This is a genomic window from Burkholderia sp. NLJ2, assembly GCF_049487195.1.
Classification (GTDB): Bacteria; Pseudomonadota; Gammaproteobacteria; order Burkholderiales; family Burkholderiaceae; genus Burkholderia; species Burkholderia pyrrocinia.
This window is the reverse complement of the sequence record NZ_CP137808.1, coordinates 3009728-3236578: the sequence shown is the minus strand read 5'-3', so window position 1 is coordinate 3236578 and position 226851 is coordinate 3009728. Positions and strand designations below refer to the sequence as shown.

Below are 226851 nucleotides of genomic sequence, written 5' to 3'. Positions count from 1 at the left end.
GGCGATCGTCGCGCGCAGCCTCGGCATTCCGGCCGCGGTCGGCGTGCAGCATGCGAGCGCGCTGATCCGCCAGGACGACCTGATCATCGTCGACGGCGACCAGGGCATCGTGATCGTCGATCCGGCGCCGATCGTCCTCGAGGAATATTCGTACCGCCAGTCCGAGAAGCTGCTCGAGCAACGCAAGCTGCAGCGTCTGAAATTCTCGCCGACGCAGACGTTGTGCGGCACCAAGATCGATCTGTACGCGAACATCGAGCTGCCCGACGACGCGAAGGCGGCCGTCGAGGCCGGCGCGGTCGGCGTCGGCCTGTTCCGCTCCGAGTTCCTGTTCATGCATCAGAAGGAGATGCCGGAGGAGGAGGAGCAGTTCGCCGCGTACAAGCGGGCCGTCGAGTGGATGAAGGGCATGCCGGTGACGATCAGCACGATCGACGTCGGCGCGGACAAGCCGCTCGAGGCGCTCGACGAGGGCTACGAGACGGCGCCGAACCCGGCGCTCGGCCTGCGCGCGATCCGCTGGAGCCTGTCCGAGCCGCAGATGTTCCTCACGCAGTTGCGCGCGATCCTGCGCGCGTCCGCGTTCGGCCAGGTGAAGATCCTGATCCCGATGCTCGCGCACGCGCAGGAGATCGACCAGACGCTCGACCTGATCCGCGAGGCGAAGCGCCAGCTCGACGACGCGGGGCTCACGTACGATCCGAACGTGCGGATCGGCGCGATGATCGAGATTCCGGCCGCGGCGATCGCGCTGCCGCTGTTCCTGAAGCGGTTCGATTTCCTGTCGATCGGCACGAACGACCTGATCCAGTACACGCTCGCGATCGACCGCGCGGACAACGCGGTCGCGCACCTGTACGACCCGCTGCATCCGGCCGTGCTGCACCTGATCTCGTATACGTTGCGCGAAGCGAAGCGCGCGGGCGTATCCGTGTCGGTATGCGGGGAGATGGCGGGCGATCCGGCGCTCACGCGCCTGTTGCTCGGGATGGGGCTCACCGAGTTCTCGATGCACCCGAGCCAGTTGCTCGTCGTGAAGCAGGAGATCCTGCGCGCGCACCTGAAGGCGCTCGAGAAGCCGACGGCCGACGTGCTTGCCGCATTCGAGCCGGAGGAAGTGCAGGCGGCGCTGCAGCGTCTGTCGGTCGCCGAGCCGCGTGCGGATGCGGCCGCTTAGGTCGCTCGGGCTGCTCAGGCGCCCGCGTCGCCGCTCATTGCCGTGAAGTGTTGAAGTGTCATGCATGCGCCGGCAGGCGCATGCCGCTCGCGCGTCAGTGCCGGCTCCCGCAGACGGGGCAGTCGGCCTGGCGCGCGATTTTCATCGTCGTCCATTCCATCCGCAGCGAATCGAGCATCATCAGCCGCCCGTTGAGCGTCGTGCCGATTTCGCCGATCACGCGCAGCGCTTCGGCAGCCTGCATCGCGCCGATGATCCCGACCGTCGGCGCGAACACGCCCATCGTCGCACACGCGACTTCCTCGAACGGCTGGTCTTCCGGAAACACGCACGCATAGCAGGGCGCGGCCGCGTCGCGGAAATCGAACGTGCTGATCTGGCCGTCGAAGCGCAGCGCGGCGCCCGACACGAGCGGCACGCCGTGCGCGACGCACGCGCGGTTGATCGCGTGCCGCGTCGCGAAGTTGTCGGTGCAGTCGAGCACGACGGTCGCGCGCGGCACGTGGGCGTCGAGCCACGCGTCGTCGACACGCTCCGCGACCGCGTTCACCTTCACCTCGGGGTTCAGTTGCGCGAGCGCGTCGCGCCCCGATTCGACCTTGCTGCGGCCGACCGATGCCGTCACGTGCAGGATCTGCCGCTGCAGGTTCGTGAGGTCGACCGTATCGGCGTCGACGAGCGTGATCGTGCCGACTCCCGATGCCGCGAGGTACATCGCGGCGGGCGAGCCGAGGCCGCCCGCGCCGACGACGATCGCGTGTGCATCGAGAAAGCGCTGCTGCGCCTCGATGCCGATTTCGTCGACGAGGATGTGGCGGGAGTAGCGGAGGAGTTGATCGTCGTTCATGGGGAGATCGGGCGAAGCATGCCGCTGGCGGCGGCGCGGACGTATCTGCGTATTCTAGTGCAGTGTTCGGCGCTAATCGGCACTGATGTGCTGCGCCTTCGCGCCCGTGGCTGCGTTGCAAATCCTCGCGATGCCACTGGGCATCGCTGCGGTTTGCGCCTTGCCACGAGCACGAATCCGCTGGCACATCAGCACCGCTTAGCACCGAACACTACACTAGGCGCACATGAAAAACGGGCCATCGCGGTGTTCCCGCGATGGCCCGTCGGATGCCGCCCGGCGCTTACTTCGGTGCCGACGCGGGCTTCGGTGCGGCAGCCGGCTTCACGCTCGCGCCCGATGCCTTCGGGGCCGCGGCAGCCTTGCCGGCCGGGCTCTTCGTCGTGCTCTCGGCGAGCAGCGACTTCGATTCCTGGACGGGCTTGCCTTCGAGCTTGTTGAGCGCCTGCTGCATCATGAAGTCGTCGGTGCTGCCGAACTCGATCGGCTTGCGATCGCGATCCTTCTGGCGTTGTTCCGGCGTCTTCTTGTCGTTCTGCTCTTCGAGGACGCGCAGTTGATCCATCCGGCGCTGCTCGCGATCCTCCTGTTCCTTCTTCTCGTTCGGGTCCTGCGTGTTCGCGAGGTGGTTCGTGTAGTCGACCTCGCGCGTCACGAGCACGTCGTCCGGATCGCCGTCCGCGTACTGATCGACCGGCACGTCGGGCGTGATGCCCTTGTTCTGGATCGAACGGCCGCTCGGCGTGTAGTAGTACGCGGTCGTCAGGCGCAGCGCGGTGTCGGCCGTCATCGGGCGGACCGTCTGCACCGAGCCCTTGCCGAACGTCGTCTTGCCCATGATCTGCGCGCGCTTCGAATCCTGCAGCGCGCCGGCGACGATTTCCGACGCGGACGCCGAATAGGCGTTCGTCAGCACGATCATCGGCACGGTCTTGAAGACCGGCGGCAGATTCTTCAGCGGATCGCCGTCGAAGGAGGGCAGGCGATAGTTGTCGTACGTATCGCGGTAGACCTGCTTCGAATCGGGGATCTGGCCGTTGGTCGACACGACAACGGAGTCGGGCGGCAGGAACGCGCCGGCAACGCCGACCGCGCTCTGCAGCAGGCCGCCGCCGTTGTTGCGCAGGTCGAGGACGAGGCCCTTCAGGTTCGGCTGCTGGCGTGCGATGTCCTGCAGCTTCTGCGCGAGATCGGGCGTCGTGCGCTCCTGGAAGCTCGTGATGCGGATATACGCATAGCCCGGATCGAGGATCTTCATCTTCACGCTCTGGACCTTGATGATCGCGCGCGTGACCGTGACCGGGAACGTGCGGTCGTCGCTCTTGCGGAAGATCGTCAGCGTGACCTTGGTGCCCGGCTCGCCGCGCATCTGCTTGACGGCCTTGTCGAGCGTCATGCCGCGCACCGGCTTGTCGTTGATGCGCGTGATCAGGTCGCCCGGACGGATGCCGGCGCGGAACGCGGGGGTGTCCTCGATCGGCGAGATCACCTTGACGAGGCCGTCTTCCTGCGAGATCTCGATGCCGAGACCCGCGAAGCGGCCCTTCGTCTGCTCCTGCAGCTCGTCATAGTCGGTCTTGTCGAGGAACGACGAGTGCGGGTCGAGGCTCGACACCATGCCCTTGATCGCCGCCGTCAGCAGCTTCTTGTCGTCGACCGGTTCGACGTACTCGCGCTTGATCTGGCCGAATACTTCCGCGAACAGGCGGAGCTGGTCGAGGGGAAGCGGCGCCGTGGCGGTCTGCTCGGCCGACGCGGAAATCTGCAGCGTGGCGAACACGCCCGTGGCAAGGCCCGCGGCAATCAGGCCGATGTTCTTCAATTTCATTCGCATAGAGAGTCTGGTGCGGTCGGGAAGCGCGTGGCGGTAGCGGGGATATAGCGGACAAGTATAACTGTTCGTCCGATGACTCAGTGGAACGCCGCGAAAAGGGCCCGGAGAAGGCCCGGCGGGGCGCCGCCGGATGCGCTTGCGGGTTCGAAAGCGGATTCGACAGCAGCGGGGCCGCGAAGGTTCGCGCGGCATACCCGGCCGGAGGGGCCGGCCGGGCACGCCGCGCCGGACGCGGCCCGCCCGGCGCGACGGGCGTCAGCCCGCCTTGCCCTGCTTCGCGACGGCGGCCTGCGCCTGCGCGATCGCTTCCTGGTCGCCGAGATAATAGTGCGTGATCGGCTTCAGGTTCTCGTCGAGTTCATACACGAGCGGCACGCCGTTCGGGATGTTCAGGCCGACGATGTCGCTGTCCGAGATGCCGTCGAGATACTTGATCAGCGCGCGCAGCGAGTTGCCGTGCGCGGCGATCAGCACCTGCTTGCCGGCGCGGACCGCCGGCGCGATCGACTCGTTCCACAGCGGCAGCACGCGCGCGACCGTGTCCTTCAGGCACTCGGTGAGCGGCAGTTGCTCGCGCGGCACCTTCGCATAGCGCGGATCATTGAACGGCGCGCGCTCGTCGGTCGGCTCGAGCGCGGGCGGCGGCGTGTCGTAGCTGCGGCGCCACACGAGCACCTGCTCGTCGCCGAACTTCGCGGCCGTTTCCGCCTTGTTCAGCCCCGACAGCGCGCCGTAGTGGCGCTCGTTCAGGCGCCACGAGTGGACGACCGGCAGATACATCTGGTCCATCCGGTCCTGCACGTGCCACAGCGTGCGGATCGCGCGCTTGAGCACCGACGTGTACGCGATGTCGAACGTGTAGCCGGCCTCCTTGAGCAATTCGCCGGCCTGGTAGGCTTCGTTGCGACCCTGTTCGGTCAGGTCGACGTCGACCCAGCCGGTGAAGCGGTTTTCCTTGTTCCACGTCGATTCGCCGTGGCGGATGAGAACGAGTTTGTACATGGATCTTGCGGTCGGTAGTGAAGGAAGCGGTGCGCGTCGCGCGGCACCCGAGCCGGGCCCGCCATCGCGCAAGACGGTTATTTTATAATGGCGGGATTGTCCTCATCCGATTTCTCTTTTTCCGGCGGAATTCCGTGACGTTCTTTACCGATTACACGAACCTGGCCCTCATCGCGATCCTGCTGGTATCCGGCGGCCTGCTGGCCTGGCCCGCGCTGCGCCGCGGCCGCGGCGGCCTGTCGGCTGCAGAGGCCACCCAACTCATCAACCGCCGCAACGCGGTCGTGATCGACGTGCGCGCCGCGTCCGATTTCGCAGCCGGCCACCTGCCGTCGGCGCGTCAGGTCGCGGCGGGCGAGATCGGCGCGAAGATCGCGCAGGTCGCGAAGAACAAGAGCACGCCGGTGCTGCTCGTCTGCCAGAATGGCCAGCAGTCGCAGAAGGCGGCGCGCGAGGTCGAGGCGGCGGGCTACGCCGAGGTGCACGTGCTCGAGGGCGGCGTGGCCGCCTGGCAGCAGGCCGGGATGCCGGTCGTCAAACAAGGAGTGGCGAAGTGAGCAAGGTTTTGATGTACAGCACGCAGGTGTGTCCATATTGCATGCAGGCCGAGCGCCTGCTGAAGCTGCGCGGTGTCGAGCAGATCGAAAAGGTGCTGATCGACCGCGATCCGGCACGCCGCGAAGAAATGATGACGCGCACGGGGCGCCGCACGGTGCCGCAGATCTATATCGGCGACACGCACGTCGGCGGTTACGACGATCTGTCGAAGCTCGACCGCGAAGGCGGGCTCGCACCGCTTCTGCAAGCGGCCTGATTAGGGCAGAATGGCCGCCGGCCGCGCCGCGGCTTGGGCGCGCAGGATTCATCCGTGGCGGCCGGCGAGAAGCCGGGCCGCTCCGTCACCACTTTTAGGGAAACACCATGTCCGACGTCGAAAACCAACCGTTCTTCAACATCCAGCGCGTCTACCTGAAGGATATGTCGCTCGAACAGCCGAATTCGCCGGCGATCTTCCTCGAGCAGGACATGCCGTCGGTTGAAGTCGAAGTCGACGTCAAGGCCGACCGCCTCGCGGAAAGCGTGTTCGAAGTCGTCGTGTCGGGTACCGTCACCGCGAAGGTGAAGGACAAGGTCGCGTTCCTGATCGAAGCGAAGCAGGCCGGCATTTTCGACATTCGCAACATTCCGGACGAACAGCTCGATCCGCTCGTCGGCATCGCTTGCCCGACGATCCTGTTCCCGTACCTGCGCTCGAACATCGCCGACGCGATCACGCGTGCGGGCTTCCCGCCGATCCACCTGGCGGAAATCAACTTCCAGGCGCTGTACGAGCAGCGTCTCGCGCAGCTTCAGCAGCAGCACGCCGGCGCCGAAGGCGCGCCGAACGGCACGACGCTGAACTGACGTTTCACTCGGACCGGTGCTGGGTATGAAAGTAGCCGTTCTCGGCGCCGGTGCCTGGGGCACCGCGCTCGCGGGCCATCTGGCCGCGCGGCACGATACGCTTCTATGGGCGCGCGACGCCGCGCTCATCGCCGGGCTGCAGGCCCGGCACGAAAATTCCCGTTATCTGGACGGCATCGCGCTGCCTGACGCATTGCGCTACGACGCCGATCTCGGCGTCGCGCTCGCGCATGGCGCCGCGGACGACGCGTTGTGCGTGATCGCCGCGCCCGTGGCCGGCCTGCGCACGCTGTGCCACGCGATGCGCGACGCAGGCTGCGTGCCTGCGCACATCGTCTGGGTTTGCAAGGGCTTCGAGGCCGACACGCATCTGCTGCCGCATCAGGTGATCGCGGCCGAGCTGCCCGAACAGCGCAGCAACGGCGTGCTGTCGGGGCCGAGCTTTGCACGCGAGGTCGGGCAGTCGCTGCCCGTCGCGCTGACGGTGGCGAGCGCGTCCGCCGATTGCCGCGAGCGCACGCTCGCCGCGTTCCATCACGGTGCGATGCGGATCTATACGGGCGACGACGTGGTCGGCGTCGAGGTCGGCGGCGCGGTGAAGAACGTGCTGGCGATCGCGACCGGCATTTCCGACGGCCTCGGCCTCGGGCTGAACGCGCGCGCCGCGCTGATCACGCGCGGCCTCGCCGAAATGTCGCGGCTCGGCGTCGCGCTCGGCGGCCGCGCGGAAACCTTCACTGGCCTCACGGGCCTCGGCGACCTGATCCTCACCGCGACGGGCGACCTGTCGCGCAACCGCACGGTCGGCCTGCAACTGGCGGCCGGACGCACGCTGAACGACATCCTCGGTGCGCTCGGCCACGTGGCCGAAGGCGTGCGCTGCGCGCAGGCCGTGCTGGCGATCGCACGCGCGCAATCGATCGAAATGCCGATCACCGAAGCCGTGTGCGGCGTGCTGTTCGACGGCATCGCGCCGCGCGACGCCGTCAGCGGCCTGCTGCGGCGCGACGCGCGCGCCGAGTAGCGCGGACGGGCGACGCCCGGCGCGCGGCGCCAAAGCGCACTACGCTTGAACAGTCTCCGGCGCTCCGGGAGGTTGTCATGCTGCGGATCCATTCCACCACGCTCGACGCGCAGGTCGTCGACATCACGACGCTCGAGGTCGACGTGATCGTTAACGCCGCGAACGGTTCGCTGCTCGGCGGGGGCGGTGTCGACGGCGCGATCCATCGCGCAGCCGGCCCCGGCCTGCTCGCGGAGTGCCGTACGCTCGGCGGCTGCGACACGGGCGACGCGAAGCTTACGCGCGGCCACGAGCTGCCGGCGCGCTACGTGATCCATGCGGTCGGCCCCGTGTGGCATGGCGGCGATCGCGGCGAGCCCGACCTGCTCGCATCGTGCTACCGACGCGCGATCGAACTGGCCGAGGAGGTTGCCGCGACGTCGATCGCGTTCCCGGCGATCAGTTGCGGCATCTACCGCTATCCGGCGGGCGAGGCCGTCGAAATCGCAGTCGGCACCGTCGCCGAAATGCTGCCGCAGGCGCCGAACCTTGCGCGCGTGGTGTTCGCGTGCTTTTCCTCCGACATCTACGACCTGTATTGCGCACGGCTCGCGCGGGCCTGACGCAACCCGCGCTGTGCACGCGTCATGCGCCGCCTTCGAAGCCGGCCTGGCGCCACGCCTCGAACACGACCACCGCGACCGTGTTCGACAGATTCAGGCTGCGGTTGTCCGGCCGCATCGGCAGGCGCACGCGCTGTTCGTTCGGGAAGCGTTCGAGCAGCGCGGCGGGCAGGCCACGCGTCTCCGAGCCGAACACGAACCAGTCGCCCGGCAGGAATGCATGATCGTGGAAGCGACCCGAGCCGCGCGTCGTGAACGCGAACATCCGCGCGGGATCGGGCGATTCGGCCGCGACGAACGCGTCCCAGTCGCGGTGCACGCGCATCTGCGCATATTCGTGATAGTCGAGGCCGGCACGGCGCATCCTCGCGTCGTCGAGCGGGAAGCCGAGCGGCTCGATCAGGTGCAGGTGCGCGCCGGTGTTGGCGCACAGGCGGATCACGTTGCCGGTGTTCGGCGGAATTTCGGGAGCGACGAGGACGACGTTGAACATGTTTCGGTTTGGCTGGGCCGGCCAGGGCGGAGCAGCGCGCGCTCCTTCCCGGCCGGCCGGTTCGTGATGGCTACGGCCGCGTGCAGGCGGCCGGCCTCCCTATCTAATTAATCCCTGGCGGTGCGCAGCGCAACCAGATTCGTCACGCGCGAGGCGCCCGCCGCCTTCAGTGCGTGCGCGGCGGCCGCGAGCGTCGCGCCGGACGTCATCACGTCGTCGACGAGCGCAACGTGGCGGCCCGCGACGTCGCCTGCCACTGCGAACGCCGCCATCATGTTGTCGCGCCGCGCGCGCAGGGCGAGCCGCGACTGCGGCGCGGTGTCGGCGACCCGCGCGAGCAGCGCTGCATCCGCATGCACGCCGAGCCGGCGCGCGAGCGGCCGCGCGATCGCCCATGCCTGGTTGTAGCCGCGCGCGACGAGCCGCCTATGCGACAGCGGCACCGGCGCGACCAGGTCGAAGCTGCCGGTGCCTTGCGTATCGTCGACCAGCCGGGCGAGCCGGGCCGCGAATTCGGTGCCGAGCGCGAGCCGCGCATGAAACTTCAGGCCACGCGCGAGCCCGTCGAGCGGCGCGCGGTAATCCGCGAGCGCGAGCGTCGCATCGAACGGCGGTGGCGCGGTGCGGCACGCGTCGCAGCGGTACGCGGCCGCGCGGCCGGCGCCGGTGTGCCTGCCACGGAGCGGGCGCGAACGCAGTTGGCCGATGCCCAGCGGCAGCGCGCAGACGTCGCAGCGCAGCCGTGCTTCATTCCAGTACGCTGCGTCGCAGGCAACGCAAATCACGGCGTGTGACAAATTGCCGCACAGTGCGCAGCGATTCGGCAGCGCGACTGCGGCGACGCGCGCGGCCAGCGCGCGGACCTGCGACAAAACGACGCGCATCGTGCGCGGAGCGGAACTGCGGATCATCGCGAACACTCCTGGCAGCCCCGCCTCGATGAAGCCTGCGGGGCGAGCGAGTATACTTCGGGCTCTTCGCCAGTGTGCCCGACATGTCCCCAGCTTCGACTTCAACCAGCCGTCCGGCCAATGACGCCAGGCGCCTGCGGCGGATCTTCGATCGCCGTGCCGCCACGTTCGACGCGGTCGCGTTCCTGCCGCGCGAGATCGCGCAGCGGATGAACGAGCGCCTCGAATACATCAAGGTGAGCCCCGCGGCCGTGCTCGATGCGGGCTGCGGCCCGGGCGACGATCTGCCGGCGCTGCGCGCGCGCTTTCCGGAGGCGCCCGTATTCGGCGTCGACCTGTCCGGCGCGATGCTCGCGCGGGCCGGTCAGCGCGAGGTCGAGCAGACGAGCTGGCGCCGCTGGCTGCCGGCTTCGCTCGGCCGGGCGCTGGGCCAGCGCGGCCCGCGCGTCGCGCAGGCCGACTTCGCCGCGCTGCCGTTCCCGGGCGGCGCGTTCGACCTGATCTGGTCGAATCTCGCGCTCCACTGGCATTCGCGTCCCGACGCGGTGCTGCCCGAATGGCAGCGTGTGCTGCGCGTGAACGGGCTGCTGATGTTCAGCACGCTCGGCCCCGACACGCTGCGCGAGCTGCGCGCGGCTTGCGCGGACGCCGAAGCGGCGCTCGGCATCGCGCCGCCCGCCGCGCGCGTGATCGATTTCGTCGACATGCACGACCTCGGCGACATGCTCGTCGAGAGCGGCTTCGAGATTCCCGTGATGGACCAGGAAGTGCTGACCGTCACCTACAAATCCCCCGACTCCCTGCTGGCCGACGTGCGCCGCTGGGGCGCCTATCCGTTCGAGCGGGCAGCGCCGCAGCACGCGACGCGGCGCTTTCGTGCGGCGCTTGGCGATGCGCTGGAAGCGCGCCGGCGCGCGGACGGCACGATTGGCCTGACCTTCGAGGTGATCTACGGCCACGCGTGGAAGGCCGTGCCGCGCACGACCGCCGAAGGGCACGGGATCGTGCGTATCGAGGACATCGGAAAGGGGCGTCCGAAGAATCGGTAAAGCGGTAAAGAGGGGTTTTGTTATGTCTGAAATTAGCGGCGCGAAGCGGGGTCGAATTGGCGCCAAAAATGGCCGGAAAGCTTGTCGCGCTTGGCTTGCGGGGCGATAGGCGCTTGCTTGTGGATGCCATTGAACCCGCCTATAATGCGTCAGCTTGTCGTCCCGGGGTCCCCGCAATACGGGGCGGCGAGTCCGATGCAGGCATGCATCGCATGCCATTCGCGTGAGGCGGCGATGGAAGCAGCGAGGGTTTTGGCGGAGACGACGAACGGCGAACCGGTCCTCGAAGACTGGCTCATGAAACGCAACTGTTCGGCGTCGCCACGCCAGTTCGTGCTGTTTTACGCGTCGCTCGCAGGCTTCTCGCTGGTGATCGCGACGGTGCTGATGTGGCGGGGGGCTTGGCTCGTCATGCCCTTCACCGGAATCGAGTTGCTGGCGGTGGGTGTCGCATTTGCGATCTATGCTCGCCATGCGGTCGATTACGAACGCATCAGGCTGTTTCCGCACCGGCTCGTGATCGAGCGGATGGATGCGGAGCGGCTCACGCAGATCGAATTCAACCCGCGCTGGGTGCGGGTCGAGCCGGGTGCGACGCCACGCGATCCGATTCGACTGGTATCGCGCGGGCAGACCGTCGTAATCGGGCAGCATCTCGCGCAGCACAAGCGTGCGCAGTTCGCCGACGAACTGCGCGTGTCGCTCAGGCGCTGCGGCTGACGAGGCGCGGGCACCGGCCGGGAACAGGCCGGCGGCTTGCGACGGGGGAGGGTTTGAATGGAAATTTTGGGTAAGGATGCTATGAAAACAATCAAGCGAGCCCTCGCGGGCGTGCTGGCATGCAGCGGTTTGCTCTTTGCCGGTGCCGCCCTGGCGGTCGGTGATAGCCCGGGCGGCCCCCGTGTCAACGAGATCAACTTTCAGCCGCCTGTCACGAAGATCGCCGAGGAGCTCTACGATCTCCACACGATGATGCTGATCCTGTGTACGGTGATCTTCGTCGGCGTGTTCGGCGTGATGTTCTATTCGATCTTCGCGCACCGCAAATCCAAAGGCCACAAGGCCGCCAATTTCCATGAAAGCACGACCGTCGAGATCATCTGGACGATCGTGCCGTTCGTCATCGTCGTGCTGATGGCGCTGCCGGCGACGAAGGCCGTCGTCGCGATGAAGGACACGACGAACGCCGATCTCACGATCAAGGTCACCGGCTACCAGTGGAAGTGGGGCTACGACTACGTGAAGGGCCCGGGCGAGGGCATCGGCTTCCTGTCGACGCTGAGCACCCCGCGCGACGAAGTGATGGGCAAGAAGCCGATCACCGACACCTATCTTCAGGAAGTCGACAACCCGCTCGTCGTGCCGGTCAACAAGAAGATCCGCATCATCACGACCGCGAACGACGTCGTCCACTCGTGGTACGTGCCCGCGTTCGGCGTGAAGCAGGATGCGATTCCCGGCTTCGTGCGCGACACGTGGTTCAAGGCCGACAAGGTCGGTACCTTCCGCGGTTTCTGTACCGAGCTGTGCGGCAAGGAGCACGCGTACATGCCGGTCGTGGTCGAAGTCCTGTCGGACGACGACTACGCGAAGTGGGTCACCGCGCAGAAGGCCAAGATGGCCGGCGCGGCGGTCGATCCGAACAAGGTCTACACGATGGCCGAACTCGTCGCGCACGGCGAGGAAGTCTACAAGGCGAACTGCGCGGCCTGCCACCAGGTGAGCGGCAAGGGCCTCGGCGCATTCCCGGCGATGGACGGCAGTCCGATCGTGAACGGCCCGATCGCCGGCCACGTCGAGCGCGTACTGAACGGCAAGGGTGCAATGCCGTCGTGGGCGTCGCTGTCGGACCTCGACATCGCATCGGTCATCACGTACGAGCGCAATTCGTGGGGCAACCACAAGAACGACCTGCTGCAGCCGAAGCAAGTGGCTGCCGCGCGCAACGGCAAGATGCCGGAAGACACGGCAGGCGCAGCGGCGCCGGCCGAAGCGGCTTCGGCACCGGCGCAAGCCGCGTCGGGCGCAGCCGAGCAGCCGGCGGCAGCGTCGGCATCGGCCGCACTGTCGACGATCTACTTCGAGACGGGCAAGAGCGTGCTGCCGGCCGACGCGAAAGCGGCGATCGCCGCCGCGGCCGACTATGCGAAGGCACATCCGGACGCGAAGCTCGCGCTGTCGGGCTTCACCGACAAGACGGGCTCGGCCGACGCGAACGCCGAACTGGCGAAGCATCGCGCACAAGCCGTGCGCGACGCGCTGAAGGCAGCAGGCGTGGCGGAAGACCACATTATTCTCAAAAAGCCGGAAACGATCTCGGGCGGGGCAGACGCGAAGGAAGCCCGGCGTGTCGAGATCGGGCCGGCGGCTTGACGTGTCGCTGAGTTAGTCGACGTATTCGCATTAGGAGATTCTCATGTCTAGCATCGGGCACGACGTAGCCGCGGACCACGCGCACGACGACCACGCGCACGAAATGCCGCACGGCTGGCGGCGCTGGCTGTTCGCCACCAACCACAAGGACATCGGTACGCTGTACCTGCTGTTCTCTTTCATCATGTTCCTGTCGGGCGGCGTGATGGCGCTCGGCATCCGTGCCGAACTGTTCGAGCCGGGCCTGCAGATCATGCGTCCGGAGTTCTTCAACGAACTCACGACGATGCACGGCCTGATCATGGTGTTCGGCGCGATCATGCCGGCGTTCGTCGGCTTCGCGAACTGGATGATTCCGCTGCAGATCGGCGCGTCCGACATGGCATTCGCGCGGATGAACAACTTCAGCTTCTGGCTGTTGCCGGTCGCGGCAGTGCTGCTGGTCGGCTCGTTCTTCGCGCCGGGCGGCGCGACGGCCGCCGGCTGGACGCTGTACGCGCCGCTGTCGACGCAGATGGGCCCGGGCATGGACTTCGCGATCTTCGCGGTGCACATCATGGGCGCGTCGTCGATCATGGGCGGGATCAACATCGTCGTGACGATCCTGAACATGCGCGCACCGGGCATGACGCTGATGAAGATGCCGATGTTCGCATGGACGTGGCTGATCACGGCGTACCTGCTGATCGCCGTGATGCCGGTTCTGGCAGGCGCGATCACGATGGTGCTGTTCGACCGCCACTTCGGCACGTCGTTCTTCAACGCGGCAGGCGGCGGCGACCCGGTGATGTACCAGCACATCTTCTGGTTCTTCGGCCACCCCGAGGTGTACATCATGATTCTGCCGGCGTTCGGGATCGTGTCGCAGGTGATCCCGGCGTTCGCACGCAAGACGCTGTTCGGCTATAGCTCGATGGTGTATGCGACGGCTTCGATCGCGATCCTGTCGTTCATGGTCTGGGCGCACCACATGTTCGCCACGGGCATGCCGGTCACCGGTCAGCTGTTCTTCATGTACGCGACGATGCTGATCGCGGTGCCGACGGGCGTGAAGGTGTTCAACTGGCTCGCGACGATGTGGCGCGGTTCGATGACGCTCGAAACCCCGATGCTGTTCGCGATCGGCTTCCTGTTCGTGTTCACGTTCGGCGGCCTGACGGGCCTGATGCTCGCGATGGCGCCGCTCGACATCCAGTATCACGGTACCTACTTCGTGGTGGCGCACTTCCACTACGTGCTGGTGGCAGGCTCGTTGTTCGCGCTGTTCTCGGGCTGGTACTACTGGGCACCGAAGTGGACGGGCTGGATGTACAACGAGACGCGCGGCAAGATCCACTTCTGGTCGTCGATGATCTTCTTCAACCTGACGTTCTTCCCGATGCACTTCGTCGGTCTCGCGGGCATGCCGCGTCGTTATGCGGACTACCCGGCGCAGTTCACGGACTTCAACCAGGTTGCGACGATCGGCGCATTCGGCTTCGGCCTCGCGCAGGTGTACTTCCTGTTCGCGGTCGCGCTGCCGGCCTACCGTGGCGGCGGCGAGCTGGAAAAGGCGTCGGACAAGCCGTGGGATGGCGCGACGGGTCTCGAGTGGACGGTGCCGAGCCCGGCTCCCTTCCACACGTTCGAGCAACCGCCGCACGTCGAGTAAGTTTCACTGTGCGCTCCGCCGCTGCCTGCCGCGCAGGCAGGCGCGGCGGGCGCCGAACCGAAGTTTCAGATGAACCGGAATCCACAAGAAAGACGATCGCCCGAGCAGATTCGCGCGGGCAACAAGCGGCTCGGCCTCATCCTGCTCGTCATCGCCGCCGTTTTTTTTGTGGGTGTCGTGATCAAGCAGTGGTGGCTGTCCACTCACTGATGCTGTAACTGACGCAGTTGCGAGGAAGTTGACGTATGTCGAAGCCGGAAGAGGGCGCCGTCGATCGCGCATTCAATCGTTCGATGCTGGTGAAGCTCTTCGTCGTGGCCGGGCTGATGTTCGGTTTCGGCTTCGCGCTGATCCCGATGTATCGCGCGATCTGCCAGATCACCGGCATCAACAACCTGGTGCAGCGCGACGTCAGCGAGCGCGAGGTGAAGAACTCGCAGGTCGACACCAGCCGCACGGTGTCGGTCGAGTTCGATGCGAACGCGCGCGGTCCGCTCGGTTTCAAGCCGGAGCACAACAGCCTCGACGTACATCCGGGCGAACTGACGACGATCGTGTACGACGTGACGAACGGGCAGGGCCGGCCGGTCGTTGCACAGGCGATTCCGAGCTACGCGCCGAAGCAGGCGACGGAGTTCTTCAAGAAGATCGAGTGCTTTTGCTTCACGCAGCAAACATTGGCCGCGAACGAGTCGCGCAAGATGCAGGTGGTGTTCGTGATCGATCCGAAACTGCCGAAGGACGTCAAAACGATCACGCTGTCGTACACGTTCTTCGAGCTCAATACGCCGGCTGCGCCGGCGCCGGCGACGCGCAGTACCGCGGCGCAGGGCGCGGCGAAGCCGGATGCATGACGACGGAGGCGGGGCGATGACGGAGGTCAAGCGGGGCGGGTCGTTCGGCCAGGCGGTGAAAGCGGTGCTGTGGTCGTTCTTCGGGGTGCGCAAGCGGCGCGACCTGGAGGCCGACGCGACGCAGCTCAATCCGCTGCACGTGCTGATCGTCGCGTTGATCGCGGCCGGCGTGTTCATCGGCGTGCTGATCCTGATCGTGCGTGCCGTCGTGGGCTGACGCCCGCGGCCACGAAAGAATGCAGTGCGCAGCGCCACGGCGCTGCGTGCGGGAAAGAGCGGTGGCGGTCGCGCCGCGCAAGAAATAAAGCCGGAGCGGTTTCCGGTACATAAATTGGACTGAAGTGGAGAATCAAGCATGAGCGGTCAAAACCAGACCCCGTACTATTTCGTGCCGCATCCGTCGCACCATCCGATCAGTGCGGCCATCGGGCTGCTGGTCATGCTCGGATCGACGGCGCTGTGGATCAACGGTCACGACTGGGCGCCGTTTACGGCGCTGCTCGGCCTGCTGTGGTTGCTCTTCACGCTGTATCACTGGTTCGGCGACGCGATCGCCGAATCGGAAGGCGGTCAATACGGCAAGAACGTCGACAAGTCGTACCGCTGGAGCATGAGCTGGTTCATCTTCTCCGAAGTCATGTTCTTCGGCGCGTTCTTCGGCGCGCTGTTCTATGCGCGTGAAATCGCGCTGCACCAGCTCGGCAGCCTCGACTACAAGCTGATCTGGCCGGACTTCTCCGCCGTGTGGCCGAACGAAGGCCCCGCCGCGCTCGCCGGTCACTTCAAGACGATGGGCCCGTGGCCGATCCCGACGCTCAACACGGCATTCCTGCTGTCGTCGGGCGTGACGCTGACGATCTCGCACCACGCACTGCGCGACGATCATCGCAACAAGGCGATCGCATGGATGGTCGCAACGCTCGCGTTCGGTATCTGCTTCCTGTTCCTGCAGGGTTTCGAGTACTACCACGCGTACAACGAACTGAACCTGACGCTGAATTCGGGCGTGTACGGTTCGACGTTCTTCCTGCTGACCGGCTTCCACGGCTTCCACGTGTTCCTCGGCGGCACGATGCTCGCGGTGGTGCTGGTGCGGATGATCCGCGGCCACTTCACGCCCGAACATCACTTCGCATTCGAAGGCGCCGCGTGGTACTGGCACTTCGTCGACGTCGTCTGGCTCGGCCTGTACGTCGTCGTCTACTGGCTGTAAATGGAAAACGGCCCGCGCAGCAATGCGCGGGCCGTTTTCATTGGTGTTGGCCCCGCAGCGGCTGGCTGCGCGTCGACACCACCCTGGCGCCGCCGCGACTCAGTCAGGCGGCGCTTTTGCTTGGTGCTGCGGCCGTGCGGCGAAATGTCACAGCGGTTGCAGCGGGCCGCGGCGATAAATGCGTCAACGGCCGATCGGCAGGCCGGTCGAATGGATCCAGCCCATCCAGTTCGCGAGCAGGATGAACAGGAACAGCGAGACCGACAGCCCGACGCGGGTGGCGAGCGACCAGACCATGCGTTTCGTGTGGCCGCGGTCGTGCATCATGAAGTAGAGCGCCGAGCCCATGCTGGCAATGATGAGGACGAAGGCGATGGGAACGAGTATGTGCATGACACGAACCGGACGACGGCAATTCGAAAGGAAGGGGATAATTATCGCACTTCGCTTTCGCGAATGTGCCCGGCGGGCCGCACGATGAAGATTCGCTGGTTGCCTGCGCTGCTGATTCTCGTCGTCGTCGCGGTCACGATCCGTCTCGGTTTCTGGCAGCGCGACCGCGCGCACCAGAAGGAAGCGCTGCAGGCGAGCATCGTGCGCTACGAGCATGCGACGCCCGTCGATGTCGGCGCGCAGCCGATTCCGCTCGCGTCGATCGAGTTTCATCGCGTGCGTGCGAAGGGCCGCTTTCTGCCCGAGCAAGCCGTGTTCCTCGACAATCGGCCGTATAACGACCAGCCGGGTTTTTACGTCGTGATGCCGTTTAAACTCACGGGCGGCGGCGTCGTGCTCGTCAACCGCGGCTGGCTGCCGCGCAACATCGCAGATCGCACGGCGATCGAGTCGTTCGCGACGCCCGCGGGCGACGTCGAGATCGTGGGCATCGCGCGCGCCGACGCGTCGCGTGCGTTCGAGCTCGGCGAAGGCGGGTCGGCGGCGCACCAGAAGATCCGGCAGAACCTGGACGTCGCCGCGTATGCGAAGGAAACGGGGCTACCGCTGCAGCCGTTCGTGATCCAGCAGACGAGCGGCGACGGCGACAAGCTCGTGCGCGACTGGCCGGCGGCGACGACCGGCGTCGAGCGCAATTACGGTTACATGTTTCAGTGGTGGGCCATGGCGGCGGCCGCGCTCGGCTTCGGCCTGTACGCCGCGCGGCGTGCGGCGAAGAAGTCGGCCGGCGCGTGAGCGCCATGCCAGGACGCGGCACAAGCGCCGCGGGTTCGTTTCGAGAGGTCTGATTTGTCCATGCAATCTTCCCGTCAGGGTCCGGCCGCTGCGCCGATCTCGCCCGCGGCCCGCAAGCGCGGCCGCTGGATGCTCGTGCTGCTGGGTCTCGTGTGCGCGGCGCCGATGCTCGCGTCGTACTTCACCTATTACGTGATCAAGCCGAAGGGCGGTTCGACGAACTACGGCACGCTGATCGAGCCGCAGCGCCCGATCCCGGCCGATCTGCAGGTCACCGACGAAACCGGCAAGACGGTGCCGCTGTCGTCGCTGCGCGGCGTGTGGCTGTTCGTGATGACCGACCGCAGCGCGTGCGACGACGCGTGCGCGCAGAAGCTCTATTTCATGCGCCAGATCCGCGTCACGCAGGCGGGCGAACGGCACCGGCTCACGATGGTGTGGCTGCGCAGCGATGCGGGCGCGATGCCGCAGAAGGTGCTGGAAGCCTATCCGGACACGCGCCGGCTCGTCGCCGATCCGGCCGCGGTGGCCGCGTGGCTGCCGGCCGACGCCGGCACGAAGGACAGCGACCATATCTACATGGTCGACCCGAACGGCAACCTGATGATGCGCTTCCCGAAAGACCCGAATCCCAGCAAGATCAAGTCGGACGTCACGAAGCTGCTGAAGTGGTCGAGCATCGGCTAAGGCAATACAACGAGGCACCATTCCGATGTCGTATCTACTGCAACTCGGCCTGATCGGCTTCTGCATCGCGCTGCTGCCGCTGTCGTATGTGTGGGTGAAGGCCGACGACGGCAAGTTCCGCAAGCTCGTGTGGATCACCACGTTCCTGACCCTCGACCTGGTGATGTTCGGCGGCTTCACGCGGCTGACCGATTCGGGGCTCGGCTGCCCGGACTGGCCCGGCTGCTACGGCACGTCGTCGCCGTTCATCGCGCACGCCGCGATCACGGCCGCGCACCAGGCGATGCCGACGGGCCCCGTCAGCATGACGAAGGCGTGGATCGAGATGATCCACCGTTATTTCGCGATGGCGATCGGCGTGCTGATCATCGCGCAGGTCGTGATCGCGTGGGCCGCGCGGCTGCGCCGCCGCCCGCTGCACGTGTCGCCGTGGTGGCCGACGAGCCTGCTGCTGCTGATTCTCGTGCAGGGCGCCTTCGGCGCGTGGACGGTCACGATGAAGCTGCAGCCCGTGATCGTCACGATCCACCTGCTGCTCGGCCTCACGCTGCTCGGTACGCTCGGCTGGCTCGCGGCGCGGCAGACGCCGCTGCCGTCTCATGACCCGGAGGCCGGGCGCTATCGCGCGGCCGCGCTCGCGGCGCTCGTGCTGCTGGTCGTGCAGATCGCGCTCGGCGGCTGGGTGAGCACCAACTACGCAGTGCTCGCGTGCACCGATTTCCCGACCTGCAACGGCCAGTGGATCCCGCCGATGGACTTCCAGCACGGCTTCCACCTGTGGCGCGCGCTCGGGATGACGAAAGACGGCGACGCGATCACACAGGATGCGCTGGTCGCGATCCACTGGACGCACCGCACGTTCGCGTTCGTCGTGGTCGCGTACCTGGTCGCGTTCGCGTTGAAAATGCGCCGCTTCGAATCGCTGCGGCGGCCCGCGAACGGCGTGCTGCTGGTCGTCCTGCTGCAGTTCGTGACGGGCCTGACCAACATCGTGCTGCAGTGGCCGCTGCCGGTCGCCGTCGCGCACAACGGCGGTGCCGCGATCCTGCTGCTGCTCGTCGTCATGTTAAACTTTCGCATCCTTTCAAGCCGCCCCGGCCGTGTCGCGCAGCCTGCGCGCGACGCCGCCCCGGCGTGACCGCCCCCATGCAAAGCACCCTCTCCCAATCGCCCGGTAGCCGCTTTTCCCAGTACATGGCGCTGACGAAGCCGCGTGTCACGCAGCTCGCGGTGTTCTGCGCGGTGATCGGCATGTTCCTCGCGACGCCGGGCATGGTGCCATGGCATGTGCTGATCGGCGGCACGATCGGCATCTGGCTGCTGGCCGGCGCCGCGTTCGCGATCAACTGTCTCGTCGAACAGAAGATCGACGCGATGATGCGCCGTACCGCATGGCGCCCGTCCGCGCGCGGCGAGATTACGACGCCGCAGATCCTGGTGTTCTCGGCCGTGCTCGGCAGCGTCGGCGCATGGACGCTCTATACGTTCACGAATCCGCTGACGATGTGGCTGACGATCGCGACGTTCGTCGGCTACGCGGTGATCTACACGCTGCTGCTCAAGCCGATGACGCCGCAGAACATCGTGATCGGCGGCGCGTCGGGTGCGATGCCGCCGGCGCTCGGGTGGGCCGCGGTCACCGGCGCGGTGCCCGGCGACGCGTGGATCCTCGTGCTGATCATCTTCGTGTGGACGCCGCCGCATTTCTGGGTGCTCGCGCTCTATCGCCGCAAGGATTACGAGAGCGCGGGGCTGCCGATGCTGCCCGTCACGCACGGCGAGAAGTTCACGCGGCTGCACATCCTGCTGTACACGGTGATCCTGTTCGCCGTCACGCTGATGCCGTTCATCTCCGGGATGAGCGGGGCTGTCTACCTGACGAGCGCAGTGCTGCTCGGCGCGGTGTTCCTCGCGTATGCGTGGAAGATCTACCGCGACTATTCGGACGAACTCGCCCGCAAGGCCTTCCGCTACTCGATCGTCTATCTGTCGCTGCTGTTCGCCGCGCTGCTCGTCGATCACTATGCACGCCCGCTGCTCGGCGTGTAACCGCACGGTTTGAACGCAATGCTCCATTCACGGTTCGGGCGCCGCGCGCGCCAAGGCTGGATGCTCACGTGTGCATTCGCGGCAGCGCTGCTGCTCGCCGGATGCGACAACGCGCCGAAATTCCAGAATCTCGACCTCACCGGCAATACGCAGTTCGGCAACGACTTCTCGCTGCCCGATACCGCCGGCAAGGTACGCACGCTCGCCGACTTCAAGGGCCGTGCGGTCGTGATGTTCTTCGGCTATACGCACTGCCCGGACGTGTGCCCGACCACGATGGCCGAGCTGTCCGAGGCGCTGAAGCAACTCGGGCCCGATGCCGCGAAGCGCGTGCAGGTGCTGTTCGTCACCATCGATCCGGAGCGCGACACGCCGGCGCTGCTCGGCCAGTACGTGCCCGCGTTCGATCCGTCGTTCGTCGGCCTGCGGCCGGCCGACGAAGCGGCGCTGAAGAAGGTCACGAAGGATTTCCGCGTGTACTACGCGAAGGTGCCCGGCAAGACGCCCGGCAGCTACACGATGGATCACACCGCCGCGAGCTATGTGTTCGATCGCGACGGCAAGCTGCGCCTGTTCGTGCGCGACGGCCAGGGCCCTGGCCCGTGGGTCCACGACCTGAAGCTGCTGGTCGGCTGACAGGCAGGCGTCGGGCGCCCGGCCCGGCGTTTCGCGTGACGGCCGTGTTGCGCCGTCACGTATTCACTCTTCCCCTTGTCGTTTGCATGCGCTGCCCGCCGGGCGGCGCGTCGGCACGCGCGTGCGTGCCGCGCAGGTACCGCGTTACGGCAGCGCCGGCACGTTGAAGCCGGATGCGGCGCGCGTGATCCGGAATTCCGTCACGCGATACGTCGCGAGCCCCTCGGTGACGAACGGGTCGGTCTTCAGGATCGCGTCCAGTTCGTCGCGATCGATGCGGGCCGCGAGGATCACGCCGCCTTCGCGCGGCACCTTCGGCCCCGCCGCGATGAAGATGCCCTTGTCGAGCAGCGGCTGCAAATACGCACGGTGGCGTTCGAGCGCGTCGTCGATGCGCTCGAGCGATGCCGTGTAGTGGATGTCGATGACGTACATGGATGGCCCCGGAATGGCGCCGACGCTTCGCGCGCCGGCCAACCGGTCTTTGTAGCACAGCGGATGCGGGCTGTCGCGTCGGTGGGTGCGTTGCGGGGCGGCGGCTGCGTGTCGGCCGCCGGTTCGCGGCACCGGCGTGTATTCAAGTTGTAAGCCTCGTTGCCGTAAATGCAAGGGCAACCGTTTGCGCGCGGCAGGCCGTTCGCGCGCATCGACATCGACAAAGGCACGCAGATGAGCAGAATGAGTTTGAACCGCAAGCTGTGGCTCGCGCTTGCGCTGGTATGGATCGGTCTCCTGGGCGTCGGCGCCTGGAGCGCCTACGAGACGCGTGCGACGATGCTCGCCGAACGCAAGGCCGGTATCGCGAATCTCGTCGACTCGGCGGCCGGCATCGTGAAGTCGTATCACGCGCTCGCACAAAGCGGCACGCTGCCCGAGGCCGACGCGAAGCGCGACGCGCTCGCGAGCCTTGCCGCGATGCGCTACGGCGATTCGGGCTACGTGTTCGTGATGGACTCGAAGCCGGTCGTGCTGATGCATCCGACGCTGCCGAAGCTGGTCGGCACGCAGGTCGGCGACTATCTCGACCCGGACGGCAAGCCGCTGTTCGCCACGATCCTGAACGCCGCGAAGGCGACCGGCAGCGGCTTCGCCGAATATCGCGGGCGGCTGCCGCACAGCGAGACCGCCGTGCCGAAGATCAGCTACGTCACGCGTTTCGCGCCGTGGGACTGGAGCATCTCGAGCGGCGTGTTCCTGAAGGACATCGACACCCTCTACTACCGCACGCTGCTCGGCCACCTCGCGGTCGTGTTCGTGATCGGCTTCGTGATCAGCGCGGCGATGCTGGTGATCATCCGCAACGTGCGCGCCAGCCTCGGCGGCGAGCCCGACGAAGCGGCCGCGCTCGCGACGCGCATCGCGCTGGGCGACCTGACGCAGCCGGTGCCCGTGCGCGAGGGCGACCGCACGAGCATGATGGCCGCGATGCGCGACATGCAGGCGCGGCTGCAGGCGACGATCGGCGGGATTCGCCAGTCGGCCGAATCGATCGCGTCGGCGAGCCGCGAGATTTCGGCCGGCAACGACGACCTGTCGCAGCGCACCGAGGAGCAGGCCGCGTCGCTGGAAGAAACGGCCGCGAGCATGGAGCAACTGACCGCGACGGTGAAGCAGAACGCCGACAACGCGCGGCAGGCGAGCGGGCTCGCGAACAACGCATCGGACATCGCGCGCACGGGGAGCGACGTCGTGAACCGCGTGATCGGCACGATGGGCGAGATCGACGACAGCTCGCGCAAGATCGCCGACATCATCGGCGTGATCGAGGGCATCGCGTTCCAGACCAATATCCTTGCGCTGAACGCGGCGGTCGAGGCCGCGCGCGCGGGCGAGCAGGGCCGCGGCTTCGCGGTGGTCGCGGGCGAGGTGCGCTCGCTCGCGCAGCGCAGCGCGACGGCCGCGAAGGAGATCCGCGAGCTGATCGTCGCCTCGGTCGAGCGCGTGCGCAACGGTTCGACGCTGGTCGGCCAGGCCGGCACGACGATGGGCGAGATCCTGCAGGCGGTCGCGCGCGTGACCGACATCATGGGCGAGATCGCGGCCGCGTCCGAGGAGCAGGCGAGCGGCATCACGCAGGTCGGGCGCGCGGTCACGCAGATGGACCAGGTGACGCAGCAGAACGCGGCGCTCGTCGAGGAAGCCACCGCGGCGGCCGCGTCGCTGCAGGAACAGGCCGCGCGGCTGCGCGACGCGATCGGCGCGTTCCGGGTCGGCGGCGCCGGCGGCGTGTCGCCGCGCCGGGCCGGCGAGCGGACGGTCGAACCCGCGTTCGGCACGAAGGCGGCCGACGAGGCGGCGGTGGCGTGACGCGTACGGCCGAGGCCGATGCGCGATAGACTCAAACGCAACTAACGGCCGAGTCGCGCGTTCACCGCCAGCACCGCTGCGGTGCATACCCATATGAGCGGGATGTATTTCACTTCCCGCCGATCCTGTGACACCATTTGCGCCTTCCTGCGAGTCGGGGCTTACCCGTATCGCGCCCTATTTCCAGTAAGCAAGAAAGCGAGAAACAGATGAAGCGTCGCAGTCTCCTGAAGGTATTTTCCGTGCTGGCTACCGGTGCAGCGCTGACGCTGTCGGCGGGCGCGCACGCCGAGGACAAGGTGATCAAGGTCGGTACGGTCGCCGGCCCGGATTCGGAAGTGTGGCAGCTCGTGCAGAAGGTCGCGAAGGAGAAGGAAGGCCTGAACGTGAAGGTCATCGAGTTCAACGACTACGTGCAGCCGAACGCGGCGCTCGACTCGGGCGACCTCGACGCGAACAGCTTCCAGCACCAGCCCTACCTCGACAGCCAGGTGAAGCAGCGCGGCTACAAGATCGTCAGCGCGGGCCTGACCTACATCTCGCCGATCGGCGTGTACTCGAAGAAGTTCAAGTCGCTGAAGGACCTGCCGCAAGGCGCGAAGCTCGCGGTGCCGAACGATCCGTCGAACGAGAACCGCGCGCTGCTGCTGCTGCAGACGCAAGGCGTGATCAAGCTGAAGTCGGGCGCCGGCACGGGCGGCAACAACGCGACGGTGCTCGACATCGCCGAGAACCCGAAGAAGCTGAAGATCTCCGAACTCGACGCCGCGCAACTGCCGCGCGTGCTGTCGGACGTCGACGCGGCCGTGATCAACACGAACTACGCGCTGGCCGCGAACCTGCAGCCGACCAAGGACGCGATCGCGCTCGAAGCGCTGACGAGCCCGTACGCGAACCTGATCGCCGTGCGCGCGAAGGACAAGGACCAGCCGTGGGTGAAGAAGCTGGTCAAGGCGTACCAGTCGCCGGAAGTGAGGGAATTCATCAAGAAGCAGTTCAAGGGCTCGATGGTCGCGTCGTTCTGAACGCCGCACACCGGTCGGACCGCTGAACGAAAAGGGCCTGCATCGCGCAGGCCCTTTTCATTGGCGCGGCCGGTGGGCGGCCACGCCGTGCGCCGCGTTCAACGTCGGCTCACATCTCGCCGCGCCGCGAACAGATCGCCATGATCTGCTGGATCGCGTAGTTGTCGCGCACGCCCGGCAGCGACTGCACGACACACTCGTGAAAGCGCCGCTCGCGCGGCAGCAGCATCGCGTTGTTGCGGTACAGCGCGTCGCAGGAGCGCTGGATCAGTTGCGCCGCCGCACCGTTGCGGCTTTCGCGCAGCGCGCCGAGCATGCAGTCGTCGTATTGCGCGTAACCGTCGGTCAGCGCGAATGCCGCGCCCGGCAGCGCCAGCGCGACGGCCGCGAATGCGATTGCACGGACTCCCCGTTTCATGTGCCCTCCGATGATGTCGCCTGGGTCGGCCGACAGCATAACGTAAAGCCGCCAACGCGGCTGACGCGTTGCGCCGATGTCGGCCGGAACCGCCGCCAGCCGGGCTTCGCACGCGGTCGCGGGCCCCGGCGGGCGGCGCAATCCGGCGCGCCGGCCGAAAGCGCGGAGTCAGGCGGTGGTCTGCGGAAATGGTATCCTCGTGCGTTCGCCGCTGCGCGCCTTCCCGGGGTGTGCGCGGGCCGGTCGCCGCCGAATTTACGCGCGACGGTGCCCGCCTGACGGCGGCGGGAATCCATCATCCAGAACCGACACAATACGGGGGAGACTCACCCATGAAGCGATTCAAGACTTTCGCGATCCGTTCGATCACGGCCGGCGTGGCCGCACTCGCACTGGCAGGCGCCGCGCACGCACAGACCGTCAAGGTGCTGTCGATCGTCGACCATCCGGCACTCGACGCGATCCGCGACGGCGTGCGCGCCGAACTGAAGGCGGAAGGCTTCGGCGACGACAAGCTCAAGTGGGAATACCAGAGCGCGCAGGGCAACACGGGCACGGCCGCGCAGATCGCGCGCAAGTTCGTCGGCGACAAGCCCGACGTGATCGTCGCGATCGCGACGCCGGCCGCGCAGTCGGTCGTCGCGGCGACGAAGAGCGTGCCGGTCGTCTATTCGGGCGTGACCGATCCGGTCGCCGCGCAGCTGGTGAAGGGCTGGGGCCCGTCGGGCACCAACGTGACGGGCGTGTCCGACAAGCTGCCGCTCGATCGCCAGGTCGCGCTGATCAAGCGTGTCGTGCCGAATGCGAAGACGGTCGGCATGGTCTACAACCCGGGCGAGGCGAATTCGGTCGTCGTCGTTCAGGCGCTCAAGGAGATCCTCGCGAAGCAGGGGATGACGCTGAAGGAAGCGGCCGCACCGCGCACCGTCGACATCGGCCCGGCCGCGAAGAGCCTGATCGGCAAGGTCGACGTGATCTACACGAACACCGACAACAACGTCGTGTCCGCGTACGAGGCGCTCGTGAAGGTCGCGAACGAAGCGAAGATTCCGCTCGTCGCCGGCGACACCGACAGCGTGAAGCGCGGCGGCATCGCGGCGCTCGGCATCAACTACGGCGACCTCGGCCGCCAGACGGGCAAGGTCGTCGCGCGCATCCTGAAGGGCGAGAAGCCGGGCGCGATCGCGTCGGAGACGAGCAGCAACCTCGAGCTGTTCGCGAACACGGGTGCGGCCGCGAAGCAGGGCGTCGCGCTGTCGCCGGATCTCGTGAAGGAAGCGAAGACGGTCATCAAGTAAGCCGCGGCCCGACCGCCGCGCTTGCGGGCCCGATCCGGGCCTGAACGACACCGCCGGACGGGCGGCTCCCACCCGGGGCCGCCCGTTCGCTTCACCCGGCCGTACACGTCCGGCCGGGAAGCAACAGGATTTCCCCATCATGTCTCTGTTCTCGTTTCTGGGCGCGCTGGAGATCGGCCTGATCTTCAGTCTCGTCGCCCTCGGGGTGCTGATCTCGTTTCGCATCCTCAACTTCCCCGACCTCACCGTCGACGGCAGTTTTCCGCTCGGCGGCGCCGTCGCCGCGACGCTGATCTCGGCCGGCTACGACCCGTTCTCCGCGACGGCGTTCGCGATCGTCGCGGGCGCGCTGGCCGGCTTCATCACCGGCTGGCTCAACGTGCGCCTGAAGATCATGGATCTGCTCGCCAGCATCCTGATGATGATCGCGCTCTATTCGGTGAACCTGCGGATCATGGGCCGGCCGAACGTGCCGCTGATCACCGAGCCGACGCTGTTTACCGTGCTGCAGCCCGACTGGATGCCCGACTTCGTGCTGCGCCCGGCGCTGCTCGCGATCGTCGTCGTGGTCGCGAAGCTCGGCCTCGACTGGTTCTTCTCGTCGCAGCTCGGCCTCGCGATGCGCGCGACCGGCGCGAACCCGCGGATGGCGCGTGCCCAGGGCATCGCGACCGGCCGCGCGACGCTCGCCGGGATGGCGCTGTCGAACGCGCTCGTCGCGCTCGCCGGCGCGCTGTTCGCGCAGACGCAGGGCGGCGCGGACATCTCGATGGGGATCGGCACGATCGTGATCGGGCTGGCCGCGGTGATCATCGGCGAGACGCTGCTGCCGGCGCGCCGGCTGGTGCTGACGACGCTCGCCGTCGTGCTCGGCGCGATCGTCTACCGCTTCTTCATCGCGCTTGCGCTGAACAGCGAATTCATCGGCCTGAAGGCGCAGGATCTGAACCTCGTGACGGCCGCGCTCGTCACGATCGCGCTGGTGCTGCCGGCGACGCGCAAGAAGCTGTTCGCGCGCAAGAACGGAGGGGCATGACATGCTGTCCGCACAAGACCTGAAACTCACGTTCAATCCCGGCACGCCGATCGAGACGCGCGCGCTGCGCGGGCTGTCGCTCGAGATTCCCGACGGCCAGTTCGTCGCGGTGATCGGCTCGAACGGTGCCGGCAAGTCGACCTTCCTCAATGCGGTCAGCGGCGACCAGCGTGTCGATTCGGGGCGCATCTCGATCGATGGCGCGGACGTCACGCGCCAGCCCGCGTGGGACCGCGCGCACCTCGTCGCGCGCGTGTTCCAGGATCCGATGGCCGGCACCTGCGAGGCGCTGACGATCGAGGAGAACATGGCGCTCGCGACGGCGCGCGGCGTGCGGCGCGGCTTCCGGGCCGCGCTCGACCGGCCGTCGCGCGAGCTGTTCCGCGACAAGCTGCGGCTCTTGAACCTCGGTCTCGAGAACCGGCTGACCGACCGGATCGGGCTGCTGTCGGGCGGCCAGCGGCAGGCCGTGAGCCTGCTGATGGCGTCGCTGCGGCCGTCGCGGATCCTGCTGCTCGACGAGCACACGGCCGCGCTCGACCCGAAGACGGCCGCGTTCGTGCTGGAACTGACCGCGCGCATCGTCGCCGAGAGCAAGCTGACGACGATGATGGTCACGCACAGCATGCGGCAGGCGCTCGACTACGGTGACCGCACGGTGATGCTGCACCAGGGGCAGGTCGTGCTCGACGTGTCGGGCGACGCGCGCAAGGGGCTCGACGTGCCGGACCTGCTGCAGATGTTCGAGAGGGTGCGTCACGAGCAGCTCGACGACGACGCGTTGTTGCTCGGCTGACGGGCGGCAGGCGGGCCGGCGCGGTGCGGGGGGCTGCATCGTGCCGGTTTGCGCGAGGGTTTGCGTGCCGATTCGGCGGGGCGATTCAGCGCGCGTGCGTCGCAGCGGGCCGGATGGTGGTGGCGGGCGTTCGGGCGGCACGATCCGGCCACGCCCGATCCGGCGCGCCGTAACATGACGGGCGCGGCGGCTTTCCCCCTGTTTTTCCTCTGACAAGAACCGGTTTCGCACCGGCGCTGTGCGACGCGAGCGCATTGCCATATACTGTATATCCATACAGTTGTGGGTGGCGTCATGCTCGCATCCTCCATTTCTCCCGAATCCCTTCATCCATCGCTCTGGCGTGGCTCGCAGCTCGCGCGGGGCGGTCCGCGCACGATCGATACCGGCTTCGCGCCGCTGTCCGCCGAGCTGCCGGGCGGCGGCTGGCCGTTCGGCGGGCTCGTCGAACTGCTGGCCGCGCAACCGGGCTGCGGCGAGATGCGGCTGCTCGCGCCCGCGCTCGCGCGCACCGTCAGCGCTCGGCGTCCGCTCGCGCTCGTCGCGCCGCCGCAATCGCCGCATGCGACCGCGCTCGCCAGTCTCGGCGTGCCGGCCGACGCGTTGCTGTGGCTGCGCGCCGGCAGCCGCACGGATGCGCTGTGGGCCGCCGAGCAGGCGCTCAAGACCGGCTGTTGCGGCGCGCTGCTGCTCTGGCAGGACGCGCGGCCCGATGCGCTGCGGCGCCTGCATCTCGCGGCCGCGCGCACGGGCGACACGCTGTTCGTGATGCTGCGCCCGCTGTCGGCCGCGCGGCAGCCGTCGCCGGCCGTGCTGCGCGTCGCGCTGTATCCCGTGCCGGGCGGCGTGTCGCTCGATATCGTCAAGCGTCGCGGGCCCGCGCGCAGCGAGCCGCTCGTGCTCGACCTGCCGTCGCCCATCGTGGAGAGTCGTTATGCGCGTCTTGCTCGGCATCCATCTGCCGCGCCTGCCGCTCGACGTGTGCGCCCCGCAGCCGTCTGACGCAGCGGCCGGCGGCGCCGGCTGCGCGGTGCTCGAGCAGGGTGTCGTGCTGATCGCCGATGCGGCCGCGCGCCGGCAAGGCGTGCGCGCGGGCATGAAGCGCGGCGGCGTGCTGACGCTCGCGCCCGAGACGCAGCTCGTCGAACGCGATCCCGCGCGCGAGGCCGATGCGCTGCGCGCGGTCGCGCTCGCGTTGCTGCGCTTCTCGCCGTGCGTCGCGCTCGACGACGAGGCCACGCTGATCGTCGACGTCGGCCCGAGCCTGCGCCTGTTCGGCGGCTTGCCGTCGCTGTGCCGCCAGGTGCGTGCGACGCTCGCGGCGCTCGGTTATGCGGCGCGCCTGTCCGCCGCGCCGACCGGGCGCGGTGCGTGGCTGCTCGCGCGTGTCTCGGCCCGCGCGCGGATCCGGCGCCGGGTGGCCGCCCCTGCGTCGCTGGTTCGCGCGCTCGACGGTCTGCCCTGCGTGCTGCTGCCCGATGCGCGTCCGTATGCGGGCTGGTTCGACGGCCTCGGTTGCCGCACGCTCGCCGATCTGCGCGGCCTGCCGCGCGCGGGGCTGCAGCGCCGCTGCGGCCCCGCGCTGCTGGCCGCGCTCGATCGCGCGTACGGCGATGCGGTCGAGCCGCTTGCGTGGATGGCGGTGCCGCCCGTGTTCGACGTGCGGCTCGAATTGCCGGAGCGTGTCGAATACGCGGAAGCCGTGCTGTTCGCCGCCCGGCGGCTCGTCGTGCAGCTCTGCGGCTGGCTGGCCGCGCGGCAACTGTCGCTGGCCGCGATGACGTTCGATCTCGAGCACGAGCGCGGCCGCCAGGCCGTGCCGCCGACGCCGCTCGAACTCGCGTTCGCCGCACCCGTGCGCGATGAGGCGCACTTCATGCGGCTGCTCGGCGAGCGGCTCGCGCGCGTCGAGTTGCCAGCCGCGGTGATCGCGGTGCGTCTGACGGCCACGCGCGTCGAATCGGTCGCGCCGCCGGCCGACGATCTGTTTCCCGAGCCGGGCGGCACGCGCGAGACGCGTGCGCGGCTGTTCGAGCTGCTGGTCGCGCGGCTCGGCGCGGAGAACGTACTGCGCGCGGCGCCCGTCGCCGATCACCGGCCCGAGGCCGCGAACCGCTGGCTGCCGCTCGATGCGCAGGCCGGCAAGCCGGCCGCTGGTCCGCCGGCCGTGCCGCCGCGTCCCGCGTGGCTGCTGGCCGAGCCGCTGCCGTTGTTGATGCGCGGGGAGCGGCCGGTATTTCATACGCCGCTCAGGATGATGTCGTCGGCGGAGCGGATCGAGGCAGGGTGGTTCGATGGTCAGCTGGCCGCGCGCGATTATCACGTTGCGCAGGATGAAGCCGGTGCGTGCTACTGGGTGTTCAGGGAGCGAGCGGGGAGCGAGTCCGAGCCGCGCTGGTTCCTGCACGGCCTGTTCGGGTGAGTGGTGATGGCTGCGGAATTCAGTTGGCTGCCCGATTACGCGGAGTTGTTCTGCCGTTCGAACTTTTCGTTCCTGCATGGCGCGTCGCATGCGGAGGAACTGGTCGAGCGTGCGGTCGAGCTCGGCTATCGCGGGATCGCGATCACCGACGAATGCTCGCTCGCAGGCGCGCCGCGCATGCATGTCGCGGCGAAGGCGAAAGGGCTGCCGGGGCTGCCGCTCGTCATCGGTTCGTATTTCGACGTCACGCCGGATGAAGTCGCGCCCGGCCACGATCCGGGCCCCGGTGCGTTCGGGCTCGTGTTGCTCGCGCAGAACCGCGAGGGTTACGGCAACCTGTCCGAGCTGATTTCGTGGCGGCGGATGGCATCGCCGAAGGGCACCTACAAGCTGACGTCGCGGATGCTGTCGGCGCCCCCCGAGGAATTTGCACATCTGCGCGGGATGCCGGATTGCTTCGCGATTCTTGTCCCCACGTATCCGGTTCGCGCGAACGTGCTCGATGCGCAGGTCGCATGGTTTCGCACGACGTTCGGCGAGCGTGCGCGGCTTGGGCTCGTGCAGTTGCAGCGCGCGCTGGATGGTGTGCAGCGCGAGGAGATTCGTGCGGCGGGCGAGCGGCGTGGCGTGCGCGTCGTTGCGCTCGGCGATGTGACGATGCACCGGCGTTCGTGCAAGGCGCTGCAGGATGTGATGACGGCGATCCGCGTCGGCATGCCGGTTTCGGAGTGCGGTTATGCGCTTGCGCCGAATGCGGAACAGCATCTGCGTTCGCGCGGACGGATCGCGAAGCTGTTTTCGCCGGAGGAGATCGCGGAGACGTGCGCGATTCTCGATGCGTGTCATTTCGACCTCGGCACGCTTCGCTACGAGTATCCCGACGAGATCGTGCCGAAGGGACATACACCAACGAGTTATCTCAAGCAGGAGACTCGGGACGGTGCACTTCAACGTTATTCCGGAAAGATACCCGAGCACGTGCAGGAGCGGATCGACTACGAGTTGACGTTGATCGAGAAGCTGCGTTACGAACCGTTCTTCCTGACCGTCTACGACATCGTCAAATACGCGCGCAGCCAGAACATTCTTTGCCAGGGCCGAGGCTCGGCAGCGAACTCGGTCGTCTGTTTCTGCCTCGGCATCACCGAGGTGAATCCCGAACAGAGCACGATGCTGTTCGAGCGCTTCATCAGCGAGGAGCGCGGCGAGCCGCCCGATATCGACGTCGACTTCGAGCATCAGCGCCGGGAAGAAGTCATTCAGCATATCTACAGGAAATACGGCAAGGATCGCGCGGCAATCGCGGCGGCCGTTTCGACATACCGACCGCGCGGCGTGCTGCGCGAAACCGGCAAGGCGCTCGGTGTGGATCCGATGCTGATCGACCGTGTCGCGAAGGGGCATCGCTGGTTCGACGGCAGCCGCGATCTGCTGCAGCAATTCGCGACGACCGGGCTCGACCCGGCGACGCCGATGATTCGCGCATGGGCCGAACTGTCGGGGCGATTGCTCAACTTTCCGCGCCACCTGTCGCAGCACTCGGGCGGCTTCGTGATCAGCCGCGGCAAGCTCACGCGGCTCGTGCCGGTCGAGAACGCGGCGATGGACGGGCGGCGCGTGATCCAGTGGGATAAGGATGATCTCGAAGCGCTCGGGTTGATGAAAGTCGACGTGCTCGCGCTCGGCATGCTGTCGGCGCTGCATCGTGCGTTCGACATGCGCACCGCGTGGCGCGGGCCGCCGGAGCCGGACGGCGAGCCGTTCACGCTGAAGCACATTCCGCAGGACGATGAAGCGACCTACGACATGATCTGCCGCGCCGATACGGTCGGCGTGTTCCAGATCGAATCGCGCGCGCAGATGTCGATGCTGCCGCGCCTGCGGCCGCGCACCTATTACGATCTGGTGATCGAGGTTGCGATCGTGCGGCCGGGGCCGATCCAGGGTGGCGCGGTGCACCCCTATCTGAAACGGCGCCAGGGCATTGAAAAAGTCAGTTACCCGAAAGAAGACCTGAAGCCTGCGCTCGAACGCACGCAGGGTGTGCCGATCTTCCAGGAGCAGGTGATGCAGGTCGCGATGATCGCGGCCGGCTTCACGCCCGGCGAGGCCGACCAGTTGCGTCGCGCGATGGCCGCGTGGAAGCGCAAGGGCAATCTGGAGCAGTATCACCGCAGGATCGTCGACGGGATGCGCGAGCGCGACTATCCGCCCGAATTCGCCGAGCAGATTTTCGAGCAGATCAAGGGTTTCGGCGATTACGGTTTCCCCGAGAGCCACGCGGCCAGTTTCGCGAAGCTCGCCTACGCCAGCAGCTGGCTCAAATGCCACGAACCCGCAATCTTCCTCGCCGCATTGCTGAACAGCCAGCCGATGGGTTTCTACCCGCCGTCGCAACTCGTGCAGGACGCGAAGCGCCACGGCGTGCAGGTCCTGCCGGTCGATGTCACGCAAAGCGGCTGGGAAGCATCGCTCGAAGCGCTGCCCGATCAGCCGCCTCCGCATGGCCAGCCGGCTGTGCGGCTAGGCCTGTCGCTCGTGCGCGGTCTCGGCGAGGCGGCCGCGCGGCGCATCGAAATCGCGCGCACGGCCGGCCCGTTCGAGAACGTCGACACATTGGCCCGCCGCGCGCAGCTCGAACGCTGCGATCTCGAAGCGCTCGCCGCCGCGAACGCGCTCGCGACGCTCGCCGGCCATCGCCGCGATGCACTGTGGCAAGCCGTCGCCGCAGCGCCGGAGCGCGACCTGCTCGCCGCCGCGCCGATCGACGAAGCGGAGAAGCCCGCGCTCGGCGCGCCGTCGGAGGGCGACGACATCCTTGCCGACTATCACACCACCGGCCTCACGCTGAACCGCCACCCGGTCGCGCTGCTGCGGCCCGCGCTGCGCGCGCGGCGGCTGTCGTCCGCGGCCGAACTGCGCGACCGCCCCGACGGCCGGCTCGCCCGCGCGTGCGGGCTCGTGACCGCGCGGCAGATGCCGGGCACCGCGAAAGGCGTGATGTTCATGACGCTCGAGGACGAAACCGGCTGCGTGAACGTGATCGTCCGACCCGAACTGCTCGCGCGGCAGCGCCGCGAAACCCTCGATTCGCGGCTGCTCGCGGCGTCCGGCGTGTGGCAGGTCGCGAGCGACGTGAGGCACCTCGTCGCGCAGCATTTCGAGGATCTGACGCCGCTGCTCGGCGGCCTGCGCACGTCGAGCCGCGAATTCCACTAAGGCCGGCATGCACGCGGCACGACGGGCGCGACACCGTTCGATCATCGCCGCGCCGCACCGCCTCCAAAGGCCGGAAGCCGACCTCGATACGCGTTACGGCATCACCGGCGGATGGTAGGCGAGCGTGCCTGCGAGAGCCCAGAGCATGAAGATCACGAGCGGCAGGTGAACAACCAGCTGCGTGAACGTGAATCCGACAATGTCGCGGGCCCGCAACCCGAGGACACCGAGTAGCGGCAGCATCCAGAACGGGTTGATCAGGTTCGGCAATGCCTCCGCTGCGTTGTAGACCGTCACGGCCCAGCCCAGATGAACCTGCAGCAGTTTCGCCGCTTCGATGACGTACGGCGCCTCGATGATCCACTTGCCGCCGCCGGACGGCACGAAGAACCCGAGCACGGCCGAATACATGCCCATCACCGCGGGAAACGACGAGTGCGACGACATCGCAACGAAGAAATGGGCGAGGTGATCGGAGAGCGGCAGTCCGGCGGGCGCCGCCGCTTTTGTCAGGATGTAGGCGATCCCGCCGTACAGCGGGAACTGGATCAGCACACCCGCAACAGACGGCACCGAACGCGCGACGGCGTTGAGGAATCGCCTCGGCCGCCAGTTCAGCAGCATGCCGAGCAGCAGGAACAGAAAGTTGTACGTGTTCAGGTTCGAGATCGCGATCAGCGGATTCCTCGTCGTGAACTCGTGCCAGGCCCAGATCGCGCCGATCGCCACGATCGCGATGGTGATGAGCGGACTGTACTCGAGCCAGTCCCCCGGGCGGGTCGGACGTGCGAGCGTGGCATGGCTTTCGTCGAGATGAATGCCCAGCTCCGTCGCGGTTTTCGCCCGTGTGTCGTTGGGCGCGGACAGATAGGCGATCAGCAGCGACGCGCCGGTCAACACGGCAGCCATCACCATCGACTGCGGGAGAAAGATCGTCTCGGTGAAGGGGATGACGCCGGAGATGGCCAGCAGCGCCTTGGGCAGGCTGTCCGGATTCGCCTGCAATTGCGATGCGGATGAACTCAATCCCAGCGCCCACGTCGCACCCATCCCGAGATAGGCAGCCGCGCCCGCTGCCCGGTAATCCATGCGCAGATCAGTGCGGCGCGCCAGCGCACGGACCAGAAGGCCGCTGAATATCAGGCTGATCGCCCAGTTGAACAGCGATGCGACGATACTGACGAGCGCAACGAACGTCACCGATGCGCGCCCGGACGACGGCAGGCGCGCGAGCGCATCGATCAACCTCGATGCGGGCGGCGACACCGCGACGACATAACCCGAGATGGCGACGATCGCCATCTGCATCGTGAACGGGATAAGACTCCAGAAGCCATCGCCGAACGCAACGCCGACCCGCGTGACCGGCGCACCGACCGCCAGTGCGCCCGCCGCCACGATCACCACCGCGAGCGCGGCGAAGATATAAGCGTCCGGGAACCACTTCTCCGACCAGCGTGCCATGCCCGCGGCCATCCGTTCCAGCATGCGTTCACGGTCAACCGCCGGCGCGTCGCCGCCCTGCACGTCCATCAGCTCTTTCATTTCGATCTCCTTGCCCGTCACGGCTTCAGTGTGTTTTTTCATATATTTGAACGGCCGCGGCCAGATCCTCCAGCGCGGTGCCGACAGCCTTGAACACGGTGCGCTGGCTGTCGTTCGTCCGCCCCCGTGCTTCGCCCCGGCACAGCGCCGTCAGTGTCCGGTTCAGGCTGTCGGACACAATGATGTTGCGCGCCAGCGGGCCCAGAAGGTCGCCGGATTTTTGCGGCGCCTCGTCCGTATCGACATAAATCTCCGCCTGCCGGAAGCAATCGTCGTCCGCTTCGCGCATGCGTGGCGTAAAGCTGCCGATCAGGTCCAGGTGCGACCCCGGTGCGAGCCACTCGCCGCAGACAATCGGTTCCGTCGCAAGCGTCGCGCAGGTGACGACGTCCGCGCGACGGATGCTTTCCTCGAGGTTCGTGACGGGTGTTGCATCGAAACCGAGACAAGTCAGCCGGTCGACCAGTCGTGCAACCGCGTCGTGATCCCTGTCCCAGACCTCGACCATCGAGATCGGCAACTGGCTGCGATACGCGAGCGGAACCAGGCTGCCGACCCGGCCGGCCCCCATCAGCACGAGGCGCGACGCATCCGGGCGAGCCAGATAGGTCGCGGCCAGTGCAGACGCAGCCGCGGTGCGGCGCGACGTGATTTCGTTTCCGTCCAGCTGCGCAAGCGGATTGCCTGTCCGCCCGTCATAGAGCACGTAGGTCGAGTGCAATCCGGGCATTCCGTGTCTCGCATTGCCCGGGTATATGTTGACCGTCTTGATGCCCAGGTAGCCGTTGTCTGCCCACGCGGGCATGATGAGCACCGTGCCTTCGTCTTCGCTGTCGGCATGGAGTGTGTGCGAATGACGAAGCGGCACGTGGCAGCCGTCGATGAACGCCTGTCGCAGGCGTGCGACCAGCGATTCGAAATCCAGCGCGTCGCGTGTCGCGACGGCGTCGAAAAATTTCATGATTAACCTTTCCTCAAACGGGGGTTATGCGTCGATGCTGACGTCGGTTGCCGGAATGGCCTGACAGGCGAGGCACATGTCGGATTCGTCCGGTCCATGCCCGCTCAAATGCGTGACTTCGCCCGATACGACCTTGACCGCGCAGCTCTCGCATTGCCCGACCCGGCAACCGCTCGGTAATGCGATGCCGAGACGCTCCGCGAACGACAGCAAGCTTCCGTCGCGGGGTGTCCAGATGACCGTGCGACGCGATCGCGTGAACTGCACCGCGTATTGCTTTGACGGGTCGGGCGTCGGCCTGGACGGCGATCTGAACGCTTCCTTGAATATGTCGAACGGCGGTACGCCGCGCTCGATCAGTCCCGACGTGATCGCCTGCATCATCGGTTCAGGGCCGCACAGATAAAATCGCGCGCGCCGCCGGATCAGGTCGTCGTCGACCACGTCGGCTGACAGATAGCCCCGCATCTGATAGTCGTGTCCCGGCGTCTCGTCGTGCGGCTGGTTGTAGCAGTTGACTACTTCGAGCTTCGGCAGCCGCCGCCTCAATGTCTCGATGCGTTCGCGGAACGCGTGAGTCGTGCTGTTCAGGTTTGCATAGAAGAGTCGCGACTCCGCCGCGCGATCCGCCTGATCCCGGATCGATTCCAGGTACGAGATGAAGGGCGTGATGCCGATGCCGCCTGCGAACATCACGATCGGCTGCCTCGATGCCGGCGGCACGACGAACGTGCCGCCGGGCGCACCGAGCAACACGGGGTCCCCGACCTTGAGCGCGCCGTGGATATAGGATGACATCGCGCCTTCGAACGCCGTGCCGTCGCGGGTCTGGCCTTTCTGGTGGCGTACCGAGATGGAGTAAGTGCGGCGATCGTCTTCGCGGGCGGCGCCCGTCAGCGAATAGGCGCGCGTCGTCCCGCCGTCGCCGAGCGACGGGATATGCAAGGTCACGTGCTGACCGGGCAAATAGTCCGGCAGTGCGCCGCCGTCCGCGGCGCGAAACGTGACGGTTCGCACGCCGCTCGCTTCTTCCCGCATGGCGGACACGACAAAATCCCGCAGGCCTTTCCACGATCGGCGCGACGGCTCGACCGACGGGTCGAGCCTGATGCGACAACGCGCGGAACGCAGCGGCGACGATCCGCTGACCGGATCGAGTTTCGTCGCCGAGACGAGCCGGTTGAAATTGCTGTTGTCGTGCCCGCCCACGGGAAGCGCATCCTGGCCGACCTCGTTGCAGGCTTGCCACCAGCCGTATTCGGCCACGATCACGTCGCGTGCGAGTTCCGGTACGACGCGTGCCTTGAAGCGTGCCGAGCCGTTTGTCGTTTCGATCACGCACCAGTCGCCGTCGACGATGCCGTGTTCCGCCGCCAGTTCGTCATTGAGTTCCGCTACCGGGTACGGCGCGCGGCGACGCAGGCTCGGCAGGCCGCGATGCTGGCTGTGGCAGTAGTACCCGTTCTTCATCGAGGTCAACGTACAGGGGAAGCGACGGCGGTTGTTCGCCCGCGCATCCTCGCCATGCTGCGGCGGTACGTACTGCGGAACGGGCGGGTAGCCGTGACGAAGCAGCTTCTCGGAGTACAGTTCGACCCGCAGCGTCTCCGTGCTGAAGCCACGAATGCCGTCGGGCGTCGCCGCAGCGTATTGCCGCTCGCTTTGGGGCAACGGCCTGTAGATGCCTTCGGGATGGGCGCGCAGCAACGCAACGTCCAGCCCGAGCGGTTCGAGCACGTGATTCCATCCCGCCTCGATGCTGCCGCCGAAGAACGCGTCTTGCATTCCGAGCCGCACGGCGAGGTCGAAGACGATGTCGTAGTCCGCGCGGCTCTCGCCTCTCGGTGGCACCATGCGCTGCCTGAGCTGCACGAGTTCGACCGCGCGCTCGTCGATCTCGAAGCCGAGGCGCAGTCCTTCCCGTTCCCACGGCGTGTTCACGGGAAGCAGGATGTCCGCATAGCGTGACGACGGCGTCTCGAAGAGATCGCAGTGAACATGAAAGTCGAGCGCGCAGAGCGCGTCGTGAGCGACGCCGCCGTCCGCCTGGGACAGCACCATGTTCGTGCCGAACGCGAACAGCGCGCGTACGCGGTAGGGTTCTCCGTCGAGGATCGCGCGATAGACGTCGCGCGCCGTTACCCAGCCCTGCGAAGGCGGGCCGAGCGGTCGCTCCGCGAGGCCGAGCGCTTTTGCGCGTTGCTGCGGGTTCAGCATCGCGTAGCTGCTGACCGCGTTGGCCGGTTGCTTCGTCCATTCCCGATTCGAGCCGCGCGTATCGAACGCACCCGTCAACGCATACAACGTCGCAATCGCTCGCTCGGTCTGGGTGGCATTGGTGTGCATGCCGACGCCCGACCACGCGTGATAGGCAATTGCCTGATGCGGCCGCAGCATTCGCGCGGCTTCGACGATGTCGGCTGCGTCGACACCCGTGATCGTCGCCGCATGTTCCGGCGTATAGGCGTCGAGCGCCTTCGAATAGAGGTCGAAGGCCGGCGTGCATTCCACGTGCATGCAGTGCCCGGCCGAATCCCGCACCGCTACGCGGCGGACGCCGGCCATCAACAGATCGGAAGGTCGGGGCGCGGTTTCCTCTCCGGCCAGTTCCAGCCGATCGAGCGTCGCGTTCCAGAGCGCGTACCGGTTGCTCGACGCATCCCTGTCGATGTCGCGCTCGCGCAGAAACCGCCCCGTGTCGGCACGTACGAGCAATGGGCCGTTCGTCCATTGCCGGACGAACGCATCGTCGACGTTGCCGGTCGCGATCATCTGCCGCGCGATCGCCATCGCGAGAGCGCCATCCGTCCCGGGATTGACGCGCAGCCACAGATCGGCCTCGCGTGCGAGTGCGGTCGGCCGCGGATCGACCACGATCAGCTTCGCCCCGTTGCGGCGGCCTTTTGCGATGGCGTCGGCCTGGGCCAGCCAGGTGTTGGCGGGATTGTTTCCCCACAGCACGATGAGCTCGGCATTCCGGTAATCCGCGACGGGAATGCCGCAGCCGAACGTAAAGGCATGCGCGCTGTCCTTGTGCCAGTTGCAGATCTCGGTCGCATAGCAAATGTTCGGGCTCCCGAATGACCAGACGAATCGCTCGACCCAGTCGATGCTGTCGCTCATCGGCGTTCCGCTTGGCGTGGTTACGCCAAACGCGACCGACTCGGCACCGTTTTCCCGTTTGAAATGGGCGAGGCGTTCCGCGATCTCGGACAGCGCTTCATCCCAGCTGATGCGTTGCCAGCCGGGGTCGGCGGCATCCTTCGGGCGCGTGCGCCGCATGGGATACAACACGCGATTCGGGTTATGTACGAGTTCGGGCGCTGCCTTTCCCTTCATGCACATCGCGTGGCCGGTCGGATGCGTGTCGTCGGGGCGGACCTTGATCATCATGTCGCCGCGCACGACGTTGATCGTGCCGCATCGCGAGCGGCACAACGTGCAATAGCCTTTCTTTTCCTGCGTCTCCATCGGTTCGCATCGTCCACTTCATGTTTGCGACTATGCTAGGAAGCGGAGGCAGCCATGACAAATTCATCCTTTCGATGGTCCGATATATATTGAATCAATATCGCGACCGTCGATCTGGTGTACTGTCCGCGCCTTCGGGGCAACGCTGATCCTGAGCGGCCCGGACTTCCCGGATCCTTTCCCGTGAACACGCACATCACCCTGCGCCAGATCGAATACTTCGTCTCCGTTGCCGATACCGGGCAAATTTCGAAGTCGGCCAATCTTTGTTCGGTGTCTCAATCGTCGATGACGATCGCATTGAGGAAACTCGAGGATGCGGTCGGTGTCGCGTTGCTTCTGCGTCATGCGAAAGGCGTCCGTCTGACACCGGCCGGCGAACGATTTCTGCGTCATGTGCAGCACGCGACGATGTCCATCGACCGCGCCGTTTCAGCCGCGCAGGAGGACCCCGAGCAAATCTCGGGGCATGTCCGTATCGGGATGACCGAAACCATCTCGGCGTATCTGATGCCGTCGCTGATGTCCGCCATTTCGCGGCGGTTCGGCAACCTGAGCGTGAGCATCGTCGAAAGCGAACGCGAAGCAATCGAGGAGATGCTGGTCGACGATCGCCTCGATATTGCGCTGCTGCTGGTGTCGAACACCGCGGAAGTCGGCGACCTGAAATACGAGACGATTCTTCGTTCGCCGCGCCGGTTGTGGACCCATCCGGATCATCCGCTGCAGGACGCCCATCGCGTCACCCTTGAGGACGTCGCGCGCGAGAACTATCTGCTGCTGGACATGGACGAGCACCTGCGAACCGTCGGCAAGTACTGGGGAAGCTACGGGATCACGCCGAACGTCTGGATGCAGAGCAAATCGATCGAAGCCGTGAGAAGCCTCGTCGCGCTCGGGCAAGGGGTGACGATACTCTCGGACCTTGTTTACCGGCCCTGGTCCCTGGAAGGAAACCGGATCAGCCGTCGCAATCTCAGCGTGACCGTGCCGACGATGGACGTCGGTGCGGTATGGCGGCGGGGCGGGGTGACGTCGGCGCCATGCCGTGCGCTGCTGGATCTGTTCCGGTCGTGGAAAAGGACGGCCGAGTAGGAGGAGGTGCGCTCGGGCACAACGGTCGTGCGGGATGCGGATCGAGCCGGCGGACGAAAGCGCGAGATTCGGCTGCGGTGAATGTTCGCCCCCATCCACGAATGCATGATGCCTGCCTGCGGCCCTTCCGGTGCCGGCCGGTTCACGTGTCCCCGTCGCACCGGCACCTCCGCCCCCGATGCATACCAGTCGGCTCAACTGGTTCTATTCCGGTCTCATATTCGCACCCGAAACCTGTCCAAGACGTGCACAGGAACTGTCCCCTTGCATACCACCCCGGGTAAATCCCTATCCCGCACTGCGTTGTAAACAAAGGATTTCCCGGCACTAAAACGCTTGCACAGCAAGGCTCCCGGCGACTTTTGCCTCTCTAATACCAGTTCGTTGACTGGTATTATGGTGGTTATATAATGCGTTCACTTTCGACGGCCTGGGGTCGTCGTCCGACACCCGGAGGCACATGGAAACCGGCTGGTCCGAACTGGCGCCCGATCCCCTCAGCGACACGCCGCTTTATCTGCAGCTCGCCCGCAACCTGGCGAGCGCGATTCACGGCGGCGCGTGGCGGGCCGGCGAGGCGCTGCCGTCGGAGCGGCTGCTGTCGGTGTCGGTCGGCGTATCGCGGATCACGGCCCGCCGCGCCCTCGCGTTGCTGGTCGAGCAGGGGCTGATCACGCGGGCGCGCGGTGCGGGCAGCTTCATCACGCCGCGCGTCGCCGATCCGCTGTCGCGTCTCGTCGGTTTCACCGCGAAGATGCAGCAGCGCGGCTTCATGCCCGATTCGGTATGGCTGTCGCGCAAGTTGCGCGCCGCAAGCCGCGACGAGATCGTGCATCTCGGCCTCGCGCCGGGCGCGACGGTTGCGCGGCTCGAACGGCTGCGCCGCGCGGACGGCATCGTGATGGCCGTCGAGCATTCGACGCTGCCGGCCGCGGTGGTGCCGGATCCGCAGGCGCTCGGTGCGTCGCTGTACGAATACCTCGAAGCGCGCGGCATGGTCGTCGTGCGCGCGCTGCAGCACTTTCGCGCGGTGAACGCGACGCGCGAGATCGCGAAATGGATGGCGGTGAAGCCGGGCGCGGCGCTCCTCGTGATCACGCGCATCGGCTATGGCGCCGACCAGCGCGCGATCGAAGTGACCGAATCGTATTGCCGCGACGACTACTACGACTTCGTCGCCGAACTGAAACGCTGACGCGCGAGACTGCCCGTGCGCGACATGCGCGAAGCAACGACACGGATTTGCAAATCACGACGCGGATGCCCGCGTCACCAGATCATCAAGAGAACGTCATGCTGACTGGAAACATCCTCACCCCCGCCGGCTGGATTCACGGTTCGCTCGACAGCGAGAACGGCCGCATCACCACGCTCGACGGCACGCCCGCCGATCCCGCGAAGAACGACGCGCCGTACATCCTGCCCGGCTTCATCGACCTGCACGTGCACGGCGGCGGCGGCGCCGACGTGATGGAAGGCGGCGACGCGATCGAGACGATCGCCCGCACGCACGCGCAATTCGGCACGACGAGCCTGCTCGCGACGACGATGACCGCGCCGCGCGACGAACTGATGAAGGTCGTCGGCAACCTCGGCAGCGTTGCGCGCACCCGCACGCCGGGCGGCGCGCGCGTGCTCGGCGTGCACCTCGAAGGGCCGTACATCAACCCCGGCAAGCTCGGCGCGCAACCCGACGCGGCCGTGTCGGCCGTGCTCGACGAAGTGCTGAAGTACCTGTCGATCGCGCCGATCCGCGTCGTCACGCTCGCGCCGGAAATCGCCGGCCACATCGAGATCATCGGCGAGATGGCCGCGCGCGGCGTGCGCGTGCAGCTCGGCCATTCGCTCGCGACCTACGACGATGCCGTCGCCGCGCTCAAGCACGGCGCATGCGGCTTCACGCACCTGTTCAACGCGATGTCGCCGCTGCATCACCGCAACCCGGGCCTGGTGGGCGCGGCGCTTGCGCATGCCGAATACGCGGAAATCATTCCCGACCTGCTGCACGTGCACCCGGGTGCGATTCGTGCGGCGCTGCGCGCGATCCCGCGCCTGTACGTCGTGACCGACAGCACGTCCGCAACCGGCATGCCCGACGGCGAATACCGGCTCGGCAGCCAGCACGTGACGAAGTGCCTCGGCGGCGTGCGGCTGGCCGACGGCACGCTCGCCGGCAGCACGCTGACGATGGACCAGGCGCTGCGCAACCTCGTGTCGCTCGGCCTGCCGATCGCCGACGTGTCGAACCGGATGTCGCGCTATGCGGCCGACTACCTCGGCATCGCCGATCGCGGCCGCCTCGAGCGCGGCGCATGGGCCGACCTCGCGGTGTTCGATCGCGACCTGAACCTCACCGCGACCTATGTCGAAGGAGAATCGATTGTCGAATATGCTTAAGGAAGCGCGCGAGTCCGCCCAGGTCGTCGCCGCGCAAATCGCCGACACCACGCGCGTCGAAGCGCTCGCCGGCCAATTGCTCGATCACCCGCCGGCCGTCGCGCTGACGGTCGCGCGCGGCAGCTCGGATCACGCCGCCAGCTATTTCGCGAGCCTGACGATGAGCCGCCTCGGCGTGCCGGTCGCGTCGCTGCCGATGTCGGTCGCGACGCTGCAGCAGGCGCCGCTGAAGGTGCAGGACCAACTCGCGATCGCCTTCTCCCAGTCGGGCAAGAGCCCCGACCTCGTCAACACGATGGCCGCGCTGCGCGAAGCCGGCGCGCGCACCGTCGCCGCCGTCAACGTGCTGCCGTCGCCGCTAGCCGATGCGTGCGAGCACCAGTTGCCGCTGCTCGCCGGCCCCGAACTGTCGGTCGCCGCGACGAAGAGCTATATCGCGATGCTGTCGCTGTCCGCGCAGATCGTCGCTTACTGGCAGCGCGACGCCGCGCTGATGACCGCGCTGCGCGGCTTGCCCGACGTGCTCGCGCAGGCCGGCCGGCTCGACTGGTCGCAGGCCGTTGCCGCGCTCGCGGGCGTCGAGCGGATGATCGTGATCGGCCGCGGCCTTGGCCTCGCGATCGCGCAGGAAGCCGCGCTGAAGCTGAAGGAAACGTCCGGCATCCAGGCCGAGGCGTTCTCGAGTGCCGAAGTCCGTCACGGCCCGATGGAGCTGATCGACCGCGACTATCCGCTGCTCGTGTTCGCGCCGCCGGGGCCCGAGCAGGCCGGCCTGCTGCAACTCGCGCAAGACATGCGCGCACGCGGCGCCGCCGTGCTGCTCGCGGCGCCTGCCGGCACACCCGGCGCGACGTTGCCGCTCGCGCAGTCCGCCCATCCGGCGCTCGACCCGATCGCCGCCATTCTTTCGTTCTACGTGATGGCGGCAGATCTCGCCGTCGCGCGCGGCCGCAATCCCGACACGCCGCGCCACCTGAACAAAGTCACCGAAACGCACTGATAGCCGAGACAGCCGATGAGACGCGCCGAGGAGTCCCAGTTGAAGAGCCCCACCCACGATCAGATCGTCCTGCTTGCCCCGCTGACGGGGCCGATCGTCGCGCTGGCCGACGTGCCCGATCCGGTGTTCTCCGGCGGGATGTTCGGCGACGGCATCGGCATCGACCCGCTCGCGGGCAAGCTCGTCGCGCCGTGTGCGGGCATCGTGTCGCATCTTGCGCGCACGGGCCACGCGGTGACGATCACGACGCCGCAAGGCGCGGAAGTGCTGCTGCACATCGGCATCGACACCGTCGAACTGAACGGGCAGGGTTTCGCCGCGCACGTCGAGGCCGGCGCGCGCGTCGAAGCGGGCGATCTGCTGATCGAGTTCGACCAGGACGCAGTCGCGCGCAGCGCGCACTCGCTCGTGTCGGTGATCGCGATCGCGAACTCCGACGCGTTCGACGTCGTCGACCGCGCCAGCGGTTTCGCGACGGCCGGCGAGACGCCGCTGCTCGCGCTGCGCGGCAAGGGCGAAGCGGCCGTGCAAGCGGCGCAGGCCGGCGCGGCAGCGCACCACGAAGTGCGCCGCGAAATCGTGCTGGCGCAGCCGGGCGGCCTGCATGCGCGGCCGGCCGCGCGTGCGCGTGAAGCCGTGCGCGGGTTCGATGCGACCGTCGACGTGCTGTTCGACGGCCGCAAGGCGTCGATCGCAAGCGTCGTCGGCCTGCTCGGCCTCGGCGCCGGCGAAGGCGCGACGGTCGAGCTGGTCGGCCGCGGCGCGCATGCGCAGCAGGCTGTCGATGCGGTCGAGCACGAACTGATGCGCGAAGCGCACGGCGAAATCGAGGAAAAGCCGGCACGGCTGAAGTCGCCCGCACCGCAGACGGTCGTGCGCAACGTCGGTGCTTCCATCGACCCGAACACGCTCGCGGGCGTATGCGCGGCGCCCGGCATCGCGGTCGGCACGCTGGTGCGTCTCGACGATGCGGAAATCGTGCCGCCCGAGCAGGCATCCGGCACGCCGGCCTCGGAAAGCCGTCAGCTCGACCAGGCGCTGAAGGCCGTCGACGGCGAACTCGACGAAACGGTGCGCAACGCATCGGCGCGCGGCGCGGTCGGCGAAGCGGGCATCTTCGCGGTGCATCGCGTGCTGCTCGAGGACCCGACGCTGATCGACGCGGCACGCGACCTGATCAGCCTCGGCAAGAGCGCGGGCTTCGCATGGCGCGCGACGATCCGCACGCAGATCGACACGTTGTCGAAGCTCGACGACGCGCTGCTCGCCGAACGCGCGGCCGACCTGCGCGACATCGAGAAGCGCGTGCTGCGCGCGCTCGGCCACACGAACGGCGCGGCGCGTGCGCTGCCCGACGAGGCCGTGCTCGCGGCCGAGGAATTCACGCCGTCGGACCTGTCGTCGCTCGATCGCCAGCGCGTGACCGCGCTCGTGATGGCGCGCGGCGGCGCGACGTCGCACGCGGCGATCATCGCGCGGCAACTCGGCATCCCGGCGCTGGTTGCGGTCGGCGACGCGCTGTACGCGATTCCGGACGGCACGCAGGTCGTCGTCGATGCGAGCGCGGGTCGGCTCGAACACGCGCCGACCGCACTCGACGTCGAACGCGCGCGGCACGAGCGCCAGCGCCTGGACGGCGTGCGCGAGGCGAACCGGCAGCTGGCAGGCGTTGCCGCCGAGACGGTCGACGGCCGCGCGATCGAGGTTGCCGCGAACATCGCGACGCTCGACGACGCGAACACCGCGGTCGACAACGGCGCCGACGCGGTCGGCCTGCTGCGCACCGAACTGATGTTCATCCATCGCCAGGCCGCGCCGACGGTCGTCGAACACCAGCAGAGCTACCAGTCGATCGTCGACGCGCTGCAGGGCCGCACGGCGATCATCCGCACGCTCGACGTCGGCGCCGACAAGGAAGTCGACTACCTGACGCTGCCGCCCGAACCGAACCCGGCGCTCGGCCTGCGCGGCATCCGCCTCGCGCAGGTGCGCCCCGATCTGCTCGACGATCAGTTGCAGGGCCTGCTCGCGGTGAAGCCGTTCGGCGCGGTGCGCATCCTGCTGCCGATGGTCACCGACGCGGGCGAGCTCGTGCGGCTCAGAAAGCGCATCGACGAGTTCGCGCGCGCGCAGGGCCGCACCGAGCCGATCGAGGTCGGCGTGATGATCGAGGTGCCGTCGGCCGCGCTGCTGGCCGACCAGCTCGCGCAGCACGCGGATTTCCTGTCGATCGGCACCAACGACCTGACGCAGTACACGCTCGCGATGGACCGCTGCCAGGCCGACCTGGCCGCGCAGTCCGACGGCCTGCATCCGGCCGTGCTGCGCCTGATCGACATCGCGGTGCGCGGCGCCGCGAAGCACGGCAAGTGGGTCGGCGTGTGCGGCGCGCTCGGCGGCGATCCGCTCGCGGTGCCAATCCTGGTCGGCCTCGGCGTGACCGAACTGTCGGTCGACCCGGTGTCGGTGCCGGGCATCAAGGCGCGTGTGCGCCGTCTCGATTACCAGTTGTGCCGTCAGCGCGCGCAGGATCTGCTTGCGCTCGATTCGGCGCAGGCGGTAAGGGCAGCAAGCCGCGAGGTCTGGCCGCTCGACTGAACGTCGACGGCAGGCTCGCGACCCGTTTCAAAACGAAAGCAATTAGGTCAACGACGCTTAACGACGAGACAAGGATTGGAGGACTGAATGAACGGGAATCCGTTTCTGAAAATACAGGGCCTGGGCCGGGCACTGATGCTGCCGATCGCGGTATTGCCGGTTGCCGGCATCCTGCTGCGACTCGGTCAGCCTGACGTGTTCAACATCAAGATGATCGCCGACGCCGGCGGTGCGATCTTCGACAACCTGCCGCTGCTGTTCGCGATCGGCGTGGCGGTCGGCTTCGCGAAGGACAACAACGGTGTTGCTGCGCTCGCGGGCGCGATCGGCTACCTGATCGAAACCGCGATCATGAAGGACATCGATCCCAAGCTGAACATGGGCGTGCTGTCCGGGATCATCGCGGGTGTGGTCGCGGGCTTGCTGTACAACCGCTACAAGGACATCAAGCTGCCGGACTACCTCGCGTTCTTCGGCGGGAAACGGTTCGTGCCGATCATCACGGGGCTGGTCTGCGTGGTACTCGGCATCGTGTTCGGTTACGTGTGGCAGCCGGTCCAGCATGTGATCGACGCGGCCGGCCAGTGGCTGACGACGGCGGGCGCGATCGGTGCGTTCGTGTTCGGCTTCCTGAACCGCCTGCTGCTCGTCACGGGCCTGCATCACATCATCAACTCGCTCGCGTGGTTCGTGTTCGGCAACTTCACGCCGCCCGCCGGCGGCGAGCTCGTGCACGGCGACCTGCACCGCTTCTTCGCGGGCGACCCGACCGCGGGCACCTTCATGGCCGGCTTCTTCCCGATCATGATGTTCGGCCTGCCGGCTGCGTGTCTCGCGATGCTGCACGAAGCGCCGAAGGAGCGCCGCGCGATGGTCGGCGGCCTGCTGTTCTCGATGGCGCTGACGTCGTTCCTGACCGGCGTGACCGAGCCGATCGAATTCAGCTTCATGTTCCTCGCGCCGGTGCTGTATGTGATCCATGCGGTGCTGACGGGGCTGTCGCTCGCGATCTGCCAGATCCTCGGCGTGAAGCTCGGCTTCACGTTCTCGGCCGGCGCGATCGACTACGTGCTGAACTACGGGCTGTCGACGAAGGGCTGGATCGCGATTCCGCTCGGCATCGCGTACGGCGCCGCGTACTACGGGCTGTTCCGCTTCTTCATCCGCAAGTTCAACATGGCGACACCGGGCCGCGAGCCGGCATCGGCCGATGCGGCGGCAGAATCGTACGCATCGGGCGGCTTCGTCGCGCCGGCTGCAGGCGCCGCTGCGGCTGCGCCGCGCGCGCAGCGCTACATCGCCGCGCTCGGCGGTGCGGGCAACCTGACGGTCGTCGACGCATGCACGACGCGCCTGCGCCTGACCGTTGTCGATCCGGAGAAGGTATCGGAGCCGGAACTGAAGTCGATCGGCGCGCGCGGCGTGCTCAAGCGCGGCGGCAACAGCGTGCAGGTGATCATCGGGCCCGAGGCCGACCTCATTGCCGACGAGATGCGTACCGCAATCGGCAGCGGCGCGACCGGCGCGGCGTCGACGGCGACGGCCGCCGCGGCGCAGCCCGTCACGGGTGCGGCCGCCGGCCCGCTCGATCCGGAACCGGCCCGCTGGCTCGCAGTGTTCGGCGGGGCGACCAACGTCGCGTCGCTCGACGCGATCGCGACCACGCGCCTGCGCGTCGTCGTGCGCGATCCGTCGGCGGTCGATCGAGATCGTCTCGGCGCGCTCGACGTCGCGTGGGTGTCGCTCGACACGTTCCACATCGTCTGCGGCAACGCGGCGGCACGTTATGCCGAGCAACTCGGCGCGCGCCTGCCGCCGGCGGGCGGCGGGGCGGCTGTGCAACCGGCGTGATGCGATGAGGCCGGCAGGATCCGCGCTGCGGGTTCGGGCCGGTCGGCAGAAACGAAAACGGCTTGCGATGCGTCGCAAGCCGTTTTTCTTTGGTGCGGGCGATTGCGCGATGCATTCGTCCGCATCGCGCATTGCTCAATCGCTCGATCGCTCAATCGCTCAATCGTTCAGCCGCTCAGCCGCTCAACCGCTCAGCCGCTCAGCCGCTCAGCCGCTCAGCCGCTCAGCCGCTCAGCCGCTCAGCCGCTCAGCCGCTCAGCCGCTCAGCCGCTCAGCCGCTCAGCCGCTCAGCCGCTCAGCCGCTCAGCCGCTCGACCGTTCAACCGTTCAACCGTTCACGGGTTCGTCAGCGTGAAGGTCGGCTTCCGGTAGCCGATGCCCGCGCGGTCGAGCTTCGGCAATTCGCGCTGCGTGAGCAGCGTCGCGAAACCGGCCCAGTCGCGCTGCAGCGCGGCCGTGTCGACGTAATGCGTATCGCCGCGCTTGTAGCGCACGCCGGCCGCGTACGGCAGCTCCCAGTCGGCCCGGTGCCACGCGCGCTCGGCGAGCGCGAGCAGCCGCGGATAGGCCATGTATTCGAGGAAGGTGTCGTTGCGCATCACCTCGCCCCACGCCTGTCCCTGCATGCCTTCGAGACGCGGCGCGGGCCCCGTGCCGGTTACTTCGAACGCGTTGCCGTTACGGTCGCCCATCACTTCGGCGTTCTGCGGCAGGTTCTCCGGCGCGAGCGAGAACACCTTGTACTCGTCCGTCGCGTGCGAGCCCCAGTAGTAGCCGCGCTCGCGCGGGTTGAGCGTGTACGGGAAGTCGAAGTACAGGTAGTCGGGCAGCGCCAGCACCGTCAGGTAGCCCTTGCCGCTCAGGTCGCGCGCGCTGTCCGACGCGCCCCAGAAGATCGTGTCCCACAGCGACACCATCACGTGACGCGTGCTGAAGTCCTGCGGCCCGTTCGCATGCTTGATGCCGTCCTGCCACGCGGCCATCGTGTCGATCCCGTTTGCGTTGACCGCCGCGCTCACCTGTTGCGCGAAACGCGTCGGCAGTTCGTCGATCGACTTGATCTCGCCGCGCTGGAGCAGCGCCGTGCACGCGGGCGAACGCGCCCACGGCTTGTCCTGCGCGGCGAGATCGATGCGGCCCTTGTTCGGGTCGGTGCCGTTCAGCGGCTGGAAGCCCGCGCCGAGCAGGATGTTCTTCGCCTCGTCGCCGCCGTAGTGCCAGGTGTGCAGCGGCGCCTGCGCGTCCGCATGCATCGCCGCGATCTCGCGGATCACCTTCGACGCGAAATTGAGCGCGCCCGGCACGCACGGGTTCAGGTCGCTGCGGCGGTCGTAGAACTGCACCGTCAGCAGGTTCGACGTGTCCTGCGGATCGAGCAGCCGGTACGCGTTCGCTTCCTGCTCGCGGCCGGCCGCATGCAGCCGGCGGTATCGCGCTTCCATCGTCACGACGGCCGCACGCGCGTGCGCGGGCATGTCGATCTCGGGGATGATCTCGACGAAACGCGCGGCCGCGTAACGCACGAGCGCCACGTAGTCGTCGCGCGTCAGGTAGCCGCCGCCCGAGCGGTTGTCCGGGCCGGAGCCGAGCTGCGGCAGCAGGCAGCGCGTCTCGCTCGGGTCGTGACAGCGGCGCGAGCCGATCTCGGTCAGCTCGGGCAGGCCGGGAATTTCGATGCGCCAGCCTTCATCGTCGGACAGATGCAGGTGCAGGCGGTTGAGCTTGTACGCGCTCATCTGGTCGATCAGGCGGCGCAGCGTCGCCGGGTGCTTGAAGTTGCGGGCGAGGTCGACGTGCATCCCGCGATGCGTGAAGCGCGGCGCGTCCTCGACGAGCATCGCCGGGATCGGGCCGCCGCCGGCCGGCGCGAGCGAGAAGAGCGTCTGCACGCCGTAGTAGAGGCCCGCGCGATCGTACGCTTCGATGAATACGCCGCGCGGCCCGATCGCGAGCCGATAGCCGCCCGGTGTCGCGATGTCGGCCGGCAGCCGGCGCGGCGCGACTGCGCCCCACACCGGCACGCGCACGCCGTCGAGCCCGAGGGTCGTCGCGCGCTCGCGCAGCGTCGCGACCTGCGCGTCCGGCAGGTTGGGCAGCGCGAGTTCGACGCCGCGCAGGTCGAGCGTGCCGGGCAGCGGCTGCTCGCGCTTCACGCTCGGCAGCGCACGGGTCGCGTCGGGCCGTGCGGCCACGGGCGGCGCATTGCCGGTCGAGTTGTTCTGCGCGTCGGCCGGCAGCGATTCGACGTAGCGCAGTTCGTCGTCGGTGTCGTTGTAGCGGAGCACGGCGGGCGGCGCGCCATCGACGACGACGTACGGGCGCGGAATCACGTCGCTGTAGCGCAGCAGCCAGTATTCGGCGACGAACGGCAGCTCGATGCGTTCGCCGGGCGCAAGCCGCACCGAGCCCGGCTGCGGCGTCAGTTCGTACAGGTCGCCTGTGAGCCGCCGCAGCGCGAAGCCCGAACGGTCGATCCGCAGCAGGCGGCGGATGCTGTGCAGGTAGAGCTTCCAGCCGCCGTCGGCGATCGCCTGGTGGCCGCGGTTCTGCAGGATCAGGCGGCCTGTCGCGCAGGCCGCGCCGTCGGCGCCGAGATCGGCGCACGGCACGCCGGCCGCGGCCGCGTGGTTGTTGTCGACGGCGACGCGCAATGCGAGGCCGTTCGACAGCAGCGCCGCGAGATTGGCCGCTTGCGCGGTGGGCTGCGCGGTGCCCGCGGTCGCGCCAGACGCGGTCGACGCCGGCTGGGCGGAGATCGCGGCCGGCGACAGCGCCGCGATCAACACGCCGGCAAAGAGGGATGGCAAGGTACGCTTCATTCGAACTCCTGAGAAAAAAGGGTGCGTAGCGGCGTCGTGGGGTGACGTCGCTGCGATCGGGCTTTCAATGGAGCTGCGGGAGATACCCGCGCGGGGCGATGCGGCCGCACCGCGCGCATTCGGCACGCGGGGGGCGTGCGTTACGGAACGGGAGGCGGGCAGGCGTGCCGATCGGATCGGCGGGGCGGCGTACGCGCGGTCATCGTCGGCGCGCGGCAACGGCCGCTATGGCGAAGCGGCCGCAGTCGGCTAAGTTCGTCCGGCCGCGCACGATGGCGACAACCGGCGCCGCCGAACGGCAACCGGCCGCCGCCCGGCGACACGGCGCGCAAGCGCGCGCCACACACGGGATTCGCATGTCTCCCCCACCCAGAAGGATTCGGCCTGTCCGCGGCCGTGTCCAAAGATCTTATGAAACCTTTTATTGGTATTCAAGTGGTATCAATCTGGCGCTAAATTGGCATCGATGGGCGGCGCTTGTGCAGGCGGCCGGGACGAAAAAAAACCTCGCGTGAAGCGAGGTTCTTTTCGGGCAGCGGCGGTGCGATCCGCGCGCCGCGCGTCACGCGTCAGTCGCCGCGCACGCGTGCTTCCTGCGTCTTCTGCCGCGCTTCGAGCCACATCGCATTGACGATGCCGAACGACAGCGCGACGCCGATACCGAGAATCCAGCTGAAATACCACATGATCCGACTCCTTGCGAAACGGTGGACGGGGGCGCCAGCGCGCCCCGGCCCGGTTCAATACATCGAGTGCTTGTTCTCTTCGAGCGTCTGGCGCGTGACCTTGCCGCGCATCACGCGATACACCCAGCTCGTATAGAGCAGGACGATCGGCAGGAACACGATCACCGCGAACAGCATCACCTGCAGCGTCTTGTGGCTCGACGTCGAATCCCACACGGTCAGGCTGCTGCGCGGGTCGAGCGACGACGGCATGATGAACGGGAACATCGAGAAGCCCGCGGTCAGGATCACGCCGGTGATCATCAGGCCCGTGCAGAAGAACGCCGTTTTCTCCTGCTTCGAACCGGCGAGCAGCAGCGCGAGCAGGCCGCCCGCGATCCCGACGACGGGCGCTGCGATCATCCACGGAAACTCGCCGTAGTTCGCGAGCCACAGGCCGGAGCCGGCCGCGACGTCCTTGAGCAGCGGGTTCGCGACCGTATCGGTCGGCGCGGCGTTCGTGATGTGGAAGCCGCCGATGGTCGACGCGACCAGCACGCCGGCCAGCACGAACAGCACGACCGCGAGGAACGACGCCACACGCAGCGCGATCGATGCGCGGCGCGCGATCACGCCGTCGGTCTTCATCTTGATGAACGCGGCGCCGTGCGCGACGAGCATCGTGAGGCTGACGAGCCCGCACAGCAGCGCGAACGGGTTCAGCAGTGCCCAGAAGCTGCCGTAGTAGGTCACGCGCAGGTCGCTGTCGAACTTGAACGGCACGCCCTGCAGCAGGTTGCCGAATGCGACGCCGAACACGAGCGCAGGCACGAAGCCGCCGGCGAACAGGCCCCAGTCCCAGCCGGCACGCCAGCGCGGGTCCGGCCGCTTGCTGCGGTAGTCGAAGCCCACCGGCCGGAAGAACAGCGCGAACAGCACGAGCAGCATCGCGAAGTAGAAGCCGGAGAACGACGCGGCATAGACGAGCGGCCAGGCCGCGAACATCGCGCCGCCGGCCGTGATCAGCCACACCTGGTTGCCTTCCCACGTCGCGCCGACCGTGTTGACGATGATGCGGCGCTCCTCGTCGGTCTTGCCGAGGAACGGCAGCAGCGCGGTCGCGCCCATGTCGAAGCCGTCGGTGACGGCGAAGCCGATCAGCAGCACGCCGACGAGCAGCCACCAGATCAGCTTGAGAGTTGCATAGTCCATAGCGATTCCTTGTTCAGTTTCAGGTGCGCACTCAGGCCGGGGCGCGCTCGCTGGCCGCCGCGAGTTCGTGGTGATAGCGGCCGGTATGCAGCGACGACGGGCCGAGGCGCGCGTACTTGAACATCAGCTTGATCTCGATGACGAACAGCGCGGTGTAGAACAGGATGAAGCCCGCGAGACTCAGGTACAGGTCGGTCGGCGTCAGGCTCGACGCGGACAGGTGCGTCGGCAGCACGCCCGCGATCGTCCACGGCTGGCGGCCGAGCTCGGCGACGATCCAGCCGAATTCGATCGCGATCCACGGCAGCGGGATCGCCCACACCGCATAGCGCAGGAACCAGCGGCGGTTGTCCTGCAGCAGTTCGCGGCGCGCGCAGAACCAGAACGCGGCGATGAACGTCGCGACGAACAGGAAGCCGAGGAACACCATGATCCGGAACGAGAAGAACACGGGCGCGACTGGCGGGATCGTCTTCTTCGCGGCGGCCTGGATCTGCTCGGGCGTCGCGTCGGTCACGTTCGGCGTGAACTGCTTGAGCATCAGCCCGTAGCCGAGATACTGCTTGTGCTGGTCGAACAGTTCGCGCGTCGCGGCGCTCGTGTCGCCCTGCTTGAGCTTCTGCAGCGCGCCGTACGCGATCATCCCGCTCTGGATGTGCTCCTCGCTGTGCTTCGCGAGATCGCGCAGGCCGATCACCGGTTCGTCGATCGAGCGCGTCGCGATCAGGCCGAGCGCATACGGGATCTTGATCGCGTAGTCGGTGCGCTGTTCCTCCTGGTTCGGAATGCCGATCAGCGTGAACGACGCGGGTGCCGGCTGCGTTTCCCATTCGGATTCGATTGCGGCGAGCTTCATCTTCTGCACTTCGCCGGTCGTATAGCCCGATTCGTCGCCGAGCACGATCACGCAGAGCGTTGCCGCGAGGCCGAAGCCGGCTGCAACCGCGAACGAGCGCAGCGCGAAGTCGATGTCGCGCTTCTTCAGCAGGTACCACGACGACACGCCGAGCACGAACATCGCGGCCGACACGTAGCCGGCCGACACCGTGTGCACGAATTTCACCTGCGCGACCGGGTTGAACAGCACGTCGAACAGGTTCGTCATCTCCATGCGCATCGTCTGGTAGTTGAACTCGGCGCCGACCGGGTTGTTCATCCAGCCGTTCGCGACGAGGATCCACAGCGCGGACAGGTTCGAGCCGAGCGCGACGAGGAACGTGACGACCAGGTGCTTGACCTTCGACAGGCGGTTCCAGCCGAAGAAGAACAGGCCGACGAACGTCGATTCGAGGAAGAACGCCATCAGGCCTTCGACCGCGAGCGGCACGCCGAAGATGTCGCCGACGTAGTGCGAGTAGTACGACCAGTTCGTGCCGAACTGGAATTCGAGCGTGATGCCGGTCGTCACGCCCATCGCGAAGTTGATCCCGAACAGCTTGCCCCAGAACTGGGTCATGTCCTTGTAGACCTGTTTGCCGGTCATCACGTAGACGGCTTCCATGATGACGAGCAGCCAGGACAGGCCGAGCGTCAGCGGCACGAACAGGAAGTGGTAGAGCGCCGTGATGCCGAACTGCAGACGTGACAGATCGACGACTTCACTACTTATCATGGTGGTCTCCCTCGGTAGATGCAGGCGCCGGTACCGAGAGCAGTTTCTCGGCGACGGCGGCAGGCGGAAGCGACATGTGCTCGGCCTGCGGATGATTGAAAAATGCGTATTTGAGCGACATCAGGAGGATCAGCTTGACGATCAGCACCACGGTGATGTCGCGGGCGAGGGTCGGCCCGCGAGCCCACGCGGCGATGCGCGCGCGCCAGCCGATCACGCCGGCCGGCCGCGGGGGAGGGGGCGGCGCAGGCTCTTTATTGATCGAGATCAAGGCGATTATCCTGAATCGATTTAGGTCGGATTGGGGGCGACTTTACGTCGGATTTATGACGGCCGTGAAGCTGTTTTAATCCTTTTGCGCCTGACATGCCAATTTTAAAAGGACAGCTTTCCGATGCCGAGTGCTGCGCTGCGGCAGACCGTCGCGAAACGCGGGCCGAAACTTGAGGCAGATCAAGGTTATGCGGAAGGGGTCCGCAAACAGCCTAATACCTGATGAATCAGGTCAATTAATCGGCGGAGAAACGAACGGCGAAGCGGGTGAAAAGCACGTGCAAAAGACGGGCGAAAAAAAACCGCTGCCGGTCGGGCAGCGGTTTTCGATGAGGCGCTCTGAATCGTCGGGGATTTATGCGTATTCGGCGAGGGCGGTGCGCATCTTTTTCATTGCGCTCGCTTCGATCTGGCGGATGCGTTCCGCGGACACGCCGAACTCGGCGGCGAGATCGTGCAGCGTCGAGCCGCCCGAGCCGTCGTCGTCGACGTGCAGCCAGCGCGCCTCGATGATGCGGCGGCTGCGCGCGTCGAGCGCGTCGAGTGCCTGCGCGATGCCGTCCGTCTGCAGCGTGTCGCGCTGACGCGCGGCGAGCACGGCGGTCGGCTCGTTGTGCGAGTCGGCCAGGTAGGCGATCGGCGTGTACGACTCCTCGCCGTCTTCCACCTGCCCTTCGAGCGCGATGTCGCCGCCCGACAGGCGCGTTTCCATCTCGGCAACGTCTTCGCGCTTGACGTTGAGCTCTTGTGCGAGACCGTCGATTTCCTCGGGCGTCATCGCCTGCATGCTCTTCTTGTGGCTGCGCAGGTTGAAGAACAGCTTGCGCTGCGCCTTCGTCGTCGCGACCTTCACCATGCGCCAGTTGCGCAGGATGTACTCGTGGATCTCGGCCTTGATCCAGTGGATCGCGTACGACACGAGACGCACGTTCTGGGCCGGATCGAAGCGCTTCACGGCCTTCATCAGGCCGATGTTGCCTTCCTGGATCAGGTCGCCGTGCGGCAGGCCGTAACCGAGATAGTTGCGCGCGATCGACACGACGAGACGCAGGTGCGACAGCACGAGGCGGCGCGCCGAGTCGAGGTTGTTGTCTTCGCGGAACTCGGTGGCGTACTGGCGTTCCTCTTCGGCCGTCAGCAGCGGAATGCGATTGACGGCCTGGATATACGAATCGATGTTGCCAAGCTGGCCCGGCAACATCGATTGAGCTGCGAGCGCCAGCGAGCCTGCCGATTCGGCCTTGGCCGGCGTCGGGCTCAGGGTGTTCGGAAGGGTCAGGGCGTTGCTCACTAAAAACTCCTTTGGAATCAGGGACAAACCCTGGGTCTCGAATGAGAGACCGGGGCCAATCTTAGCACTCCCACAAACCGAGTGCTAATTCCTTAGAGCGGGCGTGGGCATCTGAGTTCCCGATTTTTCTATCGAGATATTCGAATCGATAGTCTAATCTGCGACCAAGGCGGTGAATCGAAGTTCCGTAAACCGTTGTTTCTGATGGGAATCAGTAGACGATTCCGATTTTTGTCGATTTGGAAGGAAGCCATTTCGCTTCGTGATGCCGATCGGAAAAGTCCTTTACCATACCATTCAGTTCGCTCGGGCCAGGCCGTCGCGGCAGGCTCCATTCAACCCAAAAAGTTGGAGTGTCAGATGAACAATAAGAAGAATCGCCGGCCCCGCAGCCGGCTTGCGCTGCATGCCATGCTGGCGGCGTCACTTCTGGGCGGATCGGGTGCGGCGTTCGCGGATCGATGGGGGATCCAGGCGGGCGGCGGGTTTTCGGATCGTCACGGGATCGACAAGGCCGATCTCGGCGTGGCGTGGGATCCGGGCTGGAACTGGTGGGAAATCGGCGGCTGGCACTTCGCGTTCGTGATGGAAGGCCACGTCGGCTACTGGCACACGGGCGGCAATGTCCACGGCAGCCTCGGCGAGTTCGGGGCGACGCCGATGTTCCGCTTCATCAAGAGCGCGGGCCAGGTGCGCCCGTTCGTCGAGGCCGGCGCCGGCATCCGGTTCCTGACTTCCCCGACGATCTCCACCCATCTTTCGCTCGGCACGTCGTTCCAGTTCGTGGACGTCGTCGGTGTCGGCGCACAGTTCGGAGAACGCCAACAGTATCAGGTCGGTTACCGTTTTCAACATGTGTCTAACGCGGGTATCAAAGAGCCGAATCCTGGTATAAATTTCCACCAGTTCTACGTGCAGTACAACTTCTGATCCGCATGCCCGCGCACGGCGTGCGCGTTGCCGAGGAGTCAGGCGATGGCGAAGGTGGTCGATGCGATCCGCGCGCTCGAGCGCGATCGGTTCCGGGCGATGGTGGACGGGGACGGCGAGGCGCTCGACGCGCTGCTGTCGGACAAGGTGTTCTTCGTGCACACCAACGGCAAACGTGAAACCAAGCAGCAGTTCATCGACGCCATCGTCGCCGGCCGCCGCCGCTATCGTCAGATCGAAATCCAGTCGCAGGACGTGCTGCCCGTCGGCGGCGAAACCTGCGTCGTCACCGGGCGCGCGTTGATCGAGATGGAAACGAACAACGGCGGCCTGGTCTTTCCGATAGCCTATACGTCCGTCCACACCGAGGAGCAGGGCCGCTGGTGCCTGCTCGCCTGGCAGGCGACGCGGTGCGCAACCGACACATGAGCGCGCGTGGCGCTCCTTTTCATGTCCCCACCGAAGCGGCCTTCTGGGCCGCTTCTTGCTGGCCCGTGCGGCGCGGATCGCGCGGCGCACGGGCGGTTGCGCGCCGCTCGCTGACGGTCAAACCCTGAGCGTCAGGCCGCTGCGCGACGATCCGCGCAATGCCATGCCGAACGGTTGATTGCACTGACGATTGCATCGAGCGCGGCGCTTGTCGCATCGGCGTGCAGGCCGACGCCGTGCCGCAGCGGCGCATCGCCGACCCGGCAGCCGACCGATACCGCGATCCGGCCGTCCGTCGTGCGCGCGGGTTCACACGACGCGATATCGATCGCGGCACCGGTGGCCGTCGCGAATGCCGCGGCCAAACGTCGCACGGCATCCTCGGGCGTCGCGTCGGCCGCCGGCGCTGCCGCGATCTCGCGGTTCTGCCAGCGTGCGCTGTCGCCATGCCGTGCGGCCGGGCCGTCGGTCTCGAAGAATTCGCGGGCGAACAGCGCGCAGATCGCGTCGCCCGTCACTTCCTCGCCGGATGCGTCGGCGAGCGTCTGCACCGCGTGGCTGAATTCGATCTGCACGCGGCGCGTCGGCGTGAAGCCCATCCCGCGTTCGAGCAGGAACGTCGCACCGCCCTTGCCGGACTGGCTGTTCACGCGGATCACTGCGTCGTAGCTGCGGCCGAGGTCGGCCGGGTCGATCGGCAGGTACGGCACTTCCCACACTGCGTCGGGGCGCTGCTGCGCGAAGCCCTTGCGGATCGCGTCCTGGTGCGAGCCCGAGAACGCGGTGAACACGAGGTCGCCCGCGTACGGATGGCGCGGATGCACGGGAATCTGGTTGCAGCGTTCGACGACGCGGCGCACCGCGTCGATGTCGGAGAAATCGAGGCCCGGGTCGATGCCCTGCGTATAGAGGTTCAGCGCGAGCGTGACGAGATCGACGTTGCCGGTGCGTTCGCCGTTGCCGAACAGGCAGCCTTCGATGCGGTCGGCGCCCGCGAGCAGCGCGAGCTCGGCCGCCGCGACCGCGGTGCCGCGATCGTTGTGCGGATGCACGGACAGCACGATGCTGTCGCGATACGCGAGGTTGCGGTCCATCCATTCGATCTGGTCGGCGAACACGTTCGGGCTCGCGGCTTCGACGGTGGCCGGCAGGTTGACGATCATCTTGTGGTCGCGGGTCGGCCGCCAGGTTTGCGCGACTGCATCGCAGATCTCGCGCGCGAACGTCAGCTCGGTCATGCTGAAGGTTTCCGGCGAGTACTGGAAGGTCCAGTGCGTGTCGGGGCGCGCGGCGGCGTGCTCCTTGACGATGCGCGTGCCGTCGACCGCGAGCGCCTTCACGTCGTTCTTCGACATCCCGAACACGATGCGGCGGAACGACGGGCAGACCGCGTTGTACAGGTGCACGATCGCGCGCGGCACGCCTTCGAGCGCGTCGAACGTGCGGGCGATCAGGTCTTCGCGCGACTGCACGAGCACCTCGATCGTCACGTCGTCGGGAATCCGCTGGTCGTCGATCAGCTTGCGGACGAAATCGAAGTCGGTTTGCGACGCCGACGGAAAACCGACTTCGATCTCCTTGAAACCGATCGCGACCAGCATCTCGAAGAACTCGAGCTTCTGCTCGATGCTCATCGGCTCGATCAGCGACTGGTTGCCGTCGCGCAGGTCGGTGCTCATCCAGACGGGCGCGTGCTCGATGGTGCGGGTCGGCCAGCGGCGGCCATTGATGCGGACGGGCTCGAACGGACGGTACTTGTCTTGCGGATTGCGCTTCATCTTCTGGACCTCGGGTCTCAAGTCGCGAGCGAAGACGGGCGGCATGGGCGACGGTTGGCGCTGCCTCGCACCGCCGCGCGCGATCGCGTTGCGGATGCGGATGATCTTCGCGAATCGGCCGACGGATAGACGGACGAATGCTGACGACTTCGGGTTGTAAAAACTGCGAGAGGGGTACTGCGAGGAACTGCTGGGAGGACCGTGCGGACAGCACACGGCGCTACGACAGCCTTAGGCTAGTCGTAACGATAGCGGCCGCGCTAGGCGGCCGGAGGTAATTCGGAGGGTGTTCGGAAAGGAACGCATGACGGCAACTCTATGCCAGGATGCGTGCGCGTGTCAAATGGTCGGGGCGCGGGGGCGGGTCGTCGTAGCGCCGTCAGCGCGCGATGCGGGCGATCTGCACGATCGTCGCGACCTGCCGCGCAACCGTGTCGGGCACCGGCACCTCGCCGCGCAACACGGCGTCCGTCCATGCGGCCGTCGCCGCCGCATCGCGCGATTCGGGCAGCGTGACGGGTGGCGTATCGCTCGACGAACGTTCGGCCTCGATCAGCGTGTCGCACACGCCGTCGTGCAGCCAGTCGACCTGCACCTGGCGGCGCGTATCGGCGACGGCTTCGCCTTCGGTGCCGCGCGCGAGCAGCGCGCCGCCGAGCGCGGCGTCCGGATGGTCGCGGAACAGTTGCGCGAGGCTGTCGCGGTACGGCGGGTGCGTGTAGTTGACGAGCCGCAGGCCGGCCGGCGCGAACGGCTGCAGAATCTTCACGAGCGTGTGCGTCGAGTTGCGCACGCCGAGCACGCGGCGCATCGACAGCAGGTGCGCGATGCGCGGCGCCAGCGCTTCGATCGGCGCGAACGCGACGCGGCGCTCGGCGAGCATGTCCTCGATCGCATCGTGCGACGTCGACGGCGCGAGCGACAGCGCCGAGAAGATCTCGGCGCTCGTCACGCGGCCCGGGTCGCGCTCGACACCATGCACGAGCACCGGCACGCCTTCGCGCGCGAGCAGCAGTGCGAGCAGCGGCACAAGATTCGGTTGCTTGCGCGCGCCGTTGTAGCTCGGGATCGACACGGGGCGGAACGCGGCGTCCTGCACGTGCACGGGCTCGAACGATGCCTGCGCGGCGGCGAGCATTGCAGCCAGTTCGTCGGCGGTTTCGCCCTTCAGCCGATAGGCGATCAGGATCGCGCCGAGCTCGACGTCCGACACGCGTGCTTCGAGCATCGCGCGATAGAGTTCGAACGTGTCCTCGGCGGACAGCGCGCGCGCGCCGTGCGGGCCGCGGCCGATTTCCTTGATGAAGCGGGCGCAAGGGAACGGAACGGCGGCGGGATCGTGGGAAGCGGTCATCGGGGCGTGGGGCGGGCGGCCGGCATCGGGCCGCGCGGTGAGCGGTGAGGAATGCCCCGAGTATCGCACGGGTGCGGCCGGCACAAGCGCGGCCGCGCATCGCGCTACACTCTGATTCCCGGCGGTGCGCGTGCCGGCTGCGCCGCGCCCTGTGCCGTTGCCGGCCGAATACGACTACGAGAGACATCCCATGAAGCTCTACAGCTATTTCCGCAGTTCCGCGTCGTACCGCGTGCGGATCGCCCTGAACCTGAAGCAGTTGCCGTTCGACTATGTCCCCGTGCACATGCTGCGCAACGGCGGCGAGCAACTGAAGGACGAGTACCGTGCGCTGAATCCGGATGCGGTCGTGCCGACGCTGACCGACGGCGACGCAACGCTGCAGCAGTCGCTCGCGATCATCGAATATCTCGAAGAAACCCATCCCGAGCCGGCGTTGCTGCCGAAGCAGCCGGTCGACCGCGCGTATGTGCGCGCGATCGCACTGCAGATCGCGTGCGAAATCCATCCGCTCAACAATCTGCGCGTGCTGAAGTACCTGAAGCACATGCTGCAGGTGCCCGAAGAGGCGAAGAACGCGTGGTACCGGCACTGGATCGAGGCGGGCTTCGACACGCTCGAGACGCGCCTTGCGAACGATCCGCGCACCGGCAAGCTGTGCTTCGGCGATATGCCGACGCTCGCCGACGTATGTCTCGTGCCGCAGGTGTTCAACGCGAACCGCTTCTCGGTCGACACGACGCGCTATCCGACGATCCAGCGGATCGCCGACCATGCCTCGACGCTCGACGCGTTCAAGACCGCCGAGCCCGGCGCGCAGCCCGACGCCGAATGAGTTCAGCGCGCCCCGGGCGCGCATGAAAAAAGGCGCCCGAAGGCGCCCCGTGCAATACGTGCCGGCGGCGTTCAGCCGAGCAGCGCGTCCGCGAATTCCACGGCGCTGAACGGCTGCAGGTCCTCGACCTTCTCGCCGACGCCGATGAAGTAGACGGGCACCGGGCGTTGCCGCGCGATCGCGGCGAGAATTCCGCCCTTCGCGGTGCCGTCGAGCTTCGTGACGATGAGGCCCGTGAGGCCGAGCGCGTCGTCGAATGCCTTCACCTGCGTGAGCGCGTTCTGGCCGGTGTTCGCGTCGATCACCAGCAGCACTTCGTGCGGCGAGCCGTCGTGCGCCTTCGAGATCACGCGCTTCACCTTCTTCAGCTCTTCCATCAGGTGGAGCTGCGTCGGCAGGCGGCCGGCCGTGTCGGCCATCATCACGTCGATCTTGCGCGCGCGCGCGGCGCTGACCGCGTCGAAGATCACCGCGGCCGGATCGCCGCTTTCCTGCTGCACGACCGTCACGTTGTTGCGCTCGCCCCAGACCGCCAGCTGTTCGCGCGCGGCCGCGCGGAACGTGTCGCCCGCGGCCAGCAGCACCGACTGGTCGAAGCTCTGCAGATGCTTCGCGAGCTTGCCGATGCTGGTCGTCTTGCCTGCGCCGTTCACGCCGGTGATCATCATCACGAGCGGCTGCGCGCGGCCGAGCATCAGCGATTTCTCGAGCGGCTTCAGCAGCTCGACGAGCAGGTCGTGCAGCGCACTCTTCACCTGCTGCGGGTCGGTCAGCCGGCCCGTGCGCACCTTTTCGCGCAGCGCGTCGAGCAGGTATTCGGTCGCGTCGACGCCCGCGTCGGACATCAGCAGCGCGGTTTCGAGCTCCTCGTACAGATCCTCGTCGATCTTCGTGTTGACGAATACGCCGGTGATGCTGGAGCCCGTCTTCGCGAGCCCCGTTTTCAGGCGCGCAAGCCACGATTTCTTCGCGGATGCGTCCTGCAGCGGCGGCGGGACGATCTCGACCGTCTCGACGACTTCGTCGCGGCCGTCGTTGGTCGGCGTGACCGTCATCACGATGGCCGGCGCGGCCGGTTGCACGGGCGCCTGCGGCACGTCGGCCGCGGGCGCATCGGACGGCTCGTCCGTTTGCGACGCGTCGGCCGATTGCGATTCCGCGGGATCGGGCTCCTGCGTTTTCTTGAATCGTTTGAAGAAGCTGAACATGGTCTGACGTCGGGAAGAGGGCGGGCCGCCGCCAGAGGCGGGGCGCCGGAGGGGCCGTTCTGCGTTCGCGCGGGCGCGGCGCACGGCGGCCGAAACCGTGCATTTTATCAGTGCGGCGCGGCGCTCGCGTCAGTGTGCGCCGCCGCTGTGGTAACGTGCGCCTGTTTGGCGGTGCGCCCTGCGCGCGCCCGGTCCCTCCGTTGTCACTATTCCGTATGTCCCGTTCTTCTTCCGGCCGCCCGGCGGCCCCTCCCGGCCGCGGCAAGCCGCACACGATCCGCATCATCGGCGGCGACTGGAAACGCACGCCGCTCGCGGTGCTCGATCTCGACGGCCTGCGGCCGACGCCCGATCGCGTGCGCGAGACGCTGTTCAACTGGCTCGGCCAGGATCTCGAAGGCCGGCGCTGCCTCGACCTGTTCGCGGGCACCGGCGCGCTCGGCTTCGAAGCCGCGTCGCGCGGCGCAGCGAGCGTCGTGATGGTCGAACGCCATCCGCGCGCCGCGCAGCAACTGCGTGCGATCAAGGACAAGCTCGGCGCACGCTCGGTCGAAGTCGCCGAAGCCGATGCGCTGCGGCTCGCGGCCGGGCTCACGCCGGGCGCGTTCGACGTCGTGTTTCTCGATCCGCCGTTCGGCGATTCCGCTGCGCTCGAGCGCGCGATCGCGCTGTCGGCGCCGCTCGTCGCGGCGGACGGCGCGCTGTACGTCGAGACGGGGGCGGAACTCGATCCGGCCGCGCACGACGCGCTCGCGGGCTGGCAGGTCGTGAAGCACGGCAAGGCGGGTGCGGTTCACTATCATTTGCTGCGGCGCGAAAATGATGAATAATGCGCGTTCGATACGAGGCGGCGCGCCGCAAAGGCGACGCATGCCCATCCCGGCAGCTGCGTGCGCATCGCACGGCTGCCATCCCGTTTGCGTGATGACAGGAGGAGCGACATGGTAGTCGCCGTGTATCCCGGTACGTTCGATCCGCTGACGCGCGGGCACGAAGACCTCGTGCGGCGTGCGTCGAGCATTTTTGATACGCTGGTGGTTGGCGTTGCCGACAGCCGCGCGAAAAAGCCGTTCTTCTCGCTCGAAGAACGTCTGACGATTGCGAACGAGGTGCTCGGCCACTATCCGAACGTGAAGGTGATGAGTTTCACCGGTCTCCTGAAGGACTTTGTCCGTACCAACAACGCACGCGTGATCGTGCGCGGCCTGCGCGCCGTGTCCGATTTCGAATATGAGTTCCAGATGGCGGGGATGAACCGCTACCTGCTGCCCGACGTCGAGACGATGTTCATGACGCCGTCCGATCAGTACCAGTTCATCTCGGGGACGATCGTGCGCGAAATCGCGCAGTTGGGCGGCGATGTCAGCAAGTTCGTGTTCCCGTCCGTCGAGAAATGGCTGACCGAGAAAGTCACCGCGATGGGAGGCCCTGCCGCGTGACGCGGCGCCGGCCGGTTTCGTTGCGAAGCCGGCCGGCGGCCTGAAGAAGTGAGATCAGTATGGCTTTGATGATTACCGACGAGTGCATCAATTGCGACGTGTGCGAGCCCGAGTGCCCGAACGGCGCGATTTCGATGGGCCCGGACATCTACGTGATCGACCCGAACAAGTGCACCGAGTGCGTCGGCCATTTCGACGAACCGCAGTGCCAGCAGGTGTGTCCGGTCGAATGCATTCCGCGCGATCCGCAGCATGACGAATCGCATGCGCAATTGATGGAGAAGTATCACGCGTTGATCGCCGGGAAGGGCGACGACGCGTCGTGACCCCGCGGTGACGCGCGCGCTTTGGTCTATCGGCGCACGCGTCACGCTTCCCGAGCGGCGCCGTCCGGCGCCGGTTCTTCCGTTTCAGGCAAGCAGCTCGCGCAGCGCCGCGACGAGCGCGTCGCATTCGGCGTCGGTGCCGACGGTGATGCGCAGGTGCTGGTCGATCCGCGGCAGCCGGAAGTGCCGCACGAAAATTTCCCGTTCCTTCAGCTTTGCCGCGATCGTGCCCGCATCGTGCGCGGGATGGCGCGCGAATACGAAATTCGCGGCCGACGGCACGATGTCGAAGCCGAGTGAGTCGAGTGCTTGCGTGAGCCGCGTCCGGCTGTCGATCACGCGCCGGCAGGTTGCGCCGAAATAGTCGGTGTCCTCGTATGCCGCCTGAGCGGCGACCTGCGCGAGCCGGTCGAGCGGATAGGAGTTGAAGCTGTCCTTCACGCGGTTCAGCGCGTCGATCAGTGCCGCATCGCCGAACGCGAAGCCGACGCGCATGCCCGCGAGCGAGCGCGCCTTCGACGTCGTGTGCACGACGAGCAGGTTCGGATGGCGGTCGATCAGCGAAATCGCCGACTGCGCGCCGAAATCGACATACGCCTCGTCGATCACGACGACCGACGACGGATTCGCGGCCGCGATCCGCTCGACGTCCGCGAGCGGCAGTGCGCGCCCGGTCGGCGCGTTCGGATTCGGGAACAGCACGCCGCCGGCATCGTCGAGATAGTCGTCGACGCGGATCGAGAAATCGTCCGCGAGCGGCACGACCGTGGTCTCGACGCCGTACAGGCGCGCATACGTCGGATAGAAGCTGTACGTGATGTCGGGAAAGCGCAGCGGCCGCTCGTGTTTCAGGAGCGCCTGGAACGTATGTGCGAGCACCTCGTCGGAGCCGTTGCCGACGAACACCTGTTCCGGCTTGATGCGGTGATGGGCCGCGACCGTCTCGCGCAGCGCGCGCGCGACCGGATCAGGATAGCGGCGCAGCGTGTCGCCGGTCTCGCCGAGTTCGCGTGCGATCGCCGCGACGACGCGCGGCGACGGCGGATAGGGATTCTCGTTGGTGTTCAGCTTGACGGGGTGCGCGAGTGCGGGCTGTTCGCCCGGCACGTAAGGCACGAGTTGCTGAACGACGTCGCTCCAGTAACGGCTCACCGCTGGCTCCTGTCGGGCAAAACGACGAGATTACCGCATGTGCGCGTCGCGGTGGGGAGGGCGGTACCGCCCGGCGGCGCCGGACGGCCCGATGCACCGGGCCGGTGCGACGCGATCAGTTGCGATGCAGCTGCATCGTCGCGCGGTCGAGTTCGCCCTTGACGACCATCGGCATCACGGCGAGCGCGCGTTCGATCGACGCGTCGATCACGTCCTGTTCCTCGCGGCGCGGCGGCTTCAGCACGAAGTTCGCGACGTCGGGCTTCGCGCCGGCGCGCGCGCTTTCCGGAATCAGGTCGCGCGGATGGCCGATGCCGATCCGCAGCCGCCAGTAGTGCTGCGTCGACAGGTGCGCGGAGATGTCCTTGAGGCCGTTGTGGCCGCCGCTGCCGCCGCCGAGCTTCAGCTTCACGGTGCCGGGCGGCAGGTCGAGCTCGTCGTGCGCGACGAGGATCTGGTCGGGCAGGATCTTGAAGAATTGCGCGAGCGCGACGACCGACTGGCCGGAGCGGTTCATGTAGGTCTGCGGCTCGAGCAGGTGGACTTCCTCGCCGTGCAGGCGCGCTTTCGCGTAGAAGCCGTGGAAGCGGCGCTCGTCGCGCAGCGTCGTGCCTGCTTCGAGGGCGAGCTGGTCGATCAGCCAGAAGCCGGCGTTATGGCGCGTCGCAGTGTATTCCGCCCCGGGATTGCCGAGGCCGACGATCAGTTTGATCATGACGTTTCGAAGGCGGCAACGGCCGCCTGGGCGCAGAAAAAGAAAAACCCGCCGGGCAAGCCGCGGCGGGTTGCGTCGACCGTTTCGTGAAACGGATCGATTGGGCGCGTAGGCAGCCGCTTAGGCAGCCGGCGTTTCGCCTTCGCCTGCGTCCGACACGGCACCAGCCGGGATCGTCGCCGATGCGACAACCGGGTTTTCCGCGTCGACGTGTGCGACCAGCGCGACACCCTTCGGCAGCGTGATGTCCTTCGCGTGCAGCGATTGACCGGCTTCGATCTTCGACAGGTCGACTTCGAGGAACTCCGGCAGGTCGGCCGGCAGGCACTCGATTTCGATTTCCGTCGCGACGTGCGAAACGATCGCGCTCGACAGCTTCACGGCCGGGCTGATTTCAGCGTTCAGGAAGTGCAGCGGTGCCTTCGTGTGCAGCTTCTTCGACGCGTCAACGCGCTGGAAGTCCACGTGCAGCACCAGTTGCTTGAACGGGTGGTATTGCACGTCGCGCAGCAGAACCTGTTGCGACTGGCCGGCCACTTCGAGGTCGAGGATCGACGAGTGGAAAGCTTCCTTCTTCAGGGCGTGCCACAGGGCGTTGTGATCGAGTTCGATCTTTTGCGGGGCTGCTTCGCCACCGTAAACGATACCCGTGGTCTTACCGGCGTTGCGCAGGCGGCGGCTCGCACCCGTACCTTGCTCTTGGCGCTCGAAAGCGACGACTTTCATGTAATTCTCCAATAGCTGCCCGCGACCAGGCAGTAAAACGGGGCCGTCAAACGGCGGCCCCCGATGAAACGGCCGGGGTTTCGTCTATCCCGTCCGATTGTGCAAAAAGCGAAGCGTTGCCGCTTCGCTTTCTGCGCATGCTTTGTTGCGTCGACTCGCGATCAGGATTCCGCGAACAGCGACATCACCGAATCGCCGCGGCGGATCCGCGAGAACGTCTCGGCCAGCAGGCTCGCGCTCGTCAGCGAGCGGATCTTCGAGCACGCCAGCGATTCGGCCGACAGCGGGATCGTATCGGTGACGACCAGCTCGTCGAGTGCCGATGCGGCGATGCGGTCGGCGGCGCCGCCCGACAGCACGGGGTGCGTCGCGTACGCGAATACCTGCTTCGCACCGCGGTCCTTCAGCACTTGCGCGGCCTTGCAGAGCGTGCCGGCCGTATCGACCATGTCGTCCATGATCACGCAGGTGCGGCCTTCGACTTCACCGATGATGTTCATCACCTCGGCGACGTTCGCCTTCGGACGACGCTTGTCGATGATCGCGAGATCGCAGTTGAGTTGCTTCGCGAGTGCCCGGGCACGCACCACGCCGCCGACGTCCGGCGACACGACGAGCAGATCCGAGTAGTTCTGCTTGCGCAGGTCACCCAGCAGGATCGGCGTTGCGTAGATGTTGTCGACCGGGATGTCGAAGAAGCCCTGAATCTGGTCGGCGTGCAGATCCATCGTGATGATCCGCTCGACGCCGGCGATTTCCAGCATGTTCGCGACGACCTTCGCCGAGATCGCGACGCGCGCCGAACGCGGGCGGCGATCCTGACGGGCGTAGCCGAAGTAGGGGATGGCTGCAGTGATCCGGCCGGCGGATGCGCGCTTGAGCGCATCGACCATGATCATCAGTTCCATCAGGTTGTCGTTCGCCGGTGCGCACGTGGATTGCAGGACGAAGACGTCCTTGCCACGCACGTTTTCCTGGATCTCGACCTGGATCTCGCCGTCGGAGAAACGGCTGACCATCGCTTTGCCGAGGGGAATTCCAAGAATGTTGACGACTTCCTGGGCGAGCGCGGGATTCGCGTTGCCAGTAAAAACCATCAGGCCGTCATGGCTGCTCATCGTGCACCTGCTTCAGGCTTAGGCGGGAAATGCGGGAAAATTTTTGGCAGGGGAGGAAGGACTCGAACCCTCGCATGCCGGAATCAAAATCCGGTGCCTTGACCAACTTGGCGACTCCCCTACACTTAACTGATAACTTCACCGGACTTGTGTAGGCCATCCGGCAAAGTAAAACTTCATGACGCGAAAGCGAAGAGCGGATGCTCGTTCAGGCTCTCGGCAACTGCGCCGTTCCAACTGGCGGGCAGCTTGGCTTTCGCCGCTTCTGCCTCGTGCTTGCTGCGAAACGCTGCAAACACGCTTGCTCCGGAGCCGGTCATCCTCGCGGGGGTCAAATCATACAACGTTTTGACCACCTGCGCAACTTCCGCGTACTTACTTGTCACAACTTGCTGCATATCGTTCCGGCCGAAGCTGTCTGGCCATCCCGCATCGCTGTTTTGCTGTGCAAGAAAGTCAGTAATTGTGACGGGCTTCGAATCTCTTGTCAACAACTCATCTGAAAATATTTCAGCGGTCGGGACATGAACGCGTGGCGTCACAACCAAGAACCAGCGAGTCGGCAATTCTACCTCAGCTAATTCTTCTCCGATACCCTCTGCGAACGCATTTTTTCCAAAAATAAAAAACGGGACGTCCGCGCCGAGTTTTACCGCGAGCGACTGGAGCTCCGCGCGCGGCAGGTCGAGTTGCCACAGCCGGTTCAGCGCGAGCAGCGTCGTCGCCGCGTCGGAGCTGCCGCCGCCGAGGCCGGCGCCCATCGGCAGGCACTTGTCGATCTCGATGTCGACACCGAACGCGGTGCCCGTGTGCGTCTTCAGCAGGCTGGCCGCGCGCACGACGAGATCGCTTTCTTCGGGCACGCCGGGCACGTCGGTGACGCGCGCGACACGACCGTCGTCGCGCAGCGTGAAGTGCAGCGTGTCGCCCCAGTTCAGCAGCTGGAACACGCTCTGCAGATCGTGATAGCCGTTCGGGCGGCGGCCGGTGATGTGCAGGAACAGGTTGAGTTTCGCGGGCGCAAGGCAGTTGCGCAGCGAGCGGGTCGAATCGGTCATGCGTATGTCGGGGCTAGGTGCTCGTGCTCACTGATCGAGCACGAGCTTGATGTCGAGCGGCGGTGTCGCGCGCACGAGGTTGACGCGTTTGACGCCCGTGGCCGGGGCATCCGCGTAGGCAAGGTAGTCGATGGTCCAGCCGTCCTGGCGGATCTGCGTGACGCGCGTGCCGTCGGCCGGATCGCGTAGCGTTTCCGCGGGCGTCGCGGGCGCAGGCGTCGGCAGCAGCCAGTAGCGCAGGCCCGCGAGCGGCAGTGCGAAGCCGAGTGTTCGCTGCATCAGGTCGCCGACGTCTGCCGCATATTGCGTCGGACGGTTCGGCAGCTCGAGCGACGCTGCCTGCGGCGTCGATTTCACGACTGCGAGCGTCTGGCCGAGCGGGCTGCGCAGTTCGAGCGATACGTCGTCGCCGTGCTCCTGCCAGTCGAAGTTGCCGTACACGTTCTGTTGCCTGCCGAGACGGTCGTCGTACTGCACCGCGAAGCGGCCATGGTAAGCGTGCGTCGCGGCAGTCTGCAGCGCCGTGCCTGTCGGCGCGCTTGCCGATGGCGGCGTGCTCGCGCAGCCGGCGAGCGCGAGCGCCGCGCCGGCCGCGGCCAGCGTGCGCTGCGCGCGGGAGGACAGGGAAAGCATCGGGAACATCTGCATCAGAGGCCGTTGATCTGCAGGCGTTTCAGCGTCTGCACGAGCGTTTCGTTGTCGGGCTCGAGCTTCTGCGCGGCACGCCACGCGGAGCGTGCGTCGTCCTGCGCGCCGCTCTTCCACAGCACTTCGCCGAGATGCGCGCCGATTTCGGCGTTCGGCTGCAGTTCGTACGCGCGCTGCAGGACCTTCGTCGCGCCGACCGTGTCGCCCATCCGGTACTTCACCCAGCCGAGGCTGTCCATGATGTACGCGTCGTTCGGCGCGAGCGTCATCGCCTTGTCGATCAGCTTGCTGGCTTCGGGCAGGCGCTGGTTGCGGTCGGCGAGCGAATAGCCGAGCGCGTTGTACGCCTGCGGGTTGTCGGGCTGCGTGCGGATCAGCTCGCGCAACTGCTTTTCCATCGTCGTGTAGTGGCCGGTCTTTTCGGCCGCCATCGCGTAGTCGTAGCGCAGGTCGGGATCGTCGGGGAAATCCTGGACCGCTTGCCCGAGCCGCGCCTCGGCTTCCGGATAGCGCTTCGCGGTGAACAGGATCGACGCGTCGGTGCGCGCAACCACGGCCGCGTCCCGCGGATCGGTGATCGGCAGGTCGTCGAGCACCTTGCGCGCCTCGTCGGTCTTGCCCTGTTTCTGCAGCAACTGCGCGCGCGTGATCTGCGCGGGGAGATAGTGCTGGCTCGTCTGGTCGACCTTGTCGAGCCATTGCGACGCCTGCGCGTCGTTGTCCTGGTCGATCGCGATCTGCGCGAGGTAGATGTAGCCCTGACCGACGTCGAGGTTCGGCTGCTTGTTGCCGAGCTGCACGTACTGCTTCAGGTAGGCGGTCGCTTCGTCGAGTTTCTTCAGCTGGATCTTGATCAGCGCGAGCGCCATCAGCGGCGTCGGATCCTTCGAGTCGAGCTTGCGCATCGTCTCGAACTGCTTCTGCGCGTCGTCGAGGCGATCGTCGGCAAGATAGAGCTGCGACAGCGCGAGCCGCGCGTCGCGCGACCTCGGATTCTGCTGAACATATTTCTCGAACGACGCGATGCCCGCCGCGCGTTCCGCCGGCCCCATCTGCGACAGCATCAGGGCTGCCGGCAGGTAGTCGGGGCGGAGCTGCAGCGCCTGCTTAAGCGACTGCGCGGCGCCGTCCTTGTCGTCGACCGCGAGCTGTTGCCGCGCGATCGCGAGCTGCGCCTCGGGCCGGTTCATGTCGTTCTTCAGCATGTCCTTCAGCACCGCGAGGCCGCCGACGCGGTCGGAGCCGCGCACGAGCAGCGCCTGCAGCGCGAGGATCGCGGGGCCGCGCGTCTCGCCGGTCGCACGGGCCAGCTCGCGCGCGAGCATCGGCTGCGCGTCGGCCGGCTTGCCGGCGAGCACCAGCAGCGCGGCGTCGACTTGCGACGCACGGTTCGAGTCCGGCGCGTACTGGCGCCACAGGTTCGCGGCGGACAGCGCGTCGGCCGGGCTCTGCGCGCCAAGCGCGATCTCGGTCGCACGCTGCGCCATGCGCGGATCGCGCGTGTCGCGGGCGAGCGCGAGGTAGGTCTGGTACGCCGGCGCCGGCTGGTTGCGCTGGAGCGCGACCTCGGCGGCGAGCACCTGGTAGACGATCTGGCTCGTCAGCGGGACACCGGGGAGATTCTTCTGCTCGTCCGGCATCACATGCTCGAACGCACCCTGCGGCTCCGCGTCGTCCGATGCCGGATCCTGCGCGTGAGCCGGGAAGGCGGTGAGGGTCCAGGCGGCAAACAGCGCGGCGCCGAGTGCACGGCGGACCGGGAAGGCGCGCACGCCGCGCACGGCGGCGGGGCGCTTCTGAAGCAGCTTCGAGGGCAGAGTCATGGAAATCCGTTCGATGTTTCAACCGATTGTAACGCGCTCGCTACAATACACGCACGATCGTAAATCGAGTCTCAGACCCGCAAAACATGCCAGAGTTGCCAGAAGTCGAAGTCACGCGCCGGGGCATCGAGCCCTTTGTCGCGGGCCGCCGCGTCGAGCGTGTCGACGTCCGTACCGCGATGCTGCGCTGGCCCGTGCCGGCGGGGCTCGCCGAGCAGTTGCGCGCGCGCGAGGTGCTCGCCGTCGAGCGTCGCGGCAAATACCTGCTGTTCGAGGTCGACGCGGGCTGGTTCATCGTCCATCTCGGCATGACGGGCACGCTGCGCGTGCTGCCCGCGGCCGGCGTGCCCGTCGCCGCGAAGCACGACCACATCGACTGGATCTTCGACGAATTCGTGCTGCGGTTCCGCGATCCGCGCCGCTTCGGCGCCGTGCTGTGGCACCCGCGCGAAGCGGGCGACGTGCATGCGCATCCGCTTCTCGCGAGCCTCGGCGTCGAACCGTTCTCGCCGGCGTTCACCGGCGCGCTGCTGCATGCGCGCACGCGCGGCCGCACGGTGTCGGTCAAGCAGGCGCTGCTCGCGGGCGACATGGTCGTCGGCGTCGGCAACATCTATGCGTCGGAGAGCCTGTTTCGCGCCGGCATCCGGCCGACGACGGCCGCCGGCAAGGTGTCGCTGCCGCGCTACGAGCGGCTGGCCGACGCGGTGCGCGCGACGCTCGCCGATGCGATCGAGCGCGGCGGCAGCACGTTGCGCGACTTTGTCGGCAGCAACGGCGAAAGCGGCTATTTCCAGCTCGACTGCTTCGTTTACGACCGAGCCGGCCAGCCTTGCCGCGTATGCGGCACGCCGATCCGCCAGATCGTGCAGGGCCAGCGGTCGACCTATTTCTGTCCGACCTGCCAGCGTTGAAACCTTTTTCCGCGATTAGATAACTTGAAGCCGCCCCGCATCGCCCCCGCTCCGTTTCCCGTCACGCCGCTGCACCGCACGTTTGCCACGCGCCTGATCGCGTGGCAGCGCGAGCACGGCCGCCACGACCTGCCGTGGCAGAACACCCGCGATCCGTACCGGATCTGGCTGTCGGAAATCATGTTGCAACAGACGCAGGTGTCGACCGTCATCCCGTATTACGCACGCTTTCTCGAACGCTACCCTGACGTCGCCGCGCTCGCGGCCGCGCCGATCGACGACGTGATGGCGCTGTGGGCAGGGCTCGGCTACTACTCGCGCGCGCGCAACCTGCACCGTTGCGCGCAGGTCGTCGTCGCCGAGCACGGCGGCGCGTTTCCGGCGACGCCCGACGCGCTGGCCGAACTGCCGGGCATCGGCCGCTCGACGGCCGCGGCGATCGCGTCGTTCGCGTACGGCGCCCGCGCGACGATCCTCGACGGCAATGTGAAGCGCGTGCTCGCGCGGGTGTTCGGCGTCGAGGGCTTTCCGGGCGAGAAGCGCGTCGAGAACGACATGTGGGCGCTCGCCGAATCGCTGCTGCCTGACGCCGCGAACGCGGCCGACGTGAGCGCGTATACGCAGGGCCTGATGGATCTCGGCGCGACGCTGTGCGTGCGCGGCAAGCCCGATTGCGCGCGTTGCCCGTTCGCGGGCGACTGCGTCGCGCAATCGACGGGCCGCCAGCGCGAACTGCCGGCCGCGCGGCCGAAGAAGGCCGTGCCGACCCGCAAGACCTGGATGCTCGTGCTGCGCGATGGCGACGCCGTGCTGCTCGAACGGCGGCCGCCGGCCGGCATCTGGGGCGGCCTGTGGAGCCTGCCGCAAGCGGACGGCGATGCCGCACTCGCGAAGCTTGCGCACGGCTTCGGCGGCGGCGGCCCGGTGCCGCTTGCGCCGTTCACGCACACGTTTACGCATTTCAAGCTCGAGATCGAGCCGCGGCTGAGCGACATGGCGGACGGCGGCGGCTTGCCGTCGCACGCACGGGACGCGGAGACCGCGTGGGTGCCGCTGAACCGGCTCGATGCGTACGGCGTGCCGGCGCCCGTGCGCAAGCTGCTCGATGCACTGAGCGGGCCGCTGCTTTAACGAACAGGGAAGGCGCGGGCCGCGCGCTCAAGAAAACGCCCGGTCGTCCCATGTTTTCCGCTCAGAAGGAAATCCCGGTGGGGAATGGCTTCTTCGGCGGAGGGGCTGGCGCGAAGCCGCAGGTTTTGGGGCACTCAAGAAAACGCCGGGTCGTCCCAAGTTTTCTTGCCCCCTCGGGGGGCTGGCGCGACGCGACAGGTTTGGGGGGCACTCACAGCCAGCCGTGCCGGTCGAGCACGTGGTGCACGGCGTCGATGCGTGCGCCGACGTCCGGAAACTCCATCAGCTTTTGCCGCGCACGCAGGTCGAGCGGCAGCAGTTCCGCGAGGCGGTTCGACACCCAGCTCGGATCGTCGAGGCGGAACGGTTCGCCGAACGGCAGCTTGCCCGGCTCGGATTTCTTCAGCGCGTCGATGATGCGCTCGAGCACCTCGGCGCACGAGCCGAACTGCGCGAGTGCCTGCTCGCCTTCGAGCGGGATGTCGTCGGGCAGCGGCTCCGCGATGCCGACCAGCAGCCCGTTGCCTTCGACGCGATACGACAGCAGTTCGAAACGCTGCGTGCCGACCGCGTGCAGGAACAGCATCCCGAATTCGCCGGTATCGCACTCGGTGATGCGCGCCATGCAGCCGATGGTCTCGGGCACCGACACGGCGCCGTCCTGTGCGACTTCGGGCCCGCTCTTCAGCAGGCACACGCCGAACGGCGCGTCGTCGCGCAGGCACGCGCGGGACATGTCGAGATAGCGCGCCTCGAACACCTTGAGCGGGAGCAGGCCCCCCGGAAACAGCACCGTGTGCAGCGGAAACAGCGGCAGGTCGATCAGGGTGGTCGATAGGGAGGACATGGCGCGCTGACGAAAGGGCGGGTGTCGCTAGGGTCGGTCGACCTCGGAGACGAGCCGCGACGACGCGTCGACATCCACTGGCGCGTCACGATGCCGCACGATCACGTTCGCCTCGTGCGCGAGGCGCGCGGCGAGCGTTTCCGCGATGAACACCGAGCGATGCTGGCCGCCCGTGCAGCCGATGGCGACGGTCAGGTAGCTGCGGTTGTCATCGCGGAAGTGCGGCAGCCATTTCATCAGGAACGCATGGATGTCGTCGATCATCTGGTGGACGATCGGCAGTGCGTCGAGAAAGGCGATGACCGGCTGGTCGAGCCCGGTGAGCGGGCGCAACTCGTGGTCGTAATACGGATTCGGCAGCGCGCGAACGTCGAACATCAGGTCGGCGTCGAGCGGCACGCCGCGCTTGAAGCCGAACGACTCGAACATCACCATCAGGTCGTTGTTCTTCTGCTCGATGAAGCGCTTGACCCACGTGCGCAGCACATTCGCGCGCAGCGTGCTCGTATCGATCTGGTGGCCGAACTCGGCGAGCGGCGCGACGAGGTCGCGTTCGCGCTCGATCGCTTCCTCGAGCGACGACAGCAGGCCGACGTCGGCATCGTGCGACAGGGAGCCGGACAGCGGATGGCGGCGGCGCGTTTCGGAGAAGCGCTGGATCAGCGCCTGGGTGCTCGCGTTGAGGAACAGCACGCGGACGTCGTGTTCGCGCGACAGCTCGCGGATCAGGCCGGGCATTTCATCGAGCGATGCGCTCGAGCGCGCGTCGATCGCGACCGCGAGCCGGCGCTGACCGTCCTGGGCGAGGTAGCGGGCGAGTTCGGGGAGCACATGCGGCGGCAGGTTGTCGACGCAGTAATAGCCTGCGTCTTCGAGCGCGTTCAGCGCGACGGACTTGCCTGAGCCGGAGATGCCGGTGATTAGGACGATGCGCATGGGAAGCAGAGAATCCTGACGTTTCATCATAGCACCGGCTCGACGCGTCGGCGGTGCGCGGCCGGCGCGTGCGGGTTACACCAGTTTGCCGGGGAACTGACTGTCGGGATCTTGCATCGCGAGTCGTTGCCGATCCATGAAATCGCGCAACGTGTCGATTCCGCGCAACTGCAGGATCGTGTTCCGGACGGCCGCCTCGACGAGCACCGCGAGGTTGCGGCCGGCCGCGACCTGGATCGTGACCTTGCTGATCGGCAAACCGAGCACGTCGACGGTCTGGCTTTCGAGCGGCAGGCGCTGGAATTCGCCGTCGGGGCGCCGAACGAGCTGGACGATCAGCTTCAGCTTCATTTTCCGCCGCACGGCGGTCTCGCCGAAGATCGTCTTGATGTCGAGCAGGCCGAGGCCGCGCACTTCGAGCAGGTTCTGCAGCAGCGGCGGGCAGCGCCCTTCGACGAAATCGGGGCCAAGACGGACGAAATCGACCGCGTCGTCGGCGACGAGGCCGTGCCCGCGGCTGATCAGCTCGAGGCCGAGTTCGCTTTTGCCGAGGCCCGAATCGCCGGTCAGCAGCACGCCCATCCCGAGGATGTCGAGGAATACGCCGTGCAGCGTCGCGCGCGGCGCGAGGATGCGCGACATGTAGAGCCGCAGGCTGTCGATCACTGCGGCGGCCGACATCGGCGTCGTGAACAGCGGGGTCGACGAGCGCGTGCAGCGCAGCACGAGTTCGGGCGGCGCCGCGGCGCCGCCGGCGACGACGAGGAACGGCGGTTCGAGCGCGATCAGCTCGGCCATGTGGCGCGAGCGGTCTTCGTCGGTCTGGCGCTGGTAGTAGTCGATTTCGGCTTCGCCCAGCACCTGGATCCGGTTCGGGTGGATCAGGTTCAGGTGGCCGACGAGGTCGGCGCTCGACGTCGCGTTGCCGACCGTGTCGGCCGAAAAGCCGCGTTCCCAGCCTTCATGCCCCGTCAGCCAGCTCAGTTTCAGCGTGGCCGCGTTGTCGTCGAAGATGCTCTGGGCGTTGATGCTGGACGTATCCATGACTCTCGTCACTCCAATGGGCCGGTGCATGCGCGCGGCGACGGACGTCGCCATGCCGGGCCGGCGCCGGGCGGCCCTGGACGGCGGCGCATGCCGCCTCGTACGGGAAAGTATTCCGCCCGGATCAACTCAAGGTTGCCACTGAGTGAGCAGGCGATGCAACTCGGCGATATCCGTTTCGTTGTGCAGACGCTCGCGCGCGTCGCGATCGGACAGCAGTTGCGCGATTTCCGACAGGATTTCGAGGTGCTGCTGGGTGGCTTGCTCGGGGACGAGCAGGAAAATCAGGAGGCCGACCGGCTGGCCGTCGGGCGCTTCGAACGGGATCGCGTCGGCGAGCCGGACGAACGCGGCGAGCGGGTGCTTGAGACCCTTGATGCGCCCGTGCGGAATCGCGACGCCTTCGCCGAGCCCGGTCGAGCCGAGGCGCTCGCGCGCGAACAGGTTGTCCGTGACGGTGCTGCGGGCGATGCCGTTCTGATTCTCGAACATCAGCCCGGCTTGTTCGAACACGCGTTTCTTGCTGGTGACTGAGAGGTCGATGACGACGTTCTCTATGGGCAGGATTTTGGCTAGGCGATTCATGTTGGCAGGCGATTGGGCGGCCTGGGGTCTCCTTGCGGCGGCAGACTGATTTTCCATGTTCGGCGATATCAAGGCATTTGGCATCGGCAACCTGCAACGCAGCTACCGCACCCAACGCCCCCCGGCGATAACCGGAACATTATAGAGCACAGCCGCGTGCGTGGCGCAGCATGGACGGACCGGTCGCACCGCTGCGAGGAGTCGCAAAAAAAACGCCCGGCGAACCGGGCGGCGTGCGTGTTGCGGTGACGGTTACTGCGGCGGCAGTTCGATCTGGTCGATCGACGGTTGAAGCTTGATCGGGTCGTGCGCGTGCGTTTGCAGGCGCTCCATGTGCTTGACGACCTGGCGATCCAGCTTGTCGATCAACAGATCGATCGCGGCGTACAGGTTACCGTTTGCGCTTTCGACGAAGATGTCCTTGCCCTTCAGGTGCAGGTTGATTTCTGCGCGCTGCTGCTTGTCCTTTTCCTTGTGGTTGTCGACCGAGAGGATCACAGTGCCATCGATCACCTGATCGCTATGCCGTAGCACCCTGTCCAGCTTGGTGATCACGTATTCGCGAATTGCAGGCGTGACTTCGAGATGATGTCCACTGATCTTCAGGTTCATAGTGCTTCTCCAAGCGAGTGACCACCCGGCCGCATCGAGGCGGCGCTCCGGTCGACTTGCCCGTGCCGCACGAGGCGGTGTATCGCGGACAGGTCGCCCGGCCTGTTCCCCGTGTGCGCGGTGGCCGGAACACGCCTGCCGCCGGGCAGGCAGCAGGCTAAAGAGACTTGCGCAGATTCACTGCCGGGATCTTGAGGGCTTCGCGATATTTGGCAACCGTGCGGCGCGCGACCACGAAACCCTGTTCTGCCAGCAGCTCGGCAATGCGGCTGTCCGAAAGTGGCGATTTTGGGTCTTCAGCTCCTATCAGTTGCTTGATCAGGGCTCGGATGGCGGTCGACGAGGCGGCGCCACCGGTGTCGGTTGAAACGTGTGATCCGAAGAAGTACTTAAATTCAAGCGTCCCGAACGGGGTCAGCATGTACTTGCCTGTTGTCACACGGCTGACAGTCGACTCGTGTAGGCCCAGCGTATCAGCTATTTCCCGCAAAACCAAGGGGCGCATGGCAATTTCACCGTGCGCAAAGAAATTCTTCTGACGCTCGACAATAGCCTGCGCGACGCGCAGGATCGTGTCGAAACGCTGCTGGATGTTCTTGATCAGCCAGCGTGCTTCCTGGAGCTGCTGCTTCAGCGAACCGGCCGATGGATCGCCGCGGCTGTTGCGCAGGATGTTCGCGTAGAGGTTGTTGATCCGCAGGCGCGGCACGACCTCCGGATTGAGCTCCGCGAGCCATCCCTGGCCGGCCTTCTTCACGATGATGTCGGGCACGACGTAGTCGGCCTCGGCCTTGCCGTACGCGGCGCCGGGGAACGGCTCCAGCGAGCGGATCAGCGCGTGCGCGTCGCGCAGCGCGTCGTCGCTCGCCTTCAGGTGCTTGCGCAACCGCGTGAAGTCGCGTGCGGCGAGCAGTTCGAGATGCTGCGACACGATCTCGAGCGCGAGCGTGCGCGTTGGGGACGGATCGAGGCGCAGCAACTGCAGCTTCAGACATTCGGATGCCGAGCGGGCGCCGACCCCGGCCGGGTCGAAGCTGTGCAGCAGCGCGAGCGCCGCGTTCAGTTCGTCGCAGTCGATCTCCAGCTCGGACGGCAGGTCGGCGAGCACTTCGTCGAGCGTGGCGGTCAGGTAGCCGTCGTCGTCGAGCGATTCGATCAGGAACATCACGAGCGCGCGATCGCGCGGGCTGGCCTGCGTGACGCGCAACTGCGCGGACAGGTGGTCGCGCAGCGACGTCGCGGCTTCCTGCACCTGCAGCGGCGGGAGGTCGTCGTCGTCGGACGCGCCGCTCGAGCGGCCGAATTCGTCGAGATTCCATTGCGGGCCGTCGTTGCCGTCGCCGGACGCATAATCGTATTCGTCGGCGCCGGCCGGCTCGTCGCGCTCCGCGCGATCGCCCGACGTGCCGCTGCCGTTCGACACGGCCGGTTCGGTGTTCTGTGCGGGCGGCGTCTGCGCGATCAGCGATCCGTCCGCCGCGACGCGCAGCGGGCTCGCGATCCACTCGTCGTCGTTCTCGAGCAGCGGGTTCTGCGCGACGGCCATCGCGACTTCCTGTTGCAATTCGAGCGTCGACAACTGCAGGAGCCGGATCGACTGCTGTAGCTGGGGCGTCAGCGCCAGATGTTGCGACAGGCGGAGTTGAAGGCTGGCTTTCATGGCAAGGAGGGAGTCATACCGGCAGTGTGCCACGACCCAGGCGCGTTGAGCCATCCGCGATTACGCGCGGCGCGCCGCCCGGCCGCGGGCATGGCCGCGAAGCGGGGCGCGGCCCCGCGCGGCGATGCCGGGCGGGGTGCAGCCAGCCACGAGGAGGAAGTTACATGCGGAAGTGTTCGCCGAGGTACACGCGGCGCACGCTTTCGTTTTCGATGATGTCGCTCGGCGCGCCGGCGGCGAGCACCGAGCCGTCGCTGATGATATAGGCGTGGTCGCAGATGCCGAGCGTTTCGCGGACGTTGTGATCGGTAATCAGCACGCCGATGTTGCGCTGCTTCAGGAACTTGACGATCTTCTGGATCTCGAGCACCGCGATCGGGTCGACGCCGGCGAACGGTTCGTCGAGCAGGATGAAGTTCGGGTTGGTCGCGAGCGCGCGCGCGATTTCGACACGGCGTCGTTCGCCGCCCGACAGCGACAGCGCGGGGTTCTCGCGCAGGTGGCCGATCTGCAGCTCGTCGAGCAGCGCTTCGGTGCGCGACGAGATCGCGTCCTTCGACAGCCGCTTGCCGTCTTCGCCGAATTGCAGCTCGAGCACCGCGCGGATGTTTTCCTCGACGGTCAGCTTGCGGAACACGGACGCTTCCTGCGGCAGGTACGACAGGCCGAGCGACGCGCGCTTGTGGATCGGCAGCAGGCTGATCGAGCTGCCGTTCAGCGAGATCTCGCCCGCGTCGAGCGGCACGAGGCCGACGATCATGTAGAACGACGTGGTCTTGCCGGCGCCGTTCGGGCCGAGCAGCCCGACGACTTCGCCGCTCTTCACGTCGAGCGACACGTCCTTGACGACCGTGCGCGAGCCGTAGCGCTTCTTCAGGTTGCGGATGACGAGCGAGCTCGTGGTGCCGGCCGGCTGGCGGTTCGGTAGCGCGTTCATTGGCCCGGCGCTCCCTGGATCGTGGTCGACGGCGACAGCTTCGCCGGCGCGCCGTTCAGCGGCGCGGGGCCGCCGTTCTTCGGCGACAGCATCGCGCGCACGCGGCCGTTCGGGTTGCCCGGCGCCGCGACGTCCTTGCCGCCCTTCGCGGTGTAGAAGTCGCGCTGGCCGTCGTACGTGATCACGCTGCCGTGCACGGTGTCGGCGATCGTCGACGCGCCCTGCAGGCGGCGTACGGTCGCGGCGGTCGTCAGCGTGGTCAGGTCCTGCTTGCCGTCGTAGTCGATGCGCTCGCCATCGCCGTCGATGTATTCGTCGAGGCCTTCGCGCTTCTGGCGGAACGTCGCGTGCTTCTTGCCGCTGCCGAACGACGTCGCGTACTGATAGCCTTCCGGATCCTGGCGCACTTCGACACGATCGCCCTTGATGATGATCGTGCCCTTCGTGATCACGACGTTGCCGGTTGCGACCGTGACCTGTTTCAGGTCGTCATAGGTCAGGTTGTCGGCCTCGACGTTGATCGGTTTGCCCTGGTCGGCCTTCTCGGCATGGGCGAGCGGCGCCAGCCCGATCAGCGGGAGCGCCACGAGCGTCGCGGAGAGCGCGGCGCGGACGGCGCGCGCAGCGCCGCCGGAATTCTGTCGAGGGAACGGTTCGTTCATGCAGTCACGTGAGGGAAGCGTTACTTGGGTTGACCTTTCGAGCCGCCGGACGTGTCCGCCGCGGCGATCGTGCCGCGCACGTTGCCGTAAAGCTCGATGACCCGGGTGACGTTGTTGTACTTCATGCCGTCGGTCGCGTTGACGAGCGACAGGCCGCGCTGAAGTTTAACCGGCTTTTCGGTCTGGATCACATCGTCATTGACGAAGATCCGGAAATGCTGGGAATCGGCCTGCATCTGCGGATCGCCGCCGCCGGCCGCGCGCAGGATGCGCGCGTTGTCGTACAAATCGACGATCGACACGTCGCCGTTGACGGTGCCGCGCTTCGCGGTGGTCGTCACGACCGGCTTGCCGGGCTGGAATGCGCGCATGGCCGGATCGGTCAGGTCGCTGTTTTCGGTGTCTTCGTAATGGATCAGCTTTGCGGCCGTCAGCCGGTACTGGGTCGTGCCGGACTGGTCGAGTTCGGTGACCGAGAAGTTGTCCGCGAAATAGTCGGGCGTATGGCGCTTCGGCTGCACGGTGCCTTCGCCCGGCGGCGGCAGCGTCGCCTGCAGCAGCCACCAGGTGATGCCCGCGAGCGCGGCGACCGCGGCGAGCGGCAGCAACTGGGTCCAGCGGAAATGCGTGTTCATCCGTCAGGCTCCGCAGGCGGCTGCGAGCAGCGCGTCATAGCGGTGCTGCGCGCGCAGGATCGCGTCGCAGGCTTCGCGCACGGCGCCGTGGCCGCCGCGGGCCTCGGCCACCCAGTGCGCGCGGGCGATCACCTCGGGGTGCGCGTTCGCCGGCGCGGTCGCGAAGCCGCAGCGCAGCATCACCGGCAGGTCGGGCCAGTCGTCGCCCATGTAGCCGCATGCGTCGGCGGTGAGGCCGAGCGATGCGATCAGGTCGGCGAACACGGCGAGCTTGTTCTCGACGCCCTGGAACAGGTGCGTGATCTTCATTTCCTTCGCGCGCGCCGCGACGATTTCCGAGCGGCGGCCCGTGATGATCGCGGTCGCGATGCCGGCTTCGCCGAGCAGCTTCACGCCGTGGCCGTCGAGCGAATTGAACGACTTCATCGCGTCGCCGGCCGCGGTAAACAGCAGGCCGCCGTCGGTCAGTACGCCGTCGACGTCGAAAATCATCAGCTTCACGCGGCTTGCGCGTTCGGCCGCAGTCAGCGCTGCGCTCATCAGATCACCTTCTTCGAAAACAGGTCGTGCATGTTCAGCGCGCCGATCAGCGCGCCGTCGGCATCGACGACCAGCATCTGGTTGATCCGGTGGCGCTCCATCAGTTCCACGGCCTCGACCGCGAGGTGATCCGGCGCAATCGTGCGCGGGTCGCGCGTCATCACATCGGTGATCGGCAGCGTGCGGAAGTCGCCGTCGCGCGCGAGCACGCGGCGCAGGTCGCCGTCCGTGAAGATGCCCGCGACCTTGCCGTCGGCGTCGACCACGGCGGTCATGCCCAGGCGTTTCGCGGTGATCTGGAACAGCGCGTCCGACAGCGTCGCGTCGAGCCCGACGGACGGGACGTCGTCGCCCGAGCGCATCACGTCGCGCACGTAGGTGAGCAAGCGCCGGCCGAGCGCGCCGCCCGGGTGCGAGCGCGCGAAATCTTCCGAACCGAAGCCGCGCGCGTCGAGCACGGCGACGGCGAGCGCATCGCCGAGCGCGAGCGCGGCGGTCGTGCTCGCGGTGGGCGCGAGGTTCAGCGGGCACGCTTCCTTCGAGACCGCGGCGTTCAGGTTCACGTCGGCGAGCGTGCCGAGGCTAGACTCCGCGCGGCCCGTGATCGCGATCAGCTTCGCGCCGATCCGCTTGACGAGCGGCAGGATCGCGACGAGTTCTTCCGATTCGCCGGAATAGGAGATGCCGATGAAGACGTCGTCGGCGGTGACCATCCCGAGGTCGCCGTGGCTGGCCTCGGCAGGGTGGACGAAGAAGGCCGGCGTGCCGGTGCTGGCCAGCGTTGCTGCGATCTTGCGGGCGATATGCCCCGATTTGCCGATACCGGACACCACCACGCGGCCGCGGCAGCCGAGCAGCAGCGCGACGGCCTGGATGAAGTCGCCGTCGAGCTGGTCGCGCAGCGCACGCACGGCGTCCGCCTCGATGTCGAGCACGTCGCGGGCGAGCGCGAGCGCGCGGTTGTCATTGATTTTCGCTATCATGCGCGGAGTATAGCAAAGGCGTTTGTTCGCCGCGCCGGGCCTTCGGACTCGTCCGAAGTCGCCTATCCCACGCTACGCCACCGTGCCCGCTTTGCGGTGGCCCCGACGAACGAGGACGCTTTGCCCGTGATTTCCCCGCTCGAAATGACGCTCATGCTGCTGCTGGCTTCGGTGGTGGGCGTCGTCGTGTTCCGTTCGCTGAACCTCCCGCCGATGCTCGGCTACCTGACCGTCGGCATCCTGGTCGGCCCGCACGCGCTCGGGATCGCGGCGGATCTCGAGCGCGCCGAGCATCTCGCGGAATTCGGCGTGGTGTTCCTGATGTTCTCGATCGGCCTCGAATTCTCGCTCGCGAAACTGAGGTCGATGCAGCGGCTCGTGTTCGGCCTCGGGCTGCTGCAGGTCGTCGCGACGCTGGTGCTCGCGCTCGTGCTCGGCGCGCTGTTCGAGCGCTGGGTGCACATCACGTGGCAGGGCGCCGTCGCGCTCGGCGGCGCGCTCGCGATGTCGTCGACGGCGATCGTGTCGAAGATGCTCGCCGAGCGGCTCGAGATCGAGACCGAGCACGGCCGCAACATCTTCGGCGTGCTGCTGTTCCAGGATCTCGCGGTGGTGCCGCTGCTGATCGTGATCGCCGCGTTCGGCGCCGAATCGTCGAAGGATCTCGCGCTGACGCTCGGTTTCGCGGCCGTCAAGATCGTGATCGCGCTCACGCTGCTGCTGGTCATCGGGCAACGCTTCATGACGCGCTGGCTCAACGTCGTCGCGCGGCGCCGCTCGCAGGAACTGTTCGTGCTGAACCTGCTGCTCGTCACGCTCGGCGCCGCGTTCATCACCGACAAGTTCGGCCTGTCGCTCGCGCTCGGCGCGTTCATCGCGGGGATGCTGATCTCCGAGACGCCGTTCCGCCATCAGGTCGAGGAGGACATCAAGCCGTTCCGCGACGTGCTGCTCGGTCTGTTCTTCGTGACGACCGGGATGCTGCTCGATCCGCGCGTGATCTGGGAGCACCCGTTGCTCGTGCTCGGCTTCTTCGTCGGGCAGATCCTGTTCAAGGGGACGATGATCGCGGGGCTCGCGCGGCTGTTCGGCGCGACGCCGGGCGTCGCGATGCGCACGGGCATCGGCCTCGCGCAGGCCGGCGAATTCGGCTTCGTGCTGCTGAACCTGATCCTCGACCGCCATCTCGTCGATTCGACGCTGCTGCAGGCGATCCTCGCGTCGATGCTGCTGTCGATGCTCGCCGCGCCGTTCCTGATCCAGAACGCGGACCGGATCGTGATGCGGCTGTCGTCGACCGAATGGATGCAGCAGTCGCTGCAGATGACGCGGATCGCGACGCAAAGCCTCAAGCAGCGCGGCCACGTGATCATCTGCGGCTACGGCCGCGCGGGCCAGAACCTGGCGCGCATGCTCGAACAGGAAGGCATTTCGTATGTCGCGCTCGACCTCGACCCGGACCGCGTGAGCGCGGCCGGGGCGGCCGGCGAATCGGTCGTGTTCGGCGACGCGGCGCGCCGCGAGTCGTTGCTCGCGGCCGGTATCCACCGCGCGGCGGCGGTCGCGATCACCTACGCGAACACGCCGTCGGCGCTGCGCGTGCTGCATCACGTGCACGAGCTCGAACCGACGCTGCCGGCGATCGTGCGCACCGTCGACGATGCCGATCTCGAGAAGCTGCTCGCGGCCGGCGCGACCGAGGTGATTCCGGAGATCGTCGAAGGCAGCCTGATGCTCGCGTCGCATACGCTGGTGCTGGTCGGCGTGCCGATGCGCAAGGTCGTGCGGCGCGTCGAGGAGATGCGCGACGAGCGCTACAGCCTGCTGCGCGGCTATTTCCGCGGCGCGGACGACGCGGACGACGACGACCACGAGCAGGTGCGGCTACAATCGGTGCCGGTCGATGCGCGCGCGGACGCGGTCGGGCGCTCGCTGGAGGAGCTCGGGCTGTATGCGCTCGGGCTGGAAGTCACGGCGATCCGCCGGCACGGCATCCGCGGCGTCGAACCCGATCCGCAGACCAAGCTGCGCGCGAGCGACATCGTCGTGCTGCGCGGGCTGCCCGAGGCGCTCGCGCTCGCGGAGGAGCGGCTGTCGCGCCATCGGCGCGATCCGCCGGCCGCGGCCGCGTGAGTCGCGGTTAATAACCTGACCCGTATTTATTCGAAACGGTGCCCGATCTTCGCGCACCGTTTTTTTCGGAGAGTTTCATGCCGCATTCGTCGTCGGGCGCGCCGCTCGATCCGGTCGCCTTCATCCACAGCCAGATCCGCACGGTGCCCGACTGGCCGCAGCCGGGCGTGATGTTCCGCGACATCACGACGCTGCTGCAGAGCCCGAAGGCGCTGCGCATCCTCGTCGACCTGTTCGTCGAACGCTATGTCGATGCGAAGCTCGACTACGTCGCGGGCCTCGACGCGCGCGGCTTCATCATCGCGCCGATCGTCGCGTACGAGCTGAGCGTCGGCTTCGTGCCGATCCGCAAGGTCGGCAAGCTGCCGTACAAGACGCGTTCGGAATCGTACGACCTCGAATACGGCAGCGCGACGGTCGAGATCCACGAGGATGCGTGCCGCCCCGGCGATCGCGTGATCATCATGGACGACCTGATCGCGACCGGCGGCACGATGATGGCGGGGCGCAACCTGCTGCAGCGGCTCGGCGCGGTGGTCGTCGAAGGCGCGGCGATCATCGACCTGCCCGATCTCGGCGGCTCGGCGCTGCTACGCAACGCGGGACTGCCCGTCTATACCGTCACCGAATTCGCAGGCCACTGAACGCCGGCCTGCCTTACTCACGTTACGCCGCGAGGTCACGATGCCCAACTTCATGCTGTTTCTCGCCACGTCGATCGCGATTACGTTCGCGCCGGGTCCCGACAACCTGCAGGTGCTCGCGCGCGGCATTTCGCAGGGCCGCGCGGCCGGCTTCGTCGCCGCGCTCGGCTTCACGGCCGGGATCCTGTTCCATACGACGCTCGCGGCGCTCGGCGTCGCGGCCGTGCTGCGTTCGTCGCCGGTCGCGTTCGAGATCCTGAAGCTCGCGGGCGCCGCGTACCTCGTGTGGATCGGCATCAAGGCGCTGCGCAGCCAGGGCCTCGCGAATGCGCACGCGCGCCCGCCTCAGCCGCTCGGCACGATCTTCCGACAGAGCGTGATCGGCAACCTGATGAACCCGAAGGTCACGCTGTTCTTCGTCGTGTTCCTGCCGCAGTTCGTCGATCCGCACGGCACGCAGAGCGTGACGCTGCAGATGTTCGAACTCGGCGCGCTGTTCATGCTGCAGACGGCCGCGATCTTCTCGCTGTTCGGCGTCGGCGCCGGGATGATCGGCGCATGGCTGAAGCGCCGCCCGAAGGCCGGCGTGTGGCTCGACCGGATCGCCGGCGCGACGTTCATCGCGATCGGCATCCGCGTCGCGCTGAAGGACTGACGGCGATGACGTTTCCGTGCATCGCGGCTGCGCGCCGCTTCGATCCGGCCGCGCACCTGCGTTTCGAGATCGCCGGTCAGGCGGTCGGCTGGGTGCGCCGGCAGGACGTCGCGAAGCTCGAGCGCTGGCCCGACGTGTTCGAATTGACCGGCGAGCGCGTCGTGCTGTCGGCGCGCTACGACTCGGTCGACGCGCGCAGCATGGCGCTGGCGAGCGCGATCGGCGCACTCGCGGCCGAAGGCGCGATTCCCGGCTGGCGCGACGAGATCTACGCGATCCGCAACCGCTTCGACGATCCGCCTCTCGCGTACATCGAGCGCGCCGCGTCGCGGTTCTTCGGGACGCAGACTTATGCGGTGCACCTGAACGGCATCGTAGAATATGCGGTTGCACCGGGCGAGGCGCCCGCCGCGACCGCGCCGCAGATGTGGCTCGGCCGCCGCAGCGCGACCAAGGCAACCGACCCCGGCATGCTCGACAACGTCGTCGCGGGCGGCATCGGCTGGGGCCTGGGCGTTCACGAGACGCTCGCGAAGGAGTGCTGGGAAGAAGCCGGCATTCCGGCCGAACTCGCGGTGCGTGCGATCGCGGGCCGCGCGGTGCAGGTGCTGTGCTCGCTGCCGGAAGGCACGCAGTCCGAACTGATCTTCGTGTACGACCTGCCGCTGCCGCACGACTTCGCGCCGCGCAACCAGGACGGCGAAGTGGCCGAGCACCTGCTGGCCGGCGTGCCCGAGGTGATCGGCTGGCTGCGCGAAGGGCGCGCGACGATGGATGCGAGCCTCGCGACGCTCGACACGCTGCTGCGCCACCGCTGGCTTTCCGCGGCCGACGCGGCGGGCATCGACGCGCTGTTCGCACCGGCCGCGTGACGCGCGCCGCGACGCGCAGTCCGGCGGCGCGAACAGGCAATTTGACGAATACGGAAACAAAGGGAGTCGCGGTCATGTCGACCGATCACAGCTTTATCTTGAAACTGTCGTGCCCCGACCGGCACGGCATCGTCCACGCAGTCTCGGGCTTCCTGTTCGAGCGCGCCAACAACATCCTCGATTCGGCGCAGTTCGGCGACAGCCGTACCGGCGAGTTCTTCATGCGCGTGCACTTCGTGCAGGACGCAGACGGCGCGGATGCGGCGTCTGCGCTCGACATGCTTCGCAACGAATTCGCGCCGCTCGCCGAGCAGTTTGCGATGCGCTGGGAGATGCACGACGCGGCCGTGAAGCCGCGCGTCGTGATCATGGTGTCGAAGATCGGCCACTGCCTGAACGACCTGCTGTTCCGCTATCGCACCGGCCAGCTGCCGATCGAGATCCCGGCGATCGTGTCGAACCACAAGGAGTTCTACCAGCTCGCCGCGAGCTACAACATCCCGTTCCATCACTTCCCGCTGATCGGCGGTTCGTCCGATGCCGCGAAGGCCGCGCAGGAAGCGCGCGTGCTGGAAGTGATCGACGAGCACCGGGCCGATCTCGTCGTGCTCGCGCGCTACATGCAGATCCTGTCGCCGAACATGTGCCAGCAGCTCGCCGGGCGCGCGATCAACATCCATCACTCGTTCCTGCCGAGCTTCAAGGGCGCGAAGCCGTACTACCAGGCGTTCGACCGTGGCGTGAAGCTGATCGGCGCGACCGCGCACTACGTGACGACCGATCTCGACGAAGGCCCGATCATCGAGCAGGAAGTCGAGCGCGTCGACCACAGCATGACGCCCGACCAGTTGACCGCGATCGGCCGCGACGTCGAGTGCGTGACGCTCGCGCGTGCGGTGAAGTGGCACGTCGAGCACCGGATCGTGCTGAACGGGACGAAGACGGTCGTGTTCCGCTGATCGGCCGGCCGCGTTCGCCGGCCTGCCTGCACAAACAAAAACGCCGCGCCCTTCACGGGGCGCGGCGTTTTTTTACGCCTGATGCGCGGGCTTCAGATCAGCCGCAGCAGGTACAGCTCGCGTTTCAGGTACGCATAGAAGATCGGCGCGGCGATTACGCCCGGCAGCCCGAACGCGGCCTCCATCACCAGCATCGCGAGCAGCAGCTCCCACGCGCGCGACTCGATCTGGCCGCCGATGATCTTCGCATTCAGGAAGTATTCGAGCTTGTGGATGATCACGAGGAACGCGAGCGACGCGATCGCGGTACCCATGCTGACCGACAGCGACACGGCGACGATCAGCGTGTTGGAGATCAGGTTGCCGATCACCGGCAGCAGGCCGACGATGAACGTGACGAGCACGAGCGTTTTCGACAGCGGCAGCCGCTCGTGGAACATCGGCAGCGCGACGAGCAGGTAGATGCCCGTGAACGTCGCGTTGATCGCCGAGATCTTGATCTGCGCGAACACGATCCGGCGGAACGCATCGGAGAAGCGCGATACGCGCGTGACGAGCGCGGTCGACAGCGGCCGGCGCACCTTGCCGTGCTCGACGCCGATCGCGATCATCGCGCCGATGATCATCCCGAACAGCACGTGGCCGAAGCCGCGCGCGACGCTCTTGCCGCTCTGCTGGAGCTGATCCATGTGCGAGTGCATCAGCACGGCTGCCTTCGTCTTCATCTGCTCGACGTCGACAGGCAGCAGGTTCGCGATCCAAGCCGGCGTGCGGGCGCGGGTTTGCTCGACGATCTGCATCAGCTGGTCGAGCAGGCTCTGCAGGTTCGGCACCGTGCGCTCGAAATGCTCGATGATGCCGATCGTCAGGCCCGTGAGCGCGCCGACGATCGCGATCGCCAGCAGCACGACGGCGACCCAGCGCGCGCGCATGCTCGTCGTGTGGCGTTCGATCACGGGCGCGATCGTGTGGATCAGCTGGTACACGAGCAGGCCGGCCAGCAGCCCGCCGAGCAGCTTGAGCTCGAGGACGAGCCACATCGTGAGGATCGTGAAGAGATAGCTGCCGATCTCGAGTGCCGACAGCTTCGGCAGGCTGAAGTCGCTCGTCAGCCGCACGCTGCGCAGGTGCGGCTCGCGATTCTGCGCATCGCGCGACGAGTCTTGTTGCTTCTCCATCGTGGATTCCTGTCGTTCGTGTGTCATGCCGCGCAATGAGCGACAGAGCGGTGCCCGCCCGGGGCGCACCGGATTGGTGCGGACGGCGAACCTTACGACCGTAAAGTATAGCCGCCATTATGGTCCGCAATTGGGCCGTTTGGCGCGTGGTGTAAACGCAGAAGGGAAAACGAGGGGGCGGGCGGCGTACCGCCAACGGTCGCGCGCGGCCGGGCGGCCGCGCGCGGGAAGGGGCGCGGAAGCGCGGCGGGCGTCAGCCGGCCGCGACCTTGCGGGTCGAACGCTTGAGCAGCGGCGCGAGGTACTTGCCGGTGAAGCTCGCCTTCGTCTTCGCGACCTGCTCGGGCGTGCCCTGCGCGATGATCTGGCCGCCGCCGGCGCCGCCTTCGGGGCCGAGGTCGATCACCCAGTCGGCCGTCTTGATCACGTCGAGGTTGTGCTCGATGATCACGACCGTGTTGCCCTGGTCGCGCAGCCGGTGGATCACCTCGAGCAGCAGCGCGATGTCGTGGAAGTGCAGGCCGGTGGTCGGCTCGTCGAGGATGTACAGCGTGCGGCCCGTGTCGCGCTTCGACAGCTCCAGCGACAGCTTCACGCGTTGCGCCTCGCCGCCCGACAGCGTCGTGGCCGACTGGCCGAGGCGAATGTAGCCGAGGCCGACGTCGAGCAGCGTCTTCAGCTTGCGCGCGATGACCGGCACTGCGCTGAAGAACTCGTACGCATGCTCGACCGTCATGTCGAGCACTTCGCTGATGTTCTTGCCCTTGTACTGCACTTCGAGCGTTTCGCGGTTGTAGCGCTTGCCGTGGCACACGTCGCACGGCACGTAGACGTCCGGCAGGAAGTGCATCTCGACCTTCAGCACGCCGTCGCCCTGGCACGATTCGCAGCGGCCGCCCTTCACGTTGAACGAGAAGCGGCCCGGATCGTAGCCGCGCTCCTTCGAGGTCGGCACGCCCGAGAACAGCTCGCGGATCGGCGTGAACAGGCCGGTGTACGTGGCCGGGTTCGAGCGCGGCGTGCGGCCGATCGGCGACTGGTCGACGTTGATCACCTTGTCGAAGTGCTCGAGGCCTTCGATCGCCTCGTGCGGCGCCGGCTCGGCCGACGAGCCGTACAGGTGGCGCGCGACCGCGTGATACAGCGTGTCGTTGATCAGCGTCGACTTGCCGGAGCCCGACACGCCGGTGATGCAGGTCAACAGGCCGACCGGCAGTTCGAGATCGACGTGCTTCAGGTTGTTGCCGTGCGCGTCGACGATGCGCAGCATCCGCTCGGCGTCGGGTGCGATTCGCTCGTCCGGATACTCGATCGTGCGCTTGCCGAGCAGGTACTGGCCCGTCAGCGACTGCGGGTTCGACTGCACCTGCTTCGGCGTGCCTTCGGCCACCACCACGCCGCCGTGCTCGCCCGCGCCGGGGCCCATGTCGACGACGTAGTCGGCCGTGCGGATCATGTCCTCGTCGTGCTCGACGACGATCACCGAGTTGCCGAGGTCGCGCAGGTGCTTGAGCGTCCCGATCAGGCGGTCGTTGTCGCGCTGGTGCAAGCCGATCGACGGCTCGTCGAGCACGTACATCACGCCCGTGAGACCCGAACCGATCTGCGACGCGAGCCGGATGCGCTGCGCTTCGCCGCCCGACAGCGTTTCGGCGCTGCGCTCGAGCGACAGGTAGTCGAGGCCGACGTTGTTCAGGAACGTCAGGCGCGCGACGATTTCCTTGATCACCTTGTCGGCGATCTCGCGCTTCGCACCTTCGAGCGTCAGCCCGTCGAAATAGCCGAGCGCGTCGCGCAGCGGCCAGCCGCTGATTTCATAGATGCCGCGCGCGTAGTCGCCCGTGCCGATCCGCACGTGGCGCGCTTCGCGGCGCAGGCGCGTGCCGTCGCACGACGGGCACGGCTGGTTGTTCTGGTACTTCGACAGTTCTTCGCGCACCGCGACCGAATCGGTCTCGCGGTAGCGGCGTTCGAGGTTCGGGATGATCCCTTCGAACACGTGCTCGCGGATCGTCGTGCGGCCGCGCTCGTTGATGTACGAGAACGGGATCGTCTGCTTGCCTGAGCCGAACAGCAGCACTTTCCTGATCTTTTCCGGCAGATCCTCGAATGCGGCGTCGATGTCGAACTCGTAGAACGCCGCGAGGCTCTGCAGCATCTGGAAGTAGAACTGGTTGCGGCGGTCCCAGCCCTTCACGGCGCCCGCGGCGAGCGACAGCGACGGGTGCGCGACGACCCGCTTCGGGTCGAAGAACGTGATCTGGCCGAGGCCGTCGCATTCCGGGCACGCGCCCATCGGATTGTTGAACGAGAACAGGCGCGGCTCGAGCTCCTGCAGCGAGTACGAGCAGATCGGGCACGCGAACTTCGAGCTGAACAGGTGTTCCTTGTCGGTGTCCATTTCCAGCGCGATCGCGCGGCCGTCGGCGAGGCGCAGCGCCGTCTCGAACGATTCGGCGAGGCGCTGCTTCATGTCCGGGCGCACCTTCAGGCGATCGACGACGACGTCGATCGTGTGCTTGTCGTTCTTCTTGAGCTTCGGCAGCGACTCGACCTCATAGATCTTCGCCACGCCCTCGTTCGCGGTGCCGCCGCCCGAGCGCACGCGAAAGCGCACGAAGCCCTGCGCCTGCATCTCCTCGAACAGCTCGGCGTGCTCGCCCTTGCGGTTCGCGACGACGGGCGCGAGGATCATCAGCTTGGTTTCCTCGGGCAGCGCGAGCGCCGCGTCGACCATCTGCGACACGCTCTGCGCCTCGAGCGGGATGTCGTGGTCGGGGCAGTACGGCGTGCCGACCCGTGCGTACAAAAGTCGCAGGTAGTCGTGGATTTCCGTGACCGTGCCGACGGTCGAACGCGGGTTGTGCGATGTCGCCTTCTGCTCGATCGAGATCGCGGGCGACAGGCCCTCGATCAGGTCGACGTCCGGTTTCTCCATCAACTGCAGGAACTGGCGGGCATACGCGGACAGGCTTTCGACGTAGCGGCGCTGGCCCTCGGCATAAAGGGTATCGAACGCGAGCGACGACTTGCCCGACCCTGACAACCCGGTAATCACGATCAGCTTGTGGCGCGGCAGGTCGAGATTGACGTTTTTCAGGTTGTGGGTGCGTGCCCCACGGATGCGGATCTGTTCCATGAACCTGGCGAAAATGGAGGGAACCAAACCTGCTACTATAACGGCTTTTCGAGACCGTCGTTTGGGGTCCCCAGCCTTTGCAGCAGGTGGCAGCAAGACGGCGCCTGCGCCGGGGAAAGCGGTCGCGCCGCGCGGTTCCGGGTGGCCTGCAGGCTGCCGAATCCTGCCCCGACGCGTCGCCCGCCGGGCCTGCCGGGCCGCCGGTCCTGATCTTCCGCCGCCCGCTGCCGGGCGGACATTCCGATCATTCGAAATTCATTCCCGATGTCCAATCCGTCCGCCACGTCTTCCCGCATGACTGCGCCCGAGTTGCGCGCGACCACGTCGCTCGCGGCGATCTTCGCGCTGCGCATGCTCGGCCTGTTCATGATCATGCCGGTGTTCTCGGTCTACGCGAAAACCATCCCGGGCGGCGACAACGTGCTGCTCGTCGGCATCGCGCTCGGGGCCTACGGCGTCACGCAGTCGCTGTTCTACATTTTCTACGGCTGGGCGTCCGACAAGTTCGGCCGCAAGCCGGTGATCGCCGCCGGCCTCGTGATCTTCGCGCTCGGCAGCTTCGTCGCCGCGTTCGCGCACGACATCACGTGGATCATCGTCGGCCGCGTGATCCAGGGGATGGGCGCCGTGTCGTCCGCGGTGCTCGCGTTCATCGCCGACCTGACCTCCGAGCAGAACCGCACGAAGGCGATGGCGATGGTCGGCGGCTCGATCGGCGTGTCGTTCGCGGTCGCGATCGTCGGTGCGCCGATCGTGTTCCACTGGGTCGGGATGAGCGGGCTGTTCACGATCGTCGGCGTGCTGTCGATCCTCGCGATCGGCGTCGTGGTGTGGATCGTGCCCGACGCGGCGAAGCCCGTGCACGTGCCCGCGCCGTTCGCCGAGGTGCTGCACAACGTCGAGCTGCTGCGCCTGAACTTCGGCGTGCTGGTGCTGCATGCGACGCAGACGGCGCTGTTCCTCGTCGTGCCGCGCCTGCTCGTCGACGGCGGGCTGCCGGTCGCCGCGCACTGGAAGGTCTACCTGCCGGTGATGGGGCTCGCATTCGTGATGATGGTCCCGGCGATCATCGTCGCGGAAAAACGGGGCAAGATGAAGCCGGTGCTGCTCGGCGGCATCCTGGCTATCCTGATCGGCCAATTGCTGCTGGGCAGCGCGCCGCATACCATCCTGATTGTGGCGGCGATCCTGTTCGTCTACTTCCTCGGGTTCAACATCCTGGAAGCGTCGCAGCCGTCGCTCGTGTCGAAGCTCGCGCCGGGTTCGCGCAAGGGCGCGGCCACGGGCGTCTACAACACCACGCAGTCGATCGGGCTCGCGCTCGGCGGCATCGCGGGCGGCTGGCTGCTGAAGCACGGGGGCGCGAACACCGTGTTCTACGCGTGTTCTGGGCTCGTTGCCGCGTGGCTTATAATCGCGGCCAGCATGAAAGCGCCGCCGCGCAAGGCCTGAACCTAATTTTCGGGCAGGCACCGGCGGCGTTCGCCGGCTTGCCCGGCGAGCCGCTCCGACGCATGCGCGGGCGGCCCGGCATCGAATTTACTGGAGAAACACATGGCATCCGTCAACAAGGTCATCCTCGTCGGCAATCTCGGCGCCGATCCTGAAGTCCGTTACCTGCCGAGCGGCGACGCGGTTGCGAACATCCGTCTCGCGACGACCGACCGCTACAAGGACAAGGCAAGCGGCGATTTCAAGGAAATGACCGAGTGGCATCGCGTCGCGTTCTTCGGCCGTCTGGCGGAAATCGTCAGCGAATACCTGAAGAAGGGTTCGTCGGTCTATATCGAAGGCCGCATCCGCACGCGCAAGTGGCAAGGCCAGGACGGCCAGGATCGTTACTCGACCGAAATCGTCGCCGACCAGATGCAGATGCTCGGCGGTCGCGGCGGTGTGGGCGGTGGTGGCGGCGGCGGTGACGAAGGCGGTTACGGCGGCGGCTACGGTGGTGGTGGTGGTGGTGGTGGCGGCCGCGGCGAGCAGGCGGAACGCGGCGGTGGCGGCGGCGGTCGTGCCGGCGGCGCGGCGCGTGGCGGTGCTGGCGGCGGCGCGCAGAGCCGTCCGAGCGCACCGGCAGGCGGCGGCTTCGACGAGATGGACGACGATATTCCGTTCTGACGGCCAAGTCGGCATCCCGCATCACGATGGGCCCGAATGTCCGAGTCAAGCCGGTTGCTTGGCCCGGGTCTTCGGGCCTTGCTTCGTTTACGTCCCTGTCCCTCGCACTGCAGACGAACCGTGGCTGACGCACTCCCCGACCTCATCGCTGCGCATCTCGACGTGCTGTTCTGCGGGATCAACCCCGGCATGACCGCCGCGGCGACGGGGCATCACTTCGCGGGGAGAAGCAACCGCTTCTGGCGCGTGATTCATCTCGCGGGTTTCACGCCAACGGAAATTCCGCCGCAGGACGATCGCGCAATACTCCGGTACGGCTGCGGCCTGACGGCGGTGGTGAAGCGGCCGACCGCGAGTGCCGATCAGCTTTCGCGCGCGGAATTCATCGCTGCGGCGTCGGAGTTCGAGCAGAAGGTAGCGCGTTATGGGCCGCGTTTTGTCGCCTTTCTCGGCAAGGCGGCGTATTCGGCGCTTGCGGGGCAACGCGAAGTCGCGTGGGGATTGCAGCCGGCGCGCATGCAGCGCGCGAGCGTCTGGGTGCTGCCCAATCCGAGCGGGAGAAATCTTGCGTTCGGCCTCGACGATCTGGTCGACGCGTACCGTCAGCTTTATCTGCAGACGAGGACCGCTTCCGGTCGTCAACCGGAGGGGCAGCCGGATGCGACGCAGTAAGACGGCATCCCCATGGCCGGGCACCGTGTTGTCGCGGGCGTTCTTCGATCGCATCGCCACCGACGTTGCACCGCAACTGCTCAACAAGATCCTCGCGGCAGCCGACGGCCGCGCCGGCCGCATCGTCGAAGTGGAGGCCTATGCCGGCGCGATCGACCCGGCGGCGCATACCTATCGCGGCAAGACACTGCGTAACGCGACGATGTTCGGGCCGCCCGGGCACCTGTACGTCTATTTCACGTACGGCATGCATTGGTGCTGCAATTGCGTGTGCGGCCCGGACGGCACGGGAACGGGCGTGCTGATCCGTGCGCTGGAACCGCTGCACGGGCTCGACCAGATGCGTGCGGCACGGCCGCGGCTGACGCGCGATCGCGATCTGTGCCGGGGGCCGGCGCGGCTGACCCAGGCAATGGGGATCGGCGGCGCCCAGGATGGCGTCGATCTGGTCGGCGCGCGCGAAGGATTCGCGATCGTGGACGACGGCATGGCGCCGCCCACGGATCTGGCGGGCGGGCCGCGCATCGGCATTCGCGTCGGCAAGGATCTTCCGTGGCGATGGAGCGTGCCCGGCAATCGCCATGTATCGGGGGCGCTGCCGCGCCTGATGCGTGCCGCGCACAATCGCGCGTAAATCGATCTGCGTCACGCAGCCGCCATTATTGACCGGCTAAGCTGGTCCTTTCGACGTTTCGATCGAGGGGGACACAATGCGGCGGGTCGTATTCAACCAGAAGGGCGGCGTGGGCAAATCGACGATCGTCTGCAACCTGGCGGCGATCAGCGCGAGCGAAGGGCTGCGCACGCTCGTCATCGACCTCGATGCGCAGGCGAACTCCACGCGCTACCTGCTCGGCGACGCCGCAGCCGACGCGCAACCGGGCGTCGCCGGTTTCTTTGAAACCGCGCTGACTTTCAACTTCCGTCCGGTCGACGTCGCGTCGTTCATCCATCCGACCCCGTTCGAAGGGCTCGACGTGATGCCCGCGCATCCGGACCTCGACACGCTGCACGGCAAGCTCGAATCGCGCTACAAGATCTACAAGCTGCGCGATGCGCTGAACGAGCTCGACACCTACGACGCCGTGTACATCGACACGCCGCCCGCGCTGAATTTCTACACGCGCTCGGCGCTGATCGCGGTCGAGCGCTGCCTGATCCCGTTCGACTGCGACGATTTCTCGCGCCGCGCGCTGTACACGCTGCTCGAGAACGTGAAGGAAATCCAGCAGGACCACAACGCGGCGCTTGAGGTCGAAGGGATCGTCATCAACCAGTTCCAGCCGCGCGCGAGCCTGCCGCAACGGCTGGTCGACGAGCTTGTCGACGAAGGGCTGCCGGTGCTCGCATCGAAGCTGTCGGCGTCGGTGAAGATCCGCGAGTCGCATCAGCAGTCCAAGCCCGTGATCCATCTCGAACCCGGGCACAAGCTCGCGCAGGAATTCCTCGCACTGCATCGCGAACTGGCCGGCTGATCGCCCGCACGCCGGAACCGACCGTGGCCGCATCATGCGGCCGCTTCGGTATTTTCATTGCGACCCGCAATTCATCCGATCATTGATTCCGGCATTAATAATCCTGGAAACGATTTCATAATCAATCCAGAAAAAACGATTACATAAGCGACCGCTACATTTTCAATGGTCGCCGGTTTTCTAATAAACGGAATAATGAATTGGTAAATGTTGCGCAACGTCACGGTGCGTTATGCTGTAAAAAGGTAAAAAGACATTGCGGGACAGAGTGCTGCGGTATCTTTTTCTGCGATGTCGACGCGTCGCAGGCTCCAGCGGCCGTTCGAAGATATATAAGGGTTTACACCTATCATTAATGCCATTTAATTGACAATTAATCGATCTAGAATGGCCTCCTTCAACTTCCCGTACTTAAATAAGTGACGGGTTGTCAATAAGGCGGCCGGCTGTCGATCTGGCTTCCATTTTTCTTTACGTCGTCTCTCGCATTGCCAACAGGAGCGTGCCCGATGTCCGTATTTGCCCCCGAAAAACTTACCGCCGATTATCAATCCGGAATCGCCGCGTGGTTTGCGATCGCCCGTCCGGCGATCCAAGGTTTCGAGGCTGTCGTCGAACTCAACCTGCAAGCGGCCCGGACGGCGCTCGAGGAATACGAAGACAAGCTGAAGAACGCCTTCAACAGCAGCAATCCGGCCGCGGGTTTCGCGCAACAGGTCGCCGCACCGCAGGAAGCGGCCGGCAAGGCCGTGTCGTACGGCCGCCATCTGTTCGACATCGCGGTGTCGACGCAATCCGAATGGGCGAAGGTTGCGCAGGCGCAATACGAACAGAACGACAAGCGCCTGAAGGACGCGCTCGGCGAACTGTCGAAGCATGCGCCGGCCGGCTCGGCATCGGTGGTGGCCGCACTGAATTCGGCGCTGTCCGCGGCGACGGCCGCGGCCGACTCCGTGCGCGCAGCGACGGGTCAGGCGATCGAAGCCGCCCAGAGCGGTTTCGATGCGGTCAGCGAAACGGCCACGCGTGGCGCCAAGCAGACGGCTGCCGCACGCAAGGACGCAGCGGCTGCGCGCGAATCGGCCGCGTAACGATGTGAGCGTGTCGCGCGCAGGTGCGACACGATTGATCGGCGCCGGATGGCGCCGTACACCGCGTGTGCCGCGCGGTGCACGGCGACCCTCCGGTTTGCCGCAAGGCGTCGGTGCATGTGCGGGCCGTGCCGGTGTGCCGCCGGTGCGACCGGGCGCTGCTCGCGGCGCGTCGGCGTGCGACCGTTGTCGCGCCGGATGGCCCGACGTGCGCCATCGCCAGTTGCAGCCGGCGCGTGCCGGCGTCAGAACGACGAACTGATTTCGATGCAGGAACTGAACATGACGGATGTAGTGATCGTATCGGCCGCGCGGACCGCGGTCGGCAAATTCGGCGGCTCGCTTGCGAAGATTGCGGCGCCGGAGCTGGGCGCGACGGTGATCCGCGCGGTGCTGGAGCGTGCAGGCGTGAAGCCCGAGCAGGTCAGCGAAGTGATCATGGGCCAGGTGCTGACGGCCGGCTCGGGGCAGAACCCGGCGCGGCAGTCGCTGATCAAGGCCGGGCTGCCGGCGGCAGTGCCGGGGATGACGATCAACAAGGTGTGCGGCTCGGGCCTGAAGGCCGTGATGCTGGCGGCGAATGCGATCGTCGCGGGCGACGCGGAGATCGTGATCGCGGGCGGCCAGGAGAACATGAGCGCGTCGCCGCACGTGCTGCCGGGCTCGCGCGACGGGTTCCGGATGGGCGACGCGAAGCTGGTCGACACGATGATCGTCGACGGCCTGTGGGACGTGTACAACCAGTACCACATGGGCATCACGGCGGAGAACGTCGCGAAGGAATACGGGATCACGCGCGAAGAGCAGGACGCGTTCGCGGCGCTGTCGCAGAACAAGGCGGAAGCCGCGCAGAAGGCCGGGCGCTTCGACGACGAGATCGTGCCGGTGTCGATTCCGCAACGCAAGGGCGAGCCGCTGCAGTTCGCGACCGATGAATTCGTGCGTCACGGCGTGACGGCGGAATCGCTGGCGGGGCTGAAGCCGGCGTTCTCGAAGGACGGTTCGGTGACGGCGGCGAACGCGTCGGGTCTGAACGACGGCGCGGCGGCGGTGCTGGTGATGTCGGCGCAGAAGGCGGCGGCGCTCGGCCTGACGCCGCTCGCGCGGATCAAGGCGTACGCGAACGCGGGCGTGGATCCGAGCGTGATGGGGATGGGCCCGGTGCCGGCCTCGCGCCGGTGCCTGGAGCGCGCGGGCTGGACGCCGGGCGACCTGGACCTGATGGAAATCAACGAGGCATTCGCGGCGCAGGCGCTGGCGGTGCACAAGCAGATGGGCTGGGACACGTCGAAGGTGAACGTGAACGGCGGCGCGATCGCGATCGGTCACCCGATCGGTGCGTCGGGTTGCCGGATCCTGGTGACGCTGCTGCACGAGATGGCCAAGCGCGATGCAAAGCGCGGGCTGGCGTCGCTGTGTATCGGCGGCGGGATGGGTGTCGCGCTTGCGGTCGAGCGCGTCTGAGCAGGGTCTGACGACATCACGCGGATGCGGCGCCGGCTAGCGCAGCATCCGCGCGAAGTGGCTTTCGCGCACGACAAGCAGCCAACAACAAGCGCGAAGTTCCGGTGCGTGCCGCACCCGCGACGCGGGTTTTGCGCATCGAAGCGGTGGGGCGGCAGCATGTGCGACGCCGCCGCCCCGCATTCATCGATTACTTTTTTGTCGGTAATTTATAGGATGACTAAGCGAATTGCAGTTGTGACAGGTGGAATGGGCGGTCTCGGCGAAGCGGTCAGCATCAGGTTGAACGACGCGGGCCACCGGGTAGTCGTCACGTATTCGCCGAACAACACCGGCGCCGACCGCTGGTTGACCGAGATGCACGCGGCCGGCCGCGAGTTCCATGCGTACCCGGTGGACGTGGCCGATCACGATTCGTGCCAGCAATGCATCGAGAAGATCGTGCAGGACGTCGGCCCGGTCGACATTCTGGTGAACAACGCGGGCATCACGCGCGACATGACGCTGCGCAAGCTCGACAAGGTGAACTGGGATGCCGTGATCCGCACGAACCTCGATTCCGTGTTCAACATGACGAAGCCTGTCTGCGAAAGCATGGTCGAGCGCGGCTGGGGGCGCATCGTCAACATCTCGTCGGTGAACGGCTCGAAGGGTTCGGTCGGCCAGACCAACTACGCGGCCGCGAAGGCCGGCATGCACGGTTTCACGAAATCGCTCGCGCTGGAAGTCGCGCGCAAGGGCGTGACGGTGAACACGGTGTCGCCGGGTTACCTCGCGACGAAGATGGTCACGGCGATCCCGCAGGACATCCTCGACACGAAGATCCTCCCGCAGATTCCGGCGGGCCGGCTCGGCAAGCCCGAGGAAGTCGCGGCGCTGGTCGCTTACCTGTGCTCGGAGGAGGCCGGCTTCGTGACGGGCTCCAACATCGCGATCAACGGCGGCCAGCACATGCACTGATGCGCGGCGGCCCGGGCGGCGTTCGCGCGCGTTTCGGGCCGCGTTCCGCACTATCCAGTGCCGGAGCGGCGCCAGGCATGCCGCTTCGGCCTCGCATTCCGGAGAAGGCATGGGTGACACCTGGATGGGACTCGCGATCGGCGGCTCGGCACTGGCCGTCGCGCTGACGATGGCGATCTCGCTCTACTGGCTCGAGCGGCGCCGCGCGCGGCTGCTGCGGAACTTCGATCATCGCGATTGCTGGGTTGTCGCGTACGGCAAGTGCTTCGCGCGCCGGCCGGCGAGGCGGGCGAGGTCGGCACGCCGCATGCGCGGCGCGCGTTGACGCTGGCGACGTCGTGCTGACGCGACGCCACGACTGACGAACGGTCACGCATCGCGCGCATGCAGTCGGTGATGCGCGCGATGCGCATCGTCAATTGCTCTTTTCGTTCTTTCCACCCGACTCGCCCGAGTCGTTCTTGTGGAAGATTCGCTTCGTCGTGCGCTTGGTGGCATCCCAGCCTTCGCGCGACGCATGTGCGACCCCGTGCCCGACCGTCTTTGCTGCGCTCGCGGTCGCGTGGCCGAAGCTGCGTGCAGCCTCGCCGGTCTTGTGCGCGGCTTCCTTCGAATCGCGCTTGATGTCCTGCTTCACTTCCGACATGTCCGCATGCGCGATCGGGCTGATCAGCGCCAGAACGAGCGCGGTACCAATGAACTGACGAACTTTCACGACCTGGTTTCCTTGAGTAAGCCTCTTCATCGAGGATTCGAATTGCCGGCGGGCGGCGGGGCAAACATGCCGCCCGCCGATGCGTCGAGCATCACCGCGGCGCGGCCGGACAGCAGCACGCGATCGCCGCAGCGCAGCGCGAAGCCGTACAGCACCGAACGGCCGTCGCCGCTCACGCGTTCCGCGTCGACGGTGAGCGGCTGGTCGAACGTGTCGAGCCGGTCGACGAACGCATCGACATTGCGCACGCTCGCCAGATAGCCGACGCGCGGACGTTCTTCGTGCGCACCGAGCAGCGCGCCGTGCACGGCCATCGCCTGCGCCGCGTATTCGATGCCGCAGACCGACGCGAGCCGGCCGTGCGAGCGCAGCGGGTTGTGCGGATCGCGGTGGCTCGTCGCCGTGCAGCGGATGCGTTCGGCGTCCCATGCATCGACCGTATCGAGCACGCACATCGTGCCGCCGTGCGGAATGTGCGCGGCGATCCACGCGTGGTCGAGCGGCGGTGTCAACGGGGGTGTCGCGGTCATCACGCGCGCTCCGCGAAGGCATCCGGCATTGCGATGTCGACCTGCACGCGCGAATCGGCGAGGTAGTCGAGCACGACGCGCGTCGAACGCCGCGCGGCGAGCGCATCGAGCAGCGGCAGCACGCGTGCGGCCGGATTGTCGGTGCGCAGTGCGTCGAGTTCGGGATTCGCGAGCGTCGTGGCGGGCGCGTCGGTGAGCTGCACGTCGATGCGGGCGAGCGAACGCTCGTTTGCTTCCGGCGCGAGCACGAGCGCGACGCCGAATGCGTCGTCGATCGGCCGCACCGTGCGCAGCGGTTCCGGATAGTCGGTGTCGTACGCGATCAGCAGGGTCGGCACGCGATCGACCGCGACCTGGCACAGGCTCTCGAGCAGGCCCGCGGCAAAGCTGCCGTCGTAAGCGCACAGTACGTTCGACGTCGCCATCGCGCGGGTCGCGATGCTCCAGTAACCGGCCGGCGCGTTGTGCACGGAGTTGTGGAAACGCGTCGGCGACAGCTGGCGGTCGTCGCCGGCGAGGGTTTCGCAGATCGCGTGGCAGTTCTGGCCGTCGCCGCCGGACGCGCTGAACACGGTCGCGAGCGTCGCCGCATCGCGTCCGCTGGCGGCGACCGCTTCGTGGCCGACCGCGAGCGCGACGCGCACGACGGGGCCCGTGCGGCGCCGTTCGGCCGACGGCAGGCCGGCCGGCGGCGGCAGCACGGTGCGTGCGTTCGCATAGGCCGCGCGGCCCGCGAGCACGTCGGCCGCGTGCGGCCAGTCGTTCAATCCCGGCCCGACGAGGCCGATGCTTTCGATGAAGGCGGTGAGCGTCATGTCGGGCCTCAACGGCGTACGTGGTCGGCGCGGCCGAGGATCAGGCTGCAATTCGTGCCGCCGAAGCCGAACGAATTGGAAAGCACGGCGCGCACGCGCGTAGCGCGGCTCGCAAGCACGTAGTCGGCGGCGAGCGCCGGGTCGGGTTGCGTCGTGTTGACGCCGGCCGGCACGAACTGCTCGCGCAGCGCGAGCGCGGCGACGATCGCTTCGAGCGCGCCCGCCGCGCCGAGCGTGTGGCCGGTCGCGCCCTTCGTCGAGCTGCACGGCGTGCTCGCGAACAGCGCGCCGACCGCGCGGCTTTCGGCCGCGTCGTTGCTCGGCGTCGCGGTGCCGTGCAGGTTCACGTAGTCGATGTCGTTCGCGCCGAGGCCGGCGGACGCGAGCGCCTGTTCGATCGCGACGCGCGCGCCGAGTCCGTCCGGATGCGGTGACGACATGTGGTGCGCGTCGCTCGATTCGCCGATGCCAAGCAGCAGGATCGCGTTGCCGTCGAGCGCGGCGAGCGGGTCGGGCACGCGTTCGACGAGCGCGAACGCGGCCGCCTCGCCGATCGAGATGCCGTCGCGCGCGACGTCGAACGGCCGGCACGGCCGGCGCGACAGCAGTTCGAGCGAATTGAAGCCGTACAGCGTCGTCAGGCACAGCGAATCGACGCCGCCGACGACGGCCGCGTCGATCAACCCGGCTTCGATCATGCGGCGCGCGGAGCCGAACACCTTCGCGCCGGATGAACACGCCGACGAGATCGCCATCGCCGGCCCGCGCAGCGCGAAATACTCGCGCACGAACGCAGCCGGCGAATACGGGTTGTGCGTGTGTGCGTAGCGGAAGTCGGCAGGCAGCGCGCCGCTCGCCGGGTCGCGGCGCTGGTACGCGCGTTCGGTCTCGAGGATGCCGGCCGTGCTGGTGCCGACGAACACGCCGACGCGCGCCGCGCCGTAGCGCGCCACCGCCGCCGCGACGCGTGCGTCGAAGCCGTCCTGCGTGAGGGCGAGCTGCGCGAGGCGGTTGTTGCGGCACTCGAAGTCGGCGAGGTCCGCGCACACGGGTTGCGCATCGACGCCGTCCACCGCGCCGATCCACGTGCCAAGATCCGCGCGCTCGAAGTTGCACGGCACGAGCCCGCCGCGGGCATCGCGCAGCGCGTCGAGGGTCGCATCGAGGCCGCGGCCGATGCAGCTGGTGGCGGTGAAGTGCGAGAGCAGGAGAGGTTTCACGAGGGTCGCATCCGGTGGCCGGAACGGGCGCCGCAGCAGGGCTGGCGGGCGCGCCGTTCGAAGTCAGATTTTATCAAACGGGGGTGCCGGAACGCCCGGCTGGCCGGGCGGTTCGGGCGCAAGCGCCGCGCGCAACGTGATCCAGTGCAGTTGCGCATCGGCGGCCGCGCGCAGCACCGCTTGCAGTACGTCGAGCACGACCGGTTCGCCGCGCGCGTCACGTGCCGCGTGACCGTCGTGCACGAGCAGGATGTCGCGCGGTGCGAGGTCGTGCAGCAGGCGGCGCGTGACGGTCGCGGCGTCGCGCGCGCGCGTGTCGAAGCCGCGCCGCGTCCAGCTCGCAAGCTGCAGGCCGAGTTCGCACAGCACCGGTTCGAGAAACGGATTGCGCAGGCCGGCCGGTGCGCGGAAGAACTGCGGGCGCGTGCCGGCAATCTCGGTCAGTGTCTGCTGCGCGGCCGCGATCTCGCGCCGCAGCGCGGCGGGCCCCGACAGCGAGAACGTATGCCGGTGCCGCTGGCTGTGGTTCTCGACCGCGTGACCGCGCGCGACGATCGCCTCGATCCACCGCGGATGACGGCGCGCGAGATCGCCGATGCAGAAGAACGTCGCGCGCGCGTCGTAACGGTCGAGCAGGTCGAGTACGCGCGGCGTGACGTCCGGGTCCGGGCCGTCGTCGATCGTCAGCGCGATCCGGCGGCCGGCGCTGGCCGGCAGGCGCGTCCAGTTCGGGCCGAGCAGCGTGCTGCGCGGCCACAGGCCGGCCGCCGTCAGCGCGAGATGCGACGCGACCACGCCGCCGACGGCCCACGGCCACGCGGCCGGCTGCGCGACGACGGCGGCGGCCGCGCCCGCGTGCAGCGCGGCCGCGCCCGCGATCAGCGGCGTCGGCTTCCAGCGGTGTACGTCGGACTGGCCGGGCTGGCGCGGCGGAACGGATGACGGCGCGTTCATGCCGTACCCCGTTGACGACGATCGCCGGCCGCCGCGGCGCGCGGCGCGAGTATCGCCGCGAACGCGAGCGCGAGCATCGCGCCGGGGCCGACGGTCAGCCCGAAGGTTTCGAGCAGCGGCACGCGCGACAGCGCCAGCAGCCCGAAGCCGGCGACCGTCGCGAGGTTCGCGACCAGCAGCGACACGAGCGTGTACGGCGTGACGGGCTGCGCATCGTCGCGCTTGCAGAAGAACAGCGCGTAGTTCGAGCCGACTGCGACGATCAGCAGCATGCCGACGAGGTGCAGGATCGTCAGCTGCACGCCGGCGAGCGCGAAGCCGGCCGTCACGACCAGCACGGCTGCGACGAGCGGCGCGAGCGCGCGCACGGCACGGCGCGGCGAACGCAGCGCGATCAGCAACAGCACGGCAATCGCCGCGAAACCCGCGAGCGACAGCCGGATGTCCTCGTGCACGTAGCTCACGTACAGGCGATCGGCTTCGGCCTTCATGTCGACGAACAGCGCATCGGGTACGCCCGCGCGTGCGACGGCCGCGCGTATCGGCGTTGCGTCGAGCCCCGGCGCCGATTGCGCTGCGCGTGCGGTGTCCGGCGCGCGCAGCGGCAGCATCGCGCTCCAGCGGCCGTCGCGTTCGGTCAGCAGCGCATTGACCGCGAGCGCCATCGACGTGCCGCGCAAGTCCGTGCGCGTCAGCAGCGGCGCGTGGCGCGCGGCATCGACATCGGCGATGAATGGTGCGAACAGGTCGGGCTTCACGGCGATCGGTTGATTTGCGACGGCGTCGCGCAGCCGTGCGGCGAGCACATCCGCATCCGGCAGGCTCGCCTGGCGCGCGCGCTGCGCGGCGTCGCTCGGCAGGTAGCGCGCGGGGCTTTCGAAACCCGCGAGCGCGCCCTGGTCGACGAGCGGCTGCAGTTGTGCTGCGACCTGTTCCGCGCGCTCGAGCGCGGCCTGCTCGGTCGGCGCGGAAATCACGACGAGGTAGCGCACGTCGGGCGCGCCGACATCGGCGCGCAGCCGCGCGTCGAGCGCCTGCGCATGCGCCGGCACGGGGCTGAGCGCGGCGAGCTCGCGGCTCCACAGGCCGTCGCGATGCAGCACGAGCGTCGCGCACGCGGCGACCACGAGCACCGCGAGCGGCCAGCGCAGCCGCGGCGCGGCGTCGGCCGCACGTGCGAGCACGGCGCCGACGCGCGACACGTCGCGGATCGCGACATGCTCGCCGCGCAGGTGCGGCAGCACGAAGCGCGTGACGAGCGCGGCGGCCGTCAGCCCGACGATCGAATACAGGCCGAGCTGCACGAGGCCCGGGAATCCGGAGAACAGCATCGACGCGAAACCGCATACGGACGTCAGCACGCCGAGCCGGATCGTCGGCCAGTACGCGGCGAGCCATGCGCGCGTCGCGTCGGCCGGGCGCGTGGTGCCGCGCGTGCCGGCCTGCGCCGATTGCACGAACAGGTAGATCGAATAGTCGACGGCTTCGCCGATCAGCGTCGTGCCGAAGCCGAGCGTCAGCCCGTGGACCGTGCCGAACGCGACGCTGACCGCCGCGATCCCGGCCGCGACGCCCGTCAGCACCGGCAGCAACCCGAGCGCGAGCGTGCGCGGCGAACGGTACAGCGTCAGCAGCAGCGCGACGATCAGCACGACGCTCGCCGTCGACAGCCGCTCGACGTCATGGCGGATCGTGTCGCGCATGTCGACCGAGAACACGCCGGGGCCCGTCATCGCGAGCGTGCTCGCGGCCGCGTTCGGCACGGCCTGCGTCGCGGCGGCGAATGCGCGGCGCACCGTGTCGATCGCGCGCGCCTGCGCATCGGTATCGGAGCCGGCCGCGGCCGTCTGCACGACGAGCACCGCGCGCGTGCCGTCGCGCGATGCCCACACGCCGTCTCGGCTCGCCGGTTGCGCCGCGCTGTCGAGCTGGTCGACGAGCGCGGCGACTTCGCCGGTCGGGTCGCGCGGCAGCATCGCCTTGGCCATGAGGCCGGCCGACGAGCTCAGCAGGTCGAGGCTGTCGCCGAGCGCCTGGTGCAGGCCGTCGGCGCTGAAGCGCTGCGGCGTGACGGCCGGGCTCAGCAGGTAGCGGTGATCGAAGATGAACTGCCGGTCGTGCGCGTCGTTCGCCGCTTCGCCGTTGTGAACCGCCGCGAACTGCGGATCGGTGCGCAGCGTGCCGGCGATGCGCCGCGACAGCGCGGCGCGCGTGCCTGTATCGCCGCCGTCGATTGCGACGAGGATCAGCCGCGACACGATGCCGTCGCGCAACTGGTCGACGAGCACGCGCTGCCCGGCACTCGGCGAGCTTGGCAGGAACGCGGACAGGTCGGCCGTGAAGTGCGCGCGGCCGATCGCGACACCGCACGCGACGAGCGCGAGCAGCCACACGAGCACCGCGCGCTGCCGCAACGCGTGCAGGCGGTGGCTGACGAGCGAGGGCCGGATGCGTTCGTCCATCAGTTCGGGTTCGCCGGAACGGGTTGCAGGCGCATCACCGAATGATCGCCGTCGGCCTGCCGGATCGCGACGCTGCGCAACATGTCGCGCGTGCCGTCGAGCGTGATCGTGCTGACGACCTTCAGCATCCGCGAGTCGAGCGGCGTGAGCGTCAGCGTCCAGTCGTCGCCGCGCCCGGCGAGTGCGACCTTGTAGATCTGCTCAAGCGCGAAGCGGTTGCCGGCGAGCGTCGCGCGGATGCTGTCGATGAACGCGCCGAGTTCCGGATAGCGCGCGAGCGCGAGCGTGTACTTGCGGTTGTTGCGCTCGACGGTGAGCATGTCGCCGTCGACGACGAGGTGCTCGGGCTTCGGGCTCAGCGTGTGCTTTTCCAGATGATCGGGCGCGACGAACACGAGTTCGCCGGACGATTCGACCGGCTGCGTGGCAATCGACAGGTACTTCGTCTCGGTGAACGTCGCACGCCCCGACTTGTGCTGCGCGAGCGTCGACATCAGCCGGTCGAGGTTCCAGGCCGAACCCGTGTCGGCCGCTTGCGCGGGCGCGGCCAGCGCGATCGCGGCGGCGGTTGCGGTTGCGGCGGCGGCGAGCGTACGGACGGTGCGACCAAGCGCGGGCGCAAACGGGAGCAGGAAGCGGCGAACGGCGGTCATGCGTCGGAATCCCTCGTGGCGGACAGGTCGGCGGCGGCGCGGCGCGCGGTGGCGGCAGCGTCTCCGACTTGCCAGAAATCGAAATAGTTGAACCAGTTGTACGGCGCCGCGCGGCAGTACTTGTCGAGCAGCGCGACGTAGCGCGCGAGTGCCGCGTCGACAGCCGCCGCGCGTGCGTCGCGCCGCACATCGGAGAAATCGGCGAGCGTCTCGAAGTGCACGTCGTAGCGATTGCCGTCGCGATAGAGGCCCGTCATGAAGATCACCGGGCGTCGCAGCATCGCGGCCATGTAGAGCGGCCCGAGCGGGAACGCGGCGGGCGCGCCGAGCAGCGGCAGCCGCCGCAGCGACGTAGCCGCATCGTCGAGCAGCGTGCGGTCGGCGAGCATCCCGATCATGCAGTTGGCGTCGAGGCGCTCGCGCACCTTCAGCATCGAGTCGACCTGCCCGAGCGGAATCACTTCCGGCTTCGCGGCCGGATTCACCGCGGCGAGCGTCGCGTTGATCTTGCGCGCGTTCTTCTCGTACATCGTGACGACGACGCGCAGGTCCGGGTGCGTGCGGCCGATCGCACGCACGACCTCGAAGCTGCCGAGGTGCGCGCCCATCAGGAACGCGCCGCGTCCGCCCGCGAGCGCATCGTCGACGAGCGTTTCGCCGTGCAGCCGGATGTCGAACAGGTCGAAGCGCCCGTTCATCAGGTAGACGCGGTCGTGGATCGTCGCCGCGAACGTGAACACGTGCCGGTACACGTCGCGCCAGCGCGCGGGGCGGCCGAGCACGCGGTGCAGGTAGTCGCGCGACGCCGCGCATGCGACCGGCGAGAACAGCACGAAATACGTCGCGATCAGGTGCAGCACGATGCGTGCGCGCTGCCGGCCGAAGCGCAGCGAGATCCACGTCATCGTGCGCAGCAATCCCGCGTTGCTGCGCTCCTGGCGTTCGGCCCACGCGGTGCGCTTCATGGTTGTGCCCCGTCCTGCGCGGCCGGCGGCGCGGACAGCACGCCGGTCGCGACATCGCGCGACCCGGCGCGCAGCGTGAAGCGGATCGCACCGCTGGCTGCGGCGTCGAACGCGAGATCGAGCGGTTCGCCCGGTGCGACCGGGCTGAGGAATTTCGCGGAACCGAGCCGCCACGCGTGCAGCGGGCGGTTCAGCGCCGCGCCGATCGCATGGATCGCGTGATCGAGCAGCACGACGCCCGGCACGACCGGATGGTCGGGAAAGTGGCCGGGCAGCGCCGGATGGTCGGCGGGAATCGTGAACGCGAGCGCGGGCGTGTCGGCTGCGCCGCGTGCGGCCATCGGCGCGGTCGCGGCACGCGCGTGTCGTGCAACGAGCGCGGCCAGCACGTCGCGCGGCAGCTTGCCCGTTTCGTTGCGCGGCAGCGCATCGACGAACACGAGCGGGCGCGGCATGAACGCAGGATCGATCCGCTCGCGCAGCGCGCGCTGCAGGTCGGCGGCCGCGAGCGTCGGCGCGACGACGAGCGCGACGAGGCGCGTGACCGGTTCGAGGCTCGCGTCGCCGTGCGCCGGTGCGGTTTCGTCGGGCATGAAGAACACGCCGTCGACCACCTCCGGAATCGCGTTGAGCTGGTGGTTCAGGTACGCGAGCGACGTGCGCTTGCCGGCGATGTTGACGAGGTCCGCTTTGCGGCCGTGCAGCAGGAAGCGGCCGTCGCCGAGCAGTTCGAGCGCATCGCCCATCGGCACGGGCGCCTCGACGTGCCCGCCCGACACCCACACGGTCGGCCCGCCGTCGTCGCCCGCGCCGTCGCTTGCCGGCTCGTCGCGCGCGTCGAGCCGGATGCCCGGGAACAGCGCCCACGCCGCGCCCTGCGATGTGCGGCGGGTCGCGATCTGGCCCGTCTCGGTGCTGCCGTAGATCTCGACGAGCGGCGCGTCGAGCGCGGCCTCGGCTTCGCATGCGAGCTTCTCCGACAGCGGCGCGGTGGCCGACAGCACGAGCGCCGCGCGCGGCAGCGCGTGGCCGGCCGACAGCAGCGCGCGCAGGTGGATCGGCGACGTGACGAGCACGCGCGGCTGCGGGATCGAATCGAGTTCGTCGCGAATGTCGACCGGGTAGAACGGCTGGCGATTGCTGAACGCGAGGCCGCCGATCAGTGCGAGCAGCACCGTCGACTCGAAGCCGTACATGTGCTGCGCGGGCACCGTGCCGATCAGCGTGGCCGCGCGGCCGTCGAGCAGCCCGAGGCGGTCGGCCGCCGCGCGCACGCAGCCGACCAGGAAGCCCCAGGTCTTGCGGTGCGGCACCGGCGCGCCGGTCGAGCCGGACGTGAACACATACGCCATGATCCGCGCCGCATCGATCTGCGGCACCGCGAACGGCGCATCGTCGGCGAGGTCGCCGGGGGCGGCATCGGGGTACGCGAAGCGCGGCAGGTCGATCGCGCAGTCGGGCGCGTCGTGCAGGCAGAACGCGTCGGGCGCGAACGACGCGAGCTGGCGGACCATTTCCGGCGTGTGCGTCGACGGCAGCAGGCTGACCTTGCCGGCGACGAGCGCCGCGCACAGGCTGACCGCGAAGCGGTAGCGGTCGCGGCACACGTTGAACACGTGGCCGCCGGCGGGCAGTGCCGCCGCGACGCGCGCGATGTCGGCGACGAACGCGCGCACGGTGACGGGCGCACCGTCGCGCCAGGCGATCGTCTGGTCCGGCGAGGAATGGAATACCAGCGGGTAAGTCGGCATAAATCGGTAAAAACGGGAGCGAAGGCCGGCGCGGTCGCGCACCGGCCGTGAATTCATCGTGACGCCTGCGACGCGTGGGTTGTCGCACGATACGCGCGCACCGCGTCGACCATTCGCGACCGCGGCTCGTGCGGCAGCGCGAAGCGCCGGCACGCATGCTCGGCGGCGAACATCACGGCGACGAGCGGCAGCGACAGGTAGTTTGCGAACGTCGACCACGTGACGATCGGCGCGGTCGCGAACAGCAGCGTCGACACGGCGGCGATCGCGACGAAGAACAGTGTCCAAGCAAGCGTGATCTGCTGCGTATAGCGCGCGACGGCCGGCGTGACCGCGCCGTGGATCATCGCCGCGAAGCGCGTGCACAGCGGCACCTCGCCGGCCGCGAGCGTGCGGCCGAACAGCAGCGCCATCGCGACGTTGAAGCTCGCGTGTTCCAGATACAGGCCCCATTCGAAGTGCTGCGCGAGCGGCGCGCGCGCGGCCCACAGCGCGGCGGCGGCGAGCAGCCACGCCGGCACGAACCATGCGCGATGCGGTGAGCGCAGCGCCACGCCGAGCGCGAGCAGCAGCGGCGGCACGAGCGCCATCGCGAGGCCGACGCCGTGCGCGCCGGGCGTCGCGACCGCGTAGTGCGCGCCGGCCTGGTAGGCCGCCACGGCGCCGACCGCGGCGACGCCGCGCACGACGGGCAGCAGCCGGCTCATCGGCGGCCTCCGGGCGCACGGCGCGCGCATCCGCGTCCGGCCGCCGCTGCGGTGCAGCGGCTGACGGGCGGACAAACCGGAACGGAGCGGAAGGACGGATGCGGCATGGCTGGAGACATCGGGCGGAGCGTAGCCGGACGCGGTGGTCGGGCGGTCAAACATCATATGAATGGCGGCCGGGACGCGGGTCCGGGCCGGTGGTCGGGCACGCTCATTTTAGGGCCGCGGTACGGCGTGTTCGGGGTGGGCGCGTGCGGGTTTTGTAACCGATTGTATGGCACCGGACGAACGGTTTCGCGGGGTCGGCCCATTTCCATCCAAAGCGGCTCAAGCGTCTCCTGCGTTCGCGTCCCGAAACGGGCCGCGGCGCCGGCTCGCCAGTCTGTAACCATTCCCGGTATACGACCCGATACCCATCGTCTAGAATCCGCGTAACTTTTACCAACGATCCCCAAATAACGCAGGCGGGGAAGCCGGCAGACGCTGGAGGGACGGAGATTTGCACGCGCCGGGCGTGCACGACGGTTGCCGTTTCCGGGCGCCTCCCGCTGCCATGGGCCGCCTGCCCGCACGCATGATGAACGCACTGGAACAAGAGCTCGCCACGCTGATCATCGGCGAACTGAATCTCGAAGACGTCCCGCTCGAAACAGTGACGGACGAGACCCCGCTGTATGGCGAAGGTTTCGGGCTCGACTCCATCGACATCCTGGAAATCGCGCTGCTGATCTCGAAGAAATACGGCTTCGAACTGCGCTCGGACAATCCGGATAACCAGAAGATCTTTGCGACGCTCGGCGCGCTGGCCGCGTACGTCGCCGCGCATCGCACGAAGTGACGGCGTCGCGCACGGGCGTGACGCGCAGGTGAAGACGGCACGCGGCGGCGATCGGCAGACGATGCGCCGCCGCGTCGATCAAGGTGGAACGCGATGAACGGAGCAATTCGATGCGGGCGCTCGTGACGGGCGGCAGCGGCGCACTCGGGCAGGCGATCTGCACGGCGCTCGCGCAGGCCGGCCATGAAGTGTGGGTCCATGCGAACCGCCATCTCGCGCAGGCGGAGGCCGTCGCGCAGCAGATCGTCGCGGCTGGCGGCACCGCGCGCGCGATCGCGTTCGACGTGACCGACGCCGATGCGACGCTTGCGGCGCTGGCGCCGCTCGCCGACGAGTCACCGGTGCAGATTCTCGTCAACAACGCGGGCATTCACGACGACGCGCCGATGGCCGGCATGTCGCGCCAGCAGTGGCACAGCGTGATCGACGTGACGCTCAACGGTTTTTTCAACGTCACGCAACCGCTGCTGCTGCCGATGATCCGCACGCGGCGCGGGCGGATCGTCAACATCGCGTCGGTGGCCGGCGTGACCGGCAATCGCGGGCAGGTCAATTACGCGGCCGCGAAGGCGGGGCTGATCGGCGCGACCAAGTCGCTGTCGCTGGAGCTCGCGTCGCGCGGCATCACCGTGAACGCGGTCGCACCCGGCATCATCGAATCGCCGATGGCCGAACAGGCGTTTCCCGCCGAACGGATCAAGCAGCTCGTGCCCGCGCAGCGCGCGGGCCGGCCCGACGAAGTCGCGGCGATGGTCGCGTATCTGGTGTCCGACGCCGCGGCCTATGTGACGGGGCAGGTGATGTCCGTCAACGGCGGGCTCGCATGACGAAACGCGCGGCGTCGGCCTGACGTCACGCAACGCAATGCTGGCCGCGATGTCGCGCGGCCTGCGCCGCATAGTGAGGAAATCGAAGTGTCCGTGCATCCAGTCGACGCCGAACGGCGCCCGCGTTCCCTGTCGTCAGCCACCGCGCCCGTCGCGCGCGGGCAGGCGGCGGCCGGATCGGACGCATTGCGATCGGGCGCGCCGCTCGCGCACGGCGGCGACCGCGCACTGCGGCTCGTCCAGATGAGTCATGCGCGGCTCGCCGCGTCGCTGCGCGATGCGCGCGTGCGTGGCGCAGGATTCGATTGCGCGTTTCCAGGCGCGTTGGGCGCGGTGTGTATCGGCGCGGCCGGGTTGCGGGACGAATCGTACGCAGAATCGCAGGCTGAAACGCGCGCCGATGCGGCAGCGCGGATGCTGGCCGATGCCGCGCCCGATCTGCCGGTTGCGCCGGTGCAGATGGCGCTGCTCGGCGCCGGCGTCGCACCGGACGATGCCGTCTGCGAAATCTGGCAATGCAATGCGCGCGACCTGCGCAGCGAACGGCGCGGCGGGCTGCACTATCGCTACAGCGAAGCGGCGGGGCTCGTGTTCGGCAGCATCGTCGTGCAGGAAACGCCCGGCGCGCAGCGCGACGGCGGCACGCCGCTCGAACGTGCGACGCACGATGCATACCGCGCGCTGTTCGACGTGCTCGATACGCTCGGCATGCCGCATCCGCTGCGCATCTGGAACACCGTGCCGGCGATCAATGCCGTGCAGTTCGGGATCGAACGCTATCGTCAGTTCAATATCGGCCGCCAGCACGCCTTCGACGCGTGCCGCCGCGCACTGACGGGCGGCGTGCCGGCCGCGTGCGCGCTCGGCTCGGTCGTGCCGGTCGCGGGCGACGCGTCGCCGGACGCGCCGCTCGCGATCCATTTCCTCGCGAGCCGCACGCCGGCCGATCCGGTCGAGAACCCGCGCCAGGTCAGCGCGTATCACTATCCGGCGCAGTACGGCCCGCGGGCGCCGACGTTCGCGCGTGCAGCCGCCTGGGCGGATCGCGGCACCGCGCCGGTGCTGTTCGTATCGGGCACCGCGAGCATCGTCGGGCACCGCACCGTGCATCACGGCGACGTCGTCGCGCAAACGCGCGAGACGGTCGCGAACCTCGCGGCCGTGCTCGAGCAGGCTGCGCGGCAGGGGCATGGCCCGTTCTCGCTCGCCGACCTGAGCTATCGCGTCTATGTGCGTGATGCCGGCGATGCCGCGGCGCTTGCCGGGGTCGAGCGCGTGCTGCGCGATGCGGCCGGCCCCGGCGTGCGGCCGCTGTTCGTCCATGCGGACGTATGCCGCGACGACCTGCTGGTCGAGATCGAAGCCAGCGCGGGGCACGCAGTGGAGTGGCTGTCATGAAGCGGGAGAACCTCACGATCCGGCAACCGGCGGGTGTCGACGAAACCTGCCGCCAGTCGCCGGCAAGTCATAAACTTTTGTCAGGATCCCCGTCTTCGCATTCGGCCGTTCCCATGTCCAAGCTGCACGCCTCATCCACCCATCTCGTGCTGATTCCGAGCTACAACCCGGGCGCCAAGGTCGACACGACCGTGCGCAACGCCCGCGCGCAGTGGAATCCGGTATGGGTCGTCGTCGACGGCAGTACCGACGGCAGCGCCGAGCGGCTGCAGGCGATGGCCGAGGACGATCCCGGGTTGCGCGTGATCGTGCTGCCGGAGAACCGCGGCAAGGGCGCCGCGGTGCTCGCGGGGCTCGACGCGGCTGCCGCGAGCGGCTTCACGCACGTGCTGACGATGGATTCCGACGGCCAGCATCCGGCCGACCTGATTCCCGCTTTCATGGCCGCGTCGCAGGCCGCGCCCGATGCGATGGTGCTCGGCGTGCCGAAGTTCGACGCGAGCGCACCGCAGTTGCGCGTGCAGGGGCGCCGGCTGTCGAACGCATGGGCCGACCTCGAGACGTTGTGGGCCGGGATCGGCGATTCGCTGTACGGCTTTCGCGTCTATCCGGTCGCGCCGCTCGCCGCGATCATGCGGCGCCAGCCGTGGATGCGCGGCTTCGACTTCGATCCGGAAGCGGCCGTGCGGCTGTGCTGGGCCGGCGTGCGTCCGATCCGCATCGACGCGCCGGTGCGCTACTTCGGTCAGCACGAGGGCGGCGTGTCGCATTTCCACTACGGCCGCGACAACGCGCTGCTCGCATGGATGCACCTGCGGCTTTTCATCGGTTTCGCGGTGCGGCTGCCGATGCTGGTCGCGCGGCGGCTGACGCGCCGCCGCGACCAGGCGGCCTGAGCGGCGCGCCCGTTTTCCATCCCGATCGTCGCCCGCTCGCGGGCGATTGCGCCGTTTTTGTTCGTCAATTCCGCCGAAAATCGCCGCTTCGTACCAATCCTATGAGTAATGAAGGTGTCATGGGATGTAAACATCTGGTAATTTTCTGCCGGATTATGCAAAATCGCCGCTCCCAAATACAACTATCGAGGGATCCGGGATGCAACTCAAGAAAGCGGTGGCAGCGTGTGGCGTGGCGTTTCTGTTGAGCGCGTGCGGCGGGGTACAGAGCCTCGACGCGAACAGCCTGACGTCGGCGGGGACGAACCTGTACAAGGCAGCGACGCTGTCGGATGCAGACATCGCCGCGCTGTCGAACGACTCGTGCAAGTCCAGCGACGCCGAATCGAAGATCGCGCCGGCGAACAGCGCGTATTCGAAGCGTCTGACGAAGGTGATGAAGGGCTTCGGCGACATGACGCTGAACGGCCAGAAGATCAACTACAAGGTCTACATGACCAAGGACGTCAACGCGTGGGCGATGGGCAACGGCTGCGTGCGCGTGTACAGCGGCCTGATGGACATGATGAATGACGACGAGCTGCGCGGCGTGATCGGCCATGAAATGGGCCACGTCGCACTGGGTCACTCGAAGAAGGCGATGCAGACGGCGTACGCGGTGAGCGCGGCGCGCAGCGCGGCCGGCGCGGCATCGCCGGGCGTGGCGGCGCTGTCGAGCTCGCAGCTCGGCGACATCACCGAGAAGTTCATCAACGCGCAGTTCTCGCAGACGCAGGAAAGCGCGGCGGACGACTACTCGTTCGACCTGATGAAGCAGAAGGGCATGACCCAGAAGGGCCTCGTCACCGGATTCCAGAAGCTCGCGAAGCTCGATGGCGGCCAGAGCTCGATGATGAGTTCGCACCCGTCGTCGGCGAGCCGTGCGCAGCACATCGAGGATCGCATCGCGAAGGGCAGCTGATCGCGCAGCCGATCGCCGGCCAGCGCCGGCGATCGGCAGGCGAAAAGAAAAACCCCACGCTCTTCCGAGCGTGGGGTTTTGTTTTTTTGGGGTGCGCGCCGCTTACGGCACCATCCCCGGCAACACGTACGCCTGCACGAGCGTGATCAACCCGACGATCACTGCGAACAGCAGGCTGTGCCGCACCGTGAAGCGGAACAACTCCGACTCCTTGCCGACGAGGCCCGTCGCCGCGCACGCGACCGCGATCGACTGCGGCGAGATCATCTTCGCGGTCACGCCGCCCGTCGTGTTCGCGGCGACCGCGAGTGTCTCGGGCACGCCGAGCTGATGGGCCGTGGCCTGCTGCAGCGAGCAGAAGAGGGCGTTCGACGACGTGTCCGAGCCGGTCAGGAACACGCCGAGCCAGCCGAGGAACGGCGAGAAGAACGGGAACGCGGCGCCGGTCGCGGCCAGCATCAGCGCGAGCGTCGACGACATCCCCGAGTAGTTCGCGACGAACGCGAACGCGAGCACGAGGCCGATCGACAGGATCGGGCGCGTCAGCTCCTTCAGCGTTTCGCCGAACGTGACGAGCGCGTCGCGCGGCTTCATCCGCAACAGGACCATCGAGATCAGCGCGGTCACGAGGATCGCGCTGCCGACTGCCGACACGAGATCGATCTTCAGCACGGCTTCGAGCGCCTTCGGCGTCGCGGCGATCGGCGTGGTCTTCACGACGAGTTGGTCGAGCCCCGCCACGTGAAACTTCAGCACGGTCGACGCGAGCGCGCCGTGCGCGGCGAACAGCGCCTTGAACGGTGCGATGCTCCACACGGTGACGACGGCCGTCAGGATCAGGAACGGCGACCACGCGCGCACGGTATGCACGAGCGTGTACGGCGAAGCCTGCCGGCTCGTGCCCGTGCCGAAGCCGCCCGCGCCGAACCCGGCCAGCGCCGCGCCGCCACCGGACGCGACGATACCGCCGGCCGGCTGCTGCGCGGTGCGCGGCTGCCACACCTTCAGGAATGCCGCGAGCGCGACGAGGCTGACGAGCGACGACGTGATGTCCGGCAGCTCGGGCCCGATGTGGTTCGACGTGAAGTATTGCGTGACCGCGAAGCTGCCGCCCGCGACGAGCGCGGCCGGCCAGGTCTGCCGCACGCCGCGCAGCCCGTCCATCATGAACACGAGCCAGAACGGCACCGCGAGCGACAGCAGCGGCAGCTGGCGGCCGGCCATCGCGCCGATGTGGAACGGGTCGATGCCCGTCACCTGCCCGGCGACAATGATCGGGATGCCCATCGCGCCGAACGCGACCGGCGCAGTGTTCGCGATCAGGCACAGCCCGGCCGCGTGCAGCGGCTTGAAACCGAGGCCGACGAGCAGCGCGGCCGTGATCGCGACGGGCGCGCCGAAGCCGGCCGCGCCTTCGAGGAATGCGCCGAACGAGAAGCCGATCAGCAGCATCTGCAGGCGCTGGTCGTCGGTGATCGACAGCACGGACGCGCGGATGACGTCGAACTGGCCGGTCTTCACGACGATCTTGTACAGGAACACGGCCGCGACGATGATCCACGCGATCGGCCACAGGCCATATGCGAAGCCGAAGGCGGCCGCCGCGAGCGCCTGCGGCACGGGCATTCCGTACGCGAGGATCGCGACGCCGAGCGCCAGCAGCAGCGTGACCGCGGCCGCGACGTGGCCTTTCATCCGCAGCGCGGCCAGCGCGACGAAAAAGAAGATGATCGGGATCGCGGCGACGAACGCCGACAGCCCGAGGCTGCCGAGCGGGGTGTAGATCTGATGCCAAACCTGCATGGGTGTCTCCTCCATCTGTGTCTGTATCTCTATGGGTACTGGCGGGAAAGCCGGGGTGCTATTCGGGCTGGCCGCGTGCGCGCAGCAGGTCGGACAGGCTGCGCGGCGCCGGTTCGAGCGGCGTGCGGTGCTGCGTCCAGCCCATCTGTTTCGCGGGCGTCAGCGCGCGCAGGCGCGTTGCGGTCCAGCGGAACGCGCGGTACGCGCGCGGATGCGCGAACGCGCCGGACCAGAAGCGCCACACGAGGTCTTCCGCGCGGTTGTAGTTCGCGCCCTGGCCGCGCAGCGGATGCGCGACGGGTTCGTCGGGCTTGCGGTTCGCCTCGGTGCGCAGCCGCACGAGCAGTTGCGGGATCGGGATCCGCACCGGGCACACCTCGCCGCATGCGCCGCACAGCGTCGACGCAGTCGGCAGGTCGGCCGTCGCGTCGAGACCGAGCAGGTGCGGCGAGATGATCTTGCCGATCGGCCCCGGGTAGGTCGTCCCGTAGGCGTGGCCACCGATGCGCGTATAGACGGGGCAGTGGTTCATGCATGCGCCGCAGCGGATGCACTGCAGCGTCGTGCGCAGTTGTTCGTCCGCGTAGGCCTGCGTGCGCCCGTTGTCGAGCAGCACGAGATGCAGTTCGCGCGGGCCGTCGCGCTCGCCGTCTCGGCGCGGGCCCGAGATCAGGTTGAAGTAGGTCGTGATTGCCTGGCCGGTGGCCGAGCGCGTGAGCAGGCTCGACAGCGGCACGATGTGCTCGAGCTTCTCGACGACCTTCTCGATCCCCATGATCGCGATGTGCGTGTCGGGCACCGTTGTCGACAGGCGGCCGTTGCCTTCGTTCTCGACGAGCCACAGCGTGCCCGTGTCGGCCGCCGCGAAGTTCACGCCGGACAGGCCGATGTCCGCGTCGGCGAACGCGCGGCGCAGCGCGCGCCGGCCGGTCTGGATCAGCTCGTCGACGTCCTCCGTGTAGCGCGTGCCGGGGATGTGTTTCTCGAACAAGCCGGCGATGTCGCCGCGCGTCTTGTGGATCGCCGGCATCACGATATGCGACGGCTTCTCGCCCGCGAGTTGCACGATGAATTCGCCCATGTCGGACTCGATGCAGTCGACGCCGTGATCCGCGAGGTAATGGTTGAGCTCGATTTCCTCGCTCGCCATCGACTTGCCCTTGATCACGCGACGCGCCTTCTTCGCCTGCGCGATGCCGAGCACGATCGCGTTCGCGTCGGCGGCCGTCTCGGCCCAGTGCACGTGCACGCCGGCTTCGGCGAGCTTCGCCTCGAGCCGTTCGAGCAGCGTGGGCAATTGCGCGAGCGCGTGCTGGCGCACGGCTTCGCCGAGATCGCGCAACTGCTGCAGCTCGGTGTCGTCGGGGAATTGCGTCGCGCGCTTGCCCTGCAGGAAATCCATCGCGCCGCGAAAGCTCTGGCGCAGTGCGGGATCGTCGAGCGCGGCGCGCGCGCGGGCCTTGAAGTCGCCGGGGGCGACGAATTGCAGCGTGTGGTCGCTCATCGCGGCAGCTCCTCGCAAGCGGTTGCGGCCGGCCGGGTGGCCATGACGTTGGCAGCCGGATCGGTGACGATCACGACCCACAGGCGGCGCGGGCCATGCGCGCCATAGGCGAGCGTCTGCTGGATGTCGGACGTCTTCGACGGCCCCGACACCAGCACGAGGTTGGTCGGCATGCCGGCGTGCCAGCGCTCCGCGTGCACGGCTGCGTGCAGGTCCGCATGCAGCGTGCTCGCGTGGACGAGCGCGACATGCAGCGGCGGCACCAGCGACACCGTGCGCGGCGTGCCGGCATCGGGTGCGAGCACGACGGTGCCGGTCGCCGCGATGCCCGAGCGTGCGACGGTGAAGCCCGCGTCGATCGTGTCGAACAGTTCGGTCTTCCACGCATCGATCGGCCGGTCGAACGGCACGGGCGCGACCGCGTCGGGCAGCGCGCGGGCGAGCGCCGCGGATTCGGCGCGGGCCGGGTCGAGCAGCAGGCGGCGCACGCCGGCGTCGGCGAGGCGCGCGGCAAGCTGAGCGGGCCATTCGTCGTCGGCCGCGCACCAGACCTCCGCGTGCGATGCGGCGAGCGCGGCCTGCATCGCCTGTGCGAGTGCGTGCGGATCGCGCGCGGCCGATGCGCGGCGCGTGTCGTAATGCGTGTCGATGCGTGCGTCGAGCGCGGGGGCGGCCGTCGCGGCGACACCCGGGGCGGCGGCGCGCAGGCGCGCGAGAATCGCGGCGCGCGCGCTCATCGCTTGTCTCCGCGCAGCGACGCGGCGCCGGCCGTGCGCCGCCACAGGAAGCTTGCGAGATGCTCGACCGGCAGCGGCGCGCCGGCCTTGGTCGCAGCGTGGCCGATGTTCAGCAGGCAGCCGCAGTCCGCGGACACGAGCCGGTCGCAGCCGGTCGCGCAGGCCGACGCGACCTTGTCGCGCACCATCGCGCCGGAGATGTCGGGATGCTTCAGCGAGAACGTGCCGCCGAAGCCGCAGCATTCGGATTCGCGTTCGTGTTCGATCCGTGTCACGCCCGGCAGCGCGTCGACGAGCGCGACGCCGTGCACGCGCGTGCCCATCTCGCGGCGCGCCGCGCACGACGTGTGCAGCACGACGCGCTCGTCGGGTCCGGCATTTGCCGCGGCTGCGTCGAGTTGCACGTCGAGCACATGGACGAGGAATTCGGCGAGTTCGTAGGTTCGGTCCGCGATCGCGCGCGCCTTCGGGCCGTTCACCGGATCGTCCGCGAACAGTGCCGGCCAATGGTGACGGATCATGCCCGCGCAGGAGCCGGACGGCACGATCACGGGCCACGGTTCGGCGAACAGGCCGAGTTGCGCGGCCGCGACGCGGCGCGCTTCGTCGGGATTGCCGCTGCTGTAGGCCGGCTGCCCGCAGCAGCTCTGGCCGCGCGGATAGTGGACGGTCAGGCCTTCGCGCTCCAGCAGGCGGACCGCGTCGAGCCCCGCTTCAGGGACGAACAGGTCGACCAGGCAGGTCGCGAACAGATAGACGTGCGCGGCGGCGGCGGCGGGGTACTGCCTTTCGTTCATGTCTCGCTCCAGTGGCGACGGCCCCGCATGCGGATGCGGGACGACGATTTCGCTGCATAATTCCCGCGACGGCGCCGCAGCTCAAATTGGTTGGGCCAATCGGCGCGGCGGGCATTCCGGAGGGAGACGCGACGATGGCAGCGATGACGGCACGGGGCCGGACCGAAGTGGTGATGCGCAAGATCGAGACGGCGCTGCTCGACGGCACCTGGCCGGCCGGTGCGCGCCTGCCGGCCGAGCGTGTGCTCGCGCAGCAGTACGGCGTCGCGCGCAATACGGTGCGCGAGGCGACCCAGCGGCTCGTCGCGCGCGGGCTGCTGCAGAGCCGGCGCGGCGCGGGCGTCTACGTGACGGACCAGTTGCGCGCGGGCATCGCGTCGCCGTGGGGCCAGCTGGTTGCCGATCACCCGGCGCTGCGCGACGACATCCTCGAATTCCGCCGCGTGCTCGAAGGTGCGACCGCGTATTTCGCCGCGCTGCGTGCCGACGCGAACGACCGGCGCCGGATCCGCACGCTGCTGCGCGAACTCGAAACCGCGCATGCGAACGACGACGCGACCGTCGAAGCCGCGACCGACGCGAAGCTGCACGAGGCGATCGCGCTCGCATCGCACAACACGATGTTTCTGCACTTGCATGCGAGCGTGATCGGGATGCTGCGCGAGCACATCACGATCAACGCCGCGGGCATGACGACGCACGACGAGCAGGCGTCCGAGCTGCTGTTGCGACAGCACCGCGTCGTGTGCGAAGCGATTTGCGCGCACCGGCCCGAAGAGGCGCGCACCGCGATGCAGACGCATATCGACTACGTGCGCAGCCATTTCGAGCGCAGCGGCGACGGGCAATGAGATTGGTCGGACCGCTTCGGTGCGCGGGCCGCCCGGCGGGCGGATCCGGGGTGGTCGGACCTCGACGCCGGGCACGCGGTCGTTTTCCGGCCGCCCACGCCGCCCGCTGCCGCAGCGGGGCGCTGCCTGCGCCGCCCGCGCGATTGACCGGTTCATCGGGCGCCCACTAGAATCGGCCGGAACCGCCCGCCAGCCGCGCGCCGCGGCGAATGCGGACCGTTGTTCCGCCAGTCGAGGAAGTTTCCGTGCCCAGGTCTTTCATCCGGCGCGCGCCGGCCGCGCTGTCGTGGCGTACCGCATGCGGCACGGCCCGTGCGCTGGCCGTCTGCGTGCTGCTATCGCTCGTCGCCGCGTGCGCGACGCATCCGCCCGCTACCACGCTCGATCGCCCGGTCTCCCATGCGTTGGCGCCCGATACCGCGACGCCGCTGCGCGACGCGCTGGCCGCGCCCGAGGCCGCGCATCCGGGCCAGTCGGGCTTCCGGCTGCTGGCCGACGGCGCCGAGGCGCTGCAGATGCGCATCGCGCTCGCGCGCGCCGCGACGAAGACGCTCGACATGCAGTACTACATCGCGACCGAGGACACGACCGGCAAGCTGCTGCTCGCCGCGGCGCTGTACGCGGCCGATCGCGGCGTGCGCGTGCGGATGCTGGTCGACGACCTGAACTTCCGCGACATCGATCGCATCATGGCCGCGCTGAACACGCACCCGAACATCGAGATCCGCGTGTTCAACCCGTTCGGCGCGTCGCGGCAGCGCATGGTCGAGCGCACGACCAATTTCTTCACGAGTATCGACAGCTTCACGCGCCGGATGCACAACAAGGCGATGATCGCGGACAACCAGATCGCGATCGTCGGCGGCCGCAATCTCGGCGACGAATACTTCAGCGCGAGCCCGACGCTGCAGTTCCGCGATCTCGACGTGCTCGCCGCCGGCCCCGTGACGAACGACATCTCGGTGAGCTTCGACACTTACTGGGCAAGCGCGAGCAGCTATCCGCTGCGAGTGCTGAATCACCAGTCGTTCGATCCGAAGGATCTCGACGCGATGCGCGACGAGCTGCGCAACCACTGGCGCCAGAACGCCGATCCGTTCAACGCGAAGCCGCTGAACGCGACGCCGCTCGCGCAGCAGATCGTGCGCGACGAGCTCTCGCTCGTGTGGGCGCCGGCCGAGTTCAAGGTCGACGTGCCCGACAAGGTCGCGCAGCCGACCGACGCTTACGTGAGCCCGCCGATGCAGCGCCTCGTCGAGCTGACGCGCGGCGCGCAGCAGGAATTCCTCGCGTTCTCGCCGTATTTCGTGCCGCACGACGCGGGCGTGAAGATCCTCGGCGACACGACCGCGCGCGGCGTGCGCGTCGCGATCCTGACGAATTCGCTCGCCGCGACCGACGCGGTAGCCGTGCAGGCCGGTTACGGGCCATACCGCGTGCCGTTGCTGCAGCACGGTGTCGAGCTGTACGAGTTCAAGGCGCAGCCCGGCCGGCAGCGCCCACGCGTGTTCGGGTCGCGCTCGCGCGCGAGCCTGCACGCGAAGGCGTACGTGATCGACCGGAAGATTCTGGTGATCGGCTCGATGAACCTCGATCCGCGTTCCGCGCACCTGAATACCGAACTCGCGCTCGTGATCCACAGCCCGGCGCTTGCCCAGCAGGTCGCGACGATCTTCGCGCGCGTGACGCAGCCCGACGAAAGCTATCGCGTGAGCCTCGCGACGCCGGCAGGCGGCGGCGCGCCCGAACTCGAGTGGACGGGCACGGACAACGGCCGGCCGACCACGTATCACGTCGATCCGCACGCGGGGCTGCTGCGCAACCTGATGACCGGCATCTTCATGCTGCTGCCGGTCGACGACCAGCTTTAGCAGGCTGTTGAAATTGAATACGGTGTAAACGGGCCCTGAGGGCGGTGCGTTAGAGATATCGTGTTCATGAACTTGGGCAGACGAGAGCGATGCGCGGAATGGACGAGATGCAAGAACCGCTGTTCACGACGGTGAAGCTGGAAGACTTCGTGCCGGCCGATCACCCGTTGCGGCCGCTTCGGCTGCTGGTCAATCAAGCGCTGAAGCGACTCAATGGGCTGTTCAGCACGATCTACGCGGACAGCGGCCGAGCATCGATTGCGCCCGAGAAACTGCTGCGTGCGCTGCTGTTGCAAGTGTTTTACTCGGTGCGCAGCGAGCGCATGCTGATGGAACAGATGCGCTACAACCTGCTGTTCCGCTGGTTCGTCGGCCTCGCGATCGAAGATGCCGTCTGGGATCACTCGGTGTTCTCGAAGAACCGCGATCGTCTGCTCGAGCATGAAGTGGTCGAAGCGTTCTTTACCGAAGTCATGAGCCTGGCCGACAAGCAAGGGCTGCTGTCCAGAGAACACTTTTCGGTCGATGGCACGCTGATTCAGGCGTGGGCCAGCCACAAGAGCTTCCGGCCCAAGGATGGCTCGGACGATCCGCCGGCCGGCGGTGGCCGCAATGTCGACACCGACTGGAAGGGCAAGCAGCGCAGCAACGACACGCATGAATCGAGTACCGATTCGGACGCGCGGCTGTTTAGGAAGAGCAAAGGCACGCCGTCCATCCTGTGTTACCAGGGGCACATCCTGATGGAGAACCGATCGGGCTTGGTGGTCGGCGCAGTGGTCAGCCACGCTGACGGTTTCGGCGAACGAGCGAGTGCGTTGCGCCTGCTCGATTGCGTACCGGGTCGTCACGCCAAGACGCTCGGGGCCGATAAGGGTTACGACATGCGTGACTTTGTCCGGGATTGCCGAGCGCGCAAAGTGACGCCACACGTTGCGCGCAACGACGCGCATCAAGGTGGCAGCGCGATTGACGGCCGCACCTCGCGGCACGTCGGTTATGGCATCAGCCAAGTGATTCGCAAACGCATCGAGGAGCACTTCGGTTGGGGCAAGACCGTCGGCAGGATTCGACAGACCGCGTATCGCGGCATCAAACGAGTCGACCAGCACTTCAAGCTGACGATGCTGGCGAGTAACCTGACTCGAATGGCCCGAATACTGGCAGCGGTGCCGCAGGGAGCGATGCGATGAGCCGCCCGAGCGCGGCCATTGCGTGGCAACGCACCAGCTGGCCCGCTCGCCAGCGGGGCATCCGGCACGATACGTCTGCAACTCAGCGGCCAATCGCATACGAAACCTTTCTAAATAGCACCCCGGTCGTCAAAACGAGGCGCTTTTCAACAGCCTGCTAAAGGACGGAAGCGCTCCGGCTAAACCCGCGTTAGCGGTGCACTGGGAAAGGTGATATGGTTGTGCGCGCAACTATCGTGGCAGCGTGACGATGCCGCCGGACGGCCCGCGCCACGCGCACCGCTCACACCTGCAACCGGAGTTCCCCATGCAACGTGTACCGAACCAGCCGTTCACGCGTCCCGCCCGCTTCTCCGAAGCCGAATGGCAGGCGCGCGTGCAGCTCGCGGCGGCCTATCGCATCTTCGATCATCTCGGCTGGACCGAGCTGATCTACAACCATATCTCGCTGCGCGTGCCGGGTGAGGACGGGCATTTCCTGATCAACCCGTTCGGGCTCCATTACCGCGAGGTGTGCGCGTCGAACCTCGTGAAGATCGACATCGACGGCAACGTGATCGGCCATTCCGACTGGCCGATCAATCCGGCCGGCTTCACGTTCCACAGCGCGATCCATGCGGCGCTGCCCGATGCGCACTGCGTGATGCACGTGCACACGACGCCCACGATGGCCGTGTGCTGTTCGCGCGACGGGCTGTCGTTCTCGAATTTCTATTCCGCGCAGTTGTACGGGAAGATCGCGTATCACGACTTCGAGGGCATCACCGTGCATCTGGAGGAGGGGCGGCGCATCGTCGAGAGTGCCGGCGGGCGGCCCGTGCTGCTGCTGCGCAACCACGGGCCGGTGACGATCGGCGCGACGCTCGCGCAGACGTTCTCGCTGATGTGGCTGCTCAACCGCGCATGCGAGGTACAGGTCGCCACGCACGCGATCGGCGGCGCGCTGCCGATCGCGCCGCCCGTGCTCGAAGGGTGCGTGCGCGATTCGCTGAATTTCGACCCGAAGCATGGCGCGGGGCAGGACGCGTTCGACGCGTTGCAGCGCATCGTCGATCGCATCGATCCCGGTTATCGGGCGTGACGCGACGTGCTGTTGCGCCGCGAGCGGCAGCGCAATCGCTTCGTCATGCTTGAGACGCTTGTGACGACGCGAACCGGATCCGGCCGCGCACGCAAAAAAAACGCGGCCGGGTGGCCGCGTGAATACTCGCAGACTCCTTCGGACGAAGGAAACAAGCAACTGTGAGACGAAGTGTAGCGAAAGGCCGCGCGCGGATTCAGCCGTCAGGCTGCAAAGGTCCGTTCCAGCCTGAAGCAGACTGACGCGATGTGCGTCGCGCGAGATGGCCGGCCATGCGCGGCGCACCGGCGGGCGGTGTGACGATTCGCTGCATGGCCGTTCGGCCGGCTGCCGGATCGGCGGCGATCGACTACCATCACGTGTAGCGTCCCCGTTTGGGCGGCGTACCACGTCGTACAAGGAGAGTCCATGCCTAAGCTGCATTTGCTCCAGGTCGCGTTACTCGCGGGTGCGCTGGCCGCCGGCAGCGCCGCCGCCGCCGCCGAAACGGTGCGCCTGTCCGCCAATCTGCAGCCGTCGAGCGAAGTGCCGCCGACGGCAACCAAGGGCTCGGGCGCTGTCGACGCCACTTACGACACCGCCACGCACATGCTGCAGTGGACGGTCACTTACGAACACCTCACGGGGCCGGCCACCGCCGCGCATTTCCACGGGCCCGCGCCGGTCGGCCAGAACGCGGGCGTGCAGGTGCCGATTCCGAAGGACGAGCTGGCGAGCCCGATCAAGGGCTCGAAGGAACTCACCGACGCGCAGGTCACCGACCTGATGGGCGGCAAGTGGTACTTCAACGTCCACACGAAGGATCACCCGTCCGGCGAGATCCGTGGCCAGGTGATGCCGGCGAGCTGAGTGCCGGCGTTTGATATAGAGGCACCTGTCGAGCGGCGCGGGAACGATCGCACGTACCATCGTCACACTGCGAATACGGAGTGCGTCCGATGAGTTGGCAAAGCAAGTTCGCCTGCTGGCTGCTGCGCTGGCAGTTCCGTCCCGAGACCACGCGTGAGGTGGTCGATCCGGCCCGCGCACGGCGCTTTACCGACCTGCGGATGGTCGTGCCGCGCCGCGCGCCGTCGGGCTACCGGCTGCGCCAGTGCTATGGCGCGGGCGACGCGCCGCTGCGCGGCGAATGGCTCGAGCGCACCGACGCGGGCGCGGGTCGCGGGCCCGGCCGCACGCTGCTGTATTTCCACGGCGGCGGCTATTACTTCTGTTCGACGAGAACCCACCGGCCGCTTGTGTTCGGCCTGACGAAGCGCGCGGGCGTGCGCTCGTTCTCGCTCGACTACCGGCTCGCACCGGAAAACCGCTTCCCGGCCGCGCTCGACGATGCGCTGGCCGCATACCGGCAATTGCTGGCGCTCGGCACGCCGCCCGAGTCGATCGTGCTCGGCGGCGATTCGGCGGGCGGCGGCCTCGCGCTCGCGACGCTCGTCGCGCTGCGCGACCGCGGCGAGCCGTTGCCGGCCGGCGCGATCCTGTTCTCGCCGTGGACCGATCTCGCGGCCACCGGCGACACGCTGCGCACGAACGACGGCGCCGATCCGATGTTCGCCGGCGCGGCGCTGCCGAAGGCCGCGAAGCTGTACCTCGGCGACGCGCCGGCGACGCATCCGTACGCATCGCCGCTCTATGCGGATTTCGCTGGCCTGCCGCCGCTGTACATCCAGGTCGGCAGCACCGAGGTGCTGCTCGACGATTCGCGCCGTGTCGCCGAGAAGGCGGAGGCGGCCGGCGTGCCGGTGGAGATCGAGGTGTGGCCGGACATGCCGCACGTGTGGCAGCTTTACGCGCCGATGGTGCCGGAGGCGCGCGATGCGCTCGACCGCGCGGCCGCGTTCCTGCGCCGCGTCGCCGTCGAACGCGCGGTTCAGCGCGCCGGCGAGGCGTCGATAGCCTGATAGGCGGTCTTGACGGCCACCGGGCCGTACTTGCGCTCGAGCCGGCGCACGGTGAAGTGGCCGTGCGCCATCTGCTGGAAGTGGTCGATGAACAGCGTGTTGACGGTCGCGCCGAGCACGGCGCCGATCGCCGGGATCGACTTCGCGGCCATCTGCTCGGTCACCTGCACCGAGAAGCGCGATGCCACCGTCTGCACCAGCTTGAACACGGCCGCCGAGCTGTGCGCGGCGATGCCTTTCGTCGTGATGTCCGACGACGCCTTCGAGATCGCCTGCGCGAGCGCGCCGCGCAGCACGAAATAGCCGAGATCGGCGTCCTCTTCCTGCTTGTCCGGGTTGCCGCCCATGCCGAGCACGGCCAGGCATTGCAGCTGCGACTCCACCGACGCGAGGTCCTCGCCCTCGCTGCGCGCGATGTCGCACACCGAGCGGAAGATCAGCGTGGTCGTCACCGGCAGCTCGACCGGCAGCGCGAGAAAACCGAACGCACCGCCCGCCGCGCCGGTCGTCGCGACCGCGAGCTTGTGCAGCAGGTTGCTGGGTTTCTCGGGCTCGGCGTCCGGCGTCTGCGGCTTGCCGAGCGTGCGCAGCGCGATGTTCAGGCACTTGCGCAGCGCGAGCTGCGTCGCATCGTTGATCTTGCCGGTCGCGAAATCCGGCAGCCGGGCGATCATCTTCTCGATCGGAGCGCCGAGCACGCCCGTCAGCTTCATCGTCAGTGACGGGCTTTCCAGCACCTGCTTCGCGCGCCGCAGCGCGTCCCGATCCTCCTGCGACAGCGTCGTCGCGGGGGTGATTGAAATCGGTTCCATCATTCTCCTTGGCGGCCGAGGGCGGTTTGACGATAGCCGGCCTAGATTACTCCGGCATGCTAGAATTTTGAGATTGGTTGACTCGTCAAAAGTTGCATCAACAAAAAATGGCCGTCCATACTGCCGCCCACCATTCGAGCGGGCAAGTCTTGCCGTTCCGCGAGTCGCTGCTGGCGATGATCGGGATCTCGTTCGTCACCATGCTCGTCGCGCTCGACCAGACCGTCGTCGGTACCGCGCTGCCGACCATCGTCGCCGAGTTGAGGGGCTTCGACCTGTACGCGTGGGTCGCGACCTCGTACCTGCTCAGTTCCGTGATCACGGTGCCGATCTTCGGCCGCCTCGGCGACTATTACGGCCGCAAGCCGTTCGTGATCGTGTCGATCGTCGTGTTTACCGGCGCGTCCGTGCTGTGCGGGATGGCCAACGACATGCTGACCCTCGTGCTCGCGCGCGGGCTGCAGGGGATCGGCGGCGGGATGCTGGTCGGCACCGCGTTCGCGTGCATTCCCGACCTGTTCCCCGATTCCGTCGTGCGGCTGCGCTGGCAGGTGCTGATGAGCTCCGCGTTCGGCATCGCGAACGCGGTCGGCCCGTCGCTCGGCGGCGTGCTGACCCAGTCGTTCGGCTGGCGCTCGGTGTTCTACGTGAACCTGCCGGTCGGCCTGCTGTCGCTGCTGTTCGTGTGGCGCTACCTGCCGCACCTGCGCCATGTCGAGCACGATCGCAAGATGCGGCTCGACTGGCCGGGCGCGCTGCTGATTGCGCTATCGCTCGGCGCGCTGCAACTGTTCGTCGAATGGCTGCCGAAGTACGGCGTCGCGAGCTGGGCGTCGCTGCTGCTCGTCGTCGCGGTCGGGGCCGGCGTTGCCCTGTGGCACTGGGAGAAGCGCTGTGCGCAGCCGATTCTGCCGTTCGACATGTTCGGCAACCGCGCGCTGTCGGCGCTGTTCGTGCTCGCGATCCTCGGCGGTTTCTCGATGTTCTCGCTGCTGTTCTACGCGCCGCTGCTGTTCCAGGGCGGCTTCGGGATGTCGCCGAAGGAGGCCGGGCTCGTGATCACGCCGCTCGTCGTGTTTATCACGATCGGCAGCATCATGAACGGCCGCGTCGTCACGCGTATCCGCAATCCGAACGCGATGCTGCACGTCGGCTTCGTGCTGTTCGCGATCGCATGCGCGGGCATCGTCGTGTCGACGCACACGACGCCGACCTGGATGCTGATGGCGCTGATGGTCGCGGGCGGCATCGGTCTCGGTTTCGTGCTGCCGAACCTCACCGTGTTCGCGCAGCAGGCGGCCGGCCGCGAGCATCTCGGCATCGCGACGGCGCTGCTGCAATCGCTGCGGATGGTTGGCGGGATGATCGGCACCGCGCTGACGGGCACGCTCGTCAACCAGATGTATTCGGGCGGCGTGCGCAATGCGCTGTCGGCCGACCACGCGATGCAGTGGCATGCGCAGCTCGCCGATCCGCAGATCCTGATCGACCGCGCAGCGCAAAGCGGTCTCGTCGCCGAGCTGACGCGTGCCGGGCATAATGGCGCGCTGCTGCTGGAAGCGGCCCGCGAATCGCTCGTCAGTGCGATTCACCTGGGCGTCGCGATGGCGGCCGTCGTCGCCGTGGTGTCGGTGTGGCAGTGCCGCCGCGTGCCGCCGATCGCGCTGCGGCACAAGATCGAGCCGCACGTCGCGGCCGATTGAACGATTCAACGATTCACCGGAAACGAAATCAGCGCATGGAAGAACAGGACCGCGTCGCGATCTTGCAGCAATTCGGACGCACGTATCGCGCGTTCATGACCGCGTTCGAAGCGCACGTCGGGCAGCCGATGCCGCGCTGGCGCATCATGGTCGCGTTGCACACGATGGGCGGGCATTCGTCGCAGAAGAAGCTCGTCGAAGTGCTGCGCATCGATCCGGGCGCGCTGACGCGCCAGTTGAAGTCGCTCGACGCGCTCGGCTGGATCGAGCGCGAATCCGACGCACGCGACAACCGCGTGACCAACGTGACGCTGACGGACGACGGCCGCGCCGCGTTCGACGCGTGCCTGCCGCGCCGCAAGGTGTTTCTCGAACAGACGATGGCGCAGCTGCCGGACGACGTGCTGAATGCGCTGTCGGGCGCGCTGGCGATGCTGGAATCGCGGATCGCTGACGTCGCTTCGACGCCGGTCGCGCGCTGAAGCGCGGCGCGGGCAGGCGCGTACGCCGCGCCCGCAACCGATCGCGGTCGGCAAGCGGGCGCGACATCCCGCCGCTGGCCGGCGCTTCATCTCAACTCAATTCACCTCGGGTTTACAGCTCGATGCGCGTTCCCAGCAGCGCGAGGAACTGCGCGAGCCATGCCGGATGCGCGGGCCATGCGGGCGCGGTGACGAACGGTGCGTCGGTCACGGCTGCATCGACCGGAATGTCCGCGTATTCGCCGCCCGCGAGCTTCACCTCGGGCGCGCAGGCCGGGTAGGCCGAGATGCGCTTGCCGCGGATCACGTCGGCGGCCGCGAGCAGCTGCGCCGCGTGGCAGATCGCGGCGATCGGCTTGCCGGCTTCGGCGAACTCGCGCACGAGCGAGATCACCTTCGGGTCGAGTCGCAGGTATTCGGGCGCGCGGCCGCCCGCGATCGCGAGCGCGTCGTAGCGCGTTGCGTCGACGTCGTCGAACGCCGCGTTCAGCGTGAACTGGTGGCCGGGCTTCTCGGTGTAGGTCTGGTCGCCTTCGAAATCGTGGATCGCGGTCTTGATCTTGTCGCCCGCGCGCTTGCCCGGGCAGACTGCGTCGACGTGGTGGCCGACGGCCTGCAGCGCCTGGAACGGCACCATCGTTTCGTAGTCTTCGGCGAAATCGCCGGTCAGGAACAGGATCTTCTTCGCGGCCATGGCTTTCTCCAGTGAAGCAGCGTTGAGGGCCCGTTCGCGCCGTGCGCAACGGCCTCGAGGGGCCCCGAGGACGAAAGCGCAGTGTACTCCGGCAGATTGAAGCGCGCGTGACGGCCGCCCCGCGCGAGCGGCGGGGCGGCGCGCGCAATGTGCGTCAGAAGAACGTTTCGACCACTTCCGTCACGCGGAACTGCGGATCGAGCACGAGCACCTGGCGCCACTTGTCGAACGTCAGGCACGGATGCGAGATGTCGAACGCGACCATGTCGCCGACCTTCACGTCGGCGCCCGGCGGGATCTGCAGGTACGCGTGCTGGTCCATCATCCCGGTCACGGCCCAGCCTTCGGTGGCGGCGACGTCGCGCGGCGCGGTGTCGCGGCCCGGGCGGAAGTGGCGCGCCGGCTCGGGCAGGCCCGCGTCGAATGCCGCGTCGCGCTTGCCGAGCGCGACGATCGCGCGATTGGCTTCCGGCACCGACTGCACGTACGCCCACAGTTGCAGCGCGGGCAGCAGCCCTTCGCCCATCGTGCGTGCGATCGGGTTGCGCGCGAACACGTCGGTCTGCGCCTTCTTGTAGATGCCGACGTCGTGAGTCAGGTAGCAGCCCGGGCGCAGCACGACTTCCGCGAAGCCCGCGTCGGACGCCTTCGCGAATTCTTCCGCGACCACGTCGTACCACGCCGAACCGGCGCCGGACAGGATCGCCGGCGTGCGTGCGAAGCGGCCCGCGTCGGCCAGCTCGCGCGTGAGCGCGACCGCGCCTTGCAGGAACGTGCGGATCTCGCCTTCCTCCTTCAGCACGCCTTCGTAGAGTTCGATGCCGGCCAGCTTCAGCGTGTCCGGATAGCGCGCGAGCGCGGCGAGCACGGCCTCACGCTGCGCGGCGTCGCGCACACCCGCGCGGCCGCCCGGCACGCCGAGTTCGAGCAGCACGTTCAGCGATTTTTTCGCATCGCCGAAGAAGCTGCCGAGCTGGTCGACACTTTCGGCGGAATCGACGAGACAGAAGAATTCGAAGTCGGGATCGGACAGCAGCCCGGCGATGATCGTCATGTTATGGCGGCCGACGAGCTGGTTCGCGAGCAGCACGCGCCGCACGCCGCCGTGATACGCGGCCTGCGTCTGGTGCGCGGTCGCGAGCGTGATGCCCCATGCGCCGGCGTCGAGCTGGCGGCGGAACAGTTGCGGCGCCATCGTCGTCTTGCCGTGCGGCGCGAACTTGACGCCATACTGCTGGACGAACGCCTGCATCCAGTTCAGGTTGTGTTCGATGCGGTCCTCGTAAAGCACGGCAGCCGGCAGGCTGACGTCTTCCGCGAGCAGGTTCCACTCGAGCCGGCCCGCGTCGCCGAGCGGCACGCTGGCGCTCGGCACGTTGCCGAGGCCCTTGCCAAAAGGATCGATCGTCGCTTCCTGATAGTTTGTAACTTTCATGTCATCCCGCTCCATCATCACTATGCATTGCACTGAAGTTGACATGCCGATGGTACAGAAAGTAGCATCGGCGCGGTGATGTTATTTAGTAACATCGAGCTTCGCACCCTTTTCCGCAGATGAATACGCCCGTCACCCCGTCCGCTCCGCTCGCGGCCGAGCCCCATCCGGCTTCGGCCGCCCCGCCGGTCCTCGACATCGTCGCGCGGATCGCCGAATGCGCGCCCGAGTTGCGCGATGCCGAGCGCAAGGTCGCCACGTTCATCCTCGCCGATCTCGCGCGCGCCGCGCATGCGAGCATCGGCGCGCTTGCGCGCGACGCGGAGGTCAGCGTCGCGACGGTCACGCGTTTCGCGAAGGCCGTCGGCTGCCGCGACGTGCGCGAGCTGAAGGTGCTCGTCGCGCAGGCGGCGGCCGTCGGCCAGCGCTTTCTGGTGCCGTCCGACGGTGCGCCGGCCGCCGACGCGAGCCCCGCGTCGGTCGTCTACGACGAGATCCGCGTGGCGCTCGCGCACAACCACCAGCTGCTGCGCAACACGTCGTTCGACGCGGCGGCCGACCTGCTTGCCGGCGCGAAGATGATCTACGTGTACGGGCAGGGTGGCGGCTCGACCGCGCTCGCCGACGAGCTGCGCTTCCGGCTCGTGCGCTTCGGCCGGCCGGTCGCGAGCTATCAGGACAGCCTGCTGCAGCGGATGGTGTCCGCGACGCTGTCGCGCGACGCGGTCGTCGTCGCGTTGTCGGTGAGCGGGCGCGTGCCCGAGCTGCTCGAAAGCTGCCGGCTCGCGAAGCGCTACGGCGCGAAGCTGATCGCGATCACTGCGCCGGCGTCGCCGCTCGCGAAGCTCGCCGACCACCTGATCCCGGTCGTCGCGTTCGAAACCGATTTCATTTACAAGCCGTCGACGTCGCGCTACGCGATGATGATGGCGATCGACGTGCTCGTCACCGGAGTCGCGCTGCGGCTCGGCGATGCGGGCCGAGAATCGCTGCGCCGCATCAAGCATGCGCTCGATGCGCATCGCGGCGGCGGAGACCGTCAACCGGTAGGAGACTGACCATGCACTCGCATCCCGAAGCCGCCGATACGCTGATCGTCGGCGCGCAGTTGTACGACGGCACCGGCGCACCGCCCGTCACGCGCGACGTCGCGATCCGCAACGGCGTGATCGCGGCGATCGGCAACCTGTCGAACTGGCTCGCCGAGACCGTCGTCGATGCGAACGGCCGCGCGCTCGCGCCGGGCTTCGTCGACGTGCACACGCACGACGACACGCACGTGATCCGCGCGCCGCAGATGCTGCCGAAGATCTCGCAGGGCGTGACGACCGTGATCGTCGGCAACTGCGGGATCAGCGCGTCGCCGGTGACGCTCGCGGGCGATCCGCCCGACCCGATGAACCTGCTCGGCGAGCGCGGCGCGTTCCAGTACCCGACCTTCGCCGCCTACGTTGCAGCCGTGAACGAGGCGCGTCCGGCCGTGAACGTTGCGGCGCTCGTCGGTCACACGGCGCTGCGCAACAACCAGATGGACCGCCTCGACCGCGCGGCGACCGACGGCGAGATCGCCGCGATGCGCGTGCAGCTCGAAGAAGCGCTCGCGAACGGCGCGCTCGGCTTGTCGTCGGGCCTCGCGTACGGCTCCGCGTTCGCGGCGCCGGCCGAGGAAGTGATGGCGCTCGCCGAGCCGCTCGCGAACGCGGGCGCGCTGTATACGACGCACATGCGCACCGAGTTCGACGCGATCCTCGACGCGATGGACGAGGCGTATCGCGTCGGCCGCCATGCGCAGGTGCCGGTCGTGATCTCGCACCTGAAGTGCGCGGGGCCGTCGAACTGGGGGCGCAGCACCGAGGTGCTCGCGTCGCTCGAAGGCGCGCGCCGCTACCAGCCGGTCGGCTGCGACTGTTATCCGTACAGCCGCAGCTCGTCGACGCTCGACCTGAAGCAGGTGACGGGCGACATCGACATCACGATCACGTGGTCGGAGCCGCACCCGGAAGTCGCGGGCAAGCTGCTGAAGGCGATCGCGGCCGACTGGGGCGTGACCGAGCAGGAAGCCGCGCAGCGCATCCGCCCGGCCGGCGCGGTGTACCACAACATGTCCGAGGACGACGTGCGGCGGATCCTGTCGCACCCCGCGACGATGGTGGGTTCCGACGGCCTGCCGAACGATCCGCTGCCGCACCCGCGGCTGTGGGGCGCGTTCCCGCGCGTGCTCGGCCATTACGTGCGCGACACGAACCTGCTGCCGCTCGAGGAGGCGATCCGCAAGATGACGTCGCTGTCCGCGCGCCGCTACGGGATCGCGCGGCGCGGCGAGGTGCATGTCGGCTACCACGCGGATCTCGTGCTGTTCGATCCGGCGCGCGTGATCGACGCCGCGACGTTCGAGAAGCCGCAGCAGCCCGCGCACGGGATCGATGCCGTGTGGGTGAACGGCGTGCTGACCTACGAGAACGGCCAGCCGACCGGCGAGCGCGCCGGCGGTTTCGTCGCGCGCGGCGAGCGCGTGCCGGCGAGTGCCGAGGTTGCGTTCTGAGTCCGGACGCGGCTGTTGTTCCGATCTTCCCGCGTGTGCCGCTGTCGGCGCGCGCATCCGCAACCGTGCGTTGCATGGGATCCGGTGCGGTGCTGACGCGCGTGCCCGGGTCGACGAAACAAGGAGTGAAACGATGAAGCGATATGGCGTAGGCGAAGCGAAGGGGACCGGCGGCCAGGTGATGCCGTTCGCACGCGCGGTCGAGGCCGACGGCTGGCTGTACGTGTCGGGCCAGACGCCGATGGTGAGCGGCGAGGTCGTCGAAGGCGGGATCGTCACGCAGTCGAAGCAGACGATCGAGAACGTGATCGCGATCCTGAAGGAAGCCGGTTACGGCCTCGAACACGTCGTGCGCTGCGGCGTGTGGCTCGACGACGCACGCGATTTCGCGTCGTTCAACAAGGTGTTCATCTCGTATTTCGGCGAGCATCCGCCGGCACGCGCGTGCGTGCAGTCGAGCATGGTCATCGACTGCAAGGTCGAGGTCGACTGCATCGCGTACAAGGCGCCGGCGAAGTAACGCGGCTGCGCTTATCCGCGCACAGCACAACAGCCCGGTCGGTTAAAGCCGACCGGGCTGTTGTGTTTGAGGTCGCCACAACGACGCGACGCCGCTACGGCCCGCGGCGACCGCCTGCCGCCGTCACTGCCGCGCCGTCCGCGCGTTGTCCGGCATCGGCTGGTTGTAGTTCGTGCGGAACGGGTTGATGTCGAGCCCGCCGCGGCGCGTGTAACGCGCATACACCGCGAGCTTCACCGGTTTGCACGCATGCAGGATGTCGAGGAAGATCCGCTCGACGCACTGCTCGTGAAAGCCCGTGTGGTTGCGGAACGAGATGATGTAGCGCAGCAGGCCGGCATGATCGATCTGCGGCCCGACGTAGTGGATCTGCACGCTGCCCCAGTCGGGCTGGCCCGTGACCGGGCAGTTCGAGCGCAGCAGGTCGGACACGAGCGTCTCCTCGACCGGCGCTTCGTCCTCGGCGTCGGCGGCCGACAGCAGCGACGGATCGGGTTCGTACACGTCGGTGTCGAGGTCGAGCCGGTCGAGCGACAGCCCGTCGAGTTCTTCCATCTCAAGCTTGCCAAAATCGTGCGCCGACACGAGTTGCACGGCAACGCTCGCGCCGCACGCGGCCGACACGTCGCGCTTCAGCGTGTCGCGCACCGCGTCGATCGAGTCGAACTTCGACTGCGCGAACGAGCCGAGATACAGCTTGAACGACTTCGATTCGACGATGTTCGGCGATTCGGCCGGCACGTAGAAGGTCGCGACCGCGACCTGCGGCTTGCCGCGCGCATTGAGCCACGACAGTTCGTACGCGTTCCAGATGTCGGTGCCGAAGAACGGCAGCGCCGACGCGATGCCGAGCTGCTCGCGCGCGCCGGCGCGCGGGATCGGGAACAGCAGCGACGCGTCGTACCGGGCTGCGTAGACGGTGGCCTTGCCGAGCGGGGAATGTTCGGGATTCATTGCGTGACGCCTTTACGACAGGAAGAGGCGATAAGCCGGGTTGGCGCTCTCTTCGACATACGGATAACCGAGTGCCGCGAGGAAGCCCTCGAACTCGGCGCGATCGGCCTGCGGCACCTGCAGCCCGACGAGGATCGAGCTGTAGTCCGCGCCCTGGTTGCGGTAGTGGAACAGGCTGATGTTCCAGTCCGGCGCCATCGACGACAGGAACTTCATCAGCGCGCCCGGCCGCTCCGGGAATTCGAAGCGGAACAGGCGCTCGTCGAGCGCGAGCGGCGAGCGGCCGCCGACCATGTAGCGGATATGTTCCTTCGACAGCTCGTCGTGCGTCAGGTCGACGCTCTTGAAGCCGTGCGACTCGAAGTTCGCGGCGATCTCCGCCGATTCGCCGCGGCGGCGGATCTGCACGCCGACGAAGATGTGCGCGGATTGCGCATCGGCGATCCGGTAGTTGAACTCGGTGACGTTGCGGTCGCCGACGAGCGAGCAGAAGCGCTTGAAGCTGCCGCGCTCCTCGGGGATCGTGACCGCGAACACGGCTTCGCGCGCCTCGCCGACTTCCGCGCGCTCGGCGACGAAGCGCATCCGGTCGAAGTTCATGTTCGCGCCGGACGTGACCGCGACGAGCGTCTGGTTCTCGATGCCTTCGCGTTCCGCGTACAGCTTTGCGCCCGCGACCGCGAGCGCGCCGGACGGCTCGAGCACGCTGCGGGTATCCTGGAACACGTCCTTGATCGCCGCGCACAGTGCGTCGGTGTCGACGGTCACGACGCCGTCCAGGTATTTGCGGCACAGCCGGAAGGTTTCCTCGCCGACGAGCTTCACCGCGGTGCCGTCCGCGAACAGGCCGACCTCGGTCAGCTCGACGCGTTCACCGGCCTTCAGCGACTGCGCCATCGCGCACGAATCCTCGGCCTGCACGCCGATCACCTTGATCTCCGGGCGCACGGCCTTCACGTACGCGGCGACACCGGACGCGAGACCGCCGCCGCCGATCGGCACGAAGATCGCGTGAATCGGGCCCTGGTGCTGGCGCAGGATCTCCATCGCGATGGTGCCCTGGCCGGCGATCACGTAAGGATCGTCGAACGGGTGGACGAACGTGAGGCCACGCTCTTCCTGCACCTTGACCGCATGCGCGTACGCATCGCTGTACGACTCGCCGGCCTGGATCACCTCGACGCTCGGGCCGCCGTGCGTGCGCACCGCATCCACTTTCACCTGCGGCGTCGTGATCGGCACGACGATCACCGCCTTGACGCCCATCCGGGCCGCCGAGAACGCGACGCCCTGCGCGTGGTTGCCGGCCGACGCGGTAATCACGCCGCGCGCGAGCGCGTCCGCCGGAATGTGCGCCATCTTGTTGTACGCGCCGCGCAGCTTGAACGAGAACACCGGCTGGTTGTCCTCGCGCTTCAGGTACACGGGGTTGTGCAGCCGGGCCGACAGGTTGCGGGCGGGTTCGAGTTCCGTCTCGATCGCGACGTCGTAGACGCGCGCGGTGAGGATTTTCTTCAGGTAATCGTGGGGTGCCATGGGCGCTCGCGTGCAGTGCGGAAGCAGACGATAAAAGATCAATGATAGCGCCAAGGGTCCGCCCGCATGCAAGCGGCATGCCGGGCGCGCGGTCGCGGGGCCGCGCGGGCGGCGCATTCGCGACGCCGGGCGTCCCGTTTTTACCGGCTTAACCGCGCGGTTACCGACCGGACGGGCGGCGAATGATCGCACGAAACCGCGCCGAACCAGGCCTGGCGCGGCTTGCGGCGATAGCCCCACGACCTGTCCGGCGTGTCACGCATGGCCCGATCATGGGTTAGAATTCCGTTTTGAATCAAGGATCGGAAGATGCAGAGGCACCCTCGGATCGCCCCGTTGAAGCCGACGCCGCGCGCAGCCAGCCCCGCGGCGGAACGGCATGCGCGCCGCGCGCGATCGTGCTGATGGTTCCGAGTGCCGCCAGGCCCTGTCGCCGGCCAGGAGGGGCGAGTCAACGCCCGCTCCGGCCCCATGAAGGACAGCCGCGCGCCTGGTAACAGAACAGATTTCCCCAAGATTGCGCCCACGCGCTTGCCGACGCCCGTGCACGGGGTATCGGCCCTCCGAGTCGTCCGAACATGAACGCACCACAAGTTTTCGATCCGAATGGCGCGGCCGCCGCCGTCGCCGCCGACCCCGCGCCCCGGTTGCGCGAGATTCCCTACAACTACACGTCCTTCTCCGATCGCGAGATCGTGATCCGCCTGCTCGGGGAAGAGGCGTGGTCGGTGCTCGACGAACTGCGCGCCGAACGCCGTACGGGTCGCTCGGCACGGATGCTGTACGAAGTGCTCGGCGACATCTGGGTCGTGCGCCGCAATCCGTACCTGCAGGACGACCTGCTCGACAACCCGAAGCGCCGCGCGTTGCTGATCGAGGCGCTGAACCACCGCCTGACCGAGATCGGCAAGCGCCGCAGCGCGGATCTCACCGCGCACCGCGACGATGCCGGCCGCGAGCGCGCGTTGCGCGTCGAGATGCTCGAAGCGGCCGCGCAGCGTGCGGTCGACGAGTTCGCCGACGAATTCGAAAAAATGGCCGACCTGCGCCGCCGTGCGACCAAGGCGCTCGGCCGCTGCACGCAGAAGGACAACATCCGCTTCGACGGGCTGTCGCGCGTGTCGCACGTCACCGACGCGACCGACTGGCGCGTCGAATACCCGTTCGTCGTGCTGACGCCCGATAGCGAAGCCGAGATCGCCGCCCTCATCAAGGCCTGCTTCGAGCTCGGCCTGACCGTGATCCCGCGCGGCGGCGGCACCGGCTACACGGGCGGCGCGGTGCCGCTCACGCCGTTCTCCGCGGTGATCAACACCGAGAAGCTCGAACAGCTCGGCGCGGTCGAGTTGACCGAGCTGCCGGGCGTCGCGCACAAGGTGCCGACGATCTTCTCCGGCGCGGGTGTGGTGACGCGCCGCGTGACCGAGGCGGCCGAGGCGGCCGGCTACGTGTTCGCGGTCGATCCGACGTCGCTCGACGCATCGTGCATCGGCGGCAACGTCGCGATGAACGCGGGCGGCAAGAAGGCCGTGCTGTGGGGCACCGCGCTCGACAACCTGGCCTGGTGGCGGATGGTCGACCCGGACGGCAACTGGCTCGAGGTCACGCGCCACGAGCACAACCAGGGCAAGATCCACGACATTCCGGTCGCGCGTTTCGAGCTGAAGTGGTTCGACGGCGCATACGCGCCGGGCGAGAAGCTGCTGCGCACCGAGATGCTCGAGATCGAAGGCCGCCGGTTCCGCAAGGAAGGGCTCGGCAAGGACGTGACCGACAAGTTCCTCGCCGGCCTGCCGGGCGTGCAGAAGGAAGGCTGCGACGGGCTCATCACGTCCGCGCGCTGGGTGCTGCACAAGATGCCCGCGCACACGCGCACCGTCTGCCTCGAATTCTTCGGCCAGGCGCGCGAGGCGATCCCGAGCATCGTCGAGATCAAGGACTACCTGTTCGAAACGTCGAAGCAGGGCGGCGCGATCCTCGCGGGCCTCGAGCACCTCGACGAGCGCTACCTGCGCGCGGTCGGCTACGCGACCAAGAGCAAGCGCAATTCATTCCCGAAGATGGTGCTGATCGGCGACATCGTCGGCGATGATGCGGACGCCGTGGCGCACGCGACGTCCGAAGTGATCCGGATGGCGAACGGCAAGAGCGGCGAGGGCTTCGTCGCGGTCAGCGCGGAGGCGCGCAAGCGCTTCTGGCTCGACCGCAGCCGCACGGCCGCGATCGCGAAGCACACGAACGCGTTCAAGATCAACGAGGACGTCGTCATCCCGCTGAACCGGATGGGCGAGTACACCGACGGCATCGAGCGGATCAACATCGAGCTGTCGCTGAAGAACAAGCTGCAGCTCGTCGACGCGCTCGAAGCGTTCTTCCGCGCCGGCAACCTGCCGCTCGGCAAGACCGACGACGCGAACGAGATCCCGAGCGCCGAGCTGCTCGAAGACCGCGTCCAGCAGGCGCTGGAGCTGCTCAAGCGCGTGCGCGCGCGCTGGGAATTCGTGCGCGACCGGCTCGACCAGCCGCTGCGCGAGGCGCAGCACTACCTCGTGCAACTCGGCTACGAGGCGCTGGCCGAGAAGTTCGCGGATCGCGCGGACGAGCAGCCGGGCGCGACCGTGTTCCACATCACGCAGGATCGCACGGTCCGCATCTCGTGGAAGCAGGAGATCCGCGCGGAGTTGCGCGCGATCTTCAACGGCGGCGCGTTCAAGCAGATCCTCGACGAGGCGCAGGCGATCCACAAGCAGGTGCTGCGCGGCCGCGTGTTCGTCGCGCTGCACATGCACGCGGGCGACGGCAACGTCCACACGAACATCCCGGTCAACTCCGACAACTACGAGATGCTGCAGGACGCGCACGCGTCGGTTGCACGCATCATGAAGCTCGCGCGCTCGCTCGATGGCGTGATCTCCGGCGAGCACGGGATCGGCATCACGAAGCTCGAGTTCCTGACCGACGACGAGATCGCCGAGTTCCGCGCGTACAAGCAGCGCGTCGACCCGAACGGTCGCTTCAACAAGGGCAAGCTGCTCGACGGCGCGGATCTTCGCAACGCGTACACGCCGAGCTTCGGGCTGATGGGCTACGAGTCGCTGATCATGCAGCAGTCCGACATCGGCGCGATCGCCGATTCGGTGAAGGACTGCCTGCGCTGCGGCAAGTGCAAGCCGGTGTGCGCGACGCACGTGCCGCGCGCGAACCTGCTGTACAGCCCGCGCAACAAGATCCTCGCGACATCGCTGCTGGTCGAGGCGTTCCTGTACGAGGAACAGACGCGCCGCGGCGTGTCGATCAAGCACTGGGACGAGTTCAACGACGTGGCCGACCACTGCACGGTGTGCCACAAGTGCGCGACGCCGTGCCCGGTGAAGATCGACTTCGGCGACGTCACGATGAACATGCGCAACCTGTTGCGCAAGATGGGCAAGAAGAAGTTCAATCCCGGCAGCGCGGCGGGCATGTTCTTCCTGAACGCGACCAACCCGCAGACGATCAACGTCGCGCGCGGCGTGATGATGGGCGTCGGCTACAAGGTGCAGCGCTTCGCGAACGACATGCTGAAGAAGGTCGTGACGAAGCAGACGCAGCACCCGCCGGCGACCGTTGGCAAGCCGCCCGTGGTCGAGCAGGTGATCCACTTCGTCAACAAGAAGATGCCGGGCAACCTGCCGAAGAAGACGGCGCGCGCGCTGCTCGACATCGAGGACAACAAGATCGTGCCGATCATCCGCAACCCGAAGTCGACGACCGTCGATTCGGAAGCGGTGTTCTACTTCCCGGGCTGCGGCTCCGAGCGCCTGTTCTCGCAGGTCGGGCTCGCGACGCAGGCGATGCTGTGGGAAGCCGGCGTGCAGACGGTGCTGCCGCCGGGTTACCTGTGCTGCGGTTATCCGCAGCGCGGCGCGGGGCAGTACGACAAGGCCGAGAAGATCGTCACCGACAACCGCGTGCTGTTCCACCGCGTCGCGAACACGCTGAACTACCTCGACATCAAGACGGTGGTCGTGTCGTGCGGCACCTGCTACGACCAGTTGGCCGGCTATGAATTCGACAAGATCTTCCCGGGCTGCCGGATCATCGACATCCACGAGTTCCTGCTCGAGAAGGGGATGAAGCTCGACGGCGTGACGGGCACGCGCTACATGTATCACGACCCGTGCCACACGCCGATCAAGACGATGGACCCGGTCAAGCTCGTCAACGAGCTGATGGGCACGGAGAAGGACGGCTACAGGATCGAGAAGAACGACCGGTGCTGCGGCGAATCGGGCACGCTCGCGGTCACGCGCCCGGACGTGTCGACGCAGGTCCGCTTCCGCAAGGAAGAGGAGATCCGCAAGGGCGCGGCGAAGCTGCGCGGCATCCCGGTCGTGGCCGGCGAGGCGAGCGCACCGGCGCCGGCCGCAGCGGCCGCGAACGGCCCGGACGTGAAGATCCTGACGAGCTGCCCGTCGTGCCTGCAGGGCCTGTCGCGCTACAACGAGGATGCGAACATCGAGGCCGACTACATCGTGGTCGAGATCGCGCGCCAGGTGCTCGGCGAGAACTGGATGGCCGATTATGTCGCACGCGCGAACCATGGCGGGATCGAGCGCGTGCTGGTCTAATGCGGGCATGACGACCGCCCGACCGGGCTTGGGATGAGAGCGGGCGCCGGCGCTGTTGCGCGGGCGCCCGTCCACATGGGAGCGACGATGGAATGCGTGTTTTGCCGTGAAGACGGCGGCGAGCTGCTCTGGCGGGACGACGCGCTGCGCGTCGTGCTGGCGACGGGCGAGCACGACTACCCGGGCTTCTGCCGGGTGATCTGGGGCGCACACGTGGCCGAATTCTCCGATCTAGGCGAGCCCGAGCGGGCCCACCTGATGCGCGTGGTCTATGCGGTCGAACGGGCGGTGCGCCGTGTGATGCAGCCGAACAAGGTGAATCTCGCGAGCCTCGGCAACATGGTGCCGCACGTGCACTGGCACGTGATCCCGCGCTTCTCGAACGACGCCCATTTCCCGCAGCCCGTGTGGGCGCCGCGCCAGCGCGGCGTGTCCGAGGCGCTGCTGCGCACGCGCGCCGCGCAGGCCTCGCTGCTGCACAATGCGGTGCGCGAGGAAATTCAACGAACGACCGATTCGAGGCAGCCATGAGCGGTTTGACTTCCACGACGCCGATTCCGTCCGGCGTCGTCGTGCACGCGGTGTCGCGCGTGCTCGAATTGCAGTACCCGAACGGCGACAGCTACCGGATTCCGTTCGAGTTGATGCGCGTCTATTCGCCGTCGGCCGAGGTGCGCGGCCATGGGCCCGGCCAGGAGACGCTGCAGACGGGCAAGCGCGAGGTGACGATCACCGCGCTCGAAGGCGTCGGCAACTATGCGCTGCAGCCGACGTTCTCCGACGGCCATTCGACCGGCATCTACTCGTGGGACCTGCTGTACGAACTGGCGACGCAGCAGGACGCGCTGTGGCGCGACTATTTCGACAAACTGAAGGCGGCGGGCGCCGATCGCGACGCCCCGATGCAGGCGGCCGCGGCGCCGCACGGCCACTGCCACTGAAATCGACGGCGCCCGCTCGGCGCCGTCTTGCCATTTACTGAGGATCAACGCGATGAGCAAAACCCACTTCGGCTTCGAAAGCGTCGAGGAAAACGAAAAAGCGAAGAAAGTGGCGGGTGTGTTCCATTCGGTCGCGAGCAACTACGATCTGATGAACGACCTGATGTCGGCGGGCATGCACCGCGCGTGGAAGGCGTTCACGATCGCGCAGGCGAACGTGCGCCCCGGCTTCAAGGTGCTCGATATCGCGGCCGGCACCGGCGACCTGACCAAGTCGTTCGCGAAGGCGGCCGGGCCGACCGGCGAGGTCTGGCACACGGACATCAACGAATCGATGCTGCGCGTCGGCCGCGACCGGCTGCTCGACAAGGGCATCGTGACGCCGTCGCTGCTGTGCGACGCCGAGAAAACTCCCTTTCCGGACAACTACTTCGATGTGGTCACGGTCGCGTTCGGGCTGCGCAACATGACGCACAAGGACGCCGCGCTGGCGGAAATGCGCCGTGTGACGAAGCCCGGCGGCCGCGTGATGGTGCTGGAATTCTCGAAAGTCTGGGATCCGCTGAAAAAAGCGTACGATTTGTATTCTTTCAAAGTATTACCGTGGCTTGGCGACAAGTTCGCGAAAGATGCCGAAAGTTACCGGTATCTTGCTGAATCTATCCGGATGCACCCCGACCAGGACACGCTGAAGACGATGATGGAACAAGCGGGCCTCGATGCCGTCAAATATTACAATTTGTCAGGTGGCGTGGTAGCTTTACACATGGGAACCAAGTACTAAGGGGTTCTTTCCATACATTCGCCTTACATCTGGAGAAAGTGATGTCCGAATCGCGTTCGTTGTTCAACCGTAGCAAGCCGTCGAAGCCGTGGGCTCGACGGGTCGGCACGCTGCTGATGGTCGGCCTGCTCACGGCCGGCACGTTCGCATCGCTCGACGCCGAAGCCAAGCGCATGGGCGGCGGGCGCAGCATCGGCCGCCAGAACTCCACCGTCACGCAGCGCCAGGCCACGCCGCCCGCGCAGCAGCCGATGCAGCAGGCCGCGCCGTCGCAGGCGCAGCGTGCGAATCCGGCCGCGCCCGCACCGGCCGCGCAGCCCAACCGCTCGCGCTGGCTCGGGCCGATCGCCGGTCTCGCGGCCGGCCTCGGCATCGCGGCGCTGCTGTCGCACTTCGGCCTCGGCGGCGCGTTCGCGAGCATGATGGCGAACGTCATCGTGATCGCTTTGCTCGCGATGGTCGGCATCTGGCTGGTGCGCAAGTTCATGAACCGCCGTCGCCCGCAGGAGCCGGCGTATTCGGTCGGCGGTTCGGCATCGTCGTCGGGCGGCTACTCGCAAAGCCCGTCGTTCCAGCAGGGCAACACCGGCAGCAACTATGCGGGCAGCGGCAGCAGCTACGCGAACGAAGCGCAAGGCGTGTTCGGCGGCGGTGCCGCGGCTGCCGGCGCGGCAGCGGCTGCGGCCGCACCGCTCCAGGTGCCGGCCGGCTTCGACACCGAAGCGTTCCTGCGCAGCGCAAAGGTCTATTTCGTGCGCCTGCAGGCCGCGTGGGACCAGGGCAACCTGGCCGACATCCGCGAGTTCACGACGCCCGAAATGTTCGCCGAGATCAAGATCGACCTCGATTCGCGCGGCAACGAGTCGAACCAGACCGACGTCGTGCAGCTCGACGCGGAACTGGTCGCGATCGAGGATCGCGGCATCGAGCAGTCGGCGAGCGTGCGCTTCCACGGCCTGATCCGCGAATCGGCGAACGCATCGGCCGCGCCGTTCGACGAAGTGTGGAACCTGTCGAAGTCGGGCAGTCAGGGCTGGCTGCTCGCGGGCATCCAGCAACTCAACACGCACTGAGCGTGACCGGCGGCCCGCGCCGCCGGCCGCCTGGGCGACGGCCGCGGCACTGCGACCGCTTGCCGCCCGGGTGTACGGTCGGGCACGGTCTGCCGACGATCCGACGTTACAATAGAAACCCGCGTGGGCGCCCGGCCTGCGCGGGTTTTTTCTTTCCCAGCCCGATGACCTTTGCCGCCAAGCCTTTTGCTGCTGCTGTCAATCACCTGCTCGCGCGCGAATCGTGGGCGCGCGACCGCCTGATTCCGTATGCGGGCAAGACTGCCCGGATCGACGTGCCCCCCGTCACGCTCACGCTGCTGGTGCAGCCGGACGGTTATCTGTCGGCTGTCGACGCGCACGATGCGCAACAGGTCGACGTGTCGATCGCACTCGCGGGCGACGCGGTCGCCGCGTTCCTGCAGGGCGGCCAGGCGGCCGTGATGAAGCACGTGAAGATCGAGGGCGATGCAGAATTCGCGACGCAGATCGCGAAGCTGGCCGAGCATCTGCGCTGGGAACCGGAAGAAGATCTCGCGAAGCTGGTCGGCGACGCGGCGGCGTACCGGATCGCGACGGTCGTGCGCGATGCCGGCGCACGCGCGCGACGCACGGGCCGCAACGTGCTCGATTCCGTCGCCGAGTACTGGCTCGACGAAAACCCGCAAGTCGTCCGGCGCACGGCGCTCGGCGGCTTCGACGCCGAACTGGCGCGCGCACGCGATGCACTCGCGCGGGTCGAAAAGCGGGTCGAGCGACTCGAACAAAAAATCGGCGCGCGCACGGGTTCCGGCCCGCGCGGCGCGCACTGAGGGCCGCAGGGCATGCGCATTTTCCGTTTCATCAAGATTGTCTACACCGTCATCCGCTTTGGTCTCGACGAAGTGATGCTGTCCCGGATCGACGACCGGCGCGTGAAGCTGCTGCTGCGGATCACGACGATCGGCCGCCGCTATTCCGATCCGCCCGCCGTGCGGCTGCGTCACGCGCTCGAAAGCCTCGGCCCGATCTTCGTGAAGTTCGGCCAGGTGCTTTCGACGCGCCGCGACCTGCTGTCGGTCGATTTCGCGAACGAACTCGCGAAGCTGCAGGATCAGGTGCCGCCGTTCGATTCGGCGGTCGCGATCGCGATCATCGAGAAGTCGCTCGGTGCGCCGGTCGACGAGCTGTTCGACGAATTCGAGCGCGAGCCGATCGCAAGCGCGTCGATCGCGCAGGTGCACTTCGCGAAACTCAAGCAGGGCGTGCACGCGGGCAAGGCCGTCGCCGTCAAGGTGCTGCGCCCGAACATGCTGTCCGTGATCGATTCGGATCTCGCGCTGATGCGCGACATCGCGATCTGGACCGAGCGGATGTGGGCCGACGGTCGGCGCCTGAAGCCGCGCGAGGTCGTCGCCGAATTCGACAAGTATCTGCACGACGAGCTCGACCTGATGCGCGAAGCCGCGAACGGCAGCCAGTTGCGCCGTAATTTCGCGGGCCTCGACCTGCTGCTCGTGCCCGAGATGTTCTGGGATTTCTCGACGTCGCAGGTGCTCGTGATGGAGCGCATGACCGGCGTGCCGATCAGCCAGGTCGAGACGCTGCGCTCGGCCGGCGTCGACATCAAGAAGCTCGCGCGCGAAGGCGTCGAGATCTTCTTCACGCAGGTGTTCCGCGACGGCTTCTTCCATGCGGACATGCACCCCGGCAACATCCAGGTGAGCCTCGATCCGAACACGTTCGGCCGCTACATCGCGCTCGATTTCGGGATCGTCGGCGCGCTGTCCGATTTCGACAAGAACTACCTCGCGCAGAACTTCCTCGCGTTCTTCAAGCGCGACTACCACCGCGTCGCGACGCTCCACCTCGAATCGGGCTGGGTGCCGCCCGAGACGCGCGTCGAGGAGCTCGAAAGCGCGATCCGCGCGGTGTGCGAGCCGTATTTCGACCGTGCACTGAAGGACATCTCGCTCGGCCAGGTGCTGATGCGCCTGTTCTCGACGTCGCGCCGCTTCAACGTCGAGATCCAGCCGCAACTCGTGCTGCTGCAGAAGACGATGCTGAACGTCGAAGGGCTCGGCCGCTCGCTCGACCCTGAACTCGACCTGTGGAAGACCGCGAAGCCGTACCTCGAGCGCTGGATGACCGAGCAGATCGGCCTGCGCGGCTGGTACGAGCGCTTCAAGGTCGAGGCGCCGCAGTGGAGCAAGACGCTGCCGCAACTGCCGCGCCTGATCCACCACGCGATGGCGGCGCGCCATGACGCGCCGCGCGCCGCGAGCGAGGACCTGATGCGCCAGATCCTCATCGAGCAGAAACGTACGAACCGGCTGATGCAGGCGCTGCTGATCTTCGGTCTTGCCGTCGGGGTCGGGGCGCTCGTTGCGCGCGTGCTGCTCGCGCTCGCATACGGCGCATGACCGAAAGGAGCAGCGCGATGTCCGATCCGAAACAACCGGCCGCGCCGACGGCCGCCGATTTCGCGACGCGCGACCCCGGCAACGCGTCGTTCTGGGACGAGCGTTTCGAGCGCGGCGTGACGCCGTGGGAATTCGGCGGCGTGCCGGACGGCTTTCGCGTGTTCGCGCACCGGCTCGAGCCGTGCGCGGTGCTGATCCCCGGCTGCGGCAGTGCGCAGGAGGCCGGGTGGCTCGCGCAGGCCGGCTGGCCCGTGCGTGCGATCGATTTCGCCGCGCAGGCGGTGGCTGTCGCGAAGGCGCAGCTCGGCGCGCATGCGGACGTCGTCGAGCAGGCCGACTTTTTCGCCTACCGGCCGCCGTTCGACGTGCAGTGGGTGTATGAGCGCGCGTTTCTGTGCGCGCTCCCGCCGAGCCTGCGCGCCGACTATGCGGCACGGATGGCCGAGTTGCTGCCGGCGGGCGGATTGCTGGCCGGCTATTTCTTCGTGACGGCGAAACCGAAGGGGCCGCCGTTCGGGATCGAGCGTGCCGAACTCGACGCGCTGCTTGCGCCGCACTTCGACCTGATCGAGGATTTGCCCGTCACCGATTCGCTGGCCGTATTCGAAGGGCACGAGCGCTGGCTCACGTGGCGCCGCCGTTGATGCGCGGGCGTCACGGCCGTTGCCGGAGCGCGTCGGGGTTTCGGCTATAATTCAAGGTTTTGCAAGCCGTTTCCAGTTTCCGCGGGAAAAATATCATGCCGATCTACGCCTATCGATGCGAAGCGTGTGGTTTCGCGAAGGACGTGCTCCAGAAGATGAGCGACGCGCCGCTGTCGCAGTGCCCGGAATGCGGGAAGGATGCGTTTCGCAAGCAGGTGACTGCCGCGGGCTTCCAGCTGAAGGGCTCCGGTTGGTACGTCACCGATTTCCGCGGCGGCTCGGGCGGCGCCAGCGCGCCGGCGACGGCGTCGGGCGACGCGGCGCCGGCAGCCGCTGCGGCAGCTACGCCCGCAGCGGACGCGCCGGCTGCATCGAGCAGTTCCGAAAGCACGACGACGAGCGCCGCGCCGGCACCGGCTGCAGCGCCCGCCGCCGCCAGCAGTTGACCGTCGCGGCCCGGCCGGGCCGCGACTACCCCGCGCCGCCAGCGCGGTTCATTGACGGCAGATGATGAAAAAGACGACCCTGAAATCGGTGTTTCTGACCGGCCTGCTGGTTCTCGTCCCGCTCGCGATCACGCTGTGGGTGCTCGGTCTCATCATCGGCACGATGGACCAGACGCTGCTCCTGCTGCCCGAATCGTGGCAGCCCGAGCGGCTGCTCGGCTTCCACCTGCCGGGGATCGGCGCGGTGCTGACGCTCGCGTTCATCTTCGTCGTCGGGCTGGCCACGCGGAATTTCATCGGCCAGAAGCTCGTCACCTGGTGGAACGCGGTCGTGCGCCACATCCCGGTCGTCGGGCCGATCTACACGAGCGTCAAGCAGGTGTCGGACACGCTGCTGTCGAGCAGCGGCAACGCGTTCCGCAAGGCGCTGCTGATCGAATACCCGCGCCGCGGCTCGTATACGATCGCGTTTCTGACCGGCACGCCCGGCGGCGACGTGCTCAATCATCTGACGGAAGAATACGTGAGCGTGTATATCCCGACGACGCCGAACCCGACGTCGGGCTTCTTCCTGATGCTGCCGAAGAGCGAAGTCATCGAACTCGACATGTCGGTCGATGCCGCGCTGAAGTACATCGTCTCGATGGGCGTGGTGGCGCCCCCGGCGCCGGCTCCGGCGCCCGCCCGCCGCCCCGTCGAGCCGCCGCTGTAAGTAAAGAATCATCGCCCGGGCCGCGCGTTGCGGCGCCCGTTGATCAAACCGAACGAAAGCAAACATCATGTCGATGCGTACTGAATACTGCGGTCTCGTGACCGAACACCTGCTGGGCCAAACCGTGTCGCTGTGCGGCTGGGTGCAGCGCCGCCGCGATCACGGCGGTGTGATCTTCATCGACCTGCGCGATCGTGAAGGCCTCGTGCAAGTGGTGTGCGACCCGGATCGCGCGGAGATGTTCGCGACCGCCGAAGGCGTGCGCAACGAGTTCTGCGTGCAGATCAAGGGCCTCGTGCGCAACCGTCCGGACGGCACGGTCAACGCCGGCCTGAAGAGCGGCAAGATCGAAGTGCTGTGCCACGAACTGAACGTGCTGAACGCGTCGGTCACGCCGCCGTTCCAGCTCGACGACGACAACCTGTCGGAAACGACGCGTCTCACGCACCGCGTGCTCGACCTGCGCCGTCCGCAGATGCAGCACAACCTGCGCCTGCGCTACCGCGTCGCGATCGAGGCGCGCAAGTACCTCGACGAGCAAGGTTTCATCGACATCGAAACGCCGATGCTGACGAAGAGCACGCCGGAAGGCGCGCGCGACTACCTCGTGCCGTCGCGCGTGAACGCGGGCCAGTTCTTCGCGCTGCCGCAGTCGCCGCAGCTGTTCAAGCAGCTGCTGATGGTCGCGAACTTCGACCGTTACTACCAGATCACCAAGTGCTTCCGCGACGAAGATCTCCGTGCCGACCGTCAGCCGGAATTCACGCAGATCGACTGCGAGACGTCGTTCCTCGGCGAGCAGGAAATCCGTGACCTGTTCGAAGACATGATCCGTCACATCTTCAAGACGACGATCGACGTCGAACTCGACGCGACCTTCCCGGTGATGCCGTACTCGGAAGCGATGGCGCGTTTCGGTTCGGACAAGCCGGACCTGCGCGTGCAGCTCGAATTCACCGAGCTGACCGACGCGATGAAAGACGTCGACTTCAAGGTGTTCAGCACGCCGGCCAACGCGAAGGACGGCCGTGTCGCGGCGCTGCGCGTGCCGAAGGGCGGCGAGCTGTCGCGCGGCGACATCGACGGCTACACGGAATTCGTGCGCATCTACGGTGCGAAGGGCCTCGCCTGGATCAAGGTCAACGAGAAGGCGAAGGGCCGCGACGGCCTGCAGAGCCCGATCGTCAAGAACCTGCACGATGCGTCGATCGCAGCGATCCTCGAGCGCACCGGCGCTGAAGACGGCGACATCATCTTCTTTGCGGCCGACCGTGCGAAGGTCGTCAACGACAGCCTCGGCGCGCTGCGCCTGAAGATCGGCCATTCGGAATTCGGCAAGGCGAACGGCCTCGTCCAGGCCGGCTGGAAGCCGCTGTGGGTCGTCGACTTCCCGATGTTCGAATACGACGACGAAGATGCGCGCTACGTCGCTGCGCACCACCCGTTCACGAGCCCGAAGGACGAGCACCTCGAGTACCTCGAGACCGACCCGGGCCGCTGCCTCGCGAAGGCATACGACATGGTGCTGAACGGCTGGGAAATCGGCGGCGGCTCGGTGCGTATCCACCGCGAGGAAGTGCAGAGCAAGGTGTTCCGCGCGCTGAAGATCGGCGCGGAAGAGGCGCAACTGAAGTTCGGCTTCCTGCTGGACGCGCTGCAGTACGGCGCGCCGCCGCACGGCGGTATCGCATTCGGCCTCGACCGCATCGTCACGATGATGGCCGGCGCCGACTCGATCCGCGACGTGATCGCGTTCCCGAAGACGCAGCGTGCGCAGGATCTGCTCACGCAGGCACCGAGCCCGGTCGACGAGCGTCAGCTGCGCGAACTGCACATCCGTCTGCGTCAGCCGGAACAGCCGAAGGCGTAACGCGTTTTCGCACCCGGTCGTGTGTGCGGCGACGCGCACACGACGCAACTGAAAAAGGCGCAGCGATGCGCCTTTTTCATTTTTTGCGGTACAGTCGCAGCACTTGCCGCACGTTCGGAGCACATGCCCGGCGCGCGGCCCTGTGCCGCATGAAACAAAGATGACGAAGCCGCCGAAAATCCCCGAATCCGTTCTCGTCGTGATCTACACACCCGACCTCGATGTGCTGGTGATCAAGCGTGCCGACCAGCCCGATTTCTGGCAATCGGTGACCGGATCGAAGGACGCGCTCGACGAGCCGCTCGCGCTCACCGCCGCGCGCGAAGTGGCCGAGGAAACCGGCATCTCGGTCGGCACGCCGGACGTGCCGGCCGCCGCGCTGGTCGACTGGCGCCACCGGATCGAATACACGATCTATCCGCAATACCTGCACCGCTACGCACCGGGCGTCACGCGCAACACCGAGCACTGGTTCGGCCTGTGCGTGCCGCGTCGCGTCGACGTGACGCTGTCGCCGCGCGAGCATGTGGATCACGCGTGGCTGCCGTTCCGCGAGGCGGCCGCGCGCTGCTTCTCGCCGTCGAACGCCGAGGCGATCCTGCAATTGCCCGTGCGCGTCGCACTCGCGCGCACGCCGCACGGCTCGTCCGCATGACTGCGGAGACCCGCAAGCGCTTCGCGCAATTGCGGCAGATGTTCCTGCAGGAACGCGGCTCCGCGTCGCGGCTCGCGTTCACGGCGGGCAACACGGTGCGGCTGTTCGAGGGCGGCGGCGGATTCTTCCGGGCACTGATCGAGCGGATCGATGCCGCGCGCGAGCAGGTGATGCTCGAAACCTATATCTTCTGCGACGACGCGGCCGGCCGGCCGGTGTCGGACGCGCTGATCCGCGCGGCGCAGCGCGGCGTGCGCGTGCGCGTGATCACCGACGGCATCGGCACCGCACGGCTGCCGCTGTTCGATACGTGGGCGCAATCCGGCGTCGAGCACTGCATCTACAACCGCTTCCTGTTCGGCCGCTTCGGCTTTTCGCGCACGCACCGCAAGCTCGCGGTGATCGATCATGCGACCGCGTTCTGCGGCGGCATCAACATCGTCGACGACTACGCGCAAAACGGCACGACGCTGCCGTTTCCGCGCTGGGATTTCGCGGTCGAGATGGCAGGGCCCGCGGTGTCCGACGTGCGCGCCGCGTTCGAGCTGCAGTGGCACCGGATCCAGTTCGGCCACAAACCGTATGCGCAGTACGCGGCCGGGCTGCATGGCGGCGAAGCGTTCCCCGACATGTTCCGGCGCTGGATGCGCAGCCACCGGTGGATCAAGGCCGGCGCGCTGCGGGTCGTGACGGAGCCGAGCGTCGCGTTTGTCGCGCGCGACAATGTCGTAAACCGCCGCGCGATCGAGAAGGCCTATCTCGCGGCGATCGGCCAGGCGCGCCAGCAGATCCTGCTCGCGAATCCGTACTTCATGCCGGGCCGCAAGCTGCGTCGCGCGCTGACGGGCGCCGCGCGACGCGGCGTCGACGTGCGGATCCTGATCGGCCGCAAGGAGTTCGCGGCGCTCGATACGGCGGTGCCGTTCCTCTATCACACGCTGCTGCGCGCGGGCGTGCGCGTGGCCGAATACGACAAGACGATGCTGCACGGCAAGGTGGCCGTGATCGACGACAACTGGGCGACGGTCGGCTCGTCGAATCTGGACGCGCTGAGCCTGATGCTGAACAATGAGGCGAACGTCGTGCTGGTGCGCTACGATGCGGTCACGAACGAACTGCGCGATGCGATCGCGGCCGCGTTCGCCGATGGCCGGGAGATCGACCCCGCGCGATTCGCCGCGCGCCCGCGCATCGAGCGTATGCTGAACTGGCTCGCCTATACCGCGTATCGGGTCGTGATGAAGGCGCTGACGGTCGGCAGTTACGACTGACGCAGACTAAGCATCCGCTTCAAAAAAATCTGTCCGCACGTTCGTGCGGAAAAGCCGCTCCGGTCCCGCCGGAATCGCGCAAAATAGCGTCTCGGTTAGACACCGGTTTCTAATAATTTCCTTGTTTCGCGAGCGGCCGCACTCAATAATAGTACGGCCGTTCGATTTTATTCGAACCCCCGAACGGTTACAGAAATAGCTATGCGAAAAGGCGAACAGACGCGTGCCGCGATACTTGAAGCTGCTTTGGACCTCGCCAGCCGTGATGGGCTGGAGGGGCTGACGATCGGCCTGCTGGCCGAGCGCATGCAGATGAGCAAGAGCGGCGTGTTCGCGCACTTCGGATCGCGCGAGGACCTGCAGGTCGAGGTCGTCCGCGAGTATCACCATCGTTTCGAAAACGAGGTGTTCTTTCCGAGCCTGCGCGAAGCGCGCGGTCTGCCGCGTCTGCGGGCGATGCTGGCGCGCTGGATCGAGAAGCGCATCCAGGAGGTGACGACTGGGTGCATCTACATCAGCGGCGCAGTGGAGTACGACGACCGGCCGGACAGCCCCGTGCGCGAGCAGTTGATCGCGAGCGTGACGGCCTGGCGTGCCGCGTTGCTGCGCGCCATTTCGCAGGCGATGGAAGAGGGGCATCTGCGCACGGACACCGATCCGGACCTGATGCTCTTCGAGCTGTACAGCTTCACGCTCGGCCTGCATCACGACGCACGTTTCCTGCATTCGCCGGATGCCGTGCGCCTCACGTGGGCCGCGCTGGAAAAGACGATTGTTTCGTATCAGAGCGAGAGCCGTTAGCGGCGCGTCAACCGCCCGCCAGGAGCTCGAGCCGTTTTGCCCACCTTTGGAGAGAGTCATGGGACAGTACGCCGCGCCGCTGCGCGACATGCAATTCGTGTTGCACGAGCTTCTGAACGTCGAAGCCGAAGTCAAGCAAATGCCCAAGCATGCGGACCTCGACGCCGACACGATCAACCAGGTCCTCGAGGAAGCGGGCAAGTTCTGCTCCGAGGTACTGTTCCCGCTGAACCAGGTCGGCGACCGGGAAGGCTGCACGTATGAAGGCGACGGCGTCGTGAAGACCCCGACCGGCTTCAAGGAGGCCTACCAGCAATACGTCGAGGCCGGCTGGCCGGCGCTCGGCTGCGATCCGGACTACGGCGGCCAGGGCCTGCCCGCGTTCGTGAACAACGCGCTCTACGAGATGATGAACTCGGCGAACCAGGCATGGACGATGTATCCGGGCCTGTCGCACGGCGCGTACGAATGCCTGCACGCGCACGGCGCACCGGAACTGCAGAAGGCCTACCTGCCGAAGCTCGTGACGGGCGAATGGACCGGCACGATGTGCCTGACCGAGCCGCACTGCGGCACCGACCTCGGCATCCTGCGCACCAAGGCCGAACCGAACGGCGACGGCTCGTACTCGATCAGCGGCACGAAGATCTTCATCTCGAGCGGCGAACACGACATGGCCGAGAACATCGTCCACCTCGTGCTCGCGCGCCTGCCGGAAGCGCCGCAGGGCACGAAGGGCATCTCGCTGTTCATCGTGCCGAAGTTCATTCCCGACGCAGCGGGCGCGCCGGGCGAGCGCAACGGCGTCAAGTGCGGCTCGATCGAGCACAAGATGGGCATCCACGGCAATTCGACTTGCGTGATCAACCTCGACAACGCGAAAGGCTGGATGGTCGGCGAGCCGAACAAGGGCTTGAACGCGATGTTCGTGATGATGAACGCGGCCCGTCTCGGCGTTGGCGCACAGGGCCTCGGCCTCACGGAAGTCGCGTACCAGAACTCGCTCACGTACGCGAAGGAGCGCCTGCAGATGCGCTCGCTGACGGGCCCGAAGGCACCGGACAAGCCGGCCGACCCGATCATCGTGCACCCGGACGTGCGCCGCATGCTGCTCACGCAGAAGGCGTATGCGGAAGGCGCGCGCGCGTTCACGTACTGGTCCGCGCTGCAGATCGACAAGGAGCTGTCGCACGCCGATGAAGCGGTGCGCAAGGAAGCGGCCGACCTCGTCGCGCTGCTCACGCCGATCATCAAGGCGTTCCTGACCGACAACGCATTCGAGTGCACGAACCACGCGATGCAGATCTACGGCGGCCACGGCTTCATCTCCGAGTGGGGCATGGAGCAGTACGTGCGCGACGCGCGGATCAACATGATCTACGAAGGCACGAACTCGATCCAGTCGCTCGACCTGCTGGGCCGCAAGGTGCTCGGCGACATGGGCGCGAAGCTGAAGAAGTTCGGCAAGCTCGTCACGGAATTCGCGGAAGCCGAAGGCGTGAAGCCGGAAATGGCCGAGTTCATCAACCCGCTCGCCGACATCGGCGACAAGGTGCAGAAGCTGACGATGGAAATCGGCATGAAGGCGATGCAGAACCCCGACGAAGTCGGTGCTGCCGCCGTGCCGTACCTGCGCACCGTCGGCCACCTGGTGTTCTCGTACTTCTGGGCGCGGATGGCGCGCCTCGCACTCGACAACGAAGCATCGGGCGATCCGTTCTACAAGTCGAAGCTCGCGACGGCCCGCTTCTACTTCGCGCGCCTGCTGCCCGAGACGGCGTCGACGATCCGCGCCGCGCGCGCCGGCTCGAAGACGCTGATGGAAGTCGACGAATCGCTGTTCTGACGCGAGTCCGGGCGGTGCGCGAGGCGCGCCGCCCGAACGCAACGGTTCCTGGTACTCACTTCGCCGTGCAGCCCTCACATCCCGTGCTGCACGACATTATCCGGAGACATCCCGTGAGCAATTTCCTGATTCGCAAGGTCGCCGTGCTGGGCGCCGGCGTGATGGGCGCGCAGATCGCCGCGCACCTCATCAACGCACGCGTGCCGGTGCTGCTGTTCGACCTGCCGGCCAAGGAAGGCCCGAAAAACGCGATCGCGCTGAAGGCGATCGAGAACCTGAAGAAGCTGTCGCCCGCGCCGTTCGGCGTGAAGGACGACGCGAAGTACCTCGAAGCGGCGAACTACGAAGACGACATCGCGAAGCTGGCCGAATGCGACGTCGTGATCGAGGCGATCGCCGAGCGGATGGACTGGAAGCACGACCTGTACAAGAAGGTCGCGCCGCACATCGCGCCGAACGCGATCTTCGCGACCAACACGTCGGGCCTGTCGATCACGAAGCTGTCCGAAGGTTTCTCGGACGAGCTGAAGTCGCGCTTCTGCGGCGTGCACTTCTTCAACCCGCCGCGCTACATGCACCTCGTCGAGCTGATCCCGACCGCGCATACGCGCCCGGACATCCTCGACCAGCTCGAGACGTTCCTGACGAGCATCGTCGGCAAGGGTGTCGTGCGCGCGAAGGACACGCCGAACTTCATCGCGAACCGCGTCGGCATCTTCTCGATCCTCGCGGTGATCACCGAGGCCGCGAAGTTCGGCCTGCGCTTCGACGAAGTCGACGACCTGACGGGCAGCCGCCTCGGCCGCGCGAAGTCGGCGACGTTCCGCACCGCGGACGTGGTCGGCCTCGACACGATGGCGCACGTGATCAAGACGATGCAGGACAACCTCGCCGACGATCCGTTCTTCCCGGTCTACCAGACGCCTGCCGTGCTCGCCGAACTGGTGAAGCAGGGCGCGCTCGGCCAGAAGACGGGCGGCGGTTTCTACAAGAAGGAAGGCAAGGCGATCAAGGTGCTCGACGCGAAGACGGGCACCTACGTCGATTCGGGCGCGAAGGCTGACGAAACCGTCGGCCGCATCCTGAAGCGTCCGCCGGCCGAGCGCCTGAAGCTGCTGCGCGAGACGGACCATCCGCACGCGCAGTTCCTGTGGTCGATCTTCCGCGACGTGTTCCACTACATCGGCGTGCATCTCGAGTCGATCGCCGACAACGCGCGCGACGTCGACCTCGCGATCCGCTGGGGCTTCGGCTGGAACGAAGGCCCGTTCGAAGGCTGGCAGGCTGCCGGCTGGAAGCAGGTCGCCGAGTGGGTGCAGGAAGACATCGCGGCCGGCAAGGCGCTCGCGAACGTGCCGCTGCCGTCGTGGGTGCTCGAAGGCCCGGTTGCCGAGCAGGGCGGCGTGCACACGGCCGAAGGCTCGTGGGCGCCGGCAGCGCAGCGCTTCGTGCCGCGCTCGGACCTCGCGGTCTACGGCAAGCAGGTGTTCCGTGCGCCGCTGCTCGGCGAAACGGGCGCCGATCCGAAGACCTACGGCAAGACGCTGTTCGAAACCGACGCGGTGCGCGCCTGGGTCGACGACCGTGCGGGCGAGGACGACGTCGTGATCGTGTCGTTCAAGTCGAAGATGAACACGATCGGGCCGAGCGTGATCGACGGGCTCGTGCAGGCGATCGAACTCGCGGAGAAGGACTACAAGGGCGTGGTGATCTGGCAGCCGACGTCGCTGAAGCTCGGCGCGCCGGGCGGCCCGTTCTCGGCCGGCGCGAACCTCGAAGAGGCGATGCCCGCGTTCATGATGGGCGGCGCGAAGGGCATCGAGCCGTTCGTGAAGAAGTTCCAGGAAGGCATGCTGCGCGTGAAGTACGCGAACGTGCCGGTCGTTGCAGCCGTGTCGGGCATCGCGCTCGGCGGCGGGTGCGAACTGATGCTGCACAGCGCGAAGCGCGTCGTGCACGTCGAGAGCTACATCGGTCTCGTCGAAGTGGGCGTCGGCCTGGTACCGGCGGGCGGCGGCCTGAAGGAAGCGGCGCTGCGCGCGGCGGATGCCGCAACGGCCGCGAACGCGACCACCGACATCCTGAAGTTCGTCACGAAGTCGTTCGAGAACGCGGCGATGGCGAAGGTGTCGGCATCCGCTCACGATGCGCGTGCGATGGGCTACCTGAAGCCGTCCGACACGATCATCTTCAACGTGTTCGAACTGCTCGACACCGCGAAGAAGGAAGCGCGCGCACTGGCCGCCACCGGCTACCGCGCACCGCTGCGCGCGAAGGACGTGCCGGTCGCGGGTCGCTCGGCGATCGCGACGATCAAGGCATCGCTCGTCAACATGCGTGACGGCCGCTTCATCAGCGACCACGATTACCTGATCGCGAGCCGCATCGCCGAAGCCGTGTGCGGCGGCGACGTCGAAGCCGGCAGCCTCGTCGACGAGCAGTGGCTGCTCGCGCTCGAGCGCCGCGCGTTCGTCGAGCTGCTCGGCACGCAGAAGACGCAGGAACGGATCATGGGCATGTTGCAGACCGGCAAGCCGGTGCGTAACTGAGCGAGCGGACAGAGCGGACAAGGAGTCTGAAATGAGCAAACAATTGCAAGACGCATACATCGTCGCCGCCAGCCGCACGCCGATCGGCAAGGCCCCGCGCGGTGTATTCAAGAACACGCGCCCGGACGAGCTGCTGGTCCACGCGATCAAGTCGGCGGTCGCGCAGGTGCCCGGCTTCGACACGAAGCTGATCGAGGACGCGATCATCGGCTGCGCGATTCCGGAAGCCGAACAGGGCCTGAACGTCGCGCGGATGGGCGCGCTGCTCGCGGGCCTGCCGCAGACGGTCGGCGGCGTGACGGTCAACCGATTCTGCGCGTCGGGCATCACCGCGCTTGCGATGGCGGCCGACCGCATCCGCGTCGGCGAGTCGGATGCGCTGTTCGCAGGCGGCTGCGAATCGATGAGCATGGTGCCGATGATGGGCAACAAGCCGTCGATGTCGCCGCACATCTTCGATCGCAACGAAGACTTCGGCATCGCGTACGGGATGGGCCTGACGGCCGAGCGCGTCGCCGACCAGTGGAAGGTGAGCCGCGAAGACCAGGACGCGTTCTCGGTCGAGTCGCACAAGAAGGCGCTCGCCGCGCAGCAGGCCGGCGAGTTCAACGACGAGATCGCCGCGTACACGCTCACCGAGCGTTTTCCGAACCTGGCAACCGGCGAAGTCGACGTGAAGACGCGCGAGATCGCGCTCGACGAAGGTCCGCGCGCGGATACGTCGATCGAAGGCCTCGCGAAGCTGCGCGCGGTGTTCGCGAACAAGGGTTCGGTCACGGCCGGCAACAGCTCGCAGACGTCGGACGGCGCGGGTGCGCTGCTCGTCGTGTCGGAGAAGGTGCTGAAGGAATTCAACCTGACGCCGCTCGCGCGCTTCGTGAGCTTCGCGGTGCGCGGCGTGCCGCCGGAAATCATGGGCATCGGCCCGAAGGAAGCGATTCCGGCCGCGCTGAAGGCCGCGGGCCTGAAGCAGGACGATCTCGACTGGATCGAGCTGAACGAGGCGTTCGCCGCGCAATCGCTGGCGGTGATCCGCGATCTCGGCCTCGACCCGTCGAAGGTCAACCCGCTGGGCGGCGCGATCGCACTCGGCCACCCGCTCGGCGCGACCGGCGCGATCCGCGCGGCGACCGTCGTGCACGGCCTGCGCCGCCGCAACCTGAAGTACGGGATGGTCACGATGTGCGTCGGCACCGGCATGGGCGCGGCGGGCATCATCGAACGCCTGTAAGCGGGACGCGACGAAAAGCGACGACGGTGCGCGGGCCACGAGCTCGCGCACCGTTTTTTCATTCCGATAGAGGAAAGTCAAAGGAGACGGTTGTGGCCGAAATTCAAGTGGAACGCGCCGACGGCGTAATGACGATCACGATCGCGCGCCCGGCGAAGAAGAACGCGCTGACGGCGGCGATGTACCAGACGATGGCCGATGCGCTCGCCGACGCGCAGGAAGACAAGGCGGTCCGTGTGATCCTGCTGCGCGGCAGCGACGGCAATTTCAGCGCGGGGAACGATCTCGAGGATTTCCTGAAGTCGCCGCCGAACGACGAGAACGCGTCGGTGTTCCAGTTTCTCGCGCGGATCAGCAGCGCACAGAAGCCGATCGTGGCCGCGGTGCCGGGCATTGCGGTCGGCGTCGGCGTGACGATGCTGCTGCACTGCGATCTGGTCTACGCGGCCGATACCGCTGCGTTCTCGCTGCCGTTCGCGCAGCTCGGGCTGTGCCCGGAAGCCGCATCGAGCGTGCTGCTGCCGCGCCTGGCCGGCCATCAGGTCGCCGCGGAAAAGCTGCTGCTCGGCGAGGCGTTCGATGCGCTGGAAGCGCACCGGATCGGCATCGTCAACCGCGTGCTGCCGGCTGCCGAGCTCGACGCGTTCGCGGCGAAGCAGGCGGCGAAGCTCGCCGCGCTGCCGGCGTCGTCGCTGCGCGTGACGAAGGCGCTGCTGAAGGATACGGGCGGCGTGGCGACCGCCGCGCGGATGGCCGAAGAGGCGGGCCACTTCTCCGCGATGCTGCGCGCGCCGGAAGCGCGCGAGGCGATGACGGCGTTCTTCGAGAAGCGCAAGCCGGATTTCCGTCAGTTCGACTGACGGAGCAGGCCGCGCCGGCGGTGGAACGCCGGCGCGATTCCGCGCTCGGGATCAGGCCGTGCCGTAGTCGACGTGGCCGGTTTCGCGGCAGAAGCTGACGAGCCGCAGGCCGGCCGCCTTCGCGATCTCGATCGCGAGCGACGACGGCGCGGAGATGGTCGCGACCATCGGGATGCCGACCCGTGCGGCCTTGCGCACGAGCTCGTAGCTCGCGCGGCTCGACAGGAACACGAAGCCGTCGGTCGTGTCGGCGCGCGACAGCACGAGCGAGCCGATCAGCTTGTCCAGCGCGTTGTGGCGGCCGACGTCCTCGAACGCGATCCGGATCGCGCCTGTTGCGTCGCACCACGCGGCCGCATGCAGGCCGCCCGTGAGCTGCGTGAGCGCCTGATGGGCCGGCAGCCCGTGCGCCGCGCGCGCCAGCGCGTCGGGCGCGAGCCGCGCGAGAAAGCCCGTGTCGGGCACGCGTTCGGGCGCGAGGTCGAGCAGGTCGATGCTTTCGATCCCGCACACGCCGCAGCCGGTGCGCCCCGCGAGTGCGCGGCGCCGGTCCTTCAGCGCGGCGAACGCCTGCTGGACGACTTCCAGGTGCACTTCCGCGTGCGGCAGCGGCGCGTCGGCATGCAGGATCACCTCGATGTCCTTGATGTCGCTGCCGCGCGCGACGATCCCTTCCGAGATCGCGAAGCCGACCGCGAACGCTTCGAGGTCGCACGGCGTACACATCATCACCGCGTGCGAGATGCCGTTGAAGACGAGTGCGACGGGCCATTCCTGGCCCACGTAGTCGTGCGCGGTTTCGACGGCGCCGCCGCGCGTGCGGCTCACGGACAGTTCGATCGCGCCGCGCGGGTCGGCGCGCAGTTCGTCGGATTCGGTCGGATTCACGAGCACTCCCGTTGATTCGAGGCACGGCCGGCGACAATCGTGTCCGCCGCCCGCGCGCAGAGGTTCTAAAATACCTCAGGCAGGCCGGCCGCGCCGGCATCCGCCACGTCAGGTAACGACCATGGGACTCAGCGACGCTCCGTTGCTATTCAACTTCGAACACGATTCGTCGGAAAACTTCACGTACATCCCGATGATCGTGCGTTTCAATCTCGACCGCTTCGGTCTGCGGATTTCGCTCGAGCAATGGCAACTGCTGCCGCTCGAGGACCGCAAGCTGCTCGCGCGCTTTCCGGCCGACGACGACACCGCGATCGAGCCCAATTTCGATCATGCGCTGTTCGAGATGCTGCGCACGCACGCCGATCTCGAACCGTCATGGTTCCAGCCGGACGAGCAGCCGACCTGGCGCGCCACCGACACGGTGCCGGAGTCGCTCGTGCAGCAGAGCGCGCTGGCCGGGCTGTCGGCGCCCGCACTCGCGCAGTGGCAGCGGCTCGCGCCGTTCCAGCGCTACGTGCTGGTGAAGCTGTCGCGCAAGCCGAAGCTGAATCACGATTTCCTGCCCGCGATGCGGGAGTTCGGGCTGACGGCCACGCACTGACGGGCCGCGTGCCGCGCCGCAGCGCGGCGCTTGTCCGTCAGAGCGGCGGCAGTTGCCGCGGCTTGCGGTCCGGGCCGGTCGCGACGTACGTGAGCGTCGCTTCGGTAACCTTCACGATTTCGCCCATCAGGCGCATGCGCTGCGCGTACACCTCGACGTCGACCGTGATCGACGTGTTGCCGGTGCGCGTGATGGTCGCGTAGAAGCTCAAAAGATCGCCGACGAACACCGGCTGCTTGAACACGAACGAGTTGACCGCGACCGTCGCGACGCGCCCATTTGCGCGCTGGCTCGCGGGGATCGAGCCGGCGATGTCGACCTGCGACATGATCCAGCCGCCGAACACGTCGCCGTGGACGTTCGCGTCGTGCGGTTGCGGGACGACGCGCAGCGCGGGCTGTTTTTGCGGGAGTTCGAGGGTCGAATCGGTCATGGCGGGGGCTTTCATCCTGTAATAAATTCACCGCCGCGCGCAGGCTGGCCGGCGAGGCCGCCGGCAGCGGCGCGAAGCGGCTTCTGCGACAATACAACGTCCGCAAATTGTACGAGAAAGCGGGCGAGCCGGCCGCCGATGAAAGCGTCCGGCACCGCCGCCGATCCTTCCCCCATGCGCCGATTTCCTGCTTCCGGCGAGCCCGCGCCGGCTTCGACCGGGCCCCGCAACGACTGGCAGACCATCCGGTCGCTGCTGCCGTACCTGACCACCTACAAATGGCGCGTCGCGCTCGCGCTCGCCTGCCTGATCGGCGCGAAGGTCGCGAACCTCGGCGTGCCGGTCGTGATGAAGCGCATCGTCGACCACCTGTCCTACGTGCAGCAGATCACCGCGCTCGGCCGCGCCGAGCAGTCGGCCGGCATCGTGCTCGCGGGCGGCGTCGGCCTGCTGGTCGTCGCGTATGCGTTCGTGCGGCTGTCGACGTCGCTGTTTACCGAGCTGCGCGAGATCCTGTTCTCGAAGGTCACCGAGAGCGCGGTGCGCCAGCTCGCGCTGCAGGTGTTCCGGCACCTGCACGGGCTGTCGCTGCGGTTTCACCTGGAGCGCCAGACGGGCGGCATGTCGCGCGACATCGAGCGCGGCACGCGCGGCATCCAGCAACTGATTTCATATTCGCTGTACAGCATCCTGCCGACGCTCGTCGAGGTCGGGCTCGTGCTCGGCTTCTTCGTGGTCAAGTACGAGGCCTATTACGCGTACGTGACGTTCGCGGCGCTGGTCACGTACATCGTGTTCACCGTGAAGGTCACCAACTGGCGCACGCACTTCCGCCGCACGATGAACGAACTCGATTCGCGCGCGAATTCGCGGGCGATCGATTCGCTGATCAACTACGAGACGGTGAAGTACTTCGGCAACGAGGAGTGGGAAGCGCAGCGCTACGACGAGAACCTGAAGCGCTACCGCAAGGCCGCGATCCGCTCGCAGAACTCGCTGTCGGTGCTGAACTTCGGCCAGCAGGCGATCATCGGCACGGGGCTCGTGTTCATCCTGTGGCGCGCGACGCAGGGCGTGCTCGCGGGCAAGCTGACGCTCGGCGATCTCGTGCTGATCAACACGTTCATGCTGCAGCTCTATATTCCGCTGAACTTTCTCGGTGTCGTCTATCGCGAGCTGAAGCAGAGCCTCACCGACATGGACCGGATGTTCGGGCTGCTGTCGGCCGCGAAGGAAGTCGCGGACCGGCCCGATGCGCAGCCGCTCGCGGTGGCCGGCGCGCAGGTGCGCTTCGAGCACGTGAACTTCGCGTACGAGCCGGCGCGGCCGATCCTGCACGACGTGACGTTCACGATCGACGCGGGCACGACGACCGCGGTGGTCGGCCACAGCGGCTCGGGGAAGTCGACGCTGTCGCGGCTGCTGTTCCGTTTCTACGATCTCGACCGGCAGGCGGGCGGCGCGATCCGGATCGACGGCCAGGACATTCGCGACGTCACGCAGGATTCGCTGCGCGCATCGATCGGGATCGTGCCGCAGGACACCGTGCTGTTCAACGACTCGATCTACTACAACATCGCGTACGGCCGGCCGACCGCGACCCGCGACGAGGTGGTCGCGGCCGCGCGCGCCGCGCACATCCACGATTTCATCGAAAGTTTGCCGAAGGGCTATGACACGTCGGTCGGCGAGCGCGGGCTGAAGCTGTCGGGCGGCGAGAAGCAGCGCGTCGCGATCGCGCGCACGCTGCTGAAGGATCCGCCGGTCCTGCTGTTCGACGAGGCGACGTCGGCGCTCGATTCGCGCTCGGAACGCGCGATCCAGCACGAGCTCGACCAGATCGCACGGCATCGCACGACGCTCGTGATCGCACACCGGCTGTCGACGGTCGTGCACGCGCAGCAGATCCTCGTGATGGATCACGGACGGATCGTCGAGCGCGGCACGCACGACGAACTCGTGCGCGCGGACGGGCTGTATGCGCAGATGTGGGCGCTGCAGCAGCAGCGCGCGGCGGCGGGCGGGGAAGAGGCCGAGGCCGCGTGAGCGGCGGGGCTGCGCGCCGTGGCGCGCAGCGGGAAGGCGGCGGTCTGCCGGAAGGGCGCGCGAGCGGCGTAGCGGCACGACGCGGCGCGGCGCGGCGCCGCTGGTCCGGCCGTTGTCCGGTCAGCCCGCGGCGCGCAGCCGCGCGTCGAGCTCGCCGAGCTGCGCGGGCGTGCCGACGTTCTCCCAGATGCCTTCGTACAGTTCGCCGCTCGCGCGGCCGGCCTCGATCGTCGCGCGGAAGTACGGCGTTAGTGCGCGTCGCGTGCCGGGCGCGAGATCGCGGAACATCCGCGTGTCGTACAGGCCGATGCTGCCGAACGTGACGCGTTCGCCACCGTCGAGCGACAGGCGCCCGTCGCCACCGAGTACGAAGTCGCCGGACGGATGGAATGGCGGATTCGGCACCATCACGAGATGCATCGCGGGCGCGTCGAGCGTCGACATGCGCGCTGCAGGGGCGGCGAGCGTCCCGTAATCGAACTCGGCGAACACGTCGCCGGCCACCGCGACGAACACCGTCGACCGCCCATCGCGCTCGAGCAGCGGCAGCGCCTGCGCGATACCGCCCGCGGTCTCCAGCGCTTCGCCCTCGGCCGAATACGCGAGCCGTACGCCCCAGCGCGAACCGTCGCCGAGCGCGGCCTCGATCCGTTCGCCGAGCCACGCATGGTTGATCACGATCGTCTCGATGCCCGCGAGCGCGAGCGCTTCGATCTGCCACACGATCAGCGGTTTGCCGCCGGCTTCGAGCAGCGGCTTCGGGCGGGTATCGGTCAGCGGGCGCATCCGTTCGCCGCGCCCGGCGGCGAAGATCATCGCCGTGGTCAGGGTGTCGCTCATGTTCGGCCGGGTTTCAGGACAGTCAGAACGTATAACCCACGTCGGCCGGCGCGTTGCCCTCGAGTTCGTCGAGCAGCTTCGCGAACGGCACGAGCGGGCGGTAGCGCAGTGCGACCTTGCGCGCATACGCGAGGAAGCGCGGCAGGTCGTTCAGATAGTGCGGCTTGCCGTCACGGTAATTGATGCGCGCGAACAGGCCGAGGATCTTGATATGGCGCTGCAGCCCCATCCATTCGAGCTGGCGGTAGAACTCGCCGAAATCCGGATCGACCGGCAGGCCGGCCTTTTTCGCCTTTTCCCAGTAGTACGCGAAGCAGTCGAGCTCGAACTCCTCGTCCCAACTGATGAATGCGTCGCGCAGCAGCGACACGACGTCGTACGTCAGCGGCCCGTAGACGGCGTCCTGAAAGTCGAGCACGCCCGGATTCGGCTCGCAGACCATCAGGTTGCGCGGCATGAAGTCGCGCAGCATGAAACCCTGCGGCTGCGCGTGCGCGCTGGCGACCAGCAGCGCGAAGGTGCGGTCGAGCGTGCCGCGCATCGCGTCGGTGACCGCCTTGCCGAGGTGGCGGCCGACGAACCATTCGGGCAGCAGCTCCATTTCGCGGCGCAGGAACGCTTCGTCGAACGGCGGCAGCACGTCGGGCTTCGACGTGAGCTGGAAGCGGATCAGCGCGTCGAGCGCGTCGCGCATCAGCGGCCGCGCGGCGGCCGGGTCGGCCGGATCGAGCACCGAGATGTACGGCGTGCGACCGAGGTCCGTCACGAGCATGAAGCCCGCGTCGAAATCGTGGGCCAGCACGTCCGGCACGTGGTCGCCGGCAGCGGCGAGCAGTTGCGCGACCTGGACGAACTCGCGGCACTTCTCGGGCGGCGGCGCGTCGACGGCGATCAGCGCGCCGCCGGCGCTCGTGGCCGACGCGACACGGAAATAACGGCGGAAACTGGCGTCCGACGATGCAGGCGCGAGGGTCGACAGGTCGAGCGCGTAGCGCCCGGCGAGCGGGTGCAGCCACGCGGTGAGTGCTTCGAGGCGGGCGTCGGGCTGGGATGCGGCGGATGGGGGCGTCATGAAACTCGGGGGAGGGGGGAACGTCTTGCCATATAATACCCCACGACTTTTTTGACGCGCCCCGCGTCAGCTTCCGCCGTGCAGGCCCGCTGCCTGTCGCGCCGTCCGCCCGATCGCCTCCCCGGTTTGCGCTCAGCCGCAGTCGCGGTTCGACGGCGCGGCCCGCCGTGCGCGAATGTGCCGTGCAGGCGCGGTTGACAAGGGGCGATTCGCCAAACGATAGATGCCGCCCAAACCGCTATTCCCGAATGTTTTCCCCGGTGACGGGGTGCCGCGCAAACGGCGGCTCGCGCTCGCGCTCCTGGCCATGCCCGGCCTCGTGCCGGCCGTGTCGTACGCGCAGCTGTCGGGCGCGGCTGCGCAGCCGCAGCCGCTCGACACGCCGTGGGATCTGCGTCTCGCACCCCAGCTCGAGGATCATCCGCTGAAGGACGGCTCGAAGCCCGCTGCCTTCGTGATTGCCGACCACACGAGCGGCACGGCCGAGCAGGACCTGGCCGCGAAGGGTTCGGCCGAACTGCGGCGCGGCGACGCCGTCGTGAAGGCCGACGCGATCCACTACGATCAGGATACCGACATGGCCGATGCGTACGGCCAGGTCAGGGTGGTCAATGGCGGCACGTCGTTCGCGGGCCCCGAGGCGCACCTGAAGATCGAGGCGAACCAGGGCTTCATGACGGCGCCGAAGTACCACTTCAACGTGACGGGCGGGTCGGGCAGCGCGGAGCGCGTCGACATGGTCGACAACGAGCGCTCGGTGTTCGTCAACGGTACGTACACGGCGTGCCAGTGCTCGACGAATCCCGCGTGGTACATCAAGGGCAGCCGCTTCGATTTCGATACGGGCGCCGACGAAGGCACCGCGCGCAACGGCGTGCTGTTCTTCCAGGGCGTGCCGATCTTCGCGAGCCCGTGGATGACGTTCCCGCTGTCGGGCGAGCGGCGCAGCGGCCTGCTGCCGCCGACGTTCTCGGTGAACTCGAGCAACGGCTTCGAGCTGACGCTGCCGTATTACTTCAACATCGCGCCGAACCGCGACCTGACGCTCACGCCGCGCATCATCTCGCGGCGCGGCGTGATGGCCGAAGCGACGTTCCGCTACCTGTCGCCGTCGTATTCGGGCACGTTTACGGCCAATTACCTGCCGAATGACCGGCTCGCGCACCGCGATCGCTACGCGATCTACTGGCAGCACCAGCAGAACTTCGGCGGCGGATTCGGCGGCTACGTCTACTACAACAAGGTCTCGGACAACACGTATCCGGAAGATCTCGGTTCGTCGAACCAGTTCGTCAACGGGACGCAGACGCTGTACCAGCAGGAAGCCGGCCTCACGTACTACAACGGCCCGTGGTCGGTGCTTGCGCGTTACCAGCACTGGCAGACGCTGCCGCCGTCGATCGCGCCGTACAGCCGCGAGCCGCAGTTGAACGTGAAGTACACGAAGTACAACGTCGGCGGCTTCGACTTCGGCGCGGAAGCCGATTATTCGCGGTTCCGCATCACGACGGCCGATGCGACCGAAGGCGACCGGATCGTCTTCAACCCGTACATCGCGTACGGCGTGTACGGCCCCGGCTACTTCGTCGTGCCGAAGGTCCAGTACCACTTCGCGTCGTACGACCTGAGCCACCTGTCCGCGAGCACGCCGAACAATCCGAAGCGCTTCACCGAGTCGATCCCGACCGTGACCTTCGACTCGGGCCTGATCTTCGACCGCTCGGTGCGCCTGTTCGGGCAGGACTTCATCCAGACCCTCGAGCCGCGCCTGTACTACGTGTACACGCCGTACCGCGACCAGTCGAACGCGCCGCTGTTCGACACCGCGGAATCGGACTTCGGCCTCGCGGAGATCTACCAGCCGAACACGTTCGTCGGCAACGACCGGATCGCCGATGCGAACCGGATCACGGCCGGCCTCACGTCGCGTTTCATCGATCCGCGCACCGGCGACGAGCGTGCGCGCTTCGTGATCGCGCAGCAGTACTACTTCGCCGATCAGCGCGTCACGCTGAATTCCGGGCAGACCGCGGCGCAGGCGCGCCACTCGGACCTGATCGTCGGCGCCGCGCTGAAGCTCGGCTCGGGCTTCATGTCGGAGACGGCGTTCCAGTACAACCAGAACAACAACCAGCTCGTGAAGTCGAGCGTCGGTTTCGGCTACAGCCCGGGCGAGCGCCGCGTGATCAACGTCGGCTATCGCTATACGCGCGCGAACACCACGCTCGACAACCAGCCGATCAACCAGTTCCTGGTGTCCGCGCAATGGCCGCTCACGCGCCGCCTGTATGCGATCGGCCGCTTCAACTACGATCTCGCCGCCGATCGCGTGGTCGACGGTCTGCTCGGCTTACAATACGACGCGGATTGCTGGGCGCTCGGGGTCGGTGTGCAGCGGGCTGCGAACGGCATAAATTCGTCGGGACAGCAGAATTCGTCGACGCGCTTCATGATGCAACTGACGCTCAAGGGCTTGTCGACCATCGACAACGGCCTCGTGTCCGCATTCCGCGCCGGGGTGCCGGGCTACACGCCGTTGCCGCCGCCGCCGCCGCCGATGTCCCGCTTCAGCAACTACGAGTAACGCCGGCTTGTCTGCACCGGTCAGCACGATTTCAATGGAGTATCAGTGGCAATGAAGAAAACCCTTCGTTTCGCGGCAGTCGTGTCCAGCCTCGCCGCGTCCGCCGCGCTGCTCGCCGCCGCGCCGGCCGCGGCGCAGGCGCTCGGTTCGCACGGTGCGCAACTCGCCGACGAAGTCGTCGCGGTCGTCAACAACGACGTGATCACGGGCCGCGAACTCGAGCAGCGCGTCGGCCTGATCGCGCGCCGGCTGCAGCAGCAGAACGCGCCGGTGCCGCCGGCCGACCAGTTGCGCGCGCAGGTGCTGAACCAGATGGTGCTCGAGCGGATCCAGGTGCAGAAGGCCAAGGACGACGGGATCCGCATCGACGACGCGACCGTGCAGTCGACGCTGCAGCGTCTCGCGCAAGCGAACGGGATGACGCTCGAACAGTACCGCGCGCGTCTGGAGTCGCAAGGCGTGCCCTGGAGCATCTTCACGAGCGATGCGCGTACCGAGCTGATGCTGTCGAAGCTGCGCGAGCGCGAGGTCGACGGCAAGATCACGGTGTCGGACGCCGAAGTCGCGAACTACATCGCGAGCCAGCGCGGGCCGAACGCGGCGCAGCAGCAGGACCTGCGCTTCCAGCACATCTTCATCAAGGCGCCGACCAACGCGCCGCAGGCCGACATCGAAGCCGCGCAGAAGAAGGCCGACGCGCTGCTGCAGGAAGCGAAGTCGGGTGCCGATTTCGAGCGGCTCGCGAAGAACAACTCCGAAGCGAACGACGCGAAGAAGGGCGGCGATCTCGGCTTCAAGGCACCGAGCGCGCTGCCGGCCGAGGTCGTCGATGCCGCATCGAAGCTGCGCCCGGGCCAGGTCAACCCGACGCTGGTCCGCGTGCCGGACGGCTTCGAGATCGTGCGTCTCGTCGACCGCCGCCAGAGCCAGGGCGCAACCGCCGCGGCACCGAAGATCGTCCAGACGCATGTGCGCCACATCCTGCTGCGCGTGGGTGAAGGCAAGTCGGAAGGCCAGGCGCGCCAGCAACTGGCCGACATCCGCAACCAGGTCGAGGCCGGCGGCGATTTCGCGAAGTTCGCGCGCACCTACTCGCAGGACGGTTCGGCGTCGCAGGGCGGCGATCTCGGCTGGATCAGCCCAGGCGAAACCGTGCCGGAATTCGAGCGTGCGATGAACAACCTGCAGGACGGCCAGATCAGCCAGCCGGTTCGTACCGAATACGGCTACCACCTGATCCAGGTGCTGAACCGCCGCGAGGCGGAAGGCTCGGTGCAGCAGCAGATGGACATCGCGCGTCAGGCGATCGGCCAGCGCAAGGCCGAGCAGGCGTATGCCGACTGGCTGCGCGAACTGCGCGACTCGTCGTACGTGCAGTACAAGATCGGCGGCGCCGGCCCGGCGAACTGAACGAGCTTCTGATGACCACGCCCGCGCTGCAGATCGCGATCACGACCGGCGAACCCGCGGGCGTCGGCCCGGAGCTGACCGTGCAGGCGCTGCGCGATGCCGCGCAGCGCTGGCCCGACGCGCATTTCACCGTGCTCGGCGATGCGGCGCTGCTCGATGCGCGCGCGGCGGCGGTCGGCGCCGACCCGGCAACGCTCGCCGGCGGGCAGGTATCGGTCGCGCATCGCGCGCTCGCCGTTCCCGCGCAGGCAGGCAAGCTGGACGCGGCGAACGGCCGGTACGTGCTCGACTTGCTCGACGCGGCGATCGACGGCGCGCTGGCAGGCCGGTACGACGCGATCGTTACCGCGCCGCTGCAGAAGAGCACGATCAACGATGCGGGCGTGCCGTTTACCGGCCATACCGAATACCTGGCCGAGCGCACGCATACGCCGCGTGTCGTGATGATGCTGGCGGGCACCGGCGACAAGCCGCTGCGCGTCGCACTCGCGACCACGCACCTGCCGCTGAAGGACGTGTCGGCCGCGCTGACGATCGACGGGCTCGTCGAGACGCTCGCGATCATCGATCGCGACCTGCGGCGCGACTTCGGTCTGGCCGCGCCGCGCATCCTCGTGACGGGCCTGAACCCGCACGCGGGCGAGAACGGTTATCTCGGCCGCGAAGAGATCGACGTGATCTCGCCGGCGCTGGCCCGAGCGAACGCGCAGGGCATCGACGCGCGCGGCCCGTATCCCGCCGACACGCTGTTCCAGCCGCGCCATCTGGCCGATGCCGATTGCGTGCTCGCGATGTTCCATGACCAGGGGTTGCCCGTGCTGAAGTATGCGACGTTCGGCGAGGGCATCAACGTGACGCTCGGGCTGCCGATCATTCGCACGTCGGTCGATCACGGCACCGCGCTCGATCTGGCCGGCACGGGCCGCGCCGATCCGGGCAGCATGGTCGCCGCGCTCGATACGGCCGTCACGATGGCGCGCCATCGCCGCGCGGCCTGACGCGGCCCGACCTCACCCCATTCGTCGTATTTTTCGTTTTACTCAGTCGATGTCGAACAGCAGACAGCACCAAGGCCACTTCGCGCGCAAGCGCTTCGGGCAGAACTTCCTCGTCGATCACGGCGTGATCGATTCGATCGTGTCGACGATCGGTCCCGCGCGCGGCCAGCGCATGGTCGAGATCGGCCCCGGGCTCGGCGCGCTGACCGGGCCGCTGATCGAGCGTCTCTCGACGCCCGAGTCGCCGCTGCATGCGGTCGAACTCGACCGCGACCTGATCGGGCGCCTGCAACAGCGCTTCGGCGCGCTGCTCGAACTGCACGCGGGCGACGCGCTCGCGTTCGACTTCGGTTCGCTCGCGGCGCCCGGCGACAAGCCGTCGCTGCGGATCGTCGGCAACCTGCCGTACAACATTTCCAGCCCGCTGCTGTTTCACCTGATGACGTTCGCCGACGTGGTCATCGATCAGCATTTCATGCTGCAGAACGAAGTCGTCGAGCGGATGGTCGCGGAGCCGGGCACGAAGGCGTTTTCGCGGCTGTCGGTGATGCTGCAGTACCGCTACGTGATGGAAAAGATGCTCGACGTGCCGCCGGAATCGTTCCAGCCGCCGCCGAAGGTCGATTCGGCGATCGTCCGGATGATTCCGTACGAGCCGCACGAACTGCCGGACGTCGATCCGGTGCTGCTCGGCGAAATCGTCACCGCCGCGTTCTCGCAGCGCCGCAAGATGCTGCGCAATACGCTCGGCGACTATCGCGAGACGATCGATTTCGATGCGCTCGGCTTCGATCTCGCGCGCCGTGCGGAGGACGTGAGCGTGGCTGAATACGTCGGTGTCGCGCAGGCGCTCGCGGCGGTGCGCAAGGCCGGGTAACGCGCGTAGCGCGAGCCGGACCGGATGTTGCGATGAGGCTGCCCCGCGGGGCAGCCTTTTTTATTGCGCGGGCATGTTGCGCATGTCTGGCTGCCGCCCGCCGTCACGCCCGCCGGCGCGGCGGCGCGTTGACGAGCGCGATGCCGGTCAGCACGAGCGCGGCCGCGGACATGAAGCGCCAGCCGACCGATTCGCCGAGCAGCAGCACGCCGAACGCGACGCCGAACAGCGGCGACAGGAACGTGAATACGGACAGCCGCGACGCGCTGTAGCGCGTCAGCAGCCAGAACCACGACAGGTAGCTGACGAACGCGACGATCACCGACTGGTACGCGAGGCTCGCTACTGCGATCGGCGTGACGTGTGCGAACGACACCTGCCCGAACAGCGCGGCGAGCGCGACCAGTACGACCGCCGACACCGCGAGCTGGTAGAACAGCGTCTTGCTCGCACTGGCGCGCGCGAGCGCCGTCGAGCGCACGACGACCGTCGTCGCGGCCCACATCGCGCCGCCGAGAATGCCGAGCGCGTCGCCGGCCAGCCCCGCCAGCACGGATGCACCCGGCGCGCGCGGCTTCAGGAAGCCGTCCGCGAACGCGAGCGCGATGCCGGCGAACGCGAGGCCGACGCCGGCCCACTGCGTGCGCTGCAGCCGTTCGCCCGGCGCGAACAGGTGCAGGCCGAGCGCGGTGAAGCAGGGCGCCGTGTACAGGAAGATCGCCATGTGCGACGCGCTCGTCAGCGTCAGCCCGAAGAACACGCAGACGAATTCGCCGGCGAACAGCGCGCCGGCCGCGAGGCCCGCGCCGAACGTGCCGTCCGCGCGGAACAGCGGCGTGCCGCGCGCGCGGGCCCAGCCCCACAGCAGCATCGCGGCGATCACCGAGCGCAGTCCGGCCTGGAACATCGGCGCGATGGCGGCGTTCGTGCTCTTGATCGCGACCTGCTGGAAGCCCCAGATCGCGCACAGCAGCAGCATCAGGCCGACGGCGCGCAGGTCGAGCGCGCGGCGCATGGGTGTGACGGCAAGCGTGGTCATCGGCGGGCCTCGCTGATTCGATACGGTGGCAACGAGATCAGGCGGGCGGCGCGTCCGGCGCGCTCGAATCGGCGGTTTCGCACGGCAGTGTGGCTGGTCGGGAGGGTGGTCGCGTTCGGGTGGCGGGCCGCATGCCCGCTTTTGGTGCGAAGTGGAAGGATGTTACCCGATCGGCCGGCCCGAAGGGGGCGCGTCGAGCGCGGCCGGTTCTGCCGGCGTACCCGCGCTCGCGCGTATCGGATCCATGCTCCGTATCGGCCACTCCGACTGGGCGCCCCCGACGAGTTTCACCCGACTCTGGTAGAGTTTCCGGTTCTGGAAAGTCCCCACAGGAGTACACAACATGCGTTTGCTGCATACGATGCTGCGAGTCGGCGATCTCGACCGCTCGATCAAGTTCTACACCGAATTGCTCGGCATGAAGCTGCTGCGTCGCGACGATTATCCGGAAGGCAAGTTCACGCTCGCGTTCGTCGGCTACGAAGACGAAAGCACGGGCACCGTGATCGAGCTGACCCACAACTGGGATACGCCGTCCTACGATCTCGGCAACGGCTTCGGCCACCTGGCAGTGGCGGTGGAGGATGCCTACGCGGCCTGCGACAAGATCAAGGCGCAAGGCGGCAAGGTCACGCGCGAAGCCGGCCCGATGAAGCACGGCACGACCGTGATCGCCTTCGTAGAGGATCCGGACGGCTACAAGATCGAGTTCATCCAGAAGAAGGCGCACTGAGCGCCGGATGAACGGGCCGCGGCGCGCGATGCGCGCGGCGGCGGGTCGAACGGGCGGTGCGGGGTGACCCGCATCGCCCGTTTGCGTTGACGGGCAATGCTGCGCGTTACAGCGACGGCAGCAGCTCGGGCGGGTGATGCTTGAGCGTGTGCCGCGCTTCGCGGAACTCGGGGAAGATCGATTCGACGGTCTGCCAGAAGGCCGGGCTGTGGTTCATCTCGCGCAGGTGCGACAGTTCGTGCGCGACGACGTAGTCGACGATCGACATCGGGAAATGGATCAGCCGCCAGTTCAGGCGGATCTTGCCGTCGCTCGAGCAACTGCCCCAGCGCGTCGCGGCCGACGACAGCGCGTACATCGAATACGTGACGCCGAGCATTTCCGCGTAGACCGCGAGTCGTTCGCCGAAGATCCGCTTCGCCTCGCCCTGCAGCCAGCCCTGCACGCGATCCTTGATCTGCTGCATGTCGGCCTGTGCGGGCAGCGGCAGCGAGAGCCGCAGCGCATCGGCGTCGAACCCGACGGCGCCCGCGCCGAGCGCGATCGTCACCGTCTTGCCGAGATACGGAAGCTGCGCGCCGTCGCGCCAGTCGATCTGCGGCAGCGCGCGCTGCTCGGTGCGCGTCTTCCACTCCGCGAGCTTCGCGAAGATCCAGCGTTGTTTCTCGGAGATCGCGGCCTCGATGTCGGCGAGCGTGACCCAGCGCGGCGCGGTGATCGACAACCCGCTGCCGTCGATCGTGAAGCCGATCGTGCGACGCGCCGAGCGCTTCAGGCGGTATTCGAGCACGCGGCTGTCGAGTGCGAACGTGCGCACGCGCGAGCGGTCGGGCGCCGGGCCCGGATCGAGCGGTGCGGCGGGCGCCGCTTCAGGCGGCGCCGGCGGCGTGGCGGGCGCCGACGGTGCGGCGGCCGGCCCGTCGAAGAGCGGCAGATCCATCTGGCGATGATCGAGAGCCACGACGGCTGGCCGTGGCCGCGGACGCTGTTTCATCAGTTCGCTTCTTTTTGTCGTGCGCAACGGCTGCAACCCGGGGGATTCAGACGCGCGCGGCATCGCGTGTGCCGGCATTGCCTGCCTGGCGATAGGAATCGGGATCGATGCGGCGCATTTCCGCTTCGATCCATGCTTCGACCTGCGAGTTCAATGCATCGGGTGTGAGGCCGGTCGAATCGATCGGCTTGCCGATCGACACCGTCACCACGCCCGGGAATTTCATGAACGAGTTGCGCGGCCACACCCGTCCTGCATTGTGCGCGATCGGCACGACGGGCGTGCCGGTTTCGATCGCGAAGCGCGCGCCGCCCGTCTTGTACTTGCCCTGCTTGCCGACCGGCGTGCGCGTGCCCTCGGGGAACATGATCATCCATGCGCCTTCCGACAGCCGCTTCTTGCCCTGGCGGATCACCGAATTGAACGCGTTCTTGCCTTCCTTGCGGTTGATGTTGACCATGTGCAGCAGCCCGAGCGCCCAGCCGAAGAACGGCACGTACAGCAGCTCGCGCTTGAACACGTAGCAGAGCGGCTTCGGCATCAGCGCCGGAAACGCGAGCGTCTCCCACGCGGACTGGTGCTTCGACAGCAGCACGGCCGGGCCGTCGGGCAGGTTGTCCATCCCTTCGATCCGGTAGCGGATGCCGTTCAGCCAGCGTACGACCCACAGCGTCGACTTGCACCAGCCGGCCGCCATCCAGTAGCGCGCGTCGGGGCGCATGAACGGGAAGGCGATGAAGCACGCGGTGGCGTACGGCACCGTGTACAGGATGAAGTAGATCAGCAGCAGCAGGGAGCGGACGAAGCGCATCGGCGTGAGTCTGGTGTTAGGGAGGATGCGCGCGGCAGCCGCATCACTCGTGTTCGTGTGAAAGGAAATCGAGCGCAAACGCGCGCAGGTCGTCGTGGACCTTCGTGCCGGGCGGCAAATTGCCCGCGGCGAGCGTTTTCTTGCCCTTGCCGGTCAGCACGAGGTGCGGCTGGAAGCCGACCGCGACACCGGCCTGCAGGTCGCGCAGCGAATCGCCGACGGCCGGCGTGTGATCGGGATCGATCTCGAAGCGCTCGGCGATCATCTGCATCATGCCGGGTTTCGGCTTGCGGCAGTCGCAGTGATCCTCGGCCGTGTGCGGGCAGAAGAACACCGCGTCGATGCGCGCGCCGACCGCGGCCGCCGCGCGATGCATCTTCAGGTGCATCGCGTTGAGCGCGGCCATGTCGAACAGCCCGCGACCGATGCCGGACTGGTTGGTCGCGACGACCACGCGATAGCCCGCGTGGTTGAGCCGGGCGATCGCCTCGAAGCTGCCGGGCAGCGCGATCCATTCGTCGGGCGTCTTGATGAACGCATCCGAATCGACGTTGATCACGCCGTCCCGGTCGAGGACGACGAGCTTTCGGTTGGGGCTGGTCGGCATCGTGCGGCCCTTATGCGGCGAGCTTCGAGATGTCGGCGACGCAGTTCATCTGCAGGTGCAGCGCCGACAGCAGCGCGAGACGGTTCGCGCGCAGCGCGGGATCTTCCGCGTTGACCATCACGTCGTTGAAGAACGTGTCGACCGGCGCGCGCAGCGCGGCGAGCGCCGACAGCGCGCCCGTGTATGCACGCGCCTCGAGCTGCGACTGCACGTGCGGCGTCACGGCCGCGAGCTGTTCGTGCAGCGCCTTCTCGGCGGCTTCGACGAGCAGCGCCGGCTGCACCGTGCCGTTCGCGCCGCCTTCCGACTTCTTCAGGATGTTCGAGATCCGCTTGTTCGCGGCCGCGAGCGCTTCGGCTTCCGCGAGGTGCGTGAATTCGCGCACCGCGTCGAGGCGTGCGACGAGATCGTCGACGCGCGTCGGGTTCAGGCTCAGCACCGCGTCGATTTCGCCGGCCGAATAGCCGCGCTCGCGCAGCAGGCCGCGCAGGCGATCCATGAAGAACGCGAAGATCGCATCGGTCGATTCGGCGACGCCCGGCACGCCTTCGAAGCGCGCGTAGGCCGTGCGCAGCAGCGAGACGAGATCGAGCGGCAGCTGCTTCTCGAGCATCAGACGCAGCACGCCGAGCGCGTGACGGCGCAGCGCGAACGGATCCTTCTCGCCGGTCGGCGCGAGGCCGATACCCCAGATGCCGACGATCGTCTCGAGCTTGTCGGCAAGCGCGACGGCGGTCGACACGGGCGTGGTCGGCAGCGCGTCGCCGGAGAAGCGCGGCTGGTAGTGCTCGGCGCACGCGAGCGCGACGTCGTCGGCTTCGCCGTCGTGGCGCGCGTAGTACGTGCCCATCGTGCCCTGCAGTTCCGGGAATTCGCCGACCATGTCGGTCAGCAGGTCGGCCTTCGCGAGGCGCGCGGCGCGCTTCGCGTGCGCGGCGTCGGCGCCGATCGCGGGTGCGATCTCGCCGGCCAGCGCCTCGAGGCGCTCGACGCGCGCGAGCGCCGAACCGAGCTTGTTGTGATAGACGACGTTCGCGAGTTGCGGCACGCGGTCGGCGAGCGGCTTCTTCTTGTCCTGCTCGAAGAAGAACTTCGCATCGGCGAGGCGCGGGCGCACGACGCGCTCGTTGCCTTCGATGATCTCGCCCGGCGTCTTCGTCTCGATGTTCGACACGATCAGGAAGCGCGAGCGCAGCTTGCCGCCGACGTCGGTCAGCGCGAAATACTTCTGGTTCGTCTGCATCGTCAGGATCAGGCATTCCTGCGGCACCTGCAGGAATTCGTCCTCGAAGCGGCACGGGTACACGACCGGCCATTCGACCAGCGACGTCACTTCGTCGAGCAGCGATTCGGGCATCACGACCGTGTCGCCGTTCGCGTGTTCGTTCAGTTGCGTGCGGATCGTTTCGCGGCGATCGGCGAAGTGCGCGATCACGCGGCCCTTGTCGCGCAGCGTGTCGGCGTAGGCGCGCGCATGCTGGATCGCGACGAGGCCGTCGGACAGGAAGCGGTGGCCGAGCGTGGTGTCGCCGGCGTCGATGCCGAACGCGGTGACGGGCACGATGCGATCGTCGTGCAGCACCGTCAGGCGATGCACCGGGCGCACGAACTGCACGTCGGAACCGTCCGGGCGCTGATACGTCATCACCTTCGGGATCGGCAGCTTCGCGAGCGTTTCGTCGAGCGCGGCCTGCAGGCCGTCGGCGAGCGTCGCGCCGGCTGCCGAATAGTTGATGAAGAACGCTTCGGCCTTGCCGTCCTGCGCGCGCTCGAGATCGGCGATCGACAGGTTCGGGTGGCCGAGCGCCGCGAGCTTCTTCGCGAGCGGGGCCGTCGGCTTGCCTTCGGCGTCGAGCGCGACCGACACGGGCAGGACCTTGTCGCGGACCTGCTTGTCAGGCGCGACGGCGCGCACGTTCTGCACGACGACGGCGAGGCGGCGCGGCGTGGCGTAGCGTTCGAACACGAGTTCACCTTCGACGAGGTCGCGCGCCGCGAGGCGTTGCGCGAGACCTTCGGCGAATGCGTCGCCGAGGCGTGCGAGGGCCTTCGGCGGCAGCTCTTCGGTCAGCAGTTCGACGAGCAGGGGGGCGGGATGATTGTGCGTCATGTTTGGAATAAATCTCGTCTCGTCAGTCTTGGTCGATCTTGCGTTCGACCTTGAGCGGCGGCGCCCATGCCGGCTGCGCGGCGTCCTGGGCATCGGTGGTGAGGCCCGGCACGCCCGGCGGGTTGCCGAGCATCGGGAAGCCGAGCTTCTCGCGCGAGTCGTAGTAAGCCTGCGCGACGAGACGCGACAGCGCGCGGATGCGGCCGATGTACGCTGCGCGCTCGGTTACCGAGATCGCGCCGCGCGCATCGAGCAGGTTGAACGTGTGGCCGGCCTTCAGCACGAGTTCGTACGCGGGCAGCGCGAGCTGCGCGTCGATCATCTTCTTCGCTTCCGCTTCGTAGCTGTTGAAGAACGTGAACAGCAGGTCGACGTTCGCATGCTCGAAGTTGTAGGTTGACTGCTCGACCTCGTTCTGGTGGTACACATCGCCATACGACAGGCGGCGCAGCTCGGGGCCGTTCGGGCCTTGCTCTTCCCACTCGGTCCACACGAGGTCGTACACGTTCTCGACCTTCTGCAGGTACATCGCGAGGCGTTCGAGGCCGTACGTGATCTCGCCGAGCACGGGCTTGCAGTCGAGGCCGCCGACCTGCTGGAAATACGTGAACTGCGTGACTTCCATCCCGTTCAGCCACACTTCCCAGCCGAGGCCCCATGCGCCGAGCGTCGGGTTTTCCCAGTCGTCCTCGACGAAGCGCACGTCGTTCTGCTGCAGGTCGAAGCCGAGCGCTTCGAGCGAGCCGAGGTACAGGTCGAGGATGTTCTCCGGCGCCGGCTTGAGCACGACCTGGTACTGGTAGTAGTGCTGCAGGCGGTTCGGGTTTTCGCCGTAGCGGCCGTCCTTCGGGCGGCGCGACGGCTGCACGTACGCGGCGCGCCACGGCTCGGGGCCGACCGCGCGCAGGAACGTGTGGACGTGCGACGTACCCGCGCCGACTTCCATGTCGATGGGCTGGAGCAGGGCGCAACCCTGCTTGTCCCAGTAGGACTGCAGCGTCAGGATGATTTGCTGAAACGTAAGCATGAAGAGCCTTCGTGGCGCTGGCGCTCCGTTGCGGGCGGCGCTCCGGGCGGGGCCCGGAGGGTCGGCTCGCGCGGCGGCGCGGCTTGTTAGTGTGCTGAAACGCGTAATTTTACCGGATCGGCGACCGGATGCGGCCGGAACGCGGGCAACGGCGCCGCCGGCCCGCTTCCTGCGGCCTGTGCATGCGTGGCCCGTGCGCGCCGCGCGGCCGCGTGCGGCCCGTTGCGACGCGTGTGCCGCGCCCTTCGCACGGGCGTTAAGATGCGCGTATTGCGGCGCGCGACGCGTGCCGCGTCACCGCTTGCCGACTCCGATTGCATGGACGATTCGACCGACATCCTCATTCCGCTGCTTCCGCCGTTCCTCGCGCTGCTCGGGCGGGCCGCCGATGCGCAGGCACGCGGCGAGCGCGCCGCGCACGATCAGTGGCTCGCCGCTGCCGGCCATCTGCATGCGGTCGACGCCGAGGCGCTCGCGCAGCTGACGGCGACGCTCGTCGCGCGGCAGCGCACGGCCGACGCGCTCGCACTCGCCGAATGCGCGGCGCGCGTGCAGCCGGGCGCGGCCGCGCACTTCAATCACGGCTACACGCTGCAGATGGCCGGCCGTCACGCGGATGCCGTCGCGCCTTACCGCGCGGCGCTGGCAGCCGATGCCGGCTGGCCGTCGCTGCGCAACAACCTCGCGATCGCGCTGCGGCTGTCGGGCGGCGACCGCGCGGAGGAGATCGCGCTGCTCGACGCGGCCGTGAACGCCGATCCGCGCGACGTGCAGGCGTGGATCAACCTCGTCGTCGCGCGGCTCGCAATGCAGGACCTCGACGGTGCGCTCGCGTGCGCCGCGCGGCTCGCCGATCTCGCGCCCGACAACGCGCTCGCGATGAACAACGTCGCGATGGCGATGAAGGAGGCGCAGCGCTGGGATGACGCCGAGCGTCATGCGGCGCGCGCGTGCGAGCTGGCGCCCGACGACGCGTCGTTCGGTTTCAACCTCGCGATCATCCAGCTCGTGCGCGGCAACTACGCGGCCGGCTGGCGCGGCCACGAGGCGCGCTGGGACGGCGCGGGCGAGCTGCGCGGCCGCCGGCCGGCGCTGCCGGGCCCGCGCTGGCAGGGCGAGCCGCTCGCGGGCAAGACGCTGCTCGTATGGGGCGAGCAGGGGCTCGGCGACGTGCTGCAGTTCTGCCGGTTCGTCACGCCGCTCGCCGAGCGCGTGCATCGCGAGGGCGGCCGGCTCGCGTGGAATACGTTCCCGCAGGTGGGCACGCTGATGCAGCGCAGCCTGGGCGCGCAGGCGGACGCGTTCGGTGCGGGCGGCGGCGTCGATGCGTTGCCCGCATTCGATTACGAAGTGCCGCTGATCGGCCTGCCGCTGATGCTCGACCTGGAAGCGTCGACGCTTGCGTCGTCGGTGCCGTACCTGCGGGCCGATCCGGAGGCGCGCGATGCGTGGCGCACGCGGCTCGCAGGCGACCGCCGGCTGAAGGTCGGGCTCGTGTGGACGGGCAGCGCGGGCCACCAGCGCAATCCGTTCCGGCGCGTCGGGCTCGCGCGTTATGTCGACGCGTTCCGCGGGATCGACGCCGCGTTTTATTCGCTGCAGCCGGGCGCGAACGCGGATGTCGCGGGGGCGCGCGCAGCCGGCTTCGCGATCGAGGACTTCACGGCGGAACTGAAGAGCTTCGACGATACGGCCGCGTTCATCGGCGCGCTGGATCTCGTGATCACCGTGTGCACGTCGGTCGCGCACCTGTCGGGCGCGCTCGGTGCGCGCACCTGGGTGCTGCTCGACGTGAATCCGCACTGGCCGTGGCTGCTCGAACGCAAGGACAGCCCGTGGTATCCGACCGCGACGCTGTACCGGCAGCCGACGTTCGGCGCGTGGGAACCGGTGATGGAGGAGGTGCGCCGCGATCTGCGGTGCCTGGCCGCGCAGCCGGCACAATCGGATCGATCGGCCCGGCAAGCCTGAGCAGCCGGCCGCTTTGCGGTCACGGGCCGCGTCGCACAGCGGCGGCCTCCACGCGGCGCGCGGCGGCCGCCTGTTACGTCATGCCTGCTGATCGTCGCCGTTCTTCCGGCCGTTGCGCCGGCGCAGCCTCGGCCCGAACGTGAAGCCGAACGCGAGCAGGATGAACGACACCGCGAGCACGGCGGCGTTGCCGCTCGTCACATACGGCGTGAAGCCGCTCGTGCCTTCGATCCGCACGTCGAGCGAGCCGATCGTGAACGGCTTCAACTGGCCGAGCACGCGCCCCTGCGCGTCGATCGCGGCCGTCATCCCGGTGTTGGTCGAGCGCAGCATCGGCCGGCCCGTTTCGAGTGAGCGCATCCGCGCGATCTGCAGGTGCTGGTCGAGCGCGATCGTGTCGCCGAACCACGCGAGGTTCGTCACGTTGACGAGCACGCCCGGCGGTTGCGGGTTGTCGCGGATCGTCGCGGCGATTTCCTCGCCGAACAAGTCCTCGTAGCAGATGTCGGCCATCACGGGCTGGTTGTGCACGAGGAAGGGCTTCTGTACCGGCGCGCCGCGCGCGAAGTCGCCGAGCGGCATCTTCATGAGGTTGACGAACCACCGGAAGCCCCACGGGATGAATTCGCCGAAGGGCACGAGGTGGTGCTTGTCGTAGTGATAGATGTCGCGCGAGTTCGGCGTCACGCCGTACAGGCTGTTCGTATAGTCGACGTAGCGGCCGTCCTCGGTCACCGACGCGCCGACCGCGCCGAACAGCACGGCGGAGCCCGTCGTGTCGCTGAACTTGCGGATCGCGACCGCGAACGGCTCGGGCAATTCCTGGATCATTACCGCGATCGCGGTCTCGGGCGTGACGATCAGGTCGGCGGGCTTCTCGACGATCATCTGCTGGTACATCTTGATTGCCGCGTCGATGCCTTCCTGCTCGAACTTGATGTCCTGCTTCACGTTGCCCTGCAGCAGCCGCACCGTGAGCGGCGCGTTCGCGGGCACGGTCCACGTGACCTGCGACAGCCCGAGGCCGGCCGCGACGAGCGCGACGGCGATACCGGCCGGCGCGGCGATGCGCCCCCGCGCGTTACCTCCGGCGCCGCTGTCACGCGCGGGCGACGGGCGCGCGGCGGCGAGCGACTGCACGACCAGCGCGGCGAACAGCGCGAGCACCCACGCGATTCCGTACACGCCGACCACCGGCGCGAAGCCCGCGAACGGGCCGTCGACCTGCGAGTAGCCGCTCGCGAGCCACGGAAAGCCGGTAAACAGCGTGCCGCGCAGCCACTCGCCGAAGGCCCACGCGCTCGCGAACGCGAACGCGCCGTGCCAGGTCGGCGAGAACGGCCGCGGGTCGGGGCCGCGGCGATGCCACGCATGGCCCGCGCAGAACGACCACAGCCCGGCCGAGAGCGCCGGGTACAGCGACAGGTACAGCGAGAACAGCACGAGCGCACCGCCCGCGAGCGGCGCGGCCATCTCGCCGTACACGTGCATGCTGATGTAGAGCCACCAGATGCCGCTGATGAAGTTGCCGAAGCCGAACGCGCCGCCCGTGAGCGCGGCGCCGCGCCAGCTCGACGTGCGCGTCAGTTGCGCGAAAAACCAGACGAATACGACGAGCTGCAGCCAGCCGCCGTGCGGGGTCGGTGCGAAGCTGAGCGTATTGGCCGCGCCGGCGAGCAGCGCGGCCGGGTAGTGCCAGCGCGGCAGCGCGCGGCCGGGTACCGGCGCGAGCAGGCCGCCAGCCGGGCGGGACAGGATCGGATCGTCCATGTGAAGCGGAAGTGGGCGAGCGGTTGAAGGAGACGCGGCCGGCGCGGGACGGTCAGTCCTCGTGCGAGGTTTCGGCGCGACGGCTGACGTGCGGATTGCGGCGCACCAGCAGCACATGAACCTGGCGCGCATCGCCGCGCTGGATCTCGAACATGAGGTTGCCGAGCTGCAGCTTCTCGCCGCGGTGCGGCACGCGTCCGAAATGATGGGTGATCAGGCCGCCGATCGTGTCGACTTCGTCGTCGGGGAAATCGGTGCCGAACGCCTCGTTGAACTGTTCGATCTCGGTGAGCGCGCGCACGCGGTAGCGGCCGTCCGGCCCCGCGATGATGTTGCCGGCTTCCTCGTCGAAGTCGTATTCGTCCTCGATGTCGCCGACGATCTGTTCGAGCACGTCCTCGATCGTGATCAGGCCCGCGACGCCGCCGTATTCGTCGACGACGATCGCGAGGTGGTTGCGGTTCACGCGGAAGTCGTGCAGCAGCACGTTCAGGCGCTTCGATTCGGGAATGAACACGGCCGGGCGCAGCATCCCGCGCACGTCGAATTCTTCTTCGGCGTAGAAGCGCAGCAGATCCTTCGCGAGCAGCACGCCGATCACGTTGTCGCGGTTCTCCTCGAACACCGGGTAGCGCGAGTGCGCCTTTTCGAGGACGAACGGGATGAAATCTTCGGGTTTGTCGGCGATGTTGATCGCGTCCATCTGCGCGCGCGGCACCATGATGTCGCGGGCGCACAGGTCGGATACCTGGAACACGCCTTCGATCATCGACAGCGAATCGGCGTCGATCAGGTTGCGTTCGTGGGCGTCCTGGAGGATTTCCAGCAGCTCGCCGCGGGATTCGGGCTCGGGCGAGATGAAGTCGGTCAGGCGCTCGAGGAGCGAGCGCTTTTCTTGCGGTTTGTCGGTTGGCTTACGACTGGGATACGAATCGTTCATGGTGGTGCGCCCGGGTCATGCCGGGGCGCGCTGTCACGGAGTAGGCAAGGATACACCAAGGGCACGACGCGACCGTGTCACCCCGGCCGCCCGGCCAAGGTGCGCGTCCGCGCGAGCCCCGCTCGCGGACGGCCGCGCCGGGCGCGACAACGTCCTCGCATCCATCCTATCTCATAAAAGGGCGGCGGCGCAGCAGCGGCAAAAATCGGGTATGGAAAGGGCGGGCAGGCGCGACGCGGAAAGGCGACCGGCCGGCCGACGCCGGCGGCAATCTGCCGCATGCGATCGCGCCCGGCGCGCGGCTCTCAAGAAAACGCCGGGCCGTCGGGGGGGCTGGCGCGAAGCGACAGGTCTGGGGGCGCTCAGAACCGCATGCCGGCCGAGCAGCCGCCGGCTGCCCCGCCGTTGCTCGCGGCGCCGCCGCAGCCGAATATCCCGCAGCCGGACAGCGCGACGCTCGCGGCGACGAGCAGCGCGGCGAGCTTGCAGCGCGACCAGCGTGAAGGTTTCATCGGTAGCGTCCTGGTTCGATTGAGCAGGCGGCGCGGCTTCGCGTGGCGGCAAGCCCGGCGTCGGGTTGCGTCACCGGCATCGCGCGAGCAGCCCTTCCAGCGCGCGATCGGGAATGCCGCTCGCGCGCAGCGCGTCGACCGTGCGGCTGACGTAGTCGAGCGTCGTGCCGTAGCGGCCGGCCGCGCAACTGAATACTTCCTTCACGACGGGGTCGGACAGCTTGCCCGTATAGGTCGGCGCGTCGCGGCGCATCACGAACGCGAGCGCGTTCACGCGTTCGCCGTTCTCGAGCGAGCACGGCAGCCACGCGGGCCGGTACGAACCCATCGGCATTTCGCGCTTCCACAGCGTTTCGAGGTGCGGCTGCGCGGTCGGGCCCGCGAGCCGGAACGCGATGCCCGAGCACGAACCGCCGCGATCGAGCGCGAGCACGAGGCCCGGACGTTCGGGCGTGCCGCGGTTCACGCGCGACCACAGGTAGAGCCCGCGATGGTAGCCGTGCACCTTGCCGCGCACGGCGGCGACGGTCGGCAACCCCGGGTTCCAGATCAGCGAGCCATAGCCGAACAGCCAGAGGTCCTGCCGGCCGTCCCAGTCGCGCATCGTGTGCGCGAGCGACGCCGCGAGTTCGTCTTCCGTCAGCAGCCGCCCGTCGCCGATCGACGGCGGGTAGGCGGGCGGGAGCATCACGGCGTTGCGCATCGTGCGGCCGACTTACTGGTACGGGTTCGGGAAACCCAGCTTCGCGAGGATGTCGACTTCGAGCGCTTCCATTTCGGCCGCGTCCTCGTCGCTCGTCTCGTGGTCGTAGCCCTGCGCGTGCAGCGCGCCGTGCACCAGCAGGTGCGCGTAATGGGCCGTGAGCGGCTTGCCCTGGTCGTGCGCTTCCTTCTCGACGACCGGGCAGCACAGCACGAGGTCGCCGATCACGGTGCCGTCGGGCGCCGCGTCGTACGCGAAGGTCAGCACGTTGGTCGGGTAGTCCTTGTGGCGGTAGCCGGCGTTCAGCGTGCGGCCTTCGTTTTCGCCGACGAAGCGCACGGTGAGTTGCGCGCCGGCGAACAGCGCCGGCTCGATCCATTCGGCGATCAGCTTGCGCTTGGGCAGCGCCTTGCGCACGTCGCTCGTGATTTCGTCGCCGTACTGCACGGACAGGTCGAGTTCAGGCTCGCGCAATGCGTCTTCGATTTCGATTTCGTCTTCGCGCGGCGCGGGCTCGGCGCCCACGTGCAGCGTCACGCTGTCGTAGTGCTCGGGTTGCAGCGCGAGCTTCGCGCGCATCGCCGGATCGTTGTGCTGCGCGACGATCGCGACGGCTGCTTCCCCCGAGCTGCCCGACAGGTCGAACATCAGGCTGCGGCCATCCGGGAAGTCGATTCGCAGCCCCTGCGCGTTGACGGTGCGGGCCTTGCCCTTCGCATCGAACAGCGAAAGACGGGGGGATTCGGGCGCGGCGGACTGGGCGCGCCCGGACTTGCGAGAACGGGAGGATTTCATGACGCGTGCGGCGATTGGAACGCGTTGAGGATACACCAAACGGCCGATCGCACCCGAATTCGCGCGGGCGAAAAAAAGCCCGGCGCGCCGTCTGGCGGGCCGGGCCGGCAGGCCGGGGCAGCGCGCGGGCGCCGCCGGCCGGTCAGCCGTCCTGATGCTGCGCGTGGAACTCGTCGTATGCCTCGACGATGCGCGCGACGAGCGGATGGCGGACGACGTCCGCGCTCGTGAAACGCGTGAGCGCGATGCCGCGCACGCCGCTCAGCACCTGCTGCGCCTCGACGAGGCCGCTCTTGTGGCCGCGCGGCAGGTCGACCTGGCTCGTGTCGCCGGTCACGACCGCCTTCGAACCGAAGCCGATCCGCGTGAGGAACATCTTCATCTGCTCGGGCGTCGTGTTCTGCGCCTCGTCGAGGATGATGAACGCGTGGTTCAGCGTGCGGCCGCGCATGTACGCGAGCGGCGCGATCTCGATCATCTGGCGCTCGAACATCTTGGCCGTCTTGTCGAAGCCGAGCAGGTCGTACAGCGCGTCGTACAGCGGACGCAGGTACGGGTCGACCTTCTGCGCGAGGTCGCCCGGCAGGAAGCCGAGCCGCTCGCCGGCCTCGACGGCCGGGCGCGTCAGCACGATCCGCTTGACCTGGTCTCGCTCGAGCGCGTCGACCGCGCACGCGACCGCGAGGTAGGTCTTGCCGGTGCCGGCCGGCCCGATGCCGAGCGTGACGTCGTGCGACAGGATCTGCTTCAGGTATTCGCGCTGCGCAGGCGTGCGGCCGCGCAGGTCGGCGCGCCGCGTGTAGAGCTTCGGTCCCTGCTCTTCGAGCGCCTCGTCGTCGAGCTGCACGACAGGCTCGTCGAACGGATGGTCGGGGTCGCCGCGGAAGCGCACGTCGAGCGTGTTCTCGCGGCCGTTGCCGGCGGTGTGGCGCACTTCGACCAGCGCGAGCTGGATGTCGTCGACCGACAGCGGATCGCGCGCGCGGTTGTAGAAGTTGTCGAGCGCCGCGAGCGCGAGCTTGGCGCCGCGCCCGCGGATCGTGATCCGGTGGCCGCGCCGCGCGAGCGTGACGTCGAGTGCCTGTTCGATCTGCCGCAGGTTTTCGTCGAGCGGGCCGCAGAGATTGGCGAGGCGCGCGTTGTCGTCGCGCGGCGCGATGAATTCCAGGGGTTGGGCGGGCTTCAAAGTGGCGTCGGGCTCCGGTGATGCGTCGGTCAGTGGGTGGCCGCGCTCGCGTCGTCGCTGACGAGCACGAGCTCGCCGCGCAGCGAATGCGGGTACGCATGGTTGATCTTCACGTCGATCATCTGGCCGATCAGGCGCGGGTGCGACGCGAGCGGCGCCGGGAAATTCACGACCCGGTTGTTCTCGGTGCGGCCCGCGAGTTCGTTCGGGTCTTTGCGCGACGGGCCCTCGACGAGGATCCGCTCGACCTTCCCGACCATCGACTGGCTGATGCGCGCGACGTTTTCCTCGATGGTCGCCTGCAGATGTTGCAGGCGTTTGAGCTTCACTTCGCGCGGCGTGTCGTCGTGCAGGTTCGCGGCCGGCGTGCCGGGGCGCGGGCTGTAGATGAACGAGAAGCTCGTGTCGTAGCTCATCTCGTGCACGAGCGCCATCATCCTGTCGAAATCGTCCTCGGTCTCGCCGGGGAAGCCGACGATCATGTCGGTCGACAGCGACAGGTCGGGGCGGATCGCACGCAGCTTGCGGATCACCGATTTGTATTCGAGCACCGTATAGCCGCGCTTCATCGCCATCAGGATGCGGTCGGAGCCGTGCTGGACGGGCAGGTGCAGGTGACTCACGAGCTTCGGCACTTTCGCGTAGGTGTCGATCAGGCGCTGCGTGAATTCCTTCGGGTGCGACGTCGTGTAGCGGATCCGCTCGATGCCGGGGATGTCGGCGACGTATTCGATCAGCGTCGCGAAATCGGCGATCTCGGACGCGCCGGCCGTCAGCGCGCCGCGATACGCGTTCACGTTCTGGCCGAGCAGCGTGACTTCGCGCACGCCCTGGTCGGCGAGGCCGGCCACTTCGGTCAGCACGTCGTCGAGCGGGCGCGACACTTCGTCGCCGCGCGTGTACGGCACCACGCAGTAGCTGCAGTACTTCGAGCAGCCTTCCATGATCGACACGAACGCGCTCGGCCCCTCGACGCGCGCGGGCGGCAGGTGGTCGAACTTCTCGATTTCGGGGAACGTGATGTCGACCTGCGCGCGGCCGCTCGCGCGGCGCGCGTCGATCATCTGCGGCAGGCGGTGCAGCGTCTGCGGGCCGAACACGAGGTCGACGTACGGCGCGCGCGACACGATCGACGCGCCTTCCTGGCTCGCGACGCAGCCGCCGACGCCGATCAGCAGGCCGGGCTTCGCTTCCTTCAGTTCGCGCACGCGGCCGAGATCGGAAAACACCTTCTCCTGCGCCTTTTCACGCACCGAGCACGTGTTGAACAGGATGATGTCCGCGTCTTCGGGCGTGTCGGTCTTTTCGAGGCCTTCGGCGGCATTGAGCACGTCCACCATCTTGTCCGAGTCGTACTCGTTCATCTGGCAGCCGAAGGTCTTTACGTAAACTTTCTTGGTCATGGGGATTCGCCGTTCGCAGTGGTTGACCTGGGGGCGTCGTCAAGAGTGAATCGGGACGGCCGTGCGCTGCACGCAGGTTGCGCGCATCGAGCATGAAAAGCCGTCGGGAAAGCCTTCCATTATAGCTTTTCGCGCTGCCCCGGGCGGGCGGCGGGTTGCGGCCGCGCGACGTCGATCGTCACGTTCCGACCCTTGAAGGGCGGTGCGCTGGCTGACTGTCAGCGGCACGCGCTCAGCAGGTCGTCGAGCGCGGCTTCTTCGCGTGCGAAGCGTTCGGTGAGGAAGTCGAGCAGCACGCGCACCCGCAGCGCCATGTAGCGCTTGCTGTGATAGATCGCGTGCAGCGGCGCGTCCTGGTGCCGCCAGTCGGGCAGCAGCACGCGCAGCCGGCCCGCGCGGACGTCGTCGGCGATGTCCCACAGCGATTTCAGCGCAATGCCGTGGCCACGCAGCGTCCATTCGCGCGTGAGGCCGCCGTCGTTGGTTTCGAACGCGGTCGCGACCGGCACCCGGTGGATCTGCACCTCGTCGCCGCGCGTGAAGTGCCAGACGTTCATCGGGCCGGACGCGATCGTGATCACGTTGCACGGAAAGCGGGCCAGATCGTGCGGATCGGCCGGCATGCCGTGGCGTTCGACGAACGACGGCGCCGCGCACAGTACGCGCCGGTTCGTCGCGAGCCGGCGGGCGATCAGCGCGCCGTCGGGCGGCGCGGCGAAGCGGATCGCGAGGTCGATCTCGTCCTGCCACAGGTTCGACGACGAATCGGACGCCGTCAGCGAGAACGTGACGTCCGGATGGCGCGTCGTGAATTCGCCGAGCCAGTCGAGCAACTGGTTGCGGCCGAAATCGGACGTCGACGACAGCCGGACCTTGCCGCGGACGACGTTGCGGCCTTCCTGCAGCATCGCGTCCGCGTCGTCGAGCGCCTGCAGCGCCTGACGGCAGCAGTTCAGGTACAGCCGGCCCTCGTCGGTGAGCCGCAACTGCCGCGTCGAGCGTTCGAAAAGCCGTGTAGCGGTCTTTGCCTCGAGCTTTGCGAGGCGCGCGCTCGCGGCGGCCGGCGTGAGGTTCAGCTTGCGCCCGGCCGCGGACAGGCTGCCCAGTTCCGCCGCCTCGACGAACAGCCGGATATCGCCCAGTCGATCCATTCGATTTTCCAGAAATTTTTGAAAATGGTTCAAATGCCACGCCAATTATCAAATATAGGCATCTTCGGGACAATGCGCGCACATCCCGCTTCTTGTGCGGTGCGGCACCGGCCGGGCGCCGCGTCCGCCGCCTTCCGGAGAACGTCATGCCCATTCCGTTACTGGCGCTCGCGATCAGCGCGTTCGCCATCGGCACCACCGAATTCATCATCATGGGCCTGCTGCCCGAAGTCGCGCACGATCTCGCCGTGTCGCTGCCGTCGGCCGGCCTGCTCGTCACCGGTTACGCGCTCGGCGTCGCGGTCGGCGCGCCGCTGCTCGCGGTACTGACGAGCCGCATGCCGCGCAAGGCAGCGCTGCAGTTGCTCATGGCGATCTTCATCGTCGGCAACGTGCTGTGCGCCACCGCGTCCGGCTACGCGATGCTGATGGTCGCGCGCGTCGTCACGTCGTTTGCGCACGGTTCGTTCTTCGGGATCGGCGCGGTGGTCGCCGCGTCGCTCGTGCCGGCCGACAAGCGGGCGAGCGCGATCGCGCTGATGTTCACGGGGCTCACGCTGTCGAACGTGCTCGGCGTGCCGTTCGGCACGTTCGTCGGCCAGTTGCTCGGCTGGCGCGCGTCGTTCTGGATCGTTGCCGTGCTCGGCGTGCTGGCGCTCGGCGGCGTCGCCGCGCTCGTGCCGAACCGCCACGACAGCGGGCCGGTCGGCCTCGGCCACGAGGTGCGCGTGCTGAAGGAGCCGCAGGTGTGGCTCGCGCTGCTGATGACGGTGCTCGGCTTCGGCGGCGTGTTCGTCGTGTTCACGTATATCGCGCCGATTCTCGAGACGGTAGCGGGCTACGCACCGCGCTCGGTCGCGCTGATCCTCGTGCTGTTCGGCGCGGGGCTGACGATCGGCAATACGATCGGCGGCAAGCTCGCCGACCGCGCGCTGATGCCGTCGCTGATCGCGATCCTCGTCGCGCTGATGGCCGTGATGGCCGTGTTCGCGAAGACGAGCCACCTGCCGGTCGCGGCCGCCGTCACCGTATTCGTGTGGGGGATCGCCGCGTTCGCGACGGTGCCGCCGCTGCAGGCACGCGTGGTCGAGAAGGCCGCGAGCGCGCCGCATCTCGCGTCGACGCTCAATATCGGCGCGTTCAACGTCGGCAATGCGGGCGGCGCGTGGCTCGGCGGCCTCGCGCTGGAACACGGCTTCGCGCTCGATGCGCTGCCGTGGGTCGCCGTCGCGGTGACGTTCGCGGCGCTCGTCGTTACGTGGCTCGCAATGCGGCTCGACGCGCGGGCACCGGCAAGCGGTGCGGCGCCGGCGGCGCAATGAGCGGCGCAACGACGACGCATTCGCGACGTCATGGCGACGCCATAGCGGCAGGAAAAGGTTCGCGAGAAACGCATTCCTCCGCGATGCTGATAACGGTGTGAAGATAACTTCGTTTGCCCGCGCAAGGCCGGGTGATAGCGTCTCGATACGCGCCATTGCTGGCGCAACCCGATTCCGATCCCGGCTTACCCCATACGCAGGGCCGCGCAGCGGCCCGGAGGCAATGCTATGTCTTCACCCCTGGCGCTGGTGCGCGATGTGTCTTCCTTCGAGTCCGGCGATGCCGCCGACGCGCGGACGTCTGCGTCGCTCGACCTTCTCGAGCAGGTCGTCGGCGTGAACCTCGCGCGCTTGCGCGCCGAGCGACAACTGTCGCTCGATGCGCTTGCGCGGCTGTCCGGCGTGTCGCGCGCGATGCTCGCGCAGATCGAGTCGGCGCGCAGCGTGCCGTCGATCAAGGTGCTCTGCAAGATCGCCGCGGCGCTGAAGGTGTCGGTCGCCGCATTCCTGCGCCGCCATGCGGTGAACGGCTTCGAGCACCTGGCGGCCGAGCGCGCGTCGCGCGTCGTCAGCTCGAACGGCCGTTTCTCGGCACGTGCGCTGTACCCGGAAGGCGAGCCGGCCGCGGCCGAATTCCACGAGCTGCGGATCGCGCCGCTGCATACGGAGCCCGGCACGCGCCGCGCGCCCGGCACGACGGTCAACCTGGTCGTCAGCGAGGGCACGCTCGAAGTCAGCGTGCATGACCGCCGCCAGTTGCTCGCGACCGGCGACGCGATCGTGTTCGATGCCGACCAGCCGTACAGCCTGCGCAACCCGGGCGACAGCGAAGCGCGCGCGTTCCGCGTGACGGTGAGCCCCGAAGTGCCGCCGCGCTGGCTCGTGCCCGACGCGGCGCACGCGGCCGGCTGATCGTGCGGGCCGCACGGAGCGGTTGCCGCCCCCATATCGGGCGGGATCGCGGCGCGGCCGTCGGCCGTTTGGACGATGCCGTTAGACGGAGTCGTCAGTAAGGTTATCCATGTTGTTCGCTGCGCCGCGCGCGCGGCTGTTGTATGCTTGGCCCGCCGTTGATGGGCAGCCCCCATCCGGCAATCAGTGCGTCTTCAGGGCGGGGCGAAATTCCCCACCGGCGGTAGGCTGGCGTAAGCCGGCGAGCCCGCGAGCGCCCGCGCAACCGCGCGGGGTCAGCAGATCTGGTCGAATGCCAGAGCCGACGGTCACAGTCCGGATGAGAGAAGATGTGCAGATAGTCATGTCCGCCAGGGCCGCTTCGCGATGCGTGCGAAGCGGGTTGTCGTTCTGTCTGTTTGCAATGCCCTGAAACGTTTTTCGCCCAAATCGTATTTGCGAGGAGCGTTTCACATGTCCTTGATGTCCCTTTCGTCGGCTCCCGCCGACGCCTTTGCCGATCTCCCGTTGCTGGATTCCGAACCGGTGCCGCCGCGCATCGCCGCTGCGCTCGAAGCGATGCGCGCGGGCCGCGCGGTCGTGCTGCAGGACGATCACGACCGCGAGAACGAGGCCGACCTGATCGTCGCCGCCGAGCGCATCACGCCCGAGACGATGGCGCTGTTGATCCGCGAGTGCAGCGGCATCGTGTGCCTGTGCCTGACCGACGACACGGTGCGCGCGCTCGAGCTGCCGCCGATGGTGCAGACCAACGAGAGCCGCAACGGCACCGCGTTCACCGTCTCGATCGAGGCGCGCGAAGGCGTGCATACGGGCGTATCGGCGGCCGACCGCGTGACGACGATCCGCGCGGCGATCGCCGACAATGCGAAGCCGCACGACATCGTGCGTCCGGGCCACGTGTTTCCGTTGCGTGCACAACCAGGCGGCGTGCTGGCGCGCCGCGGTCACACCGAAGGCACGGTCGACCTGTCGATCCTTGCGGGCCTGAAGCCGGCCGGCGTGCTGTGCGAGCTGATGAATCCGGACGGCACGATGACGCGCGGCGACGACGTCGAGCGTTTCGCGCAACAGCATGGATTGCCGATGCTGACGATCGCGGAACTCGTCGAATTCCGCGCGGCGCTGGCGGCTGCGCGCGAGCGTTGCTGCGAACCGGCCTGAGCGAGGAGGGAGCGGGCGCGTTCGCGCGCCCTTGACCTGGCGCGCGTGAACCGCCGCATGCCGGGTCGGCCTGACCCGGCCTGAATGAACGTCAGGACTGCACGTCGCCGAATTCGCCGCGCATGCCGGCTTCGACGAGCGCCGGCAGTTCGTCCATCCTGCGCATGATCCGCGTGATGCCCATCGAGCGCAGCGCGTCCGCGTAGTTGTCGGGGATGTGGCTTGCGCCGACGAATGCGATCGTCTTCATTCCTGCCGCGCGTGCGGCATTCAACCCCGATACGCTGTCCTCGACGACGATGCAGCGCGCCGGCGCCACGCCGAGCGTCTGCGCCGCATGCAGGTAAACGTCGGGGTAGGGCTTCGGCCGCGACACCTGCTCGGAACTGAACACGCGCTCGCCGAAGATCTCGGTGAGCGACGCGCGCTTCAGCGAGTTGCGCACGCGCACGAGCCGGCTGTTCGACACGACCGCGGCCGGCAGGCTGACCTTCAGCAACGCGTCGCGCACGCCGGTGATCGGCGCGAGCGATTGCGCCAGCGCGATCTCGATGTTGTGCTCGATGGTCTCGATGAAGTTGGCGGGCATCTCGACCCCGAAGCGGGATTCGAGCCCCGACAGGAAACGCGACGTCTGCTGGCCGAACGCCGACTTCGCGGCGGCTTCGAAATCGATGTGCGGGAAGGTGGCGGTCAGCGTTTCAAGCAGCACGCGGTCGGCGATGACTTCGCTGTCGACGAGCACGCCGTCGCAGTCGCAGATGAGGTGATCGAGCATGATGGTGAAAAAGCGGGATATCGGCGACGCCGATCGATTCGCCATCATACGTGCTTTCACGCGCTTGCCGCGCGACGTTTCGGCAAATTTGCCCGATGCGGCCGTGGCGTCGCAGCCTGTCGTACCGGTGTGCTGCCGGTCGTGCGACGATGGCGGCCCGCTTGCACGGGCCGCCATCGTTTGCGTCACATCTCGATCACGCGCCCCGTTTTCCACGACGTCATCGCGGCCTCGGCCAGTTCGAGCGCGGCGAGCCCGTCGTCGATCGTCGTCCTGACCGGCGTGCCGTCGCGCAGCGCGTCGACGAAGTGCGCGATCTCGGCCGCGTACGCATGCCGGTAGCGCTCGAGGAAGAACGGCTCCGGCACGTCCGTCGCGATGCCGCCGGCCAGCCACGCGCTCACCTCGGTCGGCCGCACGTTGCCGGCCTGCAGCATCCCGTTGCTGCCGAGCAGCTCGAAGCGCTGGTCGTAGCCGTAGGCCGCGCGGCGCGACGTGTTGATCTGGCACAGCAGCCCGCGCCGCGTGCGGATCGTCACCGCGGTCGAATCGATGTCGCCGGCATCGAGCACGGCCGGGTCGGTCAGGCAACTGCCGGTCGCGTGCAGCGTCTGCGCTTCGTCGCCGAGGATCCAGCGGAACACGTCGAAGTCGTGGATCAGCATGTCCTTGAAGATGCCGCCGGAGCTGCGGATGTAGTCGACGGGCGGCGCACCCGGGTCGCGGCTCGTGACGACCAGCATCTCCGGTGCGCCGATCTCGCCGCGCTCGACGCGCGCTTTCAGCGCGGCGAACGTCGGGTCGAAGCGGCGCTGGAAACCGATCATGCAGGTCACGCCGGTGCGCCGCACGACGTCAGCGCATTCGCGCGAGCGCTCGACGGTCAGGTCGACCGGCTTCTCGCAGAACACGGCCTTGCCCGCGTTCGCCGCCGCGGCGATCAGGTCCGCATGCGTGTCGGTGCTCGACGCGATCACGACCGCCTGCACGGCCGCGTCGCCGAGCGCGCGCTCGATGTCGGCGGCCTGCGCGCCATGCGCGTGTGCAAGCGCTTCGGCCGACGGCGCATGCCGGTCGATCACGTACTTCAGCTTCGCGCCCGGGTGGCGCGCCAGATTCGCCGCATGGATCTTGCCGATTCTTCCCGCGCCGAACAAAGCGAATTCGATCATCCTGTTTTCCTCTTCCGTTGAGTCCGTTGTCTTCCTGACGGGCGTGCAGATATCGCGCATATCGAGTGCTTCGCCGCACACGTCGTCTTGCATGCTGGTCGTCACGTCGGCCGCGCACGGCAGCGATGCTCAGCAATCCGCCAGTTCGCGCCGCACGTAGTCGATGCTCGCGCGCAGCCGGTCTTCGATGTCGTCGGCCTCGGCGATTTCGTTCGCGAACGGCTCGAACGAGAACGCGCCGCGGTAGCCGCGCGCGAGCAGTTCGCGCAACTGCCGGATGTTGCCGAGCCGGTCGGCGCCGCCGACCAGCACGCGATGGCCATCGCGCATCCGGTCGACCGGCAGGTCGCCTTCGTCGACGCCCGAGATGTGCACGAGGCCCGTCAGGTTCGGGAAGAAGATGTCTTCGCCCGACAGGTGATGGTGGAACGTGTCGTGCACGAGCCGGAAAACCTGTTCGCCGGCCGCGTCGTAGATGCCTTTCACCGCGTCCGACTTGCGGCGCAGCGCGCATTCCTCGAAACCGAGCGGCTCGATGAAGCCGAGCAGGCCGCGCGCTTCGAGGATCGGCCTGAGCGCCTTCAGCGCCTTCACGAGATCCGCATGGCGCAGGTCCGCGCCGCGTGCGTCGCCGCGGCTGTTGGTCGGGCACAGCACCAGCGCGCGTGCGCCGCATTGCGCCGCGTAGTCGGCCAGCACCGTCGCTTCGTCCGCGCGCTCGGCGTTCCATTGCTCGAAGCGCTGCAGCGCGTTGATCGTCAGGATCGTCACGCCGCCGGCTTCGGCCGTCGCGCGTACCGCGGCGGCCGGCGTGCCGTCGGCGATCTCGACGCCGTCGAGATCGTTGCGGATCTCGATCGTGTCGATGCCGAGGCGCCGGCACAGCGCGACATGGCGGTCGAGCGGCAGGCGCGGCGCGCTCATCCGGTTCAGCGAAAAGTGGAATGCTTGCGTCATCGTTCTGTCCTTGCGTGTCGAGTGGGGGCCGGGTTCGAATCAGGTGCCGGTGCGGGCGGTGCCGCCGGCCGGCAGGTTTGCGGGCAGCGCGGCGTGTGCGTGCCACGTGTCGCGCAGCCAGTGCGCGCATGCGACGTTGTTGTCGAAGATCGAATAGCGTGCGCCGCCGCCGTAATCGGGAAACGGGATGAATTCGCAACTGACCTGTTCGAGCCGAATCGGCCGTGCGTGAACCTGCGATTGCAGCAACTGGCGCAGCGCGGCCTTCCACGTGTCGAGTGCCGCCGCGTGCCATTCGCCGTGCCAGGCGCCCGGCGCCGGCGCGACGAACGGATACTGGATGCCGCGGCCGGGCCGGCCGTCCGCGCGGCGCATCCAGCGGTTCTCCGGGTTGTTCGGAATCACGCTGCGCGCGTGTGCATGCCGGACCCAGCCGCGCGCGATCCAGTCGGCGTAGAGGGTGCCGGGCGACGCAGGGTCGAGCGTCAGGCGGCCGCTGTCGCCCCGTTCGCGTATGCCCGATGCGTCGAGTTCGGCGCGATTGCCGATCTTGAACAGCAGGTGCGAATGATCGAGCGTGATCCGGAACGGCGCACCGGCCTGCTCGACATGCTGCGCGACACGTGCGACGCGCGTGAAATCCTCGCTCCACATGTCGACGTGCACTTCGAGGCTCGGCAGGCAGCCGACCGGCTCGCCGCGTTCGTAGGTACGCAGGTAGAAATCGGCGACTTCGCGGTCCGACAGCGGATGGCCGTCCGCGTGATGCGCGTAGAGCTGGCAGTTGAGCACCGTGCTGCCGAACCGCGCGCCGGCAGCGATGATTTCGGCGACATGCGGTTCGTCATGGCCCGCGCGCCAGATGCCGCCGATCACGCGAATCGGCAGCGCGTGGCGTTCGACCAGCGCGAAATACGGCGACAGATCCTCGCCGCGCGCCGGGTTCTTTTCGATGTAGTCGAACACGCCGGCGCCGGCGACCATCCGGAAGCGTTCGGCCGGCGCGGGCAACGGCAGGCCGTCGTGCTCGAGCACGCCGTCGAGGTTCACGCCGATGAGGATCGGTTCAGCCATCGTCTCCTGTCCGTTGTTGTCCTGGGGATGGCTGCTCAATGTACGGATGCGCCGCGCGGGCTGCATGACAAACGTTGACGAAAAATCGCCAATGCGACGGTCGATTTTTTCGCCGCGCGCGTGCGGCGTGACGCGCGGCGCCATTCAGGGCTGCAGGTAGGCGCTCGTCCTCACGTTCGCCGCACAGAACACCCGGAATTCGACCGGGTCGCCGGGCGGCGGCTGTTCGACGATCCCGCACGCATGCAGCACGTGCTGCAGCGCGGAAATCGCCTGTCCGTCCGGATCCTGGTCGATCGCCAGATCCATCGCGCCGGCTTCGATGAAGCTGCGGTGCTCGTCGAGCATCTCGTGCCCGATCCAGACGATGCGCCCGGCCGCGCCGGCCTTGCGCAGCGCTGCTTCGATGCCGGCCGAGCCGGCGCCGCTGTTGTAGATCGCGACCACGTCGTCGTGCGCCTGCAGTGCCTTCGTCACCGCGCGGTAGCAGCGGTCGTCCTGGTCGAGCGTCTCGACCGGTTCGGCGTCGCAGCGCAGCGCGGCGAACGCGTCGGCGAGCTGGTCGCGGCAGCCGGCCATCCGGTCGGCGTGTGCGCGGTAGCCCATGCGGCCGCCGAGCAGCAGCACGCGGCCGGGGCGTGCCGCCAGGCGGCCGACGTAGTAGCCGGCCGTGCGCCCGGCGCGGTAGTTGTCGATGCCCGCGTAGTGCACGCGGTCGATGCCGCCGATGTCGGTGACCATCGTGACGACGGTCTCGCCGCGTGCGATCGCGCCGGCCAGCGCGTCGCGCACGCGGGCCGTGTCGCGTGCCGTGACGATCAGCGCCGCGCGCCGGTATGCGGGTCGTTCGATCAGCGCGGCGGCGCGTTCGTCGTCCGCGGCGGGCAGGATCGTGCGGTGCACGACCACGCGCCGGTCGAGCATCTGCAGCGAGCGCTGCAGTGCCTGCTGCAGCCGCCGGAAGAACGGCGCATCGGTGTCCGGCAGCAGCACGTCGACGTGGATCAGCCCGTGCCGCGTGTCGGGCAGTTGCCGCGGCACGCCGAGCTGCCGCGCCGCCGCGACCACGCGCTCGCGTGCCTGCGCCGAGACGCTGCCGCGCTCGTTCAGCACGCGGTCGACGGTGGTCGTGCTGACGCCGGCGAGCGCCGCGATCTCGTCGAAGCGCGCGGTGCGCTTGCGCCAGCGCGGCCCGGATTCACCTGCCATGGTCGTCTCCATCGTCGTAATCGCCATCATCGGGTGCGTGGCGCTGTCGGGAACGCTAAAGCGATGGCGAAATTTCGTCAATGTTTCGATTGAGCGGGGGCGGCCGGGCGCCTAATTTTGATTCCATGCCGAAGCGCTTGCCGCGCACAAGCAAACCAGGAGACACGAGTGGCCCATACCGACGACCAGGCGCACGATCGCACGGCGGCGCGCCGTCAGGAATACCGAATGATCGGCGGCGCCGGCGAGCGTGCGCACGCGGCGGGGCTCGTCAATGCCGAGTGGTACCGGTGCGCGGTGCCGCGGCCGCTGATGAAGCAGCTGATGCAGCGCGGCGACGCGCGTGCGATCCACGACACGCTGATCTGGTACGCGGCGATCGCGGCCAGCGGCGCGCTCGCGTGGCTTGCGTGGCGCGCGCATTCGGCGTGGGCCATTCCCGCGTTCTTCGTGTACGGCACGCTCTACTGCAGCCCGGCCGACTCGCGCTGGCACGAATGCGGGCACGGCACCGCGTTCCGCACACGCTGGATGAACGACGTGCTGTACCAGGTCGCGTCGTTCCAGGTGTTCCGCCGCGCGACGGCGTGGCGCTGGAGCCATGCGCGCCATCACACCGACACGCTGGTCGTCGGGCGCGATCCGGAAATCGCCGCGCCGAAGCCGACCGACTGGCTCGCGCTCGCGCTGAACGTCGTCGCGCTGAAGCATGTGGCCGGCGAGCTGCGCAAGATGATCGCGGCCGCGTTCACCGGCCGGCTCGACGACGACGAGCGCACCTACGTGCCCGAATCGGAATGGCCGAAGGTCGTGCGCGAGTCGCGCATCCATCTGGCGGTTCATGCGCTCGTGGCCGGTGCGTCGCTGTACTGGCACACACTCCTGCCGCTGCTCTACATCGGGCTGCCGAGCCTCTACGGCGCGTGGCTGTACCTGTACTTCGGCCTCACGCAGCACGCGGGCATGCCCGAGAACGTGCTCGATCATCGGCGCAATTGCCGCACCGTCATGATGAATCCCGTGTTCCGCTTCCTTTACTGGAACATGAACTACCACGTCGAGCACCACATGTTCCCGATGGTGCCGTTCCACGCGCTGCCGAAACTGCACGAAGCCGTGAGGGCCGACATGCCGCCGCCGTACCGCAGCACGCTTGCCGCGTATGCGGAGATCGTGCCGGCGCTGGTCCGGCAGACGCGCGACCCGTCCCATCACGTCGTGCGGCCCGTGCCGGACACGACGCGCGCGTGACCGACATCGAACAATCCAATCACGGAGACACGCATCATGACGCAATGGATCGACACCGGCGCGCTCGACGACATCGACGATGAAGACGTCGCGCGCTTCGACCACGCAGGCCGCACGTACGCGATCTACCGGATCGACGGCAATGTCTATGCAAGCGACGGCCTGTGCACGCACGAGCGCGTGCATCTCGCGGACGGGCTCGTGATGGGCCATGTGATCGAATGCCCGAAGCACAACGGACGCTTCGACGTGCGCGACGGCCGGCCGCTGTCCGCACCCGCGTGCGAGAAGCTGCGCACCTACCGCGCGAAGATCGAAGGCGGCCGGATCCTGATCGAGGTGTGACGCGATGGCGAACGAGCGTGTGATGGCGATCGTCGGCGCGGGCCATGCGGGCGGACGCGCGGCGCAGGTGCTGCGCGAGTCCGGCTGGTGCGGGCGCATCGTGCTGATCGGCGCGGAGGCGCACCTGCCGTACGAGCGGCCGCCGTTGTCGAAGGGCGTGCTGACGGGCGAGCGCAGCGCGGCGCAGTGCCGGCTGCGCGATCCCGACGCATGGGCGGCCGACGGCATCGAGCCGATGGTCGCGACGGTCGAGCGCATCGATCCGCACGCACGCGAAGTGCGCGTGTCCGGCGCTCGGGTGTTCGGCTACGACGCGCTGCTGCTCGCGACCGGCGCTCGCGCGCGCCGCCTCGCGATTCCGGGCGCGGCGCTCGATGGCGTGTTTGCATTGCGCACGCTCGACGACGCGGCGGCGCTCGGTGCGCGGCTCGTGCCCGACGCGCGGATCGTGCTGATCGGCGGCGGCTTCATCGGTCTCGAAGTCGCGGCGTCGGCGCGGCTACGCGGCTGCCGCGTGACCGTACTCGACGCCGCGCCGCGCGTGCTCGGGCGCGCGGTGCCGGAGTCGATCGCGGCGCGCGTGCAGGCGCTTCACGAGGAGCAGGGCGTGGCGATCCGCGTGAACCGGAAACCCGTTGCGATCGAGCGGACCTCGGGCGGCGCGCTGGCCGTCGTGCTCGACGACGGCGGCACGCTGATCGCCGATACGGTCGTGGCCGGCATCGGTATCGAACCGGCCGACGAACTGGCACGCGACGCGGGCCTCGCGGTCGATCGCGGCATCGTCGTGAACGCGCGGCTCGAGACGTCGGCGCGCGGCATCTATGCGGCCGGCGACGTCGCGGTGTTTCCGAGTGCGTTGTCGGGGCGACCGGTCCGGCAGGAGACGTGGCACGGCGCGGAGACCCAGGCGCGCGCCGCCGCGCGCAACATGCTCGGCGCCGACGAACCGTACCGCGAGATACCGTGGTTCTGGTCGGATCAGTACGACGCACAGTTGCAGGTGGCCGGGGAGCCGGCGCTCGGCGAGCGGGCGGTCGCGCGCCGGCTCGATGGCGACGCTGAAATCCATTTCCATTTCGATGGTGGCGGACGGCTCGTCGCGGCGAGCGGCTTCGGCCGCGCGTCCGGATTCGTCAAGGAGATGAAGCTGGCGAGGACGCTGGTCGAACGCGGCGCCGCGGTGGCGCCGGCGGCGGTCGCCGATGCGAACGTGAAACTGAAGTCGCTGTTGCCGGCGTCGGCCGGCGGGTAGGTGGAACGCCCGATGAAAAACAGCCCGCGGCCTTCCGGCACGCGGGCTGTATTGCTTCGTCGATGCGACGGGCCGCGTCAGTGCGGTACGTGCAGTTGCAGATAGAGCACGGCCGCGAGCGAGCCGCCGATCAGCGGGCCGACCACCGGAATCCATGCATAGCGCCAGTCGCTGTCGCGCTTGCCGGGAATCGGCAGCAGCGCATGCATGAGGCGCGGGCCGAGGTCGCGCGCGGGGCTCATCGCGTAGCCGGTCGGGCCGCCGAGGGAGATGCCGATGCCGAGCACGAGCAGGCCGACGGGCAGCGCGTCGAGTGCACCGAGGCCGACCTGCGGCGACGCGAGATACAGCACGCCGAGGATCAGCACGAACGTGCAGATCGCCTCGGTCAGCACGTTATGCCGGACGCTGCGGATCGCGGGCGCCGTGCAGAACACCGCGAGCTTCAGGTCCGCATCGGCTTCCTTCGCGAAGTGCTGGCGATACGCGAGCCACACGAGCAGTGCGCCCGTCATCCCGCCGAGCATCTGCGCGAGGATGTAGCCGCCGACTTTCGACCACGCGAACTTGCCCGCGAGCGCGAGGCTGATCGTCACGATCGGGTTCAGGTGCGCGCCGCTGAACGACGCGGTCACATAGACTGCGACGAACACGGCCATCGCCCAGCCCCACACGATCACGATCAGGTCCGCGCCTTTGCCCTTGGTCTTCGCAAGCAGCACGTTTGCGACCGCGCCGTTGCCGAGCAGCACGAGGATCGCTGTGCCGATGAATTCTGCAATGTAAGGTGACATGTTTGTCTCTCGTATGTCGCGGCGGACTCGCGCGCTGCGCGGTCCACCGGTGTTGTTGTATTGCGTCTGGATGACTGACGATTACTGGGTATCGTCGGCCCACGCCTTCGCGGCACGCACCGCACGCTGCCAGCCGGCCATGCAGCGTTCGACCTGCTCCTTCGGCATCGACGGCGAGAAGCGGCGATCGAGCTGCCACTGGTCGCGCACTTCGTCGAGGTTCTTCCAGTAGCCGATCGCGAGGCCCGCGAGGTAGGCCGCGCCGAGCGCGGTCGTCTCGGTGATCTGCGGACGCACCGCGTCGACGCCGAGCAGGTCGGCCTGGAACTGCATCAGCAGGTTGTTCGCGCTCGCGCCGCCGTCGACGCGCAGCTCGCCGATGCTGATGCCCGAATCGGCTTCCATCGCGGCCAGCACGTCGAGCGACTGGTAAGCGATCGCATCGAGCGCCGCGCGCGCGAGGTGCGCCGACGTCGTGCCGCGCGTGACGCCGAACACCGAACCGCGCGCCCGCGCGTTCCAGTGCGGTGCGCCGAGGCCGGCGAACGCGGGCACGAGATAGACGCCGTCGGTGTGCGCCACGCTCGCGGCGAGCGCTTCGATTTCAGCGGCCGTCTTGATGATGCCGACGCCGTCGCGCAGCCACTGCACGACCGCGCCCGCGATGAAGATGCTGCCTTCGAGCGCGTACTGCACGTCGTCGCCGATCTGCCACGCGATCGTCGTGACGAGGTTGTTCTTCGACTCGATCGGCTTGTTGCCGGTGTTCATCATCAGGAAGCAGCCGGTGCCGTAGGTGTTCTTCACCATGCCCGACGTCGTGCACATCTGGCCGAACAGCGCGGCCTGCTGGTCGCCCGCGATGCCCGCGAGCGGGATCTTCGACGCGAACACGGTCGTCTTCGTGTAGCCGTAGATTTCCGACGACGCCTTCACTTCCGGCAGCATGCTGCGCGGGATGTCGAGCAGTTCGAGCAGCTCGTTGTCCCACTCGCGCGTATGGATGTTGAACAGCATCGTGCGCGATGCGTTCGTCACGTCGGTCACGTGCAGTTCGTGCTTCGTGAAGTTCCACACGAGCCAGCTGTCGACGGTGCCGAATGCGAGCTTGCCCTGGCGTGCCTTGTCGCGCGCGCCCGGCACGTTGTCGAGGATCCAGCGGATCTTCGTCGCGGAGAAGTACGAGTCGATCGGCAGGCCGGTCTTCGCGCGCACCTTCGCTTCGAGGCCCTGCTGCTTCAGCGAGTCGCAGAAGTCGGCCGTGCGGCGATCCTGCCAGACGATCGCGTTGTAGACGGGCTGGCCCGTCTCGCGATCCCAGACGATCGTCGTCTCGCGCTGGTTGGTGATGCCGATCGCCGCGATCGACGTGCCGTTCAGGCCCGTGCGCGTGACGGCTTCCGCGGCGACGCCGGCTTGCGTCGACCAGATTTCCTGCGGATCGTGCTCGACCCAGCCGGGTTGCGGGTAGATCTGTTCGAATTCCTTCTGCGCGATCGACACGATATTGCCCTGGCGATCGAACAGCATCGCGCGGGAACTTGTGGTGCCCTGGTCAAGCGCGAGGATGTACTGTTCCTGCATGTCTCTCATCTCCATCCGTGGATTGGCTTAGTTGTGATGCGCGCCGCATGTGGAGCGGCGCGTCGGTGAGTCAACGTCGGTAAGACAACTGCAACTGCATTCGGATCACGCGTGCGGCGCGTGCGCGGCTGCGAACCACGCATCGACCGCGGCCGTCACGGCATCGAGCGTGCCCGGCGTGACATGCAGGCCGAGCTTCGAGCGGCGCCACAGCACGTCCTGCGCGCAGGTCGCCCATTCGGCGTCGCGCAGGTAGCGCAGTTCGGCGTCGTAGATGCCCGGCGCGATTTCAGTGCCGAGATCGGCGAGCGACTTCGCGCCGTCGACCACGCGTTCCGCGCGCGTGCCGTACGCGCGCGCATAACGACGGGCGAGTGCGGCCGGCAGCCACGGATGACGTTTGGCGAACGTGTCGGCGAACACGTCGAACTTTGCGTTCGCGATGTCGCCGCCCGGCAACGCGACGCCGGACGTCCAGGTTGTCGCGTCGCTGCCGAGCGCGCGGCACAGCATGTCGCCGGCTTCTTCCGCGAGCTTGCGGAACGTCGTGATCTTGCCGCCGAACACCGACAGCAGCGGCGCGCCGGCGCCGTCGTCCAGCTCGAGGCGGTAGTCGCGCGTGACGGCCGATGCGTTCGCCGCGTTCTCGTCTTCCAGCAGCGGGCGCACGCCCGAATAGGTCCAGTGCACGTCGGCCGGCGAGATCTTGCGCTTGAAGTAGCGGTTGATCGAATCGCACAGGTACTGCGTCTCGTCGCGATCGATCGCGACCTTCGCGGGATCGTTCGTGTATTCGACGTCGGTCGTGCCGATCAGCGTGAAGTCGTGTTCGTACGGAATCGCGAAGATGATCCGCTTGTCCGGGTTCTGGAAGATGTACGCGTGGTCGTGATCGAACAGCCGGCGCGTGATGATGTGGCTGCCCTTCACGAGCCGCACGCTGTGCTGCGCCCCGCGGCCGAGCGCGCCGTGCAGCACGTCGCCGACCCACGGGCCGGCCGCGTTCGCGATCGCGCGCGCATGCACGACGCGGATCGAACCGTCGGCGTGCTGCAGCCGCGCTTCCCATTCGTCGCCGCGGCGTTCGGCGGATACCAGCTTCGTGCGCGTGAGGATCTCGGCGCCGCGCTCCTTCGCATCCATCGCGTTCAGCACGACGAGGCGTGCGTCGTCGACCCAGCCGTCCGAATACACGAAGCCGCGCTTGATCGAGTCGATCAGCGGCGCGCCGGCCGCATGGCGGTGCATGTCGATGCCGCGCGAGCCGGGCAGCAGTTCGCGTTTCGCGAGGTGATCGTAGAGGAACAGGCCGATGCGGATCAGCCAGGCTGGCCGCAGGTTCGGCATGTGCGGCATCACGAAGCGCAGCGGCCACATGATGTGCGGCGCCGCGCGCAGCAGCGTCTCGCGCTCCTGCAGCGCCTTGCGAACGAGCCCGAACTCGTTGTACTCGAGATAACGCAGGCCGCCGTGAATCAGCTTCGTGCTGGACGACGACGTGTGCGACGCGAGATCGTCCTGCTCGCAGAGCATGACCGACAGGCCGCGGCCGGCCGCATCGCGCGCGATCCCCGCGCCGTTGATGCCGCCGCCGACGACGAGCAGATCGTAGCGATTCGGTTGGGTCACCTGCTGTCCTTATCGTCTGATGGAAATGGTTGAACACAAAATGTTCGAATTCGAAATTTAACGAACGAAATCGAAAAAGTAAAGTTCGATAAAGCGGGGCCAGTAGCGCGCGACGCGATCCCGGACGATACTGGCGGAATCGACCGTTTCGCGAGGTGAATCATGCGTATTGGGATGTGGGCCGGCTTATGCACCGTCCTTCTGGCGGGGTGCAGCGCCGGCACGCCGCCGCTCGCCGGCAACTGGCGGGCGCCGTCGTTCGCCGACCTGCAGGCGTCGTGCGGCGGCACCGCGCGCGACTGGGGCGCGGATGCGCAGCCGGTCTATTCGACGCTGTACGACGCGTACGTGGCGAAACGGTATCGCGGGCTGAGCGAAACGAACTATTGTACGTTCGTAAACGAACTTTCGACGCACTATGCGGCGCCCGACGCGGCGGCGCGCGCCGGCTGGATCGCGTATTTCAACGGTGCGCGCGCGCAGGCCATCAGCTGGCGGGCGGCGGTCGATCCGACGCTGCGCGGCGGCTGAAGCCGGCTGCGGCGAACGGGCGGGGAAGCGGAAACGACCGTGCGGCCGGAAATCCGGCCGCACGGTCAGGTCAGGAACAACGGGCCGGAAATCCGGCCGCACGGTCAGGTCAGGAACAACGGGCCGGAAATCCGGCCGCACGGTCAGGTCAGGAACAGCGGGGCTTCAGGAATAGCGGTACTTGATGGATCGCAGTGCGGCGTCGCCGGTCTCGGTCACGCAGTATTTGCGCCCCGAGCCGAGCCCTTCCAGGCGGACGAGCTGCTGTTCGAGCAGGATGTCCAGTTCATCCCGATCCATGTCGCGCTGATCGGGCGCGTCCTTCACAAGCAATAGCGTGGCGAATTCATGCGGACTCAGCATCGTTCTCTCCATGGCATCCGGTCTGCCCGCGCGGCCGGCGCAAACGCCGACGCACGATACCCCGGGGGGTATGGCTTGGGGGGAAAGCTGTATTCGCCGGCCCTGAAGTGTTCGCTCACGCCCTGGCACAGGCGGTCGGGCGAACGGACCGGGGAACTGGAGTCTAGTCGAGCACGCAGGCAACGACAAATCGTGCCCCGTTAATTTTCCGTTTGACAGAAGAATGCACCGCAAGCGGTCCGCTCGCGGCGCCAACTTCTTGATTTCACTTGAAGTTTCGGGTGCGGTGCAGCATCGCAAGCGTCATTCCGCGACGTACACCTGGGTGCCGGCGGCCGCCACCGTGTCGGCCATTTCCGGCGGCAGCGGCTTGTCGGTAAAGAGCGCGTGTACCTGGCTCAGGTGGCCCTGGCGCACCAGCGCCGGGCGGCCGACCTTCGAATGGTCGGCCACGAGGTAGACCGTGCGCGCATGCTGCATGATCGCCTCGGCGACACGCACCTCGCGCGTGTCGAAGTCGCGCAGCGTGCCGTCGGCCTCGATCGCCGACGTGCCGATGATCGCGTAGTCGACCTTGAACTGGCGGATGAAGTCGATCGCGAGCTCGCCGACGATGCCCTTGTCCCACGGCCGCACGATGCCGCCCGTGATCAGCACTTCGCAGTCGGGGTAGCCGCTCATCATCGACGCGACGTTCAGGTTGTTCGTGATCACGTGCAGCCCGTGGTGGCGGTTCAGTGCGCGCGCGACTTCCTCGGTCGTCGTGCCGAGGTTGATGAACAGCGACGCCTGGTCGGGGATGTGCGACGCCGCGAGCGCCGCGATGCGCCGCTTCTCGTCGTGGAACATCCGCTGGCGCGCCGTGTACGACACGTTCTCCGAGCTGGTCGGCAGGCTCGCGCCGCCGTGGTAGCGGCGCAGCAGGTTCAGGTCGGCGAGCCAGTTCACGTCGCGGCGGATCGTCTGCGGCGTCACCGCGAAGTGCGCGGCGAGATCGTCGACGGTCACGAAGCCGTCGCGCTGCACCCATTCGAGCAGTTCCTGCTGGCGCGCGTTGAGGGTGAGGCGGGGATCTCGGGTCATGGCTCGATGGTCGTGTCGTGAGACGGAGCGGGTATTGTAAGGGCGGCAACGGCGTTCGGCCGGCCTGGCCGGCACGGCAGGCTGCAATTCATGCAGAAATCGCATGGATTCATGTGACAAATGAATTTGTGCGATTGGGCTGATCGCGCTGCAATGGCGGACTGCCCGCGCAAGCGGGCGCGCGTTCATTCGGCTTTCGACGAGGTGGCACCGATGACTGGCTTCAACTGGCACAACCCGTATCCGACGACCCGCATCCCGGTATTCGCGCGCAACGTCGTGTCGACGTCGCACCCGCTCGCCGCGCAGGCCGGGCTGCGGATGCTGTGGAAAGGCGGCAACGCGGTCGACGCGGCGCTGGCCGCCGCGGCCGCGATTACCGTCGTCGAGCCCGTGTCGTGCGGGCTCGGCGGCGATGCGTTCGCACTCGTGTGGGACGGCGAGCGGCTGTCCGGGCTGAACGCATCGGGCGTCGCGCCGGCCGCGTGGAACGTCGACTATTTCCGCAAGCGCCACGGCGAGGATGCGCACGGCATCGCGAACAAGCCGACGCGCGGCTGGGACACCGTCACCGTGCCGGGCGTGATCGCGGGCTGGGAAGCGCTGCACGCGAAGTTCGGCTCGCTGCCGTTCGCGGACCTGCTCGAGCCGGCGATCGAGATCGCGGAGCGCGGTTATGCGGTGCCGCCGATCGTCGCGCACAAGTGGGCGGCGGCGGTGCCCGCGCTGCAGGGCCTGCCGGGCTTCGCGGAGACTTTCATGCCGCGCGGCCGTGCACCGCTCGTCGGCGAACGCGTGTGCCTGCCGGGCCATGCGCAGACGCTGCGCACCCTCGCGAAGGACGGCGCCCGTGCGTTCTATGAAGGCGCGCTCGCCGAGCGCATCGCGGCGTTCGCCCGCGAAGGCGGCGGCGCGCTGACCGAAGCCGACCTGCGCGCATACCGGCCGGAATGGGTCGAGCCGATCGGCAAGCGCTTCGGCCGTCACGCGATTCACGAGATCCCGCCCAACGGGCAGGGCATTGCCGCGCTGATCGCGCTCGGGATCGCCGAGCATGCGGGCGTGACCGAGTGGCCGGTCGATTCGGTCGACTCGCAGCATCTGCAGATCGAGGCGATGAAGCTCGCATTCGCGGACGTCTATCGCTACGTCGCCGATCCGCGTGCGATGAAAGTCACGCCCGAGCAGATGCTCGACGATGCGTATCTCGCCGAACGCGCGAAGCAGATCGATCCCGCGCGCGCGACGCACTTCGGCGCCGGCCGTCCGCATTCGGGCGGCACGATCTACCTGTCGGCGGCCGACGAGCGCGGGATGATGGTGAGCTTCATCCAGTCGAACTACATGGGCTTCGGTTCGGGGCTCGTCGTGCCCGGCACCGGCATTGCGCTGCAGAACCGCGGGCACGGCTTCTCGATGGATCCGGCTTCGCCGAACGTCGTCGCGGGCGGCAAGCGGCCGTTCCACACGATCATCCCGGCGTTCGTCACCGAGCAGGTCGACGGCCGCACCGAGGCCGTGATGAGCTTCGGCGTGATGGGCGGCGACATGCAGCCGCAGGGTCACTTGCAGACCGTCGTGCGGATGCTCGGCTACGGCCAGCAGCCGCAGGCTGCATGCGATGCGCCGCGCTGGAAGGTCAACCGCGACTTCACGCTCGACGTCGAAGCGACGATGAATCGCGCGACCGTCGACGCGCTGGCTGTACGCGGCCATACGATCAAGTCGATCGACGATCCTTACATGGATTTCGGTTCGGGGCAGTTCATCTGGCGTCTCGATCGCGACGATCGCGAGCGCGGTTACGTGGCTGCGAGCGACAGCCGGCGCGACGGCCTGGCGGCTGGTTTCTGACGGATCGCCTCCATTTCATGCGCTCGACGGGCGGCCGAACGGCCGCCCGTTTCGTTTGGCGCGGCCCGTCCCACTGAACGGCTGCAAGCAGTTCGAAGGACTCGTCTAACGAACGGCAACAGACGGCGAGGAACTGCGCCTGTCAGGCATGGTCAGTGCTCTGGAGCACGAACATCAAAGTCCGGCTAAGATGCCAGGATGGTTCGGCCGGACCGATTCACTATAAACGCAAGTAAAACGCCGCCTGCGGGACGGCTGGCGCCTGTGCCGAAGGCATGGGCCGGGCCCCCGTGCGACGACTGGGAGCGCACCACCATGGACACTAAAACGACGCATGTCATGCCGTGGCGAATCGAGGACATCGACCTGAACCGGATCGATCGTCAGCGTGCCGCCGCGAACGAGGATCTGCTGCTGCTGCTGTGCGCGTCGTCGTTCATCGAAAGCGGCTCGGATCTCTACACGAGCAATCTGAGCCAGTTCTTCAACGACGATCCGGAAGTCTCCGCATGGCTCAACAATGCATGGGAGCACGAAGAATTGCAGCATGGCCGCGCGCTGAAGGCGTACATCGCGCACGTGTGGCCCGAGTTCGACTGGGATACCGCGTTCGCGAATTTCTTCGCCGAGTATTCGAAGACCTGCAAGGTCGAGGCATTCGAGAAGACCCGCGCACTCGAGATGGTCGCGCGCTGCGTCGTCGAGACGGGCACGGCCACGCTCTATCGTGCGATCAACGAATGCTCCGACGAGCCCGTGCTGAAGGAAATCACCGACAACATCCGGACCGACGAAGTGCGTCACTACAAGCACTTCTTCAAATTCTTCAAGAAGTACAACAAGCTCGAAGGCAATGGCCGGCTCGCGGTGCTCGGTGCGCTGATGCGCCGCGTGATGGAAATCAAGAACGAGGATTCCGAGATCGCGCTGCGCCACGTGTTCGCGGTCCGCTATCCGGATCGCGTCGGCGACAGCCAGTACAACCGCGAGCGCGCCGCGCGCATCAGTACGCTCGTGCGACGCAACCTGTCGGCCGACATGTGCGTGAAGATGCTGCTCAAGCCGCTCGACCTGCCCGCGAAGATCCAGCCGGGCGTCCACTATCCGCTCACGAAGATCACGCGGCACGTATTCTTGCGCTGATCGCAGCGGCCCGGCCGGTCGCGCGTATGCTTGCGGCATCGTCTCCGATCTGCACCAGGGCCACGCCACCATGACCGATACCCATCGCCACGCGCTCGAACAATGGACGTTCGACGCGTGGCCGCCGGCCGTCGTATCGCTGTTCGATGGCACCGCGCTCGAGCGTCATGCCGACATCGCCGCATCGCTGATCGTCGCGACCGACGATGGCCAGTTGCGCACGACGCTGCTCGGCGTCGGCGAGATCTATGCGCACGATGCGCGCACGCTGCTGCTGGCGTTATGGCCGCAATCGCGTGCGGCGCGCGCGCTCGCGCACCGGCGCGCGGCCGCGCTGACGCTCGTCGCGGACGGCGCGTTCTTTCAGGCGCAATTGAGGATCGAGCCGCTCGAAGGCGATTTCGGCGGACTGGCCGGATTCGCTGCGACGATCGCGCACGGCGATGCGCAGCGGGTCGGCTATGCGCGTCTCGCGACAGGTGTCACGTTCACGCTGGAAGGGGAGCGCGCCGCGGTGCTCGCGCGCTGGCAACGCCAGGTCGAGCACCTGCGGCGCGCGGCCGCGCGGCTTCAGTGACCGCGCTGGCCGCTGCGCGACGAACGGTTGCGGTTCGGGTGCGCGGCGTTGCCGTTCGCGGGGCGGGCGCTGTTGCCGCCGCCCGCCGGGCGTCCGCCGCTGCCGCCGGCACCGCCTTGCGTGCGCGGCTTCGCGGCCTTCTGCTGCGATGCTTTCGGTTGCGCGTTGCCATCGCGCTTCGCGGCCGGCTGCTGGCCTGAGCCGCCTGCGCGCGGCTGGCGATTGCCGCCGCCACCACCGCCACCACTGCGCGGCTGTTGCTGCCCGCGGCGCTGCTGGATCGGCTCCGGCTTCACGTTCGGATCGGGCTCGAAGCCCGCGATCACTTCCTGCGGAATCTCGCGCTTGATCAGCCGCTCGATGTCGCGCAGCAGCAGCTTCTCGTCGACGCACACGAGCGACACGGCTTCGCCGGTCGCGCCCGCGCGGCCCGTGCGGCCGATCCGGTGCACGTAATCCTCGGGCACGTTCGGCAGGTCGAAGTTGACGACGTGCGGCAACTGGTCGATGTCGATCCCGCGCGCGGCGATATCGGTCGCGACGAGCACCTGCAGCGTGCTGTTCTTGAATTCCGCGAGCGCGCGCGTGCGTGCCGACTGGCTCTTGTTGCCGTGGATCGCCATCGCGCTGATGCCGTCCTTGGTCAACTGTTCGGCGAGCCGGTTTGCGCCGTGCTTGGTGCGCGTGAACACGAGCACCTGGAACCAGTTGTGTTCGCGGATCAGGTGCGTGAGCAGCTCGCGCTTGCGGTCGCGGTCGACCGGGTGGATCTTCTGCGCGACGCTCTCGGCGGTCGTGTTGCGGCGCGCGACTTCGATCAGCGCGGGCGAGTCGAGCAGGCTGTCGGCGAGCGCCTTGATCTCGTCGGAGAAAGTCGCCGAGAACAGCAGGTTCTGGCGCTGCGGCGGCAGCTTCGCGAGCACGCGCTTGATGTCGTGGATGAAGCCCATGTCGAGCATCCGGTCGGCTTCGTCGAGCACGAGGATGTCGAGATCCGACAGGTCGATCGTCTTCTGCTGCATGTGATCGAGCAGGCGGCCTGGCGTCGCGACGACGATGTCGACGCCGCGCTTGAGCGCATCGATCTGCGGATTGATGCTGACGCCGCCGAACATCACGGTCGAGCGCAGCTTCAGGTACTTGCTGTAGGCGCGGACACTTTCCTCGACCTGAGCGGCGAGTTCGCGCGTCGGCGTGAGGATCAGCGCGCGCACCGCGCGCTTCGCGCCGCGATGCTCGGCGTAGTACGTGTGCAGGCGCTGCAGGATCGGCAGCGTGAAGCCGGCGGTCTTGCCGGTGCCCGTTTGTGCGCCGGCGAGCAGGTCGCCGCCGCCGAGGACAGCAGGGATCGCCTGCTGCTGGATCGGAGTCGGCGACGTGTAGCCGAGCTCGTTGACCGCCTTGACAAGCGGTTCGGCCAAGCCGAGAGATTCGAAAGACATAGATACCACTCTGGAGTTTTATGATCGGCGACACCTCGCGCGGCCTGCGCGGGGACTGGCGTCGCAAAAAGCAAAGGGGCGCGGCTGCGGTTTCCCGCAGCCGCGCCCCGTTTGCGTCACGCTTTATTTAGTCAAGCGGCGCGGAACGCAGGTCGCTCACCTGTTGCGGCGAGATCGGCGTACCGTTGTTGCCCCACGACATCCGGATATACGTTACTACGGCTGCGACTTCCTGGTTCGACAGCGACTGCGCGAACGGCGGCATGCCGTACGGACGCGGATTCTTGAACGTGCTCGGCGGATAGCCACCATTCAGCACCATGCGGATCGGGTTGACCGCCGATTCCATCATGATCGAGTGGTTGCCCGCGAGCGGCGGGTATGCCGGCGGCTTGCCCGCGCCGGTTTCGGCGTGGCAGGTCGCGCAGTTGTCGGCGTAGATCTTCTTGCCCTGATCGAACAGCGCATTGCCGAACTGCTTCGACGGCTCGTACTGCATGTTCTTCGGTGCTTCAGCCTTCTGCGGGATCGACTTCAGGTACGTCGACATCGCGCGCGTATCTTCGTCGCTCATGTACTGCAGGCTGTTGTGGACCACGTCCGCCATCGGGCCGAACACCGCGCCCTTGTGCGACACGCCGGCTTGCAGCAGGTCGGACAGCTCCTGCACGTGCCAGTCGCCGAGGCCGAGTTCCTTGTCGTTCGTCAGCGACGGCGCATACCAGTTCTGCAGCGGGATCAGGCCGCCTGCGAACGCCGACGAGCTCACCGGGCCGCCCATCATGTTGATCGACGTGTGGCACATCGAGCAGTGGCCGAGGCCTTCGACGAGGTAGGCGCCGCGGTTCCATTCGACCGACTTCGTCGGATCCGGCTTGTACTCGCCTTCCTTGAAGAACAGCGTGCGCCAGCCGATCAGCAGGTTGCGGTTGTTGAACGGGAACTTCAGTTCGTGCGGACGGCTCGGCACCGACACCGGTGCGACCGAGCGCAGGTACGCGAAGATCGCGTCCGAATCCGCGCGCGTGACCTTCGTGTAGCTCGCGAACGGGAAGCCCGGGTAGAGCAGGCTGCCGTCCTTCGAGCGACCCGTGTGCATCGCGCGGTAGAAGTCGTCCGACGTCCACTTGCCGATGCCATCCTTGTCGTCCGGCGTGATGTTCGGCGTGTACATCGTGCCGAACGGCGTCGCCATCGGCAGGCCGCCCGCGAACGACTTGCCGCCGCGCACGGTGTGGCACGCGATACAGTCGCCGACGCGCGCGAGGTATTCGCCCTTCTTGATCAGCGCGGCCTGGTCGGCCGGCGTGGCCGCGACGGCGGCAGCGCCGTGCAGCGTGTCGTTGCCCGGCCACAGGACCGGCACGAGGGCGGCAGCCGCGACGATCGCGACAGCCGAGAGTGCAAACAGGGACTTGCGTTTCATTGTGTCTGTCTCCCTTGCCTTATTGCGGTTCGCTGCCGCAGGCGAGCGGAGTCTTCATCGAGCGCGCCGGGGCCGGCACGGGGTTGGCGGGCGCCGGTTGCGCGGCGAGCCATGCGGTCACGGCCGTCACGTCTTCGTCGGAAAGCTTTGCTGCGATGTCGTGCATGCAATCCGGTGCCTTCGCGTGGCGGTTGCCCGAGCGCCAGGCGCCGAGCTGTGCGCTCAGGTAATCGGCGTGCAGGCCGACGAGGCCCGGGATCGCCGGCTGCATGCCGGTCAGCGTCGCGCCGTGGCAGGCCACGCAGGCCGGCAGCTTGCGGGACGGGTCGCCTTGCGTGACGAGCTGCTTGCCGCGCGCGAGCGTCGCGGCCGGCAGCGTCGGCTTCGCCGGCGTCGGGTACGGCGGGCGTTCGGCCGAGAAGTGCTCGGCGATTTCGCGCAGGTAGTCGTCGTTCAGGTACGTCAGCAGATAGTTCATCGGCGGGTACTTGCGCCGGCCATCACGGAAGTTGACGAGCTGGTTGTACAGGTACTCGGCCGGCTTGCCGGCAAGACGCGGGAAGTAGTCGTTGTCCGTGCCCTGGCCGTGGACGCCGTGGCATGCGGTACAGCCGCGCACGCGCTCGGCCATCGTATCGGGTGCCTTGAGCGGCGCCTGCTGGGCGTGCGCTTGCTCCGTGGGCTTGGTCTGCGCTTGGGCAGCGCTCATAAGGCCCGCTCCGCCGATCAAAAGACCGGCGAGCAGCGGACGGAAGAGGCGTCTTGAAGACACACGAGACTCCATGATTATTCGTCGGGGACCTTGTCCGGGCTACGATCGGCTCGGCGCATGGACGGCAGGACAGCCGGGCTGCTGCGACGCGGCATTCTATCATCGATGGGTAATGACGGCTATTTGGCAAAAGGACGTCGGTTCCTGTCTGTTTGCGACTTGCGACAATTTGACGCGTATTGCACAGCAGCGAAGTGAACCGGCGTGCGCTTTCACCATCGAAGACCGTACACTCGCGGGTCGCGCGGCGCCGCCTCCGCCGCAGGTCCAGTCATTTCTCCCGTTTCCGGATTCATCGATGACGCTTTCTACCGTGCCGTTGCCTCGTTCCCGCTGTCTGTCCCGTTGCCGCCGCGCTGCCGGCCGGCCGTTTCCGGGAGGGTGCGCGCAATGAAGTTCGACAGCTTGTGGATCGGGCAGGTCGCGCTCGCGGCGCTGATGGACGCCGCGTTCGCGATGGCGGTCGGCTCGGCGCTGCTCAAGGCGTGGCTCGGCAAGGACGGCGCGCGGCCGGTCGTCTCGCCTTCGCATCCCGCGTGGCTGCGCGCGCAACATTCGCTGGTCGCGGCGGCGCTGGCGCTCGTGCTCGCGGATCTCGGCTGGCTGGTCTACGAGGCCGCGACGATGAGCGGCGCGGGGCTCGGCGGCGCGTTCGCCGCGATTCCCGTCGTGCTGATGCAGACGCACGCGGGCTTCGCGTGGAGCGTCGCGTTCGCCGGTGCGGTGGTGCTCGCGATCGTCGCGCTCGGCAAGCCGGACGGCCCGGTCGCGCACGCGGTGCTGTGGCTCGCGGTGATCGTGGTCGCGGCCGGCAAGGCATCGCTCGGCCATGCGGCCGATACGGGCGCGCTGTCCGCAGCGGTCGGCGTGCAGACGCTGCACCTGCTCGCGACGGCCGTGTGGGGCGGCCTCGTGCTCGCGGGCGGGCTCGCGGTGCTGCCGGTGCTCGGTTCGTCGGTCGCACGCGGCGCGCTGATCCGCATCGGCCAGCACCTGTCGCGGACGTCGATCGTCGCGGTCGTATTCGTGCTCGGGGCGGGCGTGCTCAATGCGCTGCGCGGGCTCGGCGGTTCGCTCGCGCCGCTCGACGGCAGCACGTGGGGGCGCGTGTTGCTGCTGAAGCTGCTGCTCGTCGCACTCGCGCTCGTGCTCGGCGGCCTGAACCGCTTCTCGGCGCTGCCGCGCTTGCGGCGCACCGCGTCGACCGAGGATGCGCACACGTTCCGCAACATCCTGCATCTCGAGGCGATGACGATGATCGGCGTGTTCGTCGCGGCCGCCGTGCTGTCCTCCAGCGTGCCGGGATTCGCGGCACTCGGCTGACGGCGGGTTCCGCGCGGCGCGACGCAAGGTCGCCGGCGCGTGCCCGGCACGTGTCGCTCGTCGCGCCGCTCACGTAAAAACGGCCGCCTGTCGGGCGGCCGCGCTGAAGCCGATGCGTACCGCGCGGGCCGCAGCCGCGCGCGATGCGCATCGCGCTCACCACTCGGCGACGCTGCCGTCCGCGTGGCGCCACACCGGGTTGCGCCAGCGATGGCCCGTCTTCGCCATCTCGCGCACCTTCTCCTCGTTGACGTCGATGCCGAGCCCCGGGCCCTGCGGGATCGCGACGAAGCCGTCCTCATAGCGGAACACGTCGGGGTTGTGCAGGTAGTCGAGCAGGTCGTTGCCCTGGTTGTAGTGGATGCCGAGGCTCTGCTCCTGGATGAACGCGTTGTAGCTGACCGCATCGAGCTGCAGGCACGCGGCGAGCGCGATCGGGCCGAGCGGGCAGTGCAGCGCGAGCGCGATGTCGTAGCTTTCCGCGAGCGTCGCGATCTTGCGGCACTCGGTGATGCCGCCCGCGTGCGACGCGTCGGGCTGGATGATGTCCACGTAGCCGCCCGCGAGGATGTGCTTGAAGTCCCAGCGCGAGTACAGCCGTTCGCCGAGCGCGATCGGCGTGTTGGTCTGGTTGACGATGTCGCGCAGCGCCTCGGCGTTCTCCGACAGCACCGGCTCCTCGATGAACATCAGCTTGTACGGGTCGAGCTCCTTCGCAAGCACCTTCGCCATCGGCTTGTGCACGCGGCCGTGGAAGTCGACGCCGATCCCGACATGCGGGCCGACCGCGTCGCGCACGGCCGCGACGTTCGCGATCACCTGCTCGACCTTGTCGTAGGTATCGACGATCTGCAGTTCCTCGGAGCCGTTCATCTTCACGGCCTTGAAGCCGCGCTCGACGACCGCGCGCGCATTGTTCGCGACGTCGCTCGGCCGGTCGCCGCCGATCCACGAATACACCTTGATGCGATCGCGCACCTGGCCGCCCAGCAGCGCGTGCACCGGCACGCCGTGATGCTTGCCCTTGATGTCCCACAGCGCCTGGTCGACGCCCGCGATCGCGCTCATCATGATCGGGCCGCCGCGGTAGAAGCCCGCGCGGTACATCACCTGCCAGTGATCCTCGATCAGCAGCGGGTCGCGGCCGACGAGGTAGTCGGCCAGCTCCTGCACCGCGGCCTCGACCGTGTGCGCGCGGCCTTCGACGATCGGCTCGCCCCAGCCGACGATGCCCTCGTCGGTTTCGATCTTGAGGAACAGCCAGCGCGGCGGGACGACGAAAGTTTCGAGGCGGGTGATTTTCACGATGCGAGTCTCCATGGTTGACCGGCGCGGGCACTCGGGCGCGGCGCACGGTCGCGTGCTTTCACTGTTATCCTAGCGTAGCCCGATAAAAAATAGTATTAATAGCACTATTGTGCAGATAGTGGGCAGCCGGCACGCCGGCCCAACGGAGAACGATCATTCAACACGACCTGCATGGACAGACGGCCTTCCGGCTTGCGACGGCGATCCTGCGCGGCGACTATCCGCCCGAATCGCTGCTGCCGAGGGAGCCCGACCTGATGGAGATGTACGGCGTGAGCCGCACGGTGATGCGCGAGGCGCTTCGCACGCTGACGTCGAAGGGGCTGGTCGAATCGCGGCCGAAGGTCGGCACGCGCGTGCGGCCGCGCCACGCGTGGAACCTGCTCGACGCCGACCTGCTCGACTGGTACGCGCGCGTCGCGCCGCCGCTCGCGTTCGCGCTGAAGCTGCAGGAGATGCGCGAGATGATCGAGCCGTACGCGGCCGCGCTTGCCGCGCGCGCGCATACGCCGGAAGCGTTCGACGCGGTCGACGACGCGGCGCGCGCGATGGCCGCCGCGCGCAACGTCGACGAATGGGTGCGCGCCGACCTGCGCTTTCACCTGAGCGTGCTCGCGGCCGGCGGCAACGAACTGCTGGTGCCGCTCGGCGCGCTGATCGATCGCACGCTCGAGGCGCAACTGCATCTGAATGCGCGCCGCGCGGATGTGTACAACGCGTCGCTTGCCGAGCATACGGCCGTCAGCGACGCGATCCGCGTGCGCGACGAGGACGGCGCGCGCCGCGCAATGGCGGCGCTGCTCGCGGTGACGCGCGCGCGGATCGAGATGTCGTGACGGAAAGGGGCGGGCGGTGCGGCGTCGTCAGGCGGGTGCGCAGCCGCCCGGCTTGTGGATGCGTTCCGTCGATGCCGGGTATTTCGCGAGCAGGCTCGCCGGCCGCCGCGGGCGCACGACCAGGTCGCCGCCGCAGTTCGGGCAGCGGCCTTTCAGCACGTCGTCGGCGCAGGTCGCGCAGAACGGCTCGCCGCCCGCGTGCATTCGAACGTGCAGATGCGCGCATCCGCCGAATCGGGCGGCAGGTCCTTGTCGCAGCATTCGCAGCCGGGGCGCAGTTCGAGCATGACGGTTTTCCTTGGTTGGGGAGGGTCGGGACGGGCGCCGCCGGACATTGCGTGCGGCGCATGTGCGCGCTACTGTACCTGCTTGAATCGGCCTGGCCAACGGTGTCCCGTCCGGGCGCCGCCGATGCGCGCGGGCCGCACCGGGAGACAACCATGCTTTATCGCGGAAGCTGTCATTGTGGAGACGTGAAGTTCGAGGTGGAAGGCGAGCTGCAGGGCGTGATGGCGTGCAACTGCTCGATCTGTCAGCGCAAGGGCGCGCTGATGTGGTTCGTGCCGCGCGACCACATGAAGCTCCTCACGCCCGACGAGAACCTCGCGACCTACCTGTTCAACAAACACGTGATCGAGCATCGCTTCTGCAAGCGCTGCGGGATGCATCCGTTCGCCGAGGGCGTTCATCCGAACGGCACCGCGATGGCCGCGATCAACGTGCGCTGCGTAGAGGATGTCGACCTCGACGCGCTGCCGGTCACGCACTACGACGGCCGCTCGCACTGAGCGGCGTGTCATCGATTGAACGTACGCGCCGCGGTCAGGACGGTTGCCCCGCGGCGGTGCCCGGCGCGGGCATTTCCGCGTGCGGCGCGGGGCCCGCGGTGCGCGCGCCGGTGCCGGTCGGGCGTTCGATCAGCGGTGCGAGCGCCGGCGCCATCGACTTCAGCAACTGCACGGCCATCGCGCTCGTGAAATCGTAGCGTGCCGCATACGGTTCGTGTGCGGTCGCCGTCAGGACCCCGAAGAACCGGTCGCCGAGCACGAACACGAACGTGCCGCTGCGGTTCACCTTGCGCGACTCGATCAGCCGCGCGCCGCGCGCGTAGACGTTGAAGCGCTGGTCGCCCGTCCCCGTCTTGCCGTATACCTCGAGCGTCTTGCCGTCGGGCAGCGTGAAGCCGCCCGCAAGGCGACGCGCGGTGCCGCTGAGCACGACGTCGCGCAGCAGCGTGTGCGCGACGTTGACGATCTCCGGCGACAGCGTCGGCTGCGGCTGCGCGGCCGCGCGCACGAAGCGCGTCTCGTACGGCGTGCCCTTCGCGAAGTCGAGCCGCGTGATCGTCTCGGTCGGCGCTTTCTGGCCGCCGTTCGCGATCAGCCCGATCAGTTTCGCGAGCGCGTCGGGCTGGTCGCCCGATGCGCCGATCGCCGCCGCATAGGACGGCGTGACTTCCGCGAACGGGTAGCCGAGCGCGCGCCACGACTTCGTGATCTCCGCATATGCGCGCAGCTCGACCATGCGGCGGATGCGCCGGTCCTGGGTCGCGTGGTAGCGCGTCTTGTACAGCCACGAGTACGTGTAGAAACGCGCATCGCGGCTGTCGCGCTGGACATCGCCGAGCGACGCGGTCGGATGCGCGCGCAGGTAGTTGAGCGTCCACAGCGCGAGCGGGTGCACGCTCGCGATATAGCCGCGATCGTTGAGGTTGAAGCGGTCGATCGCGTACTTCGCGTAGAGCGCGGCGAGATCGTCGTCGGACAGCGTCGCGGCCGGCGTGCCCTTCAGTTGCGCGCGCATCTGCGCATCGAACCACGCGAGCGACTCGTTCGGCGCGACGCTGCGCAGCACCGTCGCGATCTTCGGCGGCGACTTGCGCACGTCCTTCAGCATCAGCGCCAGCGCGTTGTCGGGCGCCTTGCCCGCATAGCGCGTGTAGTAGCGCTTCACGTAGACCTGGCTTTCGCCGTCGACGAACTGCTGCAGGTAATGCCGGCGCTGTTCGGGATCGCCGAGCCACGACGACGACGGGCCGGCCACCTGCAGCGTCTCGTAGTGGACGATGTCGCGCATCAGCCGCACGAACACGAGGTTGACCGAATGCTCGAACGCCGCGTGCAGCGTCAGGATGCGGCCGTTGTCCGACTTCTCGAAGTTCGAGAACACCTGCGCGCCGCCGCCCGTGTAGAACACGTCGGGGCTCGCCGAATACTTGCGTTCGACGGCCGCGTCGAGCATCGCCTGCAGCGAGCGGTCGCGCGTATGCGACAGATAGTCGAGCGCCCAGTGCGACAGCCCGTCGGCTGGGTCGGGCTTCACGCGGGCAAGCTCCGCGTTCGACAGGTTCGCATAGCGCGCATGCAGGTCGGAAACGATCTGCAGGTACGTGATCAGCGTGCGCAGTTTCGCGGTCGAGCCGAGGTTGATGCGGCCGCCGCGATTCACGTCGAACGGCTCGTTCACGCTGTCGGTCTGCACGCGCAGCATGTTCGCGCCGTTGCGACGTTCGTACAGCGTGAAGCTGTACGTGAGATGCGACGGATCGTCCTTCGGTGCGAGCATCTCGTAGCCGTAGAGGCCGGCGGCCTGCGCGCCGTCGCGCGTCGACGCCTTCGCGAGCCTTTCGGCGACGGCCCGCTGCACGCCGTTGTCGAGCGTGCTGGTCGCCTCCAGGTCGAACTGGTCGAGCTGGTACACGTCGCTGATGCCGAGGGCCGACAGCAGCGATGCGCGCGCGGACGTCACGGCCTTGCGCGACACGAACGACTGCACCTGCGCGGCGGCGGGCGGCGCGCTGCGCTCGATCTGCGCGGACAGCGCGGCGTCGCGCAATGCAGGTGAGATCACGCCGCCGTTCGACAGCAGCCGCAGGTAGCTGTCGGTCAGCCGCTGCAGCGCCGGATAGCCGTGGTTGAGGAAGTACGACGGCGCGCGCTGCGCGATGATCAGCGACAGCACCTCGCGGAACGTCTTGCCCTGCTCGTCGACGTTGTCGCCGGTCGTCGGCGCGGACAGGATCCGGTTCACGTCGTTGAAGTCGCGGCCGTACCAGGCGGCGAGACCGTCGCCGATGCCGGTGATTTCGCCGATATGCGGCCGCGCGGCGAGCGGCACCGAGTTCAGGTAGTGCACGACGATCGTGCGGCGCGCGAGCATCGTCTGCGGGCCGTTCAGGTACGCGCGGATCGACGCGGACGCAATCTGCCGCAGCTTCTCGGGCGGCGTCGCGGTGCGACCCTCAGGCGAATGGCGGAATTTCTCGATCTGCGTCGCAAGCGTGCTGCCGCCCGGGCGCGCCTGGTGACGGTTGACGACGTGCAGTGCCTGGTCGGCGACCGCGCGGCCGAAGCGCCCCCAGTCGATCGCCGGGTTGCGGTTCGGTTCGTTCGCGTCGAGCAGGTAGCGATCCTCGATGAACAGCAGCGAATCGACGACCACGCGCGGCACCGTGTCGAAGTCGGCGTAGACGCGCTGCGGGAACACCGTCGAAAACAGCGGCGCGCCGGTCGAGTCGAACAGCATCAGGCCCGCCTGGTCCTTCTCGTCATAAGGGAGGAACAACCCGCGATCGCCGAGCGACAGCATCCGCTGCGAATCGCGCGCCTGCTTGCCGACGACGAAGCCGCGTGCGAGCAGCCGCTCCTGGAACGACGGAATCATCGCGTAGCCGAAGCGCTGGTCGTACGGACCGTTCGCGGGAAAGCGGATGTGATCGCTCGCGCCCGTTTCGACCGTGTAGCCGACATCGCGGGTGAGCTCGGACAGATAGTGCGCCTGCAGCCGGGACGTTTCGATCTCGGTCTGCACGAGTCGCGCAACGATCGCCACCGCGATCACCAGCGCGGCCAGCAAAGACCACTTGACCCACGTCCAGACCGATGCAAGACCGGTCACGCGCGGCAGGATACGATTCAGCGGCCGATTCATGGCGGCGTCTCCCTGAAGGCACGGGCTCCGGCCGCACCCCATTAAGAATTAGTGTAGTCCTCAACCGCGGGCTGCCAAGGGTGGTTCACTACCGAGATGCGCCGACGCAACGCACGTGCCTGTGACGCCCGGCAACCGGCGTTGCGGCGCGGCGGCGCGCGCCGTCGCGGGCTAACGTTTGCGCGTTCGGCGCTGAAGCGTCCGCGTGACAAGGGTGTCGGCGGGCAGGCTCGGGCGGCCGGGCAGGCGGTCGTTGCACCGGTTTCGTGCGCTGCGGTATCGCGGCAATTCGGGCCGGATCCTGTTCGTGAAATCGTGGGCGGCGCGCGGCGACGCTACGGTTTTCCGCGATAGCCGCGCGCGCCGGCCGCGGGTACGATCGCCGAATCTGCAGCGCATTTCCGCCTTCGCCGGGAGTCCCATGCCGATCCATCCCGTCGCGCTCGTTTGCACGGCCATCCTCGGGCTGCTGCTGTTCGGGCTCGGGCTCGTCGTGTCCGTCACGCGCTTTCGGTGCACCACCGGGTCCGGGTGTGCGCCCGATCCGACCGACGGATTGCACAAGATCGTGCGCGCGCACGGCAACACGGCCGAATACGCGCCGTTTCTCGCGGTGCTGTTTCTTTATTTCGGCGCACACGATCCGTCGCGCGCGATCCTGTCGCTGATCGTCGCGGCGACCGCATGCCGCTGCCTGCTCGTGATCGGATTGCTCGCGTGGCCGACGATGGCCAGGCCGAATCCCGTGCGTTTCATCGGTGCGCTCGGCACGTATCTGTGCGGCGCCGCGCTGTGCATTGCGCTGTTCGTCTGAGCGGCCGCGACGGCGCGACGTATCACCCGGTCGCGGCAGGGCTCGATGACTTCCTGTCGAAGCGCACCGACGTGTCTCTGACCGCCGTCTACCAGCGCGCGTCGGGCACCGACTCGACCGCCGTCAGACGCTGCCTTCCGCCTCGATCACGAGGATGCGCGCTTCGCCGAGCGGATGCGCGACGTGCTCGGTGCCGACCGTCGCGTGGAAGACGTCGCCGGTTTCGAGCACCGTTGCGTGCTCGATGCCCGCTTCGCGGTAGCGCATCTCGATGCGACCGTCGAGCACCGCGAGCACTTCCTCCCCGTCGTTCACATGCCATCGATACGGCTGGTCGGTCCAGTGCAGCCGGACCGTGATGCCGTTCAGGTTCGCGATGTCGAGCGCGTCCCACGGGCGGTCCGCGGTGAATGCCGCGCTGCGGATGATGTTCATCGATATGTTCTCCTGCGCGAATGCGCGTCGTCTTCCAGTCAATTTCCCCGCGCCCGCATTCAGTGAGACATCGCGCGCAGCGCCTGCTCGATCGTCTGCTTGCGCTTCGCGAAGCTGGCCGCCGACCGTTCGGTGGCCAGCTTCACGATCGATGCCGGTGCGGTGTCGGGCGAGCCGGCGTCGAACGGCGGCGCGGGCGCGTATTCGAGCTGAAGCTGGATCGCCTGCGCCTCTTCGTCGCCGGCCAGTTCCGCGGCGATCGTCAGCGCGAAGTCGATGCCGGCCGTCACGCCGCCACCGGTGATCAGGTTGCCGTCGCGCACGACGCGCTCGCGCACGGGCACCGCACCCAGCGGTTCGAGCAACGCGTGGAACGCCCAGTGCGTCGTCGCGCGCCGCCCGCGCAGCAGGCCTGCCACGCCGAGCAGCAACGCGCCCGTGCAGACCGACGTCACGTAGCGCGCCGTGGCCGCGCGCTGCTGCACGAACGCGATCGTTTCGGCATCGAGCAGCAGGTCGTTGATCCCGATGCCGCCTGGAACGCAGATCACGTCGAGCGGCGGGCAGTCGTCGAACGTGCAGGTCGGCGCGAGCGCAAGGCCGCTGCTCGACGCGATGGCGTCGCGCGACTTCCAGACCAGGTGGACGGTTGTGTCGGGCAGCGATGCGAGCACGTCGTGCGGGCCGGTGAGATCGAGTTGCTGGACGCCGGGAAACACGAGAAGGCCGATATGCAGGGTCATGCGAAGACTCCGGGTGGAAGAGGAACGCGCCGTTGCCGGTACACGATGGACAGATCGATTCTAGGCGCGTAGTGTTTGGCGAAATTGCCATATCGCCCACGTTTTCAGCCAATCGCCATGCCTGCCACCCCGCGCTCGATCCTGATCCTCGCGTTCCCTCGCGCGCAATTGCTCGACGTGTCGGGGCCGCTGCAGGTGTTCGCGTCCGTCAACGAACTCGCGCTGGAGCGCGGGCAACCGGCGCCGTATGCGCCGCGCGTCGTCGCGGCCGACGCCGGGCCCATCGAGACGTCGTCGGGCCTCGTCGTGATGGCCGAGTCGCTGCGCTCGGCCGCGCGCCGTCCCGATACGGTGATCGTCGCCGGCGGCAAGGGCGTGTACGCGGCATCGCAGGATGCCCGGCTGGTGCGCTGGGTGCGGCAGCAGGCGGCGCGTGCGCGGCGCGTGGCGTCGGTCTGCACCGGCGCGTTCCTGCTCGCCGAGGCCGGCTTGCTCGACGGACGGCGCGCGGTCACGCACTGGGCGCGCTGCGACGAATTCGCGGCGCGCTACCCGAACGTGCGCGTCGAAGCCGATCCGATCTTCATCCGCGAAGGCGCGCTGTGGACGTCGGCCGGCGTGACGGCCGGCATCGATCTTGCGCTCGCGCTGGTCGAGGAGGATCTCGGGCGGGCGACCGCGCTCGACGCCGCGCGCGAACTCGTCGTGTTCCTGAAGCGTCCGGGCGGACAGGCGCAGTTCAGCGCGATGCTGTCGATGCAGCGCACCGACGACCGGTTCGGCGAACTGCATGCGTGGATGGCCGAGCACCTGGCGGCCGACCTGTCGGTGCCCGCGCTGGCCGAGCGCGTGCGCATGAGCGAGCGCAGCTTCGTGCGCCACTATCGCGCGGGAACCGGCCGCACGCCCGCGCGCGCGGTCGAGCAGATCCGCGTCGAGGCCGCGCAGCGCCTGCTCGGCGAAACGACCTGGCCCGTCAAGCGGATCGCCGCGCGATGCGGATTCGGTTCGGAGGAGACGTTGCGGCGCAGCTTCGTGCGTGTGCTGGGCGTGTCGCCGCAGGCGTATCGGGAGCGGTTCGTGCGGTAACGCGCGGTGCGCGATCGGGGCCGGAGCGGTTGCCGTCTGGAGCTGAACGAAAACCGATCATTTTCCAGTGCGAAATGCCGAGACTATTCAGGATTGGAGAACAATAGGTGGGGGCTTGTGCCGCGCCCGCCGCGCGCTCTATTCTGTTCTGTTGGCGATTCGAAGGGGGGCAGCATGGACCGAATCCAGGCAATGGAAGTTTTTACCCGTGTGGTCGACGCGAACAGCTTTACGCGCGCGGCCGACACGCTCGCGATGCCGCGCGCGTCGGTCACGACCATCATCCAGAATCTCGAGGCGCTGCTCGGCGTGCGCCTGATGCACCGGACGACGCGCCGGCTGTCGCTGACGCCGGAAGGCGCCGCGTACTACGAGCATTGCATGAAGATCATCGCGGAGATCGCGGAAGCCGACGCGAGCTTCCAGACCGGCAACCGCAAGCCGAGCGGCGTGCTGCGCGTCCACATGCCGAGCTCGCTCGGGCGGCGCATCGTGCTGCCGTCGCTGTCGATTTTCCGGCAGCGCTATCCGGACATCACGCTCGAGCTGGGGCTTTCCGATCGCTACGTGGATCCGGTCGAGGAGGGCATCGACTGCATGATCCGGGTCGGGCCGCTCGAGGATTCGTCGATGGTCGCGCGGCGCATCGGGATGCTGAAGCGAGTCACCTGCGCGTCGCCCGATTACGTCGCGCGTCATGGCGAGCCGCACGAGATTGCCGATCTCGCCGAACATCATGCGGTGAATTTTCGTGCGAGCC

General features: G+C 67.6%; 208 protein-coding genes, 1 tRNA gene, 2 pseudogenes and 1 riboswitch (2 of these 212 only partly in view). Of the genes and pseudogenes, 114 read left to right on the top strand and 97 right to left on the bottom strand.

The window, feature by feature from the left end; all coding sequences use genetic code 11:
* Positions 1-1177, top strand: the 3' portion of a protein-coding gene (gene ptsP / locus R9B84_RS14925) for a phosphoenolpyruvate--protein phosphotransferase (protein WP_423758514.1). The gene continues 596 nt to the left of window position 1, outside the view; only the last 1177 of its 1773 coding nucleotides appear in the window; its start codon lies beyond the left edge, outside the window; the stop codon is at positions 1175-1177.
* 94 nt (positions 1178-1271) lie between these two features.
* Here the strand turns inward: ptsP (R9B84_RS14925) and R9B84_RS14920 are convergent, their stop codons facing one another.
* From R9B84_RS14920 to gpmA, 3 genes are all read right to left on the bottom strand, one after another.
* Positions 1272-2024 (bottom strand): HesA/MoeB/ThiF family protein, encoded by a 753-nt coding sequence (locus R9B84_RS14920; protein ID WP_423758513.1) that lies wholly within the window; start codon positions 2022-2024, stop codon positions 1272-1274.
* A 283-nt stretch (positions 2025-2307) separates the two neighbouring features.
* Positions 2308-3858 carry a S41 family peptidase gene (locus R9B84_RS14915; protein WP_423758512.1) on the bottom strand — a complete coding sequence of 517 codons (1551 nt, stop codon included), beginning with the start codon at positions 3856-3858 and terminating at the stop codon, positions 2308-2310.
* A 255-nt stretch (positions 3859-4113) separates the two neighbouring features.
* On the bottom strand, positions 4114-4860 hold the full coding sequence (gpmA, locus tag R9B84_RS14910; RefSeq protein WP_047899100.1) for a 2,3-diphosphoglycerate-dependent phosphoglycerate mutase: 747 nt from the start codon (positions 4858-4860) through the stop codon (positions 4114-4116).
* 134 nt (positions 4861-4994) lie between these two features.
* Here gpmA and R9B84_RS14905 point away from each other — a divergent pair, with 134 nt between their 5' ends.
* From R9B84_RS14905 to R9B84_RS14885, 5 genes are all read left to right on the top strand, one after another.
* The gene (locus R9B84_RS14905; protein WP_034179117.1) at positions 4995-5417 is read left to right on the top strand and encodes a rhodanese-like domain-containing protein; all 423 of its coding nucleotides are present in this window, start codon (positions 4995-4997) and stop codon (positions 5415-5417) included.
* Positions 5414-5674: a glutaredoxin 3 gene (gene grxC, locus R9B84_RS14900; RefSeq protein ID WP_423758511.1), complete on the top strand. Its 261-nt coding sequence runs from the start codon at positions 5414-5416 to the stop codon at positions 5672-5674. The genes R9B84_RS14905 and grxC overlap by 4 nt, the downstream gene beginning before the upstream one ends.
* Before the next feature lie 107 nt (positions 5675-5781).
* A complete protein-coding gene (gene secB / locus R9B84_RS14895; protein WP_047899099.1) occupies positions 5782-6264 on the top strand; it encodes a protein-export chaperone SecB in 483 nt (160 codons plus the stop codon).
* Positions 6265-6289: 25 nt separating this feature from the next.
* Positions 6290-7288: an NAD(P)H-dependent glycerol-3-phosphate dehydrogenase gene (locus R9B84_RS14890; RefSeq protein WP_423758510.1), complete on the top strand. Its 999-nt coding sequence runs from the start codon at positions 6290-6292 to the stop codon at positions 7286-7288.
* A gap of 77 nt (positions 7289-7365) precedes the next feature.
* A complete protein-coding gene (locus tag R9B84_RS14885; RefSeq protein WP_423758509.1) occupies positions 7366-7890 on the top strand; it encodes an O-acetyl-ADP-ribose deacetylase in 525 nt (174 codons plus the stop codon).
* Positions 7891-7912: 22 nt separating this feature from the next.
* On the opposite strand, the gene trmL is transcribed toward R9B84_RS14885, so the two are convergent.
* On the bottom strand, positions 7913-8383 hold the full coding sequence (trmL, locus tag R9B84_RS14880; RefSeq protein ID WP_034179112.1) for a tRNA (uridine(34)/cytosine(34)/5-carboxymethylaminomethyluridine(34)-2'-O)-methyltransferase TrmL: 471 nt from the start codon (positions 8381-8383) through the stop codon (positions 7913-7915).
* Positions 8384-8490: 107 nt separating this feature from the next.
* Positions 8491-9294, bottom strand: coding sequence for a ComF family protein (locus tag R9B84_RS14875; protein WP_423758508.1), 804 nt, complete (start codon positions 9292-9294; stop codon positions 8491-8493).
* An 83-nt stretch (positions 9295-9377) separates the two neighbouring features.
* Here R9B84_RS14875 and R9B84_RS14870 point away from each other — a divergent pair, with 83 nt between their 5' ends.
* The 8 genes from R9B84_RS14870 to R9B84_RS14835 all read left to right on the top strand — a co-directional run bounded on the left by R9B84_RS14870 (position 9378) and on the right by R9B84_RS14835 (position 16434).
* On the top strand, positions 9378-10343 hold the full coding sequence (locus R9B84_RS14870; protein WP_423758507.1) for a methyltransferase domain-containing protein: 966 nt from the start codon (positions 9378-9380) through the stop codon (positions 10341-10343).
* Positions 10344-10538: 195 nt separating this feature from the next.
* A complete protein-coding gene (locus R9B84_RS14865) occupies positions 10539-11063 on the top strand; it encodes a DUF2244 domain-containing protein (protein ID WP_423758506.1) in 525 nt (174 codons plus the stop codon).
* Between the two features lie 57 nt (positions 11064-11120).
* Entirely contained in the window at positions 11121-12716 is a 1596-nt protein-coding gene (gene coxB / locus R9B84_RS14860) for a cytochrome c oxidase subunit II (protein WP_423758505.1), read from the top strand.
* Between the two features lie 43 nt (positions 12717-12759).
* A complete protein-coding gene (gene ctaD / locus R9B84_RS14855) occupies positions 12760-14367 on the top strand; it encodes a cytochrome c oxidase subunit I (protein WP_423758504.1) in 1608 nt (535 codons plus the stop codon).
* 69 nt (positions 14368-14436) lie between these two features.
* Positions 14437-14577: a cytochrome oxidase small assembly protein gene (locus tag R9B84_RS14850; protein ID WP_047899092.1), complete on the top strand. Its 141-nt coding sequence runs from the start codon at positions 14437-14439 to the stop codon at positions 14575-14577.
* Between the two features lie 35 nt (positions 14578-14612).
* Positions 14613-15221, top strand: a complete 609-nt coding sequence (locus R9B84_RS14845) for a cytochrome c oxidase assembly protein (RefSeq protein ID WP_423758503.1) — start codon at positions 14613-14615, stop codon at positions 15219-15221.
* A 16-nt stretch (positions 15222-15237) separates the two neighbouring features.
* Entirely contained in the window at positions 15238-15438 is a 201-nt protein-coding gene (locus tag R9B84_RS14840) for a DUF2970 domain-containing protein (protein WP_096471841.1), read from the top strand.
* A 138-nt stretch (positions 15439-15576) separates the two neighbouring features.
* Entirely contained in the window at positions 15577-16434 is an 858-nt protein-coding gene (locus R9B84_RS14835; RefSeq protein ID WP_423758502.1) for a cytochrome c oxidase subunit 3, read from the top strand.
* A 183-nt stretch (positions 16435-16617) separates the two neighbouring features.
* Here R9B84_RS14835 and R9B84_RS14830 read toward each other — a convergent pair whose 3' ends face one another.
* Positions 16618-16827, bottom strand: a complete 210-nt coding sequence (locus R9B84_RS14830; protein WP_034179103.1) for a twin transmembrane helix small protein — start codon at positions 16825-16827, stop codon at positions 16618-16620.
* 84 nt (positions 16828-16911) lie between these two features.
* Between R9B84_RS14830 and R9B84_RS14825 the strand changes: the two genes are divergently transcribed.
* Genes R9B84_RS14825 through R9B84_RS14805 form a run of 5 tightly spaced genes read left to right on the top strand, consistent with a single transcriptional unit; the run spans position 16912 to position 20994 of the window.
* Entirely contained in the window at positions 16912-17622 is a 711-nt protein-coding gene (locus R9B84_RS14825) for an SURF1 family protein (protein WP_423758501.1), read from the top strand.
* Positions 17623-17682: 60 nt separating this feature from the next.
* The gene (locus tag R9B84_RS14820) at positions 17683-18309 is read left to right on the top strand and encodes an SCO family protein (RefSeq protein WP_423758500.1); all 627 of its coding nucleotides are present in this window, start codon (positions 17683-17685) and stop codon (positions 18307-18309) included.
* A 25-nt stretch (positions 18310-18334) separates the two neighbouring features.
* The gene (locus R9B84_RS14815; protein WP_423758499.1) at positions 18335-19447 is read left to right on the top strand and encodes a COX15/CtaA family protein; all 1113 of its coding nucleotides are present in this window, start codon (positions 18335-18337) and stop codon (positions 19445-19447) included.
* A gap of 8 nt (positions 19448-19455) precedes the next feature.
* Positions 19456-20358, top strand: coding sequence for a heme o synthase (cyoE, locus tag R9B84_RS14810; RefSeq protein ID WP_423758498.1), 903 nt, complete (start codon positions 19456-19458; stop codon positions 20356-20358).
* An 18-nt stretch (positions 20359-20376) separates the two neighbouring features.
* On the top strand, positions 20377-20994 hold the full coding sequence (locus R9B84_RS14805; RefSeq protein ID WP_423758497.1) for an SCO family protein: 618 nt from the start codon (positions 20377-20379) through the stop codon (positions 20992-20994).
* Between the two features lie 144 nt (positions 20995-21138).
* Here R9B84_RS14805 and R9B84_RS14800 read toward each other — a convergent pair whose 3' ends face one another.
* Complete coding sequence (locus R9B84_RS14800) at positions 21139-21429, bottom strand: YciI family protein (RefSeq protein ID WP_047899084.1); 291 nt, start codon at positions 21427-21429, stop codon at positions 21139-21141.
* A 234-nt stretch (positions 21430-21663) separates the two neighbouring features.
* Here R9B84_RS14800 and R9B84_RS14795 point away from each other — a divergent pair, with 234 nt between their 5' ends.
* Positions 21664-23301, top strand: coding sequence for a methyl-accepting chemotaxis protein (locus tag R9B84_RS14795; protein ID WP_423758496.1), 1638 nt, complete (start codon positions 21664-21666; stop codon positions 23299-23301).
* Positions 23302-23510: 209 nt separating this feature from the next.
* Entirely contained in the window at positions 23511-24326 is an 816-nt protein-coding gene (locus R9B84_RS14790; RefSeq protein WP_423758495.1) for a MetQ/NlpA family ABC transporter substrate-binding protein, read from the top strand.
* A gap of 109 nt (positions 24327-24435) precedes the next feature.
* Here R9B84_RS14790 and R9B84_RS14785 read toward each other — a convergent pair whose 3' ends face one another.
* Positions 24436-24744: a VF_A0006 family four-cysteine protein gene (locus R9B84_RS14785; RefSeq protein ID WP_175919435.1), complete on the bottom strand. Its 309-nt coding sequence runs from the start codon at positions 24742-24744 to the stop codon at positions 24436-24438.
* Between the two features lie 332 nt (positions 24745-25076).
* Here R9B84_RS14785 and R9B84_RS14780 point away from each other — a divergent pair, with 332 nt between their 5' ends.
* The 6 genes from R9B84_RS14780 to R9B84_RS14755 all read left to right on the top strand — a co-directional run bounded on the left by R9B84_RS14780 (position 25077) and on the right by R9B84_RS14755 (position 33515).
* Complete coding sequence (locus R9B84_RS14780) at positions 25077-26042, top strand: ABC transporter substrate-binding protein (protein ID WP_423758494.1); 966 nt, start codon at positions 25077-25079, stop codon at positions 26040-26042.
* Between the two features lie 139 nt (positions 26043-26181).
* The gene (locus R9B84_RS14775) at positions 26182-27078 is read left to right on the top strand and encodes an ABC transporter permease (protein ID WP_423758493.1); all 897 of its coding nucleotides are present in this window, start codon (positions 26182-26184) and stop codon (positions 27076-27078) included.
* Between the two features lies 1 nt (position 27079).
* Complete coding sequence (locus R9B84_RS14770) at positions 27080-27874, top strand: ABC transporter ATP-binding protein (RefSeq protein ID WP_096471832.1); 795 nt, start codon at positions 27080-27082, stop codon at positions 27872-27874.
* A 294-nt stretch (positions 27875-28168) separates the two neighbouring features.
* Positions 28169-28876, top strand: coding sequence for a translesion DNA synthesis-associated protein ImuA (gene imuA, locus R9B84_RS14765; RefSeq protein WP_423758492.1), 708 nt, complete (start codon positions 28169-28171; stop codon positions 28874-28876).
* The gene (locus R9B84_RS14760) at positions 28809-30296 is read left to right on the top strand and encodes a Y-family DNA polymerase (protein WP_423758491.1); all 1488 of its coding nucleotides are present in this window, start codon (positions 28809-28811) and stop codon (positions 30294-30296) included. Before imuA ends, R9B84_RS14760 begins: the two co-directional genes overlap by 68 nt.
* Positions 30297-30302: 6 nt before the next feature.
* Positions 30303-33515: an error-prone DNA polymerase gene (locus tag R9B84_RS14755; protein ID WP_423758490.1), complete on the top strand. Its 3213-nt coding sequence runs from the start codon at positions 30303-30305 to the stop codon at positions 33513-33515.
* Positions 33516-33608: 93 nt separating this feature from the next.
* Here R9B84_RS14755 and R9B84_RS14750 read toward each other — a convergent pair whose 3' ends face one another.
* The 3 genes from R9B84_RS14750 to R9B84_RS14740 are packed head-to-tail and all read right to left on the bottom strand — an operon-like array spanning position 33609 to position 39492.
* A complete protein-coding gene (locus R9B84_RS14750; RefSeq protein WP_423758489.1) occupies positions 33609-35060 on the bottom strand; it encodes a short-chain fatty acid transporter in 1452 nt (483 codons plus the stop codon).
* Positions 35061-35085: 25 nt separating this feature from the next.
* On the bottom strand, positions 35086-36021 hold the full coding sequence (locus R9B84_RS14745; RefSeq protein WP_423758488.1) for an ornithine cyclodeaminase family protein: 936 nt from the start codon (positions 36019-36021) through the stop codon (positions 35086-35088).
* 24 nt (positions 36022-36045) lie between these two features.
* Positions 36046-39492, bottom strand: coding sequence for a molybdopterin-dependent oxidoreductase (locus tag R9B84_RS14740; protein WP_423758487.1), 3447 nt, complete (start codon positions 39490-39492; stop codon positions 36046-36048).
* Between the two features lie 183 nt (positions 39493-39675).
* On the opposite strand from R9B84_RS14740, the gene R9B84_RS14735 reads away from it, so the two are divergent.
* From R9B84_RS14735 to nagE, 6 genes are all read left to right on the top strand, one after another.
* Positions 39676-40587 (top strand): LysR family transcriptional regulator, encoded by a 912-nt coding sequence (locus R9B84_RS14735; RefSeq protein ID WP_423758486.1) that lies wholly within the window; start codon positions 39676-39678, stop codon positions 40585-40587.
* Positions 40588-41047: 460 nt separating this feature from the next.
* Entirely contained in the window at positions 41048-41782 is a 735-nt protein-coding gene (locus tag R9B84_RS14730) for a GntR family transcriptional regulator (RefSeq protein ID WP_047899075.1), read from the top strand.
* A gap of 98 nt (positions 41783-41880) precedes the next feature.
* Entirely contained in the window at positions 41881-42984 is a 1104-nt protein-coding gene (gene nagA / locus R9B84_RS14725; protein ID WP_262536620.1) for an N-acetylglucosamine-6-phosphate deacetylase, read from the top strand.
* Entirely contained in the window at positions 42977-43984 is a 1008-nt protein-coding gene (locus tag R9B84_RS14720; RefSeq protein ID WP_047899073.1) for an SIS domain-containing protein, read from the top strand. Before nagA ends, R9B84_RS14720 begins: the two co-directional genes overlap by 8 nt.
* 15 nt (positions 43985-43999) lie before the next feature.
* Positions 44000-46582, top strand: a complete 2583-nt coding sequence (gene ptsP, locus R9B84_RS14715) for a phosphoenolpyruvate--protein phosphotransferase (protein ID WP_423758485.1) — start codon at positions 44000-44002, stop codon at positions 46580-46582.
* An 87-nt stretch (positions 46583-46669) separates the two neighbouring features.
* Positions 46670-48433 carry an N-acetylglucosamine-specific PTS transporter subunit IIBC gene (gene nagE / locus R9B84_RS14710; protein ID WP_423758484.1) on the top strand — a complete coding sequence of 588 codons (1764 nt, stop codon included), beginning with the start codon at positions 46670-46672 and terminating at the stop codon, positions 48431-48433.
* A gap of 335 nt (positions 48434-48768) precedes the next feature.
* Here nagE and R9B84_RS14705 read toward each other — a convergent pair whose 3' ends face one another.
* The 6 genes from R9B84_RS14705 to rpoH all read right to left on the bottom strand — a co-directional run bounded on the left by R9B84_RS14705 (position 48769) and on the right by rpoH (position 56305).
* Positions 48769-51252, bottom strand: coding sequence for a family 20 glycosylhydrolase (locus tag R9B84_RS14705; protein ID WP_423758483.1), 2484 nt, complete (start codon positions 51250-51252; stop codon positions 48769-48771).
* 569 nt (positions 51253-51821) lie between these two features.
* Positions 51822-51938: a cytochrome bd-I oxidase subunit CydX gene (gene cydX, locus R9B84_RS14700; protein WP_423758482.1), complete on the bottom strand. Its 117-nt coding sequence runs from the start codon at positions 51936-51938 to the stop codon at positions 51822-51824.
* A 54-nt stretch (positions 51939-51992) separates the two neighbouring features.
* Positions 51993-53129 carry a cytochrome d ubiquinol oxidase subunit II gene (cydB, locus tag R9B84_RS14695; RefSeq protein ID WP_423758481.1) on the bottom strand — a complete coding sequence of 379 codons (1137 nt, stop codon included), beginning with the start codon at positions 53127-53129 and terminating at the stop codon, positions 51993-51995.
* Positions 53130-53160: 31 nt separating this feature from the next.
* Positions 53161-54741, bottom strand: coding sequence for a cytochrome ubiquinol oxidase subunit I (locus R9B84_RS14690; protein ID WP_423758480.1), 1581 nt, complete (start codon positions 54739-54741; stop codon positions 53161-53163).
* Positions 54731-55018, bottom strand: a complete 288-nt coding sequence (gene cydP, locus R9B84_RS14685; protein ID WP_423760008.1) for a cytochrome oxidase putative small subunit CydP — start codon at positions 55016-55018, stop codon at positions 54731-54733. Before cydP ends, R9B84_RS14690 begins: the two co-directional genes overlap by 11 nt.
* A gap of 351 nt (positions 55019-55369) precedes the next feature.
* On the bottom strand, positions 55370-56305 hold the full coding sequence (gene rpoH / locus R9B84_RS14680) for an RNA polymerase sigma factor RpoH (protein ID WP_423758479.1): 936 nt from the start codon (positions 56303-56305) through the stop codon (positions 55370-55372).
* A gap of 360 nt (positions 56306-56665) precedes the next feature.
* Here rpoH and R9B84_RS14675 point away from each other — a divergent pair, with 360 nt between their 5' ends.
* The gene (locus R9B84_RS14675) at positions 56666-57235 is read left to right on the top strand and encodes an acyloxyacyl hydrolase (protein ID WP_423760007.1); all 570 of its coding nucleotides are present in this window, start codon (positions 56666-56668) and stop codon (positions 57233-57235) included.
* A 45-nt stretch (positions 57236-57280) separates the two neighbouring features.
* Entirely contained in the window at positions 57281-57664 is a 384-nt protein-coding gene (locus tag R9B84_RS14670) for a nuclear transport factor 2 family protein (protein ID WP_047899064.1), read from the top strand.
* 131 nt (positions 57665-57795) lie between these two features.
* Here R9B84_RS14670 and leuA read toward each other — a convergent pair whose 3' ends face one another.
* Both leuA and ybiB read right to left on the bottom strand, forming a co-directional pair.
* Entirely contained in the window at positions 57796-59442 is a 1647-nt protein-coding gene (leuA, locus tag R9B84_RS14665; RefSeq protein ID WP_423758478.1) for a 2-isopropylmalate synthase, read from the bottom strand.
* A gap of 379 nt (positions 59443-59821) precedes the next feature.
* Positions 59822-60796, bottom strand: coding sequence for a DNA-binding protein YbiB (ybiB, locus tag R9B84_RS14660; protein ID WP_423758477.1), 975 nt, complete (start codon positions 60794-60796; stop codon positions 59822-59824).
* Positions 60797-60986: 190 nt separating this feature from the next.
* Between ybiB and maiA the strand changes: the two genes are divergently transcribed.
* Positions 60987-61631 carry a maleylacetoacetate isomerase gene (maiA, locus tag R9B84_RS14655; RefSeq protein WP_423758476.1) on the top strand — a complete coding sequence of 215 codons (645 nt, stop codon included), beginning with the start codon at positions 60987-60989 and terminating at the stop codon, positions 61629-61631.
* Between the two features lie 71 nt (positions 61632-61702).
* Here the strand turns inward: maiA and ftsY are convergent, their stop codons facing one another.
* On the bottom strand, positions 61703-62839 hold the full coding sequence (gene ftsY / locus R9B84_RS14650; protein WP_423758475.1) for a signal recognition particle-docking protein FtsY: 1137 nt from the start codon (positions 62837-62839) through the stop codon (positions 61703-61705).
* 215 nt (positions 62840-63054) lie between these two features.
* Between ftsY and rsmD the strand changes: the two genes are divergently transcribed.
* From rsmD to R9B84_RS14635, 3 genes are all read left to right on the top strand, one after another.
* Positions 63055-63669 carry a 16S rRNA (guanine(966)-N(2))-methyltransferase RsmD gene (rsmD, locus tag R9B84_RS14645; protein WP_423758474.1) on the top strand — a complete coding sequence of 205 codons (615 nt, stop codon included), beginning with the start codon at positions 63055-63057 and terminating at the stop codon, positions 63667-63669.
* Positions 63670-63780: 111 nt separating this feature from the next.
* Positions 63781-64278 (top strand): pantetheine-phosphate adenylyltransferase, encoded by a 498-nt coding sequence (coaD, locus tag R9B84_RS14640; RefSeq protein WP_021163047.1) that lies wholly within the window; start codon positions 63781-63783, stop codon positions 64276-64278.
* A 59-nt stretch (positions 64279-64337) separates the two neighbouring features.
* The gene (locus R9B84_RS14635; protein WP_034179073.1) at positions 64338-64604 is read left to right on the top strand and encodes a YfhL family 4Fe-4S dicluster ferredoxin; all 267 of its coding nucleotides are present in this window, start codon (positions 64338-64340) and stop codon (positions 64602-64604) included.
* 84 nt (positions 64605-64688) lie between these two features.
* Here the strand turns inward: R9B84_RS14635 and hisC are convergent, their stop codons facing one another.
* From hisC to R9B84_RS14595, 8 genes are all read right to left on the bottom strand, one after another.
* Positions 64689-65756, bottom strand: coding sequence for a histidinol-phosphate transaminase (gene hisC / locus R9B84_RS14630; RefSeq protein ID WP_423758473.1), 1068 nt, complete (start codon positions 65754-65756; stop codon positions 64689-64691).
* Between the two features lie 115 nt (positions 65757-65871).
* The gene (gene pth, locus R9B84_RS14625) at positions 65872-66471 is read right to left on the bottom strand and encodes an aminoacyl-tRNA hydrolase (protein WP_423758472.1); all 600 of its coding nucleotides are present in this window, start codon (positions 66469-66471) and stop codon (positions 65872-65874) included.
* 120 nt (positions 66472-66591) lie between these two features.
* Positions 66592-67197, bottom strand: coding sequence for a 50S ribosomal protein L25/general stress protein Ctc (locus R9B84_RS14620; protein WP_423758471.1), 606 nt, complete (start codon positions 67195-67197; stop codon positions 66592-66594).
* Between the two features lie 161 nt (positions 67198-67358).
* Complete coding sequence (locus R9B84_RS14615) at positions 67359-68315, bottom strand: ribose-phosphate pyrophosphokinase (RefSeq protein ID WP_034179069.1); 957 nt, start codon at positions 68313-68315, stop codon at positions 67359-67361.
* Between the two features lie 44 nt (positions 68316-68359).
* Positions 68360-68436: transfer RNA gene (locus R9B84_RS14610), tRNA-Gln, on the bottom strand.
* Positions 68437-68491: 55 nt separating this feature from the next.
* Positions 68492-69373, bottom strand: coding sequence for a 4-(cytidine 5'-diphospho)-2-C-methyl-D-erythritol kinase (gene ispE / locus R9B84_RS14605; RefSeq protein WP_423758470.1), 882 nt, complete (start codon positions 69371-69373; stop codon positions 68492-68494).
* A 27-nt stretch (positions 69374-69400) separates the two neighbouring features.
* The gene (lolB, locus tag R9B84_RS14600; protein ID WP_423758469.1) at positions 69401-70021 is read right to left on the bottom strand and encodes a lipoprotein insertase outer membrane protein LolB; all 621 of its coding nucleotides are present in this window, start codon (positions 70019-70021) and stop codon (positions 69401-69403) included.
* Positions 70021-71844: a tetratricopeptide repeat protein gene (locus R9B84_RS14595; RefSeq protein WP_423758468.1), complete on the bottom strand. Its 1824-nt coding sequence runs from the start codon at positions 71842-71844 to the stop codon at positions 70021-70023. The genes lolB and R9B84_RS14595 overlap by 1 nt, the downstream gene beginning before the upstream one ends.
* 86 nt (positions 71845-71930) lie before the next feature.
* Between R9B84_RS14595 and mutM the strand changes: the two genes are divergently transcribed.
* Both mutM and mutY read left to right on the top strand, forming a co-directional pair.
* Positions 71931-72758 (top strand): bifunctional DNA-formamidopyrimidine glycosylase/DNA-(apurinic or apyrimidinic site) lyase, encoded by an 828-nt coding sequence (gene mutM, locus R9B84_RS14590; RefSeq protein WP_048246970.1) that lies wholly within the window; start codon positions 71931-71933, stop codon positions 72756-72758.
* A gap of 24 nt (positions 72759-72782) precedes the next feature.
* Positions 72783-73889, top strand: coding sequence for an A/G-specific adenine glycosylase (gene mutY, locus R9B84_RS14585; protein ID WP_423758467.1), 1107 nt, complete (start codon positions 72783-72785; stop codon positions 73887-73889).
* A 211-nt stretch (positions 73890-74100) separates the two neighbouring features.
* Here mutY and R9B84_RS14580 read toward each other — a convergent pair whose 3' ends face one another.
* The 11 genes from R9B84_RS14580 to kdsD all read right to left on the bottom strand — a co-directional run bounded on the left by R9B84_RS14580 (position 74101) and on the right by kdsD (position 83330).
* A complete protein-coding gene (locus R9B84_RS14580; RefSeq protein ID WP_423758466.1) occupies positions 74101-74736 on the bottom strand; it encodes an LON peptidase substrate-binding domain-containing protein in 636 nt (211 codons plus the stop codon).
* Positions 74737-74763: 27 nt separating this feature from the next.
* Positions 74764-75672, bottom strand: a complete 909-nt coding sequence (gene rapZ / locus R9B84_RS14575) for an RNase adapter RapZ (protein WP_096471807.1) — start codon at positions 75670-75672, stop codon at positions 74764-74766.
* Positions 75673-75747: 75 nt separating this feature from the next.
* Entirely contained in the window at positions 75748-76716 is a 969-nt protein-coding gene (gene hprK / locus R9B84_RS14570; RefSeq protein WP_006483133.1) for an HPr(Ser) kinase/phosphatase, read from the bottom strand.
* 129 nt (positions 76717-76845) lie between these two features.
* Positions 76846-77358, bottom strand: coding sequence for a PTS sugar transporter subunit IIA (locus tag R9B84_RS14565; protein ID WP_034195643.1), 513 nt, complete (start codon positions 77356-77358; stop codon positions 76846-76848).
* Positions 77359-77553: 195 nt separating this feature from the next.
* Positions 77554-77913: a ribosome hibernation-promoting factor, HPF/YfiA family gene (hpf, locus tag R9B84_RS14560; protein ID WP_006477786.1), complete on the bottom strand. Its 360-nt coding sequence runs from the start codon at positions 77911-77913 to the stop codon at positions 77554-77556.
* A gap of 157 nt (positions 77914-78070) precedes the next feature.
* A complete protein-coding gene (locus R9B84_RS14555; RefSeq protein WP_423758465.1) occupies positions 78071-79573 on the bottom strand; it encodes an RNA polymerase factor sigma-54 in 1503 nt (500 codons plus the stop codon).
* A 160-nt stretch (positions 79574-79733) separates the two neighbouring features.
* Positions 79734-80510, bottom strand: coding sequence for an LPS export ABC transporter ATP-binding protein (lptB, locus tag R9B84_RS14550; protein ID WP_423758464.1), 777 nt, complete (start codon positions 80508-80510; stop codon positions 79734-79736).
* The gene (gene lptA, locus R9B84_RS14545; protein ID WP_423758463.1) at positions 80507-81172 is read right to left on the bottom strand and encodes a lipopolysaccharide transport periplasmic protein LptA; all 666 of its coding nucleotides are present in this window, start codon (positions 81170-81172) and stop codon (positions 80507-80509) included. The genes lptB and lptA overlap by 4 nt, the downstream gene beginning before the upstream one ends.
* Before the next feature lie 20 nt (positions 81173-81192).
* Entirely contained in the window at positions 81193-81807 is a 615-nt protein-coding gene (gene lptC / locus R9B84_RS14540; RefSeq protein WP_321786763.1) for an LPS export ABC transporter periplasmic protein LptC, read from the bottom strand.
* Positions 81808-81810: 3 nt separating this feature from the next.
* A complete protein-coding gene (locus tag R9B84_RS14535; protein ID WP_047899045.1) occupies positions 81811-82347 on the bottom strand; it encodes a KdsC family phosphatase in 537 nt (178 codons plus the stop codon).
* Positions 82347-83330 (bottom strand): arabinose 5-phosphate isomerase KdsD, encoded by a 984-nt coding sequence (kdsD, locus tag R9B84_RS14530; RefSeq protein ID WP_423758462.1) that lies wholly within the window; start codon positions 83328-83330, stop codon positions 82347-82349. The genes R9B84_RS14535 and kdsD overlap by 1 nt, the downstream gene beginning before the upstream one ends.
* Before the next feature lie 126 nt (positions 83331-83456).
* On the opposite strand from kdsD, the gene R9B84_RS14525 reads away from it, so the two are divergent.
* The 5 genes from R9B84_RS14525 (at position 83457) to purU (ending at position 88593) form a co-directional block, all read left to right on the top strand.
* Positions 83457-85463, top strand: a complete 2007-nt coding sequence (locus tag R9B84_RS14525) for a monovalent cation:proton antiporter family protein (protein ID WP_047901071.1) — start codon at positions 83457-83459, stop codon at positions 85461-85463.
* Positions 85464-85540: 77 nt separating this feature from the next.
* Positions 85541-86107, top strand: coding sequence for an adenine phosphoribosyltransferase (locus R9B84_RS14520; protein WP_040141994.1), 567 nt, complete (start codon positions 85541-85543; stop codon positions 86105-86107).
* Between the two features lie 40 nt (positions 86108-86147).
* Positions 86148-86762: a LysE family translocator gene (locus R9B84_RS14515; RefSeq protein ID WP_047899043.1), complete on the top strand. Its 615-nt coding sequence runs from the start codon at positions 86148-86150 to the stop codon at positions 86760-86762.
* Positions 86763-86767: 5 nt separating this feature from the next.
* Complete coding sequence (locus R9B84_RS14510; RefSeq protein ID WP_423758461.1) at positions 86768-87634, top strand: DUF4743 domain-containing protein; 867 nt, start codon at positions 86768-86770, stop codon at positions 87632-87634.
* Between the two features lie 74 nt (positions 87635-87708).
* Positions 87709-88593, top strand: coding sequence for a formyltetrahydrofolate deformylase (gene purU, locus R9B84_RS14505; RefSeq protein WP_423758460.1), 885 nt, complete (start codon positions 87709-87711; stop codon positions 88591-88593).
* 92 nt (positions 88594-88685) lie between these two features.
* Here purU and R9B84_RS14500 read toward each other — a convergent pair whose 3' ends face one another.
* Together R9B84_RS14500 and uvrA are read right to left on the bottom strand one after the other, a co-directional pair.
* A complete protein-coding gene (locus R9B84_RS14500; protein WP_423758459.1) occupies positions 88686-89771 on the bottom strand; it encodes an AI-2E family transporter in 1086 nt (361 codons plus the stop codon).
* Between the two features lie 253 nt (positions 89772-90024).
* Positions 90025-92910, bottom strand: a complete 2886-nt coding sequence (gene uvrA / locus R9B84_RS14495) for an excinuclease ABC subunit UvrA (RefSeq protein ID WP_423758458.1) — start codon at positions 92908-92910, stop codon at positions 90025-90027.
* A gap of 264 nt (positions 92911-93174) precedes the next feature.
* Here uvrA and R9B84_RS14490 point away from each other — a divergent pair, with 264 nt between their 5' ends.
* The 9 genes from R9B84_RS14490 (at position 93175) to R9B84_RS14450 (ending at position 101015) form a co-directional block, all read left to right on the top strand.
* Positions 93175-94362 carry an MFS transporter gene (locus tag R9B84_RS14490; RefSeq protein ID WP_034179048.1) on the top strand — a complete coding sequence of 396 codons (1188 nt, stop codon included), beginning with the start codon at positions 93175-93177 and terminating at the stop codon, positions 94360-94362.
* Positions 94363-94464: 102 nt separating this feature from the next.
* On the top strand, positions 94465-95028 hold the full coding sequence (locus tag R9B84_RS14485; RefSeq protein WP_423758457.1) for a single-stranded DNA-binding protein: 564 nt from the start codon (positions 94465-94467) through the stop codon (positions 95026-95028).
* Between the two features lie 120 nt (positions 95029-95148).
* Entirely contained in the window at positions 95149-95700 is a 552-nt protein-coding gene (mug, locus tag R9B84_RS14480; protein ID WP_423760006.1) for a G/U mismatch-specific DNA glycosylase, read from the top strand.
* Positions 95687-96334 (top strand): DNA-3-methyladenine glycosylase, encoded by a 648-nt coding sequence (locus tag R9B84_RS14475; protein ID WP_423758456.1) that lies wholly within the window; start codon positions 95687-95689, stop codon positions 96332-96334. Before mug ends, R9B84_RS14475 begins: the two co-directional genes overlap by 14 nt.
* A gap of 76 nt (positions 96335-96410) precedes the next feature.
* On the top strand, positions 96411-97175 hold the full coding sequence (locus tag R9B84_RS14470) for a ParA family protein (RefSeq protein ID WP_047899036.1): 765 nt from the start codon (positions 96411-96413) through the stop codon (positions 97173-97175).
* Positions 97176-97684: 509 nt separating this feature from the next.
* Positions 97685-98266: a TIGR01841 family phasin gene (gene phaP, locus R9B84_RS14465; RefSeq protein WP_423758455.1), complete on the top strand. Its 582-nt coding sequence runs from the start codon at positions 97685-97687 to the stop codon at positions 98264-98266.
* 282 nt (positions 98267-98548) lie between these two features.
* Positions 98549-99730: an acetyl-CoA C-acetyltransferase gene (locus R9B84_RS14460; RefSeq protein ID WP_047901068.1), complete on the top strand. Its 1182-nt coding sequence runs from the start codon at positions 98549-98551 to the stop codon at positions 99728-99730.
* A 216-nt stretch (positions 99731-99946) separates the two neighbouring features.
* A complete protein-coding gene (phbB, locus tag R9B84_RS14455) occupies positions 99947-100690 on the top strand; it encodes an acetoacetyl-CoA reductase (RefSeq protein WP_423758454.1) in 744 nt (247 codons plus the stop codon).
* A 109-nt stretch (positions 100691-100799) separates the two neighbouring features.
* Entirely contained in the window at positions 100800-101015 is a 216-nt protein-coding gene (locus R9B84_RS14450) for a hypothetical protein (RefSeq protein WP_423758453.1), read from the top strand.
* A 90-nt stretch (positions 101016-101105) separates the two neighbouring features.
* Here R9B84_RS14450 and R9B84_RS14445 read toward each other — a convergent pair whose 3' ends face one another.
* The 10 genes from R9B84_RS14445 to R9B84_RS14400 form a co-directional block, all read right to left on the bottom strand.
* Complete coding sequence (locus tag R9B84_RS14445) at positions 101106-101435, bottom strand: hypothetical protein (RefSeq protein WP_423758452.1); 330 nt, start codon at positions 101433-101435, stop codon at positions 101106-101108.
* Positions 101432-101935 (bottom strand): hotdog family protein, encoded by a 504-nt coding sequence (locus tag R9B84_RS14440; RefSeq protein WP_423758451.1) that lies wholly within the window; start codon positions 101933-101935, stop codon positions 101432-101434. Before R9B84_RS14440 ends, R9B84_RS14445 begins: the two co-directional genes overlap by 4 nt.
* Positions 101935-102750, bottom strand: a complete 816-nt coding sequence (locus R9B84_RS14435) for a beta-ketoacyl synthase chain length factor (protein ID WP_423758450.1) — start codon at positions 102748-102750, stop codon at positions 101935-101937. Before R9B84_RS14435 ends, R9B84_RS14440 begins: the two co-directional genes overlap by 1 nt.
* 8 nt (positions 102751-102758) lie before the next feature.
* Positions 102759-103970, bottom strand: coding sequence for a beta-ketoacyl-[acyl-carrier-protein] synthase family protein (locus tag R9B84_RS14430; protein WP_423758449.1), 1212 nt, complete (start codon positions 103968-103970; stop codon positions 102759-102761).
* Between the two features lie 63 nt (positions 103971-104033).
* Complete coding sequence (locus R9B84_RS14425) at positions 104034-104924, bottom strand: polysaccharide deacetylase family protein (RefSeq protein ID WP_423758448.1); 891 nt, start codon at positions 104922-104924, stop codon at positions 104034-104036.
* Positions 104921-107386, bottom strand: a complete 2466-nt coding sequence (locus R9B84_RS14420) for an MMPL family transporter (protein ID WP_423758447.1) — start codon at positions 107384-107386, stop codon at positions 104921-104923. Before R9B84_RS14420 ends, R9B84_RS14425 begins: the two co-directional genes overlap by 4 nt.
* The gene (locus R9B84_RS14415) at positions 107386-108039 is read right to left on the bottom strand and encodes an outer membrane lipoprotein carrier protein LolA (RefSeq protein WP_423758446.1); all 654 of its coding nucleotides are present in this window, start codon (positions 108037-108039) and stop codon (positions 107386-107388) included. The genes R9B84_RS14420 and R9B84_RS14415 overlap by 1 nt, the downstream gene beginning before the upstream one ends.
* Positions 108036-109004 (bottom strand): acyl-CoA synthetase, encoded by a 969-nt coding sequence (locus R9B84_RS14410; protein ID WP_423758445.1) that lies wholly within the window; start codon positions 109002-109004, stop codon positions 108036-108038. Before R9B84_RS14410 ends, R9B84_RS14415 begins: the two co-directional genes overlap by 4 nt.
* A complete protein-coding gene (locus tag R9B84_RS14405; protein WP_423758444.1) occupies positions 109001-110755 on the bottom strand; it encodes an AMP-binding protein in 1755 nt (584 codons plus the stop codon). Before R9B84_RS14405 ends, R9B84_RS14410 begins: the two co-directional genes overlap by 4 nt.
* Before the next feature lie 53 nt (positions 110756-110808).
* Complete coding sequence (locus tag R9B84_RS14400; protein ID WP_423758443.1) at positions 110809-111462, bottom strand: hypothetical protein; 654 nt, start codon at positions 111460-111462, stop codon at positions 110809-110811.
* Positions 111463-112015: 553 nt separating this feature from the next.
* Here R9B84_RS14400 and R9B84_RS14395 point away from each other — a divergent pair.
* The 5 genes from R9B84_RS14395 to R9B84_RS14375 all read left to right on the top strand — a co-directional run bounded on the left by R9B84_RS14395 (position 112016) and on the right by R9B84_RS14375 (position 116382).
* Positions 112016-112300, top strand: a complete 285-nt coding sequence (locus tag R9B84_RS14395; protein WP_082146036.1) for a phosphopantetheine-binding protein — start codon at positions 112016-112018, stop codon at positions 112298-112300.
* 110 nt (positions 112301-112410) lie between these two features.
* On the top strand, positions 112411-113127 hold the full coding sequence (gene fabG, locus R9B84_RS14390; protein ID WP_047901066.1) for a 3-oxoacyl-ACP reductase FabG: 717 nt from the start codon (positions 112411-112413) through the stop codon (positions 113125-113127).
* A gap of 87 nt (positions 113128-113214) precedes the next feature.
* A complete protein-coding gene (locus R9B84_RS14385; protein WP_423758442.1) occupies positions 113215-114525 on the top strand; it encodes an endoribonuclease L-PSP in 1311 nt (436 codons plus the stop codon).
* A gap of 113 nt (positions 114526-114638) precedes the next feature.
* Positions 114639-115421 (top strand): glycosyltransferase family 2 protein, encoded by a 783-nt coding sequence (locus R9B84_RS14380; RefSeq protein WP_423758441.1) that lies wholly within the window; start codon positions 114639-114641, stop codon positions 115419-115421.
* Between the two features lie 199 nt (positions 115422-115620).
* Entirely contained in the window at positions 115621-116382 is a 762-nt protein-coding gene (locus R9B84_RS14375; RefSeq protein WP_423758440.1) for a M48 family metalloprotease, read from the top strand.
* A gap of 102 nt (positions 116383-116484) precedes the next feature.
* Here the strand turns inward: R9B84_RS14375 and R9B84_RS14370 are convergent, their stop codons facing one another.
* The 4 genes from R9B84_RS14370 to R9B84_RS14355 are packed head-to-tail and all read right to left on the bottom strand — an operon-like array spanning position 116485 to position 121223.
* Complete coding sequence (locus R9B84_RS14370; protein WP_423758439.1) at positions 116485-118185, bottom strand: lactate permease LctP family transporter; 1701 nt, start codon at positions 118183-118185, stop codon at positions 116485-116487.
* A gap of 58 nt (positions 118186-118243) precedes the next feature.
* Complete coding sequence (locus R9B84_RS14365; protein WP_423758438.1) at positions 118244-119689, bottom strand: LutB/LldF family L-lactate oxidation iron-sulfur protein; 1446 nt, start codon at positions 119687-119689, stop codon at positions 118244-118246.
* On the bottom strand, positions 119686-120426 hold the full coding sequence (locus R9B84_RS14360) for a LutC/YkgG family protein (protein ID WP_423758437.1): 741 nt from the start codon (positions 120424-120426) through the stop codon (positions 119686-119688). Before R9B84_RS14360 ends, R9B84_RS14365 begins: the two co-directional genes overlap by 4 nt.
* Positions 120423-121223, bottom strand: a complete 801-nt coding sequence (locus tag R9B84_RS14355; protein WP_423758436.1) for a (Fe-S)-binding protein — start codon at positions 121221-121223, stop codon at positions 120423-120425. The genes R9B84_RS14360 and R9B84_RS14355 overlap by 4 nt, the downstream gene beginning before the upstream one ends.
* A 134-nt stretch (positions 121224-121357) precedes the next feature.
* Here R9B84_RS14355 and R9B84_RS14350 point away from each other — a divergent pair, with 134 nt between their 5' ends.
* The 6 genes from R9B84_RS14350 (at position 121358) to R9B84_RS14325 (ending at position 128120) form a co-directional block, all read left to right on the top strand.
* On the top strand, positions 121358-122074 hold the full coding sequence (locus R9B84_RS14350) for a FadR/GntR family transcriptional regulator (RefSeq protein ID WP_423758435.1): 717 nt from the start codon (positions 121358-121360) through the stop codon (positions 122072-122074).
* A 245-nt stretch (positions 122075-122319) separates the two neighbouring features.
* Positions 122320-123945 (top strand): phospholipase D family protein, encoded by a 1626-nt coding sequence (locus R9B84_RS14345; protein WP_423758434.1) that lies wholly within the window; start codon positions 122320-122322, stop codon positions 123943-123945.
* A 98-nt stretch (positions 123946-124043) separates the two neighbouring features.
* Positions 124044-125138 carry an IS5-like element ISButh5 family transposase gene (locus R9B84_RS14340; RefSeq protein WP_423758433.1) on the top strand — a complete coding sequence of 365 codons (1095 nt, stop codon included), beginning with the start codon at positions 124044-124046 and terminating at the stop codon, positions 125136-125138.
* Positions 125139-125445: 307 nt separating this feature from the next.
* Positions 125446-126219: a class II aldolase/adducin family protein gene (locus R9B84_RS14335; RefSeq protein ID WP_059557112.1), complete on the top strand. Its 774-nt coding sequence runs from the start codon at positions 125446-125448 to the stop codon at positions 126217-126219.
* A 408-nt stretch (positions 126220-126627) separates the two neighbouring features.
* On the top strand, positions 126628-127068 hold the full coding sequence (locus R9B84_RS14330) for a CHRD domain-containing protein (protein WP_423758432.1): 441 nt from the start codon (positions 126628-126630) through the stop codon (positions 127066-127068).
* An 89-nt stretch (positions 127069-127157) separates the two neighbouring features.
* Positions 127158-128120, top strand: a complete 963-nt coding sequence (locus tag R9B84_RS14325) for an alpha/beta hydrolase (protein ID WP_423758431.1) — start codon at positions 127158-127160, stop codon at positions 128118-128120.
* Here the strand turns inward: R9B84_RS14325 and R9B84_RS14320 are convergent.
* Positions 128090-128932 carry an EcsC family protein gene (locus R9B84_RS14320; RefSeq protein ID WP_423758430.1) on the bottom strand — a complete coding sequence of 281 codons (843 nt, stop codon included), beginning with the start codon at positions 128930-128932 and terminating at the stop codon, positions 128090-128092. The two genes, R9B84_RS14325 and R9B84_RS14320, sit on opposite strands and share 31 nt — an antisense overlap.
* A 107-nt stretch (positions 128933-129039) precedes the next feature.
* On the opposite strand from R9B84_RS14320, the gene R9B84_RS14315 reads away from it, so the two are divergent.
* Together R9B84_RS14315 and R9B84_RS14310 are read left to right on the top strand one after the other, a co-directional pair.
* Positions 129040-130635, top strand: coding sequence for an MDR family MFS transporter (locus tag R9B84_RS14315; protein WP_423758429.1), 1596 nt, complete (start codon positions 129040-129042; stop codon positions 130633-130635).
* A gap of 35 nt (positions 130636-130670) precedes the next feature.
* On the top strand, positions 130671-131117 hold the full coding sequence (locus R9B84_RS14310) for a MarR family winged helix-turn-helix transcriptional regulator (protein ID WP_423758428.1): 447 nt from the start codon (positions 130671-130673) through the stop codon (positions 131115-131117).
* A 112-nt stretch (positions 131118-131229) separates the two neighbouring features.
* Here R9B84_RS14310 and R9B84_RS14305 read toward each other — a convergent pair whose 3' ends face one another.
* Together R9B84_RS14305 and R9B84_RS14300 are read right to left on the bottom strand one after the other, a co-directional pair.
* On the bottom strand, positions 131230-131811 hold the full coding sequence (locus R9B84_RS14305; protein WP_423758427.1) for a DJ-1/PfpI family protein: 582 nt from the start codon (positions 131809-131811) through the stop codon (positions 131230-131232).
* 154 nt (positions 131812-131965) lie between these two features.
* Positions 131966-133246, bottom strand: a complete 1281-nt coding sequence (locus tag R9B84_RS14300; RefSeq protein ID WP_423758426.1) for an amino acid deaminase — start codon at positions 133244-133246, stop codon at positions 131966-131968.
* A 119-nt stretch (positions 133247-133365) separates the two neighbouring features.
* Between R9B84_RS14300 and R9B84_RS14295 the strand changes: the two genes are divergently transcribed.
* The 3 genes from R9B84_RS14295 (at position 133366) to R9B84_RS14285 (ending at position 136308) form a co-directional block, all read left to right on the top strand.
* Positions 133366-134304: a MurR/RpiR family transcriptional regulator gene (locus R9B84_RS14295; RefSeq protein ID WP_423758425.1), complete on the top strand. Its 939-nt coding sequence runs from the start codon at positions 133366-133368 to the stop codon at positions 134302-134304.
* A 2-nt stretch (positions 134305-134306) separates the two neighbouring features.
* Positions 134307-135788 carry an N-acyl-D-amino-acid deacylase family protein gene (locus tag R9B84_RS14290; RefSeq protein WP_423758424.1) on the top strand — a complete coding sequence of 494 codons (1482 nt, stop codon included), beginning with the start codon at positions 134307-134309 and terminating at the stop codon, positions 135786-135788.
* A gap of 133 nt (positions 135789-135921) precedes the next feature.
* On the top strand, positions 135922-136308 hold the full coding sequence (locus R9B84_RS14285) for a RidA family protein (protein ID WP_423758423.1): 387 nt from the start codon (positions 135922-135924) through the stop codon (positions 136306-136308).
* Between the two features lie 123 nt (positions 136309-136431).
* Here R9B84_RS14285 and queF read toward each other — a convergent pair whose 3' ends face one another.
* Together queF and ilvA are read right to left on the bottom strand one after the other, a co-directional pair.
* Complete coding sequence (gene queF / locus R9B84_RS14280; protein WP_423758422.1) at positions 136432-137262, bottom strand: NADPH-dependent 7-cyano-7-deazaguanine reductase QueF; 831 nt, start codon at positions 137260-137262, stop codon at positions 136432-136434.
* 12 nt (positions 137263-137274) lie between these two features.
* A complete protein-coding gene (ilvA, locus tag R9B84_RS14275; RefSeq protein ID WP_423758421.1) occupies positions 137275-138798 on the bottom strand; it encodes a threonine ammonia-lyase, biosynthetic in 1524 nt (507 codons plus the stop codon).
* Between the two features lie 578 nt (positions 138799-139376).
* On the opposite strand from ilvA, the gene R9B84_RS14270 reads away from it, so the two are divergent.
* The 18 genes from R9B84_RS14270 (at position 139377) to R9B84_RS14185 (ending at position 161472) form a co-directional block, all read left to right on the top strand.
* Entirely contained in the window at positions 139377-143408 is a 4032-nt protein-coding gene (locus R9B84_RS14270; RefSeq protein WP_423758420.1) for a DUF3683 domain-containing protein, read from the top strand.
* Between the two features lie 87 nt (positions 143409-143495).
* A complete protein-coding gene (locus R9B84_RS14265) occupies positions 143496-143939 on the top strand; it encodes an HIT family protein (RefSeq protein WP_034179010.1) in 444 nt (147 codons plus the stop codon).
* On the top strand, positions 143936-144349 hold the full coding sequence (locus R9B84_RS14260; RefSeq protein WP_034179009.1) for a gamma-butyrobetaine hydroxylase-like domain-containing protein: 414 nt from the start codon (positions 143936-143938) through the stop codon (positions 144347-144349). Before R9B84_RS14265 ends, R9B84_RS14260 begins: the two co-directional genes overlap by 4 nt.
* Positions 144350-144401: 52 nt before the next feature.
* Positions 144402-145133 (top strand): bifunctional demethylmenaquinone methyltransferase/2-methoxy-6-polyprenyl-1,4-benzoquinol methylase UbiE, encoded by a 732-nt coding sequence (gene ubiE, locus R9B84_RS14255; protein ID WP_072443509.1) that lies wholly within the window; start codon positions 144402-144404, stop codon positions 145131-145133.
* 41 nt (positions 145134-145174) lie between these two features.
* Positions 145175-146206 (top strand): Tim44 domain-containing protein, encoded by a 1032-nt coding sequence (locus tag R9B84_RS14250; RefSeq protein ID WP_423758419.1) that lies wholly within the window; start codon positions 145175-145177, stop codon positions 146204-146206.
* A 164-nt stretch (positions 146207-146370) separates the two neighbouring features.
* Positions 146371-146997, top strand: coding sequence for a ubiquinone biosynthesis accessory factor UbiJ (locus tag R9B84_RS14245; protein WP_423758418.1), 627 nt, complete (start codon positions 146371-146373; stop codon positions 146995-146997).
* 12 nt (positions 146998-147009) lie between these two features.
* Positions 147010-148587 (top strand): ubiquinone biosynthesis regulatory protein kinase UbiB, encoded by a 1578-nt coding sequence (gene ubiB, locus R9B84_RS14240; protein ID WP_423758417.1) that lies wholly within the window; start codon positions 147010-147012, stop codon positions 148585-148587.
* Positions 148588-148604: 17 nt separating this feature from the next.
* Complete coding sequence (locus tag R9B84_RS14235) at positions 148605-149231, top strand: SAM-dependent methyltransferase (protein WP_423758416.1); 627 nt, start codon at positions 148605-148607, stop codon at positions 149229-149231.
* A gap of 95 nt (positions 149232-149326) precedes the next feature.
* Positions 149327-149677 carry an FmdB family zinc ribbon protein gene (locus tag R9B84_RS14230; protein WP_047898999.1) on the top strand — a complete coding sequence of 117 codons (351 nt, stop codon included), beginning with the start codon at positions 149327-149329 and terminating at the stop codon, positions 149675-149677.
* A gap of 61 nt (positions 149678-149738) precedes the next feature.
* Positions 149739-150389 carry a DUF502 domain-containing protein gene (locus tag R9B84_RS14225; protein ID WP_047898998.1) on the top strand — a complete coding sequence of 217 codons (651 nt, stop codon included), beginning with the start codon at positions 149739-149741 and terminating at the stop codon, positions 150387-150389.
* 67 nt (positions 150390-150456) lie between these two features.
* A complete protein-coding gene (gene aspS / locus R9B84_RS14220; RefSeq protein ID WP_034179002.1) occupies positions 150457-152259 on the top strand; it encodes an aspartate--tRNA ligase in 1803 nt (600 codons plus the stop codon).
* Positions 152260-152419: 160 nt separating this feature from the next.
* Positions 152420-152914, top strand: a complete 495-nt coding sequence (nudB, locus tag R9B84_RS14215; protein ID WP_423758415.1) for a dihydroneopterin triphosphate diphosphatase — start codon at positions 152420-152422, stop codon at positions 152912-152914.
* Positions 152911-154185 (top strand): cardiolipin synthase ClsB, encoded by a 1275-nt coding sequence (gene clsB / locus R9B84_RS14210; protein WP_423758414.1) that lies wholly within the window; start codon positions 152911-152913, stop codon positions 154183-154185. Before nudB ends, clsB begins: the two co-directional genes overlap by 4 nt.
* A gap of 201 nt (positions 154186-154386) precedes the next feature.
* Positions 154387-154986 carry a TetR/AcrR family transcriptional regulator gene (locus tag R9B84_RS14205; RefSeq protein WP_034179000.1) on the top strand — a complete coding sequence of 200 codons (600 nt, stop codon included), beginning with the start codon at positions 154387-154389 and terminating at the stop codon, positions 154984-154986.
* Positions 154987-155044: 58 nt separating this feature from the next.
* The gene (locus R9B84_RS14200) at positions 155045-156832 is read left to right on the top strand and encodes an acyl-CoA dehydrogenase C-terminal domain-containing protein (protein WP_423758413.1); all 1788 of its coding nucleotides are present in this window, start codon (positions 155045-155047) and stop codon (positions 156830-156832) included.
* A 113-nt stretch (positions 156833-156945) separates the two neighbouring features.
* A complete protein-coding gene (locus R9B84_RS14195; protein WP_423758412.1) occupies positions 156946-159381 on the top strand; it encodes a 3-hydroxyacyl-CoA dehydrogenase/enoyl-CoA hydratase family protein in 2436 nt (811 codons plus the stop codon).
* 31 nt (positions 159382-159412) lie between these two features.
* The gene (locus R9B84_RS14190; RefSeq protein ID WP_423758411.1) at positions 159413-160612 is read left to right on the top strand and encodes an acetyl-CoA C-acyltransferase; all 1200 of its coding nucleotides are present in this window, start codon (positions 159413-159415) and stop codon (positions 160610-160612) included.
* 92 nt (positions 160613-160704) lie between these two features.
* Positions 160705-161472 (top strand): enoyl-CoA hydratase, encoded by a 768-nt coding sequence (locus R9B84_RS14185; protein ID WP_423758410.1) that lies wholly within the window; start codon positions 160705-160707, stop codon positions 161470-161472.
* A gap of 51 nt (positions 161473-161523) precedes the next feature.
* Here R9B84_RS14185 and fdhD read toward each other — a convergent pair whose 3' ends face one another.
* A complete protein-coding gene (gene fdhD, locus R9B84_RS14180; RefSeq protein ID WP_423758409.1) occupies positions 161524-162360 on the bottom strand; it encodes a formate dehydrogenase accessory sulfurtransferase FdhD in 837 nt (278 codons plus the stop codon).
* Positions 162361-162481: 121 nt separating this feature from the next.
* Here fdhD and R9B84_RS14175 point away from each other — a divergent pair, with 121 nt between their 5' ends.
* Positions 162482-162964, top strand: coding sequence for a nitrate reductase associated protein (locus R9B84_RS14175; protein WP_047898989.1), 483 nt, complete (start codon positions 162482-162484; stop codon positions 162962-162964).
* 37 nt (positions 162965-163001) lie between these two features.
* On the opposite strand, the gene R9B84_RS14170 is transcribed toward R9B84_RS14175, so the two are convergent.
* Positions 163002-163397 carry an acyl-CoA thioesterase gene (locus tag R9B84_RS14170; protein WP_034208354.1) on the bottom strand — a complete coding sequence of 132 codons (396 nt, stop codon included), beginning with the start codon at positions 163395-163397 and terminating at the stop codon, positions 163002-163004.
* Between the two features lie 11 nt (positions 163398-163408).
* The gene (locus R9B84_RS14165; RefSeq protein ID WP_141684908.1) at positions 163409-163573 is read right to left on the bottom strand and encodes an acyl-CoA hydrolase; all 165 of its coding nucleotides are present in this window, start codon (positions 163571-163573) and stop codon (positions 163409-163411) included.
* Here R9B84_RS14165 and R9B84_RS14160 point away from each other — a divergent pair.
* Entirely contained in the window at positions 163572-165443 is a 1872-nt protein-coding gene (locus R9B84_RS14160; RefSeq protein WP_338638519.1) for an ABC transporter ATP-binding protein/permease, read from the top strand. The genes R9B84_RS14165 and R9B84_RS14160 overlap by 2 nt on opposite strands.
* 120 nt (positions 165444-165563) lie before the next feature.
* On the opposite strand, the gene murU is transcribed toward R9B84_RS14160, so the two are convergent.
* Complete coding sequence (gene murU / locus R9B84_RS14155) at positions 165564-166283, bottom strand: N-acetylmuramate alpha-1-phosphate uridylyltransferase MurU (RefSeq protein ID WP_423758408.1); 720 nt, start codon at positions 166281-166283, stop codon at positions 165564-165566.
* A gap of 22 nt (positions 166284-166305) precedes the next feature.
* Positions 166306-167355 (bottom strand): aminoglycoside phosphotransferase family protein, encoded by a 1050-nt coding sequence (locus R9B84_RS14150; protein ID WP_423758407.1) that lies wholly within the window; start codon positions 167353-167355, stop codon positions 166306-166308.
* 223 nt (positions 167356-167578) lie between these two features.
* On the opposite strand from R9B84_RS14150, the gene R9B84_RS14145 reads away from it, so the two are divergent.
* Genes R9B84_RS14145 through rsmA form a run of 4 tightly spaced genes read left to right on the top strand, consistent with a single transcriptional unit; the run spans position 167579 to position 173224 of the window.
* A complete protein-coding gene (locus tag R9B84_RS14145; RefSeq protein WP_423758406.1) occupies positions 167579-169939 on the top strand; it encodes an LPS-assembly protein LptD in 2361 nt (786 codons plus the stop codon).
* 51 nt (positions 169940-169990) lie between these two features.
* The gene (locus tag R9B84_RS14140) at positions 169991-171349 is read left to right on the top strand and encodes a peptidylprolyl isomerase (RefSeq protein ID WP_423758405.1); all 1359 of its coding nucleotides are present in this window, start codon (positions 169991-169993) and stop codon (positions 171347-171349) included.
* Positions 171350-171360: 11 nt separating this feature from the next.
* A complete protein-coding gene (pdxA, locus tag R9B84_RS14135; RefSeq protein WP_047898983.1) occupies positions 171361-172347 on the top strand; it encodes a 4-hydroxythreonine-4-phosphate dehydrogenase PdxA in 987 nt (328 codons plus the stop codon).
* 49 nt (positions 172348-172396) lie between these two features.
* The gene (gene rsmA / locus R9B84_RS14130) at positions 172397-173224 is read left to right on the top strand and encodes a 16S rRNA (adenine(1518)-N(6)/adenine(1519)-N(6))-dimethyltransferase RsmA (protein WP_047898982.1); all 828 of its coding nucleotides are present in this window, start codon (positions 172397-172399) and stop codon (positions 173222-173224) included.
* Between the two features lie 103 nt (positions 173225-173327).
* Here the strand turns inward: rsmA and R9B84_RS14125 are convergent, their stop codons facing one another.
* Positions 173328-174263 (bottom strand): DMT family transporter, encoded by a 936-nt coding sequence (locus R9B84_RS14125; RefSeq protein WP_423758404.1) that lies wholly within the window; start codon positions 174261-174263, stop codon positions 173328-173330.
* A 343-nt stretch (positions 174264-174606) separates the two neighbouring features.
* Here R9B84_RS14125 and gloA point away from each other — a divergent pair, with 343 nt between their 5' ends.
* Complete coding sequence (gloA, locus tag R9B84_RS14120; protein ID WP_065499218.1) at positions 174607-174996, top strand: lactoylglutathione lyase; 390 nt, start codon at positions 174607-174609, stop codon at positions 174994-174996.
* 106 nt (positions 174997-175102) lie between these two features.
* Here gloA and R9B84_RS14115 read toward each other — a convergent pair whose 3' ends face one another.
* The 5 genes from R9B84_RS14115 to glyQ are packed head-to-tail and all read right to left on the bottom strand — an operon-like array spanning position 175103 to position 180545.
* Positions 175103-175990 carry a M48 family metallopeptidase gene (locus R9B84_RS14115; protein ID WP_423758403.1) on the bottom strand — a complete coding sequence of 296 codons (888 nt, stop codon included), beginning with the start codon at positions 175988-175990 and terminating at the stop codon, positions 175103-175105.
* 46 nt (positions 175991-176036) lie between these two features.
* Positions 176037-176801 (bottom strand): lysophospholipid acyltransferase family protein, encoded by a 765-nt coding sequence (locus R9B84_RS14110; protein ID WP_262536359.1) that lies wholly within the window; start codon positions 176799-176801, stop codon positions 176037-176039.
* Between the two features lie 43 nt (positions 176802-176844).
* Positions 176845-177408 (bottom strand): D-glycero-beta-D-manno-heptose 1,7-bisphosphate 7-phosphatase, encoded by a 564-nt coding sequence (gene gmhB / locus R9B84_RS14105; RefSeq protein WP_423758402.1) that lies wholly within the window; start codon positions 177406-177408, stop codon positions 176845-176847.
* A 10-nt stretch (positions 177409-177418) separates the two neighbouring features.
* Entirely contained in the window at positions 177419-179518 is a 2100-nt protein-coding gene (glyS, locus tag R9B84_RS14100; RefSeq protein WP_423758401.1) for a glycine--tRNA ligase subunit beta, read from the bottom strand.
* Positions 179519-179540: 22 nt separating this feature from the next.
* Positions 179541-180545, bottom strand: coding sequence for a glycine--tRNA ligase subunit alpha (gene glyQ, locus R9B84_RS14095; protein WP_011885965.1), 1005 nt, complete (start codon positions 180543-180545; stop codon positions 179541-179543).
* A gap of 318 nt (positions 180546-180863) precedes the next feature.
* Here glyQ and R9B84_RS14090 point away from each other — a divergent pair, with 318 nt between their 5' ends.
* Entirely contained in the window at positions 180864-182516 is a 1653-nt protein-coding gene (locus tag R9B84_RS14090) for a hypothetical protein (protein ID WP_423758400.1), read from the top strand.
* A 78-nt stretch (positions 182517-182594) separates the two neighbouring features.
* Here the strand turns inward: R9B84_RS14090 and lnt are convergent, their stop codons facing one another.
* From lnt to R9B84_RS14050, 8 genes are all read right to left on the bottom strand, one after another.
* Entirely contained in the window at positions 182595-184286 is a 1692-nt protein-coding gene (lnt, locus tag R9B84_RS14085; RefSeq protein ID WP_423758399.1) for an apolipoprotein N-acyltransferase, read from the bottom strand.
* 52 nt (positions 184287-184338) lie between these two features.
* Positions 184339-185226 carry an HlyC/CorC family transporter gene (locus R9B84_RS14080; RefSeq protein WP_423758398.1) on the bottom strand — a complete coding sequence of 296 codons (888 nt, stop codon included), beginning with the start codon at positions 185224-185226 and terminating at the stop codon, positions 184339-184341.
* Between the two features lie 362 nt (positions 185227-185588).
* Complete coding sequence (locus tag R9B84_RS14075; RefSeq protein WP_167347841.1) at positions 185589-185738, bottom strand: hypothetical protein; 150 nt, start codon at positions 185736-185738, stop codon at positions 185589-185591.
* Positions 185739-185808: 70 nt separating this feature from the next.
* Entirely contained in the window at positions 185809-186441 is a 633-nt protein-coding gene (locus R9B84_RS14070) for a gamma-glutamylcyclotransferase (protein ID WP_423758397.1), read from the bottom strand.
* A gap of 12 nt (positions 186442-186453) precedes the next feature.
* Positions 186454-187236 carry an rRNA maturation RNase YbeY gene (ybeY, locus tag R9B84_RS14065; protein WP_423758396.1) on the bottom strand — a complete coding sequence of 261 codons (783 nt, stop codon included), beginning with the start codon at positions 187234-187236 and terminating at the stop codon, positions 186454-186456.
* 142 nt (positions 187237-187378) lie between these two features.
* Positions 187379-188422: a PhoH family protein gene (locus R9B84_RS14060; protein WP_423758395.1), complete on the bottom strand. Its 1044-nt coding sequence runs from the start codon at positions 188420-188422 to the stop codon at positions 187379-187381.
* A 29-nt stretch (positions 188423-188451) separates the two neighbouring features.
* The gene (gene miaB, locus R9B84_RS14055; protein WP_423758394.1) at positions 188452-189825 is read right to left on the bottom strand and encodes a tRNA (N6-isopentenyl adenosine(37)-C2)-methylthiotransferase MiaB; all 1374 of its coding nucleotides are present in this window, start codon (positions 189823-189825) and stop codon (positions 188452-188454) included.
* Between the two features lie 218 nt (positions 189826-190043).
* Positions 190044-190976 (bottom strand): LysR family transcriptional regulator, encoded by a 933-nt coding sequence (locus R9B84_RS14050; protein ID WP_423758393.1) that lies wholly within the window; start codon positions 190974-190976, stop codon positions 190044-190046.
* 146 nt (positions 190977-191122) lie between these two features.
* Here R9B84_RS14050 and R9B84_RS14045 point away from each other — a divergent pair, with 146 nt between their 5' ends.
* From R9B84_RS14045 to ribB, 3 genes are all read left to right on the top strand, one after another.
* Positions 191123-192298 (top strand): MFS transporter, encoded by a 1176-nt coding sequence (locus R9B84_RS14045; RefSeq protein ID WP_423758392.1) that lies wholly within the window; start codon positions 191123-191125, stop codon positions 192296-192298.
* 228 nt (positions 192299-192526) lie between these two features.
* On the top strand, positions 192527-193210 hold the full coding sequence (locus tag R9B84_RS14040) for a helix-turn-helix domain-containing protein (protein WP_096471725.1): 684 nt from the start codon (positions 192527-192529) through the stop codon (positions 193208-193210).
* A gap of 186 nt (positions 193211-193396) precedes the next feature.
* Positions 193397-193545, top strand: a riboswitch (FMN riboswitch).
* 118 nt (positions 193546-193663) lie between these two features.
* Positions 193664-194374, top strand: coding sequence for a 3,4-dihydroxy-2-butanone-4-phosphate synthase (gene ribB, locus R9B84_RS14035; protein WP_423758391.1), 711 nt, complete (start codon positions 193664-193666; stop codon positions 194372-194374).
* Positions 194375-194465: 91 nt separating this feature from the next.
* Here the strand turns inward: ribB and R9B84_RS14030 are convergent, their stop codons facing one another.
* The 5 genes from R9B84_RS14030 to R9B84_RS14010 form a co-directional block, all read right to left on the bottom strand.
* Entirely contained in the window at positions 194466-195152 is a 687-nt protein-coding gene (locus R9B84_RS14030; protein WP_423758390.1) for an HAD family hydrolase, read from the bottom strand.
* 185 nt (positions 195153-195337) lie between these two features.
* Entirely contained in the window at positions 195338-196324 is a 987-nt protein-coding gene (gene iolG / locus R9B84_RS14025; protein ID WP_423758389.1) for an inositol 2-dehydrogenase, read from the bottom strand.
* Positions 196325-196453: 129 nt separating this feature from the next.
* Positions 196454-197281, bottom strand: a complete 828-nt coding sequence (locus tag R9B84_RS14020; protein ID WP_423758388.1) for a TIM barrel protein — start codon at positions 197279-197281, stop codon at positions 196454-196456.
* A 39-nt stretch (positions 197282-197320) separates the two neighbouring features.
* Complete coding sequence (locus R9B84_RS14015) at positions 197321-198355, bottom strand: xylose isomerase (RefSeq protein WP_423758387.1); 1035 nt, start codon at positions 198353-198355, stop codon at positions 197321-197323.
* 144 nt (positions 198356-198499) lie between these two features.
* Positions 198500-199564 (bottom strand): LacI family DNA-binding transcriptional regulator, encoded by a 1065-nt coding sequence (locus tag R9B84_RS14010; protein WP_423758386.1) that lies wholly within the window; start codon positions 199562-199564, stop codon positions 198500-198502.
* Positions 199565-199732: 168 nt separating this feature from the next.
* Here R9B84_RS14010 and R9B84_RS14005 point away from each other — a divergent pair, with 168 nt between their 5' ends.
* From R9B84_RS14005 to R9B84_RS13995, 3 genes are read left to right on the top strand one after another with little or no spacing between them, the layout of a single operon-like run.
* Positions 199733-200815, top strand: coding sequence for a fatty acid desaturase family protein (locus R9B84_RS14005; protein WP_423758385.1), 1083 nt, complete (start codon positions 199733-199735; stop codon positions 200813-200815).
* A gap of 36 nt (positions 200816-200851) precedes the next feature.
* Positions 200852-201160 (top strand): non-heme iron oxygenase ferredoxin subunit, encoded by a 309-nt coding sequence (locus R9B84_RS14000; protein WP_423758384.1) that lies wholly within the window; start codon positions 200852-200854, stop codon positions 201158-201160.
* A gap of 4 nt (positions 201161-201164) precedes the next feature.
* Positions 201165-202415, top strand: a complete 1251-nt coding sequence (locus tag R9B84_RS13995; protein WP_423758383.1) for an NAD(P)/FAD-dependent oxidoreductase — start codon at positions 201165-201167, stop codon at positions 202413-202415.
* A gap of 77 nt (positions 202416-202492) precedes the next feature.
* On the opposite strand, the gene R9B84_RS13990 is transcribed toward R9B84_RS13995, so the two are convergent.
* The 3 genes from R9B84_RS13990 to glpD form a co-directional block, all read right to left on the bottom strand.
* On the bottom strand, positions 202493-203209 hold the full coding sequence (locus R9B84_RS13990) for an MIP/aquaporin family protein (RefSeq protein WP_423758382.1): 717 nt from the start codon (positions 203207-203209) through the stop codon (positions 202493-202495).
* 81 nt (positions 203210-203290) lie between these two features.
* The gene (gene glpK, locus R9B84_RS13985; RefSeq protein WP_423758381.1) at positions 203291-204793 is read right to left on the bottom strand and encodes a glycerol kinase GlpK; all 1503 of its coding nucleotides are present in this window, start codon (positions 204791-204793) and stop codon (positions 203291-203293) included.
* A 105-nt stretch (positions 204794-204898) separates the two neighbouring features.
* Positions 204899-206422: a glycerol-3-phosphate dehydrogenase gene (glpD, locus tag R9B84_RS13980; RefSeq protein ID WP_423758380.1), complete on the bottom strand. Its 1524-nt coding sequence runs from the start codon at positions 206420-206422 to the stop codon at positions 204899-204901.
* Positions 206423-206596: 174 nt separating this feature from the next.
* Between glpD and R9B84_RS13975 the strand changes: the two genes are divergently transcribed.
* Positions 206597-206953: a hypothetical protein gene (locus tag R9B84_RS13975; protein ID WP_423760005.1), complete on the top strand. Its 357-nt coding sequence runs from the start codon at positions 206597-206599 to the stop codon at positions 206951-206953.
* Positions 206954-207118: 165 nt separating this feature from the next.
* Here R9B84_RS13975 and R9B84_RS13970 read toward each other — a convergent pair whose 3' ends face one another.
* Together R9B84_RS13970 and R9B84_RS13965 are read right to left on the bottom strand one after the other, a co-directional pair.
* The gene (locus R9B84_RS13970) at positions 207119-207316 is read right to left on the bottom strand and encodes a hypothetical protein (protein ID WP_006477892.1); all 198 of its coding nucleotides are present in this window, start codon (positions 207314-207316) and stop codon (positions 207119-207121) included.
* 303 nt (positions 207317-207619) lie between these two features.
* Complete coding sequence (locus R9B84_RS13965) at positions 207620-208399, bottom strand: DeoR/GlpR family DNA-binding transcription regulator (protein ID WP_040141834.1); 780 nt, start codon at positions 208397-208399, stop codon at positions 207620-207622.
* A 213-nt stretch (positions 208400-208612) separates the two neighbouring features.
* Here R9B84_RS13965 and R9B84_RS13960 point away from each other — a divergent pair, with 213 nt between their 5' ends.
* The 3 genes from R9B84_RS13960 to R9B84_RS13950 all read left to right on the top strand — a co-directional run bounded on the left by R9B84_RS13960 (position 208613) and on the right by R9B84_RS13950 (position 211973).
* On the top strand, positions 208613-210253 hold the full coding sequence (locus R9B84_RS13960) for a gamma-glutamyltransferase family protein (protein WP_423758379.1): 1641 nt from the start codon (positions 208613-208615) through the stop codon (positions 210251-210253).
* Between the two features lie 315 nt (positions 210254-210568).
* Positions 210569-211396 (top strand): ferritin-like domain-containing protein, encoded by an 828-nt coding sequence (locus tag R9B84_RS13955; RefSeq protein WP_262536286.1) that lies wholly within the window; start codon positions 210569-210571, stop codon positions 211394-211396.
* Between the two features lie 70 nt (positions 211397-211466).
* Positions 211467-211973, top strand: a complete 507-nt coding sequence (locus R9B84_RS13950) for a hypothetical protein (RefSeq protein ID WP_423758378.1) — start codon at positions 211467-211469, stop codon at positions 211971-211973.
* Here R9B84_RS13950 and R9B84_RS13945 read toward each other — a convergent pair.
* The 3 genes from R9B84_RS13945 to R9B84_RS13935 all read right to left on the bottom strand — a co-directional run bounded on the left by R9B84_RS13945 (position 211967) and on the right by R9B84_RS13935 (position 215625).
* Positions 211967-213415, bottom strand: a complete 1449-nt coding sequence (locus R9B84_RS13945) for a DEAD/DEAH box helicase (RefSeq protein ID WP_423758377.1) — start codon at positions 213413-213415, stop codon at positions 211967-211969. The genes R9B84_RS13950 and R9B84_RS13945 overlap by 7 nt on opposite strands.
* Before the next feature lie 127 nt (positions 213416-213542).
* A complete protein-coding gene (locus R9B84_RS13940; RefSeq protein ID WP_423758376.1) occupies positions 213543-214841 on the bottom strand; it encodes a c-type cytochrome in 1299 nt (432 codons plus the stop codon).
* A 19-nt stretch (positions 214842-214860) separates the two neighbouring features.
* Positions 214861-215625, bottom strand: a complete 765-nt coding sequence (locus tag R9B84_RS13935) for a c-type cytochrome (protein ID WP_423758375.1) — start codon at positions 215623-215625, stop codon at positions 214861-214863.
* A gap of 378 nt (positions 215626-216003) precedes the next feature.
* On the opposite strand from R9B84_RS13935, the gene R9B84_RS13930 reads away from it, so the two are divergent.
* Positions 216004-216936 (top strand): CopD family protein, encoded by a 933-nt coding sequence (locus R9B84_RS13930; protein WP_423758374.1) that lies wholly within the window; start codon positions 216004-216006, stop codon positions 216934-216936.
* Between the two features lie 156 nt (positions 216937-217092).
* On the opposite strand, the gene dgoD is transcribed toward R9B84_RS13930, so the two are convergent.
* Positions 217093-218241 (bottom strand): galactonate dehydratase, encoded by a 1149-nt coding sequence (gene dgoD / locus R9B84_RS13925; protein ID WP_423758373.1) that lies wholly within the window; start codon positions 218239-218241, stop codon positions 217093-217095.
* 155 nt (positions 218242-218396) lie between these two features.
* On the opposite strand from dgoD, the gene R9B84_RS13920 reads away from it, so the two are divergent.
* Positions 218397-219080, top strand: a complete 684-nt coding sequence (locus tag R9B84_RS13920) for a FadR/GntR family transcriptional regulator (RefSeq protein WP_423760004.1) — start codon at positions 218397-218399, stop codon at positions 219078-219080.
* Positions 219081-219107: 27 nt separating this feature from the next.
* Here R9B84_RS13920 and R9B84_RS13915 read toward each other — a convergent pair.
* Positions 219108-219367 (bottom strand): annotated as a pseudogene (locus R9B84_RS13915) (DUF1272 domain-containing protein).
* 153 nt (positions 219368-219520) lie between these two features.
* On the opposite strand from R9B84_RS13915, the gene R9B84_RS13910 reads away from it, so the two are divergent.
* The gene (locus tag R9B84_RS13910; RefSeq protein WP_423758372.1) at positions 219521-219868 is read left to right on the top strand and encodes a GFA family protein; all 348 of its coding nucleotides are present in this window, start codon (positions 219521-219523) and stop codon (positions 219866-219868) included.
* A 34-nt stretch (positions 219869-219902) separates the two neighbouring features.
* Here R9B84_RS13910 and R9B84_RS13905 read toward each other — a convergent pair whose 3' ends face one another.
* A complete protein-coding gene (locus tag R9B84_RS13905) occupies positions 219903-223010 on the bottom strand; it encodes a transglycosylase domain-containing protein (RefSeq protein ID WP_423758371.1) in 3108 nt (1035 codons plus the stop codon).
* Positions 223011-223431: 421 nt separating this feature from the next.
* Between R9B84_RS13905 and R9B84_RS13900 the strand changes: the two genes are divergently transcribed.
* Positions 223432-223824, top strand: coding sequence for an MAPEG family protein (locus tag R9B84_RS13900; protein ID WP_423758370.1), 393 nt, complete (start codon positions 223432-223434; stop codon positions 223822-223824).
* Positions 223821-223943: pseudogene (locus R9B84_RS13895) on the top strand (porin); the annotation flags it as partial. The gene R9B84_RS13900 and the pseudogene R9B84_RS13895, both read left to right, overlap by 4 nt.
* Before the next feature lie 4 nt (positions 223944-223947).
* Here the strand turns inward: R9B84_RS13895 and R9B84_RS13890 are convergent.
* Together R9B84_RS13890 and R9B84_RS13885 are read right to left on the bottom strand one after the other, a co-directional pair.
* A complete protein-coding gene (locus R9B84_RS13890; protein ID WP_423758369.1) occupies positions 223948-224259 on the bottom strand; it encodes a cupin in 312 nt (103 codons plus the stop codon).
* A 59-nt stretch (positions 224260-224318) separates the two neighbouring features.
* Positions 224319-225002: a DJ-1/PfpI family protein gene (locus tag R9B84_RS13885; protein WP_423758368.1), complete on the bottom strand. Its 684-nt coding sequence runs from the start codon at positions 225000-225002 to the stop codon at positions 224319-224321.
* Between the two features lie 117 nt (positions 225003-225119).
* On the opposite strand from R9B84_RS13885, the gene R9B84_RS13880 reads away from it, so the two are divergent.
* A complete protein-coding gene (locus tag R9B84_RS13880) occupies positions 225120-226091 on the top strand; it encodes a GlxA family transcriptional regulator (protein ID WP_423758367.1) in 972 nt (323 codons plus the stop codon).
* Between the two features lie 174 nt (positions 226092-226265).
* Positions 226266-226851 carry the 5' portion of a LysR family transcriptional regulator gene (locus R9B84_RS13875; RefSeq protein ID WP_423758366.1) on the top strand. 389 nt of this gene lie beyond the right edge of the window, so 586 of the gene's 975 nt are visible here — the first part of the coding sequence; the start codon lies at positions 226266-226268; the stop codon falls past the right edge of the window.

Excerpts from the sequence above, each read along its gene's own strand:
- R9B84_RS14920 (WP_423758513.1), bottom strand. The coding sequence starts at position 2,024 with ATGAACGACGATCAACTCCTCCGCTACTCCCGCCACATCCTCGTCGAC.
- R9B84_RS14915 (WP_423758512.1), bottom strand. The coding sequence starts at position 3,858 with ATGCGAATGAAATTGAAGAACATCGGCCTGATTGCCGCGGGCCTTGCC.
- gpmA (WP_047899100.1), bottom strand. The coding sequence starts at position 4,860 with ATGTACAAACTCGTTCTCATCCGCCACGGCGAATCGACGTGGAACAAG.
- secB (WP_047899099.1), top strand. The coding sequence starts at position 5,782 with ATGTCCGACGTCGAAAACCAACCGTTCTTCAACATCCAGCGCGTCTAC.
- R9B84_RS14890 (WP_423758510.1), top strand. The coding sequence starts at position 6,290 with ATGAAAGTAGCCGTTCTCGGCGCCGGTGCCTGGGGCACCGCGCTCGCG.
- R9B84_RS14885 (WP_423758509.1), top strand. The coding sequence starts at position 7,366 with ATGCTGCGGATCCATTCCACCACGCTCGACGCGCAGGTCGTCGACATC.
- trmL (WP_034179112.1), bottom strand. The coding sequence starts at position 8,383 with ATGTTCAACGTCGTCCTCGTCGCTCCCGAAATTCCGCCGAACACCGGC.
- R9B84_RS14875 (WP_423758508.1), bottom strand. The coding sequence starts at position 9,294 with ATGATCCGCAGTTCCGCTCCGCGCACGATGCGCGTCGTTTTGTCGCAG.
- R9B84_RS14870 (WP_423758507.1), top strand. The coding sequence starts at position 9,378 with ATGTCCCCAGCTTCGACTTCAACCAGCCGTCCGGCCAATGACGCCAGG.
- R9B84_RS14865 (WP_423758506.1), top strand. The coding sequence starts at position 10,539 with ATGCAGGCATGCATCGCATGCCATTCGCGTGAGGCGGCGATGGAAGCA.
- coxB (WP_423758505.1), top strand. The coding sequence starts at position 11,121 with ATGGAAATTTTGGGTAAGGATGCTATGAAAACAATCAAGCGAGCCCTC.
- ctaD (WP_423758504.1), top strand. The coding sequence starts at position 12,760 with ATGTCTAGCATCGGGCACGACGTAGCCGCGGACCACGCGCACGACGAC.
- R9B84_RS14850 (WP_047899092.1), top strand. The coding sequence starts at position 14,437 with ATGAACCGGAATCCACAAGAAAGACGATCGCCCGAGCAGATTCGCGCG.
- R9B84_RS14845 (WP_423758503.1), top strand. The coding sequence starts at position 14,613 with ATGTCGAAGCCGGAAGAGGGCGCCGTCGATCGCGCATTCAATCGTTCG.
- R9B84_RS14840 (WP_096471841.1), top strand. The coding sequence starts at position 15,238 with ATGACGGAGGTCAAGCGGGGCGGGTCGTTCGGCCAGGCGGTGAAAGCG.
- R9B84_RS14835 (WP_423758502.1), top strand. The coding sequence starts at position 15,577 with ATGAGCGGTCAAAACCAGACCCCGTACTATTTCGTGCCGCATCCGTCG.
- R9B84_RS14830 (WP_034179103.1), bottom strand. The coding sequence starts at position 16,827 with ATGCACATACTCGTTCCCATCGCCTTCGTCCTCATCATTGCCAGCATG.
- R9B84_RS14825 (WP_423758501.1), top strand. The coding sequence starts at position 16,912 with ATGAAGATTCGCTGGTTGCCTGCGCTGCTGATTCTCGTCGTCGTCGCG.
- R9B84_RS14820 (WP_423758500.1), top strand. The coding sequence starts at position 17,683 with ATGCAATCTTCCCGTCAGGGTCCGGCCGCTGCGCCGATCTCGCCCGCG.
- R9B84_RS14815 (WP_423758499.1), top strand. The coding sequence starts at position 18,335 with ATGTCGTATCTACTGCAACTCGGCCTGATCGGCTTCTGCATCGCGCTG.
- cyoE (WP_423758498.1), top strand. The coding sequence starts at position 19,456 with ATGCAAAGCACCCTCTCCCAATCGCCCGGTAGCCGCTTTTCCCAGTAC.
- R9B84_RS14805 (WP_423758497.1), top strand. The coding sequence starts at position 20,377 with ATGCTCCATTCACGGTTCGGGCGCCGCGCGCGCCAAGGCTGGATGCTC.
- R9B84_RS14800 (WP_047899084.1), bottom strand. The coding sequence starts at position 21,429 with ATGTACGTCATCGACATCCACTACACGGCATCGCTCGAGCGCATCGAC.
- R9B84_RS14795 (WP_423758496.1), top strand. The coding sequence starts at position 21,664 with ATGAGCAGAATGAGTTTGAACCGCAAGCTGTGGCTCGCGCTTGCGCTG.
- R9B84_RS14790 (WP_423758495.1), top strand. The coding sequence starts at position 23,511 with ATGAAGCGTCGCAGTCTCCTGAAGGTATTTTCCGTGCTGGCTACCGGT.
- R9B84_RS14785 (WP_175919435.1), bottom strand. The coding sequence starts at position 24,744 with ATGAAACGGGGAGTCCGTGCAATCGCATTCGCGGCCGTCGCGCTGGCG.
- R9B84_RS14780 (WP_423758494.1), top strand. The coding sequence starts at position 25,077 with ATGAAGCGATTCAAGACTTTCGCGATCCGTTCGATCACGGCCGGCGTG.
- R9B84_RS14775 (WP_423758493.1), top strand. The coding sequence starts at position 26,182 with ATGTCTCTGTTCTCGTTTCTGGGCGCGCTGGAGATCGGCCTGATCTTC.
- R9B84_RS14770 (WP_096471832.1), top strand. The coding sequence starts at position 27,080 with ATGCTGTCCGCACAAGACCTGAAACTCACGTTCAATCCCGGCACGCCG.
- imuA (WP_423758492.1), top strand. The coding sequence starts at position 28,169 with ATGCTCGCATCCTCCATTTCTCCCGAATCCCTTCATCCATCGCTCTGG.
- R9B84_RS14760 (WP_423758491.1), top strand. The coding sequence starts at position 28,809 with ATGCGCGTCTTGCTCGGCATCCATCTGCCGCGCCTGCCGCTCGACGTG.
- R9B84_RS14755 (WP_423758490.1), top strand. The coding sequence starts at position 30,303 with ATGGCTGCGGAATTCAGTTGGCTGCCCGATTACGCGGAGTTGTTCTGC.
- R9B84_RS14750 (WP_423758489.1), bottom strand. The coding sequence starts at position 35,060 with ATGAAAGAGCTGATGGACGTGCAGGGCGGCGACGCGCCGGCGGTTGAC.
- R9B84_RS14745 (WP_423758488.1), bottom strand. The coding sequence starts at position 36,021 with ATGAAATTTTTCGACGCCGTCGCGACACGCGACGCGCTGGATTTCGAA.
- R9B84_RS14740 (WP_423758487.1), bottom strand. The coding sequence starts at position 39,492 with ATGGAGACGCAGGAAAAGAAAGGCTATTGCACGTTGTGCCGCTCGCGA.
- R9B84_RS14730 (WP_047899075.1), top strand. The coding sequence starts at position 41,048 with ATGGAAACCGGCTGGTCCGAACTGGCGCCCGATCCCCTCAGCGACACG.
- nagA (WP_262536620.1), top strand. The coding sequence starts at position 41,881 with ATGCTGACTGGAAACATCCTCACCCCCGCCGGCTGGATTCACGGTTCG.
- R9B84_RS14720 (WP_047899073.1), top strand. The coding sequence starts at position 42,977 with ATGCTTAAGGAAGCGCGCGAGTCCGCCCAGGTCGTCGCCGCGCAAATC.
- ptsP (WP_423758485.1), top strand. The coding sequence starts at position 44,000 with ATGAGACGCGCCGAGGAGTCCCAGTTGAAGAGCCCCACCCACGATCAG.
- nagE (WP_423758484.1), top strand. The coding sequence starts at position 46,670 with ATGAACGGGAATCCGTTTCTGAAAATACAGGGCCTGGGCCGGGCACTG.
- R9B84_RS14705 (WP_423758483.1), bottom strand. The coding sequence starts at position 51,252 with ATGAAGCGTACCTTGCCATCCCTCTTTGCCGGCGTGTTGATCGCGGCG.
- cydX (WP_423758482.1), bottom strand. The coding sequence starts at position 51,938 with ATGTGGTATTTCAGCTGGATTCTCGGTATCGGCGTCGCGCTGTCGTTC.
- cydB (WP_423758481.1), bottom strand. The coding sequence starts at position 53,129 with ATGGACTATGCAACTCTCAAGCTGATCTGGTGGCTGCTCGTCGGCGTG.
- R9B84_RS14690 (WP_423758480.1), bottom strand. The coding sequence starts at position 54,741 with ATGATAAGTAGTGAAGTCGTCGATCTGTCACGTCTGCAGTTCGGCATC.
- R9B84_RS14675 (WP_423760007.1), top strand. The coding sequence starts at position 56,666 with ATGAACAATAAGAAGAATCGCCGGCCCCGCAGCCGGCTTGCGCTGCAT.
- R9B84_RS14670 (WP_047899064.1), top strand. The coding sequence starts at position 57,281 with ATGGCGAAGGTGGTCGATGCGATCCGCGCGCTCGAGCGCGATCGGTTC.
- leuA (WP_423758478.1), bottom strand. The coding sequence starts at position 59,442 with ATGAAGCGCAATCCGCAAGACAAGTACCGTCCGTTCGAGCCCGTCCGC.
- ybiB (WP_423758477.1), bottom strand. The coding sequence starts at position 60,796 with ATGACCGCTTCCCACGATCCCGCCGCCGTTCCGTTCCCTTGCGCCCGC.
- maiA (WP_423758476.1), top strand. The coding sequence starts at position 60,987 with ATGAAGCTCTACAGCTATTTCCGCAGTTCCGCGTCGTACCGCGTGCGG.
- ftsY (WP_423758475.1), bottom strand. The coding sequence starts at position 62,839 with ATGTTCAGCTTCTTCAAACGATTCAAGAAAACGCAGGAGCCCGATCCC.
- rsmD (WP_423758474.1), top strand. The coding sequence starts at position 63,055 with ATGTCCCGTTCTTCTTCCGGCCGCCCGGCGGCCCCTCCCGGCCGCGGC.
- coaD (WP_021163047.1), top strand. The coding sequence starts at position 63,781 with ATGGTAGTCGCCGTGTATCCCGGTACGTTCGATCCGCTGACGCGCGGG.
- R9B84_RS14635 (WP_034179073.1), top strand. The coding sequence starts at position 64,338 with ATGGCTTTGATGATTACCGACGAGTGCATCAATTGCGACGTGTGCGAG.
- pth (WP_423758472.1), bottom strand. The coding sequence starts at position 66,471 with ATGATCAAACTGATCGTCGGCCTCGGCAATCCCGGGGCGGAATACACT.
- R9B84_RS14620 (WP_423758471.1), bottom strand. The coding sequence starts at position 67,197 with ATGAAAGTCGTCGCTTTCGAGCGCCAAGAGCAAGGTACGGGTGCGAGC.
- R9B84_RS14615 (WP_034179069.1), bottom strand. The coding sequence starts at position 68,315 with ATGAGCAGCCATGACGGCCTGATGGTTTTTACTGGCAACGCGAATCCC.
- ispE (WP_423758470.1), bottom strand. The coding sequence starts at position 69,373 with ATGACCGATTCGACCCGCTCGCTGCGCAACTGCCTTGCGCCCGCGAAA.
- lolB (WP_423758469.1), bottom strand. The coding sequence starts at position 70,021 with ATGCAGATGTTCCCGATGCTTTCCCTGTCCTCCCGCGCGCAGCGCACG.
- R9B84_RS14595 (WP_423758468.1), bottom strand. The coding sequence starts at position 71,844 with ATGACTCTGCCCTCGAAGCTGCTTCAGAAGCGCCCCGCCGCCGTGCGC.
- mutM (WP_048246970.1), top strand. The coding sequence starts at position 71,931 with ATGCCAGAGTTGCCAGAAGTCGAAGTCACGCGCCGGGGCATCGAGCCC.
- R9B84_RS14580 (WP_423758466.1), bottom strand. The coding sequence starts at position 74,736 with ATGTCCTCCCTATCGACCACCCTGATCGACCTGCCGCTGTTTCCGCTG.
- rapZ (WP_096471807.1), bottom strand. The coding sequence starts at position 75,672 with ATGCGCATCGTCCTAATCACCGGCATCTCCGGCTCAGGCAAGTCCGTC.
- hprK (WP_006483133.1), bottom strand. The coding sequence starts at position 76,716 with ATGGATACGTCCAGCATCAACGCCCAGAGCATCTTCGACGACAACGCG.
- R9B84_RS14565 (WP_034195643.1), bottom strand. The coding sequence starts at position 77,358 with ATGGAAAATCAGTCTGCCGCCGCAAGGAGACCCCAGGCCGCCCAATCG.
- hpf (WP_006477786.1), bottom strand. The coding sequence starts at position 77,913 with ATGAACCTGAAGATCAGTGGACATCATCTCGAAGTCACGCCTGCAATT.
- R9B84_RS14555 (WP_423758465.1), bottom strand. The coding sequence starts at position 79,573 with ATGAAAGCCAGCCTTCAACTCCGCCTGTCGCAACATCTGGCGCTGACG.
- lptB (WP_423758464.1), bottom strand. The coding sequence starts at position 80,510 with ATGAACGCGCTACCGAACCGCCAGCCGGCCGGCACCACGAGCTCGCTC.
- lptA (WP_423758463.1), bottom strand. The coding sequence starts at position 81,172 with ATGAACGAACCGTTCCCTCGACAGAATTCCGGCGGCGCTGCGCGCGCC.
- lptC (WP_321786763.1), bottom strand. The coding sequence starts at position 81,807 with ATGAACACGCATTTCCGCTGGACCCAGTTGCTGCCGCTCGCCGCGGTC.
- R9B84_RS14535 (WP_047899045.1), bottom strand. The coding sequence starts at position 82,347 with ATGAGCGCAGCGCTGACTGCGGCCGAACGCGCAAGCCGCGTGAAGCTG.
- kdsD (WP_423758462.1), bottom strand. The coding sequence starts at position 83,330 with ATGATAGCGAAAATCAATGACAACCGCGCGCTCGCGCTCGCCCGCGAC.
- R9B84_RS14520 (WP_040141994.1), top strand. The coding sequence starts at position 85,541 with ATGCCGCATTCGTCGTCGGGCGCGCCGCTCGATCCGGTCGCCTTCATC.
- R9B84_RS14515 (WP_047899043.1), top strand. The coding sequence starts at position 86,148 with ATGCCCAACTTCATGCTGTTTCTCGCCACGTCGATCGCGATTACGTTC.
- R9B84_RS14510 (WP_423758461.1), top strand. The coding sequence starts at position 86,768 with ATGACGTTTCCGTGCATCGCGGCTGCGCGCCGCTTCGATCCGGCCGCG.
- purU (WP_423758460.1), top strand. The coding sequence starts at position 87,709 with ATGTCGACCGATCACAGCTTTATCTTGAAACTGTCGTGCCCCGACCGG.
- R9B84_RS14500 (WP_423758459.1), bottom strand. The coding sequence starts at position 89,771 with ATGGAGAAGCAACAAGACTCGTCGCGCGATGCGCAGAATCGCGAGCCG.
- uvrA (WP_423758458.1), bottom strand. The coding sequence starts at position 92,910 with ATGGAACAGATCCGCATCCGTGGGGCACGCACCCACAACCTGAAAAAC.
- R9B84_RS14490 (WP_034179048.1), top strand. The coding sequence starts at position 93,175 with ATGTCCAATCCGTCCGCCACGTCTTCCCGCATGACTGCGCCCGAGTTG.
- R9B84_RS14485 (WP_423758457.1), top strand. The coding sequence starts at position 94,465 with ATGGCATCCGTCAACAAGGTCATCCTCGTCGGCAATCTCGGCGCCGAT.
- R9B84_RS14475 (WP_423758456.1), top strand. The coding sequence starts at position 95,687 with ATGCGACGCAGTAAGACGGCATCCCCATGGCCGGGCACCGTGTTGTCG.
- R9B84_RS14470 (WP_047899036.1), top strand. The coding sequence starts at position 96,411 with ATGCGGCGGGTCGTATTCAACCAGAAGGGCGGCGTGGGCAAATCGACG.
- phaP (WP_423758455.1), top strand. The coding sequence starts at position 97,685 with ATGTCCGTATTTGCCCCCGAAAAACTTACCGCCGATTATCAATCCGGA.
- R9B84_RS14460 (WP_047901068.1), top strand. The coding sequence starts at position 98,549 with ATGACGGATGTAGTGATCGTATCGGCCGCGCGGACCGCGGTCGGCAAA.
- phbB (WP_423758454.1), top strand. The coding sequence starts at position 99,947 with ATGACTAAGCGAATTGCAGTTGTGACAGGTGGAATGGGCGGTCTCGGC.
- R9B84_RS14450 (WP_423758453.1), top strand. The coding sequence starts at position 100,800 with ATGGGTGACACCTGGATGGGACTCGCGATCGGCGGCTCGGCACTGGCC.
- R9B84_RS14445 (WP_423758452.1), bottom strand. The coding sequence starts at position 101,435 with ATGAAGAGGCTTACTCAAGGAAACCAGGTCGTGAAAGTTCGTCAGTTC.
- R9B84_RS14440 (WP_423758451.1), bottom strand. The coding sequence starts at position 101,935 with ATGACCGCGACACCCCCGTTGACACCGCCGCTCGACCACGCGTGGATC.
- R9B84_RS14435 (WP_423758450.1), bottom strand. The coding sequence starts at position 102,750 with ATGACGCTCACCGCCTTCATCGAAAGCATCGGCCTCGTCGGGCCGGGA.
- R9B84_RS14425 (WP_423758448.1), bottom strand. The coding sequence starts at position 104,924 with ATGAACGCGCCGTCATCCGTTCCGCCGCGCCAGCCCGGCCAGTCCGAC.
- R9B84_RS14420 (WP_423758447.1), bottom strand. The coding sequence starts at position 107,386 with ATGGACGAACGCATCCGGCCCTCGCTCGTCAGCCACCGCCTGCACGCG.
- R9B84_RS14415 (WP_423758446.1), bottom strand. The coding sequence starts at position 108,039 with ATGACCGCCGTTCGCCGCTTCCTGCTCCCGTTTGCGCCCGCGCTTGGT.
- R9B84_RS14410 (WP_423758445.1), bottom strand. The coding sequence starts at position 109,004 with ATGAAGCGCACCGCGTGGGCCGAACGCCAGGAGCGCAGCAACGCGGGA.
- R9B84_RS14405 (WP_423758444.1), bottom strand. The coding sequence starts at position 110,755 with ATGCCGACTTACCCGCTGGTATTCCATTCCTCGCCGGACCAGACGATC.
- R9B84_RS14400 (WP_423758443.1), bottom strand. The coding sequence starts at position 111,462 with ATGAGCCGGCTGCTGCCCGTCGTGCGCGGCGTCGCCGCGGTCGGCGCC.
- R9B84_RS14395 (WP_082146036.1), top strand. The coding sequence starts at position 112,016 with ATGGGCCGCCTGCCCGCACGCATGATGAACGCACTGGAACAAGAGCTC.
- fabG (WP_047901066.1), top strand. The coding sequence starts at position 112,411 with ATGCGGGCGCTCGTGACGGGCGGCAGCGGCGCACTCGGGCAGGCGATC.
- R9B84_RS14380 (WP_423758441.1), top strand. The coding sequence starts at position 114,639 with ATGTCCAAGCTGCACGCCTCATCCACCCATCTCGTGCTGATTCCGAGC.
- R9B84_RS14375 (WP_423758440.1), top strand. The coding sequence starts at position 115,621 with ATGCAACTCAAGAAAGCGGTGGCAGCGTGTGGCGTGGCGTTTCTGTTG.
- R9B84_RS14370 (WP_423758439.1), bottom strand. The coding sequence starts at position 118,185 with ATGCAGGTTTGGCATCAGATCTACACCCCGCTCGGCAGCCTCGGGCTG.
- R9B84_RS14365 (WP_423758438.1), bottom strand. The coding sequence starts at position 119,689 with ATGAGCGACCACACGCTGCAATTCGTCGCCCCCGGCGACTTCAAGGCC.
- R9B84_RS14360 (WP_423758437.1), bottom strand. The coding sequence starts at position 120,426 with ATGAGCGCGCGCGCCGCGATTCTCGCGCGCCTGCGCGCCGCCGCCCCG.
- R9B84_RS14355 (WP_423758436.1), bottom strand. The coding sequence starts at position 121,223 with ATGAACGAAAGGCAGTACCCCGCCGCCGCCGCCGCGCACGTCTATCTG.
- R9B84_RS14350 (WP_423758435.1), top strand. The coding sequence starts at position 121,358 with ATGGCAGCGATGACGGCACGGGGCCGGACCGAAGTGGTGATGCGCAAG.
- R9B84_RS14340 (WP_423758433.1), top strand. The coding sequence starts at position 124,044 with ATGGACGAGATGCAAGAACCGCTGTTCACGACGGTGAAGCTGGAAGAC.
- R9B84_RS14335 (WP_059557112.1), top strand. The coding sequence starts at position 125,446 with ATGCAACGTGTACCGAACCAGCCGTTCACGCGTCCCGCCCGCTTCTCC.
- R9B84_RS14330 (WP_423758432.1), top strand. The coding sequence starts at position 126,628 with ATGCCTAAGCTGCATTTGCTCCAGGTCGCGTTACTCGCGGGTGCGCTG.
- R9B84_RS14325 (WP_423758431.1), top strand. The coding sequence starts at position 127,158 with ATGAGTTGGCAAAGCAAGTTCGCCTGCTGGCTGCTGCGCTGGCAGTTC.
- R9B84_RS14320 (WP_423758430.1), bottom strand. The coding sequence starts at position 128,932 with ATGGAACCGATTTCAATCACCCCCGCGACGACGCTGTCGCAGGAGGAT.
- R9B84_RS14315 (WP_423758429.1), top strand. The coding sequence starts at position 129,040 with ATGGCCGTCCATACTGCCGCCCACCATTCGAGCGGGCAAGTCTTGCCG.
- R9B84_RS14310 (WP_423758428.1), top strand. The coding sequence starts at position 130,671 with ATGGAAGAACAGGACCGCGTCGCGATCTTGCAGCAATTCGGACGCACG.
- R9B84_RS14305 (WP_423758427.1), bottom strand. The coding sequence starts at position 131,811 with ATGGCCGCGAAGAAGATCCTGTTCCTGACCGGCGATTTCGCCGAAGAC.
- R9B84_RS14300 (WP_423758426.1), bottom strand. The coding sequence starts at position 133,246 with ATGAAAGTTACAAACTATCAGGAAGCGACGATCGATCCTTTTGGCAAG.
- R9B84_RS14295 (WP_423758425.1), top strand. The coding sequence starts at position 133,366 with ATGAATACGCCCGTCACCCCGTCCGCTCCGCTCGCGGCCGAGCCCCAT.
- R9B84_RS14290 (WP_423758424.1), top strand. The coding sequence starts at position 134,307 with ATGCACTCGCATCCCGAAGCCGCCGATACGCTGATCGTCGGCGCGCAG.
- R9B84_RS14285 (WP_423758423.1), top strand. The coding sequence starts at position 135,922 with ATGAAGCGATATGGCGTAGGCGAAGCGAAGGGGACCGGCGGCCAGGTG.
- queF (WP_423758422.1), bottom strand. The coding sequence starts at position 137,262 with ATGAATCCCGAACATTCCCCGCTCGGCAAGGCCACCGTCTACGCAGCC.
- ilvA (WP_423758421.1), bottom strand. The coding sequence starts at position 138,798 with ATGGCACCCCACGATTACCTGAAGAAAATCCTCACCGCGCGCGTCTAC.
- R9B84_RS14270 (WP_423758420.1), top strand. The coding sequence starts at position 139,377 with ATGAACGCACCACAAGTTTTCGATCCGAATGGCGCGGCCGCCGCCGTC.
- R9B84_RS14265 (WP_034179010.1), top strand. The coding sequence starts at position 143,496 with ATGGAATGCGTGTTTTGCCGTGAAGACGGCGGCGAGCTGCTCTGGCGG.
- R9B84_RS14260 (WP_034179009.1), top strand. The coding sequence starts at position 143,936 with ATGAGCGGTTTGACTTCCACGACGCCGATTCCGTCCGGCGTCGTCGTG.
- ubiE (WP_072443509.1), top strand. The coding sequence starts at position 144,402 with ATGAGCAAAACCCACTTCGGCTTCGAAAGCGTCGAGGAAAACGAAAAA.
- R9B84_RS14250 (WP_423758419.1), top strand. The coding sequence starts at position 145,175 with ATGTCCGAATCGCGTTCGTTGTTCAACCGTAGCAAGCCGTCGAAGCCG.
- R9B84_RS14245 (WP_423758418.1), top strand. The coding sequence starts at position 146,371 with ATGACCTTTGCCGCCAAGCCTTTTGCTGCTGCTGTCAATCACCTGCTC.
- ubiB (WP_423758417.1), top strand. The coding sequence starts at position 147,010 with ATGCGCATTTTCCGTTTCATCAAGATTGTCTACACCGTCATCCGCTTT.
- R9B84_RS14235 (WP_423758416.1), top strand. The coding sequence starts at position 148,605 with ATGTCCGATCCGAAACAACCGGCCGCGCCGACGGCCGCCGATTTCGCG.
- R9B84_RS14230 (WP_047898999.1), top strand. The coding sequence starts at position 149,327 with ATGCCGATCTACGCCTATCGATGCGAAGCGTGTGGTTTCGCGAAGGAC.
- R9B84_RS14225 (WP_047898998.1), top strand. The coding sequence starts at position 149,739 with ATGATGAAAAAGACGACCCTGAAATCGGTGTTTCTGACCGGCCTGCTG.
- aspS (WP_034179002.1), top strand. The coding sequence starts at position 150,457 with ATGTCGATGCGTACTGAATACTGCGGTCTCGTGACCGAACACCTGCTG.
- nudB (WP_423758415.1), top strand. The coding sequence starts at position 152,420 with ATGACGAAGCCGCCGAAAATCCCCGAATCCGTTCTCGTCGTGATCTAC.
- clsB (WP_423758414.1), top strand. The coding sequence starts at position 152,911 with ATGACTGCGGAGACCCGCAAGCGCTTCGCGCAATTGCGGCAGATGTTC.
- R9B84_RS14205 (WP_034179000.1), top strand. The coding sequence starts at position 154,387 with ATGCGAAAAGGCGAACAGACGCGTGCCGCGATACTTGAAGCTGCTTTG.
- R9B84_RS14200 (WP_423758413.1), top strand. The coding sequence starts at position 155,045 with ATGGGACAGTACGCCGCGCCGCTGCGCGACATGCAATTCGTGTTGCAC.
- R9B84_RS14190 (WP_423758411.1), top strand. The coding sequence starts at position 159,413 with ATGAGCAAACAATTGCAAGACGCATACATCGTCGCCGCCAGCCGCACG.
- R9B84_RS14175 (WP_047898989.1), top strand. The coding sequence starts at position 162,482 with ATGGGACTCAGCGACGCTCCGTTGCTATTCAACTTCGAACACGATTCG.
- R9B84_RS14170 (WP_034208354.1), bottom strand. The coding sequence starts at position 163,397 with ATGACCGATTCGACCCTCGAACTCCCGCAAAAACAGCCCGCGCTGCGC.
- R9B84_RS14160 (WP_338638519.1), top strand. The coding sequence starts at position 163,572 with ATGCGCCGATTTCCTGCTTCCGGCGAGCCCGCGCCGGCTTCGACCGGG.
- R9B84_RS14165 (WP_141684908.1), bottom strand. The coding sequence starts at position 163,573 with ATGGGGGAAGGATCGGCGGCGGTGCCGGACGCTTTCATCGGCGGCCGG.
- murU (WP_423758408.1), bottom strand. The coding sequence starts at position 166,283 with ATGAGCGACACCCTGACCACGGCGATGATCTTCGCCGCCGGGCGCGGC.
- R9B84_RS14150 (WP_423758407.1), bottom strand. The coding sequence starts at position 167,355 with ATGACGCCCCCATCCGCCGCATCCCAGCCCGACGCCCGCCTCGAAGCA.
- R9B84_RS14145 (WP_423758406.1), top strand. The coding sequence starts at position 167,579 with ATGCCGCCCAAACCGCTATTCCCGAATGTTTTCCCCGGTGACGGGGTG.
- R9B84_RS14140 (WP_423758405.1), top strand. The coding sequence starts at position 169,991 with ATGAAGAAAACCCTTCGTTTCGCGGCAGTCGTGTCCAGCCTCGCCGCG.
- pdxA (WP_047898983.1), top strand. The coding sequence starts at position 171,361 with ATGACCACGCCCGCGCTGCAGATCGCGATCACGACCGGCGAACCCGCG.
- rsmA (WP_047898982.1), top strand. The coding sequence starts at position 172,397 with ATGTCGAACAGCAGACAGCACCAAGGCCACTTCGCGCGCAAGCGCTTC.
- R9B84_RS14125 (WP_423758404.1), bottom strand. The coding sequence starts at position 174,263 with ATGACCACGCTTGCCGTCACACCCATGCGCCGCGCGCTCGACCTGCGC.
- gloA (WP_065499218.1), top strand. The coding sequence starts at position 174,607 with ATGCGTTTGCTGCATACGATGCTGCGAGTCGGCGATCTCGACCGCTCG.
- R9B84_RS14115 (WP_423758403.1), bottom strand. The coding sequence starts at position 175,990 with ATGAAACAGCGTCCGCGGCCACGGCCAGCCGTCGTGGCTCTCGATCAT.
- R9B84_RS14110 (WP_262536359.1), bottom strand. The coding sequence starts at position 176,801 with ATGCGCTTCGTCCGCTCCCTGCTGCTGCTGATCTACTTCATCCTGTAC.
- gmhB (WP_423758402.1), bottom strand. The coding sequence starts at position 177,408 with ATGCCGACCAGCCCCAACCGAAAGCTCGTCGTCCTCGACCGGGACGGC.
- glyS (WP_423758401.1), bottom strand. The coding sequence starts at position 179,518 with ATGACGCACAATCATCCCGCCCCCCTGCTCGTCGAACTGCTGACCGAA.
- glyQ (WP_011885965.1), bottom strand. The coding sequence starts at position 180,545 with ATGCTTACGTTTCAGCAAATCATCCTGACGCTGCAGTCCTACTGGGAC.
- R9B84_RS14090 (WP_423758400.1), top strand. The coding sequence starts at position 180,864 with ATGGACGATTCGACCGACATCCTCATTCCGCTGCTTCCGCCGTTCCTC.
- lnt (WP_423758399.1), bottom strand. The coding sequence starts at position 184,286 with ATGGACGATCCGATCCTGTCCCGCCCGGCTGGCGGCCTGCTCGCGCCG.
- R9B84_RS14080 (WP_423758398.1), bottom strand. The coding sequence starts at position 185,226 with ATGAACGATTCGTATCCCAGTCGTAAGCCAACCGACAAACCGCAAGAA.
- R9B84_RS14075 (WP_167347841.1), bottom strand. The coding sequence starts at position 185,738 with ATGAAACCTTCACGCTGGTCGCGCTGCAAGCTCGCCGCGCTGCTCGTC.
- R9B84_RS14070 (WP_423758397.1), bottom strand. The coding sequence starts at position 186,441 with ATGCGCAACGCCGTGATGCTCCCGCCCGCCTACCCGCCGTCGATCGGC.
- ybeY (WP_423758396.1), bottom strand. The coding sequence starts at position 187,236 with ATGAAATCCTCCCGTTCTCGCAAGTCCGGGCGCGCCCAGTCCGCCGCG.
- miaB (WP_423758394.1), bottom strand. The coding sequence starts at position 189,825 with ATGACCAAGAAAGTTTACGTAAAGACCTTCGGCTGCCAGATGAACGAG.
- R9B84_RS14050 (WP_423758393.1), bottom strand. The coding sequence starts at position 190,976 with ATGGATCGACTGGGCGATATCCGGCTGTTCGTCGAGGCGGCGGAACTG.
- R9B84_RS14045 (WP_423758392.1), top strand. The coding sequence starts at position 191,123 with ATGCCCATTCCGTTACTGGCGCTCGCGATCAGCGCGTTCGCCATCGGC.
- R9B84_RS14040 (WP_096471725.1), top strand. The coding sequence starts at position 192,527 with ATGTCTTCACCCCTGGCGCTGGTGCGCGATGTGTCTTCCTTCGAGTCC.
- ribB (WP_423758391.1), top strand. The coding sequence starts at position 193,664 with ATGTCCTTGATGTCCCTTTCGTCGGCTCCCGCCGACGCCTTTGCCGAT.
- R9B84_RS14030 (WP_423758390.1), bottom strand. The coding sequence starts at position 195,152 with ATGCTCGATCACCTCATCTGCGACTGCGACGGCGTGCTCGTCGACAGC.
- iolG (WP_423758389.1), bottom strand. The coding sequence starts at position 196,324 with ATGATCGAATTCGCTTTGTTCGGCGCGGGAAGAATCGGCAAGATCCAT.
- R9B84_RS14020 (WP_423758388.1), bottom strand. The coding sequence starts at position 197,281 with ATGACGCAAGCATTCCACTTTTCGCTGAACCGGATGAGCGCGCCGCGC.
- R9B84_RS14015 (WP_423758387.1), bottom strand. The coding sequence starts at position 198,355 with ATGGCTGAACCGATCCTCATCGGCGTGAACCTCGACGGCGTGCTCGAG.
- R9B84_RS14010 (WP_423758386.1), bottom strand. The coding sequence starts at position 199,564 with ATGGCAGGTGAATCCGGGCCGCGCTGGCGCAAGCGCACCGCGCGCTTC.
- R9B84_RS14000 (WP_423758384.1), top strand. The coding sequence starts at position 200,852 with ATGACGCAATGGATCGACACCGGCGCGCTCGACGACATCGACGATGAA.
- R9B84_RS13995 (WP_423758383.1), top strand. The coding sequence starts at position 201,165 with ATGGCGAACGAGCGTGTGATGGCGATCGTCGGCGCGGGCCATGCGGGC.
- R9B84_RS13990 (WP_423758382.1), bottom strand. The coding sequence starts at position 203,209 with ATGTCACCTTACATTGCAGAATTCATCGGCACAGCGATCCTCGTGCTG.
- glpK (WP_423758381.1), bottom strand. The coding sequence starts at position 204,793 with ATGCAGGAACAGTACATCCTCGCGCTTGACCAGGGCACCACAAGTTCC.
- R9B84_RS13975 (WP_423760005.1), top strand. The coding sequence starts at position 206,597 with ATGTGGGCCGGCTTATGCACCGTCCTTCTGGCGGGGTGCAGCGCCGGC.
- R9B84_RS13970 (WP_006477892.1), bottom strand. The coding sequence starts at position 207,316 with ATGCTGAGTCCGCATGAATTCGCCACGCTATTGCTTGTGAAGGACGCG.
- R9B84_RS13965 (WP_040141834.1), bottom strand. The coding sequence starts at position 208,399 with ATGACCCGAGATCCCCGCCTCACCCTCAACGCGCGCCAGCAGGAACTG.
- R9B84_RS13960 (WP_423758379.1), top strand. The coding sequence starts at position 208,613 with ATGACTGGCTTCAACTGGCACAACCCGTATCCGACGACCCGCATCCCG.
- R9B84_RS13955 (WP_262536286.1), top strand. The coding sequence starts at position 210,569 with ATGGACACTAAAACGACGCATGTCATGCCGTGGCGAATCGAGGACATC.
- R9B84_RS13950 (WP_423758378.1), top strand. The coding sequence starts at position 211,467 with ATGACCGATACCCATCGCCACGCGCTCGAACAATGGACGTTCGACGCG.
- R9B84_RS13945 (WP_423758377.1), bottom strand. The coding sequence starts at position 213,415 with ATGTCTTTCGAATCTCTCGGCTTGGCCGAACCGCTTGTCAAGGCGGTC.
- R9B84_RS13940 (WP_423758376.1), bottom strand. The coding sequence starts at position 214,841 with ATGAAACGCAAGTCCCTGTTTGCACTCTCGGCTGTCGCGATCGTCGCG.
- R9B84_RS13935 (WP_423758375.1), bottom strand. The coding sequence starts at position 215,625 with ATGGAGTCTCGTGTGTCTTCAAGACGCCTCTTCCGTCCGCTGCTCGCC.
- R9B84_RS13930 (WP_423758374.1), top strand. The coding sequence starts at position 216,004 with ATGAAGTTCGACAGCTTGTGGATCGGGCAGGTCGCGCTCGCGGCGCTG.
- R9B84_RS13910 (WP_423758372.1), top strand. The coding sequence starts at position 219,521 with ATGCTTTATCGCGGAAGCTGTCATTGTGGAGACGTGAAGTTCGAGGTG.
- R9B84_RS13905 (WP_423758371.1), bottom strand. The coding sequence starts at position 223,010 with ATGAATCGGCCGCTGAATCGTATCCTGCCGCGCGTGACCGGTCTTGCA.
- R9B84_RS13900 (WP_423758370.1), top strand. The coding sequence starts at position 223,432 with ATGCCGATCCATCCCGTCGCGCTCGTTTGCACGGCCATCCTCGGGCTG.
- R9B84_RS13890 (WP_423758369.1), bottom strand. The coding sequence starts at position 224,259 with ATGAACATCATCCGCAGCGCGGCATTCACCGCGGACCGCCCGTGGGAC.
- R9B84_RS13885 (WP_423758368.1), bottom strand. The coding sequence starts at position 225,002 with ATGACCCTGCATATCGGCCTTCTCGTGTTTCCCGGCGTCCAGCAACTC.
- R9B84_RS13880 (WP_423758367.1), top strand. The coding sequence starts at position 225,120 with ATGCCTGCCACCCCGCGCTCGATCCTGATCCTCGCGTTCCCTCGCGCG.